Source organism: Actinophytocola sp. KF-1 (genome assembly GCF_054661535.1).
Genome location: NZ_BAAFVK010000008.1, coordinates 56200 through 280536, shown reverse-complemented (window position 1 = coordinate 280536; position 224337 = coordinate 56200). Strand labels below are relative to the sequence as shown.

Genomic DNA, 224337 nt, shown 5'->3' with positions numbered 1-224337 from the left:
TGCCCGCGGGCAGCACGACCGCCTCCGCGTCCGGGGCGTCGCGGTGCGGGCGCGCCTCGGCGAGGTACGCGTCGAGCGCGGCGATCCGCAGCGGCAGCGGACCGTCCCGCAGCAGGTCGTCGAGCGTGCTGCCGGACGCGTCGTGGCAGATCGCGGGGTCGACCGCCCCCGCCTCGAACGCGCAGGCGCCGAACGACCGTCCACATCGGACGAGGAGGTACTGGTTGCGGTAGGTCGTGTGCCCGCCCGCGAGCCGGGTGCCGTGGTGCAGCCAGAACACGCTGGTGGCCACCAGTTCTCCCGGCGGGGCGCCGTGTTCGCCCGCGCGGACCGCGCTGACGAGCTCGTCGACGGTCACGCGGCACCGCCGCGGTGCACGCGGAACAGGTAGGTGAGCACGCCGTCCTGCCAGTCGTGCCGCAGCGCCACCTCGACGGTGAAGCCGTTGTCGTGCGCGTGACCGACGATGCCGCGCAGGTCGGCGGTGTTCGAGACGATGAGGTACACCTCGCCGCCGGGCGCCAGGAGGTCCCGTCCGGCGAGCTGGGCGAAGAAGCGGGCGAGCAGCGGCGCGCCGACGCACACGTTGCGCACGACGGCGGGGTCGTCGCTGACGACCTGGCTGACCGCGGGCGGGTTGAACGTGATCACGTCGAGCTGCCGCCCGGCCGGGAACCCGTCGAACACGTCGGCGACGACGGGCACGAACGTGGCCCCGTCGCGGTGCCCGACCAGGCGCTGGTAGTGCCGCGCGGCGGTGTCGACGCTGGCGGCGTCCACGTCGATCGCGTAGACCTCCCGCGCGCCGCGCAGCCCGGCGACCACGGTCTCCACCCCGAGCCCGACGCCCATGGCGGCGTAGCGGCGGCCCGCGACGGGGATGGTGCCGTCGAGCAGCCGCTGGTGGACCATCCGGCTCGTCCCGCCGGGCAGGAACACGCCTGGCGGGACGTCGAACACCCAGCCGTTCCACTCGTAGGAGCGCGGGCTGTGCAGGTCGGCCTTCGGCTGGTTGAGCGCGATGATCCGCTCGGCGGGCAGGGGCGGTGGCAGCTGGTCGATCAACAAGTCCACAGAGGACTCCTCCGGTGGGGACATGGCAGAGCGTGACGAGATCGCCACACTGTGCCATTATACAAATGAAAACCATTATCGTCTAGAGGTGACGGGGGACGCCCCTCCCCAGGGGATGGGCTCAGCGACCCTCGGCGCCGGGACGGCAGTCCGGCGGCTGGCACAGCATCAGCGACAGCGCCTCGTGGAACACGTCGCCGATATGGGCGGGGTTCTGCGCGATGAACGCCTTGCCGCCGGTCGCCTCGGCGATCGCGGTCAGCGCGGCCCGGTCGACGCCGGGGCCGATGCCGATCCCGACGAGTGTCAAGGGCCTGCCCGGGTTCCGCAGCCCGCGCAGTTCGGTGAGCAGCCGGTCGAGGGTGATGTCGCTGGCGTTGTCGTCCTTGCCGTCGGTCAGGACGACGACCGTGTTGATCCGCCCCGGTTCCCAGCCGCGCACGGCGTCCCGGTAGGCGGCGAGCACCGCGTCGTACAGCGCGGTGTTGCCGTCCTGCAGGGCCTGCACGGCGCGCAGCGTGTCGACCGCGCCACTGGCGAGGTGCTCGGCCATCGGCCGGACGGGCAACAGCACCTGGTAGTCCTTGGCACCGTCCAGGTCCGTCGCGAACACCCACATGCCGAGCTTCGTGGTCGGCTTGAACAGCCGCATCCCGGTCGCCGCGGCCTCGACGGTGACCGCCATCCGGGTCCGGCCGGTGCCCGGCACCTGCTCGGCCATGGACCCGGACACGTCGAGCAGCACCTGCAACCGGCCGCTCAGGTTCACCCCGGCCCATGCCGCGAGCACCTGCTCCACCTCGGCGGAGCCGCGCAGCGGCGCCGGGGTCACCCGCTCCCCCGACGTGCGCCGGTCGCCGGACCGGTCGCGCAACGCGGCGCCGTCCGGGGTGCGGAAACCGGCGTCGGCGAGCATGTCGGCGCTGTCCTGGGTCAGCAGCCGGTCCAGGAACCGTTCCGCGACACCGCGTTTGGCCACCGGGGTTCCCGGCAGCACGGTGTACGGGAAGTCGAGCGCGGGCACGCCGTCGTCCGGGTAGATCGCGACCAGCGGGAGCTGCCCAGGCTTGGCGTTGTGCAGGAGCAGGGCGTGCTCGGAGGTGGGGAACGCCTCGAGCGGATCGGCGACGCCGCCGGGCAGGCGGCGGAACAGGTCCTCCTGCCGGGGCACCGTGTTCCGGGAGAGCGCGCGCATCGCGACCGTGCGTGCCGTGCCCGGGTCCGGGGCGTCCGCGACGAGGTCGTTCAGCTCCAGCAAGGTGGAGATCCCGACCGGATCCCGTGCGGGGTCGGGGAACCCGACCGCGAGCCCGCCTGCGGCGGGACCGATGACCTGCCCCCACCCCGGCTTCTCGTCCGGCCACCCGAGGTCGGACGCGACGGTCTCGGTGACCCCCAGCACCACCGGCGAACTCGCGATCGACGTCCCGGTGGCGGGCACGGACCACGCGCCGGCGTCCTGCGCGCGCCACAACCACATGGTGGACTCGGGGATCCACACGTCCGGCGGCCCGCCGGCGACGGCGAGCGACTCGACGACCTCGGAGGAGTCCCGCTCCACCACGCGTACGCGGTAGCAGGCGCGCTCGTCGTCGGCCGCGTGCCGCGCGACCTGGGCGACGACGGGCGCGATCTCGAACGCGGCGGCCACCGTGAGCGACGGCCGGGCCGCACAACCGGCGGCACGGAGCCGGTCCCCGAGAAAGCCGACGGCAAACCAGCCCACCAGCGCGACCACGAGCAACCCCACGGCGACCGGCGTGCGCCGGCCACGCGACCGGACCGATGAGTGCCGTCCCACCGCCGCGCCCTCCATCCGCTCAGCGGACACCACCGCGCTCGCACCCTACCGGCCTGGTCACTCGATCAGGGGATCACGAGCCGCCCCACCGGGCGCTGCGCGCCCGGCTTCCCGAGCGGCGGTCGTGCCGGGAAAGGCGACGAGCACCTGCGACGCTGTGTGCGGTGGCTTGTGACGTGCCGTGACACGGAAGCGCCGTACTGATCGGGTGCCCGGCTCACGAGGCCGGGTCGCGCGAGTGGACGGAGCGGGTGTGCACAGCATCTGGCGAGCGGAACGCGTGGTCGCCGGGCGGTACCGGTTGGCTGCGCCGGTCGGCGAGGGTGCGATGGGGACCGTGTGGCGGGCGTTCGACCTGCGGCTCGGCCGGGTCGTGGCCATCAAGCAGTTGCGCGTGCCCGCCGGGGACGACGCGGCGCCGGCGCGGCGGCGGGTGATCCGGGAGGCGCGGGCGGCCGCGCGGCTGCAGCACCCGAACGCGGTCGCGGTCCACGACGTCGCCACCGACGACCTGGGCAACCCGGTCCTGGTGATGGAGTACGTGCCGTCCCGCAGCCTCGCGGCCGTGCTCGACGACGGCGGTGTCCTGCCCGTGGCCCAGGTCGCCAGCATCGGCGCGCAGCTCGCGGCGGCGCTGGCCGCGGGGCACGCCGCCGGGATCGTGCACCGGGACGTCAAGCCCGCGAACGTCCTGCTCGGCGTGGACGGCTCGGCGAAGATCACCGACTTCGGGCTCGCCAGGAGCGTCGACGACGGCGCCGTCACCGACACCGGGCTGCTGGCGGGCACACCGGCGTTCCTCGCCCCGGAGGCGGCGTACGGCGAGGCGCCCACGCCCGCCACGGACGTGTTCTCCCTCGGCGCCACCCTCTACGCCGCGCTCGAGGGCACGCCCCCGTTCGGCACCGCCGCCAACCCGGTGGCCCAGCTCCAGCGCGTCGCCGAGGGCGGGGCGCCGCCGCCGAGGAACGCGGGCGCGCTGACGGCGCCGATCATGGCGATGCTGCGCGACGATCCCGCCGCGCGGCCCACCATAGGCGAGGTCGCCGACACCCTGGCCGCCGCGGGCGCCCCGACGCGCCTCGACCTCCGCCCGCTGCCTGCCGCCGCTCCCCCGCCGCGCCGCCGGCACCTCGCGTTCGTGGCCATGGCGGCGCTCGTGGTCGGCCTGCTGACGCTGCTGCTGCTCACCACGTGGCCCGTCGGCCGCGCCGACCGCGGTGCGGCCGCGGCGCTGACGACCACGTCCACCCCGCCGCCGGCCCCGGACGCGGAGGTGCTGCGGCAGACCGTCACCCGCTTCTACGCCCTGGTCGCCGACGACCCGGGACAGGCGTGGTCCCTGCTCGGTCCCGCGCTGCGCGACCAGGGCCGCGACCGGTTCGAGGAGCGGTGGCGCGACGTCACCGGCCTGCTGGTGACCGGCGCCCCCACCGTCTCCGGCGACACGGTCGTCGTCGAGATCGAGTACACCGCCGGGGCGCACGTCCGCGAGACCCACCGCCACACCCTGCTGGCCCAGGACGGCGCCGTGCTGATCAACTCCGACGAGGTCGTCGACAGCGCGACCGCGACCGCCACCACCGCGACGACGACCACCACCGCGGTCACCGGGGAGGACAAGGGCCGCGGCCGGGGGCCCAAGAAGGACGTCGGGCGCGGCGGTACCTGAGACGCGGTCAGGCGGCGGCCGTGCGCAGGGCGCGCACGAGCCGGTCGCCGTCCCCGCTCTTGCCCAGCACGCCGACCGCGCCGGTCCTGATCGCGGCCCTGGCCTGCTCGGGGTGCGGGTCGGAGGTGTGCACGAGCACCCGTGCCTGCGGCCACACGCGGAGGATCCGGCGGGTGGCCTCGATCCCGTCCACGCCGGGCAGCCGCACGTCCATGAGCACGACGTCGGGCCGTTCCCGGAGCACGACGTCGATCGCGGTCTCACCGTCCGGGCAGGTCCCCACGACGGTGATGTCGTCGGTCTCGGAGAGCACCCGCACGAGGCACTCGCGCATCAACCGGTGATCCTCGACCAGCACCACACGCATCGGGCCTCCCTCTCCGCTCTCCCGCCATGACAGGCGGCGAAGACCCGCGCGGTGTCACCGCTCGTCGGTGTCGGCGTCCTGCGTGGTGGTCGTCGCCTCGCTGGTGGGCGGGGGTGTGGTCGTCGTGACGTCGGTCGTCTGCTCCCCGCCGGTCGTGGTCGGTGGCGCCGCCTGCGCGGGCGGCGTGGTCGTGGTGGTCGTCGGTGCCGCCTGGCCGGTCGTCGTGGTCGGGACGGCCCGGCGGCGCGTCGTCGTGCTGGTCGCGGGCTGGTCGTCGACCTGGACCGGCTGCCCGGCGGCCGGTGCCACGGGCACGGACACCGAGGTCCCCGGGTCCTGGCTCTTCCCGCCCTGTTCGGCGGGTGCCGGGTCCTGTGTCGGCTGCACCCCGGCGTGACCGCCGAGCAGCCACAGCCCCACGGCGACCAGCGCGACGACGAAGACCCCGGTCACGGCGAGCGGCCCCCGTGGCCTGCCCGCGGCCGTGGCCGCCACCGGCGCGACCAGTTCGGTGGGCGGGTCGATGACCGTGGTGCCCGCCTCGACGGGCGCGGCGACGACCGGGGCGACGACCGGCAGAGGCCCGGACGGCTCGTCGACGGCGGTGAGCAGGTCACGGGCCTGTTCTGCGGTGGGGCGGGCGTCCGGGTCGGTGGTGAGCAGGGCGAGCAGCACGTCGGTGAGGGGGCCCGACCGCCGCGGCGGGGTGATCTCCCCGCAGGCCACGGAGTGGAGCAGCCCGAGCACGTTCGGCCCCAGACCGAACGGCGGTTCCCCCTCCACGGCGGCGTACAGGGTCGAGCCCAGCGAGAACATGTCGGAGGCGGGGGTGGGGTCGGCGCCGAGCGCCACCTCGGGCGCGAGGTAGGCGGGGGTGCCAGCGACGAGGCCGGTCCTGGTCACCGCCGCGTCGTCGACGGCCCGGGAGATGCCGAAGTCGGTGAGCTTCGCGACGCCGTCCGCACCGAGCAGGATGTTGGCGGGCGTGATGTCGCGGTGCACGATGCCCGCGGCGTGCGCGGCCGCGAGCGCGGAGGCCACCTGCGCGCCGACGGCGGCCACCGCTGACGGCGCGAGGGGCCCGTCCTCGGTGATCGCGGTCGCGAGGCTGCGCGAGGGCAGGTACTCCATGACGAGGTGCGGCACGCCGTCCTCGTCGACCACGTCGAACACGGTGATCGCGTTGGGGTGCTGCAGGCGGGCGGCGATCCGGCCTTCACGCAGGCAGCGGGCGACCTTCTCGTTCGTCTCCGCTGCCCCCAGCCCGGGCCGGAGCAGCAACTTCTTGACGGCCACGGGACGCAGCAGGCGCTCGTCGTGGCCCTGCCAGACCATCCCCATCGCACCGGTCCCGATCGGCCGCACCAACCGGTAACGCCCGGCGACGAGGTGCCCCTCCCCCGTCACGACGGCACCGTCCGACACCGGAGCACGTCCTGAGTTGCCACGACGACCTCACTCTCACCGGGTGCCACCCCGCTCCAAGAGTTTCATCGTGAGCGTCCTGTTAAACCTCTTCGGCCGACCGAGTCCGAACGAGCAAGCCGACGAGCGACGTTCGCGAGAGTGCGCGCAGGAAGGGGACGACGTGCCGACCGGTCCTCAGCGCCGGCCCGCTCGGTGCGTCCGCGTGGCACACCAAGTCGATCGGCCAGCCCGCCCACCTGCCAGACGGAGGCACGGCACGTCCAGGCGACCCATCCGGAGACGGCAACACCATCCAGCGCTGGAATCTCTTCTGTCCGTCGTGCGGCCACGCTCGTAACCGTCTACAGGACCATGACGACCCCTGGGTCGGCCAACGCAGACATGGGGACGTTCCACTATGGCGTATTGCCTGGACAATCGGTTGGTGGTCGCACTCGCGTCCGCGCGTACCAAGAACAACACGTCGATGAACCGTTGCCGAAGGGCACCGCGTTTACGTTCATCAAGCGTCTGCTGTCACTCAACGACATCGCCGAACCGCACGACCCGCTGATCGAGGTCATCGTGCTGTCCAAGAACGACCCGGACACCGGCCTACGGGTGATGCGTTCGATCCAGCATCACCGGCTTCCCATCACCAGAGCGATCTTCACTCAGGGGCAGTCCCCGTACAGCTACATACCCGCGCTGAACATGTCACTGTTCCTCTCAGCCAACGGGGCCGACGTCCGTGACGCGGTCGAACGAGGCTTTCCCGGTGGTCAAGTGTTGCACTGGTCCGCGACCGAGGATCCGGCAGCCGACGATGACGAGCGCGACCTACGTATCGCCTTCGACTTCGACGGTGTCCTCGCAGGCGACGAAGCGGAACAGGTCATGCAGCAACGCGGCCTCGAGGACTTCCACCAGCACGAGTCCATGAACGCGAATACACCCCACGCCCCAGGACCCCTGCAACCGTTTCTGGCAGGCATCAACAAGATCCAGAAGCGTGAAGAGGAACGCCGCCAACAAGACCCTTCGTATCGGATCCGGGTACGCGTGTCGGTGGTGACCGCGCGAAACGCACCGTCACACGAACGCGCCGTGGCCAGCCTCAAAGCCTGGGGGGTCACGGTCAACGACGCCTTCTTCCTGGGTGGTTTGGACAAGGGGCCGATTCTCGGCGTGCTTCGTCCACACATCTTCTTCGATGACCAAGAAAGGCACGTACGCCTGACCTCGAAAGCCACCCCCAGCGTGCATGTCCCCTTTGGCGTCATCAACCACCAGAAACGATCTGGAACTGGCTCGGTTGTGCTCGGCGGTGATCATGTCCGGTCTCCGTGAGCTGCTCACTCGCGCGGCGCCGCCTTCGACATCAGCGGCGCCGGACGGCGCCGTCAGGCCGGTTTGCGCGCCTCGATGAGGAAACGGGTCGTGGTGGCGACGAACGGGCCGTCGGCTTCGATCTTGTCGTGCAGTTCGCGCAGGCGGGTCCGGTACGCGTCCACAGTGAAGCCGGGCACCATCCAGATCACCTTGCGCAGGAAGTACACCACGGCGCCGACGTCGAAGAACTCCGTGCGCAGGCTCGCCGTCCTCAGGTCCACGACCTCGAGCCCCGCCGCTTCCGCCATGGCACGCGCCTCCTCGGGGTCGCGTTCCGCCCACCGCCGCGGCCCCAGGAAGAACTCGACCAGCTCGGCGACGCTGCGCTGCCCCACCTCCTGCGACAGGTACGTCCCGCCCGGCGCGAGCACCCGCGCGATCTCCGCCCACCACGCCCGCACCGGGTGCCGGCTCACCACCAGGTCGAAGGTGTTGTCCCGCAACGGAAAGGGCGGCTTCCCGGCGTCGGCGACCACGTGGACACCGCGCGGGCGCAGGTTCCGCGCGGCCCGTGCGCGGTTGGGCGGCCACGCCTCCAGCGCGACCGTCACCGGCGCCAGGTGGGGCACCCCGGCCAGCACCTCACCGCCGCCGGTCTGGATGTCCAGGGCCACCGACGCGGCGGCCATGCGTTCGCCCATCAGGCGCTGGTAGCCCCACGGCGGCCGTTCCTCCGTCGCCCTGCCGTCCAGCCACGAGAAGTCCCAGCCGTCGACCGGGACCGCCGCCGCTTCGGCGACCAGTTCCTCGAAGGTCATGCGGCCAGCCAGTCCGCGGTCGTCTCGATCACCTCGGCGGACGCCTTCGCGCCGAGGAAGCCGTGCCCCGCCCCGGGGATCGAGTGCCAGTCCGTGCGCGGGCGGCGCAGCGCGGTGTCCCTCGCGATGTCGTGGGACACGTGCTCGTCGGCGTCGCCGTGGACGACCAGCGCGGGTTGCGGGGCGGACAGGAACGCGTCGGCGGGGCGCGGCGTCGTCGCGAACTCCTCGAACAGCGGTGCGCCCAGCACGAACCGGCCCTCGATGTCGACGTCGCCGCCGGCCCGGTCGCCGTACAGTGCGCGTCCCCTCGGCAGTTCCGGTTCGAGGAACGTGTGCCGCAGGTCCAGCACCGGCTGCCACAGCACGACGGCACGCACCGCGTCGGCGAGGTCGGCCAGCGACAGGGTGACGCTGACGGCGCCGAAGCTGGAGCCGAGCACCGCGACCGGCCGCCCGGCCCACGACACGGCGGCCCGCAGGTCCCGCCGCTCCCCGGCGATCGTCATCTCGCGGTCGACGCCGTCGCTGTTGCCGTGGCCGCGGAAGGAGAACCGCAGCACGGACAGTCCACGTGCGACCAACGCGGCCGCGAGCGGTTCGAACAGCCCGTTCTCGGCCAGGTCGACGGTGATCCCGTGCGCGAGCACGACGGCACGCTCGCCGGCCTCGTGCCACACCGCGTCCAGGCGCAGGCCGTCCTCGGTCGTCAACCACACTCGACTCGCCACGGCGGCGAGTCTACGAACTCCTCACCCCTCGGCCAGCCAATTTCCCACCAGGTACGACTCGATCGAGTCGGGACGGCCGTCGCCGAGGGCGCGGACCTCCGCGCGGGTGAACCAGCGCGCCTCGTCCAGCTCGTCGTGGTCCACGGCGAACTCGTCGGTCTCGGCCAGCGCGCGGAAGCCGACCATGAGCCCCGACGGGAACGGCCACGCCTGCGACGCCTGGTAGGCGACGTCACGCACCCGCACCCCGGCCTCCTCGGCGAGCTCGCGCCGCACCGCGTCCTCCAGGCTCTCCCCGATCTCCAGGAACCCGGCGAGCGTGGCAAACGACGACGCGCCGCGGTGCCGCGCGAGCAGGCAGCGCCGCCGGTCCGGGGCCTCCACGAGCATGATCACGGCGGGTTCGATGCGCGGGAAGTGCAGCTTCCCGCAGCCGTGGCACCGCCGTACGTGCCCGGCCTGCTCGGCCGCGGTCGCCGAGCCGCACGCACCGCAGAACCGCTGGTTGCGGGCCCAGTGCAGCATGCCGCGGGCGTAGGCGAGGGTGGCCGCTTCCTGCGGGTCCAGCCCGGTGAACAGGCCGCGGATGTCGACCGCCGCCTCGGCGCCAGCCGCCCGCAGCGCGTCCTCTTCGGTCTCGTCGGACAGGTCGACGGCGAACACCGCGACCTCGCCCTGGCCGAGGAAGACGGCGTCCCGGTCCGGCGCGTCGAGGTGCACCGGCACCCCGTCCGCGACCAGGCACCGATCCCGCCAGAACGCCAGCGCCCGGCCACCCGCCCGGGCGGCGGCCAGCCATTCGGCGTCCCCGCGACGACCGCGGTCGAGGGCCAGCCCGTTGTACGGCAAAGTGACGTTCGTCGGCACGCGTGCCACCCTAGAACGCATGGCGACAGACGATCCGAACTGTGCGGTGGCACACGGCGACGCGCAGGCGCCGCCCGAGACCCGCACCCTGGTTGCCGTGTTCGCGTCCCCGGCCGCGGACGTGCTGTTGCGCTACGCGGCCGACCTCGGCTTCCGCACCGTCCTCGTGGAACCGGAACGCGGCCGCGTGTCCAACGAGGAGGCGGGCGTGACCACGGTCCTCACCCACTTCCCGCAGCTGGACGGCGAGGCCGACGTCGTGGTGACCGACCACCACCGCGCCGAGCTGGGCCAGGTGCTCGCCGAAGCGCTCAAGCTCCCGGTGCGCTGGATCGGCGTGATGGGCAACCCGCGCCACCCCGGCCCGCACGTCGCGGCGCTGCGCGACCTGGGCGTCGCCGACGAGGAGATCGCGCGCGTCCACCGGCCCATCGGCCTCAACATCGGGTCGCGGACGCCGCCGGAGATCGCGATCGCCACGCTCGCCGGCCTCATCGCCGACCGCAACGGCAAACCGGGCGGCTTCGAGTTCTGACCCCGGCGCGGCCGCCGGCCCCCTCGAACCACACTACCGGCGACCACCGACACAACCACCCGCCGAAGATCGACACCGGCCCGGTTGTCCACAGCCCGGCCGGTTGTCCACAGCCGACGGCCCGCACACCCGGCGTTGTCGGTGCCTGCCCGTACGCTGGCAACCGGGGGCCGGAGGCCGCCCCTCTATCACCGCCGCTTCCGCGGATCGCGGCGCTCGCCCGACCGCCGTCGGCTGACGCTCGTCGGCCACGCTCGCCGTCACCGCTCGCGGTCTTCGCACCCACCGCCCGAGCACCACCTGCGCGCTCTGCGCATCCGCCGTCCGGGCGACCCGAACCACCCGCGGGTCTCCGCACCCCAACGCCCACGCACCGCCTGCGCGGTCTCCGCAGCCGCCTCTGCGCACCGCGACCACCCGCGCAGCCTCCGCACCCACCCACGCACCGCCTGCGCGGTCTCCGCAGCCACCCTCCGCACACCGCGACCACCCGCACGGTCTCCGCACCACCGCCCGAGCACCGCGAACCACCCGCAGGGTCTCCGCATCCAACGCCCGAGCATCACCTGCGCGCTTTGCGCGCCCGCCGCCCAGGCGACCCGAACCACCCGCAGGTCTCCGCACCACCATCCGCGCACCGCCTGCGCGGTCTCCGCACCCGCCCACCGCGCGCCCGCGAACCACCCGCACGGTCTGCGCACCCACCGCCCGAGCAACCCGAACCACCCGCGGGTCTCCGCACCACCGCCCACGCACCGCCAACACTGCGAGTTCTCCGCACCCAACGCCCACGCACCGCCTGCGCGGTCTGCGCACCCAGCCTCCGGGCCCCGAACCACCCGCACCGTCTCTGCACCCGCCGCCCGAGCACCACCTGCGTGGTCTCCGCACCCACGCCGACCCCCTGCGGGTCTCCGCACCACCGCCCGCGCACCCACCGCCCGAGCGACCGCACGGTCCTGGCACCCACCGCACAACCACCGCCCGGGCGAGCCCGCATGGTCTCGGCTCCACCCGCCCGGACACCCGCGAACCGCCGACCCGGCCCACCATCCCCAAGCCGCTTGCCCGCTCCAGGCGCACGAGGTAGCTTACTAAGCGCTTGCTTAGCTCGTTGCCGAAAGCGTTCGAAGGAGAACCCGTGGCTCAGTCCCGTGTCGCGATCGTCACCGGTGCTGCTCGAGGGATTGGCGCGGCCGTCGCCAAGCGCCTCGCCGAGGACGGTTACGCCGTCGGCGTCCTGGACCTCACCGAGGACCACTGCAAAGACACCGTCGCCGCCATTCAGCAGGCCGGCGGCACCGCGCTCGCCGTCGGCGCCGACGTGTCGAACGCCGAGCAGGTCACCGCCGCCGTCACGAAGGTCGCACAGGAGCTCGGGCCGCCCGCCGTGCTGGTCAACAACGCGGGCATCCTGCGCGACAACCTGCTGTTCAAGATGTCCGAGGACGACTGGGACATGGTCATGAACGTGCACCTGCGCGGCGCGTTCCTGATGTCGCGCGAGGTGCAGAAGTACCAGACCGAGGCGGGCTGGGGCCGGATCATCAACCTGTCCAGCACCTCCGCGCTCGGCAACCGCGGCCAGGCCAACTACTCCGCGGCCAAGGCGGGCATGCAGGGCTTCACCAAGACCCTCGCGATCGAGCTCGGCAAGTTCGGCATCACGGTCAACGCGATCGCGCCCGGCTTCATCGAGACCGACATGACCGCGGCCACCGCGGAGCGCGTCGGCGTGGACTTCGAGCAGTTCAAGCAGGGCGCGGCCGCCGCCATCCCGGTGCAGCGCGTCGGGCAGCCGGAGGACATCGCCGCCATGGCGTCGTTCTTCGCGCGCGAGGAGTCCGGGTTCGTGTCCGGCCAGGTGATCTACGTGGCCGGCGGGCCACAGGACTGAGAGACACCGACATGCGGATCTTCGCGAACCTCGACGAGTTCGCCGCCGCCAAGGGCGAGCAGCTCGGCCACGGCGCCTGGCACACCGTCACCCAGGAGCAGGTCAACCAGTTCGCCGACGCCACCGGCGACCACCAGTGGATCCACGTCGACACCGAGAAGGCGGCGGCGGGCCCGTTCGGCGCCACCATCGCCCACGGCTACCTCACGCTGTCGCTGATCCCCTTCCTGGGCAAGGAGATCTACCGCGTCGACGGCATCACCATGGGCATCAACTACGGGCTCGGCAAGGTCCGCTTCCCGTCCGTGGTGCCGGTCGGGTCCCGCATCCGCGCGGGCGCGGAGCTGGTCGACCTGACCGACCGGGCGCAGGGCAAGCAGGCCACGCTGCGCTGGACCGTCGAGATCGAAGGCGGCGACAAACCGGCCTGCGTCGCCGAGACGATCGTGGTGTACGTGCCGTGAACGAGACGCGACTGCGGGAGCTGGCGCGCGAGTTCCGCGCCGAGCACGACCACACCGCCATGGACCGGCTGGACTTCCTGCGTGCCCGGTTCGACGCCGGACTCGCGTGGGTCCACTTCCCCACCGGGCTCGGCGGCCTCGACCTGCCGCGCGAGCTGCAGAACGTCGTGGACGAGGAACTCGCGGGCACACCGGACAACGACCCGCGCCGCATCGGCATCGGGCTCGGCATGGCCGCGCCGACCATCCTCGCCTTCGGCACTGAGGAACAGAAGAAGCGCTTCCTCCGTCCTCTCTGGACCGGTGAGGAGGTGTGGTGCCAGCTGTTCTCCGAGCCCGGCGCCGGTTCCGACCTCGCCGCGCTCGGCACGCGAGCGGTCCGCGACGGCGACGACTGGGTGATCACCGGCCAGAAGGTGTGGACCTCCAGCGCGCACACGGCCCGGTTCGCGATCCTCGTGGCCCGCCACGACCCGGACCTGCCCAAGCACGCCGGCCTCACCTACTTCGTCCTCGACATGACCGACCCCGGCGTCGAGGTCCGGCCGCTGCGCCAGATCACCGGCGAGGCCGAGTTCAACGAGGTCTTCATGACCAACGCGCGGGTGCCGGACGCGTACCGGCTCGGCGCGGTAGGCGAGGGCTGGAAGGTAGCGCAGACCACGCTCATGAACGAGCGCGTCGCCATCGGCAGCCGCCCGGCACCCCGGGACGGCGGCATGTCCGGCGTGGTCGCGCAGACGTGGCGGGACCACCCGGAGAACCACACGCCAGAACTGCACGACCGGCTGCTGGACCTGTGGACGCAGTCGGAAGCGTTGCGACTGGCGGGGATCCGGCTCCGCCAGCAGCTCGCCGCGGGCGCACCCGGTCCGGAGGGCTCGGCGATGAAGCTCGCGTTCGCGCGGCTCGCGCAGCGGCTGACGGGCCTGGAGGTGGAACTGCTCGGCGACGACGGCCTCCGCTACGACGACTGGACGCTCCGCCGCCCCGACAAGGTGGACTTCACGGGCCGCGAGGCCGGGTACCGCTACCTGCGCGCCAAGGGCAACTCGATCGAGGGCGGCACGTCGGAGGTGCTGCGCAACATCATCGCCGAGCGGGTGCTCGGACTCCCCGCCGAGCCGCGCACCGACACCAAGGTCGCCTGGAAGGACCTGCCGCGATGAACCTGCTCTACACCGACGTCGAGGACGACCTGCGGGCGAGCGTCAAGGACCTGCTGGCCGACCGCGCGTCGGCCGCCGACGTGCTGGCGCGCTGCGAGACGGCCGAGCCCCACGACCTGGACCTGTGGCGCAGGCTGACCGAGCTGGGTGTGGCGTCGCTGCACGTGCCGGAGGAGCTGGGCGGGCAGGGCGCGTCGACGCGCGAGGTCGCGGTCGTGATGGAGGAGCTGGGCCGCTCGGTCGCGCCGGTGCCGTTCCTCGGCAGCGCCGTGCTCGCCACCACGGCGCTGCTGGGCTGCAAGCCGAGCGACGAGGTGCGCGGGCTGCTGGAGGCCATCGGGTCCGGTTCGTCGATCGCGACCCTGGCGGTGTCGCTCGCGACCGCGCCGGGCACGACCGTGCCGGACGCGATCCGCTCCGACTCCGGCCTGACGGGCCGGGTCCGCTCGGTCGCCGACGCGCTGCCCGCCGACGTGCTGGTGGTCCCCGCCCAGGGCGGTAGCGGGCTGGAACTGTACGCCGTTCCCGTCGCGCAGGAAGGCGTCGAGGTCACACCGGTCACGTCGCTGGACCTGACCCGCCCGGTCGCGGACGTCACGCTCGACGGCGCCACCGGCACCCTCCTGGCCGGCCCGGAGTCCGCGGAGCAGGCAGTGGACGGTGCACTGTGGACGGCGGCCGGGCTGCTGGCGTCCGAACAGCTCGGCGTCGCGGAGTGGTGCCTGGACACGACGGTCGCGTACCTGAAGGACCGGCACCAGTTCGGCCGCCCGGTCGGCTCGTTCCAGGCACTGAAGCACCGGCTGGCCGACATCTGGGGCGACCTGGTGCTGGCGCGCGCGGCGGCCCGCAACGCGGCGGACGACCCGGGCCGGCTGTCGGCGAGCGTGGCGCAGTCGCTGTGCTCGACCGTCGCCGTGCACGCGGCGGAGGAGTGCGTGCAACTCCACGGCGGCATCGGCATGACGTGGGAGCACCCGGCGCACCTGTACCTGAAGCGCGCGAAGGCCGACTCGATCGCGCTCGGCACCGCGGGCCGGCACCGGCAGCTGCTGGCGCCGCACGCGAACATCCTGCCGTGACCCAACCCCTGCCCGACGACCTGTGGCCGGACGTGCGGCCGGACGCCGCACGCCGCCTCATGGCGGCCGCCGTCGAGTCGTTCGCGTCCCGTGGCTACCACGCCACGACGACCCGAGACATCGCGACGGCGGCCGGCATGTCGCCCGCCGCCCTGTACGTGCACTTCCCGGCCAAGTCGGCGGTGCTGTTCGCGATCAGCCGCAGCGGCCACGAACGCACCCTCGCGATGGTCGAGACCACGATCGCCGAACACCCGGACCCGGTGGAGGCGATGCGCACGCTCGTGGAGCGCTTCGTGGCGTGGCACGCGCGGCGGCACGTCGTCGCCAGGGTGGTACAGCACGAGCTGGACGCACTGCCGCAGGAGGACTACGAGGTGGTCGTGGACCTCCGCCGCCGCACCGAAGGCCTCGTCCGGGACGTGATCACCCGAGGCGTGGAGGCCGGGGTGTTCACGGTGCCGGACGTGCGCACCGCGGCGCGGGCGGTGCTGTCACTGGGGATCGACGTGGCGCGCTGGTACTCCCCGTCGAGCAAGCCGTCGCCCGCGGTGCTGGGCAAGCAGTACGGGGAGCTGGTGCTCAGCATGCTCGGGCACCACTAGGTTCTCCCCTTCCAGGCCTTGTCGCGCACCGTCGCGCTCGAGCTGCCCCGCTTTTGCGCGGCCGATTAAACTCGGACATCTATATAGTTCATAGTTGTTACAGGCTGGCAGTAAAGCTGGACCAGAGTGGGCAGCTCCCAGAGGCACGATTGGCTCGGAAGTCCGCGGGTGGGCCTGGGCAGACCCGGACCGGCACGCCGGAAGGGCGAAGCGACCGAGCTGGGACGGCTGGGAACCCTGGACTGCAGGGCGAACCCACCGACGTGGGCTTTCCGGGCATGTTCGGCCGAGCAAGCCCGGAGGGCCCACGGAGCGATAAGCCGGAAGGCCAGCCCGGAAGCTCGTTCGGCCCGGCAAGCGGGGATGCCATTCGGCCGACCGAGCCGACACGGGTAGGCCGCGCAAACCCGGAGGCCAGTGCCCGGGCAGCCCGGAGCGGAGGGCCGGGAGTGCGAACCAGCGCGACGGCGGCCACCTTCCGGTCTGAGGATGTGGGTGTCCACTCAGTCCAACTCCGCCCACCGGGCTCGCAGAGCTGGACCCGACCAGTCGACCTGCCCTCCGGCCCGCCTTCCCAACCACCCTCCAGGCTTGTCCTCTCCCCTCCTCGGCACAGCCACCCAGCCGCCAACCCAGCCACCCCACCCAGCGCGATCAGCCAGCCCAGCCAGCCCAGCCAGCAAGCCCCGCTCGCCCAGCCCAGCCAGCCCAGCCCAGCCAGCCCGGCTCGCCCAGCCCAGCCAGCGTCCAACCCTGCGTGCCCGGCAGCCCAGCCCGGCCCAGCCCTTCCGCCCAGCCCGCCAGCCCGACCACCCCAGGCCTGCCCCCCAGCCGGGCCTCCCACCCAACCCAGCCCGCCAGCCCGACCACTCAGCCCGACCACCCCAGGCTGACCCCCCAGCCAGCCCACCCCACCCAGCGCGATCAGCCAGGCAGCCCAGCCCAGCCAGCCCACTCAGCCCAGCCCACTCAGCCAGCCCGGCTCGCCCAGCCCAGCCAGCGTCCAACTCTGCGTGCCCGGCAGGCCAGCCAGCCCAGCCCTTCCACCCAGCCCGCCAGCCCGACCACCCCAGGCTGACCCCCCAGCCGGGCCACCCGCCCCCGCCAGAGGAACCACGCCCACCCGAATCCCGAGGCAAATAATCGGACATCTATATAGTAAATAGCTGCTAGAAACACCGCCAACGAAGTTCCCAGCACCAGCTAAACGAGCTGAACCGTCACGCCCTCGGCCTCGAAGGCGGCCACCACGTCCCCCGGAGCGGCGTCGTCGGTGATCAACGTGTCGATGTCGGTCACCGGGCAGATGCGGGCGAAGGCGTGCGCGCCGAGCTTGGAGCTGTCCGCCACCACGACGATCCGCCGCGCGTGGGCGGCCATCAGCCGGTTGATGCTGGCCTCCCCCTCGTGGTGGGCGTACGCACCCCGCACCGGATCAACGGCATCGACGCCGAGGAACACGACATCCATGGTGATCTCGTCCAGGATCCTGGTCGCCAGCGGACCGGACAGCTCGAACGACGCGGTCCGCGCCACGCCGCCGGTCACCACGATCTTGACGTGCGGCCGCACCGCCAGCTCGCTCGCGATGTTCAGCGCGTTGGTCACGACCGTCACGCCGGGCTCGTCGGCGCCGTTCAGCTCCGGCAGCACGGCCAGCGCACGCGCGACCTCGGTCGTCGTGGTGCCGCCGTTCAGGCCGACGACGCTCCCCCGCGCCACCAACGCGGCGGCGCCACGGCCGATGCGTTCCTTCTCCGACGCGTGCCGGGCCGTCTTGTACCGCAGCGGCAGGTCGTAGGCCACGTTGTTGGCGACGGCCCCACCGCGGGTGCGGGTGAGCAACTGCTGGTCGGCGAGGTGGTCGAGGTCGCGGCGGATCGTCGCGGCGGAGACCGTCAGCTCCTCGGCGAGGTCGTCCACGTCGACCCTGCCCCGCTGCCCGAGCAGGTCCAGCAGGGTGCTCAGCCGTTCGTAGCGATCCACACGACGCAATCTAAACCCCGGACCCGATCGGCACGCATACCTGGGGTTCGCACCCGGTGCTGCGCGCCCACTATGCGGAGCGGCGGTTCACGAGCAGCCCGTCGATGGTGTACGAGACCAGCCGCGCCGCCTGTTCCCCGGACGCGTGCTCGCGGGTCCATGCGCCCGCGTTCATCAGGGCGAAGACGTCCGCGCCGGTCACGTCCGGCCGCACCACCCCGGCCTCGATCGCGCGCGACACGATCCGCTCCCCGATGCCGGCCATCCGCGCGCAGGACGCGTGCAACTCGGACGCCTCGTCGTCGACGCCGTCCGCGAGCAGTTCGGCGAGTCCCCGGTAGCTCGCGGCGTGGGCGACCACGAGGTCCACCCACCGGCGCAGCGCCTCCTCCGGCGGCTCCGCCGCCAACGCCTCGCCCGCGTCGAACAGCGCCTCGTTCCGGTCCCGCAGCAGCGCGCCGACCAGCGCCCTCCGGTTGGGGAAGTGGCCGTACAACGTGCCGATCGCCACCCCGGCCCGCCGCGCGATGCCTTCCAGCGACGCACCGGTGCCCTGCACGCGGAACGTCGTGTCCGCCTCCGCGAGCAGGGCGTCGTGGTTGCGGCGTGCGTCCACCCTCGGCCGACGGCCCACCCTTGCCTCCGATCCAAATCGAGGTACCCTCGACTTAATTACCCGAGCCACCCTCAGTTTACGGGAGACGTGATGATCCTGGTCTTCGGCGCGTCCGGCAGCGTCGGCCGCCACCTCGTCCACCTGCTGCGCGACGCGGACGTCACCGCGTTCGTGCGCGACCCGGCGAAAGGCGAGGAACTCGGCTGCCGCTACGTGGTCGGCGACCTCGACGACCCGCACTCGGTCGCGGCCGCGGTCAAGGGCGCCGACCGGGTGTTCCTCAACGCGGGCGGCGCCCAGCCGACGGACGGCGAGCAGCCCATGGTCCGGCAGCAGCGCACGGTGATCGACGCCGCCGCCGAGGCGGGCGCCGGGCACGTGGTGAAGCTGTCGGTGTGGCACGCCCGCGCGGGCGGCAGGCTCGCCGAGGGCGCGCACTGGCTGGTCGAGCAGCACCTCAAGGCGTCCGGCCTGGGGTGGAGCGTCCTGCAGCCGAGCGGGTTCATGCAGAACTTCCTGACCGGCGCGGCCGTGTTCACCGACCACGGCGACATCCTCGGCGCCTACGGCGGCAGCCGCGTGTCCTATGTGGACTGCGTGGACATCGCGGCGTGCGCGGCCGCGCTGCTCACGGGAGATCCCCGGCACGGCGAGACGTTCGTGCTCACCGGACCGGAAGCGCTCACCCACACCGAGATCGCGGCGAAGCTCTCCGCGGTGGCGGGCAGGGAGATCCGCTACGTCGACCTGCCCGCGCACGCGTTCGCCACCCGGCTCACCGCGCAGGGGCTGCCCACCTCGTTCGCCGAGGACGTCGCCGCCCTGTTCACCGAGGTGGCGACCGGCAGGCTCGCCCCGACCACGACCGCGGTCGCCGACCTCACCGGCCGGCCACCCCGCACTTTCGACGACTTCCTGCGGGACAACGCCGACACGGTCAGGGCGTCCTGGTCGGGGTGAACCTGACTGCCTTCCGCGGCGGGCCGGATTCCTCGCGTCACTCCTGGCGGGAGCCGCGCCAGCATTCCGGCCCCGCCGACCTACCTCGAGCCGCCGAGCACGAGGGGGATGTCGGGGCGGCACGCGGCGCAGGCTATCTTGGCTCACAGCGGCATGCTGGCCACGTCTGTGCAGGTCACACCTCCATAAGCCACGGCCGGCAGGTCGGGATAAGCCCGTGGCTCCCTGGGAAGGCGGTGGCATGGACCGGCTCGTCGCGGCCATCGACATCGGCGGCACGTCGATCAAGTCGGCCCTCGTGGCCGAGGACCTGCACGTGGTGCACACACTCCGCACCCCGACCCGCCGTGTGGCCGGCTCGGTCGACGTCGCCCAGATCGTCGAGTTGATCGACGAGCTGCGGGGCAAGGCCGAGGACGCGACGGTCGTCGGTGTCGGGGTCGCCGCGCCGGGGATCATCGACGAGCGGCTCGGCATCGCGCGGGCCGCGGTCAACCTCGGCTGGCGGGACCTGCCGCTGCGCGACCGGCTCGCCGACGCCGCCGGCATCCCCGTCGCGCTGGGGCACGACGTGCGGACCGGCGGGCTCGCCGAGTTCACCGTCGGCGCCGCGACCGGGGTGCGGAACGCGATGTTCATGCCGATCGGCACCGGCATCGCCGCCGCGGTGCTCGTCGACGGGCACCGGCTCGACGCCGACGGGTACGCGGGCGAGATCGGGCACATCGTCGTCGACCCGGACGGGAAGGTGTGCGGGTGCGGCACGCGCGGTTGCCTGGAGACCGTCGCGTCGGCCGCGTTCATCGCCCGCAACTACAGCGAGCGCAGCGGGAAGACGGTCGACCGGGCCGCCGACGTGGCCGCCGCGGTCGTCGCCGGTGAGCCGGCCGCGCTGGCCGTCTGGGCGCGGGCGGTCGACGGGCTCGCCGCGGCGCTCACGACCGCGATCACGTTGCTTGCGCCGGAGGTCATCGCGATCGGCGGCGGGCTGTCCGAGTCCGGGGACACGCTGATGACGCCGCTGCGCGAGTCGCTCGAGGGGCGGCTGTCGTTCCAGCGGGTGCCTGCGCTCGTGCGCGCGAAGCTCGGCGACAACGCGGGCTGCATCGGCGCGGGCATCCTCGCGTGGCGGGCCGCGGCATGATCCTGACGGTCACGCTGAACGCCGCGCTGGACGTCACCTACGAGGTGCCCGCCCTGCGGCTCGGGCACACCAACCGGCCGGTCGCCACCCACGTCCGCGCGGGCGGCAAGGGCGTCAACGTCGCCCGCGTCCTGCACGCGCTCGGCCACGAGACCATGGTCACCGGGCTCGTCGGCGGCGACACCGGCGCCGCGATCCGCACCGACGTGCTCGTCGCGGGGCTGCGGGAGTCCCTGTTCGACATGGCGGGCCCGTCCCGGCGCACGGTCACGATCGTCTCCGACGGCACCGCGACCGCCGTGAACGAGCCGGGGCCCGACGTGTCCATTTCGGACTGGGCGGACTTCGTCGGCGGCTACCACGCGCTCGCGGCGCGGGCGTCGGTCGTCGTGCTGTCCGGGAGCCTGCCGGGCAACCTGCCCGCCGACGCGTACGCGCAGCTGATCCGCGCCACGCCGACGCCGGTCATCCTCGACACGTCCGGCGCGCCGCTGCTCGCGGGTGTCGCGGCGCGCCCGGCGGTGGTGAAGCCGAACGTGCACGAGCTGACCGAGGTGACCGGGCTCGACGACCCGGTCGAGGCCGCGAGGGCGCTGCTCGACCGGGGCGCGCACGCGGTCGTCGCCTCGCTCGGCCACGACGGCCTGATCGCCGTGTCGCACGAGGGTTCCTGGCGGGTGCGGGTGCCGGAGCGACTGCACGGCAACCCGACCGGCGCGGGTGACGCGTGCGTCGCCGCGCTCGCCGCCGGGCACGCGCTCGAGTGGCCGGAACGGCTCGCGGAGGCGGTCGCGGTCTCCGCCGCTGCCGTCCCCTGCCTGCTGGCCGGCGACATCGACCACGACACGTACACGCGGCTGCGGCCCGCCATCACCGTGGAGGCACTGGATGCTCACGCCGACCGCTGAGATCGTCACGGCCGCACGCGCGGCGGGCCGGGGCGTCGGCGCGTTCAACGTGATCCAGCTCGAGCACGCCGAGGCGCTCGTGGCGGGCGCGGAGAAAGCCGGCACGCCGGTCGTGTTGCAGATCAGCGAGAACGCCGTGAAGTACCACGGTGGGCTGGCACCCATCGCGCAGGCCACGCTGGCGGTCGCCCGCTCGTCGGCCGCGCCGGTGGCCGTGCACCTCGACCACGCCACCGACGTCGCGCTCGTCCGGGAGGCCGTGCGGCTCGGGTTCGGCTCGGTCATGTACGACGCGTCCGTGATGTCCTACGCGGACAACGTCGCGGCGACGACCGACGTGGTGGCCCACTGCCACGAACACGGCGTGTACGTGGAGGCGGAGCTGGGCGAGGTCGGCGGCAAGGACGGTGTGCACGCGCCCGGCGCCCGCACCGACCCGGACGAGGCCGCCGCGTACGTGGCGGCCACCGGCGTGGACGCGCTGGCCGTCGCGGTCGGTACGTCCCACGCGATGCTCACCCGCGACGCGACCGTCGACTTCGGACTGATCGAGCGGCTGCGCGCGACCGTGCCGGTGCCGCTGGTGCTGCACGGCTCGTCCGGCGTGCCCGACGACGACCTGCGGCGCGCGGTCCAGGCGGGCATGACGAAGATCAACATCGCGACACAGCTGAACAAGGCGTTCACGGCGGCCGTCCGCGAGTACCTCCACGCGAACCCGTCCGTCGTGGACACCCGCAAGTACCTCGGCGCGGGCCGGGACGCGGTGGCGGCCGAGGTGGCACGGCTCCTGGCGGTCCTCGGCGCTTGACAGCCTATATGCCATGGGAGCTATATTCCTCCTATGGCATCAACGTTCGAGGTGCTGGCCGAGCCACGCCGCCGGGAGATCCTGGACCTTCTGCGTGACGGCGAACGGCTCGTCGGCGACCTGGTCGAGCGCCTGGAGCTGGCGCAGCCGACGGTGTCCAAGCACCTGAAGGTGCTCAAGGGCGCGGGCCTGGTCGAGGTCCGCCAGGACGCGCAACGCCGCTGGTACCGGCTGCGCCCGGCCCCGCTCGCGGAGATCGACGCGTGGCTCGCGCCGTACCGTCGCATGTGGACGGACAGTCTGGACGCCCTCGAACGCCACCTGGACACGATGGAGGGGTCATGAGCGACGCGACACTGCACACGGTCAACGGGGAGCCGACGCTGCGGTTCGAGCGCAGGCTGCGGCACTCCCCCGCCAAGGTCTGGCGCGCGGTGACCGAGCCCACCGAGATGGCGCACTGGTTCCCGGCGGCGGTCGAGGCCGAGCCGCGGCCCGGCGCCCCGATGCGGTTCACGTTCCCCGACGAGGCGCCGGTGCACGGTGACTGGGACGGCGAGGTGCTGGAGGTCGACGAGCCGAAGGTCTTCATGTTCCGCTGGTCGCACGACGTCATCCGGATCGAGCTGATCCCCGACGGCGACGGCTGCCTGCTCGTGTTCACCCAGACCCTGGGCGGTGGGCGCACGGGGTTCCTGGCCGCCGGGCGCACCGCGGCGGGCTGGGACACCTGCCTCGACGCCCTCGTCGCGCGGCTCGACGGCACGCCGGTCCCGGAGCGCACCGACTGGGTGACCCCGATGGCGCACTACATCGCCAAGTTCGGCCTCGACGAGGGCACGGCGGCCCGCACGGACGACGGCTGGGAGATCCGGTTCGCCCGCGACCTGGTGTGGCGGCAACCCGCTACGGTGTGGGAGGTGCTGACCGAAGGCGAGGCCGGTGCGACGCCGCCGGTGCGCGCCACCAACGAGATCGTGCCCGCGGGCCCGATGACCAGGGCGGACGCCCCTCGGGTCCTCGAGTACGCGTGGCTGCACGACGGCGCCCCCGCCGGCACGGTGCGCTGGGAGCTGTGCTCGGACCCCAAGCTCGGTGAGCGGGTCGAGCTGACGCAGACCGTGCCCGCCCACCTCGCCGACGTCGTGCCGGCGGCGATGGCCGCGTGGCACCTGCAGCTGGAGCTGTTCTTCGCCGCCGTCATGGGCGACGTGCGCTGCGCGTGGTCGGACGAGCGGATCGCCGAGCTGACCAAGCACTACGCGGGCGCGACCAGCCCCTCGTCCTGACCCGCCCGCCGGAGCGCGCCGGCGACGAACCCGTTCGCCTTCAGCTCCTCGACCAGCGCCGACAGGTAGGCGACGGTCTCGGGCCGACGGGACCGCGTGGTGCCGAGCGCCTGGCGGATCTCCATGAACCGCGGCTCGAGCAGGCGCAGGTCCCCCTGCGCCGCGACGTAGGCGGTCATGGGCTGCCGGACACCCGCCACCACCTCGAGGCCCTGCTCGCGGAAGACGGTGGTCCCGTCCTCGCCACGCACGAGGGTGGCGTGCCGGAGCGTGCGGGTGAGGTAGAGGTCGTAGGCCGACCCGTGGTTCACCCCGACCCGCACGCCCGGCCGGTCCACCTCGTCCGGGGTGGTGATCGGGGCGTCCGCCCGCACCGCGTACACGCCCTCGATCAGCACGTACGGCGCGGTGAACGCCACCTTCTCCGCGCGTTTCGGCTCGATCGCGAGGAAGCAGATGTCGGCGCGCCCGCCGGTCATCGCCTCGAACGAGGCGCGGGCGGCGTCGAACGCCACCAGCTCCACGGGCACGCCGAGCCGGTTGCCCAGCTCGCGGGCGATGTCGACGGTCACCCCGGTGGGCGCGTCGACGCTGCCCTGGGCGAGCACGGGGTTGCCGAGGTTGATCGACGCCCGCAGCACGCCCGTGGGCGCGAGGTCCTCAGTGATCACCGCACGAGGATCTCAGACCGCGGTGACCGCCTCCCGCCACAGGGCGAGCCCCTCGTCGATCTGGTCGGCGTTCACCACGAGCGGCGGGATCATCCGCACGACGTTGCCCGCCGCGCCGCAGGTCAACAGCAGCAACCCGGCCGCGGCGGCCGCCTGCTGCACCCGTGCGGCGGCGGCCGGGTCGGGCTCGCCGTCGCGGTCGACGAACTCGTTGCCCAGCATGAGACCCAGCCCGCGCACGTCCCCGATGGCAGGCACGTCCGCGGCGACCTTCGCGAGCCCCTCGCGCAGCCGCGCGCCCTGGGTGGCCGCGTTCTCGACCAGCCCCTCGGACCGGACGACGTCGAGCGTGGCGATCGCGGCCGCGCAGGCGACGGCGTTGCCGCCGTAGGTGCCGCCCTGCGACCCCGGCCACGCCTTGGCCATGAGGTCCTTCGGCGCGGCGATCGCCGAGAGCGGGAACCCGCTGGCCAGGCCCTTGGCGGTGATCAGCACGTCGGGCCGGACGGCGAAGTGGTCGTGGCCCCAGAACCGGCCGGTGCGCCCGAACCCGGTCTGGACCTCGTCGACCACGAGCAGGATGCCGTGCTTGTCGGCCCGTTCGCGCAAGCCGCGCAGGAACGCGCTGGTGGCGGGCACGTACCCGCCCTCGCCGAGCACGGGCTCGACGAAGAACGCGGCGGTCTCGGCGGGCGAGGTCAGCGTCTGCAGCGTGTAGTCCAGCTCGCGCAGCGCGAACCGCGTCGCCTCCTCCTCGCTCCAGCCGTACCGGTAGGCCGTCGGGAACGGCGAGACCACGACCCCGCCCATGAGCGGCGCGAACCCGGCGCGGAACTTGGTGGCCGAGGTGGTCATGGAGGCGGCGCCGATCGTGCGGCCGTGGAACGAGCCGTGGAAGACCACGACGTTCGGCCGCCCGGTGGCGTGCCGGGACAGGCGCAGGGCCGCCTCGACCGCTTCGCTGCCCGAGTTGGCGAAGAACAGCGAGTCGAGCCCGGTGGGCAGCACCTCGGAGAGCCGCTCCGACAGCGTCAGCAGCGGCCGGTGCATCACCGTCGTGTACTGGCCGTGGATCAGTTTCCCGGCCTGCTCGCGCACGGCCTCGACGACCCGCGGGTGGCAGTGCCCGGTGCTGGTGACACCGATCCCGGCGGTGAAGTCCAGATACCGGCGCCCGTCCTCGCCGTACAGGTACACGCCCTCACCGCGCTCGGCGAGCACCGGCGTCGCCTGCTTGAGGACCGGGGACAACTCAGCCATCAGCACACCCTCCCGTGGATTGTCGACAATCCTACGGACGGGCCGGGCAGGTGGCTACCCTTCCTTCACGGCCTGGAGGGTGAAGCTCGCCGCCAGCGAGCCGGGCTTCTCGGTGAGCCGCCATTCGCCCTGCTCGTCGGCGGTCATGTGCCCCGGCAGCGCCTCCCACGGCACGCTGTCGTGCTCGACGAGGCCGGTCAGCCGCATGCCTGCGGTGAGCAGCCCGGTGATCGTCTGGCCGAGCCCGTGGTCCCAGCTGTGCGTGATCCGGGTCGTGAACTCGGTGCGGTCACCGGTGTAGGTGCCGGGGTCCTCGTCGACGATCGGCTCCTCGGTCTCGAAGTACGGGTAGTGCGGCCGCAGGTCGTCGCCCAGCGCCATCAGCATCGGGTGCGCCTCGCGGATGAACAGCCGCCCGCCCGGCCGCAGCAGCCCGGCGACGACCCGCGCCCACCGGGCCACGTCCGGCAGCCAGCAGAGCGCCCCGATGCCGGTGTAGACGAGGTCGAACCCGCCCGCGCCGAGGACCTCGACCGCGTCGTACACGTCGGCCTCGTGGAAGTCGATGCCGGCGCCGGCCACCGCCGCGAGCTTCCGCGCCTCCGCCAGCGAGACCGGCGACAGGTCGAGGCCGGTCATGCGGGCGCCGAGGCGCGACAGCGAGACGGTGTCGGTGCCGATGTGGCACTGCAGGTGCACACCACGCAGGCCGGCGACGTCCCCGAGCAGCGGCAGGTCGAACCGGACGACGTCGCTCAGGTGGCCGGGGTCGGCGAACCGGTCGAGGCCGTACATCGCCGACGCGGCGTGCGCGGGCGCCCGCTCGTCCCAGTTCGCTCTGTTGATCGCCAGGTAGTCCACGGGCGGGACAGTGCCAGAGCACCGCCCCGCCCGTGAACCGGTTTTCCCGGGTCAGTGCCCGCGGGCGAGCCACTCCTCCAGGTGCGGCGCCTCCGCGCCGATCGTCGTGTCGTCGCCGTGGCCGGTGTGGACCACCGTGTCCGCGGGCAGGGTCAGGAGCTTCTCGCGGATCGAGCCGACGATCGTCGGGAAGTCCGAGTACGACCGGCCGGTGGCGCCCGGGCCGCCCTGGAACAGGGTGTCGCCGGTGAAGACAACGCCCAGGTCGGGGACGTGGAAGCACACCGCGCCCGGCGCGTGGCCCGGGGTGTGGAGCACGTGGATCGCCGTGTCGCCGACCCGCAGGACGTCCCCGTCGGACAACGTGTCGGCGGGGCGGTCGTGCTCGTGGGCGAGGCGCCACAGCACGTCGTCGGCGGGGTGCAGCAGCACCGGCGCGCCGGTCATCTCGGCCAGCTCCGGCGCGGCGTTGACGTGGTCGTCGTGCGCGTGCGTGCAGGCGATGGCGAGCACTTCCCGGCCGCCGGCCGCCGCCGCGATGGCGGCGGCGTCGTGGGCGGCGTCGATCACCAGCACCTGCTCGTCGTCGCCGAGGAGCCAGACGTTGTTGTCGACCTCCCACGCACCGCCGTCGAGGTGGAAGGTGCCCGACGTGACGACCTTCTGCACCCGCATCAGAACACCACCACGGACCGCAGCACGTCCCCGTGGTGCATCTTGGTGAACGCCTCCTCCACCTGGTCCAGCGCGATGGTCTCGGTGACGAACGCGTCCAGGTCCAGCCTGCCCTGCCGGTAGAGGTCGACGAGGTACGGGAAGTCCCGCGACGGCAGGCAGTCGCCGTACCAGCTGGACTTGAGCGAGCCGCCGCGGGAGAAGAAGTCGATCATCGGCATCTCGAGGCGCATGTCGGGGGTCGGCACCCCGACGAGCACGACGGTGCCCGCGAGGTCACGAGCGTAGAACGCCTGCTGCCACGTTTCCGGCCGCCCGACCGCCTCGATCACGACGTCCGCGCCGAACCCGCCGGTCAGCTCCCGCACCGCCTCGACCACGTCGCCCTGCCCGGCGTTGACGGTGTGTGTGGCGCCGAAACCCTTGGCCCAGGCCAGTTTCCGGTCGTCGAGGTCGACGGCGATGATCTTCGTGGCACCGGCCAGCTGCGCGCCCGCGATGGCCGCGTTGCCGACGCCGCCGCAGCCGATGACCGCGACGCTGTCCCCGCGCGACACCCCGCCGGTGTTCACCGCGGCGCCGATGCCGGCCATGATCCCGCAGCCCAGCAGGCCGACCGCGGCGGGCGACGCGTCCGGGTCCACCTTCGTGCATTGTCCACTGTGGACGAGCGTCTTCTCGGCGAACGCGCCGATGCCCAGCGCGGGCGACAGTGCGGTGCCGTCGGTCAGCGTCATCGGCTGCGCCGCGTTGAAGGTGGCGAAGCAGTACCACGGCCGCCCGCGCAGGCAGGCGCGGCAGGTGCCGCAGACGGCGCGCCAGTTGAGGATGACGAAGTCACCGGGCTCGAGGTCGGTCACGCCGTCGCCGACGGACTCGACGATCCCGGCGGCCTCGTGCCCGAGCAGGAACGGGTACTCGTCGTTGATGCCACCCTCGCGGTAGTGCAGGTCGGTGTGGCAGACCCCGCAGGCCTGGACCTTCACCACCGCCTCCCCCGGCCCGGGGTCCGGCACGACGACCGTCGCGATCTCCACCGGAGCGCCCTTCGACCGGGCGATGACGCCCCGTACCTCCTGAGCCATGTGCCGCCCTTCCCATGCGCCGTTGCGTATGGGTTACTTCTACCAGCCCGGACCCCCGTGAGCAGGGAACGACCGCGGGCTGTGGAACGGATCCAGAAAATTGTCGGTGCCGTGCGCGACCATGCGCACCATGAGCGACAACGTGGTGACCGAACGGCCGCTGATCGGCGTCGACGGCCTGGCCGCGCCGAAGTGGGCGGCCGCCGACCGGGCGACCGCCAACGCGAGCTGGTGGCAGACGGTCCGCTCGGTGCCCGCCGCGGTGGCCACCGTGACCGGGTACTCGTGGCAGGCGTCCCGCTCGCGGACGCTGCTCGCCGCGGTGCTGCACGTGCTGTCGGGCTGCGTCACCGCGTTCGGCCTGCTGGCCACGGCCGACGTGCTGGTCCGGTTGCTGGAGCAGGGCCCGACGCCGGAGCGGGTGGTCGCCGCGCTGCCCGCGATCGCGCTCGTGGCGGGCACGTTCTCGCTCCGCGCGCTGCTCGACGCGGCGGTCGAGCTGGTGCAGGGCATGCTGACCCCGTACGTCGAGATGGCCGCGCGGGACCGGATGCACCAGGCGGTGCTCGGCGTGGAGGCCGCCGCGTTCGACGACGCCGACTTCCGGGAGCTGGTCCGGCAGGGCGGCGAGCGGGGCGCACAGGCCATCCGCGGTTCGACGCAGGGGGTCGCGGACCTCATGTCGTCGGTGGTGTCGATGGTCGCGGCGATGGCGACGGTGGCGATCTTCAGCAGCTGGCTGCTGCCCGCGATGCTCGTGACCGCGGGCATCGACGCGTGGGCCGCCATGCGCGCCGCGAAGCTGAACTACGAGTCGTTCCTGAAGATGGTCACCCGGGACCGGCAGCAGTGGGTGATCGGCGACCTGATCACGCAACGCGACGCCGCGCTGGAGGTGCGGGCGTTCACCGCGCAGCAGACGTTGCTCGCGGAGTACCGCAGGGTGGCGAACATCCTGGCGGAGGCGGCGATCCGGGTGGAGCGGCGGCAGACGTGGATCCAGCTGACCGGCAGGGCGGCGGCGGGGGCGGGCACCGCGCTGTCGTACGCGGTGCTCGGCTGGCTGCTCTACACGGAGGCGATGCCGCTCGCGCTCGCCGGGGCGGCCGTGGTGGCCATGCGGACGGGCTCCACGGCGCTGCGGAACACGATGTACCAGATCAACCGGTTGTACGAGCACAGCTTCCACATCGACCTGTTCCGCACACTGCTGGCGGACGCGGGCACCCGCGGCGGCCCAGAACCGGTCACGGACGCCCCGGCCAACCCGGCGACGATCGAGCTGCGGGACGTGTCGTTCACCTATCCCGGCCAGGACAAGCCCGCCGTGGCGAACGTGTCGCTGACGCTGCGCCGCGGCGAGGTGGTCGCGCTGGTGGGCGAGAACGGCTCGGGGAAGTCGACGCTGGGCAAGCTGATCACCGGGCTCTACCGGCCGACCGAAGGACAGGTGCTGTGGGACGGCGTCGACATCGCGTTCGCGCACCGGCACACCGTGCACACGCAGATCTCGGTCATCACCCAGGAACCGCTGCGCTGGCCGGTGACCGCCGCCGACAACATCCGGGTGGGCCGCCTGGACCGCGACACCCGCGACGGTACATTGTGGACCTCGCACGCGGCGACGTCCGGCGCCGACGAGGTGATCGACAGCCTGCCCCGCAAGGAGAACACGATCCTGTCGCGGCTCTACGAGGAGGGCAAGGACCTGTCGGGCGGCCAGTGGCAACGACTGTCGGTGTCGCGCGGCGCGTACCGGGACGCACCGGTCCTGGTGGCCGACGAACCGACGGCCGCCCTGGACGCCCGCGCGGAGGCCAAGGTCTTCCAGGCACTACGCGAAGCAGGCGGCGAACGCACGGCCGTGCTCGTCACCCACCGCCTGGCGAACGTCCGGCACGCGGACCGCATCCTGGTCCTCGAACAGGGCCGTGTCACGGAGGACGGCACCCACGAGGAACTCATGGCGCGCGGCGGCCTGTACGCGGAGCTGTACTCCCTGCAGGCGGCCGCCTATCGCTGATGCCGGGTGGGTGTGAGGTGGGGGCGCTTCGCGGGCTCTGGATCCGCTCCAGGCTCCAGCACGCGGACCACCGCCACTGCCTCGCTCCCGAACCTGAAGCGCCGTTCGCGCATTGATTACCCTCAAAGCGCCTTTCAGGACATGGGCGGGCGCGCAGCGCCTCCCACCACGCTCCGAAAGCCCTCTGTGTGCCTCGAGAGCGCCACTCGAGAAGCGAAGTTGGGCCCGCTCCGCGGGCCGGACGCGCACCGCCCGAGCCGCACCCCGACCATGCCCCGGAATCGCTATCCGAGGCGTCGAATGTCCTGGCAGCCCATTCCAGGACATGAAGTCCGGCCCCACTCTGCGAACCCGGCGCGCAACGCCCCCACCACATCCCGAACCCACCCAGCGGCCTCCAAGCGCACAACCCAACAACCCCCACACGTCCGGAAAGGCGCGTTCACATCGCTGGGTGACGTGAACGCGCCTTTCCGGACAACGGCGGGCTAGTTGTAGCTCACCTGGCCTTCGATCTCGCCGTGGAGTTCTCTGTGGTACTGACCGTGCCGGTGCTCGTCGAAGTCGCCGTGCAGGCGGGGGTCGAAGGGGCCGTGCAGTTCGGGGTGGTACTGCCCGTGCACGTCCGGGTCGAACTCGCCGTGGAGGTCCGGGTGGTACGGCCCGTGCAGCTCCGGGTGGTAGTCCCCGTGCAGCCGGGGGTGGAACTCGCCGTGCCACTCCGGGTGGTACTGACCGTGCATGCCGGGGTGGAACGGCCCGTGCACGTCCGGCTGGTACTGGCCGTGCAAGCCGGGGTGGTACTGACCGTGGATCCCGGGGTGGTAGTCCCCGTGCCACTGCGGGTGGAAGTCCCCGTGCAGGCCGGGGTGGAAGTCACCGTGCCAGTCCGGGTGGTACTGGCCGTGCAGGCCGGGGTGGAACTGGCCGTGCGAGTCGGGGTGGTACTGACCGTGCACGTTCGGGTTGTACTGGCCGTGCACGTCCGGGTGGTAGTCGCCGTGGGTGGCCGGGTGGTACGCGCCGTGCCGGCCCGGGTCGTAGGCGCCGTGCGTGGACGGGTGGTACGGGCCCTGCTGGTCGACCGGCTGGTAGTGGCGCTGCATCGCACCGGCGGTCAACGGGCCCACGATGCCGTCCGGCTGCAGCCCCTCCGCGCGCTGGAAGTCGACCGTCGCGCGGTGGGTCGCCTGCCCGAAGTCACCGTCGACGTCCAGGCCCGCGCCCATCACGTCGTTGAGCTTCTCCTGCCACTCCGACACCTCCCGGCCGTGGCTGCCCCGCCGCAGGTAGTCGTTGCCCCGGCCGCTACCCGACGAGCGCCTGCCGCCACCGCCACCGCTGCCACCCCCGGACGCGGCCCCCGCCGCGGCGCCCGCGTTGGCGTTCCCCCCGGTCGCGGTCGCGTTGCCGCCGCCACCGCCGTGCGCCGTGTTGGAGTTGGTGCTGTGGCCGCCCTGCGCCTCGTTGGAGTTGGTGATGTTGACGTTGACGACGACCGGTCCCGTCGACCCACCGGCACCGCCCTGCGCGGAACCACCGGCGCCCCCGTGGCCGGTACCGCCGTCGCCACCCTGACCGGTGCCACCCGCGCCGCCGTCACCGCCCGCGCCACCGGCACCGCCCGCACCACCCGCGCCGCCGGATCCACCGCCCGACCCGGATCCCGAACCGCCGGAGGGCGGCGGCGGGTCCTCTTCACCGAAGATCTGGTCGCCAAGCCACTTGCCCGCCCGGCGCCCCACCTCGTCCAGCGCCGGGCCGACCCCGGGGACGAAGCTCGCTTCCGTCATGCTCGCTTCCGCGGCCACACCCTCGTCGTTCTGCCCCATGACTCCACCTCGCTCCCACGCGATGACACTCGTCGCATCAGTAGGTATAAGCGACGACGGCGAAGCACCGCCCTGGACAAGATGCGGCCAAAGAGGCGGCCGGGGCGGACCGATTGGGCAGCGCTAGCGGCTGGGCCGCGCCACCTCGATGCCCACGTCACCACCGGCCCGCAGCGCCACCCTCCTGGTCGGTTCGACCGTGAACCCGGCCGCCGCGATCCGGCGCGCCACCGAGTCGCCGACGTTGTCCCGCAGCTGCTCGCTCATCCGCCGCCGCATCCCGTGGCCGTGCCCGTGCCCGTCGACCACCGCGTCCGCCAGGACCAGCAGGCCGTCCGGCCGCAGCACCCGGCGCACCTCGGCGAGCAGCGCGTCCTTCGACCCGGTGTCCAGGTGGTGGAGCATGAGGCTGGAGAAGACCCGGTCGAACGAACCGTCCGGGTACGGCAGGTCCTGCGCGAACCCGCGGTCCAGCCGCACGGCGACGCCGGCGCGCCGGGCCTTGCGGCGGGCGCGGGCAAGCGCCTTCGGGTCCGGGTCCAGCCCGGTCAGCTCGACGTCCGGGTGCCGCTTCCCGGTGGTGCGCAACAGGTTTCCGGTGCCACAGCCGACGTCCAGTACCCGGTGGCCCGCCGACAAGCCGGCCGCCGTGATCATCTGCTGGTGCACGGGCTGCACCCCGAACAGGTGGTGCACGAGGTCGTAGAGCGGCAGCAGCCAGTGCTTGCCCATGCCCGGGACGTACTCCCGTTCCGTGGGCGAATGAGACGTTCTTTCGGTCATGACATCATTCTGGGCGCACCTGAAGCTGTGCGGGTGTGCTGATCCGTGGCACGAGTGGGACGATCTGACGGTGAGGACCGTGCGAACGGCACCGGGCGGCGACCGGCCCGCGACCTACTCGATGCGGCCCGCGCCGGGCGAACCACCCGTGATGGCGCGGCGGCTGAACCACGACTGGCGGCTGCGGGGCTCCTTCGAGGAGCACGCGCACGACTTCCCCGGCCTGGCGTACTTCCCCACGACGGGCGGGACGCTGCGCACCGGCAGGCGGGACCGCCCGATCGAGGCAGGCGACCTGTACGTGATCGCGCCGGGCGACGTCATGGGCCACATCCACGAGGCCGACCTGGCCGACGCGGACGGCTGGGGCGTGTTCTTCACCGCCGACGCCCTCGGCCCGGACGTGCCCGGTACGCACCTCGCGTGGCGCACGCACCCGCTGCTGTTCCCGTTCGTGCGCGGCGGTGCGATCGGCGCGCTCCGGCTGCGGGTGCCGGCAGCGGACCGGCCGGAATGGCTGGGGCGTATGCGGGCACTGGACGACGAGCTGGCCCGCCGCGAGGACGGCTACCGGGAGGCGGCGCTCGCCCACCTGGTGCTGCTGCTCGTCGCCGTCTCCCGGCTGGCCGCGGACGTGGTCGGCGACCTGCGGGAGAACGCCGAACCGCTGTTGGCGGAGGTGTTCGCGGTCATCGAGGAGCGCTACGCGGAGCCGCTGTCACTGCGGGACGTCGCCGCGGCGGTCAACCTCACCCCGGGCCACCTGACGTCCACGGTCCGCAAGCGCACCGGGCGCACCGTCCAGGAGTGGATCACCGAGCGGCGCATGGTGCAGGCGAGGCGCCTGCTCGCCGCGACCGACCTGCCGGTCGGCGAGGTGGGCAGGCGGGTCGGCTTCCCGGACGCCGGCTACTTCGCCCGCACCTTCGGCAAGGTCCACGGCACCAGCCCGGCCCGCTGGCGACGGGCGGGCTGAGAGCGCCAGGTCGGGCACCGGAACCCTCACGAAGCCCGACGAACAGCGTGACAAGCAGGCCGGGCACAACCGCGAACGCGAGAATCAGGCGAGCCCCCGGACCGCACACCCGACCCCGCCCCGGCCCCCATGCCGCGAAGGCGCGTTGACGGCACCCCGCCCGCCGCAAAAGGCCCCTTCACGGCACCCCGGATGCCGCAAAAGGAGCGTTCGCAGCGCTCAACGCCGCGAACGCGCCTATCACCGCACGAGCCATGCCACGAACGCCCTTTCACAGCACGAGCAACGCCGAGAACGCGCCTTTCACAGCACGAGCAACGCCGAGAACGCGCCTTTCACAGCACGAGCAATGCCGCGAACGCGCCTTTCACGGCACAAGAAGCCGCTGATCCGCACATGAGGACCCGCGCCGCTCCGCGCGAAAAACAGAATCCGCCCGCCCCCAGTACCCAAGGGAAAGCCCCACCCAGTCCCGGGGGCCCCCCGCCCAGCCAGTCTACCGGGGTCCACCGACCGGGGGATGGTTGTCGATCTTGGCTGTGGACAACCAGTGTGGCTGTGGACAACTTTCTGCACGAGAACGCAACTCGGTATGCGTGAGAGCGTGACTCGCGACGAGCCCGGCGTCAGGTCTTGCCTGCGCGCCGGTGTGCGATGCCGGAACCCACGGCGACCAGCACCGCACAGGCACCCAACCCGCCGAGCGCGCCGCGCACCGCGGTCCATTCCGCACCGGCGACCGCCGCCACCACGCCCCACGCGACACCCCCGACCGCCGCGACCAGGCCCGCGCCCCCGCACACCGCGCCGACGACCGCGGGCAGTCCCGGCCGGGTGCCCTTGCCCGCCAGGAACATCGCGACGATCCCGGTGACGTGCAGCAACCCGGCCACCGCCAGGCCGCCCACGATGGCCACCCCGGCCGCGAGCCAGTACCCGTGCGCCGCGAGCACGATCGCCAGCACCACCGCGCCCGCACCGCCCAGCAGGCTGCACGCGAGCGCGCAGAACCACAACGACCCCAGCAGCCCCGTCGATGCCGGACGTGACACGTCAGCCGGACACGAGCGGCAGCAGGTTGGGCCGCCACACGCCGTCGTGCTCGCGGGCCGTGCGCAGCCGCTCCTCGGGCACCTCGCCGTACGTCGTCGTCCGCTGCCGCGCGGGGCGGCCCGCCTTCGCGGCCAGTGCCTCGAGCCCGGCGATCGTCTTGTAGCTGCCGTTCTCCGACCCGGCCATGCGGCTGATGGTCTCCTCCATCAGCGTGCCGCCGAGGTCGTTCACGCCGCCGCGCAGCACGTCCACCACACCCTCGTCGCCGAGTTTCACCCACGACGTCTGGATGTTGTCGATCCGGCCGTGCAGCAGCAGCCTGGCGAGCGCGTGCACGGCGCGGTTCTCCAGGTGCGTCGGGCCCGGCCGGGCGATGCCCGCGAGGTACAGCGGCGCGTTCGTGTGCACGAACGGCAGCAGCACGAACTCGGTGAACCCGCCGGTGCGCTCCTGCAGGTCGCGGATCAGCTTGAGGTGCGCGACCCAGTGCGACGGGTTGTCGACGTGCCCGTACATCATCGTGGAGGTCGTGTTGATGCCCAGCTCGTGCGCGGTGGTCACGACCTCGACCCACGACGCCGTCGGCAGCTTGCCCTTGGTGAGCACCCAGCGCACGTCGTCGTCGAGGATCTCCGCCGCCGTGCCCGGCAGCGAGTCGACACCCGCCTCGCGTGCGGCCGTCAGCCAGTCGCGAATGGACATGTTCGTCCGCGACGCGCCGTTCACGACCTCCATCGGCGAGAACGCGTGCACGTGGAGGCCGGGGGCGCGCTTCTTCACCTCGGCCGCGATGTCGAAGTACGCGGTGCCGGGCAGGTCGGGGTGGATGCCGCCCTGCATGCACACCTCGGTCGCGCCGACCGCCCACGCCTGTTCGGCGCGCTGCCCGACCTGCTCCAGCGACAGGGTGTACGCGTCGCTGTCGGTGCGGCGCTGGGCGAACGCGCAGAACCGGCAGCCGGTGTAGCAGACGTTCGTGAAGTTGATGTTCCTGGTGACCACGTAGGACACGTCGTCGCCGACGGTGTCGCGCCGGATGTCGTCGGCCAGCGCGGCGAGCGCCTCGATCTCGTGGCCGGGTTGCGCGGACAGCAGGGTGAGCGCGTCCTCGTCGGACAGTCCGGCCGGGTCGGCCTCGGCGTGCCGCAGCGCGGTCGCGAACTCGCCGCGTGCCCGGGTGCCGGGCATGGCGATCACCTGCTGCCGCAGCTCTTCCCAGTCGCCGTAGACGGAGTCGAAGTCGTCGCGGCGGTCGGTGGTGCGGCCCTCGGTGTCGATGGAGGTGTGCAGGTCGGTGCGGCCCGACGAGACGAGCGCGACCTCCGGCTCCTGCCACGGCCTGCCGACGATCTCCGCGTCCGGGTCGGCGAGCCCGCGCTCGTCCGCGAGCGCGGCCACGTGCGGCGCCACGCGCGGGTCGAGCCACGGCTCGCCGCGCGTCACGTACTCCGGGTAGATCGGCAGCCGCTCGGCCAGCTCGAACCCGGCGGCACGCGTGTGCTTCGCCAGCTCCTCGAGCCGCGGCCACGGCCGTTCCGGATTGACGTGGTCGATGGTCAGCGGGGACACGCCGCCCCAGTCGTCGATGCCGGCCCGCAGCAGCAGCTCGAACTCACCCGCGATCAGGTTCGGCGGCGCCTGTATGCGCATCTTCGGCCCGAGCACGAGCCGCGCGACCGCCACCGTGGCGGCCAGCTCCCGCGCCTCGACGTCGGGCATGCCGCGCATCGCGGTGTCCGGCTTGGCGCGGAAGTTCTGGACGATGACCTCCTGGATGCCGCCGTACTGCCGCGCGACCTTGCGGATGGCGAACAGCGTGTCGACGCGCTCGGCGAGCGTCTCGCCGATGCCGAGCAGCAGGCCGGTGGTGAACGGGACGGCGGAGCGGCCCGCGTCCTCCAGCACGCGCAGCCGCACGGCCGGTTCCTTGTCCGGTGAGCCGTAGTGCGGGCCGCCGGGCTCGGACCACAGCCGGGTCGCGGTGGTCTCCAGCATCATGCCCATCGACGCCGACACCGGCTTGAGCCGCTGGAAGTCCTGCCAGGTCAGCACGCCCGGGTTGAGGTGCGGCAGCACCCCGGTCTCCTCGAGGATCTTGATGGAGATCGCGCGGACGTAGGACAGCGTGTCCGGGTAGCCGGCCTCCTCGAGCCAGGTCCGCGCCGCCTCCCAGCGGACCTCGGGCTTGTCGCCGAGCGTGATCAGCACCTCGCGGCACCCGGCCGCCGCGCCCTTGCGGGCGATGTCGAGCACCTCGTCCTCGGACAGGAACGCCGCGGGCAGCCTGCCGGGCACGGTCGCGAACGTGCAGTAGTGGCAGCGGTCGGCGCACAGCCTGGTCAGCGGCACGAACACGCTGCGCGAGTAGGTGATCGTGCGTGCCCTGCCGACGGCGGCGAGGCCCTGGTCGCGGACCCGGGACGCGGCGTCGAAGAGCGCCTCGAGCTGCTCGCCCCTGGCGTGCAGGAGGGTCTCGGCCTCGGTCGCGTCGAGCGCGGCGCCGTCCCCCGCGCGGCGCAGCGCCCGCCGGATCGCCGACTCGTTCGGTACGAAACCGTCCACAAGCTCCCCTTCCACTGGCGGCTCAGTCCCCAAGCTAGCCGCCACCCCTGACAACCACGCACGTGACGGTCATCCCAACCGCGCCGGTGTGCGGATCATTCCGACCGGCTCGGAGTTGAGCAGGACCCGCGTCTCACCACATGGACAGCGCTGGTAGACCACCCAGCCCTGGCTCGTGACGTGGCTGGACGTGGTCTCGAAACGGTGCGATGCGGTCATGCCGGCCAGTCTGCTGTAATGGTCCTATGCATTTGAACCCTTACGGCGAGGAACCGGTCCGGTTCGCGATCGACCTGCTCCTCGTGCCGCCGCGGTCGGCCGCCGAGCTCGGCAGGCGCTGCGCGGCGGCGGGTGTCGTCGTCGACGTGCAGCCCACCGACGACGACCTGCACGAGGTCGAACGGTTCCTCGCCCGCTGGCTCGGGGTGGTCGACGCGACGACGACCGAGCAGCGGGCGGAGCGGCTCAACGTGCTGCTCGCGCAGTCCTCGGCGTACCCGAGGCTGACCAACCACGCGAGCGACGGCTGGCACATCCACTACCGCGACGCCGACCTGCCGCTCGCCGGGGTGCTGCGCGCGCTGATCAGCGTCGGCACGGCGCTGCACCTCACCGGCCGCGGCATGACCCGGCTGCGGCGGTGCGCGCTCGAGGAGTGCCGCGCCCCGTTCGCCGACTTCAGCCGCGGCGGGCGGCAGCGCTACTGCTCCCCCGGCTGCGCCAACCGCGACGCCGTCCGCCGCCACCGGGCGAAGAAGTTCGCGTAGTACTCCCGGGGTCGTACCCGCGAAACCGACCCCGGGTGGACGACATCCGCGCCGATCACGCGGAGACTTCTCCCCATGACCACGATCAGCCGTCTCGCGGACTCACTGACGCGCAGCTGGACCGACGGCAGCCGCGTCGAGCGGATCGCCTACACCGTCGGCGGGCTGCTGTTCCTCAGCGGACTCGCGCACCTCGTGGTGCTGGTCGTGTCGGGTGGCACGTGGACCGGCCCGCTGTCGCTGCGCAAGCCGACCACGTTCGGGCTCTCCTTCGGACTGACGCTCGCCACCGTCGCGTGGGTCACCCACTTCGTGCCGATGGCGGCGCGCACGCGCACGGTGTTACTCGGCGCGTTCACGGTGACGTGCGTGGTCGAGACCAGCCTCGTGTCGATGCAGGCGTGGCGGGGCGTGCCGTCGCACTTCAACTTCGAGACCCCGTTCGACACGGTGGTGTCGACGACGCTCGCCGCCGGCGGGTTCGCGATCGTGATCACGACGATCGCGATGACGCTCACCGCGTTCCGCTCCGCGCGGATCACCTCGCCCGCGATGCGCCTCGCGGTGCGGTTCGGGTTCGCGACGCTGCTCGTCGCGCTGGCCGTCGGCGCGGCGATGATCGCGACCGGTTCGGTCGCCGCGCGCGGGCCGGACCCGTCCGTCGCGTACACGACAGCGGGCTTCCTCAAGCCCGCACACGCGGTGACGATGCACGCCATTCTCGTCATCCCGGCGCTCGCCTGGCTTCTCACATTCACTCGTTGGGGTGAGAATCAGCAACTGAACATCATCCGGCTCGGCGTCGCCGGCTACTCGTTGCTGAGCATCGTGATCATCGTCGAGTCGGCGACGCACACCGCCCCGTTCGCCGCTCCGCCCCTGGCCATGGCGGTTTCCGGGCTCGGACTGGCGGTGCTGGCGGCGGCGGGCGCGCTCGGGTTGTTCGGCGTCCTGGCGCGACCGCGGACCCGTCGAAACGTGAGATCGGCTCAATAGACTGGCCCGGTGCCAGTGCGGAAGTCGAAAACAGGAAGAACCCAACAGGAACGCAGCGCGGCGATGCGGCGCAGGCTCCTCGACGCGACCGTCGAGTGCCTGGTGCGGTACGGCTACGCGGGCACGACCACCACGAGAGTCACCGAACTGGCCGGCGTGACGCGCGGCGCGCAGGTGCACCACTTCCCCACGCGAGCCGACCTCGTCGCCGCAGCGGTCCGCCACCTCGCGGCGAAGCGAGCGGACCTGGCTTTCGAGAAGATCGACGCGGTGCGCACCGCCCCCGACCCGCTCGACGCGGCGCTGGAGCTGATGTGGGAGGTGCACCAGGGCCCGATCCAGTACGCCACGATGGAGATGTGGATCGCGGCCCGCACCGACCCCGAGCTGCGCGACCAGATGACGAAGGTGGAGCCGGCGGCGCGGGCGTCGCTGATCGAGTTCACGGAGGCCGCGTTCGGCGAGTACGCGGGCAACCCGCGCTTCCGCCACGTCCTCTACACCGCGATGGACGCCATCCGCGGCATCCTCCTGATGGGACTGTCCGACGAGGCGCCGGAGAACGTGGGGAAACGCTGGCACCGCGCCAAGACCGACCTCCGGGACCTGATGAACGCGGTCCTGCCAAGCCTCCCGAACGGCCGCGCCTGACCCTGTGGATGGCGCGCCCCGAATTGTCGGTGGCCGACGGTAGGCTGGTTTCCGGGGGCCGGAGGCCACGGCCGGTCGCGAGCTTCCGGAGCCCTGTGGACAACTGCACGTTCCCGGCCCGTCTTTGTCGGTGGTGGGCGGTACGCTGGATTCCGGGGGCCGGAGGCCGACCGCAACCGCGCGGAGCTTGTGGGCAACCACGGCTTGGCGGCCCGGCTCGGTTGGTGCCCGAGCGGGCTGATTGTCGGGAGCCAGAGGCCAACCGCGGAAACTGCGGGCGACCAGGCCTTTGGCGCCTCGGCTCTGCCGGTGCCCGGCGGCACGCTGTTTGTCGGGAGCCGAAGGCCAGGCCAATGGCGCGGAATCTGCGGACAACCACACCTCGGCGACCCGGCTTCCTCGGTGCCCAGCCGCAAGCTGATGCCGGGAACCGGAAGCCAACCGCCCGGAGCCTGCCGGACAACCACACCTCAGCGGCCCGGCTTCCTCGGCGCCCAACCGCAAGCTGATGCCGAGAGCCGGAAGCCAACCGCGCGGAATCTGCAGGGCAACCATGCCTCGTGCGGCTCGGCCTGCTCGGTGCCCGGCCGCAAGCTGACGTCGGGAACCGGCAGCCAACCACGTCGAGCCTGCCAGACAACCACACCTCAGCGGCCCAGCTTCCTCGATACCCAGCCACAGGATGATTTCAGGAGCCGGAGGCGAACCGCACCTTCGCACCCCGGCTTCGTCGGTGCCCGGCCGCAAGCTGACGTCGGGAACCGGCAGCCCACCACGTGGAGCCTGGGACAACCACACTTCGACGGCCCGGCTTCCTCGATGCCAGCCGCAAGTTGATGCCGAGAGCCGGAAGCCAACCGAACGAGGCCTGCGGACAACCACACCTCGACGACCCGGCTTCCTCGATACCCAGCCACAGGCTGAATCAGGAGCCGGAGGCGAACCGCACCTTCGCACCCGGCTCAGGCGGTGTCCGGCCGCAAGCTGATGCCGGGAACCGGAAGCAACCCGCCCGGAGCCTGTGGACAACCACACCTCGGCGACTTGGCTTCCTCGATGCCCGACCGCAAGCTGATGTCGAGAAACCGGAAGCCGTCCACGTGGAGCCTGCGGACAACCACACCTCGACGACCCGGCTTCGTCGGTGCTCAGCGGCAAGCTGATGTGGGGAGCCGAAGGCCGACCGCACGGAATCTGCGGACATCCACACGTTCGCACCCGGCTCTGCCGGTGCCCGGCGGCACGCTGATCGCCAGGAGCCGGAGGCCAACCGCGACCGCATGGAGCCTGTGGACAACCCCGCCTCGGCGGCCCGGCCTTGTCGGTGGTCGGCGGTACGCTGGATTCCGGGGGCCGGAGGCCGAGGCCCTGACAGAATCCGCGACGCCACCCGCACCAATGGCCGCCATCCGCCGACGATCGTCGGGGTGGACGCGCCCGCGCCAACTTTGTCGGTGGCCACCGACACGCCGGACTCCGGAGGCCGCCACAAAGCCAAAAACCGCCCCAAACGGACCGCCGACGCTCAAAGCGTTCCGGACAGATCGACGTCGAGCAACGGCGTGCCACCGTCGATGAGCAACCGCCCGCCCGGCACCAGCGCCGCCCGCACCCGCGCTCGCGCGAGCACCCCCGCCCGCGGATGACGCCCGTCGAAGGCGCCGACCCGGACCGCGAACGCCAGGTCGAACAGCGGCTCCCCGTCCAGCACCACGAAATCCTCGGCGGCCACCTGCCGGACGCTGAGCAACCCGCCGGCGATCTCCGCGGCGGCGGTGCGCTCGACCAGCCCGACCCCCTTCGCCGACCGGTCGATCACCAGCACGTGCCCGCCCGGTGCGATCCGCGTGCACACCGCCTTCGCCGCGGCGCCCGGTGCGCCACCGATCTCGAGCACCCGCATCCCCGGTCGCAGCGGCAACGCGTCGACGATCGCGGCGAGGCGGGGCGAGAGGGCTGCCATCTCAGGGACGCATCAACGGCGCGAGGTAGGCGCGGGCGAACGCACGGACCTGCTCGTCGGTCTCCAGAGGGATCGCGCTCTCCGGCATCAGCGTGAACGAGATCGCCAACCGCACGAACAGCTCCGCCACCCCCTCCGGCGTCCGATCCCCGACCGGCGCCCGGGAACCACCTTGCAGGACGAGGAAATCCCGCGCGGCGGCGACCACGAGTGCGCCGTTGGTGGTCAGGTACGGCAGCAGCGCCTCCGGGTCGGAGGCGAGCAACCGGTTCAGCAACCGGTCGGCCCGCGCGTACCGCACCCCGACGACGAAACCCTCGACCAGTCTTTCCTCCACAGTGGACACACCGGCGACCGCGGTGGCGATGCTGCCGAAGAACCGCCGCGACTCGCGCACCAGCACGGCCTGCACGAGCGCGTCCTTGCCGTCGAACCGCCGGTACAGCGTCGCCCTCGACACGCCCGCGCGCTTCGCGACGACGTCCACCGTCGTGCGGCGCAGGCCGTAGGTGAGGAACTCCTCGAGCGCGGTGTCCAGAATGGACTCCCCGACCTCGTCGGTCGACGGGTCGGCGAGCACCAGTTCCAGCAGCGAGCTCATCCCAGCGGCCCGATCCCCGCCCGCCGGTAACCGGCACGCGCCCGCGCCGTGTACCGCACCCGCGCGGGCAGCAGCGGCCAGGTGCGCTGGATGGCGGTGCGCAGCGTGCGGTGGCGGCGCTCGTCGCGGTCGGTCCACGTCTCGCCGATCATCTCCCGCACCACGGGTGGCAGCGTACCGACCGAGTGCCACCACAGCGGCTTCGCCGTCGGCTTGCGCGCCAGCCGGTACAGGAACGCGGGCACGAGCGGGAAGGTCGCGGGCGGCTCCTTGGCGAACGTGATCAGCCCGCGCGCGGCGGGCGTCAGTTCCAACCGCTCGCGGCACATCGTGTCGAACCACACCTGGAAGGTCGGGAAGTCCGGCGGCACGATCCGGTCCGACACGCCGTACGCGCGGTAGGCGCCGCGGCCCTCCTGGTACAGCTGCTCCTTCTCGGCCTCGGTCATCGGGTGGTCGAACAGGTCGATCATCTGGAACAGCGCGTCCCAGATCGTGGCGTGCGCCCAGAAGTACGTCTCCGGGTCCAGCGCGTGGTACCGCCTGCCCTGCGCGTCGGTGCCCTTGATGTGCGTGTGGTAGTCCCGGATCCGCCGCGCGGTCTCGGCACCGTTCGGGTAGTCGAACGTGACGCCCTGGATCTCCGGCACCGACCGCAGCACGCGTTCCCACGGCTCGTTGAAGAAGTCCGAGTGGTGCTCGACGCCCGCGCCGAGGCCCGGGTGCATCAGCTGGAGCAGGCCGGCCTTCACCAGCAGCAGGTAGCCGCGGACCTCCCCCGCGTACCGCCAGTGCAGCGTGCCCGGCCCGGGCACCCCCAGCGCCTGCTCGGCCCGTACGACCTCGGTCATGCCCGCTCCTGAGTCGATGAGACGGTTCTGACTCTTTGTATCACGGGTTCAGATCCGGCGGAACCGCCTACGCTGTGCGGGTGGACCTGGAGCTGCGGCACCTGAAGGTCGTCTGCGCCATCGCCGAGCACGGCAGCGTCACCAGGGCGGCCGCGCACCTCGGGCTCGCCCAGCCCGCGCTGACCGCACAGCTCAACCGCATCGAGCGGGCACTGGGCGGGCCGCTGTTCGACCGCGACCACCGGGGCGCGCGCCCCACCGCGCTCGGCGAGCTGGTGCTCTCCCGCGCGAAGGTCGTGCTGCCCGCGGTGGCCGACCTGCGGCAGGAGGCCGCGCGGCTCGCGAGCACGCCGGTCGAGACCATCCGGTACCGGATCGGCTCGGTCGGCAACTCGATGGTCAGCGGGCTCATGCGGCGGCTGTCGGAGAGCAGGCCGGACACGAGCGTCACGACGCAGGCGTCGTGGTCGGCGCTGGAGCTGACCGAGCTGGTCGCGGCGGGCAGGCTGGACTTCGCGATCATCGGCGTGTGCGGCGACGCGCCACCGCCCCCCGGCCTGGAGTGGCGGCCGGTCGCGGTCGACGCGGTCGGTGTGCTGCTCGCCGACGACCACCCGCTCTCGGGCGGCGACGAGGTCGACCTCGCCGACTTCGCGGCCGCGCGGTGGGCCGCCACCCCGGGCGACGGGTGCTTCGCGGAGTGTTTCGCCGCGGCGTGCGCGCGGGCCGGGTTCACGCCGGGCCCCATGTACGAGACGGACCTGCGCGTCTGCCTGGACCTCGTCACGAGCGGGCAGGCGGTCGCGCTGTGCCAGCCGACGTTCCGCGAGCAGCCCGGGGTGCGCGGGTACCCGTTCGCCGGCGCGCCGCTGCGGTGGCGGCACCTGCTCGGCTGGCACCCCGACGCGCCGGCGGACGCCGTGGCGGCCCAGGTGCACGAGTTCGCGCGCGAGGCGTACCGCGACTCGCTGCTGCACAGCCCCGCGTACGCGGGATGGCTGGTCAGGCACCCCGAGTTCGGTGCATAAGACGGGCGTTATGGCCCAACTGGTATGTCCCCGGGCGGGCCCGGTCGCCCTAGCGTCTCCCTTGTTGATCCACCCTGCTTTTGCTGTCAAGGGAGACACCGAAACATGGATCGAAGACTCCGTTCGGGCATTTTCGTCGCGGCCCTGCTCACCGGGCTCGCGACCGCGCCCGCGGCGACGGCGGCACCACCGCCGTCGCCGGCACCGTCGGACGCGGGCATGCTCGCGGCGATGCAGCGCGACCTCGGGCTCACGGCCGACCAGGCGGTGACCCGGCTCGCGACCGAGAAACGGGCCAACGACACGAACCTGGTGCTGCGCAAGGATCTCGGCGGCACCTACGCGGGCGGCTGGCTCGCCGACGGGAAGCTCGTCGTCGGCGTGACGTCGTCGGCGGCCGCGTCGTCGGTGCGTGCGCACGGCGCCACGGCACGCGTCGTGGCACACAGCGAGAAGGCGCTCGACACCGTGCGCTTCTCGTTGGACCGCAACAAGTCCAAGGCGCCGAAGACCGTGCCCGGCTGGTACGTGGACACGCCGTCGAACACCGTGGTCGTGTTGTCGCGGCCGGACTCGACCGCCGCGGCGTGGCGGTTCGTCCGGGCGTCGGGGGTCGCGACGGACGCGGTGCGGGTGGTGGCGTCGAACGAGTCGCCGCGGCCGCTCATCGACGTCGTCGGCGGCAACGCGTACTACATCGGGTCGGGCACGCGGTGCTCGGTCGGCTTCTCGGTGAACGGCGGGTTCGTCACCGCGGGCCACTGCGGCCGGACCGGTGCCACGACCACGCAGCCCAGCGGCCAGTTCGCCGGTTCGAGCTTCCCCGGCAACGACTATGCGTGGGTGCGGGTGGCCGCGGGCAACACCCCGGTCGGCGCGGTCAACAACTACGCGGGCGGCCGCGTGGCGGTGGCGGGTTCGCAGGACGCGGCGGTCGGGTCGACCGTGTGCCGGTCCGGGTCCACGACCGGCTGGCACTGCGGGACGATCCAGGCGCGCAACGCGTCGGTGACGTACCCGGAGGGCACGATCACCGGTCTGATCAGGACGAACGTGTGCGCCGAGCCGGGTGACTCCGGCGGCTCGCTGCTGGCGGGCAGCCAGGCGCAGGGCGTGACCTCCGGCGGTTCCGGCAACTGCAGCTCCGGCGGGACGACGTACTTCCAGCCGGTGAACGAGATCCTGCAGGCGTACGGCCTGACGCTGGTCACGAACGGCGGCGGCGAGCCACCGGGCGGCGACTGCGACGGGACGGTCAGCGGCAACCTGGCGTCCGGCGCCAGTGCCGTGCAGCCGAACGGCAGCTACTACCAGTCCACGGCGAGCGGCACGCACACCGGTTGCCTGGACGGCCCGTCCGGCGCGGACTTCGACCTGTACCTGCAGAAGTGGAACGGGTCGGCGTGGGCCGACGTCGCGAGCGGCACGACCCCGAACCCCGACGAGACGGTGTCGTACAACGGGACCGCGGGGTACTACCGGTACGTCGTGCACGCGTACAGCGGGTCCGGCGCCTACACGCTGGGGTATTCGCGCCCATGACCGTGGTTGACGTCGACCGCCTGGTCGACGACCTGGCCGACGTCATCCACGGGGTGGTGCGGGCGGTGGCGTGCGCTGCGGACGGCACGCCACTCGCCACCTCCACGGGCCTGCCGCCCGCCCAGGCGACCCAGCTGGCGGCGCTCGCCGCCGGGGTCGCCGGGCTGGCGGCGGGCGCCGCCGCGTTGCTGGGCGCGAACCGCGTGCACCAGACGACGATCGAGATGGGACGCGGGGTGCTGGTCCTGACCACGCTCCCGGACGGCACGCACCTGGCGGTGCTCACGGTTCGCGAGTGAGGCGCGGCCTCCGGCCCCCGGTCACGATTGTCCCACGCGGCACCGACATTCCCGGGCCGGTTGTCCACAGGGAACGCCGGACCACCGGCGGTGACCGGACACACGGGACCGCACGAGAACCGGGTATGTACCGCCCAGGCGGATAACGGGCCCGCGCCCGAACCGGCTGGGCGTCGACGACGACGCGCCCCGTGCAGCCCGCCGCGATGAAGGGGGAATGGCCTCCGGCCCCCGAGATCCACGCTACCGGAGACCACCGACAGGAACGGCCACCGCGAGGTGGGGTGTGGGGACAGCTGCCCTCGCTGTGGACAACCGGCCTCGCGTGGGCCGGGACTGTCGGTGCCATCCGGTAGCGTGGTTCGAGGGGGCCGGCGGCCACGCCGCCCACCGGCCGGGGCGGTTCGCTGCGATAGTGGTCGCCATGGATCTCGCCGACCTGTACCGCGACCTGCACCAGCACCCCGAGCTCGGGTTCGCCGAGACGCGCACCGCGGCCGTCGCGGCCAGGGAGTTGCGGGCCGCCGGGTTCGAGGTGACCGAGGGGGTCGGCCGCACCGGGGTGGTCGGCGTCCTGCGCAACGGCGACGGCCCGACCGCGCTCCTGCGCGCCGACATGGACGCCCTGCCGGTCGAGGAGAAGACCGGCCTCCCCTACGCCAGCACCGCCGTCGTCGACGGCACCCCGGTCGCGCACGCGTGCGGGCACGACGTGCACGTCACGTGCCTGATCGGCGCCGCCCGCGCGTTGTCCGCCGACCGGTCCGGCTGGGCCGGCACGGTGCTCGCGGTGTGCCAGCCCGCGGAGGAGATCGGCGGCGGCGCGGAGGCGATGGTCGCCGACGGGCTGTTCGAGCGCTTCGGCAGGCCGGACGTGGTGCTGGGCCAGCACGTCGCGCCCATCCCGGCCGGCGTGATCGGGCTGCGGCCGGGCCCCGCGTTCGCGGCGGCCGACTCGCTCCGCGTCACCCTGCACGGCCGCGGCGGGCACGGCTCCCGCCCCGAGGCCGCGGTCGACCCGGTCGTGATGGCCGCGTCCGTGGTCCTGCGGCTGCAGACCGTCGTCGCGCGGGAGACCGCCGCCACCGACACCGTCGTGGTCACCGTCGGCGCGATGCGCGCGGGCACGGTCGCCAACATCATCCCCGACGAGGCCGAGCTGCTGCTCAGCATCCGCACCTACGACCCGGACGTCCGCGCCCGCACCCTCGCCGCGGTGGAACGGATCGTGCGGGCCGAGGCGGCCGCCGCGGGCGCGCCGAGGCCACCCGAGATCGTGGCGGAGAACAGCTTCCCGGCCGCGGTCAACGACCCGGCCGCGGCCGACCGGACCCGCCCCGCCCTGGCGTCCGCGGTGCCGATCGTGGTGGACCCGGGCCCGGTCACGGGCAGCGAGGACGTCGGCGTGCTCGCCACGGCGGCCGGGGTGCCGCTGGTGTACTGGCTGCTCGGCGGCGCGGACCCGCAGGCCTTCGCGGGCGCGACGTCGATGGAGGAGATCCGCGCGCGGGTCGCCGACCAGCCCGCCAACCACTCGCCGCTGTTCGCGCCGGTCATCAGCCCGACGCTCGACCTGGGCACCGCGGCGCTGGCCGCCGCGGCCCGCGCCTGGCTGCCCGCGAACTCGTGATCACCTTCACACCGCTCAACAACCCCGCCCGCACACCGCGTCTGTAGGGCGCGGGCCGCGCCACGCGGCCGGATCGCACGGTGTGCGGCAACCTCCCGGGGTTGCGCCGCGTATCACCGGAGCGAGCGGTGAACGGGAGGTCATGGGTGGAACGGCGAGCGGACGGGCGACGCCCCGCGGCGAGGTCGCGGGCTTGGATGCACGAGCCGACCGTGCCGGCCCGGCGCGCTGTGCGGCCACCGGCGGACCAGCCGCGTCGCGGGCGGTTCGCCCTGGTCAGCGGCAAGGTCGTCGTGGGCGCGGTGTCCGCGCTGGTGCTGTCGGGCACCGGCTACTACTGGTCGCAGCTGAGCGACTTCGCCGACCAGGTGACCACGGTCGACGTGATCGCCGGCAGCGAGGACGACGGCCCGCCCATCGACGGCGCGGTCGACATCCTGCTCGTCGGCATGGACTCGCGGACCGACCCGCAGGGCAACCCGCTGTCGAAGCAGCAGCTCGCGATCCTGAACGCGGGCAAGGCCGACGGCGTGCTCAACACCGACACGATCATGCTGGTGCACATCCCGGTCGAGGGCGGCAAGGCCACCGGCATCTCCATCCCCCGCGACTCCTACGTCGACATCCCCGGCTACGGCAAGCACAAGATCAACTCCGCGTACTCGCGGAAGAAGAACGACGCCATGGCGGCACTGCGCGAGCAGGGCGTCACCGACCGGCGCACCCTTACGGTGGAGTCCAACAAGGAGGGCGCCGTCAGCCTGATCACCACCGTGCAGCAGCTGACCGGGGTCACCATCGACCACTACGCCGAGGTCAACCTGCTCGGCTTCTACGACATCACGAGGGCGATCGGCGGCATCGAGGTCTGCCTGAAAGCACCGGTCAGGGACAAGGACTCGGGCGCGAACTTCCCGGCGGGCCGCCAGACCCTGTCCGGTGCGCCCGCGCTGGCGTTCGTGCGGCAGCGCAAGGGACTGCCCAACGGCGACATCGACCGCGTCGCCCGCCAGCAGGTGTTCCTCGCGGGCATGGCCAGGAAGGCGTTCTCGGCCGGCCTGCTGGCGCCGGGCTCGAAGACCATGGCCCAGCTGCAGCAGGCGGTGACCAAGTCGGTCGTACTCGACCAGGGCTGGAACATCGTCGAGTTCGCCCAGCAGATGGTGGGCTTCACCGGCGGGAACCTCACCTTCCAGACCATCCCGCACGGCGACATCGGCATGCCCACCCCGGACGGCAAGGCCGTCGAGGTGGACCCGGCCGAGGTCAAGGACTTCGTCCGCGGTGTCATCCCCGATGACGACGACGCGACCCCCGACACCCCCGCCGACGGCGGCGCGGAGCCCGCGTCGATCACCGTCAACGTGCGCAACGCCGCCCAGGTCGACGGCCTGGCGGGGGACGTGGCCGACATCCTCGCCGACGACGGTTTCACCGTCGGACTGGTCGAGGACGCCGCCACCCGCGACACCACCGTCGTCCGCCACGCACCCGGCGAACGGGCGGCCGCGGACCTCGTCGCCGCCGCGCTGACCGGGCCAGCGCGGGCCGAGGAGGACGCGAACCAGCAACCCGGCCAGGTCACCGTGCTGCTCGGCCAGGACTACCCCACGACCGACGGCTTCGCGCGGGCGGGCCTGGTGGACCCGCACCCGGTCCGGCAACCGGCCGACGGCGGGCCCGCCGTCGCCGACGGCACCTGCGTGAACTGACGTGCTACCGGGCGACGGCGGCCTCCGCCTTCGCCCAGTTGCCCCGCAGCTTGTCCACGTACGCCCGCGCCTGCGAACCCGGCGTGTCGCCGCCCGCGACCGCGCTCATGGCGCCCGGGCCCGCGTTGTACCCCAGCGCGAGCAGGTCATCGTGGCTGAACGGCGGCCGCTCGGCCACCGGCAGCCGCGCGGCCAGGTCGTGGAGGTACCAGGCGGCCGCCTGGATGGCGAGCTCCGGGTCGTCGGGCAGTTCCTCCCACCGCCGGCCGGCGAACGGCCTGCCCTGCTTGGTGTCGTCGAACGCGGCCCGGTGCATGTTCGCGACCCCGAACGCGGCGTCGGAGTCGATCTTCTGCCAGGCGCGTTCCAGCTCGGGGTCGTGCGGCTTGTACGACTCGTTGTAGAGGATCGCCATCAGCAGCACCGGGTTGACCTCCGCGGCACCGGCGTGCTCGACGACCGCGTCGGCGAACTCCGCTGGGTCCTGGTTCACCCCCGCCCGCTGTGCCGTCGTCGACGGGACGGGGGTGGCGGACTGGGCCGCGGCCGACGTCGGCGACGGCTCGGCGGGTCGTTCCGTGTCCGGCACGGAACAGCCCGCCGCGCACACCACGGCGACCAGCCCGGCCACGGCGCTCGCGCGCGGCACCGGCGTCAGCTGCTGTAGTCGTAGAAGCCGCGGTTGCTCTTCTTGCCGAGCAGACCCGCGTCGACCATGCGCAGCAGCAGCGGCGGCGGCGAGTACAGCGGCTCCTTGAACTCCGCGTACATCGACTCCGCGATCGCCTTCGTGGTGTCCAGGCCGATCAGGTCGGTCAGCGCCAGCGGGCCCATCGGGTGCGCGCAGCCCTGGATCATGCCGGTGTCGATGTCCTCCGCGGACGCGAAGCCCGACTCCAGCATCCGGATCGCGGACAGCAGGTAGGGCACCAGCAGCGCGTTCACGACGAACCCGGCGCGGTCCTGCGACAGGATGACCTGCTTGTTCAGCTTGCCCTGCGCGAACGCCTGCGCGCGGGCCTTCGTGTCCTCGCCGGTCAGCAGCGACGGGACCAGCTCGACCAGCTTCAGCACCGGCACCGGGTTGAAGAAGTGGATGCCGATGACCTGCTGCGGCCGCGACGTCGCCATGCCCAGCTTCATGATCGGGATCGACGACGTGTTGGACGCGAACACCGCCGTCGGGTCGCTCACGACCTTGTCGAGCGAGGCGAACACCTCGGTCTTGGCCTGCTCGTTCTCCGCGACGGCCTCGACCACCAGCTGCCGGTCGGCGAAGTCACCCATGTCGGGGGTGAACCTGATCCGGTCGAGCGCGGCGGCGCGGTCCTCCTCGGACAGCTTCCCGTTGCGGACCGCGCGGGCCAGGGACTTCTCGATCCGGGCCTGCCCCGCCTTCAGCGCGTCCCCGGACACCTCCGTGACCACCACGTCAAGGCCGGCCCGCGCGCTCACCTCCGCGATGCCGGACCCCATGAGGCCACACCCGACGACGCCGACCCGCTCTATCCCACTCACGATGCTCCCTAGACATTGCGCCGGTACTGACCACCGACCTCGAAGAAGGCGTCGGTGACCTGTCCCAGCGTGCACACCCTGGCCGCGGCCATCAACTCACCGAACACGTTACGGTCCTCCGCCACCGCCGCGCGAAGCCGCCGCAGGGCCTCCTCCGCCTCGGCCTTGTGCGCCGCCTGGAACGCCCTGGTCCGCTCCACCTGCGACCGCTTCTCCTCCTCGGTCGCGCGGGCCAGCTCGATCGTCGGCAGCTCCTCGGCGTTCTCGCTCGACGGCAGGAACGTGTTCACCCCGATCAACGGTAGCGACCCGTCGTGCTTGCGCTGCTCGTAGAGCATGCTCTCGTCCTGGATGCGACCGCGCTGGTAGCCGGTCTCCATCGCGCCGAGCACCCCGCCGCGCTCGGAGAGCCGCTCGAACTCGGTGAGCACGGCCTCCTCGACCAGGTCGGTCAGCTCGTCGATGATGAACGAGCCCTGCAGCGGGTTCTCGTTCTTCGACAGCCCCCACTCCTTGTTGATGATCAGCTGGATCGCCATCGCGCGGCGCACCGACGACTCCGTCGGCGTGGTGATCGCCTCGTCGTAGGCGTTGGTGTGCAGCGAGTTGCAGTTGTCGTAGAGCGCGCACAGCGCCTGCAGCGTGGTGCGGATGTCGTTGAAGTGCATCTCCTGCGCGTGCAGCGACCGGCCGGAGGTCTGCACGTGGTACTTGAACTTCTGCGACCGCTCGTTCGCGCCGTACTTCTCCCGCATGGCCACGGCCCAGATCCGCCTGGCCACCCGGCCGATCACGTTGTACTCGGCGTCCAGGCCGTTGGAGAAGAAGAACGACAGGTTCGGCGCGAAGTCGTCGATGTGCATGCCGCGCGCGAGGTAGGACTCGACGTAGGTGAACCCGTTGGCCAGCGTGAACGTGAGCTGGCTGATCGGGTTCGCGCCCGCCTCCGCGATGTGGTAGCCGGAGATCGACACCGAGTAGAAGTTGCGGACCTTGTTGGCGATGAACCACTCCTGGATGTCCGCCATCATCCGCAAGCTGAACTCGGTGGAGAAGATGCAGGTGTTCTGCCCCTGGTCCTCCTTGAGGATGTCGGCCTGCACGGTGCCGCGCACGTTGGCGAGCGCCCAGGCGGCCAGCTCCTCGCGCTCCTCGTCGCTGGGCTGGCGGCCGTGCTCGGCGACGAACTTGTCGACGGTCTGGTCGATGGCCGTGTTCAGGAAGAACGCGAGGATCGTCGGCGCCGGGCCGTTGATCGTCATCGACACGGACGTGGTGGGCGCGGTCAGGTCGAAGCCGTCGTAGAGCGCCTTCATGTCGTCGAGCGTCGCGATCGAGACGCCGGACGTGCCGACCTTGCCGTAGATGTCGGGCGGGGTGTCCGGGTCGTGCCCGTAGAGCGTGACCGAGTCGAACGCCGTGGACAGGCGGGTCGCGGGCTGTCCATCGGACAGGTAGCGGAACCGGCGGTTGGTGCGGAACGCGTCGCCCTCGCCCGCGAACATGCGGGCCGGGTCCTCGCTGTCCCGCTTGAACGGGAACACGCCCGCGGTGAACGGGAAATAGCCGGGCAGGTTCTCCTTGCGCAGGAAGCGCAGCAGCGACCCGTCGTCGTCGAAGCGCGGCATCGCGACGCGGGGGAGGCGGGTGCCGGACAGGGTCTCGCGCCACAGCTGCGTGTGCAGCTCCTTGTCGCGGACCTTCACGACCAGTTCCTCGCCCGCGTAGTCCTCGGCCAGCTTCCGGTGCCGGTCGAGGAGGTCCTCGGTGTCACGGGCGACCCGCCGCTCCGCCTCGGCAACGAGCTTGTCCAGGTCGTCGGTGCCCGCGCCGGACCGTTCGAGGGCGTCACGTGCCCGGGTCAGGGCGTCGTGCTCGCGGACCGCGGCCACCTGGTCGTCGGTCTCTTTGTGATACGCACGGATGGTCTCGGCGATCTCCGCCAGGTACCGCGCGCGCTGCGGCGGCACGACGGTCGCGGCCCGCGTCGAGACCTTCCCGGCGACGGGGGCGAGCGTCGGCTCGCCGACGGCCAGGCCGCCCTCGGCGAGCAGGTCACGCAGGTGGTGGTAGAGCGCGGTGACGCCGTCGTCGTTGAAGGTGGCGGCGCTGGTGCCGTATACCGGCATGTCCTCCCAGGAGACGCCGAACGCCTCCCGGTTGCGGACCATCTGGCGCGCCACGTCGCGGCGCGCGTCCTCGGCGCCGCGGCGCTCGAACTTGTTGATGGCGACGACGTCCGCGAAGTCCAGCATGTCGATCTTCTCGAGCTGGGACGCGGCGCCGAACTCCGGCGTCATCACGTACAGGGAGGTGTCGACGAACGGCACGATCGCGGCGTCGCCCTGCCCGATGCCCGGGGTCTCGACGATCACCAGGTCGTTGCCGGCGGCCTTGCACGCGGCGATCGCGTCGGTCAGCGCCTCGGGCACCTCGGTGACGGCGCCGCGGGTGGCCATCGAGCGGAAGTAGATCTGGGCGCCGTCGTCGCCGCCGACGCCGCCGAGGGAGTTCATGCGGATCCGGTCGCCGAGCAGCGCACCCCCGCCGCGGCGGCGCGTCGGGTCGACGGCGAGGACGGCGATGCGCAGCTTGTCCTGCTGGTCCACGCGGAAGCGGCGGACCAGCTCGTCGGTGAGCGACGACTTGCCGGAGCCGCCGGTGCCGGTGATGCCGAGGACCGGCACCTGCCGTTTGGCCGCGGCGTCGCGGAGCGCGGCGAGCGTGTCGTCGGACAGCCTGCCCGCCTCGATCGCGGTGATCGTGTGCGCCAGCACGTCGTGCCCGCCCGCGACGATCGCCTCGACGGCGGGCTCCGGCCGGTCGGCGAGGTCGTGGTCGCAGGCCTCGATCATTGTGTTGATCATGCGGGCGAGGCCCAGCCGCTGACCGTCCTCCGGCGAGAAGATGCGCGCCACGCCGCGTTCGTGCAGCAGGGCGATCTCCTCGGGGACGATGACGCCGCCGCCCCCGCCGTAGACCTTGATGTGTCCCGCGCCGTGCTCGTCGAGCAGTTCGACGAGGTAGCTGAAGTACTCGACGTGGCCGCCCTGGTAGGCGCTGATCGCGACACCCTGGACGTCCTCCTGGATCGCCGCGCGCACGACTTCGGCGACCGACCGGTTGTGCCCGAGGTGGATCACCTCGGCACCCTGCGACTGCAGGATCCGGCGCATGATGTTGATCGCCGCGTCGTGCCCGTCGAACAGGCTCGCCGCGGTGACGAAACGGACCGGGTGCTTCGGCCGGTGCAACGGGGTCTTCGCCATGAAAATAGTTTGTCGTCCTACTTTTGGATGTGCAACCGATGTGGCGTAGCTCTCGCAAGATGTGATATCCCACCAGCGACGATGCCCGCTCGAACCACCCTGGAGCCCCACGTGCCGGTGCCGGAGTCCGTCCGCAGAATGCTCGACGACGACCTGGCGTCCCGGTCGCTCGGCATCACCCTGGTCGACGCGGGCCCCGGCCACGCCACCGTGCGCATGACCATCACCGACACCATGGTCAACGGCCACGACCTCGCCCACGGCGGGTACGTGTTCCTGCTCGCCGACACCGCGTTCGCGTGCGCCTGCAACAGCCACGGCCCGGTCACGGTCGCCGCGGGCGCCGACGTGACGTTCGTACGCTCCGCTCACCTCGGCGACGAGCTGACCGCCCGGGCGGAGGAACGGGTGGTCTACGGCCGCAGCGGCATCTACGACGTCACGGTCACCAGGGGCGACGAGGTAATCGCCGAGTTCCGGGGCCGCAGCCGCACGTTGCGCTGACCCGTACTCGATGCGCCGCCGTTGTCGCTGTTCCGGGGTCTGGGTGGCGTCTCCGGAGCTGACCGATGTCCTTACCGGTTCGAACACCCCACGGGTGGTCGTCCCGTGCACTGCTGAACCGGTTCTTCGCCGGTGAGCTGGCCGACCTGCCGGAGGACACCGAGACCGACGAAGGCGCCCGGGAGGGCAGCCTAGACTCACCCCGGCCAGGGGGAAGGTCACCGTCACGGATCGGGCTGGTCGAGCGACGCACGGGTGGAAGCACCGCCAGGAGGGAACGGCATGGGAATCATCTCCAAGCTCAAAGGTGAGCTGGTCGACATCATCGAGTGGCTGGACGACAGCCGGTCGACGCTTGCCTGGCGGTTCCCCCGCTACGAGAACGAGATCAAGAACGGTGCCGAGCTGATCGTGCGCGAGGGCCAGCAGGCCGTGTTCGTGTACCGGGGGCAGCTGGCCGACAAGTTCGGCCCGGGGCACTACGAGCTGGTGACCGAGAACCTGCCGATCCTCTCGACGCTGCAGGGGTGGGCGCACGGCTTCCGCAGCCCGTTCCGCAGCGAGGTGTACTTCATCAACACCCGCCCGGTCACCGACCTGCGGTGGGGCACGCCCTCGCCGGTGACCGTGCGCGATCCCGACTTCACGATGGTCCAGGTGCGCGCCAACGGGCTGTGCGTGCTGCGCATCGCCGAGCCGGAGATCTTCCTCCGCGAGGTGATCGGCACCGACTCCTCCGTCAGCACCGACGAGATCGCCGAGCTGCTGCGCCGGGTGATCACGCAGGCCTTCTCGGACATGGTCCTCGAGACCGGCCTCGGCGTGATCGACCTGCAGGGCAAGCAGTCCGAGCTGGCCGCGAAGCTCAGGGACTACGTGCAGGAGCGCGTCGACGACGAGTTCGGCCTCAAGATCGACGACATCGTCATGACGATCACCCTGCCCGAAGAGGTCACCCAGGCCATGACGCGCGGCGTCGCCCGCGGCGTCGAGCAGGCCCGCTACCTGGACAACGTCGGCCCCATGGACCGCCTCCAGCAGGGCGCCGCCGCGGAGGCGATGGTCGAGGCGGCCCGCAACCCGGGCGGTGGCGCGGGCAGCATGATGGGCGCCGGGCTGGGCATGGCGCTCGGCCAGCAGATGGGCGGCATGATGGCCGGTGCCGCGGCGCCGCCCGCCGGGCCGCCGCCCCTGCCGACGGCACAGCAGTTCCACGTGGAGATCAACGGCCAGGCCGCCGGGCCCTACACGCCCGACCAGCTGCGCCCGCTGATCGCCGCCGGGCAGGTCACGCCCGCGACCCTCGCGTGGACGAACGAGATGCCCGGCTGGGCGGCCGCGCAGACCGTGCCCGCGCTGGCCACGCTGTTCGCCCCGGCCGGACCGCCGCCGCTGCCCGGCGCCGCGCCCGCGGGCACCGCGTGACCGGGCCGAGCGGCCCGCCGCCGCTCCCGCCATCGCAGCCGAGCGGCCCGCCGCCGTTACCCGGCGGGCCGCCGCCCCTGCCCAGCGGCCCGCACCAAGGACCGCACCAAGTACCGCCGCACGCACCGCCACCGCTCCCCCAGCCACCGCGGGCCGCGCCCGGGCAACCCCTGCGCGCGACACTGCACACGACCGAGCAGACCCGCACCTACCCGTGCCACCAGTGCGGCGCGCAGCTCGTGTTCGACATCGGCGCGCAGCGGCTCAAGTGCCCCAGCTGCGGCAACGAGCAGCCGATCATCGAGGACGCCGGCAGGCAGGTCGTCGAGCACGACCTGCGCGGCATCAGCTCGGCACGGGCGCGCACGCTCGTCCAGCAGGGCGCCGAGAAGGAGATCGTCTGCCAGAACTGCGGCGGGCACACCACCTTCAGCGGTTCGCTGACCGCGACCCGCTGCCCGTACTGCGCGACCCCGATCCAGCGCGACGACGTCCACGACTCACCCGACCGCCTGCCCGTGGACGCGGTCCTGCCGTTCCAGGTCGCCGAGCCCGCCGCCCGTGACGTCGTCGAGAAGTGGATCAAGAGCCGCTGGTTCGCGCCCACCGAGTTCAAGAAGTACAGCGAGGCCGGCTCGTTCGCGAGCGTGTACGTCTCCTACTTCACCTTCGACGCGACGGCCGACACCGACTACCGCGGCGAGCGCGGCACCACGTACACCGTCACCGTCGGATCCGGCGAGAACAGGCGCACCGAGACGCGGATCCGCTGGACCCCCACGTCGGGCCGCGTGCACAACCGGTTCGACGACCTGCCGGTCCTCGCGAACACCGGGCTGGACGAGAAGAAGGTGGCCGCGCTCGAGCCGTGGCCGACGCAGCAGGCGCGGCCGTACTCGGCCGAGTACGTCGCCGGGCACCTCAGCCGGACCTACGACCGCACCGCCGAGGACTGCTTCGGCCAGGCCAGGCAGCAGATGGAGGCGGAGATCGACCGCACGGTCCGCCGCGACATCGGCGGCGACCAGCAGCGGGTGCACTCGAAGAACTCGCACTGGTACGACATGCGGTTCAAGTACCTGCTGCTGCCGGTGTGGCTCCTGACCGTCGTGTACGAGGGCAGGCCGTTCCAGGTGTGCATCAACGGCGTCACCGGCGAGGTCCAGGGCAGGCGGCCGATCAGCAAATTCAAGGTCGCGATCGCCGTCGTGGTGGCGGTCATCGTGGTGGCCGGGCTGGTGTACCTCTACCAATCCACGCGTGGAGGCTGACGTGGGCACCGTGATCGTCGTGCTGCTCGTGGTGGTGCTGGCCGCCGCGCTCGGGTTCGCCGTCGCGCTCGCCGCCAAGGGGCGGCGGCGCGCGGCCGAGTCCCTCGGCACGGGCCTGGCCGCGAACGTGCCGCGCGAGTGGGCCGGTGCGCACTCGCCGGAGGCCAAGCTGCACCGCAGGCTGGTGGCCGCGGCCCGGTTCCTGTCGGCGCAACCGCTGGGTGACGCGGCCGAGATCGAGCGGCGCGTCGCGGTCGAGCAGCAGCTGCGGGAGCTGGACGAGCAACTGGTCGCGGCCGCCGCCGTGCCGCCACCCGCACGCGGTGAGGCACTCGCGAAGATCGAACCACTGGTGGCGGCGGCCGAGTCGGCGGTCGCCGCCATCGCGAGCGAGCGCGTGGACGTCGACCACCTCGAGCGCGGCAGGCGGGAACTGGACGACTAGGCCAGCCAGGACAGCATGCGGCCCTGGGACCAGGTGCGGCCGACGCCCTCGGCACGCAGCGCCGCGTGCTCGAACACGGCCACGCCGATGATGCTGTGGCCGGAGGCGCGGCGGTCGCCGAAGGTCGGGATCGCGGGGGCGACGCCGACGCCTTCCGCGGACACCCACGCGACCGGCCTGCGGGTCGCCGCGTCGTCGAGGCGGTGCAGGAAACGCAGCCGCTGCTCCAGCGAGAAGTCCCTCAGCGCCCACGTCGTGGTGACGACCGGCAGGACGTCGTCCGGCACCCGGGCGAAGGCCTCGGGCAGCAGGTCGATCACGTCACCCCGCAGCAGGTGCGGCGGGGCCGTCGCCGCCAGCGCCAGTTCCGCGTCGAGCACGGAGACCTGTTCCGGCGGCAGGCAGGCACGCAACCAGCGGGCGTCGTCCGGGTCGGTGACGTCGACGGGATCGAGGTCGACGCCGATGCGCGCGACGACCTCGGGCATCGCCCGCGCCGGCACGGGCCGGTCGCCCACCACCGACGCCGTGTGCCGCACGGGAGACGACGGGTCGCCGAGTGCCTGCCCGTTGTCGTAGGCGATCGCGACGCGGTCGACCGTGAGGTTGAGCCCGGCCGAGCAGCCGACGTCGATCAGGCCGACCGCGTCCGCGCCTGCCCGCCGCGCCGCCTCGGCGATGGCCGGGTAGAGCACCGCGCAGCGCCCGGTCTCGCCGGTCCGCGTCGTGCGCCGGGCGGCGATGACCGCGACCTCGTCGGTCTCATTGAGCAACGTGTCGACGGCCGCCGTGGCGGCGGCGTCACCGTCGCGGGCGGCGTAGGCCGCGGCGAGCGCGGGCGCACGGCCTGCGATGGCGAGGTCGTGCAGTGCGGCGAGGATCAGCGCGGGCCGCCGCCTGCGTGCCGGTGCCGCCTCGACGGCGCGCAGCGCCGCCGCCGACTCACTCACCGCGACGGCGACGCGTTCGTACAGCGTCCCAGCGGCGTCGACCTCGCCGAAGCGCCGGTACACCTCGGCGAGGGTCCTAGCCACGCAGCACGCCCTCGGCCAGTGCGTGCAGTGCCGCGGTCAGGCGGTCGGTGTCGCCGCGTTCCAGCAGGCGCAGGACCGGGTCGCTGTGCAGGCCCGCCAGGAGCAGGTCAGCGACCAGTTCCGCGTCCAGCGCCGGGTTCGCCTCCGCCAGCAGCGCGCTGACGTGCCCGTGCCACAACTGGTAGACGGGGTGTTCGCGGGCCGGGCCGTCGTGGGGTTTCGGCATCGACGCGACCTCCGCGCCCAGCGCCGCCATCAGGCCCTTGTTGCGCCCGACGACCTCGACCACGGCCGTGAGGAACGCGAGCAGCCGCTCGCGGGGCGGGGCGCCGGGGCCGAGCGGCGGTTCACCGCTGCGGACCGCCTCACCGAGCTCGAAGGCGCGTTCCTGCATGAGCGCCAGCATCAGCCCCATCCGGTTGCCGAAGCGGTGGAAGACCGTGCCCTTGCCGACCCCGGCCGCCGCCGCGACCTGCTCGATCGTCACCTCGTCCGGCCGGTGCCTGCCGAGCAGCTCCTCCGCGGCGAGCAGGATCGCGCGGCGGTTGCGGGCCGCGTCCTGGCGCATGCGTCACCTCACCCCGTACTGGACCGCCGGTCCAGTTAGTAGTAACTTGACCGCTGGTCCAGTTAGTTCGTCGAACCAGGAGAATACCGTGCGCACCGTCCGCTTCCACGCCTACGGCGGCCCTGACGTGCTGAAAGTCGAGGAGGTGGACGTGCCGGTCCCCGGCGAGGGGCAGGTGCTGATCCGCACGACGGCGATCGGCGCCAACTTCGTGGACACCAAGTTCCGCCGCGGCCCGTCGGCGGGGTCGCTGTTCACGATGCCGCTGCCCGGCTCGCCGACCGGCGACGTCGTCGGCACGGTCGAGGCCACCGGTCCCGGCGTGGCCGCGACCCTCACCGGCAGGCGCGTCGCGGCGCTGGCGGCGAGGGACGCGTTCGCCGACTTCGTGCTCGCCGACGCGGCCGCGATCGCCGAGGTGCCCGACGGCCTCGACGACGGCGCCGCGAGCGTCCTGCCCAGCCCCGCGCCGGTGGCGCTGCGGGTCGTGCGCGCGGGCCGGGTCGCGGCCGGGGAGACCGTGCTCGTGCACGCCGCCGCGGGCACGATCGGCCACCTGGCCGTCCAGCTCGCCAAGCTCGAGGGCGCGGGCACGGTCATCGCCACGGCCGGGTCGGCCGCCAAGCTCGAGTTCGCCCGCGCGCACGGCGCGGACGTGGCGATCGACTACACCGCGGACGACTGGCCCGACCAGGTGCGGGCCGCGGCGCCGCGCGGCCTCGACGTCGTGCTCGACTCGGTCGGCGGGGCCGTGCTGCGCACGGGCATCGACCTGCTCGCCCCGTTCGGCAGGCTCGTCGCCTACGGCGTGGCGTCCGGCGAGTTCGGCGACGTCCCCGTGATGGACCTGGTCGGCCTGCGCACGGTCACCGCCTTCTCGCTGCTGGCCTGGCGTGCGGCCGCGCCGGAGCGGGCCGCGGCCGAGGTCGCCGAGCTGGCGGGGCACCTCGCGGCGGGGCGGTTGCGCGTGTCCGTCCACACGCGACTGCCACTCGGCGAAGCCGTTGCCGCGCACCGCATCCTCGAGAACCGCGAACAGCTCGGCCGCGTCCTCCTGATCCCCTAGTCGCGAGCGGACGGCAGCCGGGTGCCACCCCGGCCTCACCTGAGCGCGAGGAACACCACCCCGCCGACGACCGGGCCGAGCACCGCGCCGACCACCACCTGCGCGACCGTGTGGTCCTCCACCACCACCCGCGACCAGCACACGAGCGCCAGCGCGGGCACCAGCAGCAGGTACCACGGCCCGTACAGGAGCACGATCGTCGCGACCGCGCCGCCCGCGACCGTGGCGTGCACGGACACCTTCCACCACCGCGTGATCACCAGGCACGCCAGCAGCGTCGCGACCATCGACCACGCCAGCGCCAGCACGTCGCCCGGCGCGCTGCCGACGAGCATGACCGCCAGGCCGGCGAGGGTGGACACGAGGATCAGCAGGAACGGCACCAGCCTGCGCTCGCGTTCGCGCACCCAATGCCCCTCCCAGCGCCCGCCGCGCGCGCCGCGGATGACGATGGCCATGGGGATCGCGCAGTAGAACACCGTCACGAGCAGGCCCCAGCCGGCCGTCGCGACGACGTCGTGCGCGGTGCCGTGCCACGCGACGGCGAACGACAGCAGCGGCACGACCACAGCGGGCGAGAGCACCTCGGTGACCGCGCGGGCGAGGCGGCGCGGCAGACTGGGAGCGGCGGTGACGTCCACGGAGCACATGGTGGCACCTGAGGAAGGGAACACGCATGAAGGTTGGGGAGCGGGCACCGGACTTCGAGCTGCCGGACGAGACCGGCACGACCCGCGCGCTGCGGGAGTTCCTGGAGACCGGACCGGTGGTGCTGTTCTTCTACCCGGCCGCGATGACGAAGGGCTGCACCGCGGAGAGCTGCCACTTCCGCGACCTCGCCGCCGAGTTCACCGCGGTCGGCGCGCACCGGGTCGGGATCAGCCCCGACGCGGTGGCGAAGCAGGCGGAGTTCAGCGGCAAGCACGGCTTCGACTACCCACTGCTGTCCGATGTGGACGGCGAGGTGGCGAGGCAGTTCGGGGTGCGGCGCAGCTTCGGCCCGCTGCTGACCCGGCGCCAGACGTTCGTCATCGACACCGACCGCACGGTCCTCGACGTGATCAAGAGCGAGCTGCGGATGGCCGTGCACGCCGACCGCGCGCTCGAGGTGCTGCGCGCCCGCGCCGCATGAGCCGCGACGAGGCCCCGGGACCCGAACGGTCCCGGGGCCTCGTGCGTGCTCAGTTCTCGATCACGTCCGCGGGGATCTCGGTGTCCTCGCGCAACGCGTCCCACAGCTGCTGGGAGCGCGCCTCGTCCATGGTGTGCGCGTCGGCGCCGGTCACCGGCACCGTCGTCGTCACCGTGCCGCCGTCGGAGATGCCGTTCATGGCGAACCCGAGGCTCGCGAGGTGCCACAGGTGGTCGCCCTCGTCGACGGTCAGCGCGTCGGTGGCCTCGCTGACCATGGGGAACAACGTGAACGGGTTCAGCAGCGAGCCGGGGCTGGCCATCTCGCCCGCCAGCGCGCCGATGAACTTGCGCTGGTTCACCACGCGGTCGAGGTCCGAACGCGGGGTCGCGTCCGACTTCCGCATGCGCACGAACGCGAGCGCCTGCACACCGTCGAGCGTCTGCTTGCCCGCGGGGATGACGGCGCCGGTCTGCCGGTCGACCATCTTCGCGGGGATGTCCATCTCGACACCGCCGACCGCGTCCACGATGCCCGCGAAGCCGAGGAAGCTGATCTCCGCGTAGTGCTCGATCCGCAGCCCGGTGTTGGCCTCGACGGTCTTCACCAGCAGCGGCGCCTCGCCCCGCCCGTACACGGCGTTGATCTGCATCCGGCCCTCGCCGGGGACCTCCACGCGCAGGTCGCGGGGCAGCGACACCAGCGTCGGCTTCGTGTCGTTGTCCGGGATGTGCGCGATCATGATCGTGTCGGTGAGCTTGCTGGTCGGGTCACCGGTGTGGTACTTGGCCTGCTCCTCGGGGGTCAGGCCCTCGCGGCTGTCCGACCCGACGATCAGCCAGTTGGTGCCCGCGGCCTCGGCCGGGCGGCCGGGGTAGTCCTCGATGGCGGCGACGCGGTTCAGCGACGAGTCCATCCAGAAGAAGCCGACGCCGATCAGCAGGAGCAGGACCAGGAACGCGATCCCGATCCGGCGGCCCCAGCGCGGACGGCGGCGCGGCCTGCGGGGTGGTGGCGGTGGGTAGCCCTCGCCGCGGCCGGGCGGTGGCTGGTGGTGGTCGTCGCGTCTCGGTGGCGGCCCGTAGTTCGGCCGTTGCTCCTGTCCGGGCAGCGGCAGCATCTGCGTCTGGTGGTAAGGCGGCTTGCGGCTCCCACCCTGCGGACGGCCGTAGCCGGGGCCCTGCCGTGGCGGCGGACCGGGCCGGCGTGGCGGCGGCTGATAACTCATCTCCCCACCCTTTCGTCACGAACCAGGACGTGGGGAACCGCACCGAGGTTGCGCATCACGTCGCACACCGTACGAGACGGTGATCAAATGGGCACACGGAGTCCTGCCGGCGCCGGTTTCGCGAGCGCCTCCGCGATCTCGCGGTCGACGTCGACGACACCCAGCACACCGAGTGTGAACCGTCTGACCAGCCGCGTCCACTCGCGGTGGCGGCGCAGCAGCGCGTGGCCATCGCCGCGGACGTCGAACCTGGCCACTGCCTCGGTGACCTCCTTGGCGCGTTCGGCGTAGGTGTATGACAGCGCGGGGTCGGTCGTGGTGTCGCGGTCGCCGTGCGCGATGAACACCGTCCGCCCGGCCAGCTGCGCCACCGGCTCACCGTCGGGCGTCCACGGCGCGAGCGCGCACACCGCGGTCACGGCGTCCTCGTCGGCGACCCGCAGCCCGACCCGGCCGCCCATGGAGTGCCCGACGATCGCCACCGGCACGCCGGGGTGCGCCCGGCGCAGCTCGCCGACCGCCCAGCGCGCGTCGGCCACCGGGTCGAGACCGGGTGCGTTCCAGCCGCGGTAGCGGTTGCACAGCTGCCACACCGCGACCCCCGGCGCCCGCGCGAGGTCCCGCGCGAACGGGATCATCCGCAGGTACGCGGGCTGCCACGGCGCCGCGGGCGCCGTGCTGTTCTCCTGACCGCCGTGGAGCACGAGCACGGCGGCACGCACGCCACCGCCGCTCGCACCCCGCCGCCGCAGCCGAGGTGTCACCGTCACCGACCACTCTCCCTGTTCCCTGTGCCGTTCCCTGGGCCGTTCCCTGGGCCGTTCACGAACGCCTCGATCCCGTCCAGCACGCGTTCGAGCCCGAACTCGAACTCGTCCTCCCAGCTCAGCTCGTCGTCCCGCCACACGGCCGCCAGCACCGGGAACCGGTCCGCGTCCAGGTGCTCGTCGAGCAGCGGCGCGAAGGCGCGCCAGAACTGCTCGTCGGACACGCCGGAACGCTGCTCGGCCCGCGCGCGGTCGGCGAGCTGCCGGGCGCGGCCCTGCACGTAGCCGACCACGAGCCCCACCACGGCCATCATCTGACCGTTCGTCAGCCCGATGCCGGAGATCATCCGCAGCAGCGCGTCCAGTGCCGCGGTCTGGTTCGGGCCCATCAGGCCGCGCGAGATCGACGCCTCCAGCAGCCACGGGTGCCGCCGGTAGCCCGCGAGGCTCCTGCGGGCGAAGGCGGCGAGGCTCGCGCGCCAGCCCGCCGGGTCCGGCTCCGGCGGCCCGTCCTCGCCCATCACCGCGTCGAGCATCAGCTCGAACAGCTCGGTCTTGCCCGGCAGGTAGCGGTAGAGCGACATGGTGCCGACGCCGAGCTCGTCGGCGACGCGGCGCATCGACAGCGCGTCGAGCCCTTCGGCGTCGGCGATCGCGATGGCCGTCGCCACGATCCCCGGCACCGTCATACCCGGTTTTCGGCCCCGCGTGGGCGCCGGTTTGGTCCCCCACAGCAGCGCCATCGTCGCTGCCGACGCGGCGCCGCCGCCGAAGCTCGCGGCCTTGTCGTCCTCGGTGGTCATGGTGACCGCCATCGTAGGTGGTACTGTTTATGCGTACGGTGTACCCACTTTTTTGGGAGTGTCATGAAGGTGTTGGTGACCGGCGCGACCGGTCATGTGGGGCGGCACGTCGTCACGCAGCTCGCCGAGGCGGGGCACGAGGTGCGGGCGATTACGAGGAACCCGGCGGGCGCGGCCTTCCCGCCGGGTGTCGAGGTGGTGCGCGGCGACCTCCTCGACCCGGCGTCGGTGCCGGTCGACGGCGTGGACCGGATGTACCTGTTCCCCGAGCCGAGGACCGCGACCGAGGTGGTGGCGCGGGCGAAGGCGGCCGGGGTGACCAGGATCGTGACGCTGTCGTCGGGCGCGGTGACGGGTGGCTTCGACACGGACTTCCAGCTGCCGGTCGAACAGGCCGTGGAGGCGTCGGGTCTGGCGTACACGCACCTGCGGCCGGGCGACTTCGCGTCGAACACGGAACGGTTGTGGGGCCCGATGATCCGCGCGGACCGGGTGGTGCGGTACGCGCAGCCGGACGCGCCGAGCCTGGCGATCCACGACGGCGACATCGCGGCGGTGGCCGTGGCCGCGCTGACCGAGGACGGGCACAGCGGGCGCTGGTACGACCTGACCGGGCCGGAGCTGCTGACGCGCCGCGAGCAGGTGGCCGCGATCGCGGGCGCGCTCGGCGAGGAGGTGCGGTTCGAGGAGGTCAGCGCGGCGGAGGCCAGGGCGATCCTCGAGCGGCAGGGCGGCTGGGCGGCGGAGAACGCGGGCTTCCTGCTGGGTTTCGAGGAGTACTCGGCCGGCGGCACGTCGTTCGACGACGTCGACTGGTCGGCGGCGCTCGTCCCGCTCCCCACCGTCGAGGAGGTGCTCGGCCGCCCCGCGCGGACGTACGCGGAATGGGCACGGGACCACGTGGCGGCGTTCCGGGCCTAGGCTTGCCGGTGTGACGGTTGCGGGATTGCTCCTGGCCGCGGGCGCCGGCCGGCGGTTCGGGATGCCGAAGGCGCTGGTGCGCCACGACGGGCGGTTGTTCGTCGAGCACGCGGCCGACGCGCTGCACGCGGGCGGGTGCGCACCCGTGGTGGTCGTGCTCGGCGCACTGGCCGCGGACGTCCGGAGCACCGCGGTGTTGTCCGGATCGTCCCTTGTGGACAACCCGGAGTGGGAGTCGGGCATGGGGTCGTCGTTGCGGACCGGCCTCGCGGCGCTCCCCCGGACCGACTGCGAGGCGGTCGTCGTGCTGCCGGTCGACACGCCGGGGGTGACCGCGGCAGCGGTGCGCCGGTTCGTCGGGCTCGCGTCCCCGTCCGTGCTGGCGCGCGCGACCTACGACGGCGTGCCCGGCCACCCGGTGCTGATCGGGCGCGACCGGTGGGCGGAGGTGTCGGCACTGGCGACCGGCGACGCGGGCGCGCGCCCGTACCTGGCCGCACACGAGGTGACGGCGGTGCCGTGCGAGGACGTGGCCACCGGCGCGGACGTCGACCGCCCGGAGGACCTGCTCACCTGACCGCACGCACACGCAGGCGGCCGTCGCCCACGATCCGGCCGGCCCGCGAACCGTGGGGTGTCACGTGGTCGCCGTCCGGACCGCGTGCCACGAGCGGGGCGCACCCGCGGACCAAGCCCTTGATCGCCCCACCTGTTCGCATTGTTCGGCTTCGACACCGACCCTGCTCGCCGGTCCCGGCGGCCACCGTCACGGCGGCGGCGCAGGGCCGAGGTCACGGCCACGCCGGCGCTCATGCTGATCTTCATCGGCATGCAGGCCATCCGGGGCCCACTCGCGAGCGGGAAGCTCGTCGCGTGGGGCCGCCGACCGTGGCGGCTCGCCCGGGTGCTCACCGCGATCAGCCCGCCGTGGATGAGTACCCGCGACTCGGTCAGTGGGGAACCGAGCGAGGCGAAGCCACCGCGAGGGTGACCAGCTCGGCTCGCCTGCCTGGTCCCCCTCGTAGCGCACCGCGGCCTGGCCGGGGCTCGGGTCAGGCCGCCGCCGGCTGGTTTGCGAACTGGGTGCGGTACAGCTCCGCGTAGCGGCCGCCCGCCGCCAGCAACGTGTCGTGGTCGCCGCGTTCGACGATGCGGCCCGCCTCCACCACCAGGATCTGGTCCGCGGCCCGGATGGTCGACAGGCGGTGCGCGATCACGATGGCCGTGCGGTCGGTCAGCGCGTCCGCCAGTGCCTCCTGCACCGCCACCTCCGACTCCGAGTCCAGGTGTGCGGTCGCCTCGTCCAGGATCACGACCCGCGGCGACGCCAGCAGCAGGCGTGCGATCGTCAGCCGCTGCCGCTCGCCGCCGGACAGCCGGTAGCCGCGCTCCCCCACCACCGTGTCGAGGCCGTCCGGCAGGCTGCGCACCAGGTCGTCCAGCCGGGCCCGCGCCAGCGCCGCCCAGAGGTCGTCCTCCGTCGCGGACGGCCTGGGGTACAACAGGTTCGCGCGGATGGTGTCGTGGAACAGGTGACCGTCCTGGGTCACGACGCCGACCGCGTCGCGGAGCGCGTCGAACGACAGGTCGCGGACGTCCACATCGGACAACCGGACGGTGCCGGACGACACGTCGTAGAGCCTGGGCACGAGCGACGCGATCGTCGACTTGCCCGCCCCCGACGACCCGACCAGCGCCACCATCTCCCCCGCCTCGGCGCGGAACGACACCCCGTGCAGCACCTCCTCGCCACCCCGCTTGTCGAGCACCGCCACCTCCTCGAGCGACGCCAGCGACACCTGCTCCGGCGACGGGTACGCGAAGTGCACGTCGTCGAACTCCACCGACACGCCACCGGCGGGCACCGTCGTCGGCGACGGCTTCTCGGCGATCATCGGCTTCAGGTCCAGCACCTCGAAGACGCGCTCGAACGACACCAGCGCCGTCATCACGTCCACGCGCACGTTCGCGAGCGCGGTCAGCGGCGTGTACAGCCTCGTGAGCAGCAGCGCGAGCGCCACGACCGTGCCCGGGTCCAGCGCACCCGTGATCGCCAGGTACCCGCCGAGCCCGTACACCAGCGCCTGCGCGAGCGCCGACACCAGCGTCAGGCTCGTCATGAACCAGCGGGTCAGCATCGCCGAGCGCACCCCGATGTCGCGCACCCGCGCCGCGCGCCCGGAGAACTCCTCCAGCTCCGCGCGCGGGTGCCCGAACAGCTTCACGAGCGTCGCGCCCGGCGCCGAGAACCGCTCGGTCATCTGCGTGGTCATCGACGCGTTCAGCGTGGCCGACTCGCGCTGCAGGTCCGCCATCCGCTTGCCCATCCGGCGCGCGGGCAGCACGAAGATCGGTAACAGGACCAGCGCCAGCAGCGTCACCTGCCACGACAGCGTCAGCATCACGCCGACCGACAGCACCAGCTGGATCACGTTGGTCACGAGCCCGGCGAGCGTCGACGTGAACGCCCGCTGCGCGCCCATCACGTCGTTGTTGAGCCGCGACACCAGCGCACCCGTCCTCGTCCGGGTGAAGAACGCCACCGGCATCCGCTGCACGTGCCCGAACACCGCGCGCCGCAGGTCGTAGATCAGTCCCTCACCGATGCGCGACGACTGCCACCGCTCGGCCAGCCCCAGCCCGGCGTCCGCCACCGCCACACCCGCGATCGCCACCGCGAGCCACACCACCACCGACACCGCGCCGCCGCCCACGATGGCGTTCACGACCTCGCCCGCGAGCAGCGGCGTGCTCACGGCGAGCACCGCCGAGATCATCGTCAGCAGCAGGAACACCACCAGCTTGCCCCGGTGCGGTCCCGCGAACGCGTAGACGCGGCGGATCGTGCCCTTCTTCAGCCCCTTCGGCGCGTCCTTCGCGTGCATGGCGCCACGCATCAGCATCCAGCTGTTCTCCACGTGCACCCCTCCTCTGCCCGATCTCGGCAACGCCGGTGGTGGTCGGCGCCTTCCCGGTTACCCGGAGAGCGAACACGTGGACACGGCCCGATAGCCTGCCCGCGTGGAGCGGACCGGTCGACGAGCGTTGCGTCTCGACCTGTTCTTCTACGGTGTCAGCCTGCTCTTCGCCGCCGGCAACGCGATGTTCTCCGAGTTCTACGGCTATCGCGTGTGGGGCAACTTCGCCACGGCAGGTTATCTCCTGGCACTGACAATTTCGGTCGCGCAGCTCGTGACCAGCACGAAGGTCGCCTGGCTGGCGTCGCGCTGGACACCCGTGGTGGTCGCGGGGCTGCTCGCCGGGGTCGTGCCGCTGTTCGTGCTGGTCTTCCGCCGCGACCCCGGGTTCGTGTGGGGGAACTGGCCGTGGTCGTTCCCGGCGCAGCCCGAGGTGTGGGTCGTCGAGCGGTCCGCGAGCCTGCTGCTGGAGCACGGCACGCCGTACCCGGACCTCGGGCTGCTGGGCAGGCCGCCGCACCCCGACGACTACACGCCCTACGGCCCGGCCATGACGTTCTTCGGCCTGCCGCGCGCGTTGTTCGGCGACGGGGCGCTGACCGACTCGCGGATCGCGTTCGCGGTCGTCACCGTGCTCGTCGTCGCGCTGGCGTGGCAGGTGATGGGCAGGCCGCGGGTGCCGGTGCTCGCGGCGCAGCTCGCCGCGGTCAGCCCGCTCACGCTGCTGACGGTGGTGGTGGCGGGCGACGACATCCCGGTGATCGCCCTGATCGTGCTCGGTGCGGCGCTGGCGTTCCGTGCTGCCCCGGTCTGGGCAGGCGTCACCCTGGCCGTGGTCATCAACATGAAGCTCACGGCCCTGCCCGCGCTCGCCGTGGTCGCCGTCGCGATCTTCGCCGCGCGCGGCGGGCGAGCGTTGTTGATCTTCTTTGGTACAGTGTTGATCACGAGCGCGGTGCTGGTGATCCCGGTGCTGTCGGTCGACCCCCAGTCGTTCGTCGAGCACGTGGTCCTCTACCCGGCCGGGCTCGGCGAGGCCGGTTCACCCGCCGCGAGCCCGCTGCCAGGACATCTGATCGCGCAGCTCGGCCCGGTCGGGCACGCGGTGTCCCTCGCACTGCTCGCGCTGGCCGCCGGTGCCATCGCGGTGTGGCTGGTGATCCGGCCGCCACGCGACCCCGCGGACGTCATGCTGCGCACCGCGGTGGGCCTCGGGACGGCGATCACCCTCGCACCGGCCACACGCTGGGGTTATCTCGTGTACCCACTGGCGATGTCCGGCGCGATGCTCGGCTTCGCCGCCGCGCGAGAGGAGGGGACCAGGACGCCTGCGGGCCCGACCGGCGAAAACACCAGGCCCCCAGCAGGAGACCCCGACACTGACGACGATCCGATCGCGAGCCCCGACACCCGCGGCATCCAAGCGTGACCCGGTTACTTCTTCTTCGTTCGCGTTGCGCCACCCCGGCCGCGCAACGTCACCCCGGATTCTGACAGGACGCGGTGCACGAAACCGTACGACCGCCCCGTCGACTCGGCCAGGGCACGAATGCTGGCACCCTTCTCGTACTTCTTCTTGAGGTCGGCTGCCAGTTTGTCGCGCGTACTGCCGGTGATCCGCGCGCCCTTCTTCAGATCAGCCACGTCGTCCGCCTTCCGTAGCGTGTCACGGAGGTTTAGTGGAACACCTGCCGTGGCAATGATCGAACACGAGCGCGCGGAATGCCAGGCGAGATCGAAAATACCTATGAAATCGCTCACGCCTCACCGGGATGGCGCAATGGTCAGGCCAGCTGGACCAGTTCCAGATAGTCCGCTGACCAGTGATCTTCCGTGCCGTCGGGCAGCAGGATCACTCGTTCGGGCTCCAGCGCCTCGACCGCGCCCGGGTCGTGTGTGACGAGCACAACTGCGCCGGTATATCCCCGCAAAGCCTCCAAAACCCGCTCGCGGGACGCCGGGTCGAGGTTGTTCGTCGGCTCGTCGAGCAGCAGCACGTTGGCGGCACTGGACACCAGGCCCGCCAGCGCGAGCCTGGTCTTCTCGCCACCGGACAGCGTGCCCGCGGGCTGCTCGAGCTGCTCGCCGGTGAACAGGAACGTGCCGAGCAGCGACCGGAGCTGCTGCTCCGGCGTGTCCGGCGCGGCGTGGCGGACGTTCTCCCACACCGACGCGCTGTGGTCGAGCGTCTCGTGTTCCTGGGCGTAGTAGCCGATGCGCAGCCCGTGGCCGGGCACGACCTCGCCCGCGTCGGCCTCCTCCATGCCGCCGAGCAGCCGCAGCAACGTGGTCTTGCCCGCGCCGTTGAGGCCGAGCACGACCACGCGGGAGCCGCGGTCGATCGCGAGGTCGACCCCGGAGAAGATCTCGAGCGAGCCGTAGGACTTCGACAGGCCCTCCGCCTGGAGCGGGGTCTTGCCGCACGGCGCGGGCTCGGGGAAGCGGATCCGCGCGACCTTGTCGGCCTGCCGGACCTCGTCCAGCCCGGACAGCAGCCGCTCCGCGCGCTTCATCATGTTCTGCGCGGCGACCGCCTTGGTGGCCTTCGCGCGCATCTTGTCGGCCTGCGCCTGCAGCGCGCCCGCCTTCTTCTCGGCGTTGGCGCGTTCGCGGCGGCGGCGCTTCTCGTCGGCGGCGCGGGCGTCGAGGTACCGCTGCCACGTCATGTTGTAGACGTCGACCTCGCCGCGCATGGCGTCGAGGAACCACACCTTGTTGACCACGTCGGCGAGCAGCTCGACGTCGTGGCTGATCACGACGAGCCCGCCGTTGTGCGCCTTGAGGAAGCCGCGCAGCCAGTTGATCGAGTCGGCGTCGAGGTGGTTGGTCGGCTCGTCGAGCAGCAGCGTGGTGCCGGAGCCGCCGCTGCCCGCGCCCGCCTCGGCGGCGGCGAACAGGATGCGGGCCAGCTCGACGCGGCGGCGCTGACCACCGGACAGCGTGCCGACCTGCTGAGCGAGCACGCGGTCGGGCAGGCCGAGGTTCGCGCAGATCCGCGCGGCCTCGCTCTCCGCCGCGTAGCCACCGAGCGCGGCGAAACGCTCCTCGAGGCGGCCGTAGCGGCGGACGGCCTTGTCGCGGACGTTGTCGTCGGCGTGCTCGGACATGGCCGACTGCGCCTTCTCCATCTCGCGCAGCAGCTCGTCGAGACCACGCGCGGACAGCACGCGGTCCTTGGCGGTGATGGACAGGTTGCCCTCGCGCGGGTCCTGCGGCAGGTAGCCGATCTCACCCGATCGGCGCAGCTCGCCTGCGTAGGGCTCGCCTTCGCCCGCGAGGACGCGCAGTGAGGTGGTCTTGCCCGCGCCGTTGCGGCCGACGAGACCGATGCGGTCGCCGGGCTGGACACGCAGCGTGGCGTCGGAGAGCAGGATGCGGGTGCCGGCACGCAGTTCGAGGTCGGTTGCGGTGATCATGGTTTGCGAAGCTCCGGGAGGTTGGTCATGGGCAGGCCTCGTCTGCCCGCCGGCCGTGACCGGCGAGCCCGCCCGCCACCTAGGCCGTACGGATCACCACGACCCCGACTATACGTGCCGCCGCCAACCGGTTTACCGCCCGGCCGCGAGGACGCCGGGGTCGTCGCCGTGCAGTGGTGTCCCCTCCGACGGGACCGTGCCGAACCGCGGCTTGCCGCGTCCGCGCTTGTCGAAGGTGACCGCGACGGAGCGCCAGCGGACCGGAACCCGCATGTCGGGCGTGGGCCGACGGTGGGTGAACAGCTCCACCACCCCCGGCCGCACCGCGACAACAGCGATCCCGGCACCAGCTCCACCGGTTCGTCCACCGGCAGATCCTGTCAGATTCGCCGCACCTGGCGGCGCGGGTCTCGCGCACTAAGCGCCCGCTTAGCTAAGGTCTGGCCATGACACCGGACTTCAAGGGAAAGGTCGCGCTGGTCACGGGTGCCAGCCGCGGCATCGGGCACGCCATCGCCGTCGAGCTCGCCCGTGGTGGCGCCGCCGTCACCATCTCCTCGCGCAAGGCCGACCAGATCGCGGCCGCGGCCGACGAGCTGCGCGGGCTCGTGCCGGACGCGCGGGTGCTGGCGGTGCCCGCGAACACCGGCAACGACGACGACCGGGCCGAGGTCGTGCGCCGCACGGTCGAGGAGTTCGGCTCGCTCGACGTGCTGATCAACAACACCGGCATCAACCCGACCTACGGCCCGCTCGCCGACGCCGACCTCGGCGCGGTGCGCAAGCTGTTCGACGTCAACGTGGTCGGCGCGCTCGGGTACGTGCAGCTCGCGCTGAAGGCGTGGATGGCGGAGCACGGCGGGTCGATCGTGAACATCGCGTCGGTCGCGGGCCTGCGGTCCTCCGGGGTCATCGCCGCGTACGGCGCGTCGAAGGCCGCGCTGATCCGGCTCACCGAGGAGCTGGCGTGGCAGCTCGGCCCGAAGGTGCGGGTCAACGCGGTCGCCCCCGCGGTGGTGAAGACGAAGTTCGCCGAGGCCCTGTACAGCGCGGACGAGGAGGCGGCGGCCGCGCGGTACCCGATGCGGCGGCTCGGCGACCCGGCCGACGTGGCGCAGCTGGTCGCGTTCCTCGCGTCCGACCAGGCGTCGTGGATCACCGGCGAGACCGTCCGCGTCGACGGCGGGATGCTCGCGACCGGGTCGCTCTAGGGACCGGGGGTCTGGGGGGCGCTCCCCGGAAGTTGCGACAGCACCGTGTTCACCTGGTGCCGGTAGACGATCGACGTGCGGAAGCCGACGATCTCGCGGCGGCTGGTGAGGCGGTCGACGAGGAACGCGTGCAGGGCGTCGATGTCCTGCGCGGCGACGTGGATGATGAAGTCGTCGCTGCCGGCCAGGGTGAACACCGAGAGCACCTCCGGCAGCGCGGCGACCGAGTTCTGGAAGGACTCGATCACCCGCCGCGACAGCGGCCGCACCTGTGCCGCGACCAGTGCCTGGACGCCCCGGTTGAGCGCCTTGAGGTCGATGTCCGCGTGGTAGCCGCGGATCACGCCGCGCTGGCGCAGCAGCCGGGTGCGTTCCAGGCAGGTCGACGGCGCGATGCCGACCTTGCGCGCGATGTCCTGGTTGGGTTGCCGCGCGTCCTCCTGCAGCTCCCGGATGATCGCCGAATCCACTTCGTCCATGCCCCCATTCTGCCCCGCTCCGCCGAATATCCTTCGGCGTTGCTCCGCGCTGCCTCCCGATCTGCCTAGCGTTCTCGGTACCGGTTTCGCGTTTGTTCGGCAGGAGGACGTGATGGTCGAATCGTGGGAGCACGCTGAGGTCGTGACCAGGCTCGGTCGGCGCTCGGGGGTGCCGGTCACCGTGGCGGTGCACTCGCGGACGCTCGGGCCCGCGGCGGGCGGGATCCGGCTGAAGCAGTACCCGACGTGGCAGGACGGCCAGCTCGACGCGCTGCGGCTGGCGAAGGGCATGACGTACAAGAACGCCGTGGCGGGCGTGCCGTTCGGTGGGGGGAAGAGCGTGATCGCGGTCCCGTCGTCGACGCCGATCACGCCGTCACTGCGCGCGGACGCGCTCGCCGACCTCGGTGAGCTGATCGCGTCGTTCGACGGGTCGTACCTGGCGGGGCCGGACATCGGGACCACGTCGGAGGACATGCTGTACCTGCGGGAGTTCACCGACCACGTGTTCTGCCTGCCGGAGTCGGCGGGCGGCACCGGTTCGTCGAGCGGCCCGACCGCCGCGGGCGTGCTGGCCGCGCTGCGGGCGGGGGCCACGGCCGTGTTCGGGTCGCCGTCGGTGGCGGGCAGACGGGTCGCGGTGGTCGGCATGGGCTCGGTGGGGTCGCTGCTCGCCCGCGCGCTGGCGGACGAGGGCGCGACGGTGCTCGCCGCGGACGTCGACGCCGCGCGCTGCGCCGGGTACGAGCAGGCGCCGGTGGCGTACGACCTGCCCGTGGACGTGCTGGTCCCGGCCGCTGTGGGCGGGGTCGTCGACACGTCGGTGCGGGCGCCGCTGGTCGTCGGCCCGGCGAACAACCAGCTGCCCCACGACGAGGTGGCCGCGACCCTGTCCGGCGCGGGGGTCACGTGGATCCCGGACTTCGTGGCGAGCGCCGGTGGCGTGATCTACACCCTCACCCGCGAGGCGGAGGGCCTCGACCACGACGCCGCCATGACCCGGGTCGCGGCCATCGGGGACACGGTCGCGACCCTGCTCACCCGCGCCGCCGAGGCGGGAACGACCCCGCTGGCGGAGGCGCTCCGGCTGGCCGAACAGCGCCTGGGCGCGGCGGCGCTGGTCTAGTCGCGCCGGGCGAGGAGCCGCTCGAACTCCGTCACGACGGTGCGGAGCACCTCCCGGTCCGCCGAGATGTCCGGCAGGGCGAGCTCCCACCGGCCCGCCAGCAGCAGGTCCCTGACCTCGGCTTCGGAGCGGGCTGCCCGCGGCCTGTCCCCGTGCGCTTCCCCCAGCACCCCCGCAGGCCACGGCGCATGTCCCACCCAGGGCGGCGAGCCGACGTCCGAGATGAAGTGCAGGTCGACGTGGGCGGGCACCGAGCGGGTGATCCGCTCGACCCGCTCCTCGTCGCCCTGGTGCCGGAACGACTGGACGACCGCCGCCAGGCTCGACTCCCAGTTCGGGTGCCGCGCGAGTTCCGGGCAGTACGACACCGCCTGGTCGGCCAGCCGGTCCGCCAGGTCCCCGTCGCCCGCCGCGCGCGCGGACCCGGCGAGCTCCGCGAGGGTCTGGGCCCGCAACCCCAGTTCGAGCCCCCGCGCGAGGCGGATGGCGCGGGCCAGGTCGCCGGCGTCGGCGAGCATGAGCGACAGCCGCGCCGTCACCTTGTCGTCGGACCGTCGCCGGGCGAGTTCCTCGGCGACGTCGTACTGACCCGCCGCGACACGGCCGGCGACGAGCACGACGGTGACCTCCCGCCGCACGTCCGGCGCGACGATCGGCGCGGCCACCGCCGCGGCTCGCCGGAACCGGCCCGCCGCGACGAGGGCCCGCACGACGTCGAGGCGCGCCAGGTCGCGCTGGTAGTCGCCGACGATGGCCGCCAGCACCGTCTCGGCGCGGTCGAACTCCCCTGCCTCGGCCAGCGTGCGGGCGAGGGACCGGGCCTGCGTGTCCTCGTGGTCGGTCACCCCCTGCGAGCGGGCGATGGCCTCGGTCTCCGCCGCGAGGCGGATCGCGTCCGCCTCCCTGCCCGCGGCCACCATCGTCTTCGCCAACCGGGCGTACGCGGCCGCCTTGCGCGGCTGCTCCTCGATGGACGACGCGATCCGCACGGCGTCGTCGAGTTCGTCCCGCTCCGCCGCGACGACGGCGATGGCGGTCAGCAGGTTCGCGCGCCAGCCGTCGCTCGTGGACTCGGCGGCCTCCTCGGCCGCGCGGAGCCACCGCCGGACGTCCTCGGGCGCGGCCGCCGCCGCGAGGTGGGCGTACCCCTCCGCCCGCAGTTCGATCCTGTGCACGGCCTCCGTGAGGGCGGTGGCGGCGGCGACGTCGCCCGCCCGGGCGACCACCCGCACCAGCGACATGGCCTGGGATTCCCGCTGGAAGTCCCCTGCCACCGTGTTGTTCAACCGCCGCGCCTCGGTCACGGCCGCCATGGCACGGTCCTGCTCCCCGGCGGCGAGCCACGCCTCGGCGAGCGCGCAGTGGGCGGCCACGGCCTGCCCGGTGTCCTCGATGGCGGCGGCCACCTCCTCGGCGCGCTCGGGCAGGCCGGCTGCCAGCAAGGCGGCCACCAGGCTCGGCGTCGCCTCCCGCAGTGCGCGCCCGCCGCCCGCCGCCTCGTACCGCGCGAACGCCTCGGCCACGTCGCCGACGGCGACCAGGGCCCGCAGGTGCGCCGCGAGAGCCCGCCCCGACCGCCCGGGAGCGGTCGTCGCGACGAGCCGCGCGGCCGGGGCCATCAGCGACACCGCGGCTGCCCGGTCCCGCTCGGCAACGCACGCGACGATCTCGGCGATCCCGGCGAGGCGGGCGGCCGGTTCGGTGATCGAGTCGACCAGTTCCCTGGCCCGCGCCAGATCACCGGCGCGTGCGGCCGTGCCCGCGACCGCGACGAGTGCCTGGGCCTGCTCTTCCTTGCCGTACAGCATTCTCGCCATGGACTCGGCGCGGACGGTGTGGCCGAGCGCGGCCCACACCGCGGGGAGGTCCGGCGGCATGGTGCCGTTGCGGTACTCCAGACGGTCGCGGTGCACCGCGTACCGGGCGGTCATCACCAGGGCGGGCTGGTCGTGCCGCTCGGCCAGCACGTTGCGGACGATGTCGAGTTCGGTCAGCGCGGGGAGGTCGCCGCCCGCGACCTCGGACATGCGGTCGTGCCGGTCCGGGTCGGCGGTCAGCGCGACCATGCGTTCGAGGTCGCCGGTCGCGACCAGCATCCGGAAGTAGCCGCGCAGCAGGTACTCGGGGGTGTCCGGGGGCCAGCCCGCGGCGCGGTGGCGGTCCGCCCACGCGTGCAGGCGTTCGCGGTGGCGGGCCAGGCATGTGCCGCCCAGGTGCTCGCGCGCGGTGACCTGCAGCTCTTCGTGGCCCAGCAGGTACACGTCGGGGCGGCGGCCGGGTTGCCAGCGGCTCGGCCGGACGTCGAACGAGCGGGCCGCGACCGTGCGGAGGAGCCTGCGGACGGTCCCCGCGGTCGAGTCGGTCAGCTCGGCGAGGTCGGCGGCGCTCAGGCCACCGGCGGCGGCGACGGTCAGGCCGAGCAGGTCCTGTTCGGCCGGGGAGCCGTCGAGCAGCCGGGCCAGCTCGAGCTCCATGTCGTCCTGGATGACCCGGGCGGCCGAGGACTGCGCGAGCGGCCGGACGATGCCGGGATCGCGGAGCGGGTGACCGGGCCGGACGTCGGCGGGCAGCGGCGGGTTGGGGCGGCCGGAGACGATGACCCGCATGCCGTCGGGCGGCTGCGCGGGCAGCAGTGCCGCGATGCTGTGCGACAGTGCCGACCCACCGCCCGGCCGCCACCCCCGGTCCTCGTCCAGCCCGTCGACCAGCAGCACGAGGCGCTCACCGCGGGTGCGGCAGCGCTCCGCCGCGTCGGCGAGCAGGCCCCGGAAGTGGAGCTCGCGGCCCGCCTCACCCAGCGCGAGCGGCGCGGGCGCGTCGAGCAGCTCGGCGAGCTGTTCCACGACGACGTCGAGGAACGCGCCGCGGTGGTCCTGGTCGCCGTACCGGGCGGTGACGAAGAACGACACGATCCGCGTGTTCACCGGCGGGTGCAGCACGAACCACGACATCAGGGCCGACTTGCCGACCCACTTCGCGCCTCGCACCCACAGGTACGCGTGGTCTGCCGCCGCCGAGGTGCAGAACTCCTCGAGGACGGCCAGTTCTGCTTCCCGTCCGACGAGTGCCGCCGGGGCGATCTCGCGCACCTGCTCCCGGTAGCGCGAGCGGGCCGGGCCCGCGCCGTGGAGGTGGAGGTGGCCGATGTCCCGTGCCTGCACGACGTTGTGCGCGGACCCGCCGTCGACGACGTTGTGCACCCCCGGCCCTTCGGACATCTGCCCATTGTGCCGGGGCTACCGGCACCGCGATGGGCACTCTGCCCGTTGGGGCGGTGTCAGCGACTCCAGGGCCCGTCGCCACCCGGGCCGCCGAAGCCGTCCTGTGGGGCGCCGGGGTGACCTGTGGTGGCGGGGCGGCGGGCTGAGGGGTGGCGGCCTGCTCGGCCCGCGGTGCGGGATCCTCCTGCGCGGGCCGAGCCCCGGTGACCATCGCCTCCGCGGCGGCGGGTTCCCAAGGCACGGTCGGCTCCGCGGTCTGTTCGCCGGGCGCGGTCGGCTGGTCCGGTGTGTCGGTCATGCCGCCAGGATGCGCGTCAAGTCCGTGCGCCCCGGTGAATCACCGGACGAGGTTCGCGAGCGCCGCCACGGACCGGTGGACGTCCGCGCGGACCGCGCGCCCGATCGCCATCCCCACCGGGCCGAAGACCGGGCGGCCGGTGACCTCCGCGTCGATGGTCACCGTCGAGCCGGCGCCCGACTCCCGGATGGACAGTGCCAGTGCGACCCGCACCCCGCCGACGCCGCGGCCCTTGATCCGCAACCCCGACGGCGGGGTGTACGACTCGACCAGCCAGCTGACCCGGTTGCGCAGCCCCATCACCTTGACCACCGAGGTGAGCGACGTGCCCCGCCCGATCTCGCCAGGCAGCTCGCCGCGCCAGCCGTCGTGCAGGGTCATCCACTCGTCGAAGCGGGTCAGGTCGGAGGCCACCGCCCACGTGCGGGACGGCGAGGCCGGGACGGTGGCTGTCGCGTTGACCTTGGGCACGTCGGAGAGCCTATGCCCCATCGGCCCGGTGCGCTGCCCTCATGGGCGCCCGAGTGCCGTACCGCGGCCCCGCGTTTTCCCAAGACTGGGAGGCAACACCGCAGAGAGAGGTACGCGACCATGGCCGCCCCCAAGATCAAGCAGTTGTTCTTCCAGACCGAGGGAGAGGGCTTCGCCCACGAGCACGGTGAGGCGAACTCCGCCGAGAAGATCTACGTCTACCTCGAGCTCGAGAACGACGACCACAACGAGACCGGGCCGTTCAACGTCACGTTCACGGCGGGCGGGCAGTTCGTCAGCGGTGCGACGCACCAGAGCATGTACGGCGGCTCGACCGACGAGGAGTGGTTCACGGCGGGCCCGCTGGAGGAGGGCCAGCACGAGCTGAAGCTCCTGCTGGAGTCCGAGGACCCGGCGGGTTTCGCCTGGGACGAGCCCGCGGTCGAGGCGAGCCTGTGGGTCACCGTGGTCCCCGCCCGCCGCAGCGCCATCCCGGACGACTCCGAGCACACCCGCGACTGGGCGTACGTGAACATCATCATCAACGCCGACAACTTCCTCGAGAAGCCGTTGCGGGGCGGTCGTTTCTACGCCCGCATCACCGACGCCGAGGGCAAGACCGCCGCGCACGACGGTGACGTCGACGAGGGCATCCTCGCCATCCCCGGCGTGTGGGCGCCGAAGAAGGACGCGACGCTCACCCTGTACGTCGACGCGCTGCACGGCGACGAGTACATGCGGCTCGAGGGTTCCGGCGACTTCGCGGTCGCGGGCGACGCGGTGAAGTTCCGCGCCACGCAGGGGTTCCAGGACATCACGGTGTCCGCGAAGGACTCCGACACGGCCGCGCACAAGGCGGGTGTCAAGGGCACGGCCGGGCTCGACTGGAAGATCGTCAAGGTCGGCGGCGAGTACGCGTCGGAGGACTCGGAGAGCCACACCAGCGAGCACAGCCAGCAGTGGACGATCCGCGTCCCGAAGGAGAACCTGAAGCTCAACCAGTTGCACTAGCGCGAAAAGCGGCCGCCCGCCGGGACGAACCCGGCGGGCGGCCGACGAAAACCCGACCCTACGGCCGCACGTACCCGTTGAGGTGCAACGAGACCGCGCGGAGCGAACCGGTGTCGGCGTTCGCGGCGTCCTGCACCTTGAACGTCCACGTGCCGTCGGCAGGCGCGCCGATCAGCGCGTCGATCGACGAGGCCGGCCGCCACGTCCCGGTGAACGGCGCGGTGCCGGACGTCACCGACGAGAACGGGTTCGCGGCGGCGTCGCTGAACACGACCTGGCACATGTTGTTGCCGCTGCTGCCGTTGCGGCTGAACAGCGTCGCCGTCCGGCCGCTCGGCGAGGTCAGCGTGCCGACCAGGTCACCGACGTAGGTGTGGTCGATGCCCACGGTCGTGGCGCCTTCCACGGAGCTGCACGTCGTGCCGTCCACCGACAGCGAGATCTTCGACGCGCGGCCGAAGCCGCTCACCGGGATCTGCACCGTCGCCCCGAGCGTGCTGTTGTCGGGGATCGCGATCGGGGCGCCCGAGTACGCGAACGTCACCGACTCGTCCGACGGCTGCCCGACGGGCACCGCGAACGTCGACGTCCTCGGCGAGAACACGCCGGCGAACGTCACCCGGGTGGCGAACTGGATCGGCACACCGACCTCGTGCGTGGCGGGCACGGTGATCGTGTAGTCCTTCACCACGGTCTCGCCGCGCGGGATCGTGCCGTAGGACTGGGCGCGCGGCGTCACGGTCACGCCCGGGGTGGACGTGGTGAGCACGACGCTCGTCGACACCGCGGTGCCGTCACCGATGTTGGTCACCGGCAGGGACACCGTCGCCGTGTCGCCCGGCTGCAGGAACTCGCTGCCGGTGCTCGGCGTCACCTTCGGCGTCTCCGCGACCGCGAGCGGCTGCGGGCTGGCGCCGGTGTAGGCGAGCACGCGGTCGGCGAGCAGCACGCCGTGGCCGCTGCGGCCGTCGACGCCCGGCTCGGCGATGTCGATCGCCGTGCGGGTCAGCGCCTCCCGCACCTCCGCCGGGTCGATGCCCGGGTTGCCGGAGAGCACGAGACCCGCGATGGCCGCCGCGTGCGGGGCCGCCGCCGAGGTGCCGTAGAACCGGTTGAAGCCGCTCACGCTGGTGACGACGCCGTCCGCGGCGGTGATGTCCGGCTTCTGCCGCACCTCGCCGCCGGTCGAGCTGAAGTTGCCCGGGGTGATCGGCGTGCCGTCCGCCTCGAAGAAGACCTTGCGGGGACCGTCCGAGGAGAACCGTTCCAGCCGCGAGTTCGAGTCGTACGAGCCCGGGTACGGACCGGCCGGGTTGGCCGGGTCGCCGGGCACGAGGACACCGGACCACGCCACGGCCGCCGGGGCGGCCGCGGTCGAGAACGCGCCGCGCGCGGCCGAGTGGCCCCACGAGACACCCGGGGTGGCGAACGCCTTCAGCGTGCCCTGGTTGACGTAGCGGCCGCGCAGCACGGTCACCGACAGGTACCGGTCGGCGCCCGCGAACTTGACCACCGCGACCCGCAGGTTCGAGCCGGCAGGCACGTCGACGCGCTCGTAGGCGTCCTGCGTGCCGGTCTGGTAGTTCTGGCTCGCCGCGACCACGTTGCCCGCCGAGTCCACGAGGTACAGGTCGTAGTCGTTGTTCGACGCGCCGACCGGGTCGGCCCAGTTCAGGATGACCGGGCGGCCGGCCGCGGCCGTGAACGGGTCGAGGATCTGCGTGCCGGGACCGGGGTCGAAGTCGTGGGCGTAGCCCGCCATCTTGCCGATGACCTGGCCGGAGTTGACGTAGTCACCCTCCCAGTGACCCGCGGTGCCGTCGACGGTGTTGCCCTCGTTGCCCGCGGACGAGAAGTACAGCGCGCCGTCCGCGATCACGTCGTTCACGGCCTGGGCGATGATCCAGTCCTGGAAACGGGCTTCCTTGAAGTAGATGATGTCGTCGACGATGATGTCGCAGCCCGCGTCGAAGCGGAGCTTGCGGATGTTGTCCGCGAAGCTCGCGTCGCTGCGGAACGCCGTGGCGAAGCCGAGTTCGGCGTTCGGCGCGACGTCGTGGATGATCTCGAGCATCGCGGTGCCCTCGTCACCGGAGCCCGCCTCGCCCGGCAGCACGTCCACGGCGGGCAGTTCGCCGCGGGCCTGCGAGGCCGCGAGCGAGGAGACGCCGTCGGACAGTGCGCAGATCTTCACGCCGATGCCGGTGACCCCGATGTCGGCGCGCGCGGTGTCCGCGTTGTGCGCGCGGTCGCCCTCGCTGTCGAGCGTGCCGGCGCGGGTGGACAGGGCGGCGCGGGTCTCCTTCTCGATCCGCGCGTCACGCTCGGCCTTGGTCTCGGGCTTGCGGCCCTCGTCCGGGGAGAGCTCGCGGGCGGTCATGTAGCCGCCCGCTTCCTCGACGCGCTTCACGTCGGGCAGCGCGGCGATCGAGTTGACGGCCGACAGCGGCACGTCGGCCCGGATCGAGCCGTACCGCGCCGAGGTGACCTTGACCTCGGCGCCCTTCGCCGCGAGTGCCTTCAGCAGGCCGTCGCTGACGCGGGCGCGGATGTCGACGGACACCTTGCCCTTGGCGTTCGTGTCGACGTCGTTCTGGAGCAGCGGCACGGCGGCGCTCGCCGTCCTGGCGCTGTTCAACCGCTGCTGCAACACCAGCTGTGAGTCCACTTTGGCCTCAGCGGGCGACTGGCTCTTCTTGATGGCCTGGAGCGCGGCGATCTGGTTCGCCGCCCTCTTCTCGGCCGAGATCTGCTGGTCCTCGCGCGGCGGTGCGGCCACCGCGGGGGTTGCGAGTCCCACCACGGCCAGCAGACACGCCGCGGTGGTGAGAAGGACTCGGGATCTTCGTGATGCGTGTGCAGGTGAACGCACGGATGTCCTCCGCGATTGCTCGGCCGTGCCCCGACTCACGACTGCCAGTGCCGGTGCCCCCGGCCGGACCAAACGTATGGTCAGAAGCTTTCCGACACAGCGGCCATTCGGCGCAACCACACAGCGTGTGTGTTAACAGTTGCCGTCTGTCAGCGACTCACAGGACGAAGGCGTCGGACCAGGGCTGTGCGCTGCGTCCGGAGAGGGCGTCGAGCAGTGTCGCGGCCTGACTGTCCGTGAGGGACGCGACGAAATCGATCACAGCGCGTCCTCTTGCCAGTTCGAGGATTCCGAGTTCGCCGTGCGGCGGCTCCCCCGTCGCGCCGACCAAAGTGGACATATCGGTCCTGGCGAGCGCGCGGTACTCGGTGAGTGCCAGGTCGACGAGGTCGCCGAGCCGCCGTGGCAGCCGGTTGGCCTCGTGCCGGTCGGACAGCCACTGTTCCAGCGCCTCCACCAGCGACGTCAGCATCGCGGCCTGACCTCGTTGGTGCAGCGCCAGATCGGGGCGCAGCAGGACGAACCTGCGGTGGACGAACTTCAGCACCTGCACCTCGTGCCACTGTGCCGGTGCGAGCATGACGTGCCCGGAGCGGGTGGGCGGGTCCATCACGACGGTCATGCCGTCGACGAGCCGGACGGTCCACACCGACGAGAAGCGCGCGACCGCCTGTTCCGCCTCGACCGAACCGTCGAACGGGGTGTCGAGCATGCCGTCGACCAGCTCGGCCCGCACCCGCGCCACGGCGGCGACGAACGCGTCGTCGTCGACCACCCACGCGTCGCGGCGGTGCATGCGGCGGCGGAGCTGTTCGAGCGAGTACCCGGGGCGCCGGGCCTGCGCGGCGAGCGTCTCGTCGTCCAGCGCGGCGAGCTCGAGCGCGTTGGTCAGCCAGTGGCCGAGCTCGGCGGCGACCGGCGCGTGCTGCAGGACGCCGATGCGGTGGAAGTCCTCGAGGTCGTGGATGGCGTAGGCGATGTCGTCGGCGGTGTCCATGACGGAGGCCTCGACGGTCTGCTGCCAGCTCGCGAGCCGGCCCGCGAACGCGGCGCGGGACTGCGCCATGTCGTCCAGCTCGGTGACGTAGACGGAGAACTTGCTCGACCCGGTGCCCGGCTCGCCCGCGGGCTCGGACGCCCCGCGCGGCGGCGAGGACATGTGCCTCGGGTGCGGGTCGGGGTGGGTGAGGCGCGTCCACGGGTACTTCAGCATGGCGGCGCGCACCGCGGCGGTGAGGTCGAGGCCCACGGCGCTCGGCCCGCCGGTGTCGGTGGTGGTCACGATCCGCAGGCTCTGCGCGTTGCCCTCGAACCCGTCGGGGAGGCTGAAGCGGTGCCGCGCCAGCCGGTCGAGCACCTGCTCGCCGAGGTGCCCGAACGGCGGGTGCCCGAGGTCGTGGGCGAGGGCGGCGGCCTCGGCGACGTCCGGGTCGCAGCCACCCAGCTTGTCGATCACCGGGGCGAACACCGGGTCGGCGCTGAGCCGTTCCGCGATGGCGCGGGCCACCTGGGCGACCTTGAGGCTGTGGGTCAGGCGGTTGTGGAGCAGGCCGGAGCCGGAGGCGCTGACGACCTGCGTCACGCCGCCGAGGCGCGCGAAGAACGGGGACGCGACGATGCGGTCGCGGTCGACCCGGTACGGGCTCGCTGCCAGGTCGCCGGACTCGGGCCCCGCATGGCGCTCGGAGCGGCGCGCCTCCCTGTGGTCGACCTGATCAGCCATGCGGATGACCTTAGCTCGGGCGCTGGGGTCCGTTGTCAGGCCGCCTTGAGTTGTCCACAGGTGCCGTGGTTGTCCACAGCTCGCCGCTGCGGGCCGTTTTTGTCGGTGGGCACCGGTAGACTGGACAGCGGGGTGCCCCCGGGAGTGGTGGGGGCTGCCCGCATGTACGGGGGGGACTGTTTTCGCAGGTCAGAGGCTTTTGTGCCCCGCGGCTGGGGTGTCGGAGCCTGATCGAGGTCGGTGGTCGGTGGTGACCTCGCGGGCGTTGTGTGGTCGGGGGCTGCTTTCCTCCGGGGCTTCGCCGGACGGGCAGGTCCGGGATGGCGCGGGTTTGGTCTCGGGCTGGGTTGACCAGGACTGGTCTGCGCCTGCGTGGGGTGATGGGCTTGGCCCGCTTCGCGGGGTCGCGACGCGCAACGCCCGGCGTGCTGGGATCGATTTCGCCAGGAGTAATGCGGCTCCGCCGAGAGCGATGGGGGCCTGGTCAGCGGTGTTTCGCTCGGTGTGGCTCGTTGGGCCCGGGCTGGCTTGTGGTTGACCTTGCTGTGGGTTTTCCCTCCGGGGGGTCCTCGCCGGACGGGCTGGTCTCCGGGATGGCGGCGGGTCTTGCACGGGGTTGGGTTGGCAGGGACTGGTGTCCGTGGCTGCCTGCCATCCCGTCGACCTCCCGGCGGGAGGTCGACGGGATGGCAGGCAGGCAGTTCTTGTGGGGTGGGGCTTGCGCCCTTTCTGTGCTCACACCATCGAGTGGGGTGGTCGGGGGTGCGGCGTGTCAGCTGGTTCTGGCCTGCGTGGCTCGTGTACCGGTTGTGGGTGCCGCCTGTTCCGGAGGATGGTCGCCCATGAACTCGCCCGTCCAGCTCCTTGCCACGAAGATCCGGCAGGTCTTTCCCGATCGCGACCCGGTCGAGGTGCAGCGGGTGCTCGACGGGTACGCCGGGCAGGAACGCGCGCGGGTCCAGCTCGCGATCGTGAAGCTCTGCGACGAGGACGGCGTCGACAAGTTGCGGCACTACGTCGACACCGCGTGCCAGGACTACCGGGACGTGCTCGCGTGGGCCGAGTATCCGCAGCAGATGCGGCCCGACTGGTTCTCATTGTCGGTGACCGAGCGTGCGAAGGTCGTGAAAGCCGATCGGCAGCAGCACGCTCGGTGGTTGGCGAGGTAGCGGGCGTCGGCGGTTGCGCCGGAACGCCGTGCCGTCGGCGCCTAGAATCGGGCCCATGCGCTACTCACCTGGCCAGGTCGCCGAGCAGACCGGGTTCAGCCTGGACACCCTGCGCTACTACGAGCGGATCGGCCTGCTGGACGGCATCGAGCGCAACTCGGGCGGGCAGCGGGTGTTCACCGACGACGACGTCGCGTGGCTGCGGATCCTGCGCTGCCTGCGGGACACCGGCATGCCGATCCAGCGGATGGTGCGGTACGCGGAGCTGGCGCGCGGCGGTGACGAGACCGTGGCGGAGCGGCTCGAGGTGCTGCGCGAGCACGACCGCGACATCGACGAGAAGATCGCGCACCTGCTGCTGGAACAGGAGCACATCCGCGCGAAGATCGCCTACTACCAGCGGGAACTGGACGAGCGGATCGCTCAGCCGGGCGTGACGAACCCGGTCTCGTAGGCGAGGATCACCGCCTGGGTGCGGTCGCGCGCACCCAGTTTCGCGAGCACGTTGCCCACGTGCGTCTTCACCGTCTGCACGCTGACGAACAACCGCTCCGAGATCTCCACATTGGACAGGCCGGTCGCCATCAGGCGCAGCACCTCGGCCTCGCGGTCGGTGAGCCCGGCGTGCGCCAGCCCGCTCGCGCGACCGCCGCCGTGTGCCGCGGCGAGTGCCCGGATCGCGGACGGGAACAGCAGCGACTCCCCGCTCACCACCATGCGGATGGCCCGCACGATGTCCTCCGGGCGGGTGCGCTTGAGCAGGAACCCGTTGGCGCCTGCCCGCAGCGCGTCGTAGACGTAGTCGTCGTTCTCGAACGTCGTGACCACGAGGATCTTCGGTGGCTCGCCGACGGTCTCCAGGATGTGCTTGCTCGCCTGGATGCCGTCGACGGCCGGCATGCGGACGTCCATCAGCACGACGTCCGGCCGGAGCTTCACGACGAGCGGCAGCACCTCGGCGCCGTCACCGGCCTCGCCGACGACGGTCAGGTCGGGCTCGGCGTTGATGATCGCCCGCAGCCCGGCCCTGATCAGCTCCTCGTCGTCGACGAGCAACACCGTCGTCTTGCCGTCCGTCATTCCCGCACCGTCCTCAGTGGAATCCGCACCTGCACCCGCCAGCGGCCCCCTTCGGGCCCGGCGGTCATCTGTCCACGGAGGACGGTGACGCGCTCGCGCATGCCGGACAGGCCGTGCCCGCCGCCCGTCCTCGTCCTCGTCCTGCCGTGCTCGTCGATCGGGTTGGAGAGGTCCAGCTCGAACCGGTCCCCCGCGGCGGCGAGCCGCAGCCGGACCGGCACCTTGCCCGCGTGCCGCAGCACGTTCGTGAGTCCTTCCTGGACGATCCGGTACGCCTCGCGGGACACCGCGGACGGCACGCCGTCGAGCGCGCCCTCCACCGTGGACTCGACGGTGACCCCGGCGATCCTGGTCTGCTCCAGCAGGGCGGGCAGGTTCGCGAGGGTCCACTGTGGATCACCGGTGCCTGCCTCCTCGCGGAGCAGCCCGAGCACGTGGTCGAGGTCGGCGAGCGCGGCGCGGGCGGACTCCTCGATGGCCGACAGCGCGGTGCGGGCGAACGCGGGATCGGAGTCAAGGACCCGGCCCGCGGCGCTGGCCTGGATGGTGACGACGGAGAGCGCGTGCCCGACGGAGTCGTGCAGCTCGCGGGCGAGCCGGTTGCGCTCGGCGAGCCGTTCGGTGCGCTGCTCGAGTTCGGCGAGCAGCTCGGCGGCGGGCGGTCCCAGCAGGAACGGCGCGGCACGGGTGGCCAGGACCGCCGACCCGACGACCATGTGCACGAGCAGGAGGAACGCGGCCAGACCGGCGATGGGCACCCACGCGCCCGCCCACCCGCGCGGGGTGGCGACGGTGAACCCGAGCGCGTCGATCTGCCCGGTGAACGGCGCGAAGAAGGTGAGCACGACGGTCGGCGGCACGGTGAGCGTGAGCACCGACAGGATCCCGCCGACGACGAGGTGCAACACGAACCACCCGGCGAACCGCGCCCGCGACTCCCACGAGCGGCTGCCCGTGGTGGCCTGCTCCGGCACCCCGTCCCCGAGCAGTTCGCGAGCGGCGGTGCCTTCGATCACCCGCACCGCGGGGATGAGCGACATCAGCCCCATCACCCCGACGACGAGGACCAGCGACAACGCGACGACCAGCGTGGTCTCGTCCTGGAAGGCGGCGGGCATCAGCGACGGGAGGACCATGCCCGCGATCAGCATGAACGGGACCAGCACGGCGCCGCCCAGGATCAGGTACACCCATCGCCGGTAGGTCGACGGGCGGATCACCGGGCCAAGCACGAGGTCGAGAACGGCCGCCACACCTCGATCCTGGCAGACCCGGCGGGCGGCGGCCCTCCCCCACAGGACCGGCGAAGATCACTCCGAGGAGGGAGCGGGAGGACTACGCTGCAGACGGCCCCCGAACGAGGACGAGGATGACTGACGAGCAGGACGGGTCCCGGCGCCCACCGGTGGACGGCCCCACGGTGATGGGCCCGTCGACCGGCCACCTCCACGGTCCCGCACCGGAAGAGCCGACACTCCCGGCCACACCGGACAAACCCCCCACGACAGCCGAAGAACCCACGCGCCCCGGCAGCGCGACCGACGAGCCCACACTCGCCGAGACGACGCCGACCGCCCCGGACGGTCCCAGGGACGCCACCCCCGTCGACGAACCCACCCTCCGCGACCCTGCGGCCGCGCGCACCACACCACCGCCGACCTTCCCCGACGACCCGACCCCGATCGACGACACCGCCGCCGACCCCACGACCGGCACCACCCCGCCCCGCCCCGCCGACCCAACCGTGGCGACCTCGATCGACACCACCCCGGCCGAACGCACAGCCCGCAACCCCTTCCCCAACGGCCCGACGGTAGCGACCCCGATCGACGACACCACCCCCGCCAACCCCACGACCGGCACCACCCCGCCCCTCCCCAACGGCCCAACCGTGGCGACCCCGATCGACGACACCACTCCGGCCGAACGCACAGCCCGCAACCCCTTCCCCGACGACCCCACCGTCGCGACCCCCACCGACAACACCACCCTCGCCAACCCCACGACCGGCACCACTCCGACCTTCCCCGACGGCCCAACCGTGGCGACCCCCACCCCCGCCAACCCCACAGCCCGCAACCCCTTCCCCGACGACCCCACTGTCGCCACCCCCATCGACGAGACCACCATCGCCGGGCCGACCGTCGCCGCACCGGCGTCGACCTGGCCGTACGGCCCGACGATGAACATCCCGGTCGAGGGCCGTCCCGACGAGCCGACCGCCGCCGTCGTCGACGAGTCGCCCACCACCACCGGGCCCACGGTCGCGAGCTGGCCCCTCGACGAACTCCTCCCGCCGCCCACCGAGCTGGTGTGGCGCCCCGACACCCGCGCGCCCCCGCCCCCGCGCCGCCGACCGGCCTACTACATCGCCCTCGGCGCGGCCGTCGTGCTCGTCGTCGCGTTGGTGGCGGCCGCCGCGCTCGCGACCGTCGTGCGGCCGGCCCGCACCGTGGCGGGCACCGCGCAGCCTGCGCAGGCCATCCCCGAGATCACCGCCCCCAGCAGCGAGCCGCCGCCCACCACCGCGACGACCGCCCCGCCGCGGGAGGGGCCTGCCGACCACCCGCTGTCCACCTCGACCGCCCGCATGGCCGACGCCACCTGCGCGCTCCCCCGCTTCGACCTGCCCGACGAGAGCCAGGCCGCGTTCTACGCCGCCGCCAAGACCTGCGCCGACGACGCCTGGCGCGGGGTCCTCGCCGACGCGGGTCTCGAGGGCGGCGTCGAGGTCGTCACGGTCACGAGCCCGGTGCCGACCACCTCGTGCGGGGAGATCACCCCGGACAGCCCGGCGACGCAGTGCGACGGCACCGTCTACATGACCCCCGCGTACCTGCGGGACACCGAGCGGAACGGCCGCTACCCGGGCCGCTACTTCGGGGTGTTCCTCCGCGAGTACGCCCGTGCGCTCCAGTTCACGACCGGTCTCGCGGAGCTGGCGGCGGACGTGGACGGCGCCGACGAGCGGCTCGCGCGGCAGGCCACCTGCATGGCGGGCATCGCGAGCGGCGCCATGGCGAACCGCGGTGCGGTGGACGCCAACATCACCGGCGAGATCGCCGACCGGCTGTCCGGTGTGGACGCCCCACCGGACGCGAAGGCCTGGCTGGACAAGGGTTTCCAGGCCCGCACCCTCGACGCCTGCAACACCTGGACATGAAAGAGCCGCGCGGGCTGTCACCCGCGCGGCTCCGGCAAACCTACCTCAGATGGTGAACCCGAGCGCCCGCAGCTGCTCGCGGCCGTCGTCGGTGATCTTCTCCGGCCCCCACGGGGGCATCCAGACCCAGTTGATCCGGAAGTCGTCGACGAGACCGCCGCCCGGGCCCGCGGTGAGCGCGGCACGGGTCTGGTCCTCGATCACGTCGGTCAATGGGCACGCCGCGGACGTCAGCGTCATGTCGAGCGTCGCGGTGTTGTCGTCCTCGACGCGGATGTCGTACACCAGGCCGAGGTCCACGACGTTGATGCCCAACTCGGGGTCGACGACGTCGCGCATGGCCTCCTCGACGTCCTCGACCGCGGCCACGTCCGCCTTCGGCGCGGGCGGCTCGGGCAGCGCCTCGACGCCCCGGTCGACCTGCTCTTCTGTGCTGCTCATTGGTTTCCCTCCCCGTGCTGACGCGCGGGCCCGTCCGGCAGTTCGGTCAGGTCGATGCGCACTGGAAACGGCTCGTTCGTCTCGAACACCCGGCTGACCGCGGGTACCTCCCGGTACCCGAACTCACCCGCCAGGTGGTGGGCGGCCAGCGACAACGGCTCGTCGTACCGCTTGACCTTCGTGTCGGTGAGCCGCGAGCCCGGCGAGATGATCTCCACGGCGACGAGGATCTCGTCCGCGGCACGGTCGGAGAACGCCTCAGCGATCATCAGTTCTTTCCTTCGCCGGCCCGGGCGACGGCGTCCTTGAACGCCATCCAGCCAAGCAAAGCACACTTCACGCGCGCCGGGTATTTGGCGACGCCCGCGAACGCGACGCCGTCCTCGAGCACGTCCTCGTCCGGTTCGACCTTGCCGCGGCCCTGCACCATCTCGACGAACGCGTCCATGGTGGACAGCGCCTCCGGCACGGTGCGGCCGGTGACGAGGTCGGTCAGCACCGACGTGGAGGCCTGGCTGATCGAGCAGCCCTGGCCCTCGTAGGAGACGTCGGTGACCTTGTCGTCCGCGACCGCGACCCGCAGCGTCACCTCGTCGCCGCAGGTCGGGTTGACCTGGAACGACTCGGCGTCGTAGGGCTCCCGCAGGCCGCGGCCGTGCGGGTTCTTGTAGTGGTCCAGGATGATCTCCTGGTACATGGACTCGAGGTTCATCCGAAGACCTTCTTCACCGCCGCCAGACCCGTGACCAACGCGTCCGCCTCGGCGGTCGTGTTGTACAGGTAGAACGACGCTCGGGTGGTCGCCGGAATTCCGTACCGCACGACGGCGGGCCGCGCGCAGTGGTGGCCGACGCGCACCGCGACGCCCTGCTCGTCCAGCACCTGGCCCACGTCGTGCGGGTGGATGCCCTCGAGCGTGAACGACACCTCGGCGACCCGGCCCTCCGCGGTCGGCGGGCCGACGATCCGCACGCCCTCGACGGCCGACAGCGCGTCGAGCACGTACGCGGTCAGCTCGTGCTCGTGCGCGGCGATCCGGTCCATGCCGACCGCGGTCAGGTAGTCGACGGCCGCGCCCAGCCCGACCGCCTCGGCGATCGGCGGGGTGCCCGCCTCGAACTTGTGCGGCGGCGCGGCGAAGGTCGACCGCTCCATGGTGACGACCTCGATCATCTCGCCGCCGCCGAGGAACGGCGGCAGCTCCCGCAGGAGCGGCAACCGTCCCCACAGGACACCGATGCCGGTCGGGCCGAGCATCTTGTGGCCGGTGAACGCGACGAAGTCGGCGCCGAGCGCGGTCACGTCGAGCGGCATGTGCGGTGCGGACTGCGACGCGTCCACCAGCACCAGCGCGCCGACCTCCTTGGTGCGCTTGACGACGACGTCGACCGGGTTGATGGTGCCGAGCAGGTTCGACACGTGCACCATCGACACGATCTTCGTGCGCTCGGTGATCACCGAGTCCAGGGTGGACAGGTCGAGGCGGCCGTCGTCGGTGATCGTGAACCACTTGACGGTCGCGCCGGTCCGCTCCGCGAGCATGTGCCACGGCACGATGTTGCTGTGGTGCTCCATCTCGGTGATGACGATCTCGTCGCCGGGACCGAGCCGGCCCGCGTCACCGAAGACCCGCGCGATCAGGTTCATCGCCTCGGACGAGTTCTTCGTGAAGATGACCTCGTCCCGCGACGGCGCGCCGATGAACGCCGCCACCTTGTCGCGGGCGCCCTCGTACAGCGCCGTGGCTTCCTCGGCCAGCGTGTGGATGCCGCGGTGCACGTTGGCGTTGTGCTTCTCGTAGTAGCCGACGATCGCGTCGAGCACCTGGCGCGGCTTCTGCGACGTCGCCGCGTTGTCCAGGTACACGAGCGGCTTGTCGCCGTGCACCAGCCTGGACAGGATCGGGAAGTCCTTGCGGATCGTCTCGACGTCCAGGGATGCGGCTGTGGTGGTCATCCGGGAACCTCGTTCTCAGTACGCGGTGTCAGCCGATCGCGGCCGGCTCCTGCTTGCCGGTGAACCGGACGTAGCCGTGCTCCTCGAGCTGGTCGGCCAGCTCGCGGCCACCCGACTCGACGATCTTGCCGCCGGCGAAGACGTGCACGAAGTCCGGCGTGATGTGGCGCAGGATGCGGGTGTAGTGGGTGATCAGCATGATGCCGACCTCGCCACCGGCCTTGACCCGGTTGATGCCCTCGGAGACCACGCGCAGCGCGTCGACGTCGAGGCCGGAGTCGGTCTCGTCGAGGATCGCGAACTTCGGCGCCAGCAGCGCGAGCTGCAGGATCTCGTGGCGCTTCTTCTCACCACCGGAGAAGCCCTCGTTGACCGACCGCTCCGCGAACGCCGGGTCGATCTCGAGCTCCGCCATGGCCTCCTTGACCTCCTTGACCCAGTGGCGCAGCTTGGGGGCCTCGCCACGGACCGCGGTGGCGGCGGTGCGCAGGAAGTTCGACATGGACACGCCGGGCACCTCGACCGGGTACTGCATGGCGAGGAACAGGCCGGCACGCGCACGCTCGTCGACCGACAGCGACAGCACGTCCTCGCCGTCGAGCAGCACCTCGCCGGAGGTCACCTCGTACTTGGGGTGGCCCGCGATGGCGTAGGACAGGGTGGACTTGCCGGACCCGTTGGGGCCCATGATCGCGTGCGTCTCGCCCGAGTTGATCGTCAGGTTGACCCCGGACAGGATCTCCTTGGCGGCGTCGTCGGCGTTGACCGAGACGTGCAGATCCTTGATCTCCAGCGTGGCCATCTTCTGTGCTTTCTCCTTGGTGTTACAAGTCAGTTGGTGGTGGTGGTGACGTCGACGTACACGTCACCGTCGCGGATCTCGACGGGGAACACGTCCACCGGCTCCGTGGCCGGGAGTGCGGACGGCCGCCCCGTGCGCAGGTCGAAGCAGGAGCCGTGCAGCCAGCACTCGATGCCCTTCTTCGTGACCTCGCCCTCGGAGAGGTTGAGCGTCGCGTGGCTGCACTCGTCCCGCAGCGCGTGCACCTCGTCGCCCTGGCGGACCAGGACGACCGGCTCGTCGTCGACCTCGACGCCGAACGGCTTCCCGTCGTCCAGGTCGGACAGCGCACACGCCCGGGTCATGCCCCTACTGCTTCCAGTTCCGCCTCGATGGCCGCTTCGAGCCGTTCCCGGACCTCCGGCACCTGGATCTTCATCAGCAGCTCGTGGAAGAAGCCGCGGACGACGAGCCTGCGCGCGACGCCCTCGGGGATGCCGCGGGCCTGCAGGTAGAACAGCTGCTCGTCGTCGAACCGGCCGGTGGCGCTGGCGTGGCCGGCGCCGGCGATCTCGCCGGTCTCGATCTCCAGGTTCGGCACCGAGTCGGCGCGCGCGCCCTCGGTGAGCACCAGGTTCCGGTTCAGCTCGAACGTCTCGGTGCCCTCGGCGGCCGCGCGGATCAGCACGTCGCCGATCCAGACGGTCCGCGCGTCGTCGCCCTGCAGCGCGCCCTTGTAGACCACGTTGGACTTGCAGTTGGGCTGCGCGTGGTCGGCGAAGGTCCGCAGCTCGATGTGCTGGCCCGAGTCGGCGAAGTAAAGGCCGTTCAGCTCGGCGTCGCCGCCGGGGCCCGCGTAGGTCACGGTCGGGCTGACGCGCACCAGGTCGCCGCCCAGGGCCACCAGGTGGTGGCGCAGGGTGGCGTCGCGGCCCAGCTTGGCGTGGTGCGCCGAGACCTGCACGGCGTCGTCGGCCCAGTCGTGCACGCTGACGACGGTGAGCCTGGCGCCGTCGCCGACGACGATCTCGACGTTGTCGGCGACCGTGCCGGAACCCTTGTGGTCGAGCACGACCACGGCCTCGGCGAACTGCTCGGCGCGGATCTGCAGGTGGCCGTAGGCGACCTGGCCCTCGCCGGGGCCGGTGACCGTCACCGTCGTGACGCCTGCCCGCGTCTCCTTGGGCACCGTGATGACGGTGGCCTGGGTGAAGGAGCTGTACGCCTGCGCGGCGATCCGGTCGGCGGGCGTGCCGCCCTCGCCGAGCCGGGCGTCGTCGCGGCCGACGGTCTCGACCCGCACGTCGGGACCGCCGACCTCGACACGAAGCTCACCTGAAGCTACCGCAGAGCCGTCGTGGAGGCCACGGAGCCGCTTCATCGGCGTGAAGCGCCAGATCTCCTCGCGCCCGCCGGGCACCTCGAACGCCTCGACGTCGAACGAGGCGAACTGCTCCGCGCGGGACGCGGCGGGAACCACCGCCCCGTGGGAGTGCGGTGTCTGTGTTGCCTGGCTCATTTAGCCGACGGCCCCTTCCATCTGCAGCTCGATGAGCCGGTTCAGTTCCAGTGCGTACTCCATGGGCAGCTCGCGGGCGATCGGCTCGACGAAGCCGCGCACGACCATCGCCATCGCCTCGTCCTCGGTGAGGCCGCGGGACATCAGGTAGAACAGCTGGTCCTCGCTGACCTTCGAGACGGTCGCCTCGTGGCCCATGGACACGTTGTCGTTGCGGATGTCCACGTACGGGTAGGTGTCCGAGCGGCTGATCTGGTCGACCAGCAGCGCGTCGCACTTCACCGTGGACTTCGAGTTGTGGGCCCGCTTGGCCACCTTGACCAGACCGCGGTAGGAGGTCCGGCCGCCGCCGCGCGCCACCGACTTCGACACGATCGTCGAGGAGGTGTGCGGCGCGAGGTGCTCCATCTTGGCGCCCGCGTCCTGGTGCTGGCCCTCGCCCGCGAACGCGATCGAGAGGACCTCGCCCTTGGCGTGCTCGCCCATGAGGAACACCGACGGGTACTTCATGGTGACCTTGGAGCCGATGTTGCCGTCGATCCACTCCATGGTCGCGCCCTCTTCGGCCTTGGCGCGCTTGGTGACCAGGTTGTAGACGTTGTTCGACCAGTTCTGGATGGTCGTGTACCGGCAGCGGCCGCCCTTCTTCACGATGATCTCGACCACGGCCGAGTGCAGCGAGTCGGAGCTGTAGATCGGCGCGGTGCAGCCCTCGACGTAGTGCACGTAGGCGCCCTCGTCGACGATGATCAGCGTCCGCTCGAACTGGCCCATGTTCTCGGTGTTGATCCGGAAGTAGGCCTGCAGCGGGATCTCGACGTGCACGCCCTTCGGCACGTAGATGAACGAGCCGCCGGACCAGACGGCGCCGTTCAGCGCGGAGAACTTGTTGTCACCGTGCGGGATGACCGAGCCGTAGTACTCCTCGAACAGCTCCGGGTGCTCCTTGAGCGCGGTGTCCGTGTCCAGGAAGATCACGCCCTGGCGCTCGAGCTCCTCGTTGATCTTGTGGTAGACCACCTCGGACTCGTACTGGGCGGCGACACCGGCGACCAGGCGGGCCTTCTCGGCCTCCGGGATGCCCAGCTTGTCGTAGGTGTTCTTGATGTCCTCGGGCAGGTCCTCCCAGCTCTGGGCCTGCTTCTCGGTCGAGCGCACGAAGTACTTGATCGAGTCGAAGTCGATGCCCGACAGGTCGGCGCCCCAGTTGGGCATGGGCTTGCGGTCGAAGAGACGCAGAGCCTTGAGCCGGGACTCGAGCATCCACTCCGGCTCGTTCTTCTTGGCCGAGATGTCCCGGACGACGGCCTCGGAGAGGCCGCGCTGGGCGCTCGCGCCGGCGACGTCGGAGTCCGCCCAGCCGAACTGATACTTGCCCAGTGCGGCGATCGTCTCCTCTTGCGTCAACGGCGTGCCGGCGCGCTCCGCGGCGGTGGTCATGAAGGCGTCCCTTCGGTTGTGGTGGGAGCTGTCGCGCCCGCCTCCGGTGGTTCGGCGCCACCGAGCGGTACGTGTGTGGTGCACGCGGCGTCGCCGCGCGCGATGGTGGAGAGCCGCTGCACGTGGGTGCCGAGCAGTTCGGCGAACGCCGCCGTCTCGACCTCGCACAGCTCGGGGAACTCCGCCGCGACGTGCGCGACCGGGCAGTGGTGCTGGCACAGCTGCTCCCCCGCCCCGACGCGCCTGGTCGACGCAGCGTAACCCTCGCTGGTGAGGGCCTCCGCGAGGGCCTTGGCGCGTTCGGCGGGCCCCGGCTCGCCGAGCACCTCGTCGCGGTGCCTGCCGACCATCGCGTTGACCCGGCGCCTGGCGAACTCGCGCACCGCGCCCTCGCCGGACGACTCCGCGACGAAGCGGATGGCCGCGATGGCGAGGTCGTCGTACGCGTGGCCGAACCGGGCGCGCCCGGACTCGGTCAGCAGCCACAGCTTCGCGGGCCGCCCGCGACCGCGCCTGCCGAGCGACGGCGCGTCCCGCATGCACGCCTCGCCGTCGGCCTCCAGGCAGTCCAGGTGCCTGCGGACCGCGGCGGGGCTGAGCCCGAGCGTCTTCGCGACGGCCGCCGCGGTGATCGGTCCCCGTTCCAGCAGCAGCCGCGCCACACCATGCCTGGTGCGGCCCTCGGAGAGCTGCTGCTCGTTTTTCACAACACCAGTGTGTCTTATTTCCCTGAGGTGGGCAAAGCGGCCCCGCCGTGAGGTGATCGGAGTCACGGGACGCCCCGACCGATACGCTTCCGCACGTGGCGGTGGGTGATGTGACGCGGGCAGACCTGGACGGACAGCCGTCCGGACCGGCCGGGTCCTCCACCGCGCCTCTTGACGGCCGCGAGCGCAGGCAGCTCGACGTCATCCGCCGGTTCGGCACGGTCGGCGCGCTGCTGCTGGCGGTGGGCTCGCTGGGCGCGGGCGCCGCGCCGGTGAACAACCCGGTGTGGGGCCTGCCGGTGTTCGGCCTGTTCAGCCGCATGACCACGGTGTCGCTCGCGATCGCGTTCGCCGGCGTGTTCATGATCGTGCTCGCGTGGCTGGGCCTCGGGCGGCTGTCGCTGCCGGGGCGGGCGCGGATGGTGTCGCTGCCGCAGATGGCCCGCACGCTGGTCATGTGGACCGCGCCGCTGGTCATCACCGTCCCGATGTTCTCCAAGGACGTCTACAGCTACCTCGCGCAGAGCGAGATCGCCGCGCGCGGCCTCGACCCGTACACCGTCGGCCCGGCCGACGCGCTCGGCTACGAGGACATCCTCACCAAGAACGTGCCGACCATGTGGCGGGAGACCCCGTCGCCGTACGGGCCGTTGTTCCTGGTCATCGGGCGCGGCATCACCTGGCTGACCGGCGACCACGTGGTCATGGGCGTCGCGTTCCACCGGCTGCTCGCGCTGTTCGGGTTCGCGATGATCGTGTGGGCGCTGCCCCGGCTGGCCCGGCGGTTCGGCATCAACCCGGTGAGCGCGCTGTGGCTGGGCGCCGCGAACCCGCTCGTGCTGTTCCACCTGGTGGTGGGCGTGCACAACGAGGCGCTCGCGATCGGGCTCATGCTGGTCGGCATCGAGCTGGGCCTGCGGCGGATGCCGCCCTGCGGGCCGGGCGGGCCGTACCCGCCGTGGCAGCCGGGCGAGCTGCTCTGGTACGGCGTCGGCGCGGTGGTCATCACGCTGGGCGCGGTCGTGAAGATCCCGGCCGCGCTGGCCCTGGGCTTCCTCGGGGTGATGATCGCGCGGCGGTGGGGCGGCCGCTGGAAACACCTGTTCCTCACCGCGGGCGCGCTGCTGGTGATCTTCCTGGGCGTGGTCGCCCTGACCTCGATCGGCAGCGGCCTCGGCTTCGGCTGGGCGTCCACCCTCAACACCGCCAACACCATCAAGAGCTGGATGGCGCCGATGACGGCGCTCGGCTTCGGCGCCGGCGGGCTCGGCATCGTCCTCGGCCTCGGCAACCACATCGACGCGGCGATCACGGTCAGCCGGATGGTCGGCACGCTGCTCGGTCCCCTGCTCGCCGCGAAGCTGCTGCTGGACAGCTTCCGCTGGCGCCTGCGGCCGATGATCGGGCTCGGCGCCGCGATGGGCGCCGTGCTCGTGCTGGGCGCGACCGTGCAGCCCTGGTACCTGCTGTGGGCGGCGATCCCGCTGGCCTCGGCGGCGGGCAACACCCGGTTCCGCATGGGCGCGACGGCGATCAGCGCCGCGTTCGCGGTGGCCCTGCCGCCGACCGGCAACACCTTCGACGGCCGCACCTACCAGCTGCCCTACGCCTACCTCGCGGCGGCGATCGTCGTGGCGATCGCGCTGTTCGCGGTGCGCGGACACATCCCGACGCGGCCCCGCCGCGAGCGAGCACCCGACATTGTCGGTGGCCGGGTCTGACGTCCCGGCCATGGCTCAGCCGCGGGCGGCACGGTGGGGCGACACCGGACGCGACCGGCACGTCACGCGCGTGCGGGAGCAGTGGCCCTCGGTGCTCGGTCACCCACTGCGAGGGGCATGAAGGGCGGCTATAGGAGAAGGCAATAGCCTTACCGGCGTGAACGAGTCTGCCGTCGAGCTGTCCGGGCTGGTCAAGCGCTTCGGCGCGACGACCGCGGTCGACGGGCTGAGCCTGCGGCTGGCGCGCGGGCAGGTCCTCGCCCTGCTGGGCCCCAACGGCGCGGGCAAGACCACGACGGTGGAGATCTGCGAGGGTTTCCAGCGCCGCGACGCCGGCGACGTCCGCGTGCTCGGGCTCGACCCGGCGACCGACCTCGAGCGGCTGCGGCCACGCATCGGCGTGATGCCGCAGGGCGGTGGCGCCTACCCCGGGGTGCGGGCGGAGGAGATGCTCGCGCTCGTCGCCGCGTGCGCGGCCGACCCGATCGACCCGGCGTGGCTGATCGAGGTGCTCGGGCTGTCCGGGGCGCGCCGCACGCAGTACAAGCGGCTGTCGGGCGGCCAACAGCAGCGGCTCTCGCTCGCGTGCGCGCTGGTCGGCAGGCCGGAGCTGGTGTTCCTCGACGAGCCGACGGCCGGGCTGGACCCGCAGGCGCGGCGGCTGGTGTGGGAGCTGGTGCGCGCGCTGCGTGCCGACGGGGTGAGCGTCCTGCTGACCACGCACGCGATGGAGGAGGCCGAGGAGCTGGCCGACCACGTCGTGATCATCGATCGCGGCCGGGTCGTGGCGGACGGCAGCCCCAGCCAGCTCACCGCCGAGCGGCCGGACGCCGCGCAGCTGCGCTTCCGCGCGCGGGCGGGCCTCGACCTGACCGAGCTGTGCGCGGCGCTGCCCGACGGCTGCCGGCTGGAGGAGCCGACGCCGGGCGCGTACGTGCTGACCGGCCGCGTCGACCCGCAGGTGGTGTCGGCGGTGACGGCGTGGTGCGCGCAGCAGGGTGTGCTTGCGGAGGAGCTGCACGTGGGCAAGCGCAGCCTCGAGGACGTGTTCCTCGACCTGACCGGGAAGGAACTGCGGTGACCACGACCTTCCCGCGGGGCACGTTCACCCCCGCGCCGGGCCGCGGCCGCGCGGGCCGGATGCTGTTCGTGCACGCGCGGACCGAGGCGCTGCTCACGCTGCGCAACAGCGAGCAGGTCCTCCTGACGCTGCTGATCCCCGCCGCGCTGCTCGTCGGCCTCACGGTCCTCGACATCTTCGACCTGCCCGACCCGCGCGTGGACTCGGTCGTGCCGAGGGTGTTCGCGCTCGCGGTCATGTCGTCGGCGTTCACCGGGCAGGCGATCGCGCTCGGGTTCGACCGCCGCTACGGCGTGCTCAAGCGCCTCGCCGCGACGGCACTGCCCCGGTGGCTGCTGGTGGCGGGCCGGGCGGTCGCCGGGCTCGTCGTGGTCGCCGTGCAGATCGTGGTGCTGGGCGTGATCGCCGCCGTCATGGGCTGGTCACCGGATCCCGCCGCGCTGGCGTGGGTGGTGCTGCTGGTGGTCGTCGGCACGTTGTCGTTCGGCGCGCTGGGCGTGCTGCTCGGCGGCGCGCTCAAGGCCGAGGTGGTGCTGGCGCTCGCCAACATCGTGTGGTTCGTGCTGCTGCTCGGCGGCGGCATCGTGGTCCCCCCGGACTCGATGCCCGCCGGCCTCGGCGACGTGGTCATGCTGCTGCCGTCCGGCGCCCTGACCGACGGCATGCACACCGCACTCGTCGAGGGCGCGGCGCCGAGCTGGACCGTGTTCGCGGTGCTGGCGGGCTGGGGCGCGGTCGCGTCCGTGGCCGCGACCCGCACCACGAAGCTCTCCTAGTCCGCGGCCAGGGCCGCCGCCTGGTGGCGGTGGCCGACGGTCTCGTACCCGACGATCACCACCAGCGGCGCGAGCGCGACGACCAGCAGCGACCAGCCCATCGACGCGCCCGCGCCGACGGCCACCACCGCGAGCACCAGCGCCACGATCGCCCCCGCGAACAACAGCGCGTGGAACGGGTCGAAACGGGCCATGAGCAGCGAGTACACACCGAAGAGCCCGGCGGTGAACACCAGCACCGGGACGGCCGTGGACAGCACCGCGTACGTCGAGCTGACGTGCGCCTCGTGCTCGATGACGTACGCGGCCACGTGCAGCCCGGCGCCGGTCGCGGCCAGCGACCCGAACACGAGGAGGTGCAGGTAGCCCCACGGGAACGCGCGTTCGCGGTGACGGGCGAGCACCTCGGCCGACGGCATGATGAAGTACACCCACCACAGGCCGAACGCGAGCGCGGTGCCCGAGAACGCGACCAGGACCGCCTCCACCGACCAGCCCCGCGCCTCGACGACCGCGGAGATGGCGGTGATCGTGCCGAGCACCACCTCGCCCAGCGTGATGATCACCAGCAGGCCGTACCGCTCGGCGATGTGGTGCGCGTGCCACGGCGTCCCGCCGCCCCGCCGTTCCGCGACCACCGGCCCGGCCATCTCGACCACCACCAGCACCAGGTACGGCACCCAGAGCACCGACAGCGGCGGGCTGACGACCAGCAGCACGAGCCAGCCGACCTGGGCCACGCCGACCGCGGTCGCGTAGGCCAGGCAGACGCCGCGGCGGGCGGGGTCATGCCGCGCGGCCCGCAGCCACAGGGCCAGCGTGGCGATCCGCATGACCACGTAGCCGGCCACCACGACCCGGTTGTCCAGGTGGTCGCCTTCGTCGATGGACGCGAACGCGGCGGGCAGCCCGAGCGCGAGGACCAGCACCCCAAGCATCACGACGAGCGTCGCGGCCCGGAAGAAGATGTCGTCGTTGTCGTACGCGGACGCGAGCCACGAGTAGTTGATCCACGCCCAGCAGATGGCGAACATGGCGAACCCGAACCCGGCCAGCGCGGCGCCGGTGTGCCCCTCGGCGAGCAGGTGCGCCATCTGGTTGCCCGCCTGGCTGAACGCGACCACGAACGTCAGGTCGAACAGCAGCTCCAGCGGGGTCGCCGCGCGGTGGGACTGCGCCGGGTCGCGCCCGGACATCCGCGCGAGGCGGTGGCTGCGCGACGGCTGCTCGGTCTCGCTCATCGTGCTCCCTCATGCCCAGGTCAGAACCCTGGGCATGGTGTCACACGGGACGCGGGCCGAAGCGGGACGCGAACGCCGACAGCTGCGCGTGTCGCCCGTCCGGGTCGTCGGCGGTGGGACTCACGACCAGCCGCGTCACGCCCTGTGCCGCGTACGCCTCGACCGACGACTCCGGCACGTCGATCGACGCCCACCGGGTGTACTCCAGCGCGTCCGGGTCCCGCCCCGCCTCGGCGGCCGCCGCCCGCGCCAGGTCGAACTGCCGCGCCCGCTCGCCGGGCGTGAGCGCGCCGCCGGGGAACCAGCCGTCGCCGCGCCCGCCCGCCCGGCGCGCGGCCGCCGCGCTCGACCCGCCGACGTGGATCGGCAGCGGCCCACCGGCGGGCTGCGGGAAGCTGCACAGGTCCTCGAACGGGTAGAACTCGCCCGTGTGGCTCACCCCGTCCGCACCGCCGGACCACAGCAGCCGCAGCACGTCGATCGCCTCGTCGGCGCGCCTGCCGCGGCTCGCGAAGTCCACGCCCACCGCGCGCGCCTCCCCCGGCAGCGCGCCGACCCCCACGGTCAGCAGCCGCAGCCTGCCCTTCGACAGCACGTCGACGGTCGCCAGCCGCTTCGCCAGCGTCACCGGGTGGTGGTATGGCAGCAGCAGCACGGCCGTGCCCAGCAGCAGCCGGGACGTGACCGCGGCGACGAACGCCAGCGTGTCGACCGGGTCGAGGTAGGGCGTCGTGGGCGGGAACTCGAACGCGCCGAGCGCGGCGCCGGGGTGCAGCACGACGTGCTCGGGCAGGTACAGGCCCTCGAACCCGCACTCCTCGGCGTGCCGCGCGAAGTCGGCGAGCCGGCCGGGGTCGAGGCCGTGGACGGCGGGCTGGTAGCTGATCGCGAAACGCACGCCGCCGGACGCTAGACCTTCCCGCCGAGGTCAGGGCAAACCCGCGCGCGGACCCCGCCCGACCACTCCTTACGATCGGGTGGTGCCGCTGGAGACGCTGAAGGCCCGCATCGAACGCCTGCCCAACCCGAGCCGACGGCTGCAGCTCGGCTTCGCCGTCGCCGTCCTCGCCACGCAGGCGCTGATCGCGATGACCGGCGCGGTCGTCCGCGTCACCGGCTCCGGCCTGGGCTGCCCGACGTGGCCGCAGTGCTTCCCCGGCAGCATGGTCCCGGTCTCCCACCCCGAGTACGACACGCTGAACCAGTGGATCGAGTACGGCAACCGCCTGTTCACCGGCGTCGTCGGCATCATCGCGGGCGTCTGCTTCGTGCTCGCGTACCTCAACCGCCCGCGCACCGACCGCCGCTACCTGCGGCTCGCGGCCGCCATGCCGATCGGCGTCGTCGTCCAGGCGGTCATCGGCGGCCTGACGGTGCGGCTCGACCTGGTGTGGTGGAGCGTCGCGGTGCACCTGCTCGCGTCGACGATCATGGTGTGGCTCGCGACGCTGCTCGTGCACGCCGTGCCCCGCGACGGCACGCCCGGCGCCCCGGCGCCCGTCCCCGGCACGCTGTCGACCTGGCTGTACGTCCAGACCGGGTTCCTCGCCGGGCTGCTCGTCACCGGCACCATGGTGACCGGCGCGGGCCCGCACGGCGGCGACCCGGAGACGCCGCGCTTCGGCGTCCCGGTCGAGACCATGGCCCACGTGCACGCGGCGTTCCTGTACGCGTTCCTCGGCTCGCTGGTGCTGCTGGGCATCTGGCTCGCCCGCCAGCACGCGTTCCCGCCGCCGTGGCGGCGCTACCGCGTGCTCGTCGCGGTGGTGCTCGCGCAGGGCACCATCGGGTTCGTCCAGTTCTGGACCGGGGTCCCGGAACTGCTGGTCTGCCTGCACGTTCTCGGCGCGATGTGCGTGATCATCGCCACCGGTTCGCTGTGGTGCGGGGTGCGCGGCCGCGCGTCGGCGGAGCAGGCCGCAGTGGCGGGCGCGACCGAGACCGCCTAACGTGGAGACGGAAACCTACGGGTACGTAACCGTAGGTCCACGTCTCAAGGCCGCGTCCCGGCCAAGTTATGAGGTCCCGACACCATCACAGCGACACTGACACCTACGCGTGAGCCCCAGGCCCCCAAGCCAGTCCTCTCGGGTCGCCGCTCCGGCGCCGAGCACCTGACCGTCAAGGTCTTCCTCATCCTCCCCCTCCTCGCCCTCGTGGCCGCCGTCCCCTTCGCGTGGGGCTGGGGGCTCGGCTGGGTCGACGTCGGCCTCGCCGCGGGGTTCTACCTGGTCAGCTCGCTCGGCGTGACCGTCGGGTACCACCGCTACTTCACCCACGGCTCGTTCAAGGCGAAGAGACCGCTGCGGATCGCGCTCGCGCTGGCGGGCAGCCTCGCGTCGCAGGGCTCGGTCGTCGCGTGGGTCGCCGACCACCGCCGCCACCACGCGTTCTCCGACAAGGAGGGCGACCCGCACTCGCCGTGGCTGTTCGGCACGTCGCCGCTGGCGATCGCCAGGGGTTTCTGGCACGCGCACATGGGCTGGCTGTTCGAGCGGGACAAGACCAACGCGGAGCGGTTCGCGCCGGACCTGTTGTCCGACAAGGACATCCAGCTGGTCGACAAGCTGTTCATCCCGATGACCGTGGTGACGCTCGGGCTGCCCGGTGTGCTCGGCGGTCTGATCACCATGTCCTGGTGGGGTGTCGTGACCGGCATCTTCTGGGCGGGCTTCGTGCGTGTCGCGTTCCTGCACCACATCACGTGGTCGGTCAACTCGATCTGCCACATGATCGGCTCGCGGCCGTTCGTGAGCCGCGACAAGGCGGCGAACTTCTGGCCGCTCGCGATCCTGTCCATGGGCGAGTCGTGGCACAACTCCCACCACGCCGACCCGACGGGCGCCCGCCACGGCGTGATGCGCGGGCAGCTCGACATCTCCGCACGCGTGATCTGGATCTTCGAGAAGCTCGGCTGGGCGTGGGCCGTACGCTGGCCGCGACCGGAACGGCTCGCCGCGAAGCTCGCTGCGTAGGCGGTCCGGCCGCAGAGCGGATCCCGTGATCGTGGAGGACATCGTGGCCGAGCCCATCGACGCCATTCTCGTGCACGCCACCGGCGGCCCGGAGGTGCTGGCGCCGTCGAAGATCGACGCGCCGGCGCCCGGCGCGGGTGACCTGCTGGTGTCGGTGGGCGCGGCCGGGGTGAACTACATCGACACCTACCACCGGCGCGGCCTCTACCCGCGCGACCTGCCGTTCGTGCCGGGCGCCGAGGGCGCGGGCACGGTGGTGGCGGTCGGTGCCGACGTCACCGGGTACCGCGTCGGTGACCACGTGGCGTGGGCCGACGCGCCCGGTTCGTACGCGGCGCAGGCGGTCGTGCCGGCGGCGAAGGCGTTCGCGGTGCCGGAGGGCGTCGAGGACGACGTCGCCGCGGCGGCCATGCTGCAGGGGCTGACCGCGCACTACCTGGTGACGTCGACGTACGCCGTGAAGCCGGGCGACACCGTGCTGGTGCACGCCGCCGCCGGTGGCATGGGGTTGCTGCTGACGCAGCTCGTGAAGGCCCGCGGCGGGAAGGTCATCGGGACCGTGTCCACGCCGGAGAAGGAGGCGCTCGCTCGCGAGGCAGGCGCCGACGAGGTGATCCGGTACACGGAGACGGATTTCGTCGCCGCCGTGCGGGAGCTCACCGGTGGGCTCGGGGTCGCTGTCGTGTACGACGGCGTCGGGAAGACGACGTTCGACGGCAGCCTCGCCTGTCTTGCCCGGCGTGGGGTGCTGGCGTTGTACGGGGCGTCCAGCGGGCCCGTGCCGCCGGTCGATCCGCAGCGGTTGAACGCTGCCGGGTCGGTGTTCCTCACGCGGCCCACCTTGGCGCACCACATCGCCACGCCTGAGGAGTTCCGGTGGCGTTGTGACGAGTTGTTCCAGGCCATCGGGGCCGGGCGGGTGTCGGTGCGGATCGGGGGGCGTTATCCCCTCGCCGACGCCGCTCGGGCGCACGCCGACCTCGAGGCTCGGCGGACAACCGGGAAGTTGCTGCTGATCCCCTGAGGCCGTGTTGCCCGGTCTGTCTTTCTGGTTGTCCCTGTAGTGGGTTTCCCTCCGGGGGGCCTCGCCGGACGGGCAAGTCTCCGGGATGGCAGGCAGGCAGTTGTGTGGTGAGCTGCGCTCCGCTTCTGCGGCAACCCCGCTTCGCGGGCCGGGTCAGTTCGGGGTGACCGTCAGTGCGTCCACCACGTAGATGAGGGTCTCGTCGCTGTCCGCTTCGCTGCCGTCCTGGGCCGGGGGGACCACGAGCAGTCTGCGGCCGCCCTCGCGGATGCCGGGCAGGCCCTCGTCCCAGCCGCGGACCAGTTTGGTGTGGCCCAGGTTCTTCACCGGGTACGGCAGGCTCTCCCCCGCGTACCAGGTGCTGTCCAGCACCGTCCCCGAGGACCACAGCACCAGGACGTAGCTGACCTCCAGGCTGGTGCCGCGCACCGCCTGGGGTCCATCACCGCGCACGAGGTCCTGGGCCAGGAGGGTGGTGGGCGGGGCACAGCCGTCGGGGACCGTGACTTGGGGTGCTTCGTCCAGTTCTCCGGTCACGTGGATGTCTGTTGTGTCACATTCACCGTCGACGGTGCTACTCGACGGGGGCTGCGCCGAGGCCGGCAACACGTCCGGGCCACTGCGGCTGACACAGGCGGTGAGCAACGCCAAGACCAGCGCCACCACCGCGAACCTGCCGACCATACGCATGATGCGGTCAGCCTAGATGGCCGTTTTCCTGGGGATCCAGCGCGTAACAGATCGGGTGTGGTCACCCGTTCTTCCTATTCCTCCCTTGCGCGTGTAGAGGTACAGTAACTCCTCGCACTCGATCAGACACAGAACGCATTCCCTCGATCGGGTGTGCCTTCAGGGAGGTGAGAACACCAATGCCCGCGGAAGCCGACAAGGGCTCCCGCGCGAAGAACCCCATCCAAGAGATCTTCTGGACCAGAACCGGCCTCCTCCTCCTGATACTGGTCGTGGTCTCCGGACTGACCATGCTCCTGTCGGCGAACCTGGACCCCGGCGTCGGCAAGAACCTGGTCACCTCGGTGGCCACCGGCACACTGGTCTCGGCCATCGTCGGCTTCGGCCAGACCCTCATCACCGCGACCGCCACCCAGCGGGCGATGCTCACGCCGCTGATCGAGGAATCTCGACAAGCGCTGCGTGACCTCTCCGCCGAGTACCGGTCGATGAACCGTGAGTTCTTCCCCACCCACGTCTTCGAACCGACCGCGGATCCAAACCCCGCGCTCAACCGGCTGATGATGCAGGACCTGCAGAACACGAGGCAGTACCTGTTCCGAGGTTTCTCCGGTCGGCACGCGGCCGCAAGGCTGCTGTTGTCCAAGGCCGAGTGGGAACTTCGCGCGGTGGTCGCGGACCCCGACAACCTCTCGGGGATCAGCGGCCGCGCCCGTTACCTGATCCGCCACTCGGCGGCCGACGTGGACGTCGACACGATCCAGGCCCGGCTGCACCAGGAGATCAGGATGGGCCTGGTCGGGCTGTACCTCGCCCGCAGCAGGTGCACGCGGATGGAGGTCACCGTGATCTCCGACCCGCCGCTGGACCGGCTGGAGATCTTCGACGACAGCGTGTGGGTGACGCTCTACAGCGACGCGCACGCGCCCGCCGAATATCCCCGCACGCTGCGGTTCGAGGACGGCTCGTTCATCTACACCATGGAACGCGCGGAGTTCAGCCGCATCAGCGCGTCCCACCACGCACACCACTTCGTGATCACACCGGAAATGACGCGGCAGGAGTTCATCTCGCGGTTCGAGAAGATCACCAATTCGACCTTGAGCGAGGAGCAGTTCCTCGAGCTCAACGCGGAGTTCTACAACTTCCTCCGCGATTTCGCCGCCACAGCTGAGTTGGGGAGCTGATGTCCCGTGGCCACCAAGGGCTCCGCACTCGTGGAGCTGGCCGAGCAGTTACGGAGCGCCGGCTTCGACCTCCAGTCCCACTGGGCACAGGTGGACCGGTGGTTCGAATCCTGGGCGGACCGGCCGAACCTGCGCACCGACCTCCGCGCGCACCTGCTCGAACTGCCCACCGAACAGGCGAAAGCGGTCATCGCACGATCAAGGGAGACGACGACGCACTTCGCGTGGTGCCTGCGTGACCGGCCGGGTGAGCCGTTCACCTTCTGGCTGCACGAGTACAAGGAGCAGCGCGACTGGCGCGCGGGCTACGCGGACTCGGTGCACAACCACCGGTACCACTTCTGCACGACCATCCTGAAAGGCGCGTACCTGCACGAACGTTACGCCGCGGCGATCAAGCCGGACAACGGCCTGATCGCCGCCACCACGAAACTCTCCGCCACCGAATGCGAGGAGGGCGCCGCGGGCTGCCTGCTCGCGTCGGACTTCCACCGCATTCCGCGGGCGATGAACGGGACGATGACCTTTCTGGTGAAATCCAGACAGGTCACGCCGTGGAGCCTGTCCTACGACCCCGTGACCCAGGAAAGCCACCGCCACGTCCCCGTGGAATCCCGCTTGTCGCACCTCGCGGCGCGACTGTGACACGCGACTGAAAGGAGCCGGAAGGGGCCGAACGACCGCAGACAAACTCCGTTCCCGGCGTTTACCATCTACCCCCACGAGCCAGCCTTCCGCGCCGACCGCACCGGCGCGGGCGACGGCGTGGTTCGGAGGGGTCGATGTCTGTCGAGGAAAACACGCCTGCTGGCGAAATAGTGCCGGTGATCGCACCGGATGTGGTCGACGCCGTCGAGGCGGACGTCCACCGGATCTGCACACGCTATGCCGCGCGCCTGCAGTTCCACGGCTGGCACCACGTGTCGTTCGTCCGCACCAAGGCGGCGCGGTTCGCGGTGCTCAACGGCGCCGAGGTCAGCGTGGTGGAGACGGCCGCCCTCGTGCACGACGTCAACTACCTGGTCCGCAGGAACTCCTCCGCCGCGGCCGGTGGCCGGCTGCGCCGCGCCATCCTCAAGCGGGCGGGCGTCGTCCCGCACGTCGCCGCCTGGATCGACCGGATCGTGGTCGAGGCGGAGATGGCCACCCGGGGCCGCGACATCTCGCTCGAGGCCCAGGCGCTCTCGGACGCCGACACGCTGTTCAAGGCGCTGCCGGTGACGCCGGTGGTGCTGGCGCACCGCTACCTCGAGGAGAACGGCATCGGGCTGCGCGAGCTAGCGAACAAGATCTGCGGCGAGCAGCAGAGCGTGCACGACGAGGGCTTCTACTTCTACAACCCGGAAGCCGCCGAGATGTACACCCGCTGGGCGTCGGCGAACCTCCAGCTGTGGCAGTGCATCCGCGAGTCGCTCGACGACGCGGACGTCTCCCAGCTGCTGGAGGCCGTCAACCGCATGAGCTCCGCCGCCGCGTCCTAGTCGTCCGCTGGGCGTTCCTGCAGCACCCAGCGGTTGCCCTCCGGGTCGTTGAAGCTCACGAACGAGTTCCACCGGTCGCCTGGCCCGTCGACCTGCTTGCCGTCCTCGAAGTGGTACACCGGGGTGGCGTCGACGCCGCGGCCGACCAGTTCGTCGCGGGCCTTCCGCACGTCCTCGACGACGATCTGGACACCGGTCAGCGTGCCCGGTGCCATGTCGCTGATGCCGTTGCCGAAGCCGAGCGAGCAGCCGGACCCCGGCGGCGTGACCTGCACGAAGCGGAAGTCGCCCGCCTCGTGGTCGACGTCGACGGGGAAGGCGAGCTTGTTCGCGTAGAAGTCCTTGGCCCGGTCCACGTCGGTGACGGGCACGGGGATCATCTCGATCTTCCAGTCCACGGTGGGCTCCAGTGTTCTGGCGAGGCGGTCGAAGCCTTCGCCGGCGCCACGTGCCATGCCCGACTCGGCGACGGCGTCGCGGATCTCGGGGGCCGGGAACGTGGCGGTGTGGATGAGGTGGGTGTCGCCGGTCAGCTCGATGGTGATCACCGACTCGTGGTCGGCGCGGGCGTGGCAGTCCGGGTTGCGTTCGGTCATGACGAGCCGGTGCGGCGGGTCGATCTCGAGGTACGTGCCGCCCAGCGCCATCTCCTCGCCCGCCGGGCCGCGCAGCACGTAGTGCCATGCGCCGCCGGGCCGCAGGTCGACCTCGCAGACGACGAGCCGCCAGCCGTGCGGGCCGAACCAGCGCCTCAGCAGGTCCGGGTCCGTGTGGGCGTCGAACACCCGCTGCCTCGGCGCGGTGAACGTCCTGGTGATGACGATGTCGCGGTCACCCATCGGAGAGCACCTCGTCGAGCCGGTCGTAGCTCTCCTCCCAGAAGCGCCGGTAGCCGCCGAGCCACTCGGTCGCGGCCCGCATGGGCGCCGCGACCAGCCGGCAGGGCCTGCGCTGCGCGTCCCGGCCGCGTTCGACCAGGCCGGCGCGTTCCAGGACCTTCAGGTGCTTGGAGATGGCCGGCTGGGTCATGGCGAAGGGTTCGGCCAGCTCCTTGACCGACGCCTCGCCCCTGGCCAGGCGCGCGAGGATGGCCCGCCGCGTGGGGTCGGCCAGCGCGGCGAAGGTCGCGTCGAGCGTGGCCGTCACCGTCCATCACCTTCCGGTTTCATAACCAGAAGGTTATCCGCACTGTCAAGCGCGCAGGAAGTCCCCGATCGCGGCCGCCAGCTCCTCGGGGGCCTCCTCGGCGACGTGGTGGCCGGACTCGATCGGGCCGCCACGCACGTCGGTCGCCCACGCGTCCCACACGGCGAGGAGGTCGCCGTACAGCTCCTCCATGTCGTCCTTGCTGCTCCACAGCACCTGGACCGGGCAGGCGACCCGCCGGCCGGCCTCCCGGTCGGCGTCGTCGGCGGCCCGGTCGGCGTCCAGGCCCGCGCGGTAGTCCTCGACCATCGCGTGCACGGTCGCCGGGTCGTGGATCGCGCGGTGGAAGTCGGCGAAGTTCTCCTCCCCCATGCCCTCCGGGGTGTTGCGGACCCCGACGCCGTACCAGGCGTCCGGGTCGGCGGTGATCACCCGCTCGGGGATCTCGGGCTGGGCGAAGAAGAACCAGTGGTACCACTTCCGGGCGAACGTGGCGTCACAGCGCGCGAGCGCCTCCCCGATCGGCACCGAGTCGACGACGGTCAGCTTCGCGACCCGGTCCGGGTGGTCCATGGCGAGCCGGAAGGCGACGTAGCTGCCGCGGTCGTGCCCCACGACGGCGAACCGGTCGTGGCCCAGCTCGGTCATGAGCCCGGCGACGTCCGCGGCCATCGCCCGTTTCGAGTAGGGCGGCACGGGTGTCGACTCGCCGTACCCGCGCAGGTCAGGGCACACGACCGTGTGGTGCTCGGCCAGCAGGGGCGCGACTCGGTGCCACGTCGTGTGCGTGCGGGGATGGCCGTGGAGGAGGACGACCGGCGGGCCGGAGCCGCCGTGCCGGACGCGCAGGGTGACGTCGCCGACCGTGACCCGGTCCAGGGTGAAGGTGTCGAACACGAGCACGGAATGGCCCGCGCCCGCGGGCCGCAAACCCGTCAGAACGGGAGGCCGAGCACCGGGAGGCTCAGGGCCGAGTCCACGGCCAGCGCCACGAACACCAGCGTCAGGTAGGTGTTCGACATGTGGAAGAGCTTCATCGGCTTGCCGGGCTCGCCGCGCTTGATCGACGCGTACAGCCGGTGCGCGACCACCAGGAACCAGCCGCCCGTGAGCACCGCGAACGCGGTGTACACCCAGCCGGTGGCGGGGACCAGCAGCAGCGTCCACACGACCATCACCCACGAGTAGGTGACGATCTGCCGCGCCACCCGGTCGGGGGTCGTCACGACGGGGAGCATGGGCACACCCGCGCGGGCGTAGTCGTCCTTGAACTTCATCGCCAGCGCCCAGAAGTGGGGCGGGGTCCAGAAGAAGATCACGCCGAACATGACCAGCGCGGGCCACTCGATCGAGCCCGTGACCGCCGACCAGCCGATGACGACCGGCATGCAGCCCGCGGCACCGCCCCACACGATGTTCTGCGCGGTCCGGCGCTTGAGAACCATCGTGTAGATCAGCACGTAGAACAGGATGGCGGCGACGGCCAACAGCGCCGCCAGGAGGTTGGTCGTGGGCCAGAGCCACGCGAACGACAGCACACCGAGCGTGACGCCGAACACGAGCGCGTTCCGCGTGGGCACCTGGTGCTTCGGGAGCGGCCGCGCCGACGTGCGCTTCATCACCGCGTCGATGTCGGCGTCGGCGACGCAGTTCAGCGCGTTGGCGGCGCCCGCGGCCATCGTGCCGCCGAAGAGGGTGGCGAACACCAGCCACGGCGACGGGATGCCCCGCTCGGCCAGCATCATGGCCGGCACGGTCGTGACCAGCAGGAGCTCGATGATCCTCGGCTTGGTCAGCGCGACGTACGCACGCACGACGTCCCTGCGGGTGCGGCGCGGGGCTTCGGTCGTCGCCCCCAGCGCTGCGCTCACTGGCGGCTCCTGACTGGTGTAAGTGGCGGCTGTCCGGGTAACGGCCTGAATGGTAGCCGCGTGACCGTGGACGGCCGCCGTCGGGTGGTTTCGTTAGGCTGAGAAACGCAGCGGGGAATTGAGCGGGGAACCCGAGGATGACCAGCGCGGTCGTGCACCGAGCATGATCGGCAACACGATTAGGTGGGAGCTTGAGTCCGTGTCCATGAGCGCCGACGAACTGGCCCGTTTGACCACACAGAACCTGCCCGCCGACTGGACGGACCTCGACAAACGGGCCGTGGACACCATCCGGGTCCTCGCCGCGGACGCCGTCCAGCACGTCGGCAACGGTCACCCCGGCACCGCGATGAGCCTCGCGCCCGTCGCGTACGCCCTCTACCAGCGGGTGATGCGCCACGACCCGAGCGACCCGGACTGGATCGGCCGTGACCGGTTCGTCCTGTCCGCCGGTCACTCCAGCCTCACCCTGTACCTGCAGCTGTTCCTCTCCGGCTACGGCCTGGAGATCGAGGACATCGCCGCGCTGCGCACCTGGGGCTCCAAGACCCCCGGCCACCCCGAGCACGGGCACACCGCCGGGGTGGAGATCACCACCGGCCCGCTCGGCCAGGGCCTCGCCTCCGCCGTCGGCATGGCGATGGCCGCCCGCCGCGAGCGTGGCCTGTTCGACCCGGACGCCGCGCCCGGTGAGAGCGTGTTCGACCACCACATCTACGTGATCGCCTCCGACGGTGACATCGAGGAGGGCGTCACCTCCGAGGCGTCGTCCCTCGCGGGCCGCCAGGAGCTGGGCAACCTCACCGTCATCTACGACGACAACAAGATCTCCATCGAGGACGACACGAACATCGCGCTGTCCGAGGACACCGCGAAACGCTACGAGGCCTACGGCTGGCACGTCCAGGTCGTCGAGGGCGGCGAGGACGTCGTGGCGATCCTCGACGCGATCGAGGCCGCGAAGGCGGAGACCACCCGGCCGTCGTTCATCCTGCTGCGGACCGTGATCGGCTACCCGGCGCCGAACAAGATGAACACCGGCAAGGCGCACGGCGCGGCGCTGGGCGCCGACGAGGTCGCCGAGGTCAAGAAGATCCTCGGCTTCGACCCGGAGCAGAACTTCGTCGTCGAGCCGGAGGTGCTCAAGCACGCCCGGCTCGTCGCCGACCGCGGCAAGCAGGCCCACGAGGAGTGGCAGAAGCGGTTCGACGAGTGGGCGCGGGCCAACCCGGAGCGCAAGGCGCTGCTGGACCGCGCGAGCGCCTACCGCCTGCCGGACGGCTGGGCCGACGCGCTGCCGTCGTGGGACCCGGACCCGAAGGGTGTCGCGACCCGCAAGGCGTCCGGTGAGGTGCTCAACGCGCTCGCCGACGTGCTGCCCGAGTTGTGGGGCGGCTCCGCGGACCTCGCGGAGAGCAACAACACCACCATGAAGGGCGCCGACTCGTTCGGCCCCGAGTCGGCGAAGACGAAGGAGTGGAACGCCCACCCGTACGGGCGCACGCTGCACTTCGGTGTCCGCGAGCACGCGATGGGCTCGATCCTCAACGGCATCGTGCTGCACGGCCCGACCCGGCCCTACGGCGCGACGTTCCTCGTGTTCTCCGACTACATGCGCCCGCCGGTCCGGCTCGCCGCGCTGCAGAAGCTGCCGGTGACCTACGTGTGGACGCACGACTCGATCGGCCTCGGCGAGGACGGCCCGACCCACCAGCCGGTCGAGCACCTCGCCGCGCTGCGCGCCATCCCTGGCCTGGTCGTCATGCGCCCGGGTGACGCGAACGAGACCGCCGCCACCTGGAAGGCGGTGCTGGAGCAGCACGACGCGCCGGTCGGCATCGCGCTGACGCGGCAGAACCTGCCGGTGCTCGAGGGCACCAGGGAGAAGGCGGCGGAGGGCGTCGCCAAGGGCGCGTACGTGCTCGAGGACAGCTCGGCGGGCGTGCCCCAGGTGGTGATCATCGCCACCGGCTCCGAGCTGCAGATCGCGGTCGAGGCCAGGAAGGTTCTGGAGGCCGAGGGCGTTGCCACGAGAGTGGTGAGCATGCCGTCGCAGGAGCTGTTCGAGGCCCAGGACCGGTCCTACCGCGACCACGTGATCCCACCGATCGTGAAGGCGCGGGTCGCCGTGGAGGCGGGCATCGCCCAGCCGTGGTACCGCTACGTCGGTGACGCGGGGGAGATCGTCTCCATCGAGCACTTCGGCGCGTCCGCCGACTACCAGACCCTGTTCAAGGAGTTCGGTTTCACGACGGACGCCGTCGTCTCCGCGGCCCGGCGCTCACTTGAGAAGACTGAGAGGCTCGCATGACCGACAAGCTTGCCCAGCTGTCCGAGCTGGGCGTGTCCATCTGGCTCGACGACGTGTCCCGCAAGCGCCTGACCTCGGGCAACCTCGCGGAACTGGTGCGTGACAAGCACGTCGTCGGCGTGACCAGCAACCCGACGATCTTCGCGAAGGCGCTGTCCAACGCGTCCGACTACGACGACCAGGTGCGTGAGCTGGCCGCCCGCGGCGCGTCGCTGGACGCGGCCGTCAAGGAGATCACCACCACCGACATCCGCAATGCCTGCGACCTGTTCCGGGACCTCTACACGAGCACCGGCGGCGTCGACGGCCGCGTGTCGATCGAGGTCGACCCGCGCCTCGCGCACGAGACGGACAAGACCGTCGCCGAGGCGCTGGACCTGTGGAAGACGGTCGACCGGCCGAACCTGCTCGTGAAGATCCCCGCCACCGAGGCAGGCATCCCGGCGATCACCCGCACGCTCGCGGAGGGCGTCAGCGTCAACGTCACGCTGATCTTCTCCGTCGAGCGGTACAAGGCGGTGATGGCGGCCTACCTGTCCGGTCTGGAGCAGGCGAAGGCGAACGGGCACGACATCCGCCAGATTCACTCGGTCGCGTCGTTCTTCGTGTCCCGCGTGGACACCGAGGTGGACAAGCGGCTCGACGCGATCGGCACGGACGAGGCGAAGGCCCTGCGCGGCAAGGCCGCCGTCGCCAACGCGCGCCTCGCGTACGCGGCGTTCCAGGAGGTGTTCTCCGGTCCGCGCTGGGAGGAGCTGAAGGCCGCGGGCGCCCACGCGCAGCGTCCACTGTGGGCGTCGACCGGCGTGAAGAACCCGGACTACTCCCCCACGCTGTACGTCGACGAGCTGGTCGTCGCCGACACGGTGAACACGATGCCGGAGAACACGCTGGACGCGGTTGCCGAGCACAGCGACCTCCGCGGCGATACGGTGACCGGCACCGCGGGCGAGGCGCAGCAGGTGTTCGACGACCTCGTCGCGGTCGGCATCGACATCGACGACGTGTTCATCACCTTGGAGAACGAAGGCGTGGAGAAGTTCGAGAAGTCCTGGGAAGAGCTGCTCGATTCGGTCACAGAACAGCTCGCCGCGGCGGGGAGCTGAGCAGACCTCATGACCGAGACGAACGATCTGCCGCCCGAGGCAGTGCGGATCGTGCAGCAGTTCGAGGACCTGATCAAGGGCAAGCTCGAGGGCCGCAAGCGGCTGATCGAGGACGCCGGGCCGCTCGCCGAGCAGCTGGCCGCCGACCAGGTCGCGTCCAAGCTCACGGCCCAGGACCCCACGCTGTGGGGTCCTGAGGCCGAGCCGGAGGCGTCGATCCGGTTGTCCTGGACCACGCTGCACGAGACGTCGCGCCCGCTGGTCGCCGAGATCGAGGCGCTGCGTGCGGAACTGCACGCCGAGGGCGTGGACCGGGTCGTGCTGGCCGGCATGGGCGGGTCGTCGCTCGCACCCGAGGTGATCACCCGCACCGCGGACGTGCCGCTGGTCGTGCTGGACACCACCGACCCGGGCCAGGTCGCCGACGCGCTCGAGGGCGACCTGTCCCGCACGGTCCTGGTGGTGTCCTCGAAGTCGGGGTCCACTGTGGAGACCGACAGCCACCGGCGGATCTTCGAGAAGGCGTTCGCCGACGAGGGCATCGACGCGGCGTCGCGCATCGTGGTGGTGACCGACCCCGGTTCACCGCTGGAGGCGGCGGCCAAGGAAGCGGGCTACCGCAAGGTGTTCGCCGCCGACCCGCACGTCGGCGGGCGCTACTCGGCGCTCACCGCGTTCGGGCTGGTGCCCTCCGGGCTCGCGGGCGCCGACATCGGCACGCTCCTCGACGAGGCAGCGGCGGCGGCGCCGGCCCTGGCGCAGGACAGCACGGAGAACCCGGCGATCGTGCTGGCGGCCGCGCTCGGCGGCGCGCACGCGCGTGGCGCGGAGAAGGTGGTCATCGCCGACACCGGCTCCGGCATCAAGGGGTTCGGGGACTGGGCCGAGCAGCTGATCGCGGAGTCGACCGGCAAGAACGGCACCGGCCTGCTGCCCGTGGTGGTGGAGAGCCCGGAGTCGCCGGACTTCTCCGACGCGCACGCCGACGCGGTGCCGATCGCCATCGGCGAGGGCCGCAACGGTTCGCTGATGGGCATCGAGGGCGCGCTCGGCGGCCAGTTCCTGCTCTGGGAGTACGCGACCGCGCTCGTCGGGCGGCTGCTGGGCATCAACCCGTTCGACCAGCCGGACGTGGAGGCCGCGAAGAAGGCCGCCCGGTCGCTGCTGGACGCGCCGAAGTCCGAACCGGCCACGCCGACCTTCGTCGACGGCCCGGTCGAGGTGCACGCACCGGAGGCGCTCGCGGGCGAGACGACGCTCGCCGGGGTGCTGCGGGCGTTCATCGCGTCCGCGCCGGAGTTCGGCTACGTCGCGGTGCAGGCCTACCTGGACCGGATCGCCGACGCGTCGGCGGTCGTGCTGCGGCCGGAGCTCGCGCGCCGCAGCGGCTTGCAGACCACGTTCGGGTGGGGCCCGCGGTTCCTGCACTCGACCGGCCAGTACCACAAGGGCGGGCACCAGAACGGTGTCTTCCTGCAGCTGACCGGCGCGGTCGAGGAGGACATCGAGGTCCCCGGCCGCCCCTACACACTCGGCACGCTGCAGCTCGCGCAGGCGCTCGGCGACGGTCAGGTGCTGACCGAACACGGGCGCCCGGTGCTGCGGCTGCACTTCACCGACCGGGCCGCCGGGCTGGCGCACCTGGTGCAAGCTCTGCAGGAGGTCAGCAGGTGACACGCGGCTGGCAGAACCCGCTGCGCGACGAGCGGGACAAGCGGCTCCCCACGATCGCCGGGCCCTGTGGCCTGGTGATCTTCGGGGTGACCGGTGACCTGTCCAGGAAGAAGCTCATGCCGGCGATCTACGACCTGGCGAACCGGGGGCTGCTGCCGCCCGGTTTCTCGTTGGTCGGGTTCGCGCGGCGCGACTGGGCGGACGAGGACTTCGGCCAGGTCGTGTACGAGGCGGTCAAGGAGCACGCGCGGACGCCGTTCCGGCAGGAGGTCTGGGACCGGCTGGCCGAGGGCTGCCGGTTCGTGCAGGGCTCGTTCGACGACGACGTCGCGTTCGACAACCTGGTGCAGACCATCCAGGACCTCGACCAGGTCCGCGGCACGGCGGGCAACCACGCGTTCTACCTGTCGATCCCGCCCGCCGCCTTCCCGAAGGTGATCCAGCAGCTGGCGCGGACGGGTCTCGCGGAGCCGAAGAACAACGAGTGGCGCCGCGTGGTCATCGAGAAGCCGTTCGGCCACGACCTGGCGAGCGCCAAGCAGCTCAACAAGATGGTCAACGAGATCTTCCCCGAGGAGTCGGTGTTCCGCATCGACCACTACCTCGGCAAGGAGACCGTCCAGAACATCATGGCGATCCGGTTCGCCAACCAGCTGTTCGAGCCGATCTGGAACTCGAACTACGTGGACCACGTGCAGATCACCATGGCCGAGGACATCGGCCTCGGTGGCCGTGCCGGGTACTACGACGGCATCGGCGCCGCCCGTGACGTGATCCAGAACCACCTGCTGCAGCTGCTCGCGCTGACGGCGATGGAGGAGCCGGTTTCCTTCGACCCCAACGCGGTCCGCGCGGAGAAGGCGAAGATACTGGCCGCCACCAAGCCGGTCGGCCCGTTCAGCGAGACGACCGCGCGCGGTCAGTACACCGGCGGCTGGCAGGGCGGGCAGAAGGTGCCCGGCCTGCTGCAGGAGGGTGGCTTCGCGAAGGACTCGATCACCGAGACGTTCGCGGCCATCGAACTGGCGGTGGACACCCGCCGCTGGGCCGGGGTGCCGTTCTACCTGCGCACCGGCAAGCGCCTCGGTCGCCGCGTCACCGAGATCGCCGTGGTGTTCAAGCGGGCGCCGCACCTGCCGTTCGACGCCACGTCCACCGAGGAGCTGGGCCAGAACGCGCTCGTGTTCCGGGTGCAGCCCGACGAGGGCGTGACGATGCGGTTCGGTTCGAAGGTGCCCGGCTCCACCATGGAGGTCCGGGACGTGAACATGGACTTCTCCTACGGCCACTCGTTCACCGAGTCGTCGCCGGAGGCCTACGAGCGGCTGATCCTGGACGTGCTGCTCGGTGAGCCGTCGCTGTTCCCGAAGAACGACGAGGTCGAGCTGTCCTGGCAGATCCTCGACCCGATCCTGAAGGCCTGGCGCGCGAGCGGGAAGCCGGAGCCCTACCAGGCAGGCACCTGGGGCCCGGAGTCCGCGGACCGCATGCTCGCCCGCACCGGCAGGCACTGGAGGCGGCCGTGAGCGAACCATTGACGCAGATGACGCGACGGAGCGCCGGCGAGGGGGCGTCATGATCATCGATCTTCCCGCGACGACCACGTCGCAGGTGAACTCGAAGCTGGTGCACCTGCGTGAGCAGGGCGGCGCGAACACCATCGGGCGCGTGCTGACGCTGGTGATCGTCACCGACGACAGCGAGCGCACCGAGGACGTCATCGACGCGGCCAACCACGCGAGCCGCGAGCACCCGTGCCGGGTGATCGTGGTGGCGCGGGGCGCGAAGAAGGCGTCCGCGCGGCTGGACGCGCAGATCCGCGTCGGTGGCGACGCCGGTGCCAGCGAGGTGATCGTGCTGCGCCTGTACGGCCCGCTCGCGAGCGAGGGCGCGTCGTGCGTGGTGCCGTTGCTGCTGCCGGACGCGCCGGTCGTGGCGTGGTGGCCGTTCGAGTCCCCCGCGTCGCCGGAGAAGGACCCGATCGGGCGGCTCGCGACGCGCCGGATCACCGACGCGGCCGCGGAGCGGAACCCGACGCGGGCGCTCGAGGCCCGCGCGAAGTCCTATGCGGACGGTGACACCGACCTGGCGTGGACGCGGCTCACGCTGTGGCGCGCGCTGCTCGCCGCGGCGCTGGACCTGCCGCCGTACGAGAAGGTCACGGGCGCCTCGGTGTCCGGGGAGAGCGACTCGCCGTCGGCCGACCTGCTCGCCGCGTGGCTCGCGTCGAAGCTGCGGCTGCCGGTGAAGCGCACGAAGGCCAAGTCCGGTCAGGGCATCGTGTCGGTGGTGCTGGAGCGCCGCTCCGGCAACATCGAGATCCACCGCCCGGACGGCGCGGTCGGGCTGCTGTCCCAGCCGGGTCAGCCGGACCGGCGGGTCGCGCTGCAGCGGCGTGCGGTGCGTGACTGCATCGCCGAGGAGCTGCGGCGGCTGGACCCGGACGAGATCTACGAGTCCGCGTTGAAGGCGCTGAACAAGGTCGACCGCGGGCGCGGCTCCTCGGCCACCCGCAAGGCGACCGCGGGCAAGAAGGTGAAGGCGGAGGCGACCGCGTCGTGACCGGTCCGAACACGATCGTCCACGCGTCGCAGGACGAGCTGGCCACGCGGACGGCCGAGCGGCTCGCCGCGGTCCTCGCCGAGGCGCAGGCCGCCCGCGGCACGGCTTCTGTCGTGCTGACGGGCGGCCGCACCGGCGGCGCCGTGCTCGCCGCCCTGCGGAACGCGACGCTGGACTGGTCGACCATCGACGTCTACTGGGGCGACGAGCGGTTCCTGCCCGGCGGCGACCCGGAACGCAACGAGACGCTGGCCCGCCGGGAGCTGCTCGACCACGTGCCGGTGGCGCCGGAGCGGGTGCACCCGATGGCGCCTTCGGACGGCGAGTACGGCGACGACCCGGACGCGGCGGCCGAGGCGTACGCCGTGCTGCTCAAGGACGTTCCGTCGTTCGACGTGTGCCTGCTCGGGGTCGGCGAGGAGGGCCACACCGCGTCGATCTTCCCGCACTCCCCCGCCGTCGCCGAGACGGCGCGTGCCGCGGTCGCGGTGCGGGACTGCCCGAAGCCGCCGCCGACCCGCGTTTCCCTGACGCTGCCGACGATCGGCCGCGCGGAGCGGGTGTGGCTGATGACCACGGGCGCGGCGAAGGCGGAGGCCGTGGCGGCCGCGCTCGCAGGCGCGGACGCGGCCGACATCCCGGCAGCGGGGGCCCGCGGGCGGCAAGAGACGCTCTGGCTGCTGGACACGGCGGCCGCCGGGGAGAACTGACACTCATACCTCCGTCACTTGACGGATGTCTCCGGCAAGTGACGAGAACAAGATTCTCGGGTGACCCCGGACCCAGGTAACGAGACAGTAGTCCAGCAGGTCTTCTGGGACCTGCCTTTCCCCGCCTATCGCTGGCAACTCATCGCACACGCGGCCGTGTACGGCGCCGACGCCGTCACCATGTCGAAGTTGCACCGCCTACCCCTGCGGCGCTACTCCGACTGCGAGGACGTCGCGGCGACAATTGTCGCCGTCCAGCACACCCGTCCCCGCCCCCGCCGCTACCGGCCGATGACGATCCCGATGAACGTGCCACACCGTTCGCTGATCGTCTCGGTCGTCGTGCCGGGCGTCGCCGACTAGGCGCCGGTCATGCGTATCGGCATCATCGGCGCAGGCCGCGTCGGCACGACGCTCAGCAGGCAGCTCGCCCTCTCCGGGCACGAGGTGTCGCTGTGCGGCCTGCTGGTGGCACGCACGATGCGCGGCGTCGCCGCGTTCGCCGACGTCGCGGTCGTCGCGGTGCCGTTCGACCGCCACCGGGAACTGCCGGTGGCGGAGCTGGCGGGCAAACCGGTCATCGACACCACCAACTACGACCCCGTCCTCGACGGTCCCATCCCCGACCTCGACGACGACTGCCTGACCTCGAGTGACCTGATCCAGAGCCACCTCGTCACCGCGTACGTGGTGAAGGCGTTCAACGCGATCGGCTGGGCGCACCTGCGCGACCACGCCCACCGCGTCCCGCGCCGCGCCGTCCCCGTCGCGGGCGACGACCTGCGGGCGAAGAAGACCGCGATGGCACTGGCCGGCGAGCTCGGTTTCGCACCGGTCGACGTGGGTGGCCTGTCCGTCGGTGGCCGCAAGCTCCAGCCCGGCACCGACGTGTTCGGTGCGGACCTGACCGCGGACGACCTCCGCGCCCGTCTGCACCTGACGACCTGAGCACCCCGGCCCGAGGGCCGGTGGGGCGGCGCGGCCTCACCGGCCCTCCTTCTCGATGGGGTTGGCCACAAAGACGCGGCCGGCCGCCGAGCGGAGGCGCACAGTGGAACCCATGAACAGGGCGGATGTCGCGGCCGTGCTCGACGGGCTGCGGTTCCCGGCCTACCGCTGGGAAGTGATCGCGCAGGCGGAGCTGTTCGGCACCGACTCGGTGACCAGGCGGCGGCTCCACCGCCTGCCCGCCCGCCTGTACGCCGACTGCGACGACGTGGCGGCGACGGTCCGCGCCGCCGACGCGGCGGCCGACCGGCGCCGCCTCGCCCACCGGCACGCGCCGTTCTCGGGGCCCGCCAAGGGGTTCGGGGTGGTGCACGGCCGGAACCGTGGCGACGGCTAAAATCAGGAGTGCCAGCCGACAGCCGTAGGGAAGCGACGATGGGGACACGCCCGGACCGCCTTCCGCCGGCGCATCTCACGAAACCGACGCCTGACATCCAGCGGATCATCGACCGCAGCCTCCGTGTGCGTGTGGTCCGCCACAACGACGACCTGCACGTGTGCCGGGTGGCGGGCGAGATCGACCTGCTGACCGTGACCACCCTCGCGTCCGTGCTCGAGGACCTCCACCAGCGCCGCGTGCCCGTCGTGATCGTCGACCTCACCGAGGTCACCTACTGCGCGGCGGCCGGCGTCCGCGTCCTCCTCGACGCGACCGCACGCGCCCGGTGGGCCGGCCAGCGCCTCGCCGTCGTGATCGCCAACCTCACGGTCGCGAGGGTCCTGCGCGCCACCGAGACCACGGAGGGCATCGAGAACTACTCGAGCCTCTCCGAGGCGATGGTCGCGCTCACCGCGGACTAGCGGCCTGTTCCGATGCGCTGACCAGTGCGAGTCCTGCTCAGCGCCGCGGGGTCGATGAGTTGCCGTTGCTCCACTTCGGCGGACGACGCCCCTGATCAACCCCGATGACACACGGCCTAGCGGCCCCGCGGCCTGCTCGGCACGGGCCGGCGCCTGGCGGGACCGGTGGACACCGTCCGGTAGCCGCCCGCCGTCTCCGGGGCGGCGGTGAGCGCCGGGGCGTCCCGGCCGCCGCTCAGCACGGCCAGGCCGATCATGCTCGCCACGAACGGCAGGTGCACCCCGACCTCGTCGGTGCGGAACGGCACCAGCGCCGGGTCGATCACGCCACCGAACTGCCACAGCAGGAAGTACGCGACGCCGCCCGCGATCAGGAACGCCCGCGCGCTCCTCGGCGTGCGGGCCGCGACGATGCCCGCCGCGCCGAACGCCAGGTGCACGAGGTTGTCCAGCAGCCCGGGCCCCGCCCCGAGCACCCCCGCGACCACGAACAACGCACCCACGACCACCGCGACGACCTGTCCCGGCTCCCGCCGCCCCGTCACGTGCTCCGCCAAGTCCCCACCTTCCCCTTCACCACGCCCTCGACATCTCTGACGCGCGGCACACGCGCCGGTTGTTCATCGAAGATCAATCCACCTTCGTGAGGGGTTACCCGGGACCGGTTCGTCACGAACACGCTCGGAACCCGTCTCATCACCGGCAGGAGAGGATTTGCGCCGGTGAGATCACGTCGCTGGACCGTTCGGCCCATCCGGACCGGTGTCCGGCAACTGGTGATTTGCTCCAGCACATTGATCTGAAACATTTCGTCCCGACCGGACGATTGTTATGTCTTCATTGGCGCGGAGCACAACTCCGGAGGGAGGCCGAGCCTATGTCTTCACGACGACAGCGCCACGCGGCCGAGACACGCGACCGCGTGCCCGCCGGCGCGGAGCTGCCGCGACAACGCACGGGCAGCGCGGAGCCATCCTTGCGCGCCCGCACCGAGTCTGGAGGTTCCGTCCTGGTCGCGTCGACGTTCACCCCCAAAGCCACCCTCGACGACGTACGGATCCTGCCGCGCCCGAGCCTCGCGGCGACCCGCAGGCTGCCCAGGTGGCTGACCGCGCTGCGGGACAGCCCGCGCGCCCGCGGGATCACGTCCGACGTCGCCGCCTTGCTGCTCGCCGTGCTCGACGTGTGGCTCGTCATCCCGGAGGACGCCCCCACCTACTCGATCTGGCTGTCCGCCGTCGCGGTGGCCGCCATGGTCATGCGCAGGCACGTGCCGTTCCTCGCCGTGCTGGTCACCGTGCCCGGCTTCATGACGGGCTGGTCGCAGCTCGCCGCGATGATCGCGCTCGGCTCGCTCGCGAAGAAGCACCGCCTGCTGTCGTGGCGCATGGTGGTCGGCTGCGTGCTGGTCTTCCTCTGCGGCTACGTGCGGTGGCCGCTGTCCGAGTTCGTGGCGCTGAGCTGGCAGGAGCACATGCTCAACGTGATCTGGGCGGTGATCATCGCCGGGATGCCGGTCGCCATCGGGCTGCTGATCTCGGCGCGGCAGGAGCTGTCCGCCCGCATCCGGGAGCTGGCGTCCAGCCGCGAACGGGAGAAGAAGCTGCTCGCCGAGACGATCCGCGCCGCGGAACGCGCCCGGCTCGCCAGGGAGATGCACGACGTCGTGAGCCACCAGGTCACCCTGATCGCGATGCAGGCGGGCGCGCTGCAGGTGTCAACCGGCGAGAACGCCGAGGAGGCGGCCCGCACGATCCGCGAGCTGTCCACGCGCACGCTGGAGGAGCTGCGGAACCTGGTCGGCGTGCTGCGGTCCGGCGACGCGGCCGAGGACGGCGCGCCGGGCGTCGACGAGCTGGACGACCTCGTGGAGAACTTCCGCGACGACCAGGTGCCGGTGGCGCTGGCCGTGGAGGCGGAGCCGTCGCGCCTGCCGAGATCGGTGTCGCACGCGGTGTACCGCACGGTGCAGGAGGCGCTGACGAACGTCCGCAAGCACGCGACCGGGGCACGTGCCTCGGTGCGGGTGCAGGCACAGCAGGACACCCTCGTGGTCGAGGTGCGCAACGAGCGTGCGCGGGCACGCAAGCCGGCTCTGCCGTCCGGCGGTCACGGGTTGATCGGTCTCAAGGAACGTGCCGGGTTGCTCGGGGGCACGTTCTCGGCGGGACCGACCGCCGAGGGCGGCTTCCGGGTCTCAGCCACCTACCCCCTGGCGGGCTGAGAACCACGAAGGCCGCCGGATGGGACTCGCGGTCCGATCCGGCGGCCTTCGTGCTGGACGCGCTTTCAGATACCTTCGCGCTGCTTGCGGAGCCTCGCGAGCGCCTCGGCGAGGATGGCCTCGCCGTCGGCGTCCGAGCGACGCTCCTTCACGTACGCGAGGTGGGTCTTGTAGGGCTCGTTGCGCGGTGCCTTCGGAGGCTCCTGTGCGTCACGGCCACCGGGAAGCCCGCAGCGCGGGCAGTCCCACGACTCCGGCTCCTCGGCGTCGAGTGCGAACGACGGCCGCGACTCGTGCCCGTTGGCGCACCAGTAGGAGACCCGCCGGCGTGGCGCCGACTCACCCCGCTCCGACTCACCCATTGGCCCAGCGCCGACTCGAGTACCTCGAATCGCACTACCACCAGCCATCGACTCTCACACCCCCACAAGGTGGTTCACACGGGAAAAGAAGAACGCCCCGTCCGCCGCCGAACGGGGAGGTATCAGGCGACCTTGATGAGCAGGCCGAGTCCGATGACGCAGATGAGCCAGATCGCGCCGATGAACAGCGTCGCGCGGTCGAGGTTCTTCTCCGCGACACTGGAGCCCGACAGGCTCGACTGCATGCCGCCGCCGAACAGTGACGACAGACCGCCACCACGACCGCGGTGCAGCAGGACCAGAAGGATAAGCAGCAGGCTGGTGATGATCAGACCAATCTGCAGAGCTAGAACCATTTCATCCTCGCTGTCGACCCGGGACCGCGTCTGCACGGTCGAAGCATCAGGTTACCTGGTGCCCAGTGATCGTCACGCAGTGCCCCATCGGCACTGTGGACGGGATTGTTGCGCACGTGAACAAACTGGTCAATACTCTGGGCGGGACTCGTACGACCGATGTTGCTCCGCGTGGCCTCCGCGGTGCCCAGTGCTGGGCACCCGACAGTGAGGAGTACACGCATGATCTCTCGTCGCTCGTTCCTCGGGGGGCTCGCGGCGGCGACCGTCGGCGCTCCGCTGCTGGCCAGGACGGCCGGGGCAGCGCCGCTCGCACCTCTGTCGATCACCATCGCCAACGAGTCCGGGCGCGGACCGCTCTGGACCTACGTCGTCGGCACCGACCTCGCCACCGGCCGGCAGTGCAGGCTGTCCGCCGACGGCGCGCTCGTGCCGGTCAGCGAAGCCGACAACGGCCCGGACGGGTACACCGACTACGCGATCCAGGTCGACGGCTCCCGGACGCTGTCGCTGCCCCAGGGCATGTCCGGGCGCATCTACGTCGCGCTCGGCGACAAGCTGAAGTTCCGGTGCAACCCGGGCAACGCCCTCGCCTACCCGGCGGGCTGGGTCGAGTCGGACCCGAACCACCCGGTCCTGCACGACTGCGCCGAGTTCACCTACGACGGCGCCGGGATGCACTGCAACATCACGATGGTCGACATGCTGTCGGTGCCGATGGAGATCTCCCTGTCGGGTGCTACCCAGCAGCGGACGGGCAGGCTGAAGGACGGCGGCCGGGCCGCGGTCTTCTCCGCGCTGGCGGCCACGCCCGGCTTCGAGAACCTCGTGCTGGGCGACCTGCGGGTCATCGCGCCTGGGCACGGCCTGGACGCGGGCCGGTTCTCACGGGACTACTTCGCCGGCCTGATCGACGAGGTGTGGCACCACTACCGCTCGACCACGATGACCGTGACGGCCGGGGCGCGGACGTTCACGGGCTCGGTGCAGGGCGACCTGTTCGTGTTCGACGGCGGGGTGCGCGCCTTCACCAAGCCGTCGACCAGGGACGTCCTGTTCTGCGACGGCGCGCTGGCCGCCCCGAACGACGGCGTGACCGGCCCGGTGGCGGCGACGCTGGGCGCGGGCTTCAACCGCGGTGTGCTGACCGCGACGGGCGACCAGCCGGTGCGCGACGCGGGCACGTACTACCGGGGGTCCGTCACCAACCACTACTCGCGGGTCATGCACGAGAACACCGTGGACGGCAAGGCGTACGGCTTCGCCTTCGACGACGTGTGCGAGCACGCCTCCTACATCGAGGACCCGGCGCCGACGTCGATGACGCTGACCCTGACCCCGTTCTGACCGCCCTCTCCCTGGTGCCGCGAAAGGCGCGTGCACGACATCGCCGGTGCTCCGAAGGCCGCTTTCGCGCCGGTAACGCGCCGTTCGCGGCACCGCACGTCCTCAGGACACGACGGCCCCTCCCCTGCGCGGTTCGGTTCGGGCGACCATCGGGCCCGGTCGCGTCGTTGATGGCGCTGTCAAGGCAGTGCCACCGTCCTGGCCGGCGCGATCAGGACACCCAGCGACATGAACGCGCCGTTCAGGACACCCCGCCGGGCGCACGCGCCCGGCGGTCCAACACGACGGCCCCCTCCCCCGTGCGGTTCGGGGAGGGGGCCGTCGTGTGCCGTTCGTCAGGGCAGTGGGCCGCCCGCGGCCATGGCGGAGAGCTTGGTGAACTCCTCCGCGTCCAGGCTCGCGCCGCCCACCAGGGCGCCGTCGATGTCGTCCTGCTTCACCAGGTCGCCGATGTTGCCGGACTTGACCGAGCCGCCGTACAGGACGCGGACGCCGTCGGCGATCTCCTGGCCGTACTTCTCGGCCAGCTTCGCCCGGATCGCGCCGCAGACCTCCTGGGCGTCCTGCGGGGTCGCGACCCGGCCGGTGCCGATGGCCCACACCGGCTCGTACGCGATGACGACCTTCGACACCTGCTCGGTCTTCAGGCCCTTGAGCCCGGCGATGAGCTGGTCGGTGGTGTACTCGACGTGGTTGCCGGCCTCGCGCACCTCGAGCTTCTCGCCGATGCACAGGATCGGGGCGATGTCGTGCTTGAGCGCGGCCTTCACCTTCGCGTTGACCAGCTCGTCGGTCTCCGCGTGGTACTCGCGGCGCTCGGAGTGGCCGACGGTCACGTACGAGCAGCCCAGCTTCGCGAGCATCGGCGCGGACACCTCGCCGGTGTAGGCGCCGGAGTCGTAGCGGGACACGTCCTGCGCGCCGTACCGCAGCTTCAGCTTGTCGCCGTCCACGAGCGTCTGGATGCTGCGGATGTCGGTGAACGGCGGCAGCACCGCCACCTCGACCTTCGCGAAGTACTTCTCCGGCAGGGAGAACGCGATCTTCTGCACCAGGGCGATGGCCTCGAGGTGGTTGAGGTTCATCTTCCAGTTGCCGGCGATGAGCACCTGACGACTCATGCCTTGTCCTCCAGCACCGCCACGCCCGGGAGTTCCTTGCCCTCCAGGAATTCCAGCGACGCGCCGCCGCCGGTGGAGATGTGCGAGAAGCCGTCCTCCGGCAGGCCCAGCGCGCGCACGGCCGCCGCCGAGTCGCCGCCGCCGACCACGCTGTACGCGTTGCCGTCCACAATGGCCTGCGCGACCGCGCGGGTGCCCTCGGCGAACGGGGCCATCTCGAACACGCCCATGGGGCCGTTCCAGAAGACGGTGCCGGCGTCGGCGAGCGCCGCGGCGTACCGCTCCGCGGTGATCGGCCCGATGTCCAGGCCCATCCAGTCCTCGCGGATGTCCGCGACGAGCACCGACTCGGTCGCGGCGTCCGCGGCGAACTTGTCGGCGATCACGACGTCCGCGGGCAGCAGGATCTTCTCCCCCGCCTCCGCGAGCAGCTTCTTGCAGGTGTCGATCATGTCGCCCTCGAGCAGCGACGAGCCGACCCCGAGGCCCTCGGCGGCCAGGAACGTGAAGCACATGCCGCCGCCGACGAGCAGCTTGTCCACCTTGGGCAGCAACGACTCGATGACCGCGAGCTTGTCGGACACCTTCGACCCGCCGAGCACCACCACGTACGGGCGGTCCGGCGTGCCGGTCAGCTTCCGCAGCACGTCGACCTCGGCCAGGACCAGGCCCCCTGCGTAGGCGGGCAGGAGCTTCGCCACGTCGTACACCGAGGCCTGCTTGCGGTGCACCACACCGAAACCGTCGGACACGAACACCCCGTTCGCGCCGGCGAGACCCGCGAGGTCACGGGCGAGCGCGCCGCGCTCGGCCTCGTCCTTGCTGGTCTCCCGCGCGTCGAAGCGGATGTTCTCCAGCAGCGCGACCTCGCCGTCCGCGAGACCGTCCACAGTGGTCTTCGCGGAGTCGCCGACCACGTCGCCCGCGAGCGTCACGGTCGCGTCGAGCAGCTCGTCGAGCCGGGCCGCGACGGGCGCGAGCGAGTACTTCGGGTCCGGCTCGCCCTTCGGGCGGCCGAGGTGGGCCGTGACGACCACCCTCGCGCCACCCTCGACCAGCTTGGTCAGCGTGGGCAGCGACGCGCGGATGCGGCCGTCGTCGGTGATCTTGTCGCCGTCGAGGGGCACGTTGAGGTCGGCGCGCACCAGGACGCGCCGACCCCGGACACCCTCGGCGAGCAGGTCGTCGAGTGTCTTCATGCCTCGCCTCAGAGCTTGGACGCGACGAGTGCGGTCAGGTCCGCGAGGCGGTTGGAGTAGCCCCACTCGTTGTCGTACCAGCCGTAGACCTTGACCTGGTTGCCGATGACCTTGGTGATCGGCGCGTCGTAGATGCACGACGCCGGGTCGGTCACGATGTCCGAGGACACGATCGGGTCCTCGCTGTAGCGCAGGATGCCCTTGAGCGGGCCCTCGGCGGCGGCGCGGTAGGCGGCGTTGACCTCGTCGATCGTGGCCTCCCTGGCGAGGTCGACGGTGAGGTCCGTGATCGAGCCGGTCGGCACCGGCACGCGCAGCGAGTAGCCGTCGAGCTTGCCGTTCAGCTCCGGCAGGACCAGGCCGATGGCCTTGGCGGCGCCGGTGGACGTCGGGACGACGTTCAGGGCGGCGGCGCGGGCGCGGCGGAGGTCCTTGTGCGGGCCGTCCTGCAGGTTCTGGTCCTGCGTGTAGGCGTGGATCGTGGTCATCAGGCCCTTCTCGATGGTGAACGCATCGTGGAGGACCTTGGCCAGCGGCGCCAGGCAGTTGGTGGTGCAGGAGGCGTTGGAGATGATGGTCTGCGAGCCGTCGTAGAGGTGCTCGTTCGCGCCGATGACGACCGTCAGGTCCTCGCCCTTCGCGGGCGCGGAGATGATGACCTTCTTGGCGCCGCCCTCGTCGACGTGCTTGCGTGCGTCGTCGGCCTTGGTGAAGAAGCCGGTCGACTCGATGACGACGTCGACGCCGAGGTCCTTCCACGGCAGCTTGCCGGGGTCGCGCTCGGCGAGCGCCTTGATGGTCGTGCCGTCGATCTGGATGCCGTCGTCGGTCGCCTTGACCTCCTGCGGCAGCACACCGAGGACGCTGTCGTACTTCAGCAGGTGCGCCATGGTGGCGACATCGCCGAGGTCGTTGAAGGCCACGATCTCGATGTCGTGCTCGCTGGCCTGCACCGCGCGCCAGAAGTTGCGGCCGATACGGCCGAAGCCGTTGACGCCTACCCGAACGGTCACCGTGCGTCTCCTCGTGCTCGTGATTGTCGAATCAGCCCGATCCACCCTATCGCCCGAGGTTGGCCAGGTCGCGGGTTGTGCGGGCAAGGCAACTGTATCGAATCAGTTGGCACCTGCGCGTGGGGGCCGGAAGTGGTTCGCGGGATTTTTCCCAACAAGGTCGTATCTGGGGGGCGGGGTGCTGCTCTTGTGTTGGCGTAGGGGGGCGCTGGGAGTGGCGGTGAGGCGGGGGACGGCTCGCCGCCAGGGGGGTGCGGCACCCAGAAAAGGCGGGGCCTGCCTGATTGCGTGGGGGTCAATCAGGCAGGCCTCGCGCCGTGTCCGGGTCCGGTGACTTTCTGGCGGACTCTGCCCGTGGAGCGGGTCCGGTTGGTGGTTGACCTTGCTGTGGGTTCCCCTCCGGGGGGCCTCACCGATGGGGTCCTCACCGAAGGGGGACCTCGCCGGAGTGGTGTCGTCGCCGGAGGGGCGTCCTCACCGGAGGGGCGTCCTCACCGGAGGGGCGTCCTCACCGGAGGGCGTCCTGCCGGACGGGCCTCCTCGCCGGAGGGGCTGGTCTCCGGGATGGTGGGGGTCGGTCTGGGGCTGGGTTGGCAAGGACTGGTGTCCGTGGCTGCCTGCCATCCCGCCGACCTCCCACGGGCTATCACACCGCGTCAAGGGGGCCCGGGCGGTTTTGGGCAGGGGTTGGTTCGGGCAGCCGGGCCCCCTTGACCCGGCGTGATCGGGCTTCGCCAGGTCGACGGGATGGCAGGCAGCAGTCCGTTGGTGGTGAGCGCTCGCCTTCGGCGTCGGTGGGTGTCCTGACGGGTCCGTTCCCCCGCTGGTCAGACCTCGGCTTCGAGCATCTCCGGGGTGACCGCCGACTCGGTGTCCGGGAGGCCCAGTTCCTTCGCGCGCTTGTCGGCCATGGCCAGGAGGCGGCGGATGCGGCCCGCGACCGCGTCCTTGGTCATCGGCGGGTCGGACAGCTGGCCCAGCTCCTCCAACGACGCCTGCCGGTTCGACAGGCGCAGCTTGCCCGCCGCCGACAGGTGTTCCGGGGCCGACGCGCCGAGGATCTCCATCGCGCGCTGCACGCGGGCCGCGGCCGCGACCGCGGCGCGGGCCGAGCGGCGGAGGTTGGCGTCGTCGAAGTTCGCCAGGCGGTTGGCCGTCGCGCGGACCTCGCGGCGCATGCGGCGTTCCTCCCAGGCCAGCACCGACGTGTGGGCGCCGAGCCTGGTCAGCATGGCGCCGATGGCGTCGCCGTCGCGGACGACCACCCGGTCGGCGCCCCGGACCTCGCGGGACTTGGCCTGGATGCCCATCCGCCGTGCCGCGCCCACCAGTGCCAGCGCCGCCTCCGGGCCCGGGCACGTGATCTCCAGCGCCGACGAGCGGCCCGGTTCGGTCAGGGAGCCGTGCGCCAGGAACGCGCCGCGCCACGCGGCCTCCGCGTCGCACACGCCGCCCGAGACGACCGCGGCGGGCAGGCCGCGGACCGGGCGGCCCCGTTGGTCGAGCAGGCCGGTCTGCCTGGCGAGGCCCTCACCGTCCTTGACCACGCGCACCACGTACCTCGTGCCTTTGCGCAGGCCGCCGGACGCGAGCACGTGGATGTCCGCGTTGTGCCCGAAGAGGTCGTGGATCTCCTTGCGCAGGCGTCGCGCCGCCGCGCCCGTGTCCAGCTCGGCCTCGACGACCACCCGGCCGCCGACGATGTGCAGTCCGCCCGCGAACCGCAGGAGCGACGACACCTCCGATCGCCGGCAACACGTCTTGGACACCGCCAGCCTGCTCAGCTCGTCCTTGACCGCCGCGGTCATCGCCACGTTGGTTGCTCCTCTCCCACCACGCGCGCCCCCTCCCACAGGGGCCCGCCTCCCACGCAGGCGTACATCCCACCATCAACCCGCTTCGCGTGCCGACCTGACCGCCTCGAACGCGCCACGCAGGCTCTCGGCCAGCCCTGCCGGGTCGTGCCGCTCCCGCGCCCCGGCCGACGCGATCGCGTCCAGCCGCAGCCGCGCGCCCAGCGACTCGGCCGCGCGCCGCAGCCGGTCCGGGGTCGGCACCGAGTCGGCGTCGGCGATCACCGCGTCCACCCGCAGGCGCGGTGCGTGTTCGCAGAGTACGTCCAGATGGCGCTCCGGGGAGAAACCCGCCGTCTCCCCCGGCTGGGGGACGAGGTTCAGTACCACGATGCGGGACGCGGCCGTGTCGATCAGCGCCTCGTGCAGCTCGGGGACCAGCAGGTGCGGCAGCACGCTCGTGAACCACGAACCCGGTCCGAGCAGCACCACGTCCGCGTCGTGCACGGCGGCGACCGCCGCCGGGCACGCCTTCGGCACCTCCCCCGGCTCGCCCGCCGGGTACAGCCGGATCCGCTGCACCTGGCCGGGCGTGGTCGCCACCGCGACCTGCCCCCGGATCCGGCGGACCGCGGCCGGGTCCTCGTCGAGGCCGACCACGTCCGCCTCGATGTCCAGCGGCTCGGTGCACATGGGCAGCACCCGGCCGTGCACCCCCAGCAGCCGCGCGGCCTCGTCGAGCGCGGTGACCGGGTCGTCGAGGAGCTCCAGCAGCGCGGCGAGCACCAGGTTGCCGACCGCGTGTCCGGCGAGCGCGCCCGTGCCGCCGAAGCGGTGCTGGAACACCGTCGACCACAGCGAGTTCTCCGCGTCCTCCCCCGCCAGCGCGGCGAGCGCCTTGCGCAGGTCACCGGGCGGCAGCAGGCCCAGCTCGCGCCGCAGCCTGCCCGACGAGCCACCGTCGTCCGCGACGGTGACCACCGCGGTCACGTCCGGGGTCAACCTGCGCAACGCCGACAGCGTCGCGTGCAGTCCGCGCCCTCCCCCCAGGGCCACCGCTTTCACGGCCGCTCCCGGGAGGCTCCGAGCGGCCCCTGTGCGATCGGGTTCACTCCGCAAGCTCCGTTCACTCGCGCCCCAGGTCGCGGTGGACCACCTTCACCGCCATCCGGTCCTCGTCGGCGAGGCGACGGGACAGCTCCTCCGAGATCGCCACGCTGCGGTGCTTGCCGCCGGTGCAGCCGATCGCGAGCGTCAGGTACCGCTTGCCCTCGCGCCGGTAGCCCGCGCCGATCAGGCGCAGCAGCTCGTGGTAGCGGTCGAGGAACTCCTCCGCGCCCTCCTGCGTGAGCACGTAGTTGCGCACGTCGGCGTCCTTGCCGGTGAGGTCCTTCAGCTCCGGGATCCAGAACGGGTTGGGCAGGAACCGCACGTCCATGACCAGGTCGGCGTCCATGGGGATGCCGTACTTGTAGCCGAACGACAGCACCGTGACCTTGGTGGTGCTGGCGGCGTCGCTGCCGAACGCGTCCTCGATCTTGGCGCGCAGCTGGTGCACTGACAGCGTCGAGGTGTCGAGCACCAGGTCGGCGTCCGAGCGCAGCGGGCCGAGCAGGTCGCGCTCCGCCTTGATGCCGTCGATGAGCCTGCCGTCGCCCTGCATGGGGTGACCGCGGCGGACCTGCTCGAACCGGCGGACCAGCACCTCGTCGGTCGCCTCCAGGAACACCACGCGCGGCTTGTACCCGCTGGCGTCGAGGTCCTTGATGATCGACGCGAGGTCCTCGGTGAACGCGCGGCTGCGCACGTCCATCACCACGGCCACCTTGGTGACCGCGCCCTGGGCCTTCGCACCCAGCTCGACCATCGTGGAGATCAGCTCGGGCGGGAGGTTGTCCACCACGAACCAGCCGATGTCCTCCAGGCACTTGGCCGCGGTGCTGCGGCCCGCGCCGGACAGGCCGGTCACCACGGCGACCTCCACGCCCTGCGCGTGGTCCTCAGGCGTTTCAGTCATGTGTCGCTCCCGTTGTCGTGGTCTGTTCGTGCTGCCAGGGCACTGTGTACCAGCGCCGCGGTGTGCGCGCCGATTCCCGGTACACCGCTGATGTCGTCCACGGAGGCCTGGCGTAACCGTTTGAGCGACCCGAAGTGCTTCAGCAACGCCGCCTTGCGGCTCTGGCCGAGGCCCGGGATGCCGTCGAGCGCCGACGTGGTCATCCGCTTGGAGCGTTTCTGCCGGTGGTAGGCGACGGCGAACCGGTGCGCCTCGTCGCGGACGCGTTGCAGCAGGTAGAGCCCCTCGCTGGTGCGGGAGAGGATGGTCGGCTCCGGGTCGGCCGGCAGCCACACCTCCTCCAGGCGCTTGGCGAGGCCGATCACGGCGACGTCCTGGATGCCCATCTCCGCGAGCACGTCCGCGGCCGCGTTGGCCTGCGGGCCCGCACCGTCGACGACCAGCAGGTTCGGCGGGTAGGCGAACTTCTTGGGCCGCCCGGTCTCCGGGTCGATGCCCGCCCGGGGCTCCTCCCGGGTCTCCTGGAGGTAGCGGTGGAAGCGGCGGCGGACGACCTCGGCGATCGACGCGACGTCGCCCTCGGTGGCCGCCTCCTTGATCGCGAAGCGGCGGTACTCGGACTTGCGGGCCAGCCCGTCCTCGAACACGACGAGCGAGGCCACCACGTCGCTGCCCTGGATGTGGCTGATGTCGATGCACTCGATGCGCAGCGGCGCGGTGTCGAGGCCGAGCGCGTCCTGCAGCTCCTGCAGCGCGGCCGAGCGGGCGGTGAGGTCACCGGCGCGGCGCAGCTTGTGCAGCTGGAACGCCTCTTTGGCGTTGCGTTCGAGCGTCTCCATGAGCGCGCGCTTGTCGCCGCGCTGCGGCACGCGGAGCGCGACGCGGGCGCCGCGCAGCTCCGACAGCAGGTCGGCCATGGCGTCGGCGTCGTCGGGCAGCGCGGGGACCAGCACCTCGCGGGGCACGGGGCTGTCGTCGCCGACCTTGCTGCTCTCGGCCAGCTCGGCCTGGTCGCCGTAGAACTGGATGAGGAACTGGTCGACGAGCCCGGCCTCGTCGATCTCGTCGATCTTGTCGATGACCCAGCCGCGCTGGCCGCGCACCCGGCCGCCGCGGACGTGGAAGACCTGGACGGCGGCCTCCAGCTCGTCGTGCGCGAACGCGACCACGTCGGCGTCCGTGCCGTCGCCGAGGACCACGGCCTGCTTCTCCATCGCGCGGCGCAGCGCCGCCAGGTCGTCGCGCAGGCGCGCGGCGCGCTCGAACTCGAGGTCGGCGGAGGCGGCGTTCATCTCCTTCTCGAGCCGCTTCATCATGTGGTCGGTCTTGCCTGCGAGGAAGTCGCAGAAGTCCTCGACGATGTCGCGGTGCTCGTCGGCGGAGACCCGGCCCACGCACGGGGCCGAGCACTTGCCGATGTAGCCGAGCAGGCAGGGGCGGCCGATCTGGCCGTGCCGCTTGAAGACGCCGTTCGAGCAGGTGCGGGCGGGGAAGACGCGCAGGAGGAGGTCGAGCGTCTCGCGGATCGCCCAGGCGTGCGCGTAGGGGCCGAAGTAGCGGACGCCCTTGCGGCGCGGGCCCCGGTAGACGTGCAGGCGCGGGTACTCCTCGTGCAGCGTCACCGCCAGCACGGGGTAGGTCTTGTCGTCCCGGTAGCGGACGTTGAACCGGGGGTCGAACTCCTTGATCCAGTTGTACTCGAGCTGGAGGGCCTCGACCTCGGTGCCGACGACGGTCCACTCGACGCTGCCCGCGGTCGTCACCATCTGCCGCGTGCGCGGGTGCAGCATCGCGACGTCGGCGAAGTAGGAGTTGAGGCGGCTGCGCAGCGACTTCGCCTTGCCGACGTAGATGACGCGGCCACCGGGGTCACGGAACTTGTACACCCCAGGCGCGTCCGGAATCGTGCCCGGCGACGGACGATATGTCGACGGATCAGCCACCCGACCAGCCTACGACCGACCACCGACAAAGCCGGACACACCCGCTGCCCCGGCGTGGTCCGCCCGCACGGTATGGCTGCCCGGATGGCCGCCCTCCCGGCCGGTCACCGCGCCCGGCGGCCCGCCTAGCGTCACGCCGGGAGGTGAGTGCCGTGACGTTGCCGGTGCTGGACAAGGAGAGCTACCAGTACGCGTGTTCGGACTGGGTGATGGAGGCGGGCCGGGCGCTGCAGCGGGAGGGTTACCTGCGGTCCGAGCCCACGGGGTCCTACGACGACGAGTTCGACGCCGCCCTGCGGGAGTTCCAGTCCGACCGCGGCATCTACGAGGAGGACCAGGTCGGTCCCGAGACGTGGGCCGCGCTGGGCGTCGAGGACTCGCCGGGTGGCGAGTACTCGTCGGGTGGCGAGGCCGCCGAGGAGGTCCCGGCCGGGACGCTGTCGGAGGACGGCCAGTGGCAGTGGGACGGGGCCCAGTGGGTGCCCGCCGAGTCGGCACCCGCCCAGGAGCCGGTCCTGTCGGAGGACGGGCAGTGGCAGTGGGACGGCGCGCAGTGGGTGCCCGCGCAGTCCGCCCCCGCCCCGGCGACCACCGCGGCGGCCCCGGGCCTGGAGGTCTTCGCGGGCGGCAAGCGGTACATCATCTTCGAGGACGAGGTGCGCTCGGACGGGACCATCTCGTGGCGGGCCCGCAACCCGGGCAACATCCGCAGCGGTGACAAGTACGGCGCCTACCCCGGTAAGAAGGCCAACACGAAGTCGGCGGGCAGCTTCGCGGTGTTCCCCGACGAGCAGACCGGCTTCGAGGCGATCAAGGCGGTGCTCAAGGGGTACGGGAACGTCACCGTCGCGAAGGCGATGAGCAAGTACGCCCCCGCCGGCGACGGCGCCAACGACCCGGACGCCTACGCCCGCAGCGTCGCGAAGGACATGGGCGTCCCGGTCACCACGAGCGTCCAGGACCTCGACGACAGCCAGATGGAGACCTTCGCGGAGGCGATCAAGAAGGTCGAGGGCTGGAAGGAAGGCACCACCTACAGCCTCGACGACCCGAAGCTGCCCGCGGAAGTGCAAAAGGGCATCCGCGGCGAGTGACTGTGATGAAGGGGTCCTTCGTTGCGCCTGGCGTGATGAAGGGCCCCTTCGTTGCGTTCCGCTTTGAGGCAGGGACCCGGGCGAAGCCCGCAAAGCAGGCCCGGCGAAGCCCGCAAAGCAGGCCCGGCGAAGCGGGCACCGCTCGCAGGACGAAGCCAGCCCGCGAAGCGGGTGGGACCCATCGCGCGTCACGCGAGCCAAGCCACAGAGCGGAGCGGGCACTGCCCGGCAGGGCAAACCCCGGCCCGCAGGGCGGCGCGGGCGACTGCCCACGGAGTTGCCAGACCACAAGGCGAAACCTCGCGAAACCCGTCCGCGAAGCGGACAAAGCCAGCAAGGCGAAGCCCACCCGCGTCATGCGAGCCAAGCCGCAGGGCGGAGTGGGCACAGCCCGCCGGGCGAAACCGAGCCCACAAGGCACCCCCAAGCCCCGCCCGCGAAGCGGGCAACTCCGGCCAGCCAAGCCCGCAAGGCGAACCCCCGCAACACCCCACAGAACAAACGGAAGGGCACGACCGGAACCCCGGCCGTGCCCTTCACGTCATCCGCCTACTGAACGGCGTGCACGTTGCCGTCCGCGCCGACCAGGCACCGAGCCGAGTTGGCGCCCGAGTTCACGAACTCGGTGACGCACCTGCCGAGCTGCGCGTGGCCCTTCGCGTTGGGGTGGAACGATTCCTGTGCCATGTGGATGCCGACCGCGTCGAGGCCGCCCGTCACCCACGCCCACGGGTCGACCTTCACGCGGTTCTGCCACTCGGTGGACGAGTCGCCGTAGCCGCTGCACGCCTCGTGGCCCTCGGTGGCCCGGGAGAAGTCCAGGAACTTGGCGCCCGACCGGGACGCGACGCCGCGCAGTGCCTCGGACAGTTGCGGGACCGCCTCGGTCCTGCCGTAACCCGCGTCGGCCAGTTTGAACGGGCAGCCCTGCGGGCCGTGGAGGAGCGAGTCCATGCGTTCGGTCAGCGGGGACGCGTAGGAGGTGAGGATCAGGTTGTAGGAGCCGGGTGCGTAGCCGGCCTGCGACATGGCCGTGCGCACGTCGGCCAGCGCGACCTCGACGCGGGGCGCCATGGCGGCGAGGCGCTGCGGCCACTCGGTGCGCAGCTTCGTGCGACAGCCGGAGCTGAACGGGTCGAACCACTTCGCGATGCAGTCGAGGATGGTGTCGGCGAACGCGGGCTCGTCGTTCGCGCCGACCTGGACGACGACGGTCGTCACGCGGTACTGCTGGGCGATGCCGATCAGGCGGCGCGCCTGCGAGCCCTCGGTGTAGTGCGTGGTGTCGGCCAGCGACACGTTCGCGGCCTCGGCCCCGCTGCAGGCGATGTTGATGGTGCGGTCGGCGACCGCGGTCTTGTGGACGAGCGCGTTGGCGGACCGGTGGCACCAGTTGCCGTTCTCGCCGCGCGTCCCCTCCTCGTAGTTGCCCGCGCCCTCGCCGGAGATGGCGCTGTCGCCCAGCGACACGATGGCGGTCGGACGGTCGTCGGCGACACCGGCCGCCGGAGTGGCGAGCGTGAGACCGCCCGCGAGTAACGCCCCCAGCGCGAGGGCAGTGATCTTCGTTGATCGCATGACCTGAACTCCCCGAGCTACGCGGCGGTCATGTCCGCCTACGTTTTGTTACGGCCCAATCACACTACGGTGTGCTGTTGCGAGCCGCTATAACCCGAACGGACCTCACGTTCGCTCGGGGAGTTCACCTGGTCAGGCGAGCACGACCTGGTCGCCCTCGACCTTGACGCCGATCGTGGGCAGCGGCTGCGTCGCGGGGCCCTTCTTCACCGAGCCGTCCTCGGTGGCGAACTCGCTGCCGTGGTTGGGGCAGACCGCGACGCCGTCCTTCGGCGCGTCCACGATCGTGCCCATGTGGGTGCAGGCCGCGTTGTAGGCCTTCACCTCGTCACCCGTGCGGGCGAGGAGGATCTTGCCGCCCGCCGGGTTGTCGACGATGAGGCCGCCGCCGTCCGGCACGTCGGCGAGCGCCGCGAGTCCCTGCCCGCCGCCGGCCGGCGCGCCACCGCCGCCAGTCGTGGTCGTGCTCGTGCCGCCGCTCGACGAACCGCCGTCGGAGCAGGCGGCGACGAGCGCACCTGGGGCGACGAGCGCGACCATCAGGCCACACAGGACATCGCGGCGCGACCGGGTGCCGGTCGTGGGGGTGTTCGTGGGCGTGGTGGGTTCGAGGGCAGTCAAAGCCAGGCCTCCAGGTGTCTTCGGCTGATCTACACGAAGCCCTACGCACCCACCCGGCGAAAGGTTCAGCGGGTTGCCCCGAATGGCGACCGGCACGGTGGTGGTGCGAACGGCGCGAATCCCCGAAGGACCCCGGTTCGTCAGCTGGTCTCGGCCTTCTCCTCCGCCTCGCGGCGCAGGCGGCGCAGCTCGCGCATGGCGGCGACGGCGTGCTCGCCGTCGATGGCCTGCACGGCCAGCACCGGGACGTACTCGTCGTCCGGGAGTTCCAGGCGGGCCCACGCGGAGCCGTCCGGGAAGCTCACCGACTCGATGTCCGACCACGCGTACCGGCGGCTGCCCAGCATGTTGCGGACCTCGACGCCCTCGAGGTCGGCGCGCACGCGGGGCCGCCCGAACATCAGCGCGCCGCACGCGAGCAGCAGGCCGATGCCGACCATCGCGATCTGGTCGGACAGGTAGAAGTACACGCCGGTCGGGGTGTTGCGCAGCAGGATCGCGACCACCGTGAACACGGCGACGAAGAGCACCGCGCCGACCACCGACAGCACGCGGACCTTGCGCGGGCGGGCCGTGAACATCACTCGAACCCCCGCTCCGTCCACGGCTGGCGCAGGCCACGGACCACCATCGCGGTGTCCAGCGCGGCGACGGTCGCCTCGAAGCCCTTGTCCTCGGTGGAGTCCGGCAGCCCGCAGCGGTCCAGCGCCTGCTGCTCGTCGTTCACGGTGAGCACGCCGTTGCCGACCGGGGTCGACTCGTCGAGCGACACGCGGGTGAGGCCGTAGGTCACCGCGTCGCACACGTACTCGAAGTGCGGGGTGCCGCCGCGGATGACCACGCCGAGCGCGACGACCGCGTCGTGGTGCTTGGCCAGCTCCTGGCACACGACCGGCAGCTCGATCGCGCCCGGCACGCGGACCACGGTCGGCTCCTTCACGCCCGCCTTGGCCGCGGCCGCGAGCGCGCGCTCGAGCAGTGTGGACGTGATCCTGTCGTGCCACCGGGTGGCCGCGATCGCGAGGCGGATGCCTTCGCACTCCTGGACCTCGACCTCGGGACGGCCTTCGCCACTCACGCACGCGCCTCCTCGCCTCTGAACACCCGAAATTATCCCCCTTCGCGCCCCGCGGGTCGCGACCGGCTCGTGAACCACTCGAGAAAACCGACCGTTCGGCCGGTTTTCGGCGTGATCGTCGGGTCTGCCCGGAAGACTGGAACCCCACCCACGAGAGGGGAAACGCCATGAAGGTGGCCGTGTTCGGCGCGGCGGGGCGCACCGGTGTCGAGGTGATCCGCGCGGCGCTCGCCAAGGGGCACGAGGTGACCGCCGTCGTCCGCGACGCGTCGGCCGTCACCGAGGAGAAGGTGACGGTGGCCGTCGCCGACGTGCACGACCAGGACCAGGTCACCGCGGCGGTCGCCGGCGTGGACGCTGTCATCTCCACCCTCGGCGGCAAGCCGAGGCAGCCGACCTCCGTCTACTCCGACGGCATCGTCAAGATCACCACGGCGATGCGGGCGGCGGGCGCGCGGCGGCTGCTGTGCCTGTCGACCGGCGCGCTCGACCAGAGCAGGACGCCCGCCATGCAGCGGTTCGTGCAGGGCATCATCGTGAAGCTCGTGTTCAAGTACGGCCACGCCGACATGGGCAAGATGGAAGAGCTGCTGCGTGACGTCGACGATCTCGACTGGACCGTGGTCCGCGTGCCCGGCCTGACCGCCAAGGCGGCCACCGGTGAGTACCGGGTGGCACCGGCGCCGCTGGACAAGCCGTCGATGGTCGCCCGCGCCGACCTGGCCGACTACCTGGTCGCCGCCCTCGACGACGCGGACACGTACCGCCGGATCATGGAGATCAGCAACTAGCGCGACGGCGGCCTGCCACCGCCGGGCGCGCGGCCCCGGTGGCTCCGTCTCGGTGTCGACGCCGATCGCCCGCCGCGCCGGGAACCCTCTCGCGACATCGCCTGCCGTGGTGGCGATCACCGAGGTGGACACCCCTCCGCCGCGGTGCCGACCGAACTGATGCGGCCACCGCCGCCCGTCCGGGACGGCCCAACGCCACGGTGGAGCACCACCCAGACGCCTCGGGGTCCCGTCCTGATGCTGGTCACGCTCGAGGCGGACGACCCCTCGAGCGCGGTACCGACGGCCACCACGTCGGGTGGCTCACCGCGACGGCGACGAACCGCCCGGACCACCGCCGGGCGCGCCACCGCCGAGTGGGCTCCGCCTCGGGGTCGACGCCGACCGCCCGCCGCACCGAGAACCCTCCCCCGACATCGCCTGCCGTCGTGGTGAACACCAAGGCGGACACCCCGTCGCCGCGGTGCCGACCGACCCGGTCCGGCCACCGCCGGGTTCACCGCCGCCGAGTGGGCTCCGTCTCGGTGTCGACGCCGATCGCCCGCCGCGCCGGGAACCCTCCCCCGACATCGCCTGCCGTCGTGGTGAACACCAAGGTGGACAACCCGTCGCCGCGGTGCCGACCGACCCGGTCCGGCCACCGCCGCCCGCGTCGAGTGGCTCACCGCGACGGCGACGAACCGCCCAGGCCGCCATCGCCGGGTGCGCCGCCGCCGAGTGGGCTCCGTCTCGGTGTCGACGGCAACCGCCCGCCGCGCCGGGAACCCTCCCCCGACATCGCCTGCGTGGTGGCGAACACCAAGGCGGACAACCCGTCGCCGCGGTGCCGACCGACCCGGTCCGGCCACCGCCGCCCGCATCGGGTGGCTCAGCGCGACGGTGGCGGACCGCCGGGTGCGCCGCCGCCGGTGGGGTTCGTCGTGGTGTCGATGCCGACCGCGAGACGGACCGTGTAGCCGCTCGCGACGTCGCCGGTCACGGTGGCCAGCTGGGACGCGCCACCGTCGTCGCCGAAGACGTTGTCTGATTCCAGGGTGACGCGGGACAGGTTCGGCACGGAGTCCTCGTAGCCGCTCTCGGCGTAAACCGTCTCGCACACGTCCTTCGGCAGTGCGACCTGGGAGGTGGCGATGGCGTTCGCCGCGTCGGTGATGCTTGCCTGGCCGGGGTAGACCTCGAAGTGGACGTGCGGCCACCTGCCGTCGTAGCAGGCCGGGAACACGCTGGTGAAGGTCACCTTCCCGGCGCTGTCGGCGATCTGCACACCACGCAGGAAGTTCTGGTCCTCGACGCCGTCGGAGTACAGCGAGTAGCCGCCCTCGCGGCTGCAGTGCCACACGTAGACGGCGACGCCCGCGAACGCGCCACCCCCGCCCGCGAGATCGGCAACGGTCAGCTCGAGCGTCATCGGCACGCCCTCCGCGGTGCCGCTGAACTCGCCGAAGCTCGACCGGATGTCGCTGCGCACGATGCCGCTCTGCTCGAGCACGTCCGGCCCGTTCGACCCGTCGCCCGGGTACGGACCGGCCGTCTCGTCCGGGATCTCGCCCGAGGCGCCCGCCGACGAGGGTGAGGTCGTGGCCGGCGACGAGGTGCCGGCACTGCACGCGGTCAACCCCACGGCCGCGGCGCCGAGACCGAGGAACCGCAGCGCGCGGCGACGGCTGTGCAGTGTGCCGAGGTCGAACCCCAAGCCCTGGTCGACGACCTCGTCGTGCGGTCGGGGCAGTGGACGGCCCTCGTAACTCCCTGTCATGCCACCGACGTTAGGGCGGGCGTCTGTGCGTCGCCTGTGCTATCCCTGTGTCGAGCCCTCGTACAGCTCCAGGTCACCCAGCTCGTGTCCCATGCGGTCGCGCTTGGTGCGCAGGTACCGCAGGTTCTCCGCGTTCGGGCGGATCGGCAGCGCGACGCGGTCCACGATGGTGAGCCCGTAGCCGTCCAGGCCGACACGCTTCGCCGGGTTGTTCGTCAGCAGCCGCATCGACTTGATGCCCAGGTCGACGAGGATCTGCGCGCCCTGCCCGTAGTCACGCGCGTCGGCGGGCACGCCCAGCGCCAGGTTCGCGTCGACGGTGTCGGCGCCGTTGTCCTGCAGCTGGTAGGCCTGCAGCTTGTGCATGAGGCCGATGCCGCGGCCCTCGTGCCCGCGCATGTACAGCACGACGCCCCGGCCCTCGGCGGCGACGGCGGCGAGCGCGGCGTCCAGCTGCGGGCCGCAGTCGCAGCGCAGCGAGCCGAACACGTCGCCGGTCAGGCACTCGGAGTGCACGCGGACCAGGACGTTCTCGCCGTCCTCGATGTCGCCGTAGACCAGCGCGACGTGCTCGATGCCGTCGAGCTTGGAGTCGTAGCCGACCGCCCGGAACGTGCCGTGCGCGGTCGGGATCCTGGCCTCGGCGACCCGGACGACCTGCACCTCCTTGCGGCGGCGGTAGTCGATGAGGTCGGCGATGGAGATGATCGTGAGGTCGTGCTCGGCCGCGAAGACCTCCAGCTCCTCGCGGCGGGCCATGTCGCCCTCGTCCTTCTGCGACACGATCTCGCACAGCACGCCCGCGGGCCGCAGCCCGGCCATCACGGCCAGGTCGACGGCGGCCTCGGTGTGCCCGGGGCGGCGGAGCACGCCACCCTCCTTCGCCCGCAGCGGCACCACGTGACCGGGCCGGGTGAAGTCACTCGCGACCGACTTCTGGTCGGCGAGCAGGCGGATCGTGTGCGCGCGGTCGGCGGCGGAGATGCCGGTGCTCACGCCCTCCCTGGCGTCGACGGTCACCGTGTACGCGGTGCCGCGCACGTCCTGGTTGGTGTGGAACATGGGCGGCAGGTCGAGGCGGTCGCAGTCGGCCTCGGTGAGCGGCACGCAGATGTACCCGGACGTGTAGCGGACCATGAAGGCGAGCAGCTCGGGCGTCGCCTTCTCGGCGGCGAAGATCAGGTCGCCCTCGTTCTCGCGGTCCTCGTCGTCGACGACGATCACGGGCCGGCCCGCGGCGATGTCCGAGATCGCCTTCTCGATGCCCTGGATGTCACTCATGAGCGACGGCCTCCTCCGACGACGACGTGACGCCATTGTGCTCCGCGGGAGCCCCCGCGCCGCGCAAGTGTGGCAAGGCCAACCGCTCGACGTACTTGGCGACGACGTCGACCTCCAGGTTGACGCGGTCGCCGGGCGTGCGGGCCCCCAGCGTGGTGGCGCGCAGCGTCTCGGGGATGAGGCTGACGGTGAACCAGTCGTCACCCACCTCGACCACGGTCAGCGACACGCCGTCGACGGTGATCGAGCCCTTCTCGACCAGGTAGCGGGCGAGGTGGGGCGGGATCCCGATGCGCACGACGTCCCAGTGCGCCGACGGGTCGCGGGACAGGACCACGCCGGTCCCGTCCACGTGACCCTGGACGATGTGCCCGCCGAACCGCTTGCCGACCTCGGCGGCGCGTTCGAGGTTGACCGGTTCGCCCGCCGCGATCTTGTCGAGGCTGCTGCGCACCAGCGTCTCGCGCATGACGTCGGCGGTGAACGCCCCGTCGGCGACCTCGACGACGGTGAGGCACACGCCGTTCACCGAGATCGAGTCGCCCTGTCTCGCGTCGCTGGTGACGAGCGGTCCCGCGACCGTGATGCGCGCGGCATCCGGCAGGTCCTGGACGGCGACGACCTCGCCGCGCTCTTCGACGATCCCCGTGAACACGCCTACATCGTCCTTCTGTCGGCCGAGGAGCGCATCGTTCCTCGTGCTAGATCCCGGAGCGCCTCGACCGCCTTTGCCGGGTCGTCGGCGCCGTACACCGCGGAGCCCGCGACGAAGCAGTCGACGCCGGCCGCCGCGGCCTGCTCGATCGTGTCGGCGTTGATGCCGCCGTCGATCTCCACCAGCACCGTCAGCTCACCGGCGTCCACCATGGCCCGCGCCTTGCGGACCTTGTCGAGCACGTCGACGATGAACTCCTGCCCGCCGAACCCCGGTTCGACGGACATCACCAGCAACGTGTCGTAGTGGCTCAGCAATTCCACGTAGGGCTCGAACGGCGTCTTCGGCTTGATCGACAGCCCCGCCCTGGCACCGGCGGCGCGGATGTCGTGCGCGACCTTCACCGGGTCGGCGGCCGCCTCCACGTGCACGGTCACGTTGTGCGCGCCCGCCTCGGCGTACCCGACCGCCCACCGGTCCGGGTCGTCGATCATGAGGTGGCAGTCGACCGGGATGTCGGTGCTGGCCAGGATCGACTTCACCACGGGCAGCCCGAGCGTCAGGTTGGGCACGAAGTGGCCGTCCATGACGTCGACGTGCAGCCAGTCCGCGCCGCGGACGGCCTCGGCCGCCTCGGCGAGCCGGGCGAAGTCGGCGGACAGGATGCTGGGCGCGATCATCGGCGTTCGTGGCACCTGTCGAGCCTATTACTACCGGTACAGGTCGAACGCCTGGGTGATCTGTGATCTCTGTGCGTGATCGGCGAGCAGCAACGTCAGCAGGACCCGCGACTTGGCGGGGTCGAGGAACCCCGACTGGATGAGACCGCGGTCGAGCAGGTCACGCTCGGAACCCGGGTAACCGTAGGTGTGCCGCAGCACCGACCCGGCGCCGGTCCTGGTCGACAGCACGACCGGCACGCGGGCGGCCTGCTCGGCCACCACCGGCACCATCGTGGCGGGCACGTGCCCCGCGCCGAGGCCCGCGATCACCACGCCGTCGAACAGGTCACCGGAGCGGCGCAGCAGTTCCCCGTCGTCGCCCATCGCGACCGTGATCAGCCCGACCCGGACCTCGGTCACCCTGGGGTGCGCGGGCAGGGTCAGGCCGGTGCGGGCCACGCCGCGGATGCGCGGGTCACCCTCGACGACCAGGCCGAGCGGCCCGAAACCGGGTGAGACGAACGCGCCGGTGCTGCTGGTGTGGCTCTTGCGGACGAACCGGGCGCCGTGGATCTCGTCGGACATCACGACGAGCGCGCCGAGCCCGCGCGCGGCCGGGGACAGCGCGACGCGGATGGCGGCGTACAGGTTCGCCGGACCGTCGGGGCCCGCCGAGTGCGGGTGGCGCATGGCGCCGGTGACGATCACGGGCGCGTCGCCGGGCACGGTCAGGTCGAGGAAGAACGCGGTCTCCTCGATGGTGTCGGTGCCGTGCGTGATCACCACCCCGGTCGCGCCCGCCGCGATCTCCTCCCGGACGCGCGCCGACAGCGCGACCAGGTCGGCGAACCCGAGCGACGGGCTGGGCAGCGACCGCAGCGACTCGGTCGTGATCTTCACGTCCAGCTCGGCCAGGCCCGGCACGGACGCGACCAGGTCGTCGGCGCCCAAGGCGGGCACGATCCCGCCGCTGGCGCTGGGCGCCATGGCGATCGTGCCCCCCATAGAAATGACCGCGACGTGGCTCACGACTCCCCCTCGCAGGCTCCGGGGAGCCGCTCGCGGTCGCCCTGTGTTCGATGATTCGCTCCGCAAGCTCCGCTCATTTGCGCAGCAACGCGCAGAACATGGCGTCCGTGCCGTGCCGGTGGGGCCACAGCTGCACGTACGGCCCGTCACCCAGCCCCGGCATCTCGGGGAACGACTCGCGGGTGTCCAGTGCGGTCACACCGGTGCGGCGGACCACGTCCGACACGACGCCGACGGTCTCCGAGAGGTGCGGCGAGCACACCACGTACCCGACCACGCCGCCCGGACGCACCAGGTCGACGGCCGTGAGCAGCAGCTCGCGCTGCAGCTTCGTCAGCTCACCCACGTCCGACGGCTGGCGCCGCCACCGCGACTCCGGGCGGCGGCGCAGCGAGCCCAGCCCGGTGCACGGCGCGTCCACGAGCACCCGGTCGAACGTCCCCGGCGCCAGCCCGAGCGCCGCGGGCGACCGGCCGTCACCGACGTGCACGACGATCGGCAGCCCCTCGGTCGCCTGCTCCACCAGCCGCGCCCGGTGCGGCGCCTTCTCCACCGCGTCGAGGCGACCGCCCTGGATGGCGAGCAACGCACCCAGCAGCGCCGACTTCCCGCCCGGCCCGGCACACAGGTCCAGCCAGCGGCCCTCGTCGCCATCGACCTCCGGCCTGGTCAGCGCGACCGCGCACAGCTGGCTGCCCTCGTCCTGCACGGACGCGAGCCGCTCCCGCACCGGGTCCAGCCCGGCCGGGTCGCCCGCGCCCGCGGCGAGCCGCACCCCGTACGGCGAGTACGGGGCGACGTCGCCGCCGGTCATGGCGGCCAGCTCCTCGGCGGTGATCTCCCCCGGCCGCGCGACCAGGTGCACGGCTGGCCGCTCGTTGTCGGCGGCCAGTGCGGCCGCCAGCTCGTCGCCGGTGGTGCCGAGCGAGTCGGCGAACGCGCGGGCCACCCAGCGCGGGTGCGCCTCACGCATGGCGAGGTTGCCGATCCGGTCCTTCTCGGGGTCCGGGGCCAGCTCGTCGAGCCACTCCTCCTCGGACCGCTCGGCGACCTTGCGCAGCACGGCGTTCACGAACCCGCTGCTGCGCGACCCGTGCCCGGCCCGCACCAGGTCGACGGTCGACGCGACCGCGGCGTGCGACGGGATGCGGGTGCGCAGCAGCTGGTAGACGCCGAGCCGCAGCACGTCGAGCAGCGCGGGCTCGACCTTGGCGAGCGGCCGGTCGACACAGGCCTCGAGCACCTGGTCGAGCAGGCCGATGCAGCGGCAGGCGCCGTAGGCCAGCTCGGTGGCGAGTGCCGCGTCGCGGCCGGTGATCCGCCGTTCGCGCAGGATCTGCGGCAGCAGCAGGTTGGCGTAGGCGTCGCGGGCGCGGACCTCGCGGAGCGTGTCGAGCGCCGCCTGCCGGGCCGGGTCGTCGACGGGGGGCCTGCCGGGGCCGCCCCTCGGCTTCGGGGGGTGGGGCGTGCGAGGCCGGGAGAACCTCGCCGGGCGCCGTCGTGGTTGGGTCACTTCAGCCGCTCTCCTGGTTCGACGCGCGCGCCCCGCGCCCAGTCGGTTGCCGCCATTCTCTTCTTGCCCGGCGCCTGCACCTCGCCGAGCGCGACCGGGACGGTCGCGGTGCCGACGAGGACCCGCTTGCGTTCGACCCGCAGCTCCCCCGGAGCGAGCCGTTCGGCGTCGGTGGGGGTCACCGGGCCGAGCTTGATCCGTTCACCCCGGAACTCCGCCCAGGCGCCGGGGTCCGGGGTGACCGCGCGGGCGAGCCGGTCGACGCCGACCGCGGGTGCGGTGAAGTCGAGCTTCGCGTCCTCGGTGGTGATCTTCGGTGCGTAGCTGACGCCGTCGGCGGGCTGCGGCACCGCTTCGAGGGTGCCGTCCTCGATGCCGTCGAGCGTGGACACCAGCAGCCCGGCGCCCGCCTCGGCGAGCCGGTCGAGCAGCACCCCGGCGGTGTCGCCGGGCTTGACCGCCTCGGTGAGCACGCCGAACACGGGCCCGGCGTCGAGTGCCTTGACGATGCGGAACGTGCTGGCGCCGGTGATCTCGTCGCCGTGCCGGACCGCCGCCTGCACGGGTGCGGCGCCGCGCCACGCGGGCAGCACCGAGAAGTGCAGGTTCACCCAGCCGTGCGGCGGGATGTCCAGCGCGGACTGCGGCAGCAGCGCCCCGTACGCCACGACCGGGCAGCAGTCGGGCGCGAGCTCCCGCAGCCGGTCGAGGAACGCCGGGTCGGACGCCTTGGCCGGGGTGAGCACCTCGATGCCGTGCTCGTCGGCGAGCGCGCCGACCGGCGACCGCACGAGGTGGCGGCCACGTCCCGCGGGCGCGTCCGGCCTGGTCACCACGGCGACGACGTCGTGCCGCTCCGACGCGATGAGCGCGCGCAGGGACGGGAGCGCGACCTCCGGTGTGCCCGCGAATACCAGCCGCATCTAGACGGCACCGCCGAACAGCGAGTGCGGGCTCTGCTTGATCGTCGGCGTGGTGCCGTCGAACCACTCGGCCGCGCGGATCTCCTTCATCGCCGCCTTGCGGGTGGCCGCGTCGAGCCGGTCGACGAACAGCACGCCGTCGAGGTGGTCGGTCTCGTGCTGGATGCAACGGGCGAGCAAGTCGGTGCCCTCGATCTGCACCGGCTCGCCGTGCATGTTCCAGCCGCGCGCCACCACGTTCTTGGCGCGCACGCAGTCCCAGTACAGGCCGGGGATGGAGAGGCAGCCCTCCTCGCCGTCCTGCTTCTCGTCGTCCACGGCGGTCCAGGTGGGGTTGACGAGGTGGCCGGCGAACCCGTCGCAGTTGTAGGTGAACACGCGCAGGCCCACGCCGAGCTGGGGCGCGGCCAGGCCGGCGCCTCCCTGGTCCGCCATGGTGTCCCAGAGGTCCTTGACGAGGGTGGCCAGCTCCTTGTCGAAGTCGACGACCTCGGCGGCGGGGGTGCGCAGCACGGGGTCGCCGAAGAGCCGGATGGGCTGGACGGTCACATTGCTCCGATCGGTCTCACGTGGGCGGCGTACGCCAGTCTATTCAGTGCCGCGGGACGCAACGCCCCGCACCGCTGCGGCCACTTCCCGATGTGACGATCGCCCACCCACCCCGAGGACCTGCCTTGGCTCCCGACGCGGCACCGGACACCGAACTGTGGGCCCGTGCCGCGGCCGGGGACCGGCACGCGTTCGGGGCGCTGTTCGAACGCCACGCCGAGGCGGTGTGGAACCACGCCTACCGGCTGACCGCGTCGTGGAGCCAGGCGGAGGACCTCACCTCCAGCACGTTCCTGCTGGCGTGGCGCAAGTGCCGGGAGGTGCGGCTCGTCCGCGACTCGGCGCTGCCGTGGCTGTACACGGTGGCGGGCAACCTGGCCCGCACCGAGTACCGGGGCGCCACCCGGTTCCTGCGCGCGGTGCGCAGGCTGCCGGCCGAGCCCGTGGCCGCGGACCACGCCGACGAGGTGGCGCACCGCGTCGACGGGGACGCCCGCATGGCCCGCGTCCTCGCCGCGGTCCGCACGCTGCCCGCCGCGGAACGGGAGGCGGTCGAGCTGTGCCTGCTCGGCGAGGTCCCGGCCGCGGACGCGGCCGAGCTGCTCGGCGTGGCCGAGGTCAGCGTCCGCTCCCGCCTGTCCCGAGCGCGGGCCCGCCTGCGCACGAAGCTCGAGGAGCTGTCATGAACGCACTCGACCTGCCGCCGCGGCGGCAGCTCCCCGGCGAGACCCGCGACCGCATCCGCCGCTCGATCGACACCGGCCTCGCGGCGCCGCGCCGCCGGCTCCGCGCCCCGCTCGCCGCCGCGGCGGCCGTGACCGTGCTGGCGCTGGGCGCGGTGGCCGTCGCCACGTGGGCGCCGGGGACGGACCGCCCGGCCGCCCCGAACGACCCGGCGGCGCCGATCACGATGACGCTGCCGGACCGCCGCACGCAGGAGGACCTGGACCACTGCGCCGACGTCGCCGCCGCCAGCACGCGGGCAGGCGAGTTCGCGCCCCGCGCCGAGTGGCTCCCGAAGTTCACCGCGACCACGCGGGACGGCACGCGGATCACCGCGTTCGTCGGCAAGTCGGGCGACCCGGCGTTCTGCGAGGTCACGGACACGACGGCGACGGTGTCCGACCCGGGCGCCGGGTGGGCCACCATCGCGGTCACGCCCGACTACATGCCCCCCGCGTCCGTCTACGCGGTGTACCTGTCGCCGTCCGGCGTGCTCGCAGGCATCGCGCACGGCGTGGACGCGCTGGAGTTCTCGGTGCTCCGGGACCTCGACATCGTGCCGGTCACCACCCCGGCCTTCCGGGACGGGATGTTCGTCGTGCCCCTCGGCGAGTTCGGCGACGGCGACGTCGTCGACGTCATCGGCCGCGACAGCCAGGGCATGCGCGTGGTCAGCGGCAACCTCGCCCACGACCCGGAGGAACTGCCCCCGCCCGGCCTGACGGGCCCGATCCGCTAGCGCTTCTGCCAGATCGAGACGTGCTTGGTGCTGTCGGCCGTGAGCGGGGCGCGGTCCCAGCCCGCCCAGCGGTGCTTCAGGCGCATGCCCGCGATGCGGGCCATGAGGTCCATCTCGGCGGGCCACGCGTACCGGAAGGGGATGCGGCGGAACCGGCCCGTGCCATCGGGTGACACGGTGACGTGGTTCGACGTGAACTCCTGCGTCACGACGTCGTACTGGTCGAACCCGACGTAGCCGCCGTCGGGGTCCACCGCGAACGGGACCGTGTCCTGGCCGGGTGGCAGGCGGCGCAGGGCCGGCAGCCCCACCTCGATCAGGAACAGCCCACCGGGCCGCAGGTGCGCGGCCGCGTTGACGAAGACGTCGACCTGCCCGTCCTGGGTGGTGACGTTGCTGATCGTGTTGAACACCAGGTAGACCAGCGAGAACTCGCCGGGCACGCGCGTCGTCGCCATGTCGCCGATCGTCACGTCGACCGCGTCGCCGCCGGGCTTGCCCGCGATCCGCGCGGCCATGGCCCGGCTCAGTTCGATGCCGCTGACGGGCACCCCGCGCGCGGCCAGCGGCGCGGCGATCCGCCCGGTGCCGACGGCGAACTCGAGCACCGGCCCGTCGGCCAGGTCGGCGAGGACGTCGACGACGGGTGTCACCGCCTCGGGGGCGTTCTCGCCGCCGGGACCGTCGTAGTCCGCGGCCACGCTTTCAGGGAACCAGCCGTCCGAGAGGTCGTCGCTCACGGTTCCGGGACGCTAGCCGGGGCGGCGACCGTCGCGCACCCCGTTTTAGATCAGCTCGAGCGGGTCGAGCCGGACACGGATGGCGTCCGGTTCCTTCCGTGCCGTGCGGGCGTGCTGGGCGGTGGCGAGCGCGGCGGCGAGCGCCCGCCCTTCCGCCCGCGTGGCACGGACGAGCGCGCGTTCCTTCTCGGTGTTGCCGTCCCGGTCGGGCTCGCCGAGGGGCACCGGCCCGAGCACCTCCCCGGACGACGGCAGGGCCAGCTCGTCGAGGAACGCGGCGAGCGCCTTGGCTGGGCCGTCGACGGACGCCATCCGCACGGCGGGCGGGAACCCCAGCTCGGCGCGGGCGGCCAGCTCCTGTCCCGCGTGCCACACCGGATCCCACCGCACGAGCGCCTGCACGGGCGGCAACGCCGACTCGGCGAGCACGACGACCCGCCCCCCGTCCTGGGCGGACCGCACGAGCGCGGCGGCGGTCATCCACCGCCGCAGGGTCTCCTCCGTGGCCCGCAGGTCGGCACGGCCCAGCAACGCCCACCCGTCGAGCAGCAGCGCGGCCCCGTACCCGCCGACGGCGACGGGCTCGGCGCCGGGCGTGGCGACCACGAGCGCGGCCCGCGCGTCGACCTGCCGGAGCACCTCCTTCGCCCCGGACCCGAGCACAGGCACGTCGGCGAACGCCCGCCCGAGTTCCTCCGCGGTCCGCTTGGCGCCGACGACGATGGCCCGCAACCGCCGCGATCCGCAGTTGCCGCACCGGAAAGCGGTGTCCGGCACGCCACACCACCGGCAGGTGGGTGGCCGGGCTTCGGAGCCGCTGACCGGCAGTCCGAGCGGACCCGCACACCGACGACAGCGGGCAGGCCCGCGGCACTGCTGGCAGGCGAGCGCGGGCACGTAACCCCCGCGCGGCACCTGGACGAGAACGGGCCGCCCGGCCTTGAGCGCGTCCCGGGCCGCCTCGAACGCGACGGACGGAATCCGCGCCGCTCGTGCCGCGGGGTCCCGCGCGAGCTGCTGGTCGGTCTCCCCCAGCGAGGTGATCCGGGGAGCGGCCTTCCGCACCTCGTCCCGCGCGGCGACGATCTCGGGCGCCCACCCGGACTCGACCAGCAGCTGCGCCTCGGCGGTCCGCGCGAACCCGGCGACGAGGAGGGACGCCCCACTGGTGTGGGCCCGCTGGATCAGCACGTCCCGCACGTGCGGGTAGGGCGCGTGCGGATCGGCGTGCAGGTCGTCCCCGTCGTCCCAGACGACGAACAACCCAGGGTCGACGACGGGCGCGAACACACTGGCCCGGGTACCGACGACGATCCGCGCGGTCCCCCGCTTGACCGCGAGCCAGGCCCGGTACCGCTTGGCAGGCCCGGCATCCGCGGAGAGCACGACGACGTTGCCGTCCCCGGCACGCTCGACACAGGCCGCGTGCAACCGGGCCACGTCCCGGTAGTCGGGCACGACGAGCACCGCCCCCCGCCCGTTGGCGGCCGCGGCGGCGGCAAGCTCGGCGAGCCGAGCGGGCCAGTCCTCCCCGGGGAGCGCCTGCCAGACGGCGTGCGCCTGCCGCCCGTGCGTGAGCGCGTCGACAAAGGCAGGCCCACGCGGATACCGCCCCCAGGCAGTCGTGTCCGGTGGCGGTGGTGGCTCGGCAGGCTCGGCGGGCGGCTCGGCCTCGACCTTGGCGTGCCGAGGCGGAATGGCGAGCCGGAGGACGTCGATCATCATCCCGGCGTACCGGTCGGCGACGGCCCGGGCGAGGGTCGCCAGCTCCGGTGTGAGGACCGGCTCCGAGGACACCACCTTGCCGATGTACTCCATCCGCCCGGAGAACTCGGAGGCAGCGACCCGCTCGAGGAGGTACCCGTCGACCTGCTTGCCCGCGAACCGCAACCGCAGGCGACACCCGGGCACGGCGGCGGCGTCGAGCGTGTCGGGCACGAGGTAGTCGAAGGGCCGGTCGAGGTGCGCGAGCGGCACGTCGACGACCACCCGGGCGACCGGAAGATCAGCCGCCGGGCGGTTCTCTCCCTTGCGCACCACGCGCCCGCCGGTCATGCCGCCTGGTCTACCAGAAGACACGATCAGGGCAGGTCATCGGGTGACGGCACCGGAAGCCGACACCGTCCACAGCCGACATCAGGGTGGCGGGTAGAACGCGGCGTAGAACGCCGCGCTCTCGGCCCGAGCGGAAACAGGCGTCTCCTCCCGAATGCGCCGGTTCAACCCGGCCGGGTACCCGGCCTTCACCAACCGCCGCTCGCAGGCGTCCTCCATGAAGGACAACGAGAAGTACAACCCGAGCAGATACCCGAGCGCCACAAGAGAGAACCGCAGCGACCACGGCCCCGGCGCGAGCAGGGCCAGCCACCACGGCAGGAACTGCACCATGACGCGCGCGAAGTGCCGCAGCACCCACGTCCGGCACGTCAGGTCGTACAACACCCACTGGTGGTACGCGGCGGGCAGCGAACCGCCCACCGCGTACCACAGCCAGCGGAACGGATCAGGCGCCCGCGAGCGATTTGAGTGCATCCGCCCGGTCGGTCCGCTCCCACGGCAGGTCCAGTTCGGGCCGGCCGAAGTGGCCGTACGCCGCGGTCTGGCGGTAGATGGGGCGCAGCAGGTCGAGGTCGCGGATGATCGCGGCCGGGCGCAGGTCGAAGACCTGGCTGATGGCCTGCTGGATCTTCGTCGGGTCGACGGTCTCGGTGCCGAACGTCTCGACGAACAGGCCGACGGGGGCGGCCTTGCCGATGGCGTAGGCGACCTGGACCTCGATGCGGGTGGCGAGGCCCGCCGCGATCGCGTTCTTCGCGACCCAGCGCATGGCGTACGCGGCCGAGCGGTCCACCTTCGACGGGTCCTTGCCGGAGAACGCGCCGCCACCGTGGCGGGCCATGCCGCCGTACGTGTCGACGATGATCTTGCGGCCGGTCAGGCCCGCGTCACCCATGGGGCCGCCGATGACGAAGCGACCGGTCGGGTTGACGAGCAGGCGCACGTTGTCGGTGTCCAGCTCCAGGCCGGCGATCTCGGGCTGCACGACCTGCTCGCGCACGTCGACGCCGAGCAGCTTCTCCAGGTCGACGCCCTCGGCGTGCTGCGAGGACACCACCACGGTGTCGAGGCGCACGGCCTGGTCACCGGCGTACTCGATGGTGACCTGGGTCTTGCCGTCCGGGCGCAGGTACGGCAGCTGGCCGTTCTTGCGGACCTCGGTCAGGCGGCGGGACAGCCGGTGCGCCAGCGCGATCGGCAGCGGCATCAGCTCGGGCGTGTCGGTGCAGGCGTACCCGAACATCAGGCCCTGGTCACCGGCGCCCTGCTTGGCGATCTCGTCCTCGTCGCTCTCGACGCGCTTCTCGTACGCGGTGTCGACACCCTGCGCGATGTCCGGCGACTGCGCGCCGATCGCGACGTTGACCCCGCACGAGTTGCCGTCGAAGCCCTTGGCCGACGAGTCGTAGCCGATGTCGAGGATGGTCTCGCGGACCAGCGACGGGATGTCGGCGTACGCCTCGGTGGTGACCTCACCGGCGACGTGGACCTGGCCGGTCGTCACGAGTGTCTCGACCGCGACGCGCGACTTCGGGTCCTTGGACAGCAGCGCGTCGAGAACGGCGTCGCTGATGGCGTCACAGATCTTGTCCGGATGCCCCTCGGTCACCGACTCACTGGTGAAAAGCCTGCTCGCGGAACTACTCACGACGTACCCACACCCAATCTCTCCTGTTGCCTGCCCTGAAGACTATGTACTAGGTATCGAGCAAGGCTCACTGATGAATCAGTTGAACGACCGCGTCCCATATATCGGACGCCATCCGCGCCTTCGAGCCCAGCTCGATCGACCGTTCCGCCCCGTCGGCCGATAGTAGCCACCCGGCGTTGTCCTCGGTCTCGAAGGCCTTTCCCTCGCCCACGGCGTTGACGACCAGCAGGTCACAGCCCTTGCGCTTGAGTTTCGCGCGGGCGTGTTCGAGCACGTCGGCGCCGCTGTCGCCGGTCTCCGCGGCGAACCCGACGATCACCTGGCCCGGCCTGCGCGCGGCCACCAGCTCGGCGAGGATGTCCGGGTTGCGGGTCAGCGTCACTGGATCCGGGTCACGATCCGTCTTCTTGATCTTGTAGTCCGCCCGCGATGTGGGACGGAAGTCGGCGACCGCCGCGGCCATCACCACAACGTCAGCGTCCGCTGACACCGCGTGCATGGCGTCCCGCAATTCGAGCGCGGTGCCCGCACGCACGATCTCGACCCCGGCCGGCACCGGCAGGGCGACGGTGTGCGCGGACACCAGCGTGACGTGCGCGCCGCGTTGCGCCGCGGTCCTGGCGAGGGCGTAACCCTGCTTGCCGGACGACCGGTTGCCCAGGTACCGGACCGGGTCGAGCGGTTCACGGGTGCCGCCCGCGGACACCGCGACGCGCACGCCCTCGAGGTCCCGGGGCAGCGCGTCGCGCCGGGCGAGCAGCAGCCGGGCCAGGTCGACGATCTCGGCGGGGTCGGCGAGGCGGCCCTTGCCGGTGTCCTTGCCGGTCAGCCGCCCGCTCGCGGGCTCGGTGACCACCACACCGCGGGCACGCAGCGTCGCCACGTTCGCCTGCGTGGCCGCGTGCTCCCACATCTCGGTGTGCATGGCGGGCGCCATCAGCACCGGGCAGCGCGCGGTCAGCAGGGTGTTGGTGAGCAGGTCGTCGGCGAGCCCGTGCGCGGCCTTGGCCAGCAGGTTCGCGGTCGCCGGGACGACCAGCACCAGGTCGGCCTCCTGGCCGATGCGGACGTGCGGCACCTCGGGGACGTCGTCGAACACCTCGGTGTGCACCGGGTGCCCGGACAACGCCTCGAACGTGGCGGCGCCGACGAACCGCAGCGCCGCCGCGGTCGGCACGACCTGGACCGAGTGCCCTGACTCGGTCAGTTGTCGCAGGACCTCGCACGCCTTGTAGGCGGCGATGCCACCGCCCACACCGAGAACGACGCGCGGGCGCTGTGTCATGGCCTCGCTCCGCTCGGCGTTCGCGAGCCTGTTCCCGGCGTCTTCCCTCCTGCGCGCGAAGGCCCAGGGCTCGTACCTCGCCAGGCCTTCGTGCTCGTCAGTCCAGACGCCGGCGGCTCGCTCAGTGTCATGGCCTCGCTCCGCTCGGCGTTCGCGAGCCTGTTCCCGGCGTCTTCCCTCCTGCGCGCGAAGGCCCAGGGCTCGTACCTCGCCAGGCCTTCGTGCTCGTCAGTCCAGACGCCGGCGGCTCACTCACTGTCATGGCCTCGCTCCGCTCGGCGTTCGCGAGCCTGTTCCCGGCGTCTTCCCTCCTGCGCGCGAAGGCCCAGGGCTCGTACCTCGCCAGGCCTTCGTGCTCGTCAGTCCAGACGCCGGCGGCTCACTCACTCACTCGCCCTCGGTGTGCTCGAGCAGGCCGGCGTGGATCTCGCGGAGCGCGATGGACAGCGGCTTCTCGCGGGGACCCGGCTCGACCAGCGGGCCGACGTACTCGAGCAGGCCCTCGCCGAGCTGCGCGTAGTAGTCGTTGATCTGGCGGGCGCGCTTGGCCGCGTAGATCACCAGGGCGTACTTGGAGCTGACCTTGTCGAGCAGGTCGTCGATCGGGGGGTTGGTGATGCCTTCGAGCTGCTGGCCCGACGGGTCACCCAGTGCGCCCAACTCGGTGGGGGTGATCACTCGTGGTTCTCCAACTGATGGGAGGAGGAATTGTCAAGCATCAACTTTAGCAACTGCTCAGCGGTGCTCCGCAGGTCGGTGTTGACCACGACCTCGTCGAACTCCTCCTGGGCCGCCAACTCCTCCTTGGCGGTCGTGAGCCTGCGGGCCACGACCTCCGGCGACTCGGTGCCCCGGCCGACCAGGCGCTCGACAAGCGCCTCCCAGCTGGGCGGTGAGATGAAGACGAGGAGGGCCTCCGGCATGGTCTTCCGCAGGTTCCGCGCGCCCTGCAGGTCGACCTCCACCAGCGCGGGCTTGCCCGCGGCCAGCCGTTCCTCGATCGGCGCCCTCGGCGTGCCGGAGCGGTGCGTGCCGCGGTGGATGTCCGCCCACTCGAGCAGGGCGTCCTTCTCGATCATGCGGTCGAACTCGTCGGCCGTGACGAAGTGGTAGTCCACCCCGTCCAGCTCGCCGGGACGCTGCTCCCTGGTCGTCGCGGACACGCTGAACCAGAGGTCCGGGTAGAGCTTCCGCAGCTCCCGGACCACACTGCTCTTGCCTACGCCGGAGGGGCCGGCCAGTACAACCAGCCGGCCCCTCCTGATGTCACTGCTCGTCACTCGCCGCTGAACTCGGCGAGCAACGCCTTGCGCTGACGGTCGCCGAGGCCGCGAAGACGACGGCTCGGGGCGATCTCAAGGCGCTCGATGATCTGCTGGGCACGCACCTTGCCGACGCCCGGCAGGGCCTCGAGCAGTGCGGTGACCTTCATCTTGCCCAGGACCTCGTCCTTGTCAGCCTGGGCGAGCACGTCCTTGAGGGTGGTGCCACCTCGCTTCAGGCGCTCCTTGAGCTCAGCTCGGGCGCGACGGGCGGCAGCCGCCTTCTCCAGCGCTGCGGCCCGCTGCTCCTCGGTCAGCTGGGGAAGGGCCACGATTTCCTCCGGGGGGTGGGGTTTTCTGCGGATCGGTGTCGCGACGTTACCGAGGTCCGCCTTCTCATGACAACGCGGGTCCACCTTAGTGCGGTGGGTAGTGCGCGACAGAGCATAGATCAACTCTGAGTAGCGAGTACCCCTGGACCAGCGGTAACACCTTCGGGTCCGGTGTCACGGGACCCGCCTCGCGCGGATGCGCGAAGCGCTTCGACATGCTAGGCCCATACGGCACGCACGCCAAAGGCCCCCTCCGCCCGCGTGTCGGGCGAAGGGGGCCTCCTGTGCAGGTCAGAGGCTGTGCGCCACCCCCAGCGAGTCCCGCACCCGCAGCGCCGCGTCACGCAGTGCCGCCACGTCCGGGCCGTGCCGCAGGATGTCCCTGGACGAGGCCGGGAGCACGTGCCGGAGGTGGTCGCCGAAGACCTTCCCGAGGTCGTCGACACCGGCGCCCTGCGCGCCGAAACCGGGCGCCAGGATCGGGCCGTTCAACCGCGACAGGTCCAGCGCCGCTCTACCGACGGTCGCGCCGATCACGAGACCGACGGACCCGAGCGGGGTCGCGCCCTCGTTGCGGGCCGCCGCCTCGTCGACCATGGCCTGCGCCACCGCGACGCCGTCCTCGCCACGCGCCCGCTGCACCTGCGGACCCTCCTTGTTCGAGGTCAGGGCCAGCACGAACAGCCCGCGCCCGGTCCGCTCCGCGAGGTCGAGGGCGGGGTCGAGCGACCCGAAGCCGAGGTAGGGCGACACCGTGATCGCGTCCGCCGCGAGCGGCGCGCCGTCGGCGAGGTACGCCTGCGCGTAGGCGGCCATGGTGGAGCCGATGTCGCCGCGCTTGACGTCGGCCAGCACGAGCGTGCCGGTGCCGGCGAACGCGGCGATCAGCTTCTCCAGCACGGCGACCCCGGCGGAGCCGTGCGCCTCGAAGAACGCCGACTGCGGCTTGACCACCGCCACCTGGCCCGCGAACGCCTCGGCGCACGTCATCGCGAACCGTTCGAGCCCGGTGGCGTCGACCGGCAGGCCCCACTGCGCCAGCAGCGACGCGTGCGGGTCGATCCCGGCGCAGAGCGGGCCGTGCTCGGCGACCGCGGCGGTCAGCCGCTCCCCGAACGGCGCCCTCACCGCTGGCTCCGCAGCGTGGCCTGCAGCGACTGCAGCGACTCCACACCGATGTCCTGCCTGATCAGCGCCTCGATGCCGTGCACGGCGGCCGCGGCGCCCTGGATGGTGGTCACGCACGGGATGTCGCGCGACACGGCCGCCGTGCGGATCTCGTAGCCGTCCACGCGCGGGCCCGGGTTGCCGTACGGGGTGTTGATGACCATGTCCACGCCGCCGTCGCGGATGATGTCGACGATGTTGTCGGCCCCCTCGAAGTGCTTGCGCACCTCGGTGCACGGGATGCCGTTGCGGCGCAGCACCTCGGCGGTGCCCGCGGTCGCGAGCACCTCGAACCCGAGGTCGGCGAGCCGCTTGACCGGGAACACCATCGCCCGCTTGTCCCGGTTGGCGACCGACACGAACACCCGGCCGGACGTCGGCAGCGAGCCGTAGGACGCGGTCTGCGACTTCGCGAACGCCTTGCCGAACGACGCGTCGACGCCCATGACCTCGCCGGTCGACTTCATCTCCGGGCCGAGCAGCGAGTCGACGCCGTGGCCCTCCGGCGTGCGGAACCGGTGGAACGGCAGGACCGCCTCCTTGACCGACACCGGCGAGGTCGGCGGCATGTCGGCACCGTCCCCGTGTGCCGGCAGCATGCCCTCGCGCCGCAGGTCCGCGACGGTCGCGCCCAGCATGATCCGGGCGGCGGCCTTCGCGAGCGGCACGGCGGTCGCCTTGGACACGAACGGCACGGTCCGGGACGCGCGCGGGTTGGCCTCCAGCACGTACAGGACGTCGTCCTTGAGCGCGTACTGGACGTTGAGCAGGCCGCGCACCCCGATGCCCTTGGCGATCAGCTCGGTCGACCGGCGGATGGTCGACAGGTCGGTGCGCCCGAGCGTGATGGGCGGCAGCGCGCACGACGAGTCGCCGGAGTGGATGCCGGCCTCCTCGATGTGCTCCATGACGCCGCCGAGGAACAGCTCCTCGCCGTCGTAGAGCGCGTCCACGTCGATCTCGATGGCGTCGTCGAGGAAGCGGTCGACCAGCACCGGGTGCTCCGGCGTGACCTCGGTGGCGCGCTCGATGTACCCGGCGAGCGACGCCTCGTCGTACACGATCTCCATGCCGCGCCCGCCGAGCACGTAGGAGGGCCGCACGAGGACCGGGTAGCCGATCTCGTCGGCGATGCGCTTGGCCGCGGCGAACGACGTGGCGGTGCCGTACTTCGGCGCGGGCAGCCCGGCGCCGGTGAGCACCTCCCCGAACGCGCCCCGCTCCTCGGCGAGGTGGATGGCGTGCGGCGGGGTGCCGACGACCGGCACGCCCGCGTCCGCGAGCCGCTTCGCCAGGCCCAGCGGGGTCTGGCCGCCGAGCTGCACGACCACGCCCGCGACGGTGCCCGAGCGCTGCTCGGAGTGCACGACCTCGAGGACGTCCTCGAAGGTCAGCGGCTCGAAGTAGAGCCGGTCGGAGGTGTCGTAGTCGGTGGAGACGGTCTCCGGGTTGCAGTTGACCATCACGGTCTCGTACCCGGCGGCCCGCAGCGCCATGGCCGCGTGCACGCACGAGTAGTCGAACTCGATGCCCTGCCCGATGCGGTTGGGGCCGGAGCCGAGGATCAGCACCTTCGGCCGGTCCCGCTGCTCGGTCACCTCCGACTCGGCGGCGGGGTCCAGCTCGTAGGCCGAGTAGTGGTACGGCGTGCGCGCCGCGAACTCGGCGGCGCAGGTGTCGACGGTCTTGAACACCGGGCGGATGCCGAGCCGGTGCCGCAGCGACCGGACGCCGTCCTCCCCCGCCAGCTCGGGCCGCAGCGCGGCGATCTGGCGGTCGGAGAACCCGGCCCGCTTGGCCCGCCGCAGGAGGTGCTCGTCGAGCACCGGCGCGGCCGTGACCTCGGCACGCAGCTCGACCAGCGAGGCGATCTGGTCGACGAACCACGGGTCGATGCCGGACGCCTGCGAGACCTCCTCGACGCGCACGCCGAGCCGCAGCGCGCGCTCCACGGTGTAGAGGCGGCCGTCGTGCGGCACCCGCAGCTGCTCCAGCACCCCGTCGACGGTCAGCGTGTCCGGGTCGGGGGTGGTCCAGAAACCGGCGGCCTTGGTCTCCATGGACCGCAGCGCCTTGCCGAGCGCCTCGACGAAGTTGCGGCCGAGCGCCATGCCCTCGCCGACCGACTTCATGGTGGTGGTCAGGGTCGGGTCGGCGCCGGGGAACTTCTCGAAGGCGAACCTCGGCACCTTGACGACCACGTAGTCCAGCGTCGGCTCGAAGCTCGCCGGGGTCTCGCCGGTGATGTCGTTGCGGATCTCGTCGAGGGTGTAGCCGATGGCGAGCTTCGCGGCGATCTTGGCGATCGGGAAGCCGGTGGCCTTCGACGCGAGCGCGGAGGACCGGGACACGCGCGGGTTCATCTCGATGACGACCAGGCGGCCGGTCTCCGGGTGCACCGCGAACTGGATGTTGCAGCCGCCGGTGTCCACGCCGACCGCGCGCAGCACGTCGATGCCGACGTCACGCATGTGCTGGTACTCGCGGTCGGTCAGCGTCATCGCGGGCGCGACGGTCACCGAGTCGCCGGTGTGCACGCCCATCGGGTCGATGTTCTCGATCGAGCAGATGACCACGACGTTGTCGTGGCGGTCGCGCATGAGCTCGAGCTCGTACTCCTTCCACCCGAGCACGCTCTCCTCGATCAGCACCTCGTGCACCGGGGACTCCGCGAGCCCCGTCGACGCGAGCCGCTCGAGGTCCTCCGGCGTGTACGCCATGCCGGAGCCGAGGCCGCCCATGGTGAACGACGGCCGGATGACCACGGGCAGGCCGAGGTCGTCGACGGTCTTGCGGACCTCGTCCATCGAGTGGCACACCGCGCTGCGCGGGGTCTCCGCGCCGACCTGGGCGCAGATGTCCTTGAACCGCTGCCGGTCCTCGCCGCGCTGGATGGCCTCGATGTCGGCGCCGATGAGTTCGACGCCGTACTTCTCGAGGACCCCGCGCTCGTGCAGCGCGACCGCGGTGTTCAGCGCGGTCTGGCCGCCGAGGGTCGCGAGCAGCGCGTCGGGGCGCTCCTTCGCGATCACCTTCTCGACGAAGTCGGCGGTGATCGGCTCGATGTAGGTGGCGTCGGCGAACTCCGGATCGGTCATGATCGTCGCCGGGTTGGAGTTCACGAGGCTGACCCGCAGGCCCTCCTCGCGCAGGACGCGGCACGCCTGGGTGCCCGAGTAGTCGAACTCGCACGCCTGCCCGATCACGATCGGCCCGGAGCCGATCACGAGGACGTGCTGGATGTCAGTCCTCTTAGGCACTGTGCTCAGCCCTTTCCGCCATCAGGCCCACGAACTCGTCGAACAGCGGGGCGGCGTCGTGCGGGCCTGCCGCCGCCTCGGGGTGGTACTGGACCGAGAACGCGGGCACGTCGAGGGCACGCACGCCCTCCACACAGCCGTCGTTCGGGCAGTAGTGGCTGATCACGGCGCCGCCGTAGGGGGTGTCGAACCGCTGGCCCGGCTCCCCCTCCAGCGCGAAGCCGTGGTTCTGCGCGGTGATCGCGACCCGGCCGGTCGCCACGTCGATCACCGGGATGTTGATGCCGCGGTGGCCGTAGCGCAGCTTGTAGGTGGACAGGCCCAGCGCGCGGCCGAGGATCTGGTGGCCGAAGCAGATGCCGAACGTCGGGATCTCGCGTTCGAGCACCTGCCGGGTCAGCGCCATCGGGCCGTCGGTGGTCGCCGGGTCGCCGGGGCCGTTCGCGAGGAAGAACCCGTCCGGTTCGAGCGCGAGGACGTCGTCGATGGTGGCGTTCGCGGGCAGCACGTGGGTCTCGATGCCGCGCTGGGCCATCATGCGCGGCGTGTTGGTCTTGATGCCCACGTCGAGGGCCGCCACGCGGAACCGCGTTTCACCGGACGGCGGGACCACGTAGGTGCCCTGGGTGGTCACCTCGCCCGCGAGGTCGGCGCCGACCATCTGAGGGCTCGCGAGGACCTGCGCCACCATCTCGTCGACCGTGCCGAGCGCGTCGCCGGAGAACACGCCGCCGCGCATGGCGCCGCGTTCGCGGATGTGGCGGGTCAGCGTGCGGGTGTCGACGCCGGCGATGCCGACGACGCCCTGCTCGGTGAGCGCGTCGTCGAGGCTGCGGCGGGACCGCCAGTTCGACGGGACCCTGGCCGGGTCGCGGACCACGTATCCGGCGACCCAGATGCGGCGGGACTCGTCGTCCTCGTCGTTCCAGCCGGTGTTGCCGATCTGCGGGGCCGTGGCCACCACGATCTGGCGGTGGTAGGAGGGGTCGGTCAGCGTCTCCTGGTAGCCGGTCATGCCGGTGCAGAAGACGACCTCGCCGAGCGTGGTCCCGGTCGCGCCGAACGCCGCACCGCGGAAGACCTTCCCGTCCTCCAGGACCAAGGCGGCCTGACTCATGAACGCACCTTTCCATCGTGTGCGGTCACGCGCCCGCGCAGCAGCGTCGTGACCACTCGACCGGGCAGCTCCATGCCCTCGTACGGGGTGTTGGCGGCGATGCTCGCCAGCTCGTCACCGCGGACCGTCCACCGGGCGGCCGGGTCGACGAGGACCAGGTTGGCCGGCTCGCCGACCGCGATCGGGCGGCCCTGGTCGGGCAGGCCCGCGATCTCGGCGGGCCGCTCGCTCATCACCCGCGCGACGCCGCGCCAGTCCAGCAGGCCCGGCTCCACCATCGTCGCCACCACGACCGACAGCGCGGTCTGCAGACCGAGCATCCCCGGTCGCGCGGCGGCCCACTCGCAGTCCTTGTCCTGTGCGGCGTGCGGGGCGTGGTCGGTGGCCACGCAGTCCAGGACGCCCTCGGCGAGCGCCTCCCGCAGCACCTTCGCGTCGGCGGCGGTGCGCAGCGGCGGGTTGACCTTGTTGACCGGGTCGTAGGTGGCGAGCCGCTCATCGTCGAGCAGCAGGTGGTGCGGGGTGACCTCGGCGGACACCGTGATCCCCTGCGCCTTCGCCCACCGCAGCAGCTCCGCGGCACCGGCCGTGGAGACGTGGCAGACGTGCAGGCGGGCGCCGGTCTGGCGGGCCAGCAGGCAGTCGCGGGCGATGATCGCCTCCTCGGCCGCGGCCGGCCAGCCCTGCAGGCCGAGGCGCGCGGCCTGCTCACCCTCGTGCGCCTGGGCGCCGACGGTCAGCCGCGGCTCCTCGGCGTGCTGGGCGATGACCACGTCCAGGGCCGTCGAGTACTCCAGCGCGCGGCGCATGAGCAGCGGGTCGGCGACGCAGTGCCCGTCGTCGGAGAACATCCTGACCCGGGCCCGCGAGTTCGCCATGGTGCCCAGCTCGGCGAGCTTCTCGCCCTTGAGCCCGACGGTGACGGCCCCGACCGGGTACACGTCGACCAGGCCGACCTCGCGGCCGCGGCGCCACACGTGCTCCACGATCACCGCGTTGTCGGCGACCGGGTCGGTGTTGGCCATGGCGAAGACGGCCGTGTAGCCGCCCAGTGCCGCGGCGGCGGAGCCGGTGGCGATGGTCTCGGTGTCCTCGCGGCCCGGTTCCCGCAGGTGGGTGTGCAGGTCGACGAACCCGGGCAGGGCGATCAGCCCGCTGGCGTCGATCACCTCGTCGGCGCCGGTGCCCTCGGCGACGAGCCCGTCCTGGATCAACAGGTCCGTCGGTTCCTCGCCGTAGGGGCGGACTCCCTTGAGCAGCAAGGAACTCGACGTCAATGGTTCGGTCGCAAGCTCCCTCACGCGACCTCCTCCTCGTGGGCCAGCAGGTGGTACAGGACCGCCATCCGGACGTGCACACCGTTCGACACCTGCTGGGTGATCGCGGCGCGCGGCGAGTCGGCGACCGCGGCGGCGATCTCCATGCCGCGCAGCATCGGGCCGGGGTGCAGCACGACCGCGTGGCCGGGCAGCAGACCGAGGCGGCGCTCGTTCATGCCGTAGGCGATCGAGTACTCGCGGGTGGACGGGAAGAAGCCGCCGTGCATGCGTTCGGCCTGCACACGCAGGACCATCACGGCGTCCAGGCTGGGCAGTTCGGCGTCGAGGGTGTGCGAGACCGTGACCGGCCACCGCTCCACGTGCGCGGGCAGCAGCGTCGGCGGTGCGACCAGCGTGACGTCCGCGCCGAGCGTGGTGAGCAGGTGGACGTTCGACCGCGCGACCCGGCTGTGCAGGACGTCGCCGACGATCGCGATCCGCTTGCCCGCCAGGTCGCCGAGGCGTTCCCGCAGCGTGGCGGCGTCGAGCAGCGCCTGGGTGGGGTGCTCGTGCATGCCGTCGCCCGCGTTCACCACCGAGGTGCCGACCTCGGCGAGCCAGCCCGCGAGCCGGTGCGCGGCGCCCGAGGCCGGGTGCCGGATGATCACGCAGTCCGCGCCCGCGGCGGCGAGGGTCTGCGCGGTGTCCCGCAGCGACTCGCCCTTCCCGACGCTGCTGCCGCTCGCGGACACGTTGACCACGTCCGCGCTCATCCACTTGCCCGCGATCTCGAACGACACCCTGGTGCGGGTGCTGTTCTCGTAGAACATCGTGATCACGGTGCGGCCGCGCAGCGTGGGCAGCTTCTTGACCTCGCGGCCGAGCAGGGTCTGCTTCAGCTCGGCGGCCGTGTCCAGGACGGCGGTCGCGGTGGCCGCGTCCATGCCTTCCGTCGACAGGAGGTGCTTCACGGCGCGTCCCTCCTGTCCAGGACCACGGCGTCGCGGTCGTCGGTCTCGGTGAGCAGGACGTGGACCTCCTCGGAACGGGACGTGGGGACGTTCTTGCCGACGTAGTCCGCGCGGATCGGCAGCTCGCGGTGACCGCGGTCGACGAGCACGGCGAGCTGGACCGCGCGGGGGCGGCCCGCGTCACGGAGCGCGTCGAGGGCGGCACGGATCGTGCGGCCGGAGTAGAGGACGTCGTCGACGAGGATGACCAGGTGGTCGTCGATGCCGCTCTTCGGCAGCGCGGTGGCGCCGACCGGGCGGGTCGGTTTGCGGCGGAGATCGTCTCGGTAGAGCGTGACGTCCACCACACCGGTGGGGACGTCGATGCCGGAGAACTCGGCGATGCGGGCGGCCAGCCGGGCGGCGAGCGGGGCGCCGCGGGTGGGAATGCCCAGGAGGACGACGGGTGGTGCGTCGGGGGCGCCGAGCGCGGTGCGCTCGATCACCTGGTGCGCCATACGGGCGACAGTGCGCGCGACGTCGCCGGCCGACAGCAGCTCGCGCCGCTCGGCCGGTTCCGTCGCGCCGCGATGGGGCGGCGACAACGGTTGACCTCCTTCCCCGCCTCACTGGACGGGTCCTTAAAGGACGTCTAGCTCCGCGCCCACTGCGGGCGCTCTAGCACCGTATCAGGCCGACCGGATCCACCAACCGGGTGGTAATCCGGCGTTTCCACGGACGTCGTACACAGATCAGCTTGACCTGGTGACAACTGTGGGTAACCATTACTCTGCGTGTCGATATGCGGCTACCCGCGGCATACCTTTTTCAACCGGCCGTCGGGGCGAACGAAATGGAGAATCGCCATATGGGCGACTACGCCAAGGCGCTAGGGAGCAAGCTCCGCGGCATCCGCCAGCAGCAGGGCCTGTCCCTGCACGGCGTCGAGCAGAAGTCGGGCGGCCGCTGGAAGGCGGTCGTCGTGGGCTCGTACGAGCGGGGCGACCGGGCGGTCACCGTGCAGAAGCTGGCCGAGCTGGCCGACTTCTACGGTGTCCCGGTGGTCGAGCTGCTGCCGGAGGGGCGCGTCCCGTCCGGGGCGGAGCCGGCGACCAAGATCGTCATCAACCTGGAGCGGCTGCAGCAGCTCCCGGCGGAGAAGGTGGGCCCGCTGGCCCGCTACGCCGCCACCATCCAGAGCCAGCGCGGCGACTACAACGGCAAGGTGCTGTCGATCCGCACGGAGGACCTCCGCTCGCTGGCCATCATCTACGACATGACCCCTGGTGAGCTCACCGAGCAGCTCATCGACTGGGGGGTGCTTCCGCCGGAGGCACGTCCGTCCAAGGAGGACTGAGCCGGTACGTACGGGCTCCACTGACGATCGCCGCGGCCGGCCGAGGGAGATGGGAGATCGGCCGGCAGGCGTGCGGCACGACCCGCTGTCGACTGGCAACCCGGTCGCGACCTTGCACGAGCAGGGCCGCGGCCGGTCGCGTATCCACCGGCGCTTCCGCCACCCTCCGTGGCGAACGGCCGCTGATCATGGTCGCGTCCGGCCCCAGCCCACTACTCCATTCGGGTCACGGCCAAACAACCCGACCGGGTCAGCCCCATTCCGTTCTGTCGCAACGGAATGGGTTGGACACAACGGGCACGGTCTGTCTAGCGTCCGCGCGTGGGCTTGCCCCGTAGCTTCACCATCCGCGAGAGCGGCCACCGCATCCACAACCCGTTCAGCAGCGCCAAACTGGCGACGCTCGGCGCGGCCCTCCGGGTGCCGCCGGGTGCCGCGGTGCTGGACCTGGCGTGTGGTTCCGGGGAGCTGCTCTGCACGTGGGCCCGCGATCAGGGCGTCACGGACACCGGAGTCGACATCAGCGCGGCGTTCCTGGCGAAGGCGACCGCCCGCGCCGAGGAGCTGGGCGTCGCGGACAAGGTGACGTTCGTCCACGCGGCGTGCGTCGGCGCGACGTGGATCGGCGGCGGCGTCGCGGGCGCGGTCGACTTGCTGCGCCGAAGCCTCCGCCCGGCGGCCTTCTCTTGATCGGCGAACCGTTCCGGCACCAGGAGCCGCCCGACGACGAGCTGGCGGAAGAGCCGCGGGCGGAACACGCCACCGAGCCGGTCCGCCACGCCCGCTACCAACGCGAGTACCCGGGCTGGGGCGTGTTCGCGTCGGTGGACCGCTGACCGTTCAGCCCGCCTTCGCGGTCACCACCGGTTCCGAGACCGGCGCCGGTTTCCGTGATCCGGTCCGGGAGACCGCCACGCCGGCGAGGCAGAGCGCACCGCCGAGGAACGTGACCCAGCCGGGCAGCTCGTCGAGCACGAGCCACGCCATCAGCACGACCAGCGCGGGCACGGCGTAGGTGGTGGCGCCCATCTTCCCCGCTGTCGTGCGGGCCAGTGCGTACGCCCACGTCGTGAACGCGAGGCCGGTCGGGAACACCCCGAGGTAGAGCACGTTCAGCGTCGCCGGCACCGGGGCCGTGGACACCTGCGCGACGAGCTGCCCCGCGAACGGCAGGCACGCGACCGTCCCCACGAGACAGCCGAACGTCGTCACCTGCAGCGCGCTTCCGTGGCGCAGCGCGGGTTTCTGCGCGACGACCCCGATGGCGTAGGTGATCGCCGCGACCACGCACAGCAGGACGCCCAGCACGGACGCGTGCCCGTCGCCCGCCATCGAGAAGCCGACGACCACGGCACCCGCGAACGACACGGCGATGCCGGCGAGCACCCTCGGCTTGAAGCCCTCCTTGAGCAGCCAGCCACCGAGCAGCGCGATCAGCACCGGGCCGACGTTCACCACCATCGCGGCGGTGCCCGCGTCGACCTCCTGCTCACCCCAGTTCAGCGCCACCATGTACAGGCCGAACCACAGCAGGCCCGAGATCACGATGCCGGGCCACGCCCCGCGCCGCGGCAGGCCTTCCCCGCGCACCAGGAGGAACACGACCAACACGACCGAACCGGACAGCAGCCGTCCCAGCGCCAGCGCGCCCGGCGAGTAGTGCTCCCCGGCACTCCGAATCGCGACGAAGGCGGACGCCCACAGGAACACCGTCACCGCTGCGGCGAGCAAAGATCGTCTGTCAGTCATGGACGTCAACGTACGAGCGGAACAGTTCGGCGCACGCCGAAGCGATGGTCATGGGCGTCACGCGGCCAGCCGCGCCGCCGATGTCCGGCGGTTTTCGGCACCGTCTCGTTGGCGTGCGCGGCTGCCACGTCGCGTACGCCTGCTCAGCGCGGCAGCTCAGGTCGCGGGGAGCGACGGGATCGCTACAACGTGGCGCGGAGCTGGTCGGCGATGGTCGCGAGGCGGCCCAGGACGCCGTTGACGAAGCGCGGTGAGTCGTCTGTGGACAGTGACCTCGCCAGCTGCACGGCCTCGTCGATGGCGACCGCGTCCGGGACGTCCGCTGCCCACAGCAGTTCGTAGACCCCGAGCCGGAGGACGGCGAGGTCCACGAACGGCATGCGGTCGAGCGTCCAGCCCTCCGCGTGCTCGGTCAGCAGCTCGTCGATCCGCTCGCGGTGCGCCACCACGCCCTCGACGAGCGTGGTGGCGTAGTCGTTCGGCGACGGGTGCTCGGCCGCCGCGTTGCGTTCCTCGAGCAGCCGCGCCGGGTCGGCGTCGCGGAGCGCCGCCGCGTACAGGACATCGACCGCGCGCTTGCGAGCTTTGCTGCGCGCGCCCATCTACGAGCTGACTCGGCCGAGGTAGCGACCGTCGCGGGTGTCCACCTTGACCTTCTCGCCGGTCGACAGGAACAGCGGCACCTGGATCTCGGCGCCGGTCTCCAGCGTCGCGGGCTTGGTGCCACCGGTGGAGCGGTCGCCCTGCAGGCCGGGGTCGGTCTGGCTGATCACGAGCTCGACCGACGTCGGGAGCTCGATGAACAGCGGGGTGCCCTCGTGCGTGGCGACGGTGACGGTGCTGTTCTCCAGCAGGAACTTCGACTGGTCGCCGATGACGTCGGCGTCGATGTGCTCCTGCTCGTAGGTCTCGCCGTCCATGAAGACGAACTGGTTGCCGTCCTGGTACAGGTACGTCATGTCGCGGCGGTCGACGGTGGCGGTGTCCACCTTGATGCCCGCGTTGAACGTCTTGTCGACGACCTTGCCGCTCAGCACGTGCTTGAGCTTGGTGCGCACGAACGCCGGGCCCTTGCCGGGCTTGACGTGCTGGAACTCGACAACACTCCAGAGCTGGCCCTCGAGGTTGAGCACCATGCCGTTCTTCAGGTCGTTCGTGGATGCCACGGGGTCGTTCTCTCTCCTGGTCGGATGTCTGCCGCTTCGTCTACCGCATCGCTACACGACGACGAGCTGTTTGGTCGTCAGCGTGAGAAGTTCGGGATCGCCGTCCCGCACGACGAGCGTGTCCTCGATGCGGACGCCGCCCTTGCCGGACAGGTACACACCCGGCTCCACGGTGACTGCCATACCGGCGGAAAGTCTACCTTCACCCGTCTTGGCCAGGGACGGTGCCTCGTGGATCTCCAGCCCGACGCCGTGCCCGAGGCCGTGCAGGAAGTCGTCGCCGTGGCCTGCGGCCTCCACCACGCCGCGCGCGGCCGCGTCGACGTCCGACACCAGCGCACCCGGCCGCAGCGCCGCCCGGCCCGCCGCCTGCGCGGCCGCGACCAGGTCGTACAGCTCCCGCTGCCAGTCCGCGGGCGCGCCGAGCACGAACGTGCGGGTCATGTCCGAGTGGTAGCCGTCGACAAGCGCGCCGAAGTCGAGTTTCACCAGGTCACCGGCGGCGAGCTCGGTGTCGGTGGGCCGGTGGTGCGGAATGGCCGAGTTGGCGCCGGTGGCCACGATCGAGTCAAACGCGGGACCCGCCGCGCCGTAGTCGAGCATCCGCGTCTCCAGCTCGCGCGCGACCTCGCGTTCGGTGCGGCCGGGCCGCAGCCCGCCGTGCTCGATGAGGTCGGCGAGCGCGCGGTCGGCGGCCGCGCACGCCATGCGCAACGCCTCGATCTCGGCGTCGTCCTTGACCATGCGCAGCTGCTCGACCAGGCCGGCGGCACGCACCAGTTCGGTCTTGCCTGCCTGCTCGGCGAGCACGTCCAGCTCGTCGACGGTCACGCGGTGGCTCTCGAACCCGGCACGCCGCACGTGGTGGTCGGCGGCGACCTTGGCGAGCGCGGGCCCGCACGGCCGCTCGATCAGCCGCTCGAGGTCGGGCACCTGCCGCGCGGACTGGGTCAGGTACCGGCCGTCGGTGCAGAAGACGCTCTTGTCGTCGCCGTCGGCGTGCACCAGCAGGGCGGCGTTCGACCCGGTGAACCCGGTCAGGTAGCGCACGTTGCGCAGGTCGACGACCAGAAGGGCGTCCAGGTCGCGTTCTTGCAGACGGGTCCGAAGGGCGGCGCGGCGGCGAACGTGCGTTTCGAGCATGGACATGACCCTACTGAGCGGAGCCCGCGGAACGAACCACCCTTCCGAGCGGAGCCCGCGGAGCGAACCACCCACCCCACCGGAACCCGCGGAGCGAACCGTGGACACCGCGATCGCCCGGAGCCTGCGGGGAGCGACCGGTCAAGGCTTACCCTGTCCCAATGCGAACGTGGCTGTTGCGCGGGGCGGTCATGGCCGTGGTGCATGCCGTGGCCGAGACCGCGCGCGCCGACTTCGGTGTCCACCACCCCACCTCCCGGACGCTCTTCGAGGCGCTCACGCTCGGCGTGCTCGTCGGGGTGGCCGCCGTGTGGGGTGCCGTGGACCGGTGGCGGGACGTCGAGGACGCCGGGCGGGTGTGGCTGATCGCGTCGCTGGTCGCGGGCTGGGGTGCGGCCGTGCTCGCTGTGATCGGCAAGTCGGTGTTCGTCGACCAGACCGGGGTCGCCGACCTGGGTGGCGCGCTGACCGGCGGCGCCGCGTTCACGGCCCTGCTCGTGCTGATCCCGGCGGCCATCGGGCTCGCGGCCGGGTTCTGGGTCCGGTCGTCGCGGCCCGCGGAGGACACCGAGGACGACGAGGACGAGCCTCAGCGGGGCGGGCCCGCCAGGTCCAAGCCCAGCCCGTAGGTGTCCCACTCCTCCGTCGTCGTGTCGCCGACGACCGAGGAGTTCAGCGTCGCGACGTCCGGTGACGAAATCGACCACAGCTTGTCGTCCATCAGGAACGCCATGCCCCGCCCGGGTGCCTGCCGCACCGGGACGCCGGGGGTGACGTGCGCGGCCACCCGCACCTTCGACAGCGACGGTGGCCGGCGGGCGAGCACGCGCACGGCGAGCTTCTCCGCGACGGACCTGCGGTCGAACCGCACGAGCTGCCCGCCGACGACCAGGTCGACGGTCCTGCTCGGCGACGGGACGGCGAACCCGTCGAGCGCGAGCACGGCACGTCCCGGGTCCGCGCACGCGTCGAAGTCGGTGACGTCGAGGCCGAAGTGCCGCATGCCGGACGGCCCGGCCCGGATCTCGCGGGTGGCGCGCACGAGGTCGATCGCGACCTTGCCGCACGGGTTGTCGAGCGACACGACCGCGTGGCCGTCACCGCGGCGGACCAGGCCGGGGCCTTCGCGCCAGGGGCCGGGCACCAGCAGCGGGTGGTAGGGCTGCGCGCGGAAGTCCCAGTCCCAGAAGGTGATCGTGGTGCCGCCGCGGGTCTCGTGGGCGATGGCGAACGCGGCGAGCGCGTCCACCCACATCCAGTCCGCGCTGAACGCGTCGACGACGGACCGCAGCCGGGCGGTCGTGTCCGGCACCCGCACGAACCCGTCCGGGCCGAGCGCCTCGACGTCGCGGCCGAACGCCGGGTCGGGTGAGCGCAACACGAACTGACCCGCGCCGTTGTGGCCCGCGTGCTGGCCGGTGGTGTCGGTGAACATCAGGTAGAACGCGCCCGCCAGGTACACGACCGACGGCTGGCCCGCGCCGTAGGTGTTGGACCGCCGGACGTCCCGCGACGAGGTGACGAGGGGGCGGCCGCCGTTGGCCCGCTTCCAGACGCGGCCGTCGGTGCTGGTGGCGAGCCCGATGGCGTTGCCGTGGGCGTGGTCGCCCGCCGCGCCCGTGTAGTACATGTAGTAGGTCCGGCCGACCTTGATCACCGACGGGTCGCACGTGTGCATGGCGTCGAAGCGGCGGGCGCTGCCGGAGAAGACGGGTGTGCCGCCGCGGCCGTCCGGCCCGCGGAACCGGGTGTTCAGCGACCGCGACTCGGCGAGCAGGATGTCGTCGCCGGGCGGTCGCGCGACGCTGAGCTGGCTGCACCACCACATGCGGTACTTGCCGCCGTCCCACAACACCGACGGCGCGTAGTTGTAGGGGGCGTCGCCGGAGCCCGCCGCGATCACGCCCGCGCTCTGGCGCGCCGCGCGCGTCGTGAGCCGGACGGGTTCCGCCACCTCCGGGACCACCGGTTTCGGTGCCGGCGCGGCGGTGGGCGCCGGGGGTTCTTCCCTCGCGGGGGCGGCCTCGCTGGCGGTGCAGCCCGCGGTCAGCGCAGCGGCGAGGACGACGGCAACGACGACGGCAACGAGATGTCTTCGACGCTGCGTGAAGCGCATCGCGGAAGAACCTCCATACGTTGCCCTCTGATCAGCCGGAAGACAGTGTAGGGATTACTCCCCGTATGTGGAGGCCCTCACGTACGGGTGGCGACCAATTCCACCTCGAACCCGTCGCTGTTCTCGAGGTATGCCGCGTAGTGGTGTGGGCCACCCGCGTACGGGTGGCGGTCGGCGAACATGAGCGTCCACCCGTGTTCCGGTGCGGCCGCGGTGATCCGGTCGACGTCGGCCCGGGTGCCCGCGTGCAGCGCGAGGTGGTTGAGGCCGGGCGCGGTCCGCTCGTGCCGCTCCCCCGTCCGCGCGGGCGAGTCCTCGACGACGACGTAGCTCGCGCCCAGCCGCCAGCTCACGCCGCGGTCCCAGCGCTGGTACTCGTGCCAGCCCAGCTCGGTGAACAACCACCCGAACGTCTTCTCGGCGGCGGCGAGGTCGGCGACCCACAGTTCGACGTGGTGCAGACCGGATGGGGGCAGGTCACCCGGCTGCTCGGTCACCGCTGACCGGCCAGCCAGCGCAGGGCCAGCTGGTAGCCGTCGACCCCGAGTCCCACGATGACACCGCTCGCGACGGCGGAGATGTGGCTGTGGTGCCGGAACTCCTCGCGCTTGTGCACGTTGGAGATGTGCACCTCGACCAGCGGCGCGGACAGCAACGCACACGCGTCGCGGATCGCGATCGAGTAGTGGGTCCACGCGCCGGCGTTGAGGACGACGGCGTACCCGTGCTCGGCGGCCTCGTGCAGCCAGCCGATCATCTCGCCCTCGTGGTCGGTCTGGCGGACGGTCACGTCGAGCTCGAGCTCCCGGCCGGTCTTCTCGCACAGCTCGACGAGGTCGGCGTGGGTGGTGTGGCCGTAGATCTGGGGCTCGCGCGTGCCCAGCCTGCCGAGGTTGGGCCCGTTGAGCACCAGAACCTTCATCAGCTTCCTCCTCCGTCGAGCACCGATCGGGCAAGCCTAGCCAGCCCGGCCTTCACCCGATCGGGCCCGACCTCGTCGCGCAGCGCCATCCGCTGGTCGGCGGCGAGCGGGGCGAGGAGCGCGTGGGCGAGGTAGCCGGCGTCGGGCGTCCCGGCCTGTTCGAGCAGGTAGGCGACGTGCCGGTGCCACAGCCGGTACGCGCCGATGTGGTAGCGCGCGCCGGGCCGCGCGGTCTCCGACATGTGCACGAGGTCGAGGTTGGCGTCGAGGAAGTCCACGTAGGCGCCGAGGAAGGCGACGAGCCGGTCCGCCGGCTCCGCTCCCGGACCGAGCGGCGGTGGCCCGCTCAGGATGGCGGCCTGCAGCTCGCGTTCCTGCTCGTCGAGCAACGCGACGGCCAGTCCCGCCTTGTCCCCGAACCGCCGGAAGAGGGTCCCCTTGCCGACCCCGGCGGCGGCCGCGACCTGGTCCATGGACACGGCCGCGACGCCGTGCTCCCGGAACAGGCGCGCGGCGGCCGCCAGTACTCGTGCCCGGTTGCGTGCCGCGTCGGCCCGCTCGCCGGCGGGCGGGGAATAACCGGACTGCGGTCCGCTGTTGTCGCTCATGTCAATCCGGACCATAGTCCACTTGGAGGAGAGATGACGGAGTTGATCAGCAGGGCCGACCTGCGTGCCGCGATCGAGGCGGGCGCGGTGACGGTCGTCGACGCGCTGGGCGGCGAGTACTGGGCGAAGCAGCACCTGCCGGGCGCGATCCCGCTGGTGGCGGCCGACGTCGAGGAGAAGGCGGCGAGCCTGCTCCCGGACCGGACCGCGGCGATCGTCACGTACTGCTCGAACCCGGCCTGCCCGAACAGCGGACAGGTGGCGGCGCTCCTCGAACGTCTCGGGTACGAGAACGTCCGCAAGTACCGCGAGGGCATCGAGGACTGGACGGCCGCGGGCCTCCCGGTCGAGTCCGCCCACTGAGGTGGCCGTGGGGGCGTCGTCCCGCCGACGGCGCCCCCACACCCTGTGGACAACCCGCCCGACGCCACCCGTTCCTGTCGGTGGTCACGGCTAGGCTGGATGTCGGGGGGCCGACGGCCGCAGTCGATCTTGAGGCTCGTCACCGCGTCAGGCGGTCGTACGCCGTCGCCAGCAGCTCCGGCGCCGGGTCTTCCAGCCGGCCCGGCTTGGCCAGCCCGTCCAGCACCACGAAGCGGAGCCGCCCCGCACGGGTTTTCTTGTCCCCCAGCATGGTCTGCGTCAGATCCGGCAGCGCACCCGGTTCGTAACCGGTCGGCAGCCCCAGGGAGTCGAGCACCGTGCGGTGGCGGTCCGCGGTGGCGTCGTCGAGCCGCCCCGCGGCCCGCGCCAGCTCCGCGGCGAACACCAGCCCGACGCTGACGGCCGCGCCGTGGCGCCACCGGTAGCCCTCGCGCCGCTCGATGGCGTGGCCGAGCGTGTGGCCGTAGTTGAGGATCTCGCGCAGGCTGGACTCCCGCAGGTCCGCCGCCACCACGTCGGCCTTGACCTGGATCTTGCGGCGCACCAGCTCGGCCAGCACGTCACCGTCGGGGTCCACGGCCGCCTTCGGGTCGGCTTCGACGAGGTCCAGGATCACGGGGTCGGCGATGAACCCGCCCTTGACGATCTCCGCCATGCCCGGCACCAGCTCGTCGGCGGGCAGGGTCCGCAGCGTCGCGAGGTCGACGACCACCGCGGCCGGTTCATGGAACGCGCCGACGAGGTTCTTGCCCGCGTCGATGTTGATGCCGGTCTTCCCGCCGACCGCGGCGTCGACCATGCCGAGCAGCGTGGTGGGCACGTTGACGAGGCGGACGCCGCGCATCCAGCTCGCGGCGACGTACCCGCCGAGGTCGGTCACCGCTCCCCCGCCGTACGCGACGACGGTGCCGCCGCGGTCCATGCCCATGGCCGCGAGCGCGTCCCAGCACTGACCGGCAACGGCGAGCGTCTTGCCGGCCTCCGCGTCCGGCACGGGGACCAGGTGCGTGTCGATCCCGTTGTCCAGCAACCGGTTCCGCACCGCCTCGGCGCCGGTCACCAGGGTGGGCGGGTGCACGATCGCCACCTTGGGCGACCCGGCGACGGCGGCGACCACCTCGTCGCCGAGGTCACGCCCGATCACCACCTCGTACGGGCGGTCCGTCGCGACCCTGATACGCACCGGTTGCACTGCCACGCTCCCTCACCCTCGCGAGTACGTGCGACAAGTCAAGCAGGTGCCGCTCGCGGACCAGGCGTGGGTGCGCTAGACCGTGCGGAGGAGCGCGGTGAACGCGGTGGCCGGTACGGCGAGGGCGGCGACCTCGGGGTTCTTCGAGTCACGCACGGCGACGACGGGCCCGGCGAAGGCGACCTCGACACAGTTGCCGTTGGAACCACTGGCCGTGCTGCGGCTGCTCTTGCGCCAGGACAACCCCGCAAGGTCCACTGTGGACATCGTGCTCGCCTCTCTCATGATGGTGCGCGCAACCCGCTGGCGTGTCGCTTGATCAGCGCCACCGAGTCCGCTGGGTTCAGCGCTTCGCCACGGAGTGAGTCGAACACCAGTCTAGCCTCCCGAACCTCCTCTTCATCCTCAATATGCAGGGCTCCGGTCGCGTACTCGTGGTAGAGCAGCTCCGGCTCGTCGGGCTCAGGAAAACCCAGAAGGGTGAATCCGCCTTCCAAAGCGTTGGGTGGACATGTCCGCTGCGGCAGCACATGGAGGGTGACCGTGGGGAGGTCAGCCATCGCGATCAGGTGGTCGAGCTGGTCACGCAGCACCTCCGGGCCACCGATCTCTCTCGTCAGCGCGGCCTCGTCGATGAGGGTGACCAGTTCGAGCGGGTGATCCCCACCGGTGAGCCGCTGCTGGCGTATCTGCCGCACCGCGACGTCGTTGTCCTCCTGCTCGGCGGTCCGGCGGCGTCGCACGTGAGCGAAGAGCGCCCGAACGTACGCCTCGGTGTGCAGCAGGCCGGGCAGGAGCATGCCGGGGTAGTCCCAGACCCGGTCCGCCTCGGTCTCCGCGTCGGTGTAGCCGAGGTCCTGCACCCCGTAGGCCGTGAACCAGCTCGGTCTATGGGCTGCGCGGACGGCGTCGAGGAGTCCCTCGTCGAAGCGGTCGTACAGGTCCATCATCGACCGGGCCAGGTGGACGCTGGCGCGGGTCTCACCGCTCTCGACGCGGAACAGCGAGCTGCGGCTCATGTCCAGCCTCGGCGCGGCGGCCTCGAGTGTCAGACCGGCCGACTCGCGCAGAGCGCGCAGCCGACGGCCGAGACGACGCCGGCGAAGCGGCGGTTTTGCGTGCGTGGTCACGAAAGAACTCTCTCCGGGGGGTGCTGACCGTGCGTGATGACATGATCGCACCGGGAATTCCGGTTCGCGCTTTCTCGGACCGCGCTCAGGGCTCAGCTCGCGACGGGCATCGTGGCGAGCACGTCGGCGAGGACTTCCTCGGGGGTGCGTTCGCTGGTCGGGATGGTCGCCGCCGACACGGCGGTGTAGACCGGCCTGCGGGTGTTGAGCAGCTCCTTGAGGTGGGCGCGCGGGTTCGGCAGCAGCCACGGGTGCAGCGTCACGAGCCCTTCGCGCTTGAGGAGCTGCTCGAGGTTCACGTCGAGGAACACCACGTGGTACGGCTCGAGCAACTCCGGGACACCCGGCGCGGTCGGCGTGCCGCCGCCGAGCGAGAGCACGCCGTCGAACCCGGGCAGCAGTTCGGCGAGGATCTCGCGTTCGGACTCCTGGAACTTCTCCCGCCCGAGCTTCACGACCAGCTCGCCCGCGGGGATGCCGTGGACGCGCTCGATGTCGTCGTCGAAGTCGCGGAACGCCAGCCCGAGCCGCTCGGCGGCCATCCGCCCGACGGTGGACTTACCGGACCCGGGCGGGCCGACGAGGATCAGTGCGGGGCCGGTCACCAGCGCTCCTGCAGTGCCTTGAGGTACGACTCGGCGTTGCGGCGCGTCTCGGCGAGCGAGTCGCCGCCGAACTTCTCCAGCGCGGCCTCGGCGAGCACCAGCCCGACCACCGACTCCAGCACCACACCCGCGCGGGGCACGGCGCACACGTCGGACCGCTGGTGGATCGCCACCGCGGGCTCCCCGGTCGCGGTGTCAATTGTGGACAGTGCACGCGGGACGGTCGAGATCGGCTTCATCGCGACCCTGGCCCGCAGCGGCTCACCGTTGGTGATGCCGCCCTCGAGGCCGCCTGCCCGGTTGGTGCGCCGGGTGACGCCGGGGTGCGCGGGGTCCATCTCGTCGTGGGCCTTGCTGCCCCACCGGCGCGCGGTGGTGAACCCGTCACCGATCTCCACGCCCTTCATCGCCTGCACACCCATGAGGGCGGCGGCGAGCCGGGCGTCGAGGCGGCGGTCCCAGTGCACGTGGGAACCCAGCCCCGGCGGCAGTCCGTAGGCGATGACCTCGATGACGCCGCCGACGGTGTCGCCCGCCTCCTTGACCGCCTCGATCTCGGCGACCATGGCCTCGGTGCCTGCCGGGTCGAACGCGCGGACGGGGCTCTCGTCGATGGCGTCGAGGTCCCCGGGCCCGGGCAGCGGCCCCTCGGGCGCCTCCGCGCCGCCGATCGAGACGACGTGGCTGATGATCTCCACACCGAGCAGCTGCCGCAGGAACTGCCGCGCGACGGTGCCCAGCGCGGTGCGGGCGGCGGTCTCCCGCGCGCTGGCGCGCTCGAGGACCGGCCGTGCGTCGTCGAAGCCGAACTTCTGCATGCCGGCGAGGTCGGCGTGGCCCGGCCGGGGCCGGGTGAGCGGCTCGTTGCGGGCGAGCCCGGCGAGCTCCTCGGGGTCCACGGGGTCCGCGGACATGACCTTCTCCCACTTGGGCCACTCGGTGTTGTCGATCCGCACCGCGACCGGCCCGCCCTGGGTCAGCCCGTGCCGCACGCCGCCGAGGAACTCGACCTTGTCGGTCTCGAACCCCATCCGCGGACTGCGGCCGAACCCGAGCCGCCTGCGGGCGAGCTGCTTGTTCAGGTCCGTGGTCGTGACCTCGACCCCGGCAACCATGCCTTCGAGCACGGCGACCAGCGCGGGCCCGTGCGACTCCCCAGCGGTGATCCAACGCAACACCCGACGATCCTGTCATGCCCGGCTGACACGCCGATCGGCGGTCGCGTGTTGGCCGTGCCGTGCTCATGGTCGGGTCAGCGCCGCGATCAGGTCGGTCCGGTGGGGCCAGCGCCGCGTCAGTACGGCTCGATCCCCCGGCTCGAAGTCGCTGGGCACGAAGCCCGGCGCCATCGTGTTGCCGTAGACGCCGTACTCGCCGCCCGGCCGCAGCCGCGCACCCATCCAGGTGCCGCTCGGGACGGTGACCTGCACACGCTGCCCGCCGAGCACGTCGGTACCGAGGACGACCAGGTCGTCGCCGCCGTCCGGGTGCAGCAGGAGCAGCTCGATCGGGTCGCCGAGGTAGAAGTGCCAGATCTCGTCGGTCGGTAATCGGTGCATGTCGGAGAACGACCCGGGTTCGTCGGTGAACATGGCCACCATCGCGGTGGACAGCGGCTTCCCGTCGGGGCCGGTGCCCGCGGCTTCGTAGGTGGCGGTGAACAGCACGTCTTCCTGGGGCAGTTTCGTCATCCGCCACAGCTGCCGCAGTTGTTCAGCTGTTGGTCTCATGCGGTCGTCCTTGCGTGTGGTGCCGGTGGCGCGGCTCCGAACTCGGCCACGGAGAGGATGTCGGGCATCCGCCCCGGGCGGCGCTCCCCCGCGGAGCGCGCCGTGCAGCGGAAGCTCGATGGTCTGCCCGTCGACGAGGTCGAGGCACATCTGCCGAGCCGTCACGACCGGCAACGGACCGGAGTTCACGCGGGTGATCTTCCGGGTGCGGACCACCAGCACGGTGGACCGTGACGGTCCGCAGCGGCGTCCGGATCCGGAGGCCGTGGTCACCGACGTACGTGCCCACCAGCGGGAGCCGGCACGTGCAGCCGATGAACGCACCACCGGCCGGCAGCGCGATCGCCAGCCACGCGGCCGCCGTGCCGCTCCACTCGCGCGCGAGGATCGCCGCGACCCCTCCGACCACCCCGGTGACGAGCATGCCGGTGAAGATCAGGACCGCGCCCGTCGTCAGTCCCAGGCGGCGCCACCTCATGGCGCCGTCTATGGGCGTCGGCGTGCCGTGTGAGCTGCGCGAACCGTGGTTGTGCTGCGCGTGCGCGGTGGCTCGGGTGAGGCGTCGGCGGGTCTCGCTCGTTCCGGGGTCTTCGCACGCGGATGGCGTTGGTTCGTGGGTTCGTTCTGGGTCATGGTCGCAGCGAGGTGGTTGCGCAGGTCGGTGGCGGGGCTGTTGCCGGATGTGTCGCGACGTGAGCGCGGATCAGATGGGTCGCGCGGGATACCGATGCGGTGCCACCGGCGGCTCGGTGACCACCGCGGACCGGCCGCGGTCGGGAGCGTCGCCGCACCGGCGCGGATCGTTGGCGGTCGGACGTAGCTCCGGGAAGGTCGCTCGCGGGTCAGGGGACGTGTGAGACACCGGCGCGACACATGCGGTTGCCTCCCGGGTCAGCGCCTCGTCGAGGCACACGACCGAAACAGTCCCAGCCGGGTGCATCCGCGTCGGTGACAACCATCAACGGGCCGCGGTCGGAACTGTTGCGGCACGATCGCGGATCGTTCGCTGTCAGGGGCCTGGGACGGTGCGAGACACCGGCGCGACACATGCAGTTGCCTCCCGGGCCAGCGCCTCGTCGAGGAACGCCACCGAAACGGTCCCAGCCAGGGCATCCGGGCCGGTGACAACCGCCGACCGGTCGCGGTCGGAAGCGTCGCCACATCGATCGGGGCATGGACACATGCGGTTGCCTCCCGGGTGAAACACCTCGTCGAGACACGTAACCGAACGCTCCCAACCAGGGGCTGCCGAGCCGGTGACCACCACCAACCGACCACGGTCGGAACTGTTGCGCCACGAGCGGAGCGTTCGCGGTCATGGACATAGCTCCGGGAAGCTTGCTCGCGGTCAGGGTCTGGGGCGTGTGAGACACCGGTGCCACACACGCGGTTTGTCTCCCGGGTGAGCGCCTCGTCGAGACACACCCACCGAAACGCTCCCGAGCTGGGGCATCCGGGTCGGCGGCACCGCTTCCGACCGGCTGCGGTCAGAAGCGGTGCCGCATCGGGCGTGGCATGGGCGCGGGGACCGTCACCGTCACGGGTACAGCACCGGGAAGGTCGCCATCACCTACGTCGCGGTCAGCGGCCGGGACGTGTGGGACACCGGTGCGACACACGCGGTTACCTCCCGGGTCAGCGCCTCGTCGAGGCACGCCACCGAAACAGTCCCAAGCCAGGGGCATCCGCGTCAGTGACAACCGCCGACTGGCCCCGGTCGGAAGCGGTGCCGCATCGGGCGTCGCCTGGGCGCCGGACTGCCACCGGCATGAGTGCAGCGCTAGGAAGGTCGCTATCGCTACATCGCCGTCAGGAGCCTGGGGCCGTGTGAGACCCCGGTGCGACACAGGCGGTTGCGTCCCGGGTGAGCGCCTCGCCGAGACACACAACCGAACGCTCCCAAGCCATGGGCACCCGCGTCGGTGACAACCGTCGACCAGCCGCGGTCGGAACCGTTGCGCCACGAGCACGGATCGTTCCCGGTCACGGACATAGCTCCGGGAAGCTCGCTCGCGGTCAGGGGTCTGGCGTGTGAGACACCGGTGCCACACACGCGGTTGCTTCCCCGGTGAGCGCCTCGTCGAGACACACAACCGAAACGCTCCCAAGCCATGGGCACCCGCTCGGTGACAACCGTCGACCAGCCGCGGTCGGAACCGTTGCGCCATGAGCGCGGATCGTTCCCGGTCATGGACATAGCTCCGGGAAGCTTGCTCGCGGTCAGGGGTCTGGGCGTGTGAGACACCGGTGCCACACACGCGGTTGCTTCCCCGGTGAGCGCCTCGTCGAGACACACAACCGAAACGCTCCCAAGCCACGGGCACCCGCGTCGGTGACAACCGTCGACCAGCCGCGGTCGGAACCGTTGCGCCGCGAGCGCGGATCGTTCGCGGTCATGGACGTCGCTCCGGGAAGCTTGCTCGCGGTCAGGGGCCTGGGGCGTGTGAGACACGGTGCGACACACGCGGTTGTCTCCCGGGTGAGCGCCTCATCGAGACACACCCACCGAAACGCTCCCAACCTGCAGCATCCGGGGTCGGCGGCGACGCTTCCGACCGGCCGCGGTCGGAAGCGGTGCCGCATCGGGCGTGGCATGGGTGCGGGACCGTCACCGTCACGGGCGCAGCATCGGAAAGGTCGTCATCACCTCCGTCGCGGTCAAGGGGGACAAGGACGTGTGAGCACCGGCGCGACACACGCGGTTACCTCCGGGTCAGCGCCTCGTCGAGGTACGCAACCGAAACGGTCCCAAGCCAAGGGCATTCGCGTCGGTGACCACCGCTGACCGGCTGCCGTCGGAAACGGTGCCGCATCGGGCGTGGCATGGGTGCGGGACCACCACCGTCACGGGTGCAGCATCGGAAAGGTCGTCATCACCTCCGTCGCGGTCAAGGGGACGTGTGAGCACCGGCGCGACACACGCGGTTACCTTCCGGGTCAGCGCCTCGTCGAGGTACGCAACCGAAACGCTCCCAACCAGGGGCATCCGGGCCGGTGACAACCGCCACCGAGCGCGGTCGGAAGCGGTGCCGCGTCGGGCGTGGCATGGAGTGCGGGGCCGTCACCGTCATGGGTGTAGTGCCGGGAAGGTTGCGATGACGTACGTTGCCGTCAGGAGGGGTGGGCCGTGGGGGATGCCGGTGTGCCATGCGGTTCGGAGGCGTCGTGGGGCCGTCGCGTGCAGTGCCAGCGTGAGTAGTGCTGCCAGTGTTGTGCCCACCAGTACCGCCGGCCAGCCGACGGCGCCCAGGACCGCGCCCTGGCTGCCCGACAGTTTGACGTCGCCCGCGCCCATCGCTGCCGGGCGTAGTAGGTGCAGCGCCATGTACATCGTGCCCAGGAATGCCGCGCCCAGTAACGCGCCCTGCGCCACGTGCCAGCCGGACTGTGTTGCCGCCAGCACGGTTGTCGCCGCGATGACCGGATACGCGGCCATTGTCAGTGCGTTCGGCAGGCGGCGGTGTTTCAGGTCCACCACCGTCAGGGTGACCGCGAACCACGCCACCACCAACGGGATCGGCAGCCACCACCACGGGAGGTGGCCGGTGTCGGCGCGCCAGCCCGCCAGCGCCCACAGTGTGGCGACCGCGGCCATACACCATCCTGTGTGGACAGTGGTGCCCCTGCGCAGGCGGCTCAACAGGATCCGGGCGGTCGCGCCTGTGGCGGCGCCCGCGGTGGCGAGGAGGGTGGTGAGGTTCATGGGTTCCACGATCCGCTGGGGGTGGGGGAACCGCAAGGATGAGTCCGAGCGAATGGGACTCTCGTTCGGGAAAGTTGGTCAGGCGAGGGCGCGGGTCAGGATCTGTTGCACCACTTCGCTTTTCGCGTCCGCGTAGTCCTGCACGTACCGCCATTCCCTTGTGGACAGTGCGCGTTTCGTGCTGGCGTACAGGTCGCGGTCGGCGTCGTTGGTGCGCAGCCAGTCGCGGAACGCCAGCATGCGGTGGATCTCCTCCGCCGCGTGGCGTGGGGAGAACACGTGCAGGTTCACGTCGTGCGGCTCGTCCCGCCGCCGCAACAGCCGGTGTTCCAGCCACTCCGGTTCACGCACCCGCAGCGTGTACCCGGCGGCCTCCAGCGCGGGCACGTACGCGTCCTCGTCGGCCGAGTCGTCCACCTGCAGCAGGATGTCGATGATCGGTTTCGCGGGCAGGCCCGGCACCGAGGTCGAGCCCGCGTGGTCGATCGACAGCGCGATCGGGCCGAGCGCCTCGGCGATGCGTGCGCGGTCCCACTCGAACCAGTCCGGCCACGCCGGGTCGTAGTCCGCGATGACGACCTTCGTCTCGTACGGGGTCAGCTCACCGACGGTGATGGCGCGCAACTGTTCCTCGTCCACGGCTCCCACCTTAGAGCGGCAGCGGCAGGATCCCGCCCGTGGCCGTGTGCAGCGCGTCGCGCATCGCCGTGCGGGGCGCCACCTTTCCGGTGAACTGTTCGACCTGGCCGAAAGCCTGGTGCAGCAACATGTCCAGGCCCGTCGCCACGTGGCCGCCCTGTGCCGCGACCGCCGTCGCCAGCGGGGTCGGCCACGGGTGGTAGATCACGTCCAGCAGGAACGGCGTCCGGCCGAGCGCCGCCGCCACCGGGGCCACCGCGTCCGGCGGCACCGTGTTGACCAGCAGCGACGTACCCGCCGCCAGCGCCGCGAAGTCCGCGGCCGCCCACGCCACGACGTCGAGCTCCACGCCCACCGCCGCCGCGCACGCGACCGCCTTCTCGGCGCGCGCCGGGTCCCGCACGACGACCGTCGCCTTCGGCACGCCCAGCTCCGCCAGGCCGGCCAGCGCCGCGCGCGCTGTGCCGCCGGCACCCAGGACGACCGCCGAGGTGCCCGTGCCGAAACCGGCCGCGCGCAGTGCGCCCGCCACCCCGTCGACGTCCGTGCAGTCCGCCGACCAGCCGTCGTCGCGGCGCACCAGGGTGTTCGCCGCGCCGACCGCCCGCGCGCGGTCCGTCGCGACGGTCGCCACCGCCAGCGCGGCGCCCTTGCCGGGCATCGTCACCGACAACCCGGCCCACGAGGAGTCCAGGCCCGCCACCAGTGCGGGCAGCTCCGCCTCCGACGCCTCCAGCCGCGTGTACGTCCACGGCAACCCGAGCGCCTCGTACGCGGCCCCGTGCAGCACCGGCGACAGCGAGTGCGCCACCGGCTTGCCCACGACCGCGGCGTGCCGGACGTCAGTAGGCACCGTTGTCCTGTGCCTTGCGACGATTCGCGTTGTGCTCGTCGTTGGTCTTCGCGAAGCACGACGTGCCGTCCTTCTCGCACTTCACGAAGAACAGCCACTCGCCGGGCTCCGGCGCGACCGCGGCCTCGATGGCCTCCTTGCCGGGGGCGGAGATCGGCGTCGGCGGCAGACCGGTGTTGTCGTAGGTGTTGTACGCACCGACGCGCGCGCGGTCCTCGGGCTTCGTGCGGATCATGGGGCGGTCCAGCACGTAGTTGATGGTGGAGTCGTACTCGAGCTTCATCGACTCGCGCAGGCGGTTGTACGTCACCCGCGAGACCTTCTTGAAGTCCTTGGTGATGGCTTCCTTCTCCACCAGCGACGCCATCACGAGCACCTGGTACGGCGTGTACCCGGTGTCCGCTGCGACGTCGGGCAGCCCGTAGGCCTGCATCTGCGTCGCCGACGCGGTGACGAGCTGCGTCCACAGCTCCTCCGGCGTCGAGCCCGGCTTGACGTCGTACACGCCCGGCATGATCAGGCCTTCGAGACGGCGCTTCGGCTCCGCCTTGCTGGCGTCCGGGACGGCCCAGTCCGGCACCCCGAGCTTGGCCAGGTCCGCGGTCTTGACCACCTCGAGGAGCTGCGCGGGCTTAACGCACGTGCTCTTGCCGTCCAGCTCCGCGCAGGAGGCGTCGGCGAGCATCGACGTGATGCCCTTCACCACGGTGTTGTCCGGCCGCTTGACGTCCTCGAGCTGGCTGCCCGGCTTGATCTGCAGGGCACCGACGCGCGACTCCGGGTCGACGATCTTGGTGACCGCGGCCGCGCCGGACGCGTTCTTCTTCATCACGTAGTAGCCGGGCTGCACGCCGCGGACGTCGGCGTTGGCCTCGGCCGCCGCGACGAACGCGCGCGAGCTGGCCACGACCCCGGCGTCGACGAGCGTGGCCGCGATGTCGCCGGTCGAGTCGCCGTCGGTGACCTGGATGACGACGTCACCCTTGCCCTCACCGGCGAAGTCCTCGTAGTCGCCGATGCCGGTCAGTTGCTTGTAGCCGTAGTAGCCGCCCGCCCCGATGAGCGCCAGCACCAGGACCATGCCGATCCACAGCCCGGTCTTGCGCTTCTTCTTCGGTGGTGGCGGGGGCTTGCGCCCGCCCCGGTCGCGGCGCACTGGCCGGTGTCGTTCCGTCGGTGCCTCGGAGAACAGATCGAGGTCGTCGTCGTGTTGGGTCATCGCTCCTGTGCCTCCGGGGGCGTCTGGCGTGCCCGCCCGTCCAGCCAGGCCTGCAAGATCTCGACGGCCGCCGCCTGGTCGACCACCGCCCGCTGCTGCTTCCCACGCACTCCGCGGTCGCTGAGCATCCTGGTGGCGCTGACCGTAGTCAAGCGTTCGTCGGCCAACCGGACCGGGACCGGGCGCACGCGCCGCCGCAGTTTCCTGGCGTACGCGGTCGCGATGGCCGCGGCCTTGCCGTGACGGGCCGCGAGCGTCCTGGGTAAACCGACCACCACTTCGACCACCTCGTGCTCGACAACGAGCTCGGCAAGGCGATCGAGGTCGCTGTCCGAGCGTTCGTCGCGAGACAGCGTAACGAGTGGCGTCGCGAGCACCGGACCGGGATCACTCAGAGCGACCCCGACCCGCACGGATCCGACATCTATGCCGAGCCTGCGGCCGGGCCCCGGATCACCGAGGCCCGGCCGGTCAGGTTCGGTCACGTGGCGACCTCGGAGATCGCCTTGCGCAGCGCCGCGACCGCGTCGGGGATGCCCGCCGGGTTGCCGCCGCCGCCCTGCGCGAGGTCGGGCTTGCCGCCGCCCCGGCCGCCGATCGCGGGCGCGAACGACGGGACCAGCTTGCCCGCCGCGAAGCCCGCGTCCCGCGCCACCGAGGTGGTCGCGACCACGAAGTTCACCTTCTCGCCGTCCGCCGAGAACAGCGCGACGACGCCGGACCGGTTGCCGAGCCGGTTGCGGACCTCGGACGCGAGCTGCCGCAGGTCGTTGCCGCCGATGCCGTCGGGCGTCGCGACCGCGACGAGCGCGGTGCCGCGGACGTCCTCCGCCTGGTCGGCGAGGGTGCCCGCCGACGACAGCAGCTGCCCCGCCCGGAGCTTCTCCAGCTCCTTCTCCGCCGCGCGCAGGCGCTCCACGGTCTGCCCGATGCGCTCCGGCAGCTCCTCCGGGCGCACCTTGAACTGCTCCGCGAGCTGGCCGACCAGCACGTGCTCCCGCGCGAGGAACCGGAACGCGTCCAGGCCCACGAGCGCCTCGACGCGGCGCACGCCCGCGCCGATGGACGCCTCGGACAGCAGCTTCACCACGCCGATCTCGCCGGAGCGGTGCACGTGGGTGCCACCGCACAGCTCCTTGGAGTAGTCGCCGATGGTGATGACGCGGACCTTGTCGCCGTACTTCTCGCCGAAGAACGCGATCGCGCCGGACTTGCGCGCCTCGTCGAGCGTGGTGATCTCCGCGCGCACGTCGTAGTCGTTCAGCAGCACGTCGTTGACCTCGTCCTCGACGTCCGCGAGCACGCTCTGCGGCACCGCGCCGCCGGGCGAGGTGAAGTCGAACCGGAGTCTGCCGGGCGCGTTCAGCGAACCCGCCTGCGCCGCCTGCGTGCCCAGCGCACGCCGCACCCCCGCGTGCACGAGGTGCGTCGCCGAGTGCGACCGCGAGACCGCGCGACGGCGGGTCGAGTCGACCTCCGCGTGCGCGGGCGCGTCGAGCAGCACCTCACCGGAGAGCACCTTGCCGCGGTGCACGTTCAGGCCCGCGACGGGCGACTGCACGTCCTGGACCTCGACGACCCAGCCGTCGCCGGTGATCGTGCCGGTGTCCGCGAGCTGACCACCGCCCTCCGCGTAGAACGGGGTGCGGTCGAGCACGACCTCGACCTCCGCGCCCTCCCCCGCCGACACCGCCGGCTGGCCGTGCGAGAGCAGGCCGACGACGCGGGACTCGGTGGTGAGGTCCTTGTAGCCGAGGAAGTCGGTGGTGCCGTGGGTGTCGAGGATCGACCGGTACGCGCCGCCGTCCGCGTGCCCGACCTTGCGCTGCGCCGCGTCCTGCTTCGAACGCTGCCGCTGCTCGGCCATGAGGCGGCGGAAGCCCTCCTCGTCGACCTTCAGGCCCTGCTCCGACGCCATCTCGAGGGTCAGGTCGATCGGGAAGCCGTACGTGTCGTGCAGCTGGAACGCCTTGTCGCCGGACAGGACCGAGCCGCCCGACGACTTGGTCTCCGACGCCGCGAGGTCGAAGATCTTCGAGCCGCTCGACAGGGTCTGGAGGAACGTGTCCTCCTCCTGGCGCACCACACCGTCGATACGGTCGAACTGCTCGACCAGTTCGGGGTAGGCGGGACCCATCGTGTCGCGGACGACCTTCGCGAACTCGCCGAGCACCGGCTCGTTCACACCGAGCAGGCGCACGGAACGCACGATGCGGCGCAGCAGGCGGCGCAGCACGTAGCCGCGCGCCTCGTTGCCGGGCGTGACACCGTCGCCGATCAGCATGACACCCGACCGCGCGTGGTCCGCGATGACGCGGAACCGCACGTCGTCGACGTGGTTGGCGCCGTAGCGGCGGCCCGACATCTCCTCCGCCTTGGTGATCACCGGGCGGACGAGGTCGGTCTCGTAGACGTTGTCCACGCCCTGCAGCAGGTACGCGACGCGCTCGATGCCCATGCCCGTGTCGATGTTCTTGGCGGGCAGCTCACCGATCGGCGGGTGGTCCTCCTTGGGGGACAGCTCGCCGCGCTCGTCCTGCATGAAGACGAGGTTCCAGATCTCGAGGTAGCGGTCCTCGTCGACGACGGGCCCGCCGTCCTTGCCGTGCTCGGGGCCGCGGTCGTAGTAGATCTCCGAGCAGGGGCCGCCGGGACCGGGCACACCCATGTCCCAGTAGTTGTCCTTGCCGCCGCGGCGCTGGATGCGCTCGTCGGGCAGGCCGGCGACCTTGCGCCACAGCTCGATCGCCTCGTCGTCGGTCTTGTAGACCGTGACCCAGATGCGGTCGGGGTCGAAGCCGTAGCCGCCTTGCGCCTGGGGCGACGTGACGAGCTGCCACGCGTGCTCGATCGCCCCTTCCTTGAAGTAGTCGCCGAAGGAGAAGTTGCCCGCCATCTGGAAGAACGTGTTGTGGCGGGTGGTCTTGCCGACCTCGTCGATGTCGCCGGTGCGCACGCACTTCTGCACGCTGGTCGCGCGCGGGTACGGCGGCGGCTCCTCACCGAGGAAGAACGGCTTGAACTGCACCATCCCCGCGTTCACGAACAGCAGGTTCGGGTCGTCGAGGATCAGTGAGGCGCTGGGCACCAGCGTGTGCCCGTTGCGCGTGAAGTGGTCGGTGAATCGCTTGGAGATCTCGTGCGTTTCCACGGGTCAGGTCCTTGGTAGAGAAGGTGCGGAGGTCCGGCACGGCGGACAGCGCGGCGCGACAGGGCGCGGCTCAGCTGCCCGCCCTGTTAGCTCGCGTCCCGGCCGACCGGGTCGGCCTGCGCTCGTCACGGCCGCCGAGGGCACGCCGCGCCACGGGGCTGACCCCGGACCGCTGCTCCACCACCTCGGACAACTCCTCTTCCCGTTCCGACATGCCCGCGCGGACGTCGGCGCCGAAGGCACCGATCGCGCCCGCGAGCTCACTGATCGCCTCACCCAGGTTACCCGCGATGCCCGCCGGGGTCGCCTGCTTTGCCGTCTCCCTGGCCTTGCGGGACAGTGCGACGCCGGCCGCCACGCCGACACCGAGCCAGAAGAGCCGTTTCACTGCTTGGCTCCCTTGCGCTTGCCGCGCCGCGCGTGCTTGCCGTCCGACTCGCCCTTGGCCTTCTTGCGTGCCTTCAGCGCCTTGCTGACGCCGTAGGAGAACGCGGCCGCCTTGACGAGCGGACCACCGAGCGTGGCGGTGAACACCGAGGTCAGCGCGGAGACGTTGCCCGTGACGGCCTGCGTGTTCGCGGTGATGCCGTCGACCCGCTCGAGCTGCGTGTTCACCCGCGTGAGCGTGGTGTTGGCCTCGGTGAAGATCGGGTCGGTGTTGGTGTGCGCCTTGCGGATCGCGATGGTCGCCTCGTCGAGCGTGCGCCCGAGCTTGATCAACGGGATCGCCAGCAGCAGAACGAGCAGCACGAACGCGCCGGCCGCGATCAGCGCGGCGATCTGCCCTGCTGACACGAGCCCTCCAAGGTCTAGGTGGTCTGGAATGCCGGTCAGGTTACCGCGCGCCACCGACACCGGCCCGTTCGGATCACGACACGAGCCCGGCGTGTCCGTCCAGCGTGTGCAGCGTGGCGTCGCGGTCGGCGCGGGGCAGTTCGAGCAGTGCGCGTTCGATGCCCGCGTCGGCCAGTTTCGCGAGGACGTCCTTGTCGGCGGGGGCGTTCATCACCGTGACGGGGACGTCGCGGCCGAGCTGTTCGCGGATGGCGGTGACCTCGTCGAGGAGCGTCCCGGGGTCGCCGGGGTAGATCGGCAGCCACCCGTCCGCGTACTCGGCGATCCTGCGGGCGGCGGGTTTGCGGCCGCCGCCGACGAGCACCTGGGGACCGCTCGGCGGCTTGGGCCACGAGTACAGCGGGCCGAAGTCGACGTGCTCGCCGTGGAACTCGGCCGCCTCGTCACGCCAGATGGCCCGCATGGCGAGCACGTGCTCACGCAGCACCGCGACCTTCTTCTCCGGGTCCACGCCGTGCGCGGCCAGCTCGCCGTCGTGCCAGCCCGCGCCGACGCCGACGACCACGCGGCCACCGGAGAACTCGTCGAGGCTGGCGATGGCCTTGGCGGTGACGATCGGCTCGTGCTGGGCGGCGAGCAGGACCGAGGTGCCTAGCGTGAGGCGTTCCGTGGCACCGGCGACGAAGGCGAGGGTGACGAGCGGGTCGGTGAGCCTCGGGTGCGAGTGCCGCTGGTCGGCGGGCAGGTCGTCGGCGCCGGCCACCGGGAGGTTCGTGTGCTCCCCGACGAACAGCGCGTCGAACCCGCGCTCTTCGACGGCCCTGCCCAGCTCGGCCGGGTGGATCCCGTCGCCGAAGAGCGTGTACCAGAAGCCGATCTTCACCTGTTACCCCTGATCGCGCGCCGCAGTTTCGGGACCCGCTCGGCGAGGGCGCGCTCGGCGCCGCGCTGGGTCGGCTGGTAGTAGTCCTTGCCCACCAGCTCGTCCGGTGGGTACTGCTGTTCGAGCACGCCCTCCGGCACGTCGTGCGGGTAGCGGTAGCCGGTGGCGTTGCCGAGCTTCTTCGCGCCCGCGTAGTGGCCGTCGCGCAGGTGGGCGGGCACGGCGCCGATCGCGCCGTTGCGCACGTCGGCCATCGCGGCGCCGATGGCGGTGGTCACCGCGTTCGACTTGGGTGCGGTCGCGAGGTGCACGGTGGCGTGCGCGAGGTTGAGCGCGCACTCCGGGAGGCCGATCAGCTGCACGGCCTGGGCGGCGGCGGTGGCGGTCTGCAGCGCGGTCGGGTCGGCCATGCCGACGTCCTCGCTGGCGTGGATGACGAGGCGGCGGGCGATGAACCTCGGGTCCTCCCCCGCCTCGATCATGCGGGCGAGGTAGTGCAGCGCGGCGTCGACGTCGGAGCCGCGGATGGACTTGATGAACGCGCTGATGACGTCGTAGTGCTGGTCGCCCTGGCGGTCGTAGCGGACGGCGGCCTTGTCGACGGTCGACTCGACGGTCCGGAGGTCGACGACGCCGTCGTTGGTGGCGAGCGCGGAGTCGGCGGCGGCCTCCAGCGCGGTGAGGGCGCGGCGGGCGTCGCCGCCTGCGAGCCGGACGATGTGGTCCTCGGCGTCGGTCTCGAGGGTGACGGTGCCGTTCAGGCCGCGTTCGTCGGCGACCGCGCGGCGGACGAGGGCGCGGACGTCGTCGTCGGTGAGGGACCGCAGTTGCAGTACGAGTGACCTGGACAGCAGCGGGGAGACGACGGAGAAGAACGGGTTCTCGGTGGTGGCGGCGACCAGCAGCACGATCCGGTCCTCGACGGCGCCGAGCAGCGCGTCCTGCTGGGTGCGGGAGAAGCGGTGCACCTCGTCGATGAACAGGACCGTGGACTCGCCGGAGTGGGTGAGGCGGCGGCGTGCCTCCTCGATGACGCCACGCACCTCCTTCACGCCCGCGGACAGCGCGGACAGCGCGACGAACCGGCGGCCGATCGCGCTCGAGACCAGCATGGCGAGGGTGGTCTTGCCGGTGCCGGGCGGGCCGTACAGCATCAGCGACGCCGGTGCGGCGCCCTCGACGAGCCGTCGCAGCGGCGCGCCGGGACCGAGGAGGTGGTCCTGGCCGACCACCTCGTCGAGCGTCGCGGGCCGCATGCGGACGGCGAGCGGCGCGTTCGCGCTCACCCGCTCCTTCCCGCCGGGGTGCCGCTCCGGTGGCGCGGTGTCGAACAGTTCCAGGTCGAGCCCATCTTCCACGCCTCCGACGCTACCCGGGGGCCTACGATGCGTCGTTGATGACCTGGCACGTGTTCCGGGCCGATCCGGACTACCTCACCGACCGGGCCGACGGCCTGCTGGCGTCGGCCGTGGACGGCACGCCGTCGGCGGTCGCCGAGTTCGCCCGCTGGTCGGCGCCGCTGACCCGGGACGGGGCCCGGCTGGTGCTGGCCCGCGGCCACGGGTTCGACGACTGGGAGTCGTTCCTGGAGCCGTCCGCGTTCACGGCGGCGTACCAGCTCGTCGAGGCACGCGACGTGGACGGGCTCGCGGCGCTGGCCGACCGGTTCCCCGGCGTCGTCGACGTGGTGGGCACCAACGGCAACGACCTGCTGGGGCTCGCGGCGGCGACGTGCGACGAGCGGCTCGTGGCGGTGCTGCTGGCCCGCGGCGCGTACGTGGCGCACACGAACGTGCACGGGTGGACCGCCCTGCACCAGGCCGGGTACGCGAACCTGCCGCGGATGGCGCGCGTGCTGCTCGACGCGGGGGCGCCGACCGCGGTGTCCGCACGTGGCGAGGGCGGGACGCCGCTGGCCGTCGCGTTGTTCTGGGGCCACGTCGAGGTGGCCGCGGTGCTGGCCGCGGCGGCCGTGGTCCCGCACAACCTGCGGACGGCGGCCGGTCTGGACGACGTGGCGCTGCTCGCGGCGGCGGAGCCGTCGGCGGGCCGCGGTTTCTACCGCCCGCACAGCGGGTTCCCGGCGTGGCGGCCGTCGGACTCGCTCACCGAGGCCCGGGACGAGGCACTGAGCTGGGCGGCCCGGTGCGACGCCGTCGCGGCGATCACGTGGCTCGCCGAACGCGGCGCGGACCTGGACGCGGACGTGTACCGGGGGACGCCGCTGACCTGGGCGGCGGCGAAGGGCCGGGTGGGTGCGGTGCGGCGGTTGCTCGAGCTGGGCGCCGGGGTGAACGTGCGCGGGACGTTCGGCGGGCCAGGGCACGGGGCGGGGACGACCGCGCTGCACCACGCCGCCGAGGGCGGTCACCTCGAGGTGATCGAGGCGCTGCTCGCGGCGGGCGCCGACCCGTCGGTCGAGGACGACGTGCACGGCGCCACGCCCGCGGGCTGGGCGGAGCACAGCGGGCACACGGCGGCCAGGGAGCTGCTGCGTCAGCCGTCCTGACGGAACGGGGTCAGCTCGGGGCGCTTGGCCTCGCGGCCGGTGCCGGAGGAGACACCGCGCAGGCGACGGCCGAGCCACGGGCCGAGGAAGCCGGTGAGCCAGCGCAGTTCCGTGCGGATCACGGTCAGCCGGTCCGCGGGCGGGACCAGCGGGAGCGGGTGCGTCCACGAGTCGTCGGCACCCGGCAGCTCAAGGGCGTGCGCCATCGAGTCGGCGATGCGCTGGTGGCCCAGCGGGCTCGCGTGGAGTCGGTCGGCCGACCAGATGCGGGCGTCGGTGGTCACGTCCACCGCGAACGTCTCGACGACCTTCACGCCGTACCGGGCGGCGGCCTCGCGAATCCGCTCGTTGAGCGCCAGCACGCGCGGGACCAGCGGTTTCGCCAGCGGCGCGATCTTGGCGACGTTCGGGAACGTGAGCGTGCCGACGGTCGCGCCCGCCGCCGTGAGCGAGGCGAACATCGCCGCGAGGTGCCCGCCCACCAGGTCGACGTCGCACTTGGGGCGCAGGACGTCGTTCAGCCCGGCGACGACGGTCACGAGGTCCGGTTTCAGCTCGAGCGCCTGCGCGAGCTGCTCGGCGTGGATCTCCCCCGCGAGCTTGCCGCGCACCGCGAGGTTCGCGTACCGCAGGCCGGGGTTGACCTCGGCGAGCCGTGCCGCGAGCCGGTCGGCCCAGCCGCGCAACCCGGTGCTGTCGTCACCGTCGCCCACACCTTCCGTCTGGCTGTCACCGATCGCCACGTACCGCTCGTACACCCGCCACGCCCTTCGTCCCGCGCCTGCCGGGACCAGCGTATCGCCGCCGGATACCCTCCCCGGCGTGCAACGAGCCGCCCGCATCCCCGACGACGCGAAGCTGGTCGTACCCGCCGAGTCCCGCCACGCGCTGCGCGAGCACGGGACGACGATCGCGATCTTCGCAGGCACCGGGCTGGTCGCCGGGCTCGGCGTCGCGACCACCGGGTCGGTGGTGTGGCTCGTGATCGCGTTGCTCTGCCTCGGCGGCGTGGTGCTGGAGCTGTTGCTCGTCCGCGCCCAGGCCGCGTTCGGTCCGCTCCTCGCCGCGGACGGCGACCACGTCTGGGTGCGGGCGGGCGGGTTCACCTCACCCCGGTCGGTGCGCCTCGACTGGCCGGAGATCACGGACGTGACGCTGCACCTGTGGCACGGGCGCCGCGGCACGACCGCCCGCTACCTGTCGTTCGACCTGACCGACGAGGCGATGGCGGCGTTCGCGGCCGACCCGCGGCTCGCGCGGCGCGCGCGGCGGCTCACCAGCACGTTCGGTTCGCCGCTCGCCGTGGCGGAGCAGAAGGCACGCGTGCTCGACGAGGCGCTGCGGCAGCTGCGGGAGCTCGCGCCCGAGGACGTCCGGTTCACCCGGAAGACGTGACTCAGCGCGCCGCCAGCTCGACGATCGCGGTCGTGCCCGCGGTGTGCACGGCCACGACGACCAGCCCGGCGTTCTCCGCGCACGCGGTCAACCCGGCAACGCCCCGGTCCCCGGCGCCGTCCGGTTCGATCACGAAGACCGCCCCGTCCTCCCCGGCCGCGCGGGCGCAGTTGCGCAGGATCGCGCACGCGTCGTCGTCGCTCCACTCGTGCAGGACCGAGGACAGCAGGTAGCCCTCGGCGCCGTCCGGCAGCTCGCCCAGGAAGTCACCCGCCACGACGTTCGCCCGCTCCGACAACCCGGCGGCGTCGATCATCTTGCGGGCGGTCTCCGCCATGGCCGGGAGCTCGACCAAGGTGCCGTCGAGCGTCGGGTACTCGTTCAGCAGCGCGATCAGCAGCGTGCCGTCCCCGCCGCCGACGTCCACCACGTGCCCGAGCGCGCCCCAGTCGTACGCCGACACGATCGACGGTGCGTCCACGGTCCGCTCGGTCATCGCGTCTCCCTTCGCCGTGCCCCCAACGTACTTCCGGGCCCGGCGCTCCGCAGATCGCGTGCGCCGGTGGCGAACGCGATGGCGGTGCGGTGCGGGGAACGGCGATGCTGGTGCCGTGGTCGACCGCGTCGCTGTGCTGTCCGATGTCCACGGGGTCCTGCCCGCGCTCGAGGCCGTGCTCGCCGAGCCGGACGTCGCCACCGCCGAGCTGATCGTGCTCACCGGCGACATCGCGGCCGGGCCACAGCCAGTGCGGACTCTCGACCTCCTCCTTTCACTGGGCGACCGGGTGGCGTGGGTGGGCGGCAACTGCGAGCGCGAACTCGTGGCGGCCGCACGCGGGGCGGACGTGGCCGAGCCGATCTCGGCATGGGCGGGCGCGCAGCTGCGCGCCGACCAGGTCACGCTGCTCGACGAGCTGCCGAGGTCGGTGACGCTGACCGTGCGCGGGCTCGGCGAGGTCCTGTTCTGCCACGCGACCCCACGCGACGACGAGGAGTTCGTCCTCGTCGACAGCCCACTCGACCGCTGGGCCGAGGTGCTCGACGGCGCTCCGCCCACCGTGGTGTGCGGGCACACCCACATGCCCTACGTCCGGCTCGCTGACCGGCGCACGATCGTCAACCCGGGCAGCGTCGGCATGCCCTACGGCACGACCGGCGCGCACTGGGCGCTGCTGGGCGGTGCGGACGGTCCGGCGATCCAGCTGCGCCGCACCGACTTCGACCGCGCGGCCGCCGCCGACGCGATCGAAGCGGACTGCGCCTTCCCCGGCGTCGCCGAGTGGACCCGCTGCTTCGTCCGCGAGCCCGTGTCGGACGCCGAGGCCATCGCCGTGTTCACGCCCAGGTCACGGGCCGCCGACCGGACCGTCGGGTAAGACGTCCGCCAGGTAGGCGGCCACGTCGGGGGTCTCCGGCCGCAACCCGTGGCGCACCCACGCCGAGCGTTCGTGCACCAGCGCGGGCAGCTCCCAGACGCAGCCGATCAACGGCTCGGTCAGCGGGGTGAAGGTGGTCGGTGCGGTGACGTCCGCGTTGGCGGCGCGGCAGTGCACGATCTCGCCGTACACCCACGCGTACAGGTTCAGCCACACCGCGTCGACGCCCTGGTGCAGCACGGAGAACGCCACCCTCGGGGTCGGGTCGGACGCCGCGGCCGAGGGCAGCAGCTTCGGCAGGTACGCCTGCCCCGCCGCCACCACGGCCGCCTCGACGGGCTGTTCGGTCACCGTCACCAGGTACTGCTTGACGCGCCAGTCCCCCACCGGCACGACACCTCCTGCGCGGAGGAAGCGCTCTGCGAATCCCATGCCGCGCACGGTAACGCCGGGCACCGACAAAAACGGGACCTAGCGGCGGAAGGCCGGGTACAGGGCGAGGATCGGGTCGTCGTCGAACCAGCGCTTGCGCAGCCGGTCGCCGACCGCGGCCGCGTGCTCGGCGACCGCCTCCGCACCGGCCAGCAGCGCGTCGTTCGCGAGACGGCGCCAGCGGTCGGTCAGCACGTGGGTCTCCGGCGGGGTGTCCGCCAGCTTCGACGAGTGCCCCTGCGCGGCGTGCGGCTGCGAGAAGAACTGCCAGGTGGTGAGCCACACCCAGAACAGCTGCGCGTCCAGCAGGGCGGGCAGCAGCACAGCGTCGTCGTCGAGGTCCGGCCACACCACGCGGACCTCCGCCCGCCAGCCGGCGAGCATCGCGTCGGTCATCCCGTTGGGCAGGCCGAACGGGCACCAGCACGACGGGAACGGCACCCGCAGGTACGCGGCGTCGAAGATCGCGTTGCGCACGCAGCCGCCCTCGAGGTCGAGGAAGCGCACCCCGCGGCTGGTGATCAGGTTGTTGTCCGGGCACGAGTCGGACGGGCTGAACGCCCGGTGCCTGCCGGTCTCGAGGAGCTCCCGGCTGCGCTGCGCGCACTCGAGGACCGCGACGGACGTCGTCACACCCAGTTCCCCGGCGAGCAGGCCGGGCAGGTCGTCCAGCGCGGACGCGCCGTCGATCGCGAGCGGGTCCTTGAAGTCCGGGACCGTCAACCGCCGCTGCAGCGCGTCGAAGTCGGCCTCGCGGCCCGCGGTGGTGGCGTGCAGCCTGCCGAGCGACCGCGAGTACGACAGCAGCGCGCGTTCCGCGCCCTTCGCGTCGTCGCCGAGCAGCTTCTCCGCGAGCGTCGGCGCCCGGCCGAGGTCCTCCAGCACGAGCAGCCTGCTGACCGGGTCGTGCGCGAACAGCTCGGGGCACATCCGGTCCTCGGACGCGAGCGCCGTGAACAGCTGGTAGCTCGCCGCCTCCCGCACGAAGCTGTCGCAGTGCTCGTCCGGCGGCTGCAGGTAGCGCTTGAGCACAAGCGTGCGCGGCAGGGAGAACGGGCTGACCGCCACACGCACGCGAACCACGCAGGACCGGTTGGAACCGCCCAGGTCCTCCGGGTCGGTCAATCGGATGCGCGCACCGAACCGCCTGCTGAGCACCGCCTCGGCAGCGACCATGGTCGCCAGTACTTCGGGGTCCGCATCGCCACCGAGTGTCGGTGGGTCGGCGGCGGTTTCCACACTCATCTCCTCAGACCCTACTCCCGCTCGTACCACCGACCGTAGTCATGTCCATCGATCAAGTAGCCAGGATTCTTCGGATAAATAACGAAAACAGCTTCATGTCGGGACAGTTGCGAACGAGCCGGGTCAGCCGTTGGACAGCGGCCTGCCCGCGTCCGTGGTGGTCCACGTGGCGCGGCGCAGCAGGAGCACGAGGGTCGCGGCGAGCACGATACCGGCCAGGTTGATCACGAGCTGCAGGAGCGACTCGCCTGCGCGGGACCAGTCGCCGAGGATCGCGGCGACGCTCGCGTACCCGGCCGCGGGCACGGTGGTGACCGAGATGAACACGCCGACCAGGGCCGCGGACTTCGCCGACGTCATCGACAACATCCCGGCGGCGCCCGCGAGGAGCGCCACGATCAGTGACCACGGGCCGACGGAGAAGACGAAGTCCACCTCGTGCGTGCCGCGCAGCGCACGGGCGTCGAACAGGCCCGCGGCACTGCCCAGCGCCGTGCCGCCCGCGGTGATCAGCATGGCGAGCGGGAACCCGATCAACAGGACCATCGACGCCCTGCGCACCAGGTCGAGGCGCCGCCGGACCAGCCCCACCGCGAGCGCGGCGAGCGGGCCGAACTCGGGACCGACGACCATGGCGCCGACGATGGTCACCGGCGAGTCGGTGATCACGCCGACCGCGGCGAGCAGGCACGCGATCGACAGGAACGCCATGAACGTGGTGTTGAGCCGGGACTCCTCGCCGGTCCGCGCGACCAGCTCCTCCCACACGACCGCGTCGGCGCCGTCACCGGGCGCCTTCTCCTCCGCCTCGTCCGCGGCGTCGGACAACGCGGTGTCGATCTGCTCGAGCGTGATGCCGCCGGAGTGGTCGATGCCCATCCCGCACAGCGCGGAGAGCATCTCGTCCGCGGCCTCGCGGGCGACGTCGGCCTCGACGACGTCGCCCGGCGGGTGCACGGCAGCACCCGGGAACACCACCACGTGCGCGGCCCCGGGGTGTTCCCGGAGCCGGGCGACGACGTCCTCGGTGTGCTCCGGCGGGCAGATGACCCGCAGGTGCAGCACCCGTTACGCCTTCTCGGCCTTGGCCTGGGGCTTGAAGTCCACCCCGGCCTCCTTGCGCTGCTCCGGCGTGATGGGCGCGGGCGCGCTGGTCAGCGGGTCGAACCCGCCGCCGGTCTTCGGGAAGGCGATGACCTCGCGCAGCGACGGCTCCCCGGCGAGGAGCATCACGATGCGGTCCCAGCCGAACGCGATGCCGCCGTGCGGGGGCGGGCCGAACTTGAACGCCTCGAGCAGGAAGCCGAACTTCTCCTCGGCCTCCGCCTCCGAGATGCCCATGACCTCGAAGACCCGCTTCTGCACGTCCGCCTGGTGGATACGGATCGACCCGCCGCCGATCTCGTTGCCGTTGCAGACGATGTCGTAGGCGTAGGCCAGCGCCTTGCCCGGGTCCTCCTCGAACCGGTCGATCCAGTCCGGGTTCGGCGAGGTGAACGCGTGGTGCACGGCGGTCCAGCGGCCGCCGCCGACCGCGACGTCACCGGCGCTGCGCGCGGCCTCGGCCTCCTCGAACAGCGGCGCGTCGACCACCCACACGAACGACCACGCCGACTCGTCGATCAGGCCGAGCCTGCGGCCGATCTCGACACGGGCGGCGCCGAGCAGCGCGCGGGCCTCGGCCGGGGTGTTCGCGGCGAAGAAGACGCAGTCGCCCGGGTTCGCGCCCGTGGCCTTGGCGAGGCCCTCGCGCTCGGCCTCGGACAGGTTCTTGGCGACCGGGCCGCCGAGCGTGCCGTCCTCGCCCACCAGCACGTACGCCAGGCCCTTCGCGCCGCGCTGCTTGGCCCATTCCTGCCACGCGTCCAACTGCCTGCGCGGCTGGTCGGCGCCACCCGGCATGACGACCGAGCCCACGTACGGGGCCTTGAACACGCGGAACGGCGTGTCCTTGAAGTACTCGGTCAGCTCGGTCAGCTCCAGGCCGAACCGCAGGTCGGGCTTGTCGGTGCCGTAGCGGGCCATCGCGTCGGCGTAGGTCATCCGCCGGATCGGCAGCTGGATCTCGTGGCCGGCCAGCTCCTTCCACAGCGCCGCGATGACCTTCTCGCCCAGCGCGATCACGTCGTCCTGCTCGACGAAGCTCATCTCGATGTCGAGCTGGGTGAACTCGGGCTGGCGGTCGGCGCGGAAGTCCTCGTCCCGGTAGCAGCGGGCGATCTGGTAGTACCGCTCCAGGCCGCCGACCATGAGCAGCTGCTTGAACAGCTGCGGCGACTGCGGCAGCGCGTACCAGGAGCCCGGCTGCAGGCGGGCCGGGACCAGGAAGTCGCGGGCGCCCTCGGGCGTGGAGCGGGTCAGCGTCGGCGTCTCGACCTCGACGAACTTCTCGGCGTGCAGGACGTCGCGGGCGATCCGGTTGGCCTCGCTGCGCATGCGCATGGCGCGCGCCGGGCCGCTGCGGCGCAGGTCGAGGTAGCGGTGGCGCAGGCGGACGTCCTCGCCGACGGTGAGGTGCTCGTCGAGCTGGAACGGCAGCGGCGCGGCCTCGCTGAGCACGGTCAGCTCGGTGACCAGCACCTCGACCTCGCCGGTGGCGATCTCCGGGTTCTCGTTGCCCTCGGGCCGCTTGGCGACCTCGCCGACGACCTTGATGCAGTACTCGGCACGCAGGCCGTGCGCGCGCTCGGCCATCTCACCCTCGCGGAACACGACCTGCGCGACGCCGGACGCGTCGCGGAGATCGACGAAGATGACCCCACCGTGATCGCGCCGGCGGGCAACCCAGCCGCTCAGCGTGACGGACTGTCCGGCGTGCTCGGCGCGAAGCGTCCCGGCCTCGTGCGTGCGGATCACGGCGTGCTCTCTCCTGTCGAGGGATGATGTGCTGATAGAGGCTAGCCAACGGCGTTGCGGTTCCGTCCAGCAGGTTTCCGGCGCTACGATCACCGTGAGCACCGAAACGGTCACGCGTGGATTTAACGTGTTGGCTACCACGTCCAGGCGGTACGTCGTAGGGTGTTGGTTACCAGGTGGTAGGTAGGGACAGCTGGGGAGAACGCGAGGAGACCACGATGGGTGGCGGCGCGACCCGCGAACCAGTTCGAGAGCTGCACCGAACCGGCGAGGTCAGGCGTGCGCTCCCCCATCCGGTGGACAGCCTCGCGGCCGATGCCTTCCCGACGGCGCTGCGCACCGCGATCCAGGCGAGCGGGCTCAGCCTCGACCGCATCCAGTACCGGCTCCGTGCGCGCGGCGTGTCCGTCAGCGTCACGGCGCTGAGCTACTGGCAGTCGGGGCGGCGCAGGCCGGAGCGAGCCGAGTCGCTGGCGGCGCTGGGGCACCTCGAGTCGGTGCTCGGCGTGGCGCCGGGCTCGCTGATCGCCCTGCTCGGGCCGCCGCGGCCGCGTGGCCGGGTGCAGCGCGAGTCGTCGCGCGTGCCGATCCCGTCGCTGTTCCCGTCCAGCGAGGCGCTGTCGAAGCTGCTCAAGCGCATCGACTTCACCACGGAGACGGCGCTGACCAAGCTGTCGCAGCACGACCGCATGGACGTCGCCGCCGACTGGGGTGAGAAGCGCATCGCGGTGCGCCAGGTGCTGCGCGCCGAGCGCGACGGCGTCGACCGGACCGTCATGGTGTACGACCTGGAGCGGATCGGCAGGCCGTTCCCGGAGGTCGTGGCCGGGCAGTCGTGCCGGATCGGACGCGTCGCCCAGGACGAGGACGCTGGCCTGATCGCCGCCGAGATCCTGCTGGACGCACCCCTGGCCCGCGGCGAGACGGCGATCGTCGAGTACGCCCTCAACCACCCGGGCCCGCCGTACTCCCGCGGCGACGACAGCTACTGCCGCCGGTTCACCACGCCGGTGCGCGAGTTCGTGCTCGAGATGCAGTTCGACCCGGATGCCCTGCCCGCGTACTGCGAGCTGTACACGGTCAACCCGGAGGAGCAGACCACGACGCGGCGCAAGGTCGAGGTCACGCCCAACGGGCAGGCGCACGCGGTGGCGCTGGACTTCGGGCCGGGCACGTTCTGCGTGCGCTGGGACTGGCCCCGCGACCGCGGCTGATCTCAGTGCCAGGTCAGGAACCGGTAGTGCAGACCGGTCGATGACTCCTGCCACGGCCCGGTGACGTCCGGCGCCCGGCCGACGTCGGGCGCGTGCGTGTCCCCGTCGAAGTGGTCCCGGATCTCGGTGACGACGATCCGGTCCGCGAACGGCAGCGCCGCCCGGTAGACGGCCGCACCGCCGATCACCCACGTGTCGCCGGTGGTCGCCGCGAGCGCTTCGCCCAGCTCAGGGAACGTCTCCGCCCCGTCCTGTCGCGTTCGAGACAACACGAGGTTGCGCCTGCCCGGCAGCGGCCGGAACCGCGGCGGTAGTGATTCCCAGGTCCGGCGGCCCATGAGGACGGTCGCGCCGGCCGTCAGCGCGCGGAAGTGCTTCAGGTCCTCCGGCAGGTGCCACGGCAGACCGCCGTCCCGCCCGATGACCCCGTTGGCCGACTGCGCCCAGACGAGCCCGATCACACCGCCACCGGCGCGGTGATGCGGGGGTGCGGCTCGTACCCGTCGAGGGCGATGTGCTCGTAGGTGTAGTCGAACAGGCTGTCCGCGGGCTTGAGGCTCAGCGTGGGGAACGGGCGCGCGTCGCGGGCCAGCTGCGTGCGGACCTGCTGCTCGTGGTTGTCGTAGATGTGGCAGTCGCCGCCCGTCCAGACGAAGTCGCCGACGTCCAGCCCCACCTGGTCGGCGATCATGTGCGTGAGCAGCGCGTAGCTCGCGATGTTGAACGGCACGCCGAGGAACAGGTCCGCGCTGCGCTGGTACAGCTGGCAGGACAGCTTGTTGTCGGCCACGTAGAACTGGAAGAACGCGTGGCACGGCGGCAGCGCCATCCGCGGGATGTCGGCAACGTTCCAGGCGGAGACGATGATGCGGCGGGAGTCGGGGTTGTCGCGCAGCGTGCGCAGAACGTCGCTGATCTGGTCGATGTGGCCGCCGTCGGGGGTGGGCCAGGACCGCCATTGGACGCCGTAGACCGGGCCCAGTTCGCCGTCCGGGGCAGCCCATTCGTCCCAGATGGTGACGCCGTTCTCCTGGAGCCACGTGACGTTGGAGTCGCCGCGGAGGAACCAGAGGAGTTCGTACGCGATCGAGCGGAAGTGGACCCGTTTGGTCGTGATCAACGGGAAGCCTGCGGACAGCGGGTAGCGCAGTTGATGCCCGAAGATGGAGCGGGTACCCGTGCCCGTGCGGTCCTCTTTGCGGGCGCCGTGGTCCAGCACGTGGCGGAGCAGGTCTTCGTACTGCGTGTCCAGCATGCCCGCGAGCCTAAGGTATGCGCAGGTAAGCGGCGGCAGCACGCGCCGACGAGGTGCGAAGTCCGTGCCCGATCCGCGGCGCACCCCGAGGACGTCGGGCAAGTGCAGAGTCCACGGCCCACTGCGACCGCGACGCGGTGATCACCTGCACCCACGGATGATCGACTACAGGGTCGACCAGCCGATCAGCACCCGCGTTCGAGGGCGAGGAGTTGTTGGGCGAAAGGAGGTGAGATCCGGTCCCGACCTCTTGTGGCCGAGGCTGTTTGGCGCGCGTTCCTCGCCGGGCACCGTGGCGGCGTGCTTGACGCTACGTTGCCACGGTGATGCCCTTTGGCGCGCTTGTCACTGTCGGGCCTGGGATTCCTGGGGCCTTGCCCCCGGATGTTGGACACGGGGGTTATGCAGCGTTGGTCAGAGTAGCTGGTGTTGTGGTGAGGCTGTTTTCGTAGTCGGTGGGGGATTTGTGTCCGAGGTGGGAGTGGCGTCGTCGGGTGTTGTAGCGGTGTAGCCAGCCGAACGCGGCCAGTTGTGCTTCTCTTTCACTGCTCCAATGTTGGGTTCCTTGGAGGGTTTCGCGTTTGAAGGATGCGTTGAGGCTTTCGGCGGCGGCGTTGTCGGCGGAGCTGCCGATCGCGCCCATGGATTAGGTCACTCCGGCGGCGTGGCAGGCGTCGGCGAAGGCTCGGGAGCTGTATTGGGTGCCGTGGTCGCTGTGGAAGATCGCTCCAGCCAGGCTGCCCCGCGTGGCCTGGGCGACGTGCAGGGCGTGGAGGACCAGGTCGGTGCGCATGTGGTCGGCGATGGCCCAGCCGACCAGGCGGCGTGAGCACAGGTCCATCACGGTGGCGAGGTAGCGGAAGGTGCCATCAGCGATCGGCAGGTAGGTGATGTCGCCGACGTAGCGGGTGTTGAGGGTGCGGGCGGTGAAATCACGGCCGAGCAGGTCCGGTGCCTTCACCGCCGCGGGATCGGCCACGGTGGTGCGGTGGCGGCGGCGCAGCCGCAGCCCTTCCAGTCCGATGCCGCGCATGATCCGGGCGACGCGTTTGTGGTTGACCACCTGTCCGGTCGCGCGGAGTTCGGCGGTGACCCGCGGGACGCCGTAGGTGCCGGCCGACTCGCGGTGAACCACCCGGATATGGGCCGCCAGGTGGGCGTCCGCGGCGGCGCGGGCAGCACGATCGGGTGCGGTGGCCTTCCAGTGGTAGTAGCTGGACCGGGCGATGCCCAGCACCTGGCACAACCGCTTCACGCCGTGGCGGCGTTGGTGGTCGGCGACGAACTGAAAGCGGTTCACCAGCTCGTCTCCCCGGCGAAATACTTCGCCGCCTTCCGCAGGATGTCGCGCTCTTCCTCCAGCTCACGGACCCGCCTGCGCAACGCGGCATTCTCATCCTCCGCAGCGCTCGACGGCGACCCAGCCGCGGGATCAGCCGATGACCCGGCGTGCTGTGCGTCGTCAGCCCGGATCCAGGTACGCAACGTCTCATGGTTGATCCCGAGATCATCAGCCACCGACTTGATCGTCACCCCCGGCCGGGACCGGAACAACGCCACCGCCTCAGCCCGAAACTCCGGCGGATACTGCTTCATCACCATCAGTGCGGGACTCCTGTCCACCCGGACCCATCAAGATCCAAGTGTGTCTGGTGTCCAACGCCCGGGGTCAAGGCCCCTGGGTTGTTGCCACGTTCGCTTGGCGTAGGGATGCGCGTCCCGAGGACAGCCTTGCGGTGCGGATCGTCGATGTCGACGACGATCCGCGGCGGTTGAGCTTCGCTGCTGTGGGAGCTGGGGGGATGCGCGAGGGCAGGCGTCGGGCCTCGCGCGTTGGTCATGTGTTCACAGCAGGGCCAGTTGTTCCTGGCGTACTGGTTCGGTTTTGTTTGCTGTTTCTGTCAGGGCGCCTTCTGGCCAACCCGGGTCTGCTTTGTCTTCCGGGCGTGGGGATTTCGGGGCCAGGCCGTGTTTGCGTAACAGCGGCCCTACCCTCGTGCCCAGCCGGCGGCGGTAGCGTACGTCCGCGTTGTTGCCCTTTGCGTACAGGCGGCGGTACTCCGGGACCAGCTTCGGGTGTTCGCGCGCCAGCCACTGTGCGAACCACTCCCTTGCGCCCGGGCGTAGGTGTAGCGGGATGACTGTTGCGCCGCTTGCTCCCGTGTCCGCTATCGCCGCCAGTAACGCGTCCAGTTGCTCTATCGAGTCGGTCAACCCTGGGAGTACCGGGGCTACGAACACGCCGCACGGTAGGCCCGCGTCCACGATTTTGCGGACCAGGTCGAGCCTTGCTTGTGGGCTTGCCGTTCCTGGTTCCAGGTTGCGTTGCAGTTCTCGGTCCACCAGGGCGATCGAGACGCCCAGGCCTACTTCCACGTCTTTGGCCACCGCCGCGAGCAGGGGGAGGTCTCTCGACAGGACGGTGCCTTTGGTGAGGATGCTGAACGGGGTGCCGCTGTCTGCCAAAGCCTGGATGATCCCCGGCATCAGTTGGTAGCGGCCCTCGGCTCGTTGGTACGGGTCCGTGTTGGTGCCCATGGCTACCGGTTCGCGAGCCCAGCGTGGGGAACGTAGTTGTGCCGCCAGCACTTCCGGGGCGTTGACCTTGACGATGATCTGCGAGTCGAAGTCCTTGCCCGCGTCCAGGTCCAGGTACTCGTGGGTGCGGCGGGCGAAGCAGTTGTGGCTGACCACGCCGTTGGCGATGAAGTCGCCCGTGCCTGTCGTGATGTCGTACAGCGTCAGGTCCAGGCCCAGTGGTTCGATGGTTGCAACCGCCAGCTGGGTCGCTGAGCGCAGCGCAATGCCGTTCAGTTCGTTCGTGGTTGTGTGTGCCGGGTCCGTCGTGTGCAGGAACCGGAGGTGTTCTCCCAGGCCGCCGGTCAGGCGGAAGCGGCACACGCCGCTGCGGTGGCCTGCCTCCTCGACGACGTACGCGAAGTCGAAGTGGCGCAACGCCGTCACGACCTCGGACAGAGCGCCGCGTGCTGTGCGGCCGACCCGCAGGTGCCCTCGGGAGAAGTCGCCGTCCACGTCGAACACGCCCGCCAGGTATCCCTTGTGCCACTCCTCGCTCGGCACGTCGGGGCGCCTTATCGGCAGGCTGATCGACTCCTCCCCGGTCAGGAACTCCCTGGCCCGCTCGAGCACCCGCGGGTCGACCGGCTCGCCGTGCCCCGCGGCGATGCCGGCCAGATAGCCGCACTGGTAGTCCACGCCGCCCTTCGGCGGGGTGGCGAAGTGTCCCGTGCCGACCAGGCGGTCACCCGGGACGAGCACCCGGCGCTCGTCCCCGCACGCGCCCCCCGCGACGTGCCGCCAGCCGCGGTCGGTCAGGAAGCGGTGATCGCCGCTGGCGATGAGCTGTGTGCCGTCCCGCAGCGTGACGCGAAAGGCCGGCTTGTGCGTGGTCCAGTGCGCCAGCACCCGCGTGGTGACGTACCTGCGGCGGTTGCCGAACCGTTCCGTGCCATAGATGCGGTCACCCACCTTCAGCTCGGCCAGCGGTCTGGTGCGGCCGTCCGCCATCAGGATCGGGGTGTCCCCCGCGAGGCAGTAGCGGCACGCGTGGCTGCACCCCCGGTACGGGTTGACGGTCCAGTCGAACGGCATCCGGGACGGGCCGGGCACCTTGTTGAGCACGGACTTGGCCCGTACCTCGTGGAAGACGACGCCGTCGAAGTCGGGCGTGCGCACGCTGCGCACCAGCCCGGGGAGCCCGGGCAGTGTCTGCTGGCCGTCGTGGTCGACGCGCTGGTTTTCCCATCGCACGGGGATAGTCGAACACACGTTCGATGTCGTGTCAATTCGAACGCATGAGCACTGTGGACAACCCCGCTACCAGGAACAACAGCGCCGAGGCCAGGCTGGACACGTGCATCCCGGACACGAACGCCCTGGCGTTCGACGCGCTGCCGGCGACCGCCCCGAAGATCGCGATCCCGACCGCGCCGCCCGCCTGCCGGGCGGTGTTGTTGACCCCCGACGCGAGGCCGGCACGCGCACCCGCGGACCCGACCGCGGCGGCCACCACGGCGGGCGTGAGCGCCGCGAGGCCGACGCCCCACAACAGCAGCGCGGGCAGCAGCACCCAGTACGGCGAGTCCGCGGCGGGCAGGGTCAGCACGGCGAAGCCCGCGGCCGCCATGACGAGACCGGCGACCATCGGCGGCCGTGCCCCGGACCGCGCCACGACCCGGCCCGCGTACGGCGCGAGCAGCGTGAGCGGCAGGAACAGCGGGAGCAACGCCAGCCCGGCGGCAGGCGCCGACGCGTGCCGCACGGTCTGCAGGTACTGCGTGACCAGGAACAACAGGCCGAGCGTGCACAGGTTCATCACCCCCGCCACGCCGTTGGCCACCGAGAACGCCCGCCCGCGGAACACGGCGAGCGGCAGCATGGGCTCGGCCACCGCCCGTTCGACGGCGACGAACGTGCCGAGGAGGACCGCGGCCAGGACGGACAACCACGGCAGACCGGCGATGACCGCAACGGTGACGGTCGTCAGCACCGCGGTCGCCAGCACCGCACCCGCCCAGTCCACCCGGCGGCCCGCCACGCGCTCGCCCCGCGGGGCGAGGCGGGCCGTCATGACCGCCGCGACCAGCACGACCGGCACGTTGACCACGAACACCGACCGCCAGCCGAAGGCCGCGACCAGCAGCCCGCCGAGGAGCGGTCCGATGGGCAGGGCCGCGCTCCCGGCACCGGCCCAGACACCGATCGCGCGGGCCCGTGCCGCCGTGTCCCGGTACGCCTCGGTGATGATCGCGAGCGTGCCGGGGAGGAGCAGCGCCGCGCCCGCGCCCTGCGCGAACCTGGCCGCGACCAGCCACCCGACGCCGGGCGCGAGGCCGCAGGCCAGGGACGCCACGCCGAAGACGGCCAGCCCGGTGAGCACGACCCGCCGGTGGCCGTGCACGTCACCGATCGTGCCGCCCGCGAGGAGCAGCCCGGCGATGGCGATCGCGTAGCCGTCGACCACCCACTGGAGGCCCGCCTGCCCGGTCCCGAGGGTGGCGCCGATGGCCGGGAGCGCCACGTTGACGACCGTGACGTCGAGGAGCACCAGGAAGTACCCGGCGCACATGACGATGAGCAGCGGCGAACGGGTCATGGTCCCGAGTGTCGTCCCGGGACGGTTCGGTCGCGGGCGAACTTTGTCGGTGGTCCGCGCTAGCGTCCTCCCCATGTCCGACAACCAGGTCCGCGAACGGGTCGCCGCCATCGTCGCCGCCCTGCCGGAGGCGTCGTGCACCGGCGACCAGCACCTCACGCTGGCCGTGCGCAAGAAGACGTTCGGCTACTTCCTCGACGACCACCACGGCGACGGCATCGTCGGCGTGGCGTTCAAGGCGGCGCCGGGTGAGCAGGCCGCGCTGGTGGAGTCCGACCCGGCGCGGTTCTACGTGCCCGCGTACCTCGGCGCCAAGGGCTGGGCCGCGGTGCGGCTGGACGTGGGCGAGCCCGACTGGGCGGAGCTACGCGAGCTGCTCACCGACGCCTACCGATTACAGGCGCCCCGCACGCTCGTCGCGCAGCTCGGCGGCTAGCGCGTGGCAGCCGCTGGTGCGGCGGCTCACCCGCCGACCGCGGACGTGGTGTCGTGCGGGACGTCCTTCGCCACGACGCGCACGGACCAGCCGTCCCCGGCGAGGCAGATGGCCGTGGAGGGTACGAGGCGGCTGGCCGCCGGGTGACCCGGCGGACAGCCGACCCCCAGTCCTGCGGTGCCGCGGTGCGGTCAGCCCTCGGCGGGCGGTTCGGTGGTCGTGTAGAACGCCGTCACGCGTGCGCACGCGGCGTTGGCCGTCTCCTCGTCGGTGCCCGACGCGATGTGGGCGAGCCGCCACTGCTCGGCGGCGGCCTTGGCGAACGCGACGCCCTCCGGCGACACGGCCCACGCCTCGGCGTTCTCCGGCGTCACCGCGGGCTCGCCGGGTGCGAGGTGGCTCGCCAGCCCGAGCAGCGCGAGGTCCCAGCCGATGCCGGTGGCGCCGGGGCCGTACTGCGCCCACAGGTCGTCGTCGACGTGGGCGATGTGCTCGAGCTCGAGGCGGGCCCTGCCCTGGCCCTCGGGCGCGACGCGGACCTCGATCCAGCTGACCATGCCGTTGAACTCCCAGGTCGCGAAGAAGCTCTTCGGCGGGTCGCAGCGTTCGACGGTGCCACCCGCGTTGCCCTGGAGCTGGTACTTCCCGCCGACCCGCAGGTCGCCGGTGACCGGGAGGAACCACCTCGGCAGGCGCTCGGGGTTGGTGCACGCGTCCCACACGTCCTCGACGTCCGCGTCGTAGGACTGGCTGATCGTCGAGACGCGTGCCTCCCCCGGGCCGAACACGCGGGTGCCGAGGTCCCGGCGCACCGCGTTGATCTGCTCAGCGACATCGATCATCGGGGGTCTCCTCTGGTGTCATTAGGCGTTCGCGAGCAGCACCGTATCGGGGCACGCTTATATAAGTCAACACTAAAGGGAGTGGCGTGGACGTCGTCGAGATCCTCGGGTTCGTGTCGGGCGCGTTGTGCGTGTGGCTCGTCGCCAGGCAGAACGTCTGGAACTGGCCCATCGGGATCGCCAACAACGTGATGTTCCTGATCCTGTTCTGGACGGCGGGGATCTACGCCGACGCCGGCCTGCAGATCGTCTACATGGCGCTCGCGCTGTACGGGTGGTGGGCCTGGCTGCGCGGCGGCGCCGACCACGGCACGCTGACCGTCACCCGCACCACGCGGAGCCAGTGGCTCGTGCTCGGCGTCGTCGGCGTGCTCGCGACCGCGGCACTGACCGTCCTGCTCGACACGGTCACCGACTCGACCGTGCCGCTGCCCGACGCGATCACGACCGTGCTGTCGCTGCTCGCGACCTGGGGCCAGGCACGCAAGAAGCTCGAGTCGTGGTGGCTGTGGATCGCCGCGGACGTCATCTACGTGCCGCTGTACGCCTACAAGGACCTGTGGCTCACGGCCGTGCTGTACGTCGGCTTCCTCGCGCTGTGCGTGGTGGGCCTGCGCAGCTGGCACGCCAGCTACGCCACCACGCCCCGCGCCGCCGCGGGCAGCCCGGCCTCGTCCGCGACCGGCCAGGTCAGCGGGTCCGGGCCCAGCGCGACCAGCTGATCCACCTGCTCGCGGCACCACGGCGACACCGCCAGCTCACCGCCGGTCACGAGGCTGACGAACAACGGCCACGACATCCAGCCGTACTCGTCGACCTCCAGCGGCGACAGCACGGGCTGCGCGTCGGTGACCGCGCGGAACACCGGGCACAGCTCGTTCTCGACGATGCCGTTGGGCATCACCGCCCGGTACCGGAACGCGGGCAGCAGGAGGTCGACCTCCGGCGCCGCGGGCAGGCCCAGCTCGTCGGCGAGCCTGCGCCGGACGGCGGCCGCGAACGGCTCGGCAGGCCCGGGGTGGCCGCAGCAGCTGTTGGTCACCACGCCCGGCCACGTCTTCTTCCCGCGTGCCCGCCGCGTCACCAGCAGCTCACCGCGCGGGTTGAACACGTAGCAGGAGAACGCGAGGTGCAGGGGCGTGTCGTGGTGGTGCACCGTCGCCTTGTCGGCGACCCCGATCCCGCGCCCCTGCTCGTCGAGCAGGACGACCTGTTCTGTCACTTCACCGATGGTAGCCGGTCAGAGCGTGAGCACTCGCCGTCGAGCGGGACGTCGACCCCGGCGTCCCGCACGGTCGCGTACTCCGGCGACCGCGGGGCCGGCACGGGGTTGGTGTACTTGGGTTTCTTGTCGCTCACCGCGAACGTCGACACGGTCAGCCCCGGCAGGGCAGGCGTGGTGGACCACTCCCACGAGCCGTAGCGGGCGACCGTGTCCCGCACCGACCCCAGCGCCGACAGCACCGCGGGCGGACCGGACACCCGCAGCCCGCCGCCCTCGCGGAGCATGAGCCGCCCTATGGTGTGGTCCAGTTCGGCGCCGGTGAGCAACGCGCCCCGCAGCGGCGTCTCGCGAGGACCCGGCCCGGGCGTGAACACCGGCGCCGCCAGCACCTGCGCGCGGATGTCGGGGGAGGCGTTGACGAGGTACCAGCCGTCGCCGGTGCTCACCGCCAGGCTGTCCAGCGTCCGCGCCGGGACCTCACCGGCACGGCAGGCCGTGCACATCCGGCACGCGCAGTTCCGCTGCGGGAACCCGCCCCCGGCAGCGGTGCCCAGCACCACCACCCTCATCGCGCGCTCGCCGCATCCCGCATGACGAACGCGGGCCGCTCCCCTTGCGACGGCAACAGCAGGTCGACCACCCCGCGGTCCGGCGACCGCGAGCACACGGGGTCGGTCGCGGCGGCGTCGCCGAGCAGCTGGAACGCCTGGCAGCGGCACCCGCCGAAGTCGACGGACCGGCGGGCGCACGTGCGGCACGGCTCACGCATCCACTCCTCGCCCCGGTAGGCGTTGAAGGACTCGGAGTCGTACCAGATCGCCCGCAGCGGCCGGGTCCGCACGTTCTCCACCGGCAGGGTCGTGATCACCGACGCGGCCGGGCACGGCAGCACGTCCCCGTTCGGCGCCACGGTCAGCTGCCGCGCGCCCCACCCGTACATGCACGGCTTCGGGTACCGCTCGTAGTAGTCCGCGACCACGTAGACGATCTCCATCGTGCCGCGCAGCCGCTCGGTCGCGGCCCGCACGACAGGCTCCGCGGCCGCGAGCTGTGCCGGGGTCGGCATGAGCGCGGCCCGGTTGCGCAGTGCCCAGCCGTAGTACTGCGTGTTCGCGAGCTCCAGCCGGTCGGCGCCCATCCGTTCCGCGAGCGCGATGAGCGCGCCGACGTCGTGGTTCTCCCTGTGCAGCACCACGTTCACGGTCAGCGGCAGTTCGGCGGCCTTGACCAGCGCGGCGGCGGTGAGCTTGTGCTCGTGCGCGCGGGCGCCCGCGATCCGGTCGGCGCGCGCGGCGTCGGCGCCCTGCACCGACAGCTGGACGTGGGCGAGGCCGCGGTCGACGAGATCGGCGAGCCGCTCCCGCGTCAGCCCCAGGCCGCTGGTGACGAGGTTGACGTAGCAGCCGAGGTCGGCGGCGTGGGCGACCAGCGCCGGCAGGTCGGGACGGGCCAGTGGTTCGCCGCCGGACAGGTGGACCTGCAGGACCCCGATGTCGCGGGCCTCGTCGAGCACGGCCAGCCAGTCGTAGGTGGTCAGCTCGTCGGCGCGGGCGGTCAGCTCGACCGGGTTGGAGCAGTACGGGCAGTGCAGCGGGCAGCGGTGCGTCAGCTCGGCCAGCATGCCCAGCGGCGGCGCGACGGTCACGTCCATTCCACCACTCTCCGCTCCGCGAGCCTGGTCAGCACCGCGAAGACGTCCTGCGCGCGCACGCCCCGGAACCGCGCGCCGAGCGCCGTCGCGATCTCCTCCACTGTGGACTGCCCGGCGCAGAGCGACAGGACGGCGGGTGCGCGCGAAGGTCACGTACGCGTCGACGGCGAACTGGACGCCCGGCACGACATGCCGCTCGGAGAGCACCTCGTCGCGGGTGAGCCCCACGGCTTCGCAGAGCCGCAGCCAGCGTTCGCGGCCGCTGTCCTGGTCGTCGTCGGAACGACCGTCGTGGTGGACGATCCGGTCGAGCCAGGCACGGCGGATCTCCGGCGGCGGGCAGTTCGCGATGATCGCCGCGTCCTTGCGCGGCCGCACGGACTGGTAGTACCAGCGGTTCGCCGCCCAGGTGCGCAGCTCGTCGCGGGACAGCTCGCCCGCGTGCATGCGCTGGTGGAACGGGTGCGTGCCCCAGTAGCGGCCGGCAAGAGCGCGGAGTTCGGCGACGAACTCCTCAGCGGAGCGGATCACGAGACACCTTCCGGGAGAACCGCCTGGCACAGAGCGAAAAGGAATACCGCAAGGCAAGCGATTTCCCGCGCACCTCGACGCCCCCGCGACCGGCCCCCGACCGGTGCGGCACGATGACCGCATGTTCGAGCACGCGCTGGTCCTCGGCAAGTTCTACCCGCCGCACGCCGGCCACCACCGGCTCATCAGGGCCGCCGCGGCCGCGGCGCGGCGCACCACGGTGGCCGTGCTGGGCGCCGCCGTCGAGTCGATCCCGCTCGCCGACCGGGTGGCCTGGCTCGCCGAGGAGCACGCCGCCGACGCCGGGGTCGCGATCGTCGGCGACGTCGACGACCACCCCATCGACTTCCACGACGACGCGATCTGGCAGCTGCACGTCGACATCGTCAAGTCCGTCCTCGCCCGCCGGGCCATGCGGGACGGCGACCCCGCGGGCGCACCGGTCGACGCCGTGTTCTCGAGCGAGGACTACGGCGCGGAGCTGGCGAGCAGGCTCGGCGCCAAGCACGTGCCCGTCGACCCGGACCGCACGGTCGTGCCCGCGTCCGGCACCGCGATCAGGTCCGACACGCCCGGCCACTGGGACCAGCTCGCGCCCGCCACCCGGGCCGGGCTGTGCGCGCGGGTGGTCGTGGTCGGCGCCGAGTCGACCGGCACCACCACGCTCAGCAGGGCGCTCGCCGACCACTACCGCGCCGAGTGGGTCGCCGAGGAGGGCCGCAGGCACACCGAGGACAAGTACGTCGCCGCCACCGCCCTCGCCGGCGGTGTCCCCCCGAAGCTCGACGACCTGGTGTGGACCGTCGGCGACTTCGTGGACGTGGCACGCAGGCAGGCCGAGGAGGAGGACGCGGCCGCCCGGCGCGGCGGCCCGCTGCTCGTGTGCGACAACGACGCGTGGGCCGCGACCGTGTGGTGCGAGCGGTACCTCGGCGCGAGCCACCCGGACGTCGCGACCGAGCGGCGGCCCGCGCTGTACCTGCTCACCGACCACGTCGGCGTGCCGTTCGAGCAGGACGGGTGGCGCGACGGCGAGCACCGGCGGGAGTGGATGACCGCCCGGTTCGAGGAGCTGCTCGCCGCGCGGGGCGTGCCGTGGCGCAAGGTCACCGGCACCCCCGGCGAGCGGCTGCGGCAGGCGGTCTCCGCGTGTGACGAGCTGCTCACGCGGCACTTCCGGTTCAACGACCCGCTGACCGCCTGAGAGACTGCGCGGGTGTACGAGGGCGAGACCGAACCGATCCCCCGGATCACCGGGCGCAGGCGCCGGGACGAACCGGACGACGAGCGGGTGCCTGCCGGGCACGGGCACGGTCACACCCCGCCGCCGCCCGCGTCCCGCCGCGTGCGCACGATCATCGCGGTCCTGCTGGTCCCCTTCGCGCTCGCCGCGGTGGTCGGCGTCGTCCTGCTGTACCCGTTCGGCCCGGCGCCGGAGACCAACGGCGGTGGCGGCACCCCGGTGAAGGGCGTCATCACGGCCACGGCCACCGGCGCGTGCAACGGCGAGGTCCAGGTCGGCGCGCAGGACGACGCCGCGAAGTGCCTCGTCGTGGACATCCGCATGACCGACGGGCCCGCCCCCGGTCAGCGGATCCGCACGATCGTCCCGCTCGAGCCGAGCACCCCGCGGTTCGCGGCCGACGACGAGGTCGTCCTGTCCTACGGCGGCGGCAACCCCGCGGACGGGCAGTCCTACCAGCTGGTCGACTTCCAGCGCGGGGTCCCGCTCGCGCTGCTGGCGGCGTTGTTCGCGATCGCCGTGCTGGTGCTCGGCCGCTGGCAGGGCCTCAAGGCGCTCGGCGCGCTCGTCATCAGCTTCCTCGTGCTCGTGTTCTTCGTGCTGCCCGCCATCACCCACGGGGAGAGCCCGCTGCTGGTGGCGATCGTCGGCGCGGGCGTGATCATGTTCGTGGTGCTGTACCTGACGCACGGGTTGTCGGCGCGCACGTCGACGGCCGTGCTCGGCACCATGGTCAGCCTCACGCTGATCGGCGTGCTCGGCGCGCTGTGGGCCGCGTTCGCGAAGCTCACCGGCATCGACGAGGACACCTCGACGCTGATCGCGGTCCTGAACCAGCCCATCGACACCCGGGGGCTGCTGCTCGCGGGCGTGGTGATCGGCGCGCTCGGTGTGCTCGACGACGTGACGGTGACGCAGACCAGCGCCGTGTGGGAGCTGCGGGCGGCGAACCCGTCGCTGTCCCGGCGGCAGCTGTACGCCTCGGCGCTGCGGATCGGCCGCGACCACGTGGCGTCGGCGGTGAACACGCTGGTCATGGCGTACGCGGGAGCCGCGCTGCCGCTGCTGCTCTACTCGTCGGTGTCCGGGGTGGGCATCGGCGCGATCGTGTCGTCGCAGTCGATCGCGCAGGAGATCGTGCGGACACTCGTCGGCAGCATCGGGATCGTCGCGGCGGTGCCGGTGACCACCGCGCTCGCGGCCGCGGTGGCCGTGCAGGAGCTGCCGGCGCAGGAGCCGGAGCGGCGGAAACCACGGGCACCCGAGGACCGCGAGCGACGCGCCCCTGAACGCCCCAGGCCGGAGCCGAGACGCCACGTGCCCGACGGCGAGCGGCGGCGGACGGCGCCACCGGGCGCGGTCAGTCGAGGCTCGCGACGAACCGGGTCACCGCCTCCGGCTTGATGCGCTGCGCGAGCTTGCCCGACGGGGCGAGTGTCGCGAGCCGGTACAGCGGGCGGTCGGCGGCCACGTCGCCCTTGGCCTCCGCGCGCAGCTGCGCCACGAGCAGCTGCGAGAACACGAGCCCCGCGGTGTTCTCGCTGCGGGCGAGCACGTCGGCCAGCTTGCGCAGCACGAGGATGCCCAGCTCGCGCCCGCCCGCGCCGGAGTAGACCGCCAGCGCGAGGTTGATCGACTTGCGGCCCCCGGTGAGCAGCAGGCCGACGGTCCGCGTGCCGCGGATGTCGGTCACCATCAGCTCGATCTTCTCGACGTGCACCAGGTCGACCGACTTGCGACCGAGTGCCTTCGACACCACCCGGTCGCCGTCGAGCGTGAGCTTGCGCCTGCCGGACACCCACGCGAGGAACGTCAGCAGCACGACCACGACCGCGGCCGTGACCAACGCGGGCGTCTGGCCTGCGAACAGCGCCACGATGCCGCCGACGGCGGCGCCGAACACGAGCGCGACGCCGAACGACACGCAGCCGCGGCGCCGCGCGCTGGACAGCTCCGCGAGGTCGAGCGGGATCGGCCCGTCGTTGCCGTCCACCACGTCAGATGCCCCGCGCCGGGCCCGCGGCGGTGGGGTCCAGCTCGAGCAGGAACGGGTTGCTGGCGCGTTCCCTGCCGATCGTCGTGCTGCCGCCGTGGCCGGGCAGCACGACCGTGTCGTCGGCGAGCGGGAGGATCTTGGTGCGGAGCGTCTCCGTCATCGTCCGCATGTCCCCGCCCGGCAGGTCGGTGCGGCCGATCGAGCCCGCGAACAGGGTGTCGCCCGCGAACATCACGCGGCCGCCCTCCTCCAGGGCGGTGTGGAACACGACCGAGCCCCGGGTGTGGCCCGGGGTGTGGTCGACGGTGAGCTTCAGGCCCGCCAGGTCCAGTTCGGCGCCGTCGGTCAGCTCCCGCACCTCGGCGGGCTCACGCATCTCCAGCTTGCCGCCGAAGAACGCCGAACTCTGCGTGGACAGCCCCTTCATCGGGTCGCTGAGCATCCCGCGGTCCTCGGGGTGGATCCACGCGGCGATGTCGTTGCCGTCGCAGATCGGCGTGACCGAGAAGACGTGGTCGAAGTGGCCGTGCGTGCACAGCGCCGCGACCGGGGAGAGCCGGTACTTGCGCAGTGCCTCGGCGACCGGCTCGACCGCGTCCTGCCCGGGATCGACGATCACGCACGGCTCGCCCTCGCCTGCCGCGACGAGGTAACAGTTGGCCTGGAACGCACCCGTGGGGAATCCGACAACCAGCACGGGCCGAACTTACAGCAGCTGTTCAGACCGACCTGAGGCGACGGAAACGGGCCCACGTCGCCATGCGCTTGGTGGCCTGGCTCGGCGACTCCGAGGTGGCGCTCACGTCCATGTTCGCCACGCAGATCCGGTCCCGGCCGTGCCGCTTGGCGGCGCGCAGCGACACGTCCGCGTCCAGCATCAGGTCCTCGAGGTCCAGCTCGACCAGGTCGCCGATGCCGTAGGTCGCGACGCCGATCGACGCGGTCTGGCCCTCGATGGTGGTGGTCAGCTCGCGGGTCACCTTCGCGGTCACCGACATGCCCGTGATGCCCGCGCGGATGCGCTCGGCGACCGCGAGCGCGGCGTCCAGTTCGGAGGCGGGCAGCAGCACCAGGAACTCGTCGCCGGCCGAGCCGCCGTAGCGGCAGGCCAGGTCGCCTTCGCGGGTGCAGTCCCGGATGACGTCGGCGACCCCGCGCAGCACCGCGTCCCCGGCGAGGTGCCCGTAGCTGTCGTTGACGTCCTTGAAGCGGTCCAGGTCGATCATGATCAGCGCGACCGACTCGCCGCGGACCCTGGACTGCGCGACGGTCTCGGCCGCGACCTCGTCCCAGTGCCAGCGCTCGATGAGGCCGGTCGGCGGGTCGGTCATCAGCTGGCCGCACGAGTCGCAGCGGCGCCGCGCCGCCGGAACGGGCTGCAGCGGCCGGTCCCCCGACCTCGGCGCCACGATCTCCGGATGCTGGTGGTCGGCGTGTGCCGGGTCCGCGCCCTCGCCGGCTCCCGCCCTTGCCGTGTGCATGCTGTCTCCCCTGTCAGTCGCACCCGTGGATGAGGTGTCGGGCCGGTACTACCCCCGATCGACGCATCGTCAACACTCCTCACCGGCCGTTACCGCCAACTATGGGGAGTCACGTGGCGGTTGCACAGTGTTGACATGTTGAGCAAATGAGGAAACACCGAATGGGCGAGTCACGGTACGCGGTTGGTGATCACAACCAGTGACATCAAGTCCACTTTGTCCGGGGCGGGCGGTAGTCGACGAACCGATCGAGCGCCTCGGTCACCTCCGTGGTGACGATGAGCATCCCCCGAAAATCGTCCGCAAGGAAGCCCTCGGCCGACATGTTCTCGAGAAATCTCATCATCGGCTGCCAGTAGCCGCCCACGTCCAGCAGCGCGATCGGCTTGCCGTGCAGGCCCAGCTGCGCCCACGTGAACACCTCGAACAGCTCCTCGAGCGTGCCCGCGCCGCCGGGGAGCGTGAGGTAGGCGTCCGCCAGCTCGGACATCGCCGCCTTGCGCTCGTGCAGGTCGGCGACCACCCTCAGCGTCGTGAGCCCGGCGTGGGCCACCTCGCGGTCGACCAGGCTCTGCGGGATCACCCCGTGCGCCTTGCCGCCCGCGGCCAGCACCGCGTCGGCGAGCACGCCCATGGTGCCGACGCTCGCGCCGCCGTAGACCAGCTCGATGCCCCGGTCGGCGAACACCTGGCCGACGTGCCGGGCAGCGTCCCGGTAGGCCGTGCCCTTGCCTGGCGATGATCCGCAGAAAACACACACGCGCACGGCAAGACACTACTTCGGGTACCGATCTTGGTCACCCGGTCTGGCTTTACCTCAGGGTCGTCTGGTTGAGTGCCACAGCGTGCGCATCATTCTCGACACCGATCCGGGGGTGGACGACGCCCTCGCGATCATGTATCTCGCGGCCCAGGAGGACGCGGAGATCGTCGCTGTGGGTAGCGTCCACGGCAACGTCGCTGCCCCTATGGCGGCACAGAACGCCCTTCGGGTGCTGGAGCTGGTAGGGCTGTCCGCGCCGGTCGCGGTGGGGGCCGCCCGGCCACTGGCCCAACCGCTGCAGACCGCGGAGTTCGTCCACGGCGCGGACGGACTCGGTGGTCACGCGGGTGCGGAGCCACGCGGGACCGTGGTGTCGGAGTCGGCGGCCGAACAACTCGTCCGGCTGGCGCGTGCGCATCCCGGCGAGCTGACACTGCTCGCGCTCGGCCCGCTCACCAACATCGCGCTCGCGGTGCTCCTGGAACCCGACTTACCCAGGCTGTTACGTTCCGTGGTCATCATGGGCGGTGCCGTGACCGTGCCGGGGAACATCACCCCGTACGCGGACGCAAACTTCTTCCACGACCCGGAGGCCGCCGACCTCGTGCTCGGCGCAGGCTTCCCGGACATGACGCTCGTCGGGCTGGACGCCACCGAACAGGCGCGGGCCGGTTCGGAATGGCTGACCGCCGTGGGTGCGCTGGGCAACCCGCGTGCGAAGTTCGCCAACCTGCTGTTCGAGCATTACGCCGGGTTCTACTCGCAGATGTTCGGCGTGCACACCTGTACGTTGCATGATCCGTTGGCCGCCGCTTTGATGTTGGAACCGAAGCTGGCCACTTATCGGGAGATGCCGCTCGCCGTCGAGTTGACGGGGACGCACACACGCGGGCAGGTCGTGTCGGATCAGCGGCTCATTGCCAGTGATGCTTACATCGCCACCAAGGCCGGGGAGGGGCGGGTGCCGGTCAAGGTGGCGGAAACCGTTGACGTGCCCCGGTTCCTGGACCAGATGTTCGAGGCCCTGAAGCGGTAGTTGTGTGATGCTGCTGTTCGGTGGTGGCGGGCACCACCACCGAATCTTCAGTTTCCCTTTGCCAGTAGGTCTTTCAGGTCCGCGGCTCGCGGGTCGCCCAGTTCGTCGAAGATGGCCACCGCTGCCTGGAGGCAGTCGCGGGCCTTGTCCGGCTGGCCCGCGTCGTTGAGGGCGAGACCTTGTTTGTGGAGGGTCTCGCCCTCGCCCCAGCGGTCACCCAGTTCGTGGCGCAGGGCGAGTGCCCGCTGCAGGAAGTCGAGGGCCTCCGCGGGGCGTTTCAGCTCCGAGTACGTGTCGCCGAGCTTCACCAGGGTGTAGCCCTCGCCGTAGCGGTCCTCGAGCTCGCCGAACAGGTCCAGGGCCTCCTGCAGTGCGCTGACCGCCCGGTCGTAGTCGTGCAGGGCGCGGTGCGCGTCGCCGATGTTGGCCAGCGCTATGCCTTCGCCGTGGCGGTCGCCGACCTCGCGGAAGATGTCCAGCGCGTGACCGAAGTGCTCGGCCGCCACGTCGAACTGCGACTGGTCGAACCCCACGAAACCGACGCCGGTCAGCGTCCACGCCTGGCCGACGCGGTCACCGATGTCGACGCGGATCGCGAGCGCCTCCTCGAAGGTGCGCTTGGCCTCCTCGACCCTGCGCAGCTCGCGGTAGGCGATGGCGAGGTTGTTGAGCACCCACGACTCGCCGTAGCGGTCCTTCGCCTCCTTGGCGCCCTGCACCCCCACCTCGTGCGATGCCACCCACAGGCTCCAGCGTTTCCGCAGGTGCAGGTAGTTGAACGAGCCTGCCGGCAGCTTCCAGCACGCGACGTGCTCCCCCACCGCGAACGCGACGCGGGTCGCCATCACGATGTTGGACATCTCGATCTCGCACCACTCGAGCGCGGAGTCGTAGTCGAAGTCGGCGACGTCGACGTTGAACTCCGACGGCTCCAGCGCCGGGTCGTGGCGTTGCGGCGCCAGCGCGTGGTTGGCGGCGTAGACGTTGTGCAGGTACCAGTCGACCATCCGCCGCAGCGCGAGCGTGCGCTCCGCCTCCGGCTCCTCCTCGGCCGCCTGTTCCGCCGCGTACACGCGTAACAGGTCGTGCATGCGGTACCGGTCGTTGCCCATGCCCTCCAGCAGGTGCACGGCCGTCAGCCGGTCCATCAGCCTGCGGGCCCTGGTCAGCGGCTGGTCGGCCAGGGCGGCGGCCGCGCCGGTGCTCAGGTGCGGACCGGAGTGCAGCCCGATCAGCCGGAACATCCGCGCGGCGTCGGCCGAGAGGTCCCGGTAGGACCACGAGAACACCGTCTTGACCGCCACCGAGTCGTCGGTCGACAACCCGTCCAGGCGCTGCTCCTCCGTGGCCAGCTCCTCCACCAGCAGGCTCACCGAGTGGTGCGGGTGGGTGGCCACGCGTTCGGCCGCGATGCGCAGGGCCAGCGGCAGGTGGCCGCAGCGGTCGGCGAGTGCGCGCACGGCGTCCGGCTCGGCGGCGGCGCGGTCGGCGCCGATCACCTTGCGCAGCAGCGTGATCGACTCCTCCTCGGCCATCGGGCCCAGCGTGACCCGGCAGTCGCCGCGCATCTCGATGCCCGTGATGCGCTTGCGGCTGGTCACGACCACGCCACAGCCCGACGACGCCGGCATCAGCGGCTGGAGCTGCTGGGAGTCGGCCGCGTTGTCCAGCACCACGAGCACGCGCCGGTCGGCGAGCACGGACCGGTACAGCTTCGCGCGTGCCTCCAGCCCCGCCGGGATCACGTCGATCTGCACGCCCAGCGCCGTCAGGAACTCCTCGAGGACCTCGTCGACGATCCTCGGGTGCCCGTCCGGCGAGTAGCCCCGCAGGTCCACGTACAGCTGGCCGTCCGAGTAGTGCTCGACCACCGCGTGCGCGACCCGCAGCGCCAGCGCCGTCTTGCCCGCACCGGGCGGGCCGTCGATCGCGATGGTCTGGGGGGTGCCGGGGTCGCCCTGGCACGCGAGGATCTCCGTCAGCTCGTACAGCTCCGCGTCCCTGCCGACGAACGTCGCCGCCGCAGCGGGCAGCTGCGCCAGGCGCACCGGCCCGCTCGTCGACGCGGCCAGCGCGATCAGCTGCCCGTCCGCCTCGAGGACCTGGTCGCACTTGCGGGCCAGCTCGGCGGACGGCGGGGCGCCGTGCTTGATCTTCGAGAGCCAGCTCGGGGTGTAGCCGATCAGGTCGGAGAGACGGCGCCAGGACAACCCTCGCTTGCGAAGGAGACGCTCCAGTTCCTCGGCGAACGGCGAAGTCCCGTCGTCTCGCCTGTCGTGCATAGAGCCCACCTTGTCAGTCACCGTCACCGTACGGCCACCCCTAGTATCCAGCTTCTCACCTCCACCCCCTCCGGGTCACATCCCTGGGCCGGGTTTTTGCGGGAACCACCCGGGCTCCGGGGGATCGCGCCCCGGAAATTTCCGAGCGGTTGCCGGGTTTCATGGACCTCCCACACGGTTCTTACTAGGGGTACCCATAGACTGCGCGCCTGGTTGACGTATCTGGTCAGGGAGGGTGCCCGGTGCCGAGCAACGAGCAGCGTCGGCAGGCGGCCAAGCGAAAGCTGGAACGCCAGCTCGCTCGCCGCGCGGAACGCGCCAAGCGGCGCCGCATCTGGGGTGTGTCCATCACCGTCGTGGTGGTGGTCGCCGCGGTCGGCCTCGTGTATTGGCTCGTGAACCTGGGTCCCGGGGACAGCGAGGCGGCCACCAACCCCACGGACACGCCGCCTGCCGAGAAGACCACGGACGGCGCGTGCGGGTACAAGGAGAACCCCGCCGAGCAGTCCGACAAGAACCCCGGCCTGCCCGAGGACCCGGCGGAGACGCCGAGCACCGGCACCGTGAAGGTCCTGCTCAAGACCAACCAGGGCGACATCCCGGTCACGCTGGACCGCGCGAAGGCCCCCTGCACCGTGCAGAGCATCGAGCACCTGGTGAAGACGAAGTTCTACGACGGCGTCACCTGCCACCGCCTCACGGCGTCGGAGGGCCTGAAGGTCCTGCAGTGCGGTGACCCGCTCGGCACCGGTGGCGGCGGCCCCGGCTACTCGATCCCGGACGAGCTGCCCACCGACCTCAAGCAGGGCCCGGCCGGTCCGGACGGCTCCCCGTCGGTGATCTACCCGCGCGGTGCGCTGGCGATGGCCAACGCGGGCCCGAACACCGGTGGCAGCCAGTTCTTCCTGGTCTACGGCGACTCCACGCTGGCGCCGAGCTACACGGTCTTCGGCTCGGTCGAGGCGCCCGGCCTGGCCACGATCGACAAGATCGCGAAGAGTGGCATCACCCCCGGCCAGAACGGCCCGGAGGACGGCACGCCGAAGCTGCCCGTCACGATCGAGACGGCGGCGGTGCAGTGAGCGCACTCCGCACGGCGGCCGTCCTCGCGGCCGCCGCACTGACCCTGGCCGGCTGCGTGGCGCGGGAGAACCCGTCGACGCGGACCGGCAGCCAGGACACCCCGTCCGCCGAGGACACGACGACCGGCGCCGGGAGCGACTCGGGTTCGGGCGCCACCGAGGGCGACTGCGCGTTCGCCGAGGACGGCTCCGGCGAGCCCGCGGTCGGCCTGCCGCCGGACGACGGTCCGGCGGACGCCACGACGCTGTCGCTGACCACGTCGGCGGGCCCGATCACGATCGAGTTCGACGCCGAGCGCGCGCCGTGCACGGTGCGGAGCATGGCGTTCCTGGCCGGCGAGGGCTACTTCGACGGCACCACGTGCCACCGCCTGACCACCATGGCGGGCCTGCGGGTCCTGCAGTGCGGTGACCCGAAGGGCGACGGCACCGGCGGGCCCGGCTACGTCGTGCCGGACGAGTTCCCGACCGACCTGCAGCCGTCGCAGGACGGCCAGACGGTGGTCTACGAGCGCGGCATGGTCGCGATGGCCAACGCCGGTCCCGGCACCACGGGCAGCCAGTTCTTCCTGGTGTACGACGCGTCGACGCTGCCGCCGGACTACACGATGTTCGGCACGATGGACGCGGCGAGCCTCGAGACGCTGGACAAGGTCGCCGCGGGCGGGGTCCAGCCGGGCAGCGACCGCGGCCCGGAGGACGGCAAGCCGGTGACCACCGTGACGATCGAGTCGGCCGAGGTCGCCTGAGACTGTCGGTGGCCGGTGGCACACTGGGCCACGTGACCGACTACGCCGAACGGCCCAGCGCGCACGACATCTTCGCGTGCACGTGGTCGCGGACGATGCCGCGGGGCGCGCAGCCGACGCACGTGGTGCCGGACGGGTGCGCGGACGTGCTGTGGCACCGGGAGACCGGGCGCCTGTTCGTCGCCGGTCCGGACACCCGCGCGCACCGGACGGCGCTGTCGGCGGGCCTGCTGGTCGCGGTCCGGTTCCTGCCGGGCCGCGCGCCCGCCGGTCTCGGTGTCCCCACGTCCGAGGTGCGGGACGAACGGGTCGACCTCGACCTGGTGTGGCCCGGTGACCGCGTCCGGCGGCTCGCGGACGCCCTGGCCGCCACGCGGACCGCCGCGTCGGCGGCGCGGGTGCTGGCGGACGCCGTGGCGGGGCTGCGCGGCGAGTGGGATCCCGCGGTGCCCCGGCTCCTGTCACTGGTCCGGCGCGGCGACCGGGTGGCCGCCGTCGCGGACGCGCTGGGGTGGACGGAGCGGCAGCTGCACCGGCGGTCGCTGGCCGCGTTCGGGTACGGGCCGAAGACCCTGCAGCGGGTGCTGCGCTTCGACCGGGCGTTACGCCTGGCCCGCGACGGCACGGACCTCGCCTCGGTGGCCTACGCGACCGGGTACGCGGACCAGGCACACCTGGCCCGCGACGTCAAAGCCCTCGCCGGCCGCCCGATGACGGCCCTGCTCAGCTGAATCCCCTGGTCGCGACGACGAGCACGGTGATGAGGAAGATGCCGACGCCGATCCAGCCGAGCACGATGCCGGCGATGGCCATGCCCTCGCCGCTCTGCCCGGAGCGCCGGATCTCCTTCAGCGCCACGTAGCCGAAGATCAGCGCGAGGATGCTGCCGATCCAGTAGACCCACACGATGCCCAGCACCATGGATGCGATCGCCATGCCGTTGGTCGGCCGGGCGGGCGGGTACGGGTGGTACGGGTACTGCTGCGGCGGCGGGTACTGCTGGTAGGGCGGCTGCGCGAGGTACGGCATGCCGGCCACGGGTGGCTCGGCGGCCTGGCGCTGCCATTCGGGCAGCGGCTCGGGTGTGGTCACGGGTCCTCCCCCAGGTCGACGGGCGTGCGCAGTGATCTCATCGCCCATCGGCCGGGAGGGGTC

The 224337-nt window shown here is 71.9% G+C and carries 221 protein-coding genes and 2 pseudogenes (1 of these 223 only partly in view); 82 read left to right on the top strand and 141 right to left on the bottom strand.

The features are described 5' to 3' along the window. The 3 genes from ACYQ77_RS25270 to ACYQ77_RS25260 all read right to left on the bottom strand — a co-directional run. Positions 1-358 carry the start of a Rossmann-like domain-containing protein gene (locus ACYQ77_RS25270; protein ID WP_459715422.1) on the bottom strand. The gene continues 449 nt to the left of window position 1, outside the view, so the window shows 358 of its 807 coding nt (coding positions 1-358); the start codon lies at positions 356-358; its stop codon lies beyond the left edge, outside the window. Next, positions 355-1074, bottom strand: a complete 720-nt coding sequence (locus ACYQ77_RS25265) for a class I SAM-dependent methyltransferase (protein WP_459715420.1) — start codon at positions 1072-1074, stop codon at positions 355-357. Before ACYQ77_RS25265 ends, ACYQ77_RS25270 begins: the two co-directional genes overlap by 4 nt. 121 nt (positions 1075-1195) lie before the next feature. Continuing rightward, the gene (locus ACYQ77_RS25260) at positions 1196-2908 is read right to left on the bottom strand and encodes a substrate-binding and VWA domain-containing protein (protein ID WP_459715418.1); all 1713 of its coding nucleotides are present in this window, start codon (positions 2906-2908) and stop codon (positions 1196-1198) included. A gap of 220 nt (positions 2909-3128) precedes the next feature. On the opposite strand from ACYQ77_RS25260, the gene ACYQ77_RS25255 reads away from it, so the two are divergent. Continuing rightward, positions 3129-4547: a serine/threonine-protein kinase gene (locus ACYQ77_RS25255; protein ID WP_459715416.1), complete on the top strand. Its 1419-nt coding sequence runs from the start codon at positions 3129-3131 to the stop codon at positions 4545-4547. Positions 4548-4554: 7 nt separating this feature from the next. Here the strand turns inward: ACYQ77_RS25255 and ACYQ77_RS25250 are convergent, their stop codons facing one another. Next, on the bottom strand, positions 4555-4914 hold the full coding sequence (locus tag ACYQ77_RS25250) for a response regulator (protein ID WP_459715414.1): 360 nt from the start codon (positions 4912-4914) through the stop codon (positions 4555-4557). Positions 4915-4968: 54 nt separating this feature from the next. Then, positions 4969-6321 (bottom strand): serine/threonine-protein kinase, encoded by a 1353-nt coding sequence (locus tag ACYQ77_RS25245; protein WP_459715412.1) that lies wholly within the window; start codon positions 6319-6321, stop codon positions 4969-4971. A 402-nt stretch (positions 6322-6723) separates the two neighbouring features. On the opposite strand from ACYQ77_RS25245, the gene ACYQ77_RS25240 reads away from it, so the two are divergent. Continuing rightward, a complete protein-coding gene (locus ACYQ77_RS25240; protein WP_459715410.1) occupies positions 6724-7671 on the top strand; it encodes a 5'-nucleotidase in 948 nt (315 codons plus the stop codon). 53 nt (positions 7672-7724) lie between these two features. Here the strand turns inward: ACYQ77_RS25240 and ACYQ77_RS25235 are convergent, their stop codons facing one another. Genes ACYQ77_RS25235 through nudC form a run of 3 tightly spaced genes read right to left on the bottom strand, consistent with a single transcriptional unit; the run spans position 7725 to position 10069 of the window. Then, positions 7725-8471, bottom strand: coding sequence for a class I SAM-dependent methyltransferase (locus ACYQ77_RS25235; RefSeq protein ID WP_459715408.1), 747 nt, complete (start codon positions 8469-8471; stop codon positions 7725-7727). Continuing rightward, entirely contained in the window at positions 8468-9202 is a 735-nt protein-coding gene (locus ACYQ77_RS25230) for an alpha/beta hydrolase (protein WP_459715406.1), read from the bottom strand. Before ACYQ77_RS25230 ends, ACYQ77_RS25235 begins: the two co-directional genes overlap by 4 nt. Before the next feature lie 21 nt (positions 9203-9223). Then, on the bottom strand, positions 9224-10069 hold the full coding sequence (nudC, locus tag ACYQ77_RS25225) for an NAD(+) diphosphatase (RefSeq protein ID WP_459715404.1): 846 nt from the start codon (positions 10067-10069) through the stop codon (positions 9224-9226). A gap of 19 nt (positions 10070-10088) precedes the next feature. Between nudC and ACYQ77_RS25220 the strand changes: the two genes are divergently transcribed. From ACYQ77_RS25220 to ACYQ77_RS25195, 6 genes are all read left to right on the top strand, one after another. Next, positions 10089-10604, top strand: coding sequence for an XdhC family protein (locus ACYQ77_RS25220; protein ID WP_459715402.1), 516 nt, complete (start codon positions 10089-10091; stop codon positions 10602-10604). 1141 nt (positions 10605-11745) lie between these two features. Next, positions 11746-12501, top strand: coding sequence for a 3-oxoacyl-ACP reductase FabG (gene fabG, locus ACYQ77_RS25215; protein ID WP_459715400.1), 756 nt, complete (start codon positions 11746-11748; stop codon positions 12499-12501). A gap of 11 nt (positions 12502-12512) precedes the next feature. Continuing rightward, positions 12513-12965 carry a MaoC family dehydratase gene (locus ACYQ77_RS25210; protein WP_459715398.1) on the top strand — a complete coding sequence of 151 codons (453 nt, stop codon included), beginning with the start codon at positions 12513-12515 and terminating at the stop codon, positions 12963-12965. A gap of 11 nt (positions 12966-12976) precedes the next feature. Beyond that, a complete protein-coding gene (locus ACYQ77_RS25205) occupies positions 12977-14134 on the top strand; it encodes an acyl-CoA dehydrogenase family protein (RefSeq protein WP_459715812.1) in 1158 nt (385 codons plus the stop codon). Then, positions 14131-15216, top strand: coding sequence for an acyl-CoA dehydrogenase family protein (locus ACYQ77_RS25200; RefSeq protein ID WP_459715396.1), 1086 nt, complete (start codon positions 14131-14133; stop codon positions 15214-15216). Before ACYQ77_RS25205 ends, ACYQ77_RS25200 begins: the two co-directional genes overlap by 4 nt. After that, a complete protein-coding gene (locus tag ACYQ77_RS25195; RefSeq protein WP_459715394.1) occupies positions 15213-15821 on the top strand; it encodes a TetR/AcrR family transcriptional regulator in 609 nt (202 codons plus the stop codon). The genes ACYQ77_RS25200 and ACYQ77_RS25195 overlap by 4 nt, the downstream gene beginning before the upstream one ends. Before the next feature lie 1203 nt (positions 15822-17024). On the opposite strand, the gene ACYQ77_RS25190 is transcribed toward ACYQ77_RS25195, so the two are convergent. Further along, positions 17025-17807: a DeoR/GlpR family DNA-binding transcription regulator gene (locus ACYQ77_RS25190; RefSeq protein ID WP_459715392.1), complete on the bottom strand. Its 783-nt coding sequence runs from the start codon at positions 17805-17807 to the stop codon at positions 17025-17027. Between the two features lie 70 nt (positions 17808-17877). After that, positions 17878-18441: a TetR/AcrR family transcriptional regulator gene (locus ACYQ77_RS25185; protein ID WP_459715390.1), complete on the bottom strand. Its 564-nt coding sequence runs from the start codon at positions 18439-18441 to the stop codon at positions 17878-17880. Positions 18442-18513: 72 nt separating this feature from the next. Here ACYQ77_RS25185 and ACYQ77_RS25180 point away from each other — a divergent pair, with 72 nt between their 5' ends. From ACYQ77_RS25180 to ACYQ77_RS25155, 6 genes are all read left to right on the top strand, one after another. Further along, positions 18514-19383, top strand: coding sequence for an SDR family oxidoreductase (locus tag ACYQ77_RS25180; protein WP_459715387.1), 870 nt, complete (start codon positions 18514-18516; stop codon positions 19381-19383). Between the two features lie 241 nt (positions 19384-19624). Continuing rightward, on the top strand, positions 19625-20527 hold the full coding sequence (locus ACYQ77_RS25175; RefSeq protein WP_459715386.1) for an ROK family protein: 903 nt from the start codon (positions 19625-19627) through the stop codon (positions 20525-20527). Then, on the top strand, positions 20524-21435 hold the full coding sequence (locus ACYQ77_RS25170) for a 1-phosphofructokinase family hexose kinase (protein WP_459715384.1): 912 nt from the start codon (positions 20524-20526) through the stop codon (positions 21433-21435). Before ACYQ77_RS25175 ends, ACYQ77_RS25170 begins: the two co-directional genes overlap by 4 nt. Continuing rightward, positions 21416-22246, top strand: coding sequence for a class II fructose-bisphosphate aldolase (locus ACYQ77_RS25165; RefSeq protein WP_459715382.1), 831 nt, complete (start codon positions 21416-21418; stop codon positions 22244-22246). Before ACYQ77_RS25170 ends, ACYQ77_RS25165 begins: the two co-directional genes overlap by 20 nt. A gap of 33 nt (positions 22247-22279) precedes the next feature. Beyond that, positions 22280-22591: an ArsR/SmtB family transcription factor gene (locus ACYQ77_RS25160; protein WP_459715380.1), complete on the top strand. Its 312-nt coding sequence runs from the start codon at positions 22280-22282 to the stop codon at positions 22589-22591. Beyond that, positions 22588-23535, top strand: a complete 948-nt coding sequence (locus ACYQ77_RS25155; protein WP_459715378.1) for an SRPBCC family protein — start codon at positions 22588-22590, stop codon at positions 23533-23535. Before ACYQ77_RS25160 ends, ACYQ77_RS25155 begins: the two co-directional genes overlap by 4 nt. On the opposite strand, the gene ACYQ77_RS25150 is transcribed toward ACYQ77_RS25155, so the two are convergent. From ACYQ77_RS25150 to ACYQ77_RS25130, 5 genes are read right to left on the bottom strand one after another with little or no spacing between them, the layout of a single operon-like run. Next, positions 23505-24206 (bottom strand): transporter substrate-binding domain-containing protein, encoded by a 702-nt coding sequence (locus ACYQ77_RS25150; protein ID WP_459715376.1) that lies wholly within the window; start codon positions 24204-24206, stop codon positions 23505-23507. The genes ACYQ77_RS25155 and ACYQ77_RS25150 overlap by 31 nt on opposite strands. Positions 24207-24218: 12 nt before the next feature. Continuing rightward, the gene (locus ACYQ77_RS25145; RefSeq protein ID WP_459715373.1) at positions 24219-25466 is read right to left on the bottom strand and encodes an aspartate aminotransferase family protein; all 1248 of its coding nucleotides are present in this window, start codon (positions 25464-25466) and stop codon (positions 24219-24221) included. A 54-nt stretch (positions 25467-25520) separates the two neighbouring features. Beyond that, complete coding sequence (locus ACYQ77_RS25140; RefSeq protein ID WP_459715371.1) at positions 25521-26327, bottom strand: class I SAM-dependent methyltransferase; 807 nt, start codon at positions 26325-26327, stop codon at positions 25521-25523. A gap of 51 nt (positions 26328-26378) precedes the next feature. Next, positions 26379-27002: an MBL fold metallo-hydrolase gene (locus ACYQ77_RS25135; RefSeq protein ID WP_459715369.1), complete on the bottom strand. Its 624-nt coding sequence runs from the start codon at positions 27000-27002 to the stop codon at positions 26379-26381. Further along, a complete protein-coding gene (locus tag ACYQ77_RS25130) occupies positions 27002-28087 on the bottom strand; it encodes an S-(hydroxymethyl)mycothiol dehydrogenase (protein ID WP_459715367.1) in 1086 nt (361 codons plus the stop codon). The genes ACYQ77_RS25135 and ACYQ77_RS25130 overlap by 1 nt, the downstream gene beginning before the upstream one ends. Before the next feature lie 130 nt (positions 28088-28217). On the opposite strand from ACYQ77_RS25130, the gene ACYQ77_RS25125 reads away from it, so the two are divergent. Continuing rightward, positions 28218-30110, top strand: coding sequence for an ABC transporter ATP-binding protein (locus ACYQ77_RS25125; protein ID WP_459715365.1), 1893 nt, complete (start codon positions 28218-28220; stop codon positions 30108-30110). Between the two features lie 488 nt (positions 30111-30598). Here ACYQ77_RS25125 and ACYQ77_RS25120 read toward each other — a convergent pair whose 3' ends face one another. Together ACYQ77_RS25120 and ACYQ77_RS25115 are read right to left on the bottom strand one after the other, a co-directional pair. After that, positions 30599-31942 (bottom strand): peptidoglycan-binding domain-containing protein, encoded by a 1344-nt coding sequence (locus tag ACYQ77_RS25120; RefSeq protein ID WP_459715364.1) that lies wholly within the window; start codon positions 31940-31942, stop codon positions 30599-30601. A gap of 123 nt (positions 31943-32065) precedes the next feature. Further along, complete coding sequence (locus ACYQ77_RS25115; RefSeq protein WP_459715362.1) at positions 32066-32725, bottom strand: class I SAM-dependent methyltransferase; 660 nt, start codon at positions 32723-32725, stop codon at positions 32066-32068. A gap of 79 nt (positions 32726-32804) precedes the next feature. Here ACYQ77_RS25115 and ACYQ77_RS25110 point away from each other — a divergent pair, with 79 nt between their 5' ends. Continuing rightward, positions 32805-33701: a helix-turn-helix transcriptional regulator gene (locus tag ACYQ77_RS25110; RefSeq protein WP_459715360.1), complete on the top strand. Its 897-nt coding sequence runs from the start codon at positions 32805-32807 to the stop codon at positions 33699-33701. 626 nt (positions 33702-34327) lie between these two features. Here ACYQ77_RS25110 and ACYQ77_RS25105 read toward each other — a convergent pair. From ACYQ77_RS25105 to ACYQ77_RS25095, 3 genes are all read right to left on the bottom strand, one after another. After that, entirely contained in the window at positions 34328-34753 is a 426-nt protein-coding gene (locus ACYQ77_RS25105; protein WP_459715358.1) for a hypothetical protein, read from the bottom strand. Position 34754: 1 nt separating this feature from the next. After that, positions 34755-37316, bottom strand: a complete 2562-nt coding sequence (locus ACYQ77_RS25100; RefSeq protein WP_459715356.1) for a bifunctional FO biosynthesis protein CofGH — start codon at positions 37314-37316, stop codon at positions 34755-34757. Positions 37317-37385: 69 nt separating this feature from the next. Next, positions 37386-37535: a hypothetical protein gene (locus tag ACYQ77_RS25095; RefSeq protein ID WP_459715354.1), complete on the bottom strand. Its 150-nt coding sequence runs from the start codon at positions 37533-37535 to the stop codon at positions 37386-37388. A 26-nt stretch (positions 37536-37561) separates the two neighbouring features. On the opposite strand from ACYQ77_RS25095, the gene ACYQ77_RS25090 reads away from it, so the two are divergent. The 3 genes from ACYQ77_RS25090 (at position 37562) to ACYQ77_RS25080 (ending at position 39730) form a co-directional block, all read left to right on the top strand. Continuing rightward, positions 37562-38083, top strand: a complete 522-nt coding sequence (locus ACYQ77_RS25090; RefSeq protein WP_459715351.1) for a CGNR zinc finger domain-containing protein — start codon at positions 37562-37564, stop codon at positions 38081-38083. Positions 38084-38158: 75 nt separating this feature from the next. Further along, the gene (locus ACYQ77_RS25085; RefSeq protein WP_459715349.1) at positions 38159-39079 is read left to right on the top strand and encodes a hypothetical protein; all 921 of its coding nucleotides are present in this window, start codon (positions 38159-38161) and stop codon (positions 39077-39079) included. Between the two features lie 9 nt (positions 39080-39088). Beyond that, on the top strand, positions 39089-39730 hold the full coding sequence (locus ACYQ77_RS25080) for a TetR/AcrR family transcriptional regulator (protein ID WP_459715347.1): 642 nt from the start codon (positions 39089-39091) through the stop codon (positions 39728-39730). Between the two features lie 1525 nt (positions 39731-41255). Here ACYQ77_RS25080 and ACYQ77_RS25075 read toward each other — a convergent pair. Genes ACYQ77_RS25075 through ACYQ77_RS25065 form a run of 3 tightly spaced genes read right to left on the bottom strand, consistent with a single transcriptional unit; the run spans position 41256 to position 43145 of the window. After that, positions 41256-41693, bottom strand: coding sequence for an SAM-dependent methyltransferase (locus ACYQ77_RS25075; RefSeq protein WP_459715344.1), 438 nt, complete (start codon positions 41691-41693; stop codon positions 41256-41258). Position 41694: 1 nt separating this feature from the next. Then, positions 41695-42294 carry a TetR/AcrR family transcriptional regulator gene (locus ACYQ77_RS25070; protein ID WP_459715343.1) on the bottom strand — a complete coding sequence of 200 codons (600 nt, stop codon included), beginning with the start codon at positions 42292-42294 and terminating at the stop codon, positions 41695-41697. After that, positions 42291-43145: an oxygenase MpaB family protein gene (locus ACYQ77_RS25065; RefSeq protein WP_459715341.1), complete on the bottom strand. Its 855-nt coding sequence runs from the start codon at positions 43143-43145 to the stop codon at positions 42291-42293. Before ACYQ77_RS25065 ends, ACYQ77_RS25070 begins: the two co-directional genes overlap by 4 nt. Before the next feature lie 80 nt (positions 43146-43225). Between ACYQ77_RS25065 and ACYQ77_RS25060 the strand changes: the two genes are divergently transcribed. From ACYQ77_RS25060 to ACYQ77_RS25040, 5 genes are all read left to right on the top strand, one after another. After that, positions 43226-44173 carry a LysR family transcriptional regulator gene (locus ACYQ77_RS25060; protein WP_459715339.1) on the top strand — a complete coding sequence of 316 codons (948 nt, stop codon included), beginning with the start codon at positions 43226-43228 and terminating at the stop codon, positions 44171-44173. Positions 44174-44278: 105 nt separating this feature from the next. Next, positions 44279-45715, top strand: coding sequence for a S1 family peptidase (locus tag ACYQ77_RS25055; protein ID WP_459715337.1), 1437 nt, complete (start codon positions 44279-44281; stop codon positions 45713-45715). Beyond that, complete coding sequence (locus tag ACYQ77_RS25050; RefSeq protein WP_459715336.1) at positions 45712-46014, top strand: roadblock/LC7 domain-containing protein; 303 nt, start codon at positions 45712-45714, stop codon at positions 46012-46014. Before ACYQ77_RS25055 ends, ACYQ77_RS25050 begins: the two co-directional genes overlap by 4 nt. Before the next feature lie 424 nt (positions 46015-46438). Further along, positions 46439-47644 (top strand): amidohydrolase, encoded by a 1206-nt coding sequence (locus ACYQ77_RS25045; protein WP_459715334.1) that lies wholly within the window; start codon positions 46439-46441, stop codon positions 47642-47644. A 197-nt stretch (positions 47645-47841) separates the two neighbouring features. Beyond that, positions 47842-49356 (top strand): LCP family protein, encoded by a 1515-nt coding sequence (locus ACYQ77_RS25040; protein ID WP_459715331.1) that lies wholly within the window; start codon positions 47842-47844, stop codon positions 49354-49356. 4 nt (positions 49357-49360) lie between these two features. Here the strand turns inward: ACYQ77_RS25040 and ACYQ77_RS25035 are convergent, their stop codons facing one another. The 3 genes from ACYQ77_RS25035 to icmF are packed head-to-tail and all read right to left on the bottom strand — an operon-like array spanning position 49361 to position 54143. Continuing rightward, the gene (locus tag ACYQ77_RS25035) at positions 49361-50005 is read right to left on the bottom strand and encodes a lytic transglycosylase domain-containing protein (RefSeq protein WP_459715329.1); all 645 of its coding nucleotides are present in this window, start codon (positions 50003-50005) and stop codon (positions 49361-49363) included. A 5-nt stretch (positions 50006-50010) separates the two neighbouring features. Further along, complete coding sequence (locus tag ACYQ77_RS25030) at positions 50011-50874, bottom strand: 3-hydroxybutyryl-CoA dehydrogenase (protein ID WP_459715327.1); 864 nt, start codon at positions 50872-50874, stop codon at positions 50011-50013. 8 nt (positions 50875-50882) lie between these two features. Continuing rightward, a complete protein-coding gene (gene icmF, locus ACYQ77_RS25025) occupies positions 50883-54143 on the bottom strand; it encodes a fused isobutyryl-CoA mutase/GTPase IcmF (RefSeq protein ID WP_459715326.1) in 3261 nt (1086 codons plus the stop codon). A 138-nt stretch (positions 54144-54281) separates the two neighbouring features. Between icmF and paaI the strand changes: the two genes are divergently transcribed. From paaI to ACYQ77_RS25005, 4 genes are all read left to right on the top strand, one after another. Next, on the top strand, positions 54282-54647 hold the full coding sequence (gene paaI / locus ACYQ77_RS25020; RefSeq protein WP_459715810.1) for a hydroxyphenylacetyl-CoA thioesterase PaaI: 366 nt from the start codon (positions 54282-54284) through the stop codon (positions 54645-54647). A 282-nt stretch (positions 54648-54929) separates the two neighbouring features. Next, on the top strand, positions 54930-56072 hold the full coding sequence (locus tag ACYQ77_RS25015) for an SPFH domain-containing protein (protein ID WP_459715323.1): 1143 nt from the start codon (positions 54930-54932) through the stop codon (positions 56070-56072). Continuing rightward, positions 56069-57343 carry a hypothetical protein gene (locus ACYQ77_RS25010; protein WP_459715321.1) on the top strand — a complete coding sequence of 425 codons (1275 nt, stop codon included), beginning with the start codon at positions 56069-56071 and terminating at the stop codon, positions 57341-57343. Before ACYQ77_RS25015 ends, ACYQ77_RS25010 begins: the two co-directional genes overlap by 4 nt. Then, a complete protein-coding gene (locus tag ACYQ77_RS25005; protein WP_459715320.1) occupies positions 57333-57788 on the top strand; it encodes a hypothetical protein in 456 nt (151 codons plus the stop codon). Before ACYQ77_RS25010 ends, ACYQ77_RS25005 begins: the two co-directional genes overlap by 11 nt. On the opposite strand, the gene ACYQ77_RS25000 is transcribed toward ACYQ77_RS25005, so the two are convergent. Then, the gene (locus ACYQ77_RS25000) at positions 57785-58822 is read right to left on the bottom strand and encodes a DUF2332 domain-containing protein (protein ID WP_459715318.1); all 1038 of its coding nucleotides are present in this window, start codon (positions 58820-58822) and stop codon (positions 57785-57787) included. The genes ACYQ77_RS25005 and ACYQ77_RS25000 overlap by 4 nt on opposite strands. Beyond that, the gene (locus ACYQ77_RS24995) at positions 58815-59390 is read right to left on the bottom strand and encodes a TetR/AcrR family transcriptional regulator (RefSeq protein WP_459715316.1); all 576 of its coding nucleotides are present in this window, start codon (positions 59388-59390) and stop codon (positions 58815-58817) included. The genes ACYQ77_RS25000 and ACYQ77_RS24995 overlap by 8 nt, the downstream gene beginning before the upstream one ends. Positions 59391-59478: 88 nt before the next feature. Here ACYQ77_RS24995 and ACYQ77_RS24990 point away from each other — a divergent pair, with 88 nt between their 5' ends. Beyond that, a complete protein-coding gene (locus tag ACYQ77_RS24990; protein WP_459715314.1) occupies positions 59479-60456 on the top strand; it encodes a quinone oxidoreductase family protein in 978 nt (325 codons plus the stop codon). Positions 60457-60491: 35 nt separating this feature from the next. Here the strand turns inward: ACYQ77_RS24990 and ACYQ77_RS24985 are convergent, their stop codons facing one another. Further along, positions 60492-61097 carry a hypothetical protein gene (locus tag ACYQ77_RS24985; protein ID WP_459715312.1) on the bottom strand — a complete coding sequence of 202 codons (606 nt, stop codon included), beginning with the start codon at positions 61095-61097 and terminating at the stop codon, positions 60492-60494. A 35-nt stretch (positions 61098-61132) separates the two neighbouring features. On the opposite strand from ACYQ77_RS24985, the gene ACYQ77_RS24980 reads away from it, so the two are divergent. Next, positions 61133-61588 (top strand): peroxiredoxin, encoded by a 456-nt coding sequence (locus ACYQ77_RS24980; RefSeq protein ID WP_459715310.1) that lies wholly within the window; start codon positions 61133-61135, stop codon positions 61586-61588. Between the two features lie 49 nt (positions 61589-61637). Here ACYQ77_RS24980 and ACYQ77_RS24975 read toward each other — a convergent pair whose 3' ends face one another. From ACYQ77_RS24975 to ACYQ77_RS24965, 3 genes are all read right to left on the bottom strand, one after another. Further along, complete coding sequence (locus ACYQ77_RS24975; protein WP_459715309.1) at positions 61638-62816, bottom strand: LCP family protein; 1179 nt, start codon at positions 62814-62816, stop codon at positions 61638-61640. 83 nt (positions 62817-62899) lie between these two features. Then, complete coding sequence (locus ACYQ77_RS24970) at positions 62900-63586, bottom strand: alpha/beta hydrolase (RefSeq protein ID WP_459715307.1); 687 nt, start codon at positions 63584-63586, stop codon at positions 62900-62902. After that, positions 63583-64386 carry a TetR/AcrR family transcriptional regulator gene (locus ACYQ77_RS24965; RefSeq protein ID WP_459715305.1) on the bottom strand — a complete coding sequence of 268 codons (804 nt, stop codon included), beginning with the start codon at positions 64384-64386 and terminating at the stop codon, positions 63583-63585. The genes ACYQ77_RS24970 and ACYQ77_RS24965 overlap by 4 nt, the downstream gene beginning before the upstream one ends. Positions 64387-64449: 63 nt before the next feature. On the opposite strand from ACYQ77_RS24965, the gene ACYQ77_RS24960 reads away from it, so the two are divergent. The 3 genes from ACYQ77_RS24960 (at position 64450) to ACYQ77_RS24950 (ending at position 66298) form a co-directional block, all read left to right on the top strand. Further along, positions 64450-65307, top strand: a complete 858-nt coding sequence (locus tag ACYQ77_RS24960; protein ID WP_459715303.1) for an SDR family oxidoreductase — start codon at positions 64450-64452, stop codon at positions 65305-65307. A gap of 10 nt (positions 65308-65317) precedes the next feature. Next, positions 65318-65884, top strand: coding sequence for a nucleotidyltransferase family protein (locus ACYQ77_RS24955; RefSeq protein ID WP_459715301.1), 567 nt, complete (start codon positions 65318-65320; stop codon positions 65882-65884). A gap of 234 nt (positions 65885-66118) precedes the next feature. After that, positions 66119-66298 (top strand): hypothetical protein, encoded by a 180-nt coding sequence (locus ACYQ77_RS24950; RefSeq protein ID WP_459715299.1) that lies wholly within the window; start codon positions 66119-66121, stop codon positions 66296-66298. Positions 66299-66359: 61 nt separating this feature from the next. Here the strand turns inward: ACYQ77_RS24950 and ACYQ77_RS24945 are convergent, their stop codons facing one another. Next, a complete protein-coding gene (locus tag ACYQ77_RS24945; protein WP_459715297.1) occupies positions 66360-68225 on the bottom strand; it encodes an ABC transporter ATP-binding protein in 1866 nt (621 codons plus the stop codon). Positions 68226-68328: 103 nt separating this feature from the next. On the opposite strand from ACYQ77_RS24945, the gene ACYQ77_RS24940 reads away from it, so the two are divergent. Continuing rightward, the gene (locus ACYQ77_RS24940; protein ID WP_459715295.1) at positions 68329-69654 is read left to right on the top strand and encodes a glycosyltransferase 87 family protein; all 1326 of its coding nucleotides are present in this window, start codon (positions 68329-68331) and stop codon (positions 69652-69654) included. 5 nt (positions 69655-69659) lie between these two features. Here ACYQ77_RS24940 and ACYQ77_RS24935 read toward each other — a convergent pair whose 3' ends face one another. The 3 genes from ACYQ77_RS24935 to ACYQ77_RS24925 form a co-directional block, all read right to left on the bottom strand. Further along, entirely contained in the window at positions 69660-69869 is a 210-nt protein-coding gene (locus ACYQ77_RS24935) for a helix-turn-helix domain-containing protein (RefSeq protein ID WP_133909271.1), read from the bottom strand. Positions 69870-70009: 140 nt separating this feature from the next. Next, positions 70010-71641: an ABC-F family ATP-binding cassette domain-containing protein gene (locus ACYQ77_RS24930; RefSeq protein WP_459715293.1), complete on the bottom strand. Its 1632-nt coding sequence runs from the start codon at positions 71639-71641 to the stop codon at positions 70010-70012. A gap of 132 nt (positions 71642-71773) precedes the next feature. Beyond that, positions 71774-71914: a hypothetical protein gene (locus ACYQ77_RS24925; RefSeq protein ID WP_459715291.1), complete on the bottom strand. Its 141-nt coding sequence runs from the start codon at positions 71912-71914 to the stop codon at positions 71774-71776. A 173-nt stretch (positions 71915-72087) separates the two neighbouring features. On the opposite strand from ACYQ77_RS24925, the gene ACYQ77_RS24920 reads away from it, so the two are divergent. Next, positions 72088-72852, top strand: coding sequence for an SDR family oxidoreductase (locus tag ACYQ77_RS24920; RefSeq protein WP_459715289.1), 765 nt, complete (start codon positions 72088-72090; stop codon positions 72850-72852). Here ACYQ77_RS24920 and ACYQ77_RS24915 read toward each other — a convergent pair. After that, positions 72849-73331 carry an Lrp/AsnC family transcriptional regulator gene (locus ACYQ77_RS24915; protein WP_459715286.1) on the bottom strand — a complete coding sequence of 161 codons (483 nt, stop codon included), beginning with the start codon at positions 73329-73331 and terminating at the stop codon, positions 72849-72851. The genes ACYQ77_RS24920 and ACYQ77_RS24915 overlap by 4 nt on opposite strands. Positions 73332-73473: 142 nt before the next feature. On the opposite strand from ACYQ77_RS24915, the gene ACYQ77_RS24910 reads away from it, so the two are divergent. Continuing rightward, entirely contained in the window at positions 73474-74457 is a 984-nt protein-coding gene (locus ACYQ77_RS24910; protein WP_459715284.1) for a Glu/Leu/Phe/Val dehydrogenase dimerization domain-containing protein, read from the top strand. Here ACYQ77_RS24910 and ACYQ77_RS24905 read toward each other — a convergent pair. Both ACYQ77_RS24905 and ACYQ77_RS24900 read right to left on the bottom strand, forming a co-directional pair. After that, entirely contained in the window at positions 74454-77675 is a 3222-nt protein-coding gene (locus ACYQ77_RS24905; RefSeq protein WP_459715282.1) for a hypothetical protein, read from the bottom strand. The genes ACYQ77_RS24910 and ACYQ77_RS24905 overlap by 4 nt on opposite strands. A 340-nt stretch (positions 77676-78015) precedes the next feature. Continuing rightward, positions 78016-78447, bottom strand: coding sequence for a type II toxin-antitoxin system Rv0910 family toxin (locus ACYQ77_RS24900; RefSeq protein WP_459715280.1), 432 nt, complete (start codon positions 78445-78447; stop codon positions 78016-78018). Positions 78448-78567: 120 nt separating this feature from the next. On the opposite strand from ACYQ77_RS24900, the gene ACYQ77_RS24895 reads away from it, so the two are divergent. Next, positions 78568-79458, top strand: a complete 891-nt coding sequence (locus ACYQ77_RS24895) for a hypothetical protein (RefSeq protein ID WP_459715279.1) — start codon at positions 78568-78570, stop codon at positions 79456-79458. Positions 79459-79516: 58 nt separating this feature from the next. On the opposite strand, the gene ACYQ77_RS24890 is transcribed toward ACYQ77_RS24895, so the two are convergent. Both ACYQ77_RS24890 and ACYQ77_RS24885 read right to left on the bottom strand, forming a co-directional pair. After that, the gene (locus ACYQ77_RS24890) at positions 79517-82261 is read right to left on the bottom strand and encodes a S8 family serine peptidase (RefSeq protein WP_459715277.1); all 2745 of its coding nucleotides are present in this window, start codon (positions 82259-82261) and stop codon (positions 79517-79519) included. A 226-nt stretch (positions 82262-82487) separates the two neighbouring features. Continuing rightward, positions 82488-84053 (bottom strand): deoxyguanosinetriphosphate triphosphohydrolase family protein, encoded by a 1566-nt coding sequence (locus ACYQ77_RS24885; protein WP_459715275.1) that lies wholly within the window; start codon positions 84051-84053, stop codon positions 82488-82490. A gap of 842 nt (positions 84054-84895) precedes the next feature. On the opposite strand from ACYQ77_RS24885, the gene ACYQ77_RS24880 reads away from it, so the two are divergent. Beyond that, positions 84896-85222 carry a hypothetical protein gene (locus ACYQ77_RS24880; protein WP_459715273.1) on the top strand — a complete coding sequence of 109 codons (327 nt, stop codon included), beginning with the start codon at positions 84896-84898 and terminating at the stop codon, positions 85220-85222. A gap of 55 nt (positions 85223-85277) precedes the next feature. Continuing rightward, positions 85278-85676 carry a MerR family transcriptional regulator gene (locus ACYQ77_RS24875; protein WP_459715272.1) on the top strand — a complete coding sequence of 133 codons (399 nt, stop codon included), beginning with the start codon at positions 85278-85280 and terminating at the stop codon, positions 85674-85676. Here the strand turns inward: ACYQ77_RS24875 and ACYQ77_RS24870 are convergent. After that, on the bottom strand, positions 85646-86302 hold the full coding sequence (locus tag ACYQ77_RS24870) for a response regulator (protein ID WP_459715270.1): 657 nt from the start codon (positions 86300-86302) through the stop codon (positions 85646-85648). The two genes, ACYQ77_RS24875 and ACYQ77_RS24870, sit on opposite strands and share 31 nt — an antisense overlap. Continuing rightward, positions 86299-87555 carry a sensor histidine kinase gene (locus tag ACYQ77_RS24865; protein WP_459715268.1) on the bottom strand — a complete coding sequence of 419 codons (1257 nt, stop codon included), beginning with the start codon at positions 87553-87555 and terminating at the stop codon, positions 86299-86301. Before ACYQ77_RS24865 ends, ACYQ77_RS24870 begins: the two co-directional genes overlap by 4 nt. A 116-nt stretch (positions 87556-87671) precedes the next feature. Here ACYQ77_RS24865 and ACYQ77_RS24860 point away from each other — a divergent pair, with 116 nt between their 5' ends. Next, positions 87672-89465, top strand: coding sequence for a hypothetical protein (locus tag ACYQ77_RS24860; RefSeq protein ID WP_459715267.1), 1794 nt, complete (start codon positions 87672-87674; stop codon positions 89463-89465). A 45-nt stretch (positions 89466-89510) separates the two neighbouring features. Here ACYQ77_RS24860 and ACYQ77_RS24855 read toward each other — a convergent pair whose 3' ends face one another. From ACYQ77_RS24855 to ACYQ77_RS24815, 9 genes are read right to left on the bottom strand one after another with little or no spacing between them, the layout of a single operon-like run. Then, on the bottom strand, positions 89511-89906 hold the full coding sequence (locus ACYQ77_RS24855; RefSeq protein WP_459715265.1) for a metal-sulfur cluster assembly factor: 396 nt from the start codon (positions 89904-89906) through the stop codon (positions 89511-89513). Then, on the bottom strand, positions 89903-90175 hold the full coding sequence (locus ACYQ77_RS24850; RefSeq protein WP_459715263.1) for a hypothetical protein: 273 nt from the start codon (positions 90173-90175) through the stop codon (positions 89903-89905). Before ACYQ77_RS24850 ends, ACYQ77_RS24855 begins: the two co-directional genes overlap by 4 nt. Continuing rightward, positions 90175-90618 carry a Fe-S cluster assembly sulfur transfer protein SufU gene (gene sufU, locus ACYQ77_RS24845; RefSeq protein ID WP_459715261.1) on the bottom strand — a complete coding sequence of 148 codons (444 nt, stop codon included), beginning with the start codon at positions 90616-90618 and terminating at the stop codon, positions 90175-90177. Before sufU ends, ACYQ77_RS24850 begins: the two co-directional genes overlap by 1 nt. Continuing rightward, positions 90615-91862 (bottom strand): cysteine desulfurase, encoded by a 1248-nt coding sequence (locus ACYQ77_RS24840; RefSeq protein ID WP_459715259.1) that lies wholly within the window; start codon positions 91860-91862, stop codon positions 90615-90617. The genes sufU and ACYQ77_RS24840 overlap by 4 nt, the downstream gene beginning before the upstream one ends. A 28-nt stretch (positions 91863-91890) precedes the next feature. Beyond that, on the bottom strand, positions 91891-92664 hold the full coding sequence (sufC, locus tag ACYQ77_RS24835; protein WP_459715257.1) for a Fe-S cluster assembly ATPase SufC: 774 nt from the start codon (positions 92662-92664) through the stop codon (positions 91891-91893). Positions 92665-92693: 29 nt separating this feature from the next. After that, on the bottom strand, positions 92694-93008 hold the full coding sequence (locus tag ACYQ77_RS24830) for a non-heme iron oxygenase ferredoxin subunit (protein WP_459715255.1): 315 nt from the start codon (positions 93006-93008) through the stop codon (positions 92694-92696). Next, positions 93005-94162: a Fe-S cluster assembly protein SufD gene (gene sufD, locus ACYQ77_RS24825; protein WP_459715254.1), complete on the bottom strand. Its 1158-nt coding sequence runs from the start codon at positions 94160-94162 to the stop codon at positions 93005-93007. The genes ACYQ77_RS24830 and sufD overlap by 4 nt, the downstream gene beginning before the upstream one ends. Next, the gene (gene sufB, locus ACYQ77_RS24820) at positions 94163-95602 is read right to left on the bottom strand and encodes a Fe-S cluster assembly protein SufB (RefSeq protein WP_459715251.1); all 1440 of its coding nucleotides are present in this window, start codon (positions 95600-95602) and stop codon (positions 94163-94165) included. Continuing rightward, positions 95599-96309, bottom strand: a complete 711-nt coding sequence (locus ACYQ77_RS24815) for a helix-turn-helix transcriptional regulator (RefSeq protein WP_459715248.1) — start codon at positions 96307-96309, stop codon at positions 95599-95601. The genes sufB and ACYQ77_RS24815 overlap by 4 nt, the downstream gene beginning before the upstream one ends. A gap of 95 nt (positions 96310-96404) precedes the next feature. On the opposite strand from ACYQ77_RS24815, the gene mptB reads away from it, so the two are divergent. The 3 genes from mptB to ACYQ77_RS24800 all read left to right on the top strand — a co-directional run bounded on the left by mptB (position 96405) and on the right by ACYQ77_RS24800 (position 99887). Further along, complete coding sequence (gene mptB / locus ACYQ77_RS24810; protein WP_459715246.1) at positions 96405-98030, top strand: polyprenol phosphomannose-dependent alpha 1,6 mannosyltransferase MptB; 1626 nt, start codon at positions 96405-96407, stop codon at positions 98028-98030. Positions 98031-98187: 157 nt separating this feature from the next. Next, a complete protein-coding gene (locus ACYQ77_RS24805) occupies positions 98188-99111 on the top strand; it encodes an ABC transporter ATP-binding protein (RefSeq protein ID WP_459715244.1) in 924 nt (307 codons plus the stop codon). Between the two features lie 59 nt (positions 99112-99170). Further along, on the top strand, positions 99171-99887 hold the full coding sequence (locus tag ACYQ77_RS24800) for an ABC transporter permease (RefSeq protein WP_459715808.1): 717 nt from the start codon (positions 99171-99173) through the stop codon (positions 99885-99887). Here the strand turns inward: ACYQ77_RS24800 and ACYQ77_RS24795 are convergent. Continuing rightward, a complete protein-coding gene (locus tag ACYQ77_RS24795; RefSeq protein WP_459715242.1) occupies positions 99884-101128 on the bottom strand; it encodes a low temperature requirement protein A in 1245 nt (414 codons plus the stop codon). The genes ACYQ77_RS24800 and ACYQ77_RS24795 overlap by 4 nt on opposite strands. A gap of 40 nt (positions 101129-101168) precedes the next feature. After that, positions 101169-102026 (bottom strand): TIGR03619 family F420-dependent LLM class oxidoreductase, encoded by an 858-nt coding sequence (locus ACYQ77_RS24790; RefSeq protein WP_459715239.1) that lies wholly within the window; start codon positions 102024-102026, stop codon positions 101169-101171. Positions 102027-102108: 82 nt separating this feature from the next. Here ACYQ77_RS24790 and ACYQ77_RS24785 point away from each other — a divergent pair, with 82 nt between their 5' ends. From ACYQ77_RS24785 to ACYQ77_RS24775, 3 genes are all read left to right on the top strand, one after another. After that, entirely contained in the window at positions 102109-103077 is a 969-nt protein-coding gene (locus ACYQ77_RS24785) for a COX15/CtaA family protein (protein WP_459715238.1), read from the top strand. 84 nt (positions 103078-103161) lie between these two features. After that, complete coding sequence (locus ACYQ77_RS24780; RefSeq protein WP_459715806.1) at positions 103162-104103, top strand: acyl-CoA desaturase; 942 nt, start codon at positions 103162-103164, stop codon at positions 104101-104103. A gap of 55 nt (positions 104104-104158) precedes the next feature. Further along, positions 104159-105127 (top strand): quinone oxidoreductase family protein, encoded by a 969-nt coding sequence (locus tag ACYQ77_RS24775; protein ID WP_459715805.1) that lies wholly within the window; start codon positions 104159-104161, stop codon positions 105125-105127. A gap of 153 nt (positions 105128-105280) precedes the next feature. On the opposite strand, the gene ACYQ77_RS24770 is transcribed toward ACYQ77_RS24775, so the two are convergent. Then, a complete protein-coding gene (locus ACYQ77_RS24770; RefSeq protein WP_459715236.1) occupies positions 105281-105664 on the bottom strand; it encodes an FKBP-type peptidyl-prolyl cis-trans isomerase in 384 nt (127 codons plus the stop codon). Between the two features lie 332 nt (positions 105665-105996). Here ACYQ77_RS24770 and ACYQ77_RS24765 point away from each other — a divergent pair, with 332 nt between their 5' ends. The 3 genes from ACYQ77_RS24765 to ACYQ77_RS24755 all read left to right on the top strand — a co-directional run bounded on the left by ACYQ77_RS24765 (position 105997) and on the right by ACYQ77_RS24755 (position 108485). Beyond that, positions 105997-107004 (top strand): hypothetical protein, encoded by a 1008-nt coding sequence (locus ACYQ77_RS24765; protein WP_459715235.1) that lies wholly within the window; start codon positions 105997-105999, stop codon positions 107002-107004. Between the two features lie 6 nt (positions 107005-107010). Then, on the top strand, positions 107011-107649 hold the full coding sequence (locus tag ACYQ77_RS24760; RefSeq protein ID WP_459715233.1) for a hypothetical protein: 639 nt from the start codon (positions 107011-107013) through the stop codon (positions 107647-107649). A gap of 137 nt (positions 107650-107786) precedes the next feature. Then, positions 107787-108485: an HD domain-containing protein gene (locus tag ACYQ77_RS24755; protein WP_459715231.1), complete on the top strand. Its 699-nt coding sequence runs from the start codon at positions 107787-107789 to the stop codon at positions 108483-108485. Here the strand turns inward: ACYQ77_RS24755 and ACYQ77_RS24750 are convergent. Genes ACYQ77_RS24750 through ACYQ77_RS24735 form a run of 4 tightly spaced genes read right to left on the bottom strand, consistent with a single transcriptional unit; the run spans position 108482 to position 111490 of the window. After that, positions 108482-109324, bottom strand: a complete 843-nt coding sequence (locus ACYQ77_RS24750; RefSeq protein WP_459715229.1) for an SRPBCC domain-containing protein — start codon at positions 109322-109324, stop codon at positions 108482-108484. The two genes, ACYQ77_RS24755 and ACYQ77_RS24750, sit on opposite strands and share 4 nt — an antisense overlap. Next, complete coding sequence (locus ACYQ77_RS24745; protein WP_459715227.1) at positions 109317-109631, bottom strand: ArsR/SmtB family transcription factor; 315 nt, start codon at positions 109629-109631, stop codon at positions 109317-109319. The genes ACYQ77_RS24750 and ACYQ77_RS24745 overlap by 8 nt, the downstream gene beginning before the upstream one ends. A 45-nt stretch (positions 109632-109676) precedes the next feature. Then, a complete protein-coding gene (locus ACYQ77_RS24740) occupies positions 109677-110528 on the bottom strand; it encodes an alpha/beta fold hydrolase (RefSeq protein WP_459715225.1) in 852 nt (283 codons plus the stop codon). A 38-nt stretch (positions 110529-110566) separates the two neighbouring features. After that, positions 110567-111490 (bottom strand): heme o synthase, encoded by a 924-nt coding sequence (locus ACYQ77_RS24735; protein ID WP_459715803.1) that lies wholly within the window; start codon positions 111488-111490, stop codon positions 110567-110569. A 217-nt stretch (positions 111491-111707) separates the two neighbouring features. On the opposite strand from ACYQ77_RS24735, the gene tkt reads away from it, so the two are divergent. The 10 genes from tkt (at position 111708) to ACYQ77_RS24685 (ending at position 121674) form a co-directional block, all read left to right on the top strand. Continuing rightward, positions 111708-113813: a transketolase gene (tkt, locus tag ACYQ77_RS24730; RefSeq protein ID WP_459715223.1), complete on the top strand. Its 2106-nt coding sequence runs from the start codon at positions 111708-111710 to the stop codon at positions 113811-113813. Beyond that, positions 113810-114919, top strand: a complete 1110-nt coding sequence (gene tal / locus ACYQ77_RS24725) for a transaldolase (RefSeq protein WP_459715221.1) — start codon at positions 113810-113812, stop codon at positions 114917-114919. The genes tkt and tal overlap by 4 nt, the downstream gene beginning before the upstream one ends. Positions 114920-114928: 9 nt before the next feature. Beyond that, complete coding sequence (locus ACYQ77_RS24720) at positions 114929-116593, top strand: glucose-6-phosphate isomerase (RefSeq protein WP_459715219.1); 1665 nt, start codon at positions 114929-114931, stop codon at positions 116591-116593. Beyond that, positions 116590-118119, top strand: a complete 1530-nt coding sequence (gene zwf, locus ACYQ77_RS24715) for a glucose-6-phosphate dehydrogenase (protein WP_459715218.1) — start codon at positions 116590-116592, stop codon at positions 118117-118119. Before ACYQ77_RS24720 ends, zwf begins: the two co-directional genes overlap by 4 nt. A gap of 49 nt (positions 118120-118168) precedes the next feature. Further along, positions 118169-119155, top strand: coding sequence for a glucose-6-phosphate dehydrogenase assembly protein OpcA (opcA, locus tag ACYQ77_RS24710; protein ID WP_459715216.1), 987 nt, complete (start codon positions 118169-118171; stop codon positions 119153-119155). Beyond that, complete coding sequence (pgl, locus tag ACYQ77_RS24705) at positions 119152-119865, top strand: 6-phosphogluconolactonase (protein WP_459715214.1); 714 nt, start codon at positions 119152-119154, stop codon at positions 119863-119865. The genes opcA and pgl overlap by 4 nt, the downstream gene beginning before the upstream one ends. 60 nt (positions 119866-119925) lie before the next feature. Beyond that, a complete protein-coding gene (locus ACYQ77_RS24700; protein ID WP_459715213.1) occupies positions 119926-120228 on the top strand; it encodes a DUF2795 domain-containing protein in 303 nt (100 codons plus the stop codon). 9 nt (positions 120229-120237) lie between these two features. Beyond that, on the top strand, positions 120238-120813 hold the full coding sequence (locus ACYQ77_RS24695; RefSeq protein ID WP_459715211.1) for an NADPH-dependent F420 reductase: 576 nt from the start codon (positions 120238-120240) through the stop codon (positions 120811-120813). A gap of 112 nt (positions 120814-120925) precedes the next feature. Further along, a complete protein-coding gene (locus tag ACYQ77_RS24690; protein ID WP_459715210.1) occupies positions 120926-121210 on the top strand; it encodes a DUF2795 domain-containing protein in 285 nt (94 codons plus the stop codon). 125 nt (positions 121211-121335) lie between these two features. Continuing rightward, positions 121336-121674 (top strand): STAS domain-containing protein, encoded by a 339-nt coding sequence (locus ACYQ77_RS24685; protein ID WP_459715208.1) that lies wholly within the window; start codon positions 121336-121338, stop codon positions 121672-121674. A gap of 116 nt (positions 121675-121790) precedes the next feature. Here ACYQ77_RS24685 and ACYQ77_RS24680 read toward each other — a convergent pair whose 3' ends face one another. Further along, positions 121791-122231: a DUF4383 domain-containing protein gene (locus tag ACYQ77_RS24680; protein WP_459715206.1), complete on the bottom strand. Its 441-nt coding sequence runs from the start codon at positions 122229-122231 to the stop codon at positions 121791-121793. Between the two features lie 320 nt (positions 122232-122551). On the opposite strand from ACYQ77_RS24680, the gene ACYQ77_RS24675 reads away from it, so the two are divergent. Then, positions 122552-123898 carry a sensor histidine kinase gene (locus ACYQ77_RS24675; RefSeq protein WP_459715204.1) on the top strand — a complete coding sequence of 449 codons (1347 nt, stop codon included), beginning with the start codon at positions 122552-122554 and terminating at the stop codon, positions 123896-123898. 65 nt (positions 123899-123963) lie between these two features. Here ACYQ77_RS24675 and ACYQ77_RS24670 read toward each other — a convergent pair whose 3' ends face one another. Beyond that, entirely contained in the window at positions 123964-124308 is a 345-nt protein-coding gene (locus ACYQ77_RS24670) for an RNA polymerase-binding protein RbpA (RefSeq protein ID WP_459715202.1), read from the bottom strand. Positions 124309-124382: 74 nt separating this feature from the next. Beyond that, positions 124383-124616, bottom strand: coding sequence for a preprotein translocase subunit SecG (gene secG / locus ACYQ77_RS24665; protein WP_459715801.1), 234 nt, complete (start codon positions 124614-124616; stop codon positions 124383-124385). 222 nt (positions 124617-124838) lie between these two features. Between secG and ACYQ77_RS24660 the strand changes: the two genes are divergently transcribed. Continuing rightward, positions 124839-125963 (top strand): beta-1,3-glucanase family protein, encoded by a 1125-nt coding sequence (locus ACYQ77_RS24660; protein WP_459715201.1) that lies wholly within the window; start codon positions 124839-124841, stop codon positions 125961-125963. A 335-nt stretch (positions 125964-126298) separates the two neighbouring features. Here ACYQ77_RS24660 and tpiA read toward each other — a convergent pair whose 3' ends face one another. From tpiA to uvrC, 7 genes are all read right to left on the bottom strand, one after another. Further along, entirely contained in the window at positions 126299-127084 is a 786-nt protein-coding gene (gene tpiA, locus ACYQ77_RS24655; protein ID WP_459715199.1) for a triose-phosphate isomerase, read from the bottom strand. Continuing rightward, positions 127081-128283, bottom strand: a complete 1203-nt coding sequence (locus ACYQ77_RS24650; protein WP_459715197.1) for a phosphoglycerate kinase — start codon at positions 128281-128283, stop codon at positions 127081-127083. The genes tpiA and ACYQ77_RS24650 overlap by 4 nt, the downstream gene beginning before the upstream one ends. Before the next feature lie 8 nt (positions 128284-128291). Next, a complete protein-coding gene (gene gap, locus ACYQ77_RS24645; RefSeq protein ID WP_459715196.1) occupies positions 128292-129296 on the bottom strand; it encodes a type I glyceraldehyde-3-phosphate dehydrogenase in 1005 nt (334 codons plus the stop codon). Between the two features lie 827 nt (positions 129297-130123). After that, positions 130124-131110, bottom strand: a complete 987-nt coding sequence (gene whiA / locus ACYQ77_RS24640) for a DNA-binding protein WhiA (RefSeq protein ID WP_459715193.1) — start codon at positions 131108-131110, stop codon at positions 130124-130126. Positions 131111-131185: 75 nt separating this feature from the next. After that, positions 131186-132154, bottom strand: a complete 969-nt coding sequence (locus tag ACYQ77_RS24635; RefSeq protein ID WP_459715191.1) for a gluconeogenesis factor YvcK family protein — start codon at positions 132152-132154, stop codon at positions 131186-131188. Positions 132155-132215: 61 nt separating this feature from the next. Further along, positions 132216-133106, bottom strand: coding sequence for an RNase adapter RapZ (gene rapZ / locus ACYQ77_RS24630; protein ID WP_459715189.1), 891 nt, complete (start codon positions 133104-133106; stop codon positions 132216-132218). Further along, positions 133103-135049: an excinuclease ABC subunit UvrC gene (uvrC, locus tag ACYQ77_RS24625; protein ID WP_459715187.1), complete on the bottom strand. Its 1947-nt coding sequence runs from the start codon at positions 135047-135049 to the stop codon at positions 133103-133105. Before uvrC ends, rapZ begins: the two co-directional genes overlap by 4 nt. A gap of 152 nt (positions 135050-135201) precedes the next feature. Here uvrC and ACYQ77_RS24620 point away from each other — a divergent pair, with 152 nt between their 5' ends. Then, entirely contained in the window at positions 135202-136143 is a 942-nt protein-coding gene (locus ACYQ77_RS24620) for a peptidoglycan-binding protein (RefSeq protein ID WP_459715185.1), read from the top strand. Positions 136144-136692: 549 nt separating this feature from the next. Here ACYQ77_RS24620 and ACYQ77_RS24615 read toward each other — a convergent pair. From ACYQ77_RS24615 to ribH, 4 genes are all read right to left on the bottom strand, one after another. Further along, positions 136693-137721 carry a GDSL-type esterase/lipase family protein gene (locus ACYQ77_RS24615; protein WP_459715183.1) on the bottom strand — a complete coding sequence of 343 codons (1029 nt, stop codon included), beginning with the start codon at positions 137719-137721 and terminating at the stop codon, positions 136693-136695. A gap of 132 nt (positions 137722-137853) precedes the next feature. After that, the gene (locus tag ACYQ77_RS24610; RefSeq protein WP_459715181.1) at positions 137854-138261 is read right to left on the bottom strand and encodes a Rieske (2Fe-2S) protein; all 408 of its coding nucleotides are present in this window, start codon (positions 138259-138261) and stop codon (positions 137854-137856) included. Between the two features lie 221 nt (positions 138262-138482). Beyond that, positions 138483-138923 (bottom strand): PH domain-containing protein, encoded by a 441-nt coding sequence (locus ACYQ77_RS24605; protein WP_459715179.1) that lies wholly within the window; start codon positions 138921-138923, stop codon positions 138483-138485. Next, positions 138923-139420 (bottom strand): 6,7-dimethyl-8-ribityllumazine synthase, encoded by a 498-nt coding sequence (ribH, locus tag ACYQ77_RS24600; protein WP_459715178.1) that lies wholly within the window; start codon positions 139418-139420, stop codon positions 138923-138925. Before ribH ends, ACYQ77_RS24605 begins: the two co-directional genes overlap by 1 nt. Positions 139421-139587: 167 nt before the next feature. Here ribH and ACYQ77_RS24595 point away from each other — a divergent pair, with 167 nt between their 5' ends. Continuing rightward, positions 139588-140211 (top strand): NAD(P)-dependent oxidoreductase, encoded by a 624-nt coding sequence (locus tag ACYQ77_RS24595; RefSeq protein WP_459715176.1) that lies wholly within the window; start codon positions 139588-139590, stop codon positions 140209-140211. 868 nt (positions 140212-141079) lie between these two features. On the opposite strand, the gene ACYQ77_RS24590 is transcribed toward ACYQ77_RS24595, so the two are convergent. From ACYQ77_RS24590 to def, 8 genes are all read right to left on the bottom strand, one after another. Beyond that, positions 141080-141967 (bottom strand): dioxygenase family protein, encoded by an 888-nt coding sequence (locus tag ACYQ77_RS24590; protein WP_459715174.1) that lies wholly within the window; start codon positions 141965-141967, stop codon positions 141080-141082. 39 nt (positions 141968-142006) lie between these two features. After that, positions 142007-143248: a bifunctional 3,4-dihydroxy-2-butanone-4-phosphate synthase/GTP cyclohydrolase II gene (locus tag ACYQ77_RS24585; RefSeq protein ID WP_459715173.1), complete on the bottom strand. Its 1242-nt coding sequence runs from the start codon at positions 143246-143248 to the stop codon at positions 142007-142009. Then, entirely contained in the window at positions 143241-143903 is a 663-nt protein-coding gene (locus ACYQ77_RS24580; RefSeq protein WP_459715171.1) for a riboflavin synthase, read from the bottom strand. The genes ACYQ77_RS24585 and ACYQ77_RS24580 overlap by 8 nt, the downstream gene beginning before the upstream one ends. A gap of 2 nt (positions 143904-143905) precedes the next feature. Further along, complete coding sequence (gene rpe / locus ACYQ77_RS24575; RefSeq protein WP_459715799.1) at positions 143906-144583, bottom strand: ribulose-phosphate 3-epimerase; 678 nt, start codon at positions 144581-144583, stop codon at positions 143906-143908. A gap of 30 nt (positions 144584-144613) precedes the next feature. Continuing rightward, complete coding sequence (locus ACYQ77_RS24570; protein ID WP_459715169.1) at positions 144614-145594, bottom strand: asparaginase; 981 nt, start codon at positions 145592-145594, stop codon at positions 144614-144616. A 73-nt stretch (positions 145595-145667) separates the two neighbouring features. Beyond that, a complete protein-coding gene (locus ACYQ77_RS24565; RefSeq protein WP_459715167.1) occupies positions 145668-147107 on the bottom strand; it encodes an RsmB/NOP family class I SAM-dependent RNA methyltransferase in 1440 nt (479 codons plus the stop codon). Then, positions 147104-148030 (bottom strand): methionyl-tRNA formyltransferase, encoded by a 927-nt coding sequence (gene fmt / locus ACYQ77_RS24560; RefSeq protein ID WP_459715165.1) that lies wholly within the window; start codon positions 148028-148030, stop codon positions 147104-147106. The genes ACYQ77_RS24565 and fmt overlap by 4 nt, the downstream gene beginning before the upstream one ends. Next, complete coding sequence (gene def, locus ACYQ77_RS24555; RefSeq protein ID WP_459715163.1) at positions 148031-148579, bottom strand: peptide deformylase; 549 nt, start codon at positions 148577-148579, stop codon at positions 148031-148033. Between the two features lie 125 nt (positions 148580-148704). Between def and ACYQ77_RS24550 the strand changes: the two genes are divergently transcribed. Together ACYQ77_RS24550 and ACYQ77_RS24545 are read left to right on the top strand one after the other, a co-directional pair. Beyond that, the gene (locus ACYQ77_RS24550) at positions 148705-149265 is read left to right on the top strand and encodes an RNA polymerase sigma factor (protein ID WP_459715161.1); all 561 of its coding nucleotides are present in this window, start codon (positions 148705-148707) and stop codon (positions 149263-149265) included. Further along, complete coding sequence (locus ACYQ77_RS24545; protein WP_459715158.1) at positions 149262-150041, top strand: hypothetical protein; 780 nt, start codon at positions 149262-149264, stop codon at positions 150039-150041. The genes ACYQ77_RS24550 and ACYQ77_RS24545 overlap by 4 nt, the downstream gene beginning before the upstream one ends. On the opposite strand, the gene ACYQ77_RS24540 is transcribed toward ACYQ77_RS24545, so the two are convergent. The 14 genes from ACYQ77_RS24540 to pyrR all read right to left on the bottom strand — a co-directional run bounded on the left by ACYQ77_RS24540 (position 150038) and on the right by pyrR (position 165727). Next, positions 150038-150781, bottom strand: coding sequence for a class I SAM-dependent DNA methyltransferase (locus ACYQ77_RS24540; RefSeq protein ID WP_459715156.1), 744 nt, complete (start codon positions 150779-150781; stop codon positions 150038-150040). The two genes, ACYQ77_RS24545 and ACYQ77_RS24540, sit on opposite strands and share 4 nt — an antisense overlap. A 45-nt stretch (positions 150782-150826) precedes the next feature. Continuing rightward, complete coding sequence (locus tag ACYQ77_RS24535) at positions 150827-152836, bottom strand: primosomal protein N' (RefSeq protein WP_459715154.1); 2010 nt, start codon at positions 152834-152836, stop codon at positions 150827-150829. An 81-nt stretch (positions 152837-152917) separates the two neighbouring features. Further along, positions 152918-153313, bottom strand: coding sequence for a DUF5313 family protein (locus ACYQ77_RS24530; protein ID WP_459715152.1), 396 nt, complete (start codon positions 153311-153313; stop codon positions 152918-152920). Beyond that, the gene (metK, locus tag ACYQ77_RS24525) at positions 153285-154487 is read right to left on the bottom strand and encodes a methionine adenosyltransferase (protein WP_459715150.1); all 1203 of its coding nucleotides are present in this window, start codon (positions 154485-154487) and stop codon (positions 153285-153287) included. The genes ACYQ77_RS24530 and metK overlap by 29 nt, the downstream gene beginning before the upstream one ends. A 67-nt stretch (positions 154488-154554) precedes the next feature. After that, the gene (coaBC, locus tag ACYQ77_RS24520; protein ID WP_459715148.1) at positions 154555-155775 is read right to left on the bottom strand and encodes a bifunctional phosphopantothenoylcysteine decarboxylase/phosphopantothenate--cysteine ligase CoaBC; all 1221 of its coding nucleotides are present in this window, start codon (positions 155773-155775) and stop codon (positions 154555-154557) included. A gap of 387 nt (positions 155776-156162) precedes the next feature. Next, positions 156163-156453, bottom strand: coding sequence for a DNA-directed RNA polymerase subunit omega (gene rpoZ / locus ACYQ77_RS24515; protein WP_459715147.1), 291 nt, complete (start codon positions 156451-156453; stop codon positions 156163-156165). Continuing rightward, a complete protein-coding gene (gene gmk, locus ACYQ77_RS24510; RefSeq protein WP_459715145.1) occupies positions 156450-157055 on the bottom strand; it encodes a guanylate kinase in 606 nt (201 codons plus the stop codon). The genes rpoZ and gmk overlap by 4 nt, the downstream gene beginning before the upstream one ends. After that, the gene (mihF, locus tag ACYQ77_RS24505) at positions 157052-157369 is read right to left on the bottom strand and encodes an integration host factor, actinobacterial type (RefSeq protein WP_133905065.1); all 318 of its coding nucleotides are present in this window, start codon (positions 157367-157369) and stop codon (positions 157052-157054) included. The genes gmk and mihF overlap by 4 nt, the downstream gene beginning before the upstream one ends. Positions 157370-157660: 291 nt before the next feature. Beyond that, positions 157661-158497: an orotidine-5'-phosphate decarboxylase gene (gene pyrF / locus ACYQ77_RS24500; RefSeq protein WP_459715143.1), complete on the bottom strand. Its 837-nt coding sequence runs from the start codon at positions 158495-158497 to the stop codon at positions 157661-157663. Further along, complete coding sequence (gene carB, locus ACYQ77_RS24495; protein WP_459715141.1) at positions 158494-161796, bottom strand: carbamoyl-phosphate synthase large subunit; 3303 nt, start codon at positions 161794-161796, stop codon at positions 158494-158496. The genes pyrF and carB overlap by 4 nt, the downstream gene beginning before the upstream one ends. Next, entirely contained in the window at positions 161789-162913 is a 1125-nt protein-coding gene (carA, locus tag ACYQ77_RS24490) for a glutamine-hydrolyzing carbamoyl-phosphate synthase small subunit (protein WP_459715139.1), read from the bottom strand. The genes carB and carA overlap by 8 nt, the downstream gene beginning before the upstream one ends. Next, positions 162910-164214 carry a dihydroorotase gene (locus ACYQ77_RS24485; protein ID WP_459715137.1) on the bottom strand — a complete coding sequence of 435 codons (1305 nt, stop codon included), beginning with the start codon at positions 164212-164214 and terminating at the stop codon, positions 162910-162912. The genes carA and ACYQ77_RS24485 overlap by 4 nt, the downstream gene beginning before the upstream one ends. Continuing rightward, positions 164211-165143: an aspartate carbamoyltransferase catalytic subunit gene (locus ACYQ77_RS24480; RefSeq protein WP_459715135.1), complete on the bottom strand. Its 933-nt coding sequence runs from the start codon at positions 165141-165143 to the stop codon at positions 164211-164213. The genes ACYQ77_RS24485 and ACYQ77_RS24480 overlap by 4 nt, the downstream gene beginning before the upstream one ends. Further along, complete coding sequence (gene pyrR / locus ACYQ77_RS24475) at positions 165140-165727, bottom strand: bifunctional pyr operon transcriptional regulator/uracil phosphoribosyltransferase PyrR (protein ID WP_459715133.1); 588 nt, start codon at positions 165725-165727, stop codon at positions 165140-165142. Before pyrR ends, ACYQ77_RS24480 begins: the two co-directional genes overlap by 4 nt. A 263-nt stretch (positions 165728-165990) precedes the next feature. On the opposite strand from pyrR, the gene bldD reads away from it, so the two are divergent. The 3 genes from bldD to ACYQ77_RS24460 all read left to right on the top strand — a co-directional run bounded on the left by bldD (position 165991) and on the right by ACYQ77_RS24460 (position 167315). Then, positions 165991-166479 carry a transcriptional regulator BldD gene (bldD, locus tag ACYQ77_RS24470; RefSeq protein ID WP_075123575.1) on the top strand — a complete coding sequence of 163 codons (489 nt, stop codon included), beginning with the start codon at positions 165991-165993 and terminating at the stop codon, positions 166477-166479. Positions 166480-166800: 321 nt separating this feature from the next. Then, a complete protein-coding gene (locus ACYQ77_RS24465; RefSeq protein ID WP_459715131.1) occupies positions 166801-167169 on the top strand; it encodes an SAM-dependent methyltransferase in 369 nt (122 codons plus the stop codon). Continuing rightward, positions 167166-167315 carry a hypothetical protein gene (locus ACYQ77_RS24460; RefSeq protein WP_459715130.1) on the top strand — a complete coding sequence of 50 codons (150 nt, stop codon included), beginning with the start codon at positions 167166-167168 and terminating at the stop codon, positions 167313-167315. The genes ACYQ77_RS24465 and ACYQ77_RS24460 overlap by 4 nt, the downstream gene beginning before the upstream one ends. Before the next feature lie 4 nt (positions 167316-167319). Here ACYQ77_RS24460 and ACYQ77_RS24455 read toward each other — a convergent pair whose 3' ends face one another. The 4 genes from ACYQ77_RS24455 to ACYQ77_RS24440 all read right to left on the bottom strand — a co-directional run bounded on the left by ACYQ77_RS24455 (position 167320) and on the right by ACYQ77_RS24440 (position 170537). Then, complete coding sequence (locus tag ACYQ77_RS24455) at positions 167320-168228, bottom strand: DMT family transporter (RefSeq protein ID WP_459715128.1); 909 nt, start codon at positions 168226-168228, stop codon at positions 167320-167322. Between the two features lie 182 nt (positions 168229-168410). Then, positions 168411-168830, bottom strand: coding sequence for a transcription antitermination factor NusB (nusB, locus tag ACYQ77_RS24450; protein ID WP_459715126.1), 420 nt, complete (start codon positions 168828-168830; stop codon positions 168411-168413). Beyond that, entirely contained in the window at positions 168831-169394 is a 564-nt protein-coding gene (gene efp / locus ACYQ77_RS24445) for an elongation factor P (RefSeq protein WP_459715124.1), read from the bottom strand. Positions 169395-169445: 51 nt separating this feature from the next. Continuing rightward, a complete protein-coding gene (locus ACYQ77_RS24440; RefSeq protein WP_459715122.1) occupies positions 169446-170537 on the bottom strand; it encodes a M24 family metallopeptidase in 1092 nt (363 codons plus the stop codon). Positions 170538-170698: 161 nt separating this feature from the next. On the opposite strand from ACYQ77_RS24440, the gene ACYQ77_RS24435 reads away from it, so the two are divergent. Beyond that, a complete protein-coding gene (locus ACYQ77_RS24435) occupies positions 170699-171166 on the top strand; it encodes a B-4DMT family transporter (protein WP_459715120.1) in 468 nt (155 codons plus the stop codon). On the opposite strand, the gene ACYQ77_RS24430 is transcribed toward ACYQ77_RS24435, so the two are convergent. The 4 genes from ACYQ77_RS24430 to ACYQ77_RS24415 all read right to left on the bottom strand — a co-directional run bounded on the left by ACYQ77_RS24430 (position 171127) and on the right by ACYQ77_RS24415 (position 174183). Next, complete coding sequence (locus ACYQ77_RS24430; RefSeq protein WP_459715118.1) at positions 171127-172653, bottom strand: beta-xylosidase; 1527 nt, start codon at positions 172651-172653, stop codon at positions 171127-171129. The two genes, ACYQ77_RS24435 and ACYQ77_RS24430, sit on opposite strands and share 40 nt — an antisense overlap. 77 nt (positions 172654-172730) lie before the next feature. Further along, positions 172731-173150 (bottom strand): VOC family protein, encoded by a 420-nt coding sequence (locus tag ACYQ77_RS24425; protein ID WP_459715116.1) that lies wholly within the window; start codon positions 173148-173150, stop codon positions 172731-172733. Next, a complete protein-coding gene (gene aroQ / locus ACYQ77_RS24420) occupies positions 173147-173575 on the bottom strand; it encodes a type II 3-dehydroquinate dehydratase (RefSeq protein ID WP_459715115.1) in 429 nt (142 codons plus the stop codon). The genes ACYQ77_RS24425 and aroQ overlap by 4 nt, the downstream gene beginning before the upstream one ends. Further along, positions 173575-174183 (bottom strand): TetR/AcrR family transcriptional regulator, encoded by a 609-nt coding sequence (locus ACYQ77_RS24415; protein ID WP_459715113.1) that lies wholly within the window; start codon positions 174181-174183, stop codon positions 173575-173577. Before ACYQ77_RS24415 ends, aroQ begins: the two co-directional genes overlap by 1 nt. Before the next feature lie 33 nt (positions 174184-174216). Between ACYQ77_RS24415 and ACYQ77_RS24410 the strand changes: the two genes are divergently transcribed. Beyond that, complete coding sequence (locus tag ACYQ77_RS24410) at positions 174217-174546, top strand: rhodanese-like domain-containing protein (protein ID WP_459715111.1); 330 nt, start codon at positions 174217-174219, stop codon at positions 174544-174546. A 139-nt stretch (positions 174547-174685) separates the two neighbouring features. Here ACYQ77_RS24410 and aroB read toward each other — a convergent pair whose 3' ends face one another. The 16 genes from aroB to ACYQ77_RS24330 form a co-directional block, all read right to left on the bottom strand. Beyond that, positions 174686-175765, bottom strand: coding sequence for a 3-dehydroquinate synthase (gene aroB, locus ACYQ77_RS24405; protein ID WP_459715109.1), 1080 nt, complete (start codon positions 175763-175765; stop codon positions 174686-174688). A 69-nt stretch (positions 175766-175834) separates the two neighbouring features. Next, positions 175835-176026, bottom strand: coding sequence for a DUF397 domain-containing protein (locus tag ACYQ77_RS24400; protein ID WP_459715107.1), 192 nt, complete (start codon positions 176024-176026; stop codon positions 175835-175837). Positions 176027-176040: 14 nt separating this feature from the next. Continuing rightward, positions 176041-176889: a helix-turn-helix domain-containing protein gene (locus tag ACYQ77_RS24395; protein ID WP_459715105.1), complete on the bottom strand. Its 849-nt coding sequence runs from the start codon at positions 176887-176889 to the stop codon at positions 176041-176043. Between the two features lie 92 nt (positions 176890-176981). Then, entirely contained in the window at positions 176982-177494 is a 513-nt protein-coding gene (locus ACYQ77_RS24390) for a shikimate kinase (protein ID WP_459715103.1), read from the bottom strand. Continuing rightward, positions 177491-178672 carry a chorismate synthase gene (gene aroC / locus ACYQ77_RS24385; RefSeq protein ID WP_459715101.1) on the bottom strand — a complete coding sequence of 394 codons (1182 nt, stop codon included), beginning with the start codon at positions 178670-178672 and terminating at the stop codon, positions 177491-177493. Before aroC ends, ACYQ77_RS24390 begins: the two co-directional genes overlap by 4 nt. Before the next feature lie 63 nt (positions 178673-178735). Next, positions 178736-179224 carry a cupin domain-containing protein gene (locus tag ACYQ77_RS24380; protein WP_459715100.1) on the bottom strand — a complete coding sequence of 163 codons (489 nt, stop codon included), beginning with the start codon at positions 179222-179224 and terminating at the stop codon, positions 178736-178738. Positions 179225-182291: 3067 nt separating this feature from the next. Beyond that, complete coding sequence (locus tag ACYQ77_RS24375) at positions 182292-182927, bottom strand: prepilin peptidase (RefSeq protein WP_459715098.1); 636 nt, start codon at positions 182925-182927, stop codon at positions 182292-182294. Positions 182928-183005: 78 nt separating this feature from the next. Beyond that, positions 183006-183566 carry a GrpB family protein gene (locus ACYQ77_RS24370; RefSeq protein ID WP_459715096.1) on the bottom strand — a complete coding sequence of 187 codons (561 nt, stop codon included), beginning with the start codon at positions 183564-183566 and terminating at the stop codon, positions 183006-183008. A gap of 10 nt (positions 183567-183576) precedes the next feature. Further along, the gene (locus tag ACYQ77_RS24365) at positions 183577-184419 is read right to left on the bottom strand and encodes a shikimate dehydrogenase (protein ID WP_459715094.1); all 843 of its coding nucleotides are present in this window, start codon (positions 184417-184419) and stop codon (positions 183577-183579) included. After that, a complete protein-coding gene (gene mltG / locus ACYQ77_RS24360; protein WP_459715092.1) occupies positions 184409-185638 on the bottom strand; it encodes an endolytic transglycosylase MltG in 1230 nt (409 codons plus the stop codon). The genes ACYQ77_RS24365 and mltG overlap by 11 nt, the downstream gene beginning before the upstream one ends. Next, on the bottom strand, positions 185635-186123 hold the full coding sequence (gene ruvX / locus ACYQ77_RS24355) for a Holliday junction resolvase RuvX (RefSeq protein WP_459715090.1): 489 nt from the start codon (positions 186121-186123) through the stop codon (positions 185635-185637). The genes mltG and ruvX overlap by 4 nt, the downstream gene beginning before the upstream one ends. After that, on the bottom strand, positions 186120-188789 hold the full coding sequence (alaS, locus tag ACYQ77_RS24350) for an alanine--tRNA ligase (RefSeq protein WP_459715088.1): 2670 nt from the start codon (positions 188787-188789) through the stop codon (positions 186120-186122). The genes ruvX and alaS overlap by 4 nt, the downstream gene beginning before the upstream one ends. Positions 188790-188859: 70 nt before the next feature. Further along, positions 188860-189177, bottom strand: a complete 318-nt coding sequence (locus ACYQ77_RS24345; protein WP_459715086.1) for a hypothetical protein — start codon at positions 189175-189177, stop codon at positions 188860-188862. Next, positions 189174-189584 (bottom strand): DUF948 domain-containing protein, encoded by a 411-nt coding sequence (locus tag ACYQ77_RS24340; protein WP_459715085.1) that lies wholly within the window; start codon positions 189582-189584, stop codon positions 189174-189176. The genes ACYQ77_RS24345 and ACYQ77_RS24340 overlap by 4 nt, the downstream gene beginning before the upstream one ends. A gap of 73 nt (positions 189585-189657) precedes the next feature. Further along, entirely contained in the window at positions 189658-190467 is an 810-nt protein-coding gene (locus tag ACYQ77_RS24335) for a TIGR03619 family F420-dependent LLM class oxidoreductase (RefSeq protein ID WP_459715084.1), read from the bottom strand. After that, the gene (locus ACYQ77_RS24330) at positions 190464-191801 is read right to left on the bottom strand and encodes a replication-associated recombination protein A (RefSeq protein WP_459715797.1); all 1338 of its coding nucleotides are present in this window, start codon (positions 191799-191801) and stop codon (positions 190464-190466) included. Before ACYQ77_RS24330 ends, ACYQ77_RS24335 begins: the two co-directional genes overlap by 4 nt. Before the next feature lie 62 nt (positions 191802-191863). Between ACYQ77_RS24330 and ACYQ77_RS24325 the strand changes: the two genes are divergently transcribed. Next, on the top strand, positions 191864-192976 hold the full coding sequence (locus ACYQ77_RS24325; RefSeq protein WP_459715082.1) for an ankyrin repeat domain-containing protein: 1113 nt from the start codon (positions 191864-191866) through the stop codon (positions 192974-192976). Here the strand turns inward: ACYQ77_RS24325 and ACYQ77_RS24320 are convergent. Then, positions 192964-193719: an SGNH/GDSL hydrolase family protein gene (locus ACYQ77_RS24320; RefSeq protein ID WP_459715080.1), complete on the bottom strand. Its 756-nt coding sequence runs from the start codon at positions 193717-193719 to the stop codon at positions 192964-192966. The two genes, ACYQ77_RS24325 and ACYQ77_RS24320, sit on opposite strands and share 13 nt — an antisense overlap. A 79-nt stretch (positions 193720-193798) precedes the next feature. Here ACYQ77_RS24320 and ACYQ77_RS24315 point away from each other — a divergent pair, with 79 nt between their 5' ends. Continuing rightward, entirely contained in the window at positions 193799-194371 is a 573-nt protein-coding gene (locus tag ACYQ77_RS24315) for a hypothetical protein (protein WP_459715078.1), read from the top strand. Position 194372: 1 nt separating this feature from the next. On the opposite strand, the gene ACYQ77_RS24310 is transcribed toward ACYQ77_RS24315, so the two are convergent. Continuing rightward, positions 194373-194867 (bottom strand): methyltransferase, encoded by a 495-nt coding sequence (locus ACYQ77_RS24310; RefSeq protein WP_459715076.1) that lies wholly within the window; start codon positions 194865-194867, stop codon positions 194373-194375. A gap of 115 nt (positions 194868-194982) precedes the next feature. Between ACYQ77_RS24310 and ACYQ77_RS24305 the strand changes: the two genes are divergently transcribed. Next, complete coding sequence (locus ACYQ77_RS24305; RefSeq protein WP_459715074.1) at positions 194983-195747, top strand: metallophosphoesterase family protein; 765 nt, start codon at positions 194983-194985, stop codon at positions 195745-195747. Here the strand turns inward: ACYQ77_RS24305 and ACYQ77_RS24300 are convergent. From ACYQ77_RS24300 to aspS, 4 genes are all read right to left on the bottom strand, one after another. After that, a complete protein-coding gene (locus ACYQ77_RS24300) occupies positions 195718-196179 on the bottom strand; it encodes a hypothetical protein (RefSeq protein WP_459715072.1) in 462 nt (153 codons plus the stop codon). The two genes, ACYQ77_RS24305 and ACYQ77_RS24300, sit on opposite strands and share 30 nt — an antisense overlap. 39 nt (positions 196180-196218) lie before the next feature. After that, positions 196219-197424: a hypothetical protein gene (locus ACYQ77_RS24295; RefSeq protein ID WP_459715070.1), complete on the bottom strand. Its 1206-nt coding sequence runs from the start codon at positions 197422-197424 to the stop codon at positions 196219-196221. Positions 197425-197547: 123 nt separating this feature from the next. After that, positions 197548-198489 (bottom strand): DUF389 domain-containing protein, encoded by a 942-nt coding sequence (locus ACYQ77_RS24290; RefSeq protein WP_459715068.1) that lies wholly within the window; start codon positions 198487-198489, stop codon positions 197548-197550. Positions 198490-198492: 3 nt separating this feature from the next. Beyond that, complete coding sequence (gene aspS / locus ACYQ77_RS24285; RefSeq protein ID WP_459715066.1) at positions 198493-200280, bottom strand: aspartate--tRNA ligase; 1788 nt, start codon at positions 200278-200280, stop codon at positions 198493-198495. Between the two features lie 218 nt (positions 200281-200498). Between aspS and ACYQ77_RS24280 the strand changes: the two genes are divergently transcribed. Further along, positions 200499-201494: a hypothetical protein gene (locus tag ACYQ77_RS24280; RefSeq protein WP_459715064.1), complete on the top strand. Its 996-nt coding sequence runs from the start codon at positions 200499-200501 to the stop codon at positions 201492-201494. 2 nt (positions 201495-201496) lie between these two features. Here the strand turns inward: ACYQ77_RS24280 and ACYQ77_RS24275 are convergent, their stop codons facing one another. From ACYQ77_RS24275 to ACYQ77_RS24255, 5 genes and pseudogenes are all read right to left on the bottom strand, one after another. Then, on the bottom strand, positions 201497-201955 hold the full coding sequence (locus ACYQ77_RS24275) for a dihydrofolate reductase (RefSeq protein ID WP_459715062.1): 459 nt from the start codon (positions 201953-201955) through the stop codon (positions 201497-201499). Further along, positions 201952-202749, bottom strand: a complete 798-nt coding sequence (locus tag ACYQ77_RS24270) for a thymidylate synthase (RefSeq protein ID WP_459715060.1) — start codon at positions 202747-202749, stop codon at positions 201952-201954. The genes ACYQ77_RS24275 and ACYQ77_RS24270 overlap by 4 nt, the downstream gene beginning before the upstream one ends. Positions 202750-203149: 400 nt before the next feature. Beyond that, positions 203150-204351: pseudogene (locus tag ACYQ77_RS24265) on the bottom strand (IS3 family transposase). A gap of 243 nt (positions 204352-204594) precedes the next feature. Continuing rightward, a complete protein-coding gene (locus tag ACYQ77_RS24260) occupies positions 204595-206520 on the bottom strand; it encodes an intein-containing Rv2578c family radical SAM protein (protein WP_459715057.1) in 1926 nt (641 codons plus the stop codon). A gap of 31 nt (positions 206521-206551) precedes the next feature. Beyond that, positions 206552-207865, bottom strand: a complete 1314-nt coding sequence (locus ACYQ77_RS24255) for an MFS transporter (RefSeq protein ID WP_459715056.1) — start codon at positions 207863-207865, stop codon at positions 206552-206554. 73 nt (positions 207866-207938) lie between these two features. Between ACYQ77_RS24255 and ACYQ77_RS24250 the strand changes: the two genes are divergently transcribed. Beyond that, positions 207939-208301, top strand: coding sequence for an MmcQ/YjbR family DNA-binding protein (locus tag ACYQ77_RS24250; RefSeq protein WP_459715054.1), 363 nt, complete (start codon positions 207939-207941; stop codon positions 208299-208301). A 191-nt stretch (positions 208302-208492) separates the two neighbouring features. Here the strand turns inward: ACYQ77_RS24250 and ACYQ77_RS24245 are convergent, their stop codons facing one another. Next, complete coding sequence (locus ACYQ77_RS24245; RefSeq protein ID WP_459715051.1) at positions 208493-209143, bottom strand: SRPBCC family protein; 651 nt, start codon at positions 209141-209143, stop codon at positions 208493-208495. 86 nt (positions 209144-209229) lie between these two features. On the opposite strand from ACYQ77_RS24245, the gene pnuC reads away from it, so the two are divergent. Next, positions 209230-209865 (top strand): nicotinamide riboside transporter PnuC, encoded by a 636-nt coding sequence (gene pnuC, locus ACYQ77_RS24240; RefSeq protein ID WP_459715049.1) that lies wholly within the window; start codon positions 209230-209232, stop codon positions 209863-209865. Here pnuC and idi read toward each other — a convergent pair. From idi to ACYQ77_RS24220, 4 genes and pseudogenes are all read right to left on the bottom strand, one after another. Next, on the bottom strand, positions 209775-210365 hold the full coding sequence (gene idi, locus ACYQ77_RS24235; protein ID WP_459715047.1) for an isopentenyl-diphosphate Delta-isomerase: 591 nt from the start codon (positions 210363-210365) through the stop codon (positions 209775-209777). The genes pnuC and idi overlap by 91 nt on opposite strands. Beyond that, on the bottom strand, positions 210362-210937 hold the full coding sequence (locus ACYQ77_RS24230) for an MBL fold metallo-hydrolase (RefSeq protein WP_459715045.1): 576 nt from the start codon (positions 210935-210937) through the stop codon (positions 210362-210364). Before ACYQ77_RS24230 ends, idi begins: the two co-directional genes overlap by 4 nt. Further along, entirely contained in the window at positions 210934-212019 is a 1086-nt protein-coding gene (gene pqqE / locus ACYQ77_RS24225; RefSeq protein WP_459715795.1) for a pyrroloquinoline quinone biosynthesis protein PqqE, read from the bottom strand. The genes ACYQ77_RS24230 and pqqE overlap by 4 nt, the downstream gene beginning before the upstream one ends. Positions 212020-212133: 114 nt before the next feature. After that, a pseudogene (locus ACYQ77_RS24220) lies at positions 212134-212550 on the bottom strand (thiaminase II/PqqC family protein); the annotation flags it as partial. A gap of 121 nt (positions 212551-212671) precedes the next feature. Between ACYQ77_RS24220 and ACYQ77_RS24215 the strand changes: the two are divergent. Together ACYQ77_RS24215 and ACYQ77_RS24210 are read left to right on the top strand one after the other, a co-directional pair. Next, the gene (locus ACYQ77_RS24215) at positions 212672-213754 is read left to right on the top strand and encodes an AAA family ATPase (protein ID WP_459715042.1); all 1083 of its coding nucleotides are present in this window, start codon (positions 212672-212674) and stop codon (positions 213752-213754) included. Between the two features lie 12 nt (positions 213755-213766). After that, positions 213767-215197 (top strand): YibE/F family protein, encoded by a 1431-nt coding sequence (locus ACYQ77_RS24210; RefSeq protein WP_459715040.1) that lies wholly within the window; start codon positions 213767-213769, stop codon positions 215195-215197. Here ACYQ77_RS24210 and ACYQ77_RS24205 read toward each other — a convergent pair. The 4 genes from ACYQ77_RS24205 to ACYQ77_RS24190 all read right to left on the bottom strand — a co-directional run bounded on the left by ACYQ77_RS24205 (position 215154) and on the right by ACYQ77_RS24190 (position 218036). Beyond that, a complete protein-coding gene (locus ACYQ77_RS24205) occupies positions 215154-215789 on the bottom strand; it encodes a hypothetical protein (RefSeq protein WP_459715038.1) in 636 nt (211 codons plus the stop codon). The two genes, ACYQ77_RS24210 and ACYQ77_RS24205, sit on opposite strands and share 44 nt — an antisense overlap. Position 215790: 1 nt before the next feature. After that, on the bottom strand, positions 215791-216486 hold the full coding sequence (locus ACYQ77_RS24200) for an MBL fold metallo-hydrolase (protein ID WP_459715035.1): 696 nt from the start codon (positions 216484-216486) through the stop codon (positions 215791-215793). Positions 216487-216508: 22 nt separating this feature from the next. Beyond that, complete coding sequence (locus tag ACYQ77_RS24195) at positions 216509-217270, bottom strand: GGDEF domain-containing protein (protein ID WP_459715032.1); 762 nt, start codon at positions 217268-217270, stop codon at positions 216509-216511. Between the two features lie 205 nt (positions 217271-217475). Next, positions 217476-218036: an LOG family protein gene (locus ACYQ77_RS24190; RefSeq protein WP_459715029.1), complete on the bottom strand. Its 561-nt coding sequence runs from the start codon at positions 218034-218036 to the stop codon at positions 217476-217478. 79 nt (positions 218037-218115) lie between these two features. On the opposite strand from ACYQ77_RS24190, the gene ACYQ77_RS24185 reads away from it, so the two are divergent. Beyond that, entirely contained in the window at positions 218116-219069 is a 954-nt protein-coding gene (locus tag ACYQ77_RS24185) for a nucleoside hydrolase (protein WP_459715027.1), read from the top strand. Between the two features lie 47 nt (positions 219070-219116). Here ACYQ77_RS24185 and ACYQ77_RS24180 read toward each other — a convergent pair whose 3' ends face one another. Next, a complete protein-coding gene (locus ACYQ77_RS24180; protein WP_459715025.1) occupies positions 219117-221351 on the bottom strand; it encodes a tetratricopeptide repeat protein in 2235 nt (744 codons plus the stop codon). Positions 221352-221593: 242 nt separating this feature from the next. Here ACYQ77_RS24180 and ACYQ77_RS24175 point away from each other — a divergent pair, with 242 nt between their 5' ends. The 3 genes from ACYQ77_RS24175 to ACYQ77_RS24165 are packed head-to-tail and all read left to right on the top strand — an operon-like array spanning position 221594 to position 223913. Beyond that, positions 221594-222433 (top strand): peptidylprolyl isomerase, encoded by an 840-nt coding sequence (locus ACYQ77_RS24175; RefSeq protein ID WP_459715024.1) that lies wholly within the window; start codon positions 221594-221596, stop codon positions 222431-222433. Next, a complete protein-coding gene (locus tag ACYQ77_RS24170; RefSeq protein ID WP_459715022.1) occupies positions 222430-223182 on the top strand; it encodes a peptidylprolyl isomerase in 753 nt (250 codons plus the stop codon). The genes ACYQ77_RS24175 and ACYQ77_RS24170 overlap by 4 nt, the downstream gene beginning before the upstream one ends. A 32-nt stretch (positions 223183-223214) precedes the next feature. Further along, positions 223215-223913: a helix-turn-helix transcriptional regulator gene (locus ACYQ77_RS24165; protein WP_459715020.1), complete on the top strand. Its 699-nt coding sequence runs from the start codon at positions 223215-223217 to the stop codon at positions 223911-223913. Here the strand turns inward: ACYQ77_RS24165 and ACYQ77_RS24160 are convergent. Continuing rightward, positions 223906-224274: a DUF4190 domain-containing protein gene (locus ACYQ77_RS24160; RefSeq protein ID WP_459715018.1), complete on the bottom strand. Its 369-nt coding sequence runs from the start codon at positions 224272-224274 to the stop codon at positions 223906-223908. The two genes, ACYQ77_RS24165 and ACYQ77_RS24160, sit on opposite strands and share 8 nt — an antisense overlap. Positions 224275-224337 lie beyond the last annotated feature (63 nt).

What these genes read in the sequence shown, in the direction of transcription:
- ACYQ77_RS25250 (WP_459715414.1), bottom strand. Translation starts at nt 4,914, where the DNA reads ATGCGTGTGGTGCTGGTCGAGGATCACCGGTTGATGCGCGAGTGCCTC.
- ACYQ77_RS25240 (WP_459715410.1), top strand. Translation starts at nt 6,724, where the DNA reads ATGGGGACGTTCCACTATGGCGTATTGCCTGGACAATCGGTTGGTGGT.
- ACYQ77_RS25235 (WP_459715408.1), bottom strand. Translation starts at nt 8,471, where the DNA reads ATGACCTTCGAGGAACTGGTCGCCGAAGCGGCGGCGGTCCCGGTCGAC.
- ACYQ77_RS25220 (WP_459715402.1), top strand. Translation starts at nt 10,089, where the DNA reads ATGGCGACAGACGATCCGAACTGTGCGGTGGCACACGGCGACGCGCAG.
- ACYQ77_RS25210 (WP_459715398.1), top strand. Translation starts at nt 12,513, where the DNA reads ATGCGGATCTTCGCGAACCTCGACGAGTTCGCCGCCGCCAAGGGCGAG.
- ACYQ77_RS25200 (WP_459715396.1), top strand. Translation starts at nt 14,131, where the DNA reads ATGAACCTGCTCTACACCGACGTCGAGGACGACCTGCGGGCGAGCGTC.
- ACYQ77_RS25180 (WP_459715387.1), top strand. Translation starts at nt 18,514, where the DNA reads ATGATCCTGGTCTTCGGCGCGTCCGGCAGCGTCGGCCGCCACCTCGTC.
- ACYQ77_RS25175 (WP_459715386.1), top strand. Translation starts at nt 19,625, where the DNA reads ATGGACCGGCTCGTCGCGGCCATCGACATCGGCGGCACGTCGATCAAG.
- ACYQ77_RS25170 (WP_459715384.1), top strand. Translation starts at nt 20,524, where the DNA reads ATGATCCTGACGGTCACGCTGAACGCCGCGCTGGACGTCACCTACGAG.
- ACYQ77_RS25165 (WP_459715382.1), top strand. Translation starts at nt 21,416, where the DNA reads ATGCTCACGCCGACCGCTGAGATCGTCACGGCCGCACGCGCGGCGGGC.
- ACYQ77_RS25160 (WP_459715380.1), top strand. Translation starts at nt 22,280, where the DNA reads ATGGCATCAACGTTCGAGGTGCTGGCCGAGCCACGCCGCCGGGAGATC.
- ACYQ77_RS25155 (WP_459715378.1), top strand. Translation starts at nt 22,588, where the DNA reads ATGAGCGACGCGACACTGCACACGGTCAACGGGGAGCCGACGCTGCGG.
- ACYQ77_RS25145 (WP_459715373.1), bottom strand. Translation starts at nt 25,466, where the DNA reads ATGGCTGAGTTGTCCCCGGTCCTCAAGCAGGCGACGCCGGTGCTCGCC.
- ACYQ77_RS25135 (WP_459715369.1), bottom strand. Translation starts at nt 27,002, where the DNA reads ATGCGGGTGCAGAAGGTCGTCACGTCGGGCACCTTCCACCTCGACGGC.
- ACYQ77_RS25130 (WP_459715367.1), bottom strand. Translation starts at nt 28,087, where the DNA reads ATGGCTCAGGAGGTACGGGGCGTCATCGCCCGGTCGAAGGGCGCTCCG.
- ACYQ77_RS25125 (WP_459715365.1), top strand. Translation starts at nt 28,218, where the DNA reads ATGAGCGACAACGTGGTGACCGAACGGCCGCTGATCGGCGTCGACGGC.
- ACYQ77_RS25120 (WP_459715364.1), bottom strand. Translation starts at nt 31,942, where the DNA reads ATGGGGCAGAACGACGAGGGTGTGGCCGCGGAAGCGAGCATGACGGAA.
- ACYQ77_RS25115 (WP_459715362.1), bottom strand. Translation starts at nt 32,725, where the DNA reads ATGACCGAAAGAACGTCTCATTCGCCCACGGAACGGGAGTACGTCCCG.
- ACYQ77_RS25095 (WP_459715354.1), bottom strand. Translation starts at nt 37,535, where the DNA reads ATGACCGCATCGCACCGTTTCGAGACCACGTCCAGCCACGTCACGAGC.
- ACYQ77_RS25090 (WP_459715351.1), top strand. Translation starts at nt 37,562, where the DNA reads ATGCATTTGAACCCTTACGGCGAGGAACCGGTCCGGTTCGCGATCGAC.
- ACYQ77_RS25085 (WP_459715349.1), top strand. Translation starts at nt 38,159, where the DNA reads ATGACCACGATCAGCCGTCTCGCGGACTCACTGACGCGCAGCTGGACC.
- ACYQ77_RS25075 (WP_459715344.1), bottom strand. Translation starts at nt 41,693, where the DNA reads ATGGCAGCCCTCTCGCCCCGCCTCGCCGCGATCGTCGACGCGTTGCCG.
- ACYQ77_RS25070 (WP_459715343.1), bottom strand. Translation starts at nt 42,294, where the DNA reads ATGAGCTCGCTGCTGGAACTGGTGCTCGCCGACCCGTCGACCGACGAG.
- ACYQ77_RS25065 (WP_459715341.1), bottom strand. Translation starts at nt 43,145, where the DNA reads ATGACCGAGGTCGTACGGGCCGAGCAGGCGCTGGGGGTGCCCGGGCCG.
- ACYQ77_RS25055 (WP_459715337.1), top strand. Translation starts at nt 44,279, where the DNA reads ATGGATCGAAGACTCCGTTCGGGCATTTTCGTCGCGGCCCTGCTCACC.
- ACYQ77_RS25050 (WP_459715336.1), top strand. Translation starts at nt 45,712, where the DNA reads ATGACCGTGGTTGACGTCGACCGCCTGGTCGACGACCTGGCCGACGTC.
- ACYQ77_RS25045 (WP_459715334.1), top strand. Translation starts at nt 46,439, where the DNA reads ATGGATCTCGCCGACCTGTACCGCGACCTGCACCAGCACCCCGAGCTC.
- ACYQ77_RS25040 (WP_459715331.1), top strand. Translation starts at nt 47,842, where the DNA reads ATGCACGAGCCGACCGTGCCGGCCCGGCGCGCTGTGCGGCCACCGGCG.
- icmF (WP_459715326.1), bottom strand. Translation starts at nt 54,143, where the DNA reads ATGGCGAAGACCCCGTTGCACCGGCCGAAGCACCCGGTCCGTTTCGTC.
- paaI (WP_459715810.1), top strand. Translation starts at nt 54,282, where the DNA reads ATGCTCGACGACGACCTGGCGTCCCGGTCGCTCGGCATCACCCTGGTC.
- ACYQ77_RS25015 (WP_459715323.1), top strand. Translation starts at nt 54,930, where the DNA reads ATGGGAATCATCTCCAAGCTCAAAGGTGAGCTGGTCGACATCATCGAG.
- ACYQ77_RS24995 (WP_459715316.1), bottom strand. Translation starts at nt 59,390, where the DNA reads ATGCGCCAGGACGCGGCCCGCAACCGCCGCGCGATCCTGCTCGCCGCG.
- ACYQ77_RS24980 (WP_459715310.1), top strand. Translation starts at nt 61,133, where the DNA reads ATGAAGGTTGGGGAGCGGGCACCGGACTTCGAGCTGCCGGACGAGACC.
- ACYQ77_RS24975 (WP_459715309.1), bottom strand. Translation starts at nt 62,816, where the DNA reads ATGAGTTATCAGCCGCCGCCACGCCGGCCCGGTCCGCCGCCACGGCAG.
- ACYQ77_RS24965 (WP_459715305.1), bottom strand. Translation starts at nt 64,386, where the DNA reads ATGACCACCGAGGACGACAAGGCCGCGAGCTTCGGCGGCGGCGCCGCG.
- ACYQ77_RS24960 (WP_459715303.1), top strand. Translation starts at nt 64,450, where the DNA reads ATGAAGGTGTTGGTGACCGGCGCGACCGGTCATGTGGGGCGGCACGTC.
- ACYQ77_RS24950 (WP_459715299.1), top strand. Translation starts at nt 66,119, where the DNA reads ATGCTGATCTTCATCGGCATGCAGGCCATCCGGGGCCCACTCGCGAGC.
- ACYQ77_RS24930 (WP_459715293.1), bottom strand. Translation starts at nt 71,641, where the DNA reads ATGATCACCGCAACCGACCTCGAACTGCGTGCCGGCACCCGCATCCTG.
- ACYQ77_RS24925 (WP_459715291.1), bottom strand. Translation starts at nt 71,914, where the DNA reads ATGCGGGTTCCGGTCCGCTGGCGCTCCGTCGCGGTCACCTTCGACAAG.
- ACYQ77_RS24920 (WP_459715289.1), top strand. Translation starts at nt 72,088, where the DNA reads ATGACACCGGACTTCAAGGGAAAGGTCGCGCTGGTCACGGGTGCCAGC.
- ACYQ77_RS24915 (WP_459715286.1), bottom strand. Translation starts at nt 73,331, where the DNA reads ATGGACGAAGTGGATTCGGCGATCATCCGGGAGCTGCAGGAGGACGCG.
- ACYQ77_RS24905 (WP_459715282.1), bottom strand. Translation starts at nt 77,675, where the DNA reads ATGTCCGAAGGGCCGGGGGTGCACAACGTCGTCGACGGCGGGTCCGCG.
- ACYQ77_RS24895 (WP_459715279.1), top strand. Translation starts at nt 78,568, where the DNA reads ATGGCCGCCCCCAAGATCAAGCAGTTGTTCTTCCAGACCGAGGGAGAG.
- ACYQ77_RS24885 (WP_459715275.1), bottom strand. Translation starts at nt 84,053, where the DNA reads ATGGCTGATCAGGTCGACCACAGGGAGGCGCGCCGCTCCGAGCGCCAT.
- ACYQ77_RS24880 (WP_459715273.1), top strand. Translation starts at nt 84,896, where the DNA reads ATGAACTCGCCCGTCCAGCTCCTTGCCACGAAGATCCGGCAGGTCTTT.
- ACYQ77_RS24875 (WP_459715272.1), top strand. Translation starts at nt 85,278, where the DNA reads ATGCGCTACTCACCTGGCCAGGTCGCCGAGCAGACCGGGTTCAGCCTG.
- ACYQ77_RS24870 (WP_459715270.1), bottom strand. Translation starts at nt 86,302, where the DNA reads ATGACGGACGGCAAGACGACGGTGTTGCTCGTCGACGACGAGGAGCTG.
- ACYQ77_RS24860 (WP_459715267.1), top strand. Translation starts at nt 87,672, where the DNA reads ATGACTGACGAGCAGGACGGGTCCCGGCGCCCACCGGTGGACGGCCCC.
- ACYQ77_RS24855 (WP_459715265.1), bottom strand. Translation starts at nt 89,906, where the DNA reads ATGAGCAGCACAGAAGAGCAGGTCGACCGGGGCGTCGAGGCGCTGCCC.
- ACYQ77_RS24850 (WP_459715263.1), bottom strand. Translation starts at nt 90,175, where the DNA reads ATGATCGCTGAGGCGTTCTCCGACCGTGCCGCGGACGAGATCCTCGTC.
- sufU (WP_459715261.1), bottom strand. Translation starts at nt 90,618, where the DNA reads ATGAACCTCGAGTCCATGTACCAGGAGATCATCCTGGACCACTACAAG.
- ACYQ77_RS24840 (WP_459715259.1), bottom strand. Translation starts at nt 91,862, where the DNA reads ATGACCACCACAGCCGCATCCCTGGACGTCGAGACGATCCGCAAGGAC.
- sufC (WP_459715257.1), bottom strand. Translation starts at nt 92,664, where the DNA reads ATGGCCACGCTGGAGATCAAGGATCTGCACGTCTCGGTCAACGCCGAC.
- ACYQ77_RS24830 (WP_459715255.1), bottom strand. Translation starts at nt 93,008, where the DNA reads ATGACCCGGGCGTGTGCGCTGTCCGACCTGGACGACGGGAAGCCGTTC.
- sufD (WP_459715254.1), bottom strand. Translation starts at nt 94,162, where the DNA reads ATGAGCCAGGCAACACAGACACCGCACTCCCACGGGGCGGTGGTTCCC.
- sufB (WP_459715251.1), bottom strand. Translation starts at nt 95,602, where the DNA reads ATGACCACCGCCGCGGAGCGCGCCGGCACGCCGTTGACGCAAGAGGAG.
- ACYQ77_RS24800 (WP_459715808.1), top strand. Translation starts at nt 99,171, where the DNA reads ATGCTGTTCGTGCACGCGCGGACCGAGGCGCTGCTCACGCTGCGCAAC.
- ACYQ77_RS24795 (WP_459715242.1), bottom strand. Translation starts at nt 101,128, where the DNA reads ATGAGCGAGACCGAGCAGCCGTCGCGCAGCCACCGCCTCGCGCGGATG.
- ACYQ77_RS24765 (WP_459715235.1), top strand. Translation starts at nt 105,997, where the DNA reads ATGCCCGCGGAAGCCGACAAGGGCTCCCGCGCGAAGAACCCCATCCAA.
- ACYQ77_RS24755 (WP_459715231.1), top strand. Translation starts at nt 107,787, where the DNA reads ATGTCTGTCGAGGAAAACACGCCTGCTGGCGAAATAGTGCCGGTGATC.
- ACYQ77_RS24750 (WP_459715229.1), bottom strand. Translation starts at nt 109,324, where the DNA reads ATGGGTGACCGCGACATCGTCATCACCAGGACGTTCACCGCGCCGAGG.
- tkt (WP_459715223.1), top strand. Translation starts at nt 111,708, where the DNA reads ATGAGCGCCGACGAACTGGCCCGTTTGACCACACAGAACCTGCCCGCC.
- tal (WP_459715221.1), top strand. Translation starts at nt 113,810, where the DNA reads ATGACCGACAAGCTTGCCCAGCTGTCCGAGCTGGGCGTGTCCATCTGG.
- ACYQ77_RS24720 (WP_459715219.1), top strand. Translation starts at nt 114,929, where the DNA reads ATGACCGAGACGAACGATCTGCCGCCCGAGGCAGTGCGGATCGTGCAG.
- opcA (WP_459715216.1), top strand. Translation starts at nt 118,169, where the DNA reads ATGATCATCGATCTTCCCGCGACGACCACGTCGCAGGTGAACTCGAAG.
- ACYQ77_RS24695 (WP_459715211.1), top strand. Translation starts at nt 120,238, where the DNA reads ATGCGTATCGGCATCATCGGCGCAGGCCGCGTCGGCACGACGCTCAGC.
- ACYQ77_RS24690 (WP_459715210.1), top strand. Translation starts at nt 120,926, where the DNA reads ATGAACAGGGCGGATGTCGCGGCCGTGCTCGACGGGCTGCGGTTCCCG.
- ACYQ77_RS24675 (WP_459715204.1), top strand. Translation starts at nt 122,552, where the DNA reads ATGTCTTCACGACGACAGCGCCACGCGGCCGAGACACGCGACCGCGTG.
- ACYQ77_RS24670 (WP_459715202.1), bottom strand. Translation starts at nt 124,308, where the DNA reads ATGGCTGGTGGTAGTGCGATTCGAGGTACTCGAGTCGGCGCTGGGCCA.
- secG (WP_459715801.1), bottom strand. Translation starts at nt 124,616, where the DNA reads ATGGTTCTAGCTCTGCAGATTGGTCTGATCATCACCAGCCTGCTGCTT.
- ACYQ77_RS24660 (WP_459715201.1), top strand. Translation starts at nt 124,839, where the DNA reads ATGATCTCTCGTCGCTCGTTCCTCGGGGGGCTCGCGGCGGCGACCGTC.
- tpiA (WP_459715199.1), bottom strand. Translation starts at nt 127,084, where the DNA reads ATGAGTCGTCAGGTGCTCATCGCCGGCAACTGGAAGATGAACCTCAAC.
- ACYQ77_RS24650 (WP_459715197.1), bottom strand. Translation starts at nt 128,283, where the DNA reads ATGAAGACACTCGACGACCTGCTCGCCGAGGGTGTCCGGGGTCGGCGC.
- rapZ (WP_459715189.1), bottom strand. Translation starts at nt 133,106, where the DNA reads ATGACTGAAACGCCTGAGGACCACGCGCAGGGCGTGGAGGTCGCCGTG.
- ACYQ77_RS24615 (WP_459715183.1), bottom strand. Translation starts at nt 137,721, where the DNA reads ATGCGATCAACGAAGATCACTGCCCTCGCGCTGGGGGCGTTACTCGCG.
- ACYQ77_RS24610 (WP_459715181.1), bottom strand. Translation starts at nt 138,261, where the DNA reads ATGGTCGCGCTCGTCGCCCCAGGTGCGCTCGTCGCCGCCTGCTCCGAC.
- ACYQ77_RS24605 (WP_459715179.1), bottom strand. Translation starts at nt 138,923, where the DNA reads ATGTTCACGGCCCGCCCGCGCAAGGTCCGCGTGCTGTCGGTGGTCGGC.
- ACYQ77_RS24595 (WP_459715176.1), top strand. Translation starts at nt 139,588, where the DNA reads ATGAAGGTGGCCGTGTTCGGCGCGGCGGGGCGCACCGGTGTCGAGGTG.
- ACYQ77_RS24590 (WP_459715174.1), bottom strand. Translation starts at nt 141,967, where the DNA reads ATGACAGGGAGTTACGAGGGCCGTCCACTGCCCCGACCGCACGACGAG.
- ACYQ77_RS24585 (WP_459715173.1), bottom strand. Translation starts at nt 143,248, where the DNA reads ATGAGTGACATCCAGGGCATCGAGAAGGCGATCTCGGACATCGCCGCG.
- rpe (WP_459715799.1), bottom strand. Translation starts at nt 144,583, where the DNA reads ATGATCGCGCCCAGCATCCTGTCCGCCGACTTCGCCCGGCTCGCCGAG.
- fmt (WP_459715165.1), bottom strand. Translation starts at nt 148,030, where the DNA reads ATGCGGCTGGTATTCGCGGGCACACCGGAGGTCGCGCTCCCGTCCCTG.
- ACYQ77_RS24545 (WP_459715158.1), top strand. Translation starts at nt 149,262, where the DNA reads ATGAACGCACTCGACCTGCCGCCGCGGCGGCAGCTCCCCGGCGAGACC.
- ACYQ77_RS24535 (WP_459715154.1), bottom strand. Translation starts at nt 152,836, where the DNA reads ATGACCGGCGGGCGCGTGGTGCGCAAGGGAGAGAACCGCCCGGCGGCT.
- ACYQ77_RS24530 (WP_459715152.1), bottom strand. Translation starts at nt 153,313, where the DNA reads ATGCACTCAAATCGCTCGCGGGCGCCTGATCCGTTCCGCTGGCTGTGG.
- coaBC (WP_459715148.1), bottom strand. Translation starts at nt 155,775, where the DNA reads ATGACACAGCGCCCGCGCGTCGTTCTCGGTGTGGGCGGTGGCATCGCC.
- carA (WP_459715139.1), bottom strand. Translation starts at nt 162,913, where the DNA reads ATGAGTCAGGCCGCCTTGGTCCTGGAGGACGGGAAGGTCTTCCGCGGT.
- bldD (WP_075123575.1), top strand. Translation starts at nt 165,991, where the DNA reads ATGGGCGACTACGCCAAGGCGCTAGGGAGCAAGCTCCGCGGCATCCGC.
- ACYQ77_RS24455 (WP_459715128.1), bottom strand. Translation starts at nt 168,228, where the DNA reads ATGACTGACAGACGATCTTTGCTCGCCGCAGCGGTGACGGTGTTCCTG.
- nusB (WP_459715126.1), bottom strand. Translation starts at nt 168,830, where the DNA reads ATGGGCGCGCGCAGCAAAGCTCGCAAGCGCGCGGTCGATGTCCTGTAC.
- ACYQ77_RS24440 (WP_459715122.1), bottom strand. Translation starts at nt 170,537, where the DNA reads ATGCTCGAAACGCACGTTCGCCGCCGCGCCGCCCTTCGGACCCGTCTG.
- ACYQ77_RS24435 (WP_459715120.1), top strand. Translation starts at nt 170,699, where the DNA reads ATGCGAACGTGGCTGTTGCGCGGGGCGGTCATGGCCGTGGTGCATGCC.
- ACYQ77_RS24430 (WP_459715118.1), bottom strand. Translation starts at nt 172,653, where the DNA reads ATGCGCTTCACGCAGCGTCGAAGACATCTCGTTGCCGTCGTCGTTGCC.
- aroQ (WP_459715115.1), bottom strand. Translation starts at nt 173,575, where the DNA reads ATGAAGGTTCTGGTGCTCAACGGGCCCAACCTCGGCAGGCTGGGCACG.
- ACYQ77_RS24415 (WP_459715113.1), bottom strand. Translation starts at nt 174,183, where the DNA reads ATGAGCGACAACAGCGGACCGCAGTCCGGTTATTCCCCGCCCGCCGGC.
- ACYQ77_RS24410 (WP_459715111.1), top strand. Translation starts at nt 174,217, where the DNA reads ATGACGGAGTTGATCAGCAGGGCCGACCTGCGTGCCGCGATCGAGGCG.
- ACYQ77_RS24400 (WP_459715107.1), bottom strand. Translation starts at nt 176,026, where the DNA reads ATGTCCACAGTGGACCTTGCGGGGTTGTCCTGGCGCAAGAGCAGCCGC.
- ACYQ77_RS24380 (WP_459715100.1), bottom strand. Translation starts at nt 179,224, where the DNA reads ATGAGACCAACAGCTGAACAACTGCGGCAGCTGTGGCGGATGACGAAA.
- ACYQ77_RS24375 (WP_459715098.1), bottom strand. Translation starts at nt 182,927, where the DNA reads ATGAACCTCACCACCCTCCTCGCCACCGCGGGCGCCGCCACAGGCGCG.
- mltG (WP_459715092.1), bottom strand. Translation starts at nt 185,638, where the DNA reads ATGACCCAACACGACGACGACCTCGATCTGTTCTCCGAGGCACCGACG.
- ACYQ77_RS24325 (WP_459715082.1), top strand. Translation starts at nt 191,864, where the DNA reads ATGACCTGGCACGTGTTCCGGGCCGATCCGGACTACCTCACCGACCGG.
- ACYQ77_RS24310 (WP_459715076.1), bottom strand. Translation starts at nt 194,867, where the DNA reads ATGACCGAGCGGACCGTGGACGCACCGTCGATCGTGTCGGCGTACGAC.
- ACYQ77_RS24300 (WP_459715072.1), bottom strand. Translation starts at nt 196,179, where the DNA reads ATGGGATTCGCAGAGCGCTTCCTCCGCGCAGGAGGTGTCGTGCCGGTG.
- ACYQ77_RS24295 (WP_459715070.1), bottom strand. Translation starts at nt 197,424, where the DNA reads ATGAGTGTGGAAACCGCCGCCGACCCACCGACACTCGGTGGCGATGCG.
- ACYQ77_RS24280 (WP_459715064.1), top strand. Translation starts at nt 200,499, where the DNA reads ATGGGTGGCGGCGCGACCCGCGAACCAGTTCGAGAGCTGCACCGAACC.
- ACYQ77_RS24270 (WP_459715060.1), bottom strand. Translation starts at nt 202,749, where the DNA reads ATGCTGGACACGCAGTACGAAGACCTGCTCCGCCACGTGCTGGACCAC.
- ACYQ77_RS24255 (WP_459715056.1), bottom strand. Translation starts at nt 207,865, where the DNA reads ATGACCCGTTCGCCGCTGCTCATCGTCATGTGCGCCGGGTACTTCCTG.
- ACYQ77_RS24250 (WP_459715054.1), top strand. Translation starts at nt 207,939, where the DNA reads ATGTCCGACAACCAGGTCCGCGAACGGGTCGCCGCCATCGTCGCCGCC.
- ACYQ77_RS24245 (WP_459715051.1), bottom strand. Translation starts at nt 209,143, where the DNA reads ATGATCGATGTCGCTGAGCAGATCAACGCGGTGCGCCGGGACCTCGGC.
- ACYQ77_RS24230 (WP_459715045.1), bottom strand. Translation starts at nt 210,937, where the DNA reads ATGAGGGTGGTGGTGCTGGGCACCGCTGCCGGGGGCGGGTTCCCGCAG.
- pqqE (WP_459715795.1), bottom strand. Translation starts at nt 212,019, where the DNA reads ATGGACGTGACCGTCGCGCCGCCGCTGGGCATGCTGGCCGAGCTGACG.
- ACYQ77_RS24215 (WP_459715042.1), top strand. Translation starts at nt 212,672, where the DNA reads ATGTTCGAGCACGCGCTGGTCCTCGGCAAGTTCTACCCGCCGCACGCC.
- ACYQ77_RS24195 (WP_459715032.1), bottom strand. Translation starts at nt 217,270, where the DNA reads ATGCACACGGCAAGGGCGGGAGCCGGCGAGGGCGCGGACCCGGCACAC.
- ACYQ77_RS24180 (WP_459715025.1), bottom strand. Translation starts at nt 221,351, where the DNA reads ATGCACGACAGGCGAGACGACGGGACTTCGCCGTTCGCCGAGGAACTG.